Annotated in this window: 220 protein-coding genes, 2 tRNA genes and 1 riboswitch; of the genes, 76 read left to right on the top strand and 146 right to left on the bottom strand. The window is 66.0% G+C overall.

The features are described from left to right. Positions 1 to 21 precede the first annotated feature (21 nt). On the bottom strand, positions 22 to 1032 hold the full coding sequence (locus tag EAE28_RS13720; protein WP_246022356.1) for a LysR family transcriptional regulator: 1011 nt from the start codon (positions 1030 to 1032) through the stop codon (positions 22 to 24). A gap of 79 nt (positions 1033 to 1111) precedes the next feature. Here EAE28_RS13720 and panC point away from each other — a divergent pair, with 79 nt between their 5' ends. Further along, complete coding sequence (panC, locus tag EAE28_RS13715) at positions 1112 to 2032, top strand: pantoate--beta-alanine ligase (RefSeq protein ID WP_127107187.1); 921 nt, start codon at positions 1112 to 1114, stop codon at positions 2030 to 2032. A gap of 236 nt (positions 2033 to 2268) precedes the next feature. Here panC and EAE28_RS13710 read toward each other — a convergent pair whose 3' ends face one another. The 9 genes from EAE28_RS13710 to ccoN form a co-directional block, all read right to left on the bottom strand. Beyond that, positions 2269 to 2871: a superoxide dismutase gene (locus tag EAE28_RS13710; protein WP_127107185.1), complete on the bottom strand. Its 603-nt coding sequence runs from the start codon at positions 2869 to 2871 to the stop codon at positions 2269 to 2271. Between the two features lie 91 nt (positions 2872 to 2962). Beyond that, positions 2963 to 3121, bottom strand: a complete 159-nt coding sequence (ccoS, locus tag EAE28_RS13705; RefSeq protein WP_127107183.1) for a cbb3-type cytochrome oxidase assembly protein CcoS — start codon at positions 3119 to 3121, stop codon at positions 2963 to 2965. Between the two features lie 10 nt (positions 3122 to 3131). Further along, positions 3132 to 5342, bottom strand: a complete 2211-nt coding sequence (locus EAE28_RS13700; protein ID WP_127107181.1) for a heavy metal translocating P-type ATPase — start codon at positions 5340 to 5342, stop codon at positions 3132 to 3134. 10 nt (positions 5343 to 5352) lie between these two features. Then, positions 5353 to 5820: a FixH family protein gene (locus tag EAE28_RS13695; RefSeq protein WP_181954492.1), complete on the bottom strand. Its 468-nt coding sequence runs from the start codon at positions 5818 to 5820 to the stop codon at positions 5353 to 5355. Next, positions 5820 to 7247, bottom strand: coding sequence for a cytochrome c oxidase accessory protein CcoG (gene ccoG / locus EAE28_RS13690; protein WP_246022355.1), 1428 nt, complete (start codon positions 7245 to 7247; stop codon positions 5820 to 5822). The genes EAE28_RS13695 and ccoG overlap by 1 nt, the downstream gene beginning before the upstream one ends. 237 nt (positions 7248 to 7484) lie before the next feature. Beyond that, the gene (ccoP, locus tag EAE28_RS13685) at positions 7485 to 8360 is read right to left on the bottom strand and encodes a cytochrome-c oxidase, cbb3-type subunit III (protein ID WP_127107177.1); all 876 of its coding nucleotides are present in this window, start codon (positions 8358 to 8360) and stop codon (positions 7485 to 7487) included. Then, complete coding sequence (locus EAE28_RS13680) at positions 8360 to 8572, bottom strand: cbb3-type cytochrome oxidase subunit 3 (protein ID WP_127107175.1); 213 nt, start codon at positions 8570 to 8572, stop codon at positions 8360 to 8362. Before EAE28_RS13680 ends, ccoP begins: the two co-directional genes overlap by 1 nt. A gap of 12 nt (positions 8573 to 8584) precedes the next feature. Beyond that, a complete protein-coding gene (ccoO, locus tag EAE28_RS13675) occupies positions 8585 to 9310 on the bottom strand; it encodes a cytochrome-c oxidase, cbb3-type subunit II (RefSeq protein ID WP_127107173.1) in 726 nt (241 codons plus the stop codon). Positions 9311 to 9322: 12 nt separating this feature from the next. Continuing rightward, complete coding sequence (gene ccoN / locus EAE28_RS13670) at positions 9323 to 10918, bottom strand: cytochrome-c oxidase, cbb3-type subunit I (RefSeq protein ID WP_127107171.1); 1596 nt, start codon at positions 10916 to 10918, stop codon at positions 9323 to 9325. Between the two features lie 235 nt (positions 10919 to 11153). Between ccoN and EAE28_RS13665 the strand changes: the two genes are divergently transcribed. After that, complete coding sequence (locus tag EAE28_RS13665) at positions 11154 to 11993, top strand: universal stress protein (RefSeq protein WP_127107169.1); 840 nt, start codon at positions 11154 to 11156, stop codon at positions 11991 to 11993. A 41-nt stretch (positions 11994 to 12034) separates the two neighbouring features. On the opposite strand, the gene EAE28_RS13660 is transcribed toward EAE28_RS13665, so the two are convergent. Continuing rightward, a complete protein-coding gene (locus EAE28_RS13660) occupies positions 12035 to 12475 on the bottom strand; it encodes a GNAT family N-acetyltransferase (protein ID WP_127107167.1) in 441 nt (146 codons plus the stop codon). A gap of 257 nt (positions 12476 to 12732) precedes the next feature. Here EAE28_RS13660 and EAE28_RS13655 point away from each other — a divergent pair, with 257 nt between their 5' ends. After that, entirely contained in the window at positions 12733 to 13266 is a 534-nt protein-coding gene (locus EAE28_RS13655; RefSeq protein ID WP_127107165.1) for a DUF2087 domain-containing protein, read from the top strand. Here the strand turns inward: EAE28_RS13655 and EAE28_RS13650 are convergent. Further along, positions 13258 to 13758 carry a P-loop nucleotide/nucleoside kinase family protein gene (locus EAE28_RS13650; RefSeq protein WP_127107163.1) on the bottom strand — a complete coding sequence of 167 codons (501 nt, stop codon included), beginning with the start codon at positions 13756 to 13758 and terminating at the stop codon, positions 13258 to 13260. The genes EAE28_RS13655 and EAE28_RS13650 overlap by 9 nt on opposite strands. Before the next feature lie 221 nt (positions 13759 to 13979). Here EAE28_RS13650 and EAE28_RS13645 point away from each other — a divergent pair, with 221 nt between their 5' ends. Then, positions 13980 to 15944: a bifunctional 2',3'-cyclic-nucleotide 2'-phosphodiesterase/3'-nucleotidase gene (locus EAE28_RS13645; protein ID WP_181954491.1), complete on the top strand. Its 1965-nt coding sequence runs from the start codon at positions 13980 to 13982 to the stop codon at positions 15942 to 15944. An 80-nt stretch (positions 15945 to 16024) separates the two neighbouring features. On the opposite strand, the gene EAE28_RS23980 is transcribed toward EAE28_RS13645, so the two are convergent. After that, the gene (locus EAE28_RS23980; RefSeq protein ID WP_127107162.1) at positions 16025 to 16522 is read right to left on the bottom strand and encodes a hypothetical protein; all 498 of its coding nucleotides are present in this window, start codon (positions 16520 to 16522) and stop codon (positions 16025 to 16027) included. Between the two features lie 118 nt (positions 16523 to 16640). Here EAE28_RS23980 and EAE28_RS13635 point away from each other — a divergent pair, with 118 nt between their 5' ends. Next, entirely contained in the window at positions 16641 to 16976 is a 336-nt protein-coding gene (locus tag EAE28_RS13635; RefSeq protein WP_127107160.1) for a TfoX/Sxy family protein, read from the top strand. On the opposite strand, the gene EAE28_RS23775 is transcribed toward EAE28_RS13635, so the two are convergent. From EAE28_RS23775 to fnrL, 3 genes are all read right to left on the bottom strand, one after another. Next, on the bottom strand, positions 16973 to 17131 hold the full coding sequence (locus tag EAE28_RS23775) for a hypothetical protein (protein ID WP_164736633.1): 159 nt from the start codon (positions 17129 to 17131) through the stop codon (positions 16973 to 16975). The two genes, EAE28_RS13635 and EAE28_RS23775, sit on opposite strands and share 4 nt — an antisense overlap. A gap of 135 nt (positions 17132 to 17266) precedes the next feature. Then, positions 17267 to 17776, bottom strand: a complete 510-nt coding sequence (locus tag EAE28_RS13630; RefSeq protein ID WP_127107158.1) for a hypothetical protein — start codon at positions 17774 to 17776, stop codon at positions 17267 to 17269. Positions 17777 to 17887: 111 nt separating this feature from the next. Further along, entirely contained in the window at positions 17888 to 18643 is a 756-nt protein-coding gene (gene fnrL, locus EAE28_RS13625) for a transcriptional regulator FnrL (protein WP_127107156.1), read from the bottom strand. Between the two features lie 50 nt (positions 18644 to 18693). On the opposite strand from fnrL, the gene hemN reads away from it, so the two are divergent. Then, positions 18694 to 20049 (top strand): oxygen-independent coproporphyrinogen III oxidase, encoded by a 1356-nt coding sequence (gene hemN, locus EAE28_RS13620; RefSeq protein WP_127107154.1) that lies wholly within the window; start codon positions 18694 to 18696, stop codon positions 20047 to 20049. A 43-nt stretch (positions 20050 to 20092) separates the two neighbouring features. Here the strand turns inward: hemN and EAE28_RS13615 are convergent, their stop codons facing one another. The 5 genes from EAE28_RS13615 to EAE28_RS13595 all read right to left on the bottom strand — a co-directional run bounded on the left by EAE28_RS13615 (position 20093) and on the right by EAE28_RS13595 (position 26731). Then, a complete protein-coding gene (locus EAE28_RS13615) occupies positions 20093 to 20914 on the bottom strand; it encodes an META domain-containing protein (RefSeq protein WP_127107152.1) in 822 nt (273 codons plus the stop codon). 220 nt (positions 20915 to 21134) lie between these two features. Then, positions 21135 to 21896 (bottom strand): gamma-glutamyl-gamma-aminobutyrate hydrolase family protein, encoded by a 762-nt coding sequence (locus EAE28_RS13610; protein ID WP_127107150.1) that lies wholly within the window; start codon positions 21894 to 21896, stop codon positions 21135 to 21137. Between the two features lie 66 nt (positions 21897 to 21962). Beyond that, positions 21963 to 24020, bottom strand: a complete 2058-nt coding sequence (locus EAE28_RS13605; RefSeq protein WP_127107148.1) for a bifunctional DedA family/phosphatase PAP2 family protein — start codon at positions 24018 to 24020, stop codon at positions 21963 to 21965. 9 nt (positions 24021 to 24029) lie between these two features. After that, positions 24030 to 24455: a GlcG/HbpS family heme-binding protein gene (locus EAE28_RS13600; RefSeq protein WP_127107146.1), complete on the bottom strand. Its 426-nt coding sequence runs from the start codon at positions 24453 to 24455 to the stop codon at positions 24030 to 24032. A 116-nt stretch (positions 24456 to 24571) separates the two neighbouring features. Further along, positions 24572 to 26731 carry a malate synthase G gene (locus tag EAE28_RS13595; protein WP_127107144.1) on the bottom strand — a complete coding sequence of 720 codons (2160 nt, stop codon included), beginning with the start codon at positions 26729 to 26731 and terminating at the stop codon, positions 24572 to 24574. 231 nt (positions 26732 to 26962) lie between these two features. Here EAE28_RS13595 and EAE28_RS13590 point away from each other — a divergent pair, with 231 nt between their 5' ends. Genes EAE28_RS13590 through EAE28_RS13575 form a run of 5 tightly spaced genes read left to right on the top strand, consistent with a single transcriptional unit; the run spans position 26963 to position 29171 of the window. Next, a complete protein-coding gene (locus EAE28_RS13590) occupies positions 26963 to 27355 on the top strand; it encodes a VOC family protein (protein ID WP_127107142.1) in 393 nt (130 codons plus the stop codon). A gap of 1 nt (position 27356) precedes the next feature. Beyond that, a complete protein-coding gene (locus EAE28_RS23770) occupies positions 27357 to 27497 on the top strand; it encodes a hypothetical protein (RefSeq protein WP_164736632.1) in 141 nt (46 codons plus the stop codon). Further along, positions 27494 to 27832 (top strand): ArsR/SmtB family transcription factor, encoded by a 339-nt coding sequence (locus tag EAE28_RS13585; protein WP_127107140.1) that lies wholly within the window; start codon positions 27494 to 27496, stop codon positions 27830 to 27832. Before EAE28_RS23770 ends, EAE28_RS13585 begins: the two co-directional genes overlap by 4 nt. After that, complete coding sequence (locus tag EAE28_RS13580; protein ID WP_127107138.1) at positions 27829 to 28302, top strand: SRPBCC family protein; 474 nt, start codon at positions 27829 to 27831, stop codon at positions 28300 to 28302. Before EAE28_RS13585 ends, EAE28_RS13580 begins: the two co-directional genes overlap by 4 nt. Then, the gene (locus tag EAE28_RS13575; RefSeq protein ID WP_127107136.1) at positions 28299 to 29171 is read left to right on the top strand and encodes an SRPBCC domain-containing protein; all 873 of its coding nucleotides are present in this window, start codon (positions 28299 to 28301) and stop codon (positions 29169 to 29171) included. The genes EAE28_RS13580 and EAE28_RS13575 overlap by 4 nt, the downstream gene beginning before the upstream one ends. Here the strand turns inward: EAE28_RS13575 and EAE28_RS13570 are convergent. Then, positions 29168 to 30499 carry an FAD-binding domain-containing protein gene (locus tag EAE28_RS13570; RefSeq protein ID WP_127107134.1) on the bottom strand — a complete coding sequence of 444 codons (1332 nt, stop codon included), beginning with the start codon at positions 30497 to 30499 and terminating at the stop codon, positions 29168 to 29170. The genes EAE28_RS13575 and EAE28_RS13570 overlap by 4 nt on opposite strands. Positions 30500 to 30623: 124 nt before the next feature. Here EAE28_RS13570 and EAE28_RS23765 point away from each other — a divergent pair, with 124 nt between their 5' ends. Next, positions 30624 to 30782, top strand: a complete 159-nt coding sequence (locus tag EAE28_RS23765) for a hypothetical protein (RefSeq protein ID WP_164736631.1) — start codon at positions 30624 to 30626, stop codon at positions 30780 to 30782. Between the two features lie 9 nt (positions 30783 to 30791). On the opposite strand, the gene EAE28_RS13565 is transcribed toward EAE28_RS23765, so the two are convergent. The 6 genes from EAE28_RS13565 to EAE28_RS13540 all read right to left on the bottom strand — a co-directional run bounded on the left by EAE28_RS13565 (position 30792) and on the right by EAE28_RS13540 (position 34714). Then, the gene (locus EAE28_RS13565) at positions 30792 to 31601 is read right to left on the bottom strand and encodes a division plane positioning ATPase MipZ (RefSeq protein WP_127107132.1); all 810 of its coding nucleotides are present in this window, start codon (positions 31599 to 31601) and stop codon (positions 30792 to 30794) included. 92 nt (positions 31602 to 31693) lie between these two features. After that, positions 31694 to 32878 (bottom strand): hypothetical protein, encoded by a 1185-nt coding sequence (locus tag EAE28_RS13560; protein ID WP_127107130.1) that lies wholly within the window; start codon positions 32876 to 32878, stop codon positions 31694 to 31696. Positions 32879 to 32953: 75 nt separating this feature from the next. Continuing rightward, positions 32954 to 33175 (bottom strand): 50S ribosomal protein L31, encoded by a 222-nt coding sequence (gene rpmE, locus EAE28_RS13555; RefSeq protein ID WP_127107128.1) that lies wholly within the window; start codon positions 33173 to 33175, stop codon positions 32954 to 32956. Positions 33176 to 33186: 11 nt separating this feature from the next. Next, positions 33187 to 33564 (bottom strand): 50S ribosomal protein L19, encoded by a 378-nt coding sequence (gene rplS / locus EAE28_RS13550; protein WP_127107126.1) that lies wholly within the window; start codon positions 33562 to 33564, stop codon positions 33187 to 33189. Positions 33565 to 33862: 298 nt separating this feature from the next. Next, a complete protein-coding gene (locus EAE28_RS13545; RefSeq protein WP_127107124.1) occupies positions 33863 to 34372 on the bottom strand; it encodes an arsenate reductase ArsC in 510 nt (169 codons plus the stop codon). A gap of 9 nt (positions 34373 to 34381) precedes the next feature. Beyond that, complete coding sequence (locus EAE28_RS13540) at positions 34382 to 34714, bottom strand: ArsR/SmtB family transcription factor (protein WP_127107122.1); 333 nt, start codon at positions 34712 to 34714, stop codon at positions 34382 to 34384. A gap of 272 nt (positions 34715 to 34986) precedes the next feature. Here EAE28_RS13540 and EAE28_RS13535 point away from each other — a divergent pair, with 272 nt between their 5' ends. Next, positions 34987 to 35517 carry a hypothetical protein gene (locus EAE28_RS13535; RefSeq protein ID WP_127107120.1) on the top strand — a complete coding sequence of 177 codons (531 nt, stop codon included), beginning with the start codon at positions 34987 to 34989 and terminating at the stop codon, positions 35515 to 35517. Between the two features lie 3 nt (positions 35518 to 35520). On the opposite strand, the gene trmD is transcribed toward EAE28_RS13535, so the two are convergent. Genes trmD through ffh form a run of 7 tightly spaced genes read right to left on the bottom strand, consistent with a single transcriptional unit; the run spans position 35521 to position 40263 of the window. Beyond that, entirely contained in the window at positions 35521 to 36330 is an 810-nt protein-coding gene (gene trmD / locus EAE28_RS13530) for a tRNA (guanosine(37)-N1)-methyltransferase TrmD (RefSeq protein ID WP_127107118.1), read from the bottom strand. Continuing rightward, positions 36327 to 36830 (bottom strand): ribosome maturation factor RimM, encoded by a 504-nt coding sequence (rimM, locus tag EAE28_RS13525; protein ID WP_127107116.1) that lies wholly within the window; start codon positions 36828 to 36830, stop codon positions 36327 to 36329. Before rimM ends, trmD begins: the two co-directional genes overlap by 4 nt. Positions 36831 to 36838: 8 nt before the next feature. Further along, positions 36839 to 37474, bottom strand: a complete 636-nt coding sequence (bluB, locus tag EAE28_RS13520; RefSeq protein ID WP_127107114.1) for a 5,6-dimethylbenzimidazole synthase — start codon at positions 37472 to 37474, stop codon at positions 36839 to 36841. Between the two features lie 4 nt (positions 37475 to 37478). Beyond that, positions 37479 to 37841 carry a 30S ribosomal protein S16 gene (gene rpsP / locus EAE28_RS13515; protein WP_127107112.1) on the bottom strand — a complete coding sequence of 121 codons (363 nt, stop codon included), beginning with the start codon at positions 37839 to 37841 and terminating at the stop codon, positions 37479 to 37481. 60 nt (positions 37842 to 37901) lie between these two features. Further along, on the bottom strand, positions 37902 to 38198 hold the full coding sequence (locus EAE28_RS13510) for a chorismate mutase (RefSeq protein ID WP_127107110.1): 297 nt from the start codon (positions 38196 to 38198) through the stop codon (positions 37902 to 37904). Then, positions 38195 to 38758: a GNAT family N-acetyltransferase gene (locus tag EAE28_RS13505; protein ID WP_127107108.1), complete on the bottom strand. Its 564-nt coding sequence runs from the start codon at positions 38756 to 38758 to the stop codon at positions 38195 to 38197. The genes EAE28_RS13510 and EAE28_RS13505 overlap by 4 nt, the downstream gene beginning before the upstream one ends. Further along, positions 38755 to 40263 (bottom strand): signal recognition particle protein, encoded by a 1509-nt coding sequence (gene ffh, locus EAE28_RS13500; RefSeq protein WP_127107106.1) that lies wholly within the window; start codon positions 40261 to 40263, stop codon positions 38755 to 38757. The genes EAE28_RS13505 and ffh overlap by 4 nt, the downstream gene beginning before the upstream one ends. A 296-nt stretch (positions 40264 to 40559) precedes the next feature. On the opposite strand from ffh, the gene EAE28_RS13495 reads away from it, so the two are divergent. Both EAE28_RS13495 and trhO read left to right on the top strand, forming a co-directional pair. After that, entirely contained in the window at positions 40560 to 41378 is an 819-nt protein-coding gene (locus EAE28_RS13495; RefSeq protein WP_127107104.1) for a rhomboid family intramembrane serine protease, read from the top strand. Between the two features lie 27 nt (positions 41379 to 41405). After that, positions 41406 to 42308, top strand: a complete 903-nt coding sequence (gene trhO / locus EAE28_RS13490; RefSeq protein ID WP_127107102.1) for an oxygen-dependent tRNA uridine(34) hydroxylase TrhO — start codon at positions 41406 to 41408, stop codon at positions 42306 to 42308. 70 nt (positions 42309 to 42378) lie between these two features. Here trhO and EAE28_RS13485 read toward each other — a convergent pair whose 3' ends face one another. From EAE28_RS13485 to EAE28_RS13470, 4 genes are all read right to left on the bottom strand, one after another. Further along, positions 42379 to 43860: an inorganic phosphate transporter gene (locus EAE28_RS13485; RefSeq protein ID WP_127107100.1), complete on the bottom strand. Its 1482-nt coding sequence runs from the start codon at positions 43858 to 43860 to the stop codon at positions 42379 to 42381. A 156-nt stretch (positions 43861 to 44016) separates the two neighbouring features. Next, positions 44017 to 44475 (bottom strand): NUDIX hydrolase, encoded by a 459-nt coding sequence (locus EAE28_RS13480; protein WP_127107098.1) that lies wholly within the window; start codon positions 44473 to 44475, stop codon positions 44017 to 44019. A 93-nt stretch (positions 44476 to 44568) separates the two neighbouring features. Beyond that, positions 44569 to 44994, bottom strand: coding sequence for an alternative ribosome rescue aminoacyl-tRNA hydrolase ArfB (gene arfB / locus EAE28_RS13475; protein ID WP_127107096.1), 426 nt, complete (start codon positions 44992 to 44994; stop codon positions 44569 to 44571). A 265-nt stretch (positions 44995 to 45259) separates the two neighbouring features. Next, the gene (locus EAE28_RS13470; protein WP_127107094.1) at positions 45260 to 45895 is read right to left on the bottom strand and encodes a queuosine precursor transporter; all 636 of its coding nucleotides are present in this window, start codon (positions 45893 to 45895) and stop codon (positions 45260 to 45262) included. A gap of 208 nt (positions 45896 to 46103) precedes the next feature. Here EAE28_RS13470 and EAE28_RS13465 point away from each other — a divergent pair, with 208 nt between their 5' ends. Next, on the top strand, positions 46104 to 48548 hold the full coding sequence (locus EAE28_RS13465; RefSeq protein ID WP_127107092.1) for a hypothetical protein: 2445 nt from the start codon (positions 46104 to 46106) through the stop codon (positions 48546 to 48548). A 103-nt stretch (positions 48549 to 48651) separates the two neighbouring features. Then, the gene (locus tag EAE28_RS13460; RefSeq protein WP_127107090.1) at positions 48652 to 49914 is read left to right on the top strand and encodes an aminotransferase class V-fold PLP-dependent enzyme; all 1263 of its coding nucleotides are present in this window, start codon (positions 48652 to 48654) and stop codon (positions 49912 to 49914) included. A gap of 44 nt (positions 49915 to 49958) precedes the next feature. Here EAE28_RS13460 and EAE28_RS13455 read toward each other — a convergent pair whose 3' ends face one another. From EAE28_RS13455 to EAE28_RS13410, 10 genes are all read right to left on the bottom strand, one after another. Next, positions 49959 to 50753 (bottom strand): ferredoxin--NADP reductase, encoded by a 795-nt coding sequence (locus tag EAE28_RS13455; RefSeq protein WP_127107088.1) that lies wholly within the window; start codon positions 50751 to 50753, stop codon positions 49959 to 49961. After that, positions 50750 to 51127 (bottom strand): DUF934 domain-containing protein, encoded by a 378-nt coding sequence (locus tag EAE28_RS13450; RefSeq protein WP_127107086.1) that lies wholly within the window; start codon positions 51125 to 51127, stop codon positions 50750 to 50752. The genes EAE28_RS13455 and EAE28_RS13450 overlap by 4 nt, the downstream gene beginning before the upstream one ends. Next, positions 51124 to 51834, bottom strand: a complete 711-nt coding sequence (locus tag EAE28_RS13445) for a phosphoadenylyl-sulfate reductase (RefSeq protein WP_246022354.1) — start codon at positions 51832 to 51834, stop codon at positions 51124 to 51126. Before EAE28_RS13445 ends, EAE28_RS13450 begins: the two co-directional genes overlap by 4 nt. Next, the gene (locus EAE28_RS13440) at positions 51824 to 53488 is read right to left on the bottom strand and encodes a nitrite/sulfite reductase (protein ID WP_127107082.1); all 1665 of its coding nucleotides are present in this window, start codon (positions 53486 to 53488) and stop codon (positions 51824 to 51826) included. Before EAE28_RS13440 ends, EAE28_RS13445 begins: the two co-directional genes overlap by 11 nt. Positions 53489 to 53499: 11 nt before the next feature. Beyond that, positions 53500 to 53799 carry a DUF2849 domain-containing protein gene (locus tag EAE28_RS13435; protein WP_127107080.1) on the bottom strand — a complete coding sequence of 100 codons (300 nt, stop codon included), beginning with the start codon at positions 53797 to 53799 and terminating at the stop codon, positions 53500 to 53502. Beyond that, positions 53799 to 55193 carry a siroheme synthase CysG gene (gene cysG, locus EAE28_RS13430; RefSeq protein WP_127107078.1) on the bottom strand — a complete coding sequence of 465 codons (1395 nt, stop codon included), beginning with the start codon at positions 55191 to 55193 and terminating at the stop codon, positions 53799 to 53801. Before cysG ends, EAE28_RS13435 begins: the two co-directional genes overlap by 1 nt. A 187-nt stretch (positions 55194 to 55380) precedes the next feature. Next, positions 55381 to 56454: a hypothetical protein gene (locus EAE28_RS13425; protein WP_127107076.1), complete on the bottom strand. Its 1074-nt coding sequence runs from the start codon at positions 56452 to 56454 to the stop codon at positions 55381 to 55383. Further along, on the bottom strand, positions 56435 to 57283 hold the full coding sequence (locus EAE28_RS13420) for a viral aspartic protease (RefSeq protein WP_127107074.1): 849 nt from the start codon (positions 57281 to 57283) through the stop codon (positions 56435 to 56437). The genes EAE28_RS13425 and EAE28_RS13420 overlap by 20 nt, the downstream gene beginning before the upstream one ends. 93 nt (positions 57284 to 57376) lie before the next feature. Next, positions 57377 to 58468: a DUF475 domain-containing protein gene (locus tag EAE28_RS13415; RefSeq protein ID WP_127107072.1), complete on the bottom strand. Its 1092-nt coding sequence runs from the start codon at positions 58466 to 58468 to the stop codon at positions 57377 to 57379. A 157-nt stretch (positions 58469 to 58625) separates the two neighbouring features. Beyond that, positions 58626 to 59336 carry a helix-turn-helix transcriptional regulator gene (locus EAE28_RS13410; protein WP_127107070.1) on the bottom strand — a complete coding sequence of 237 codons (711 nt, stop codon included), beginning with the start codon at positions 59334 to 59336 and terminating at the stop codon, positions 58626 to 58628. Positions 59337 to 59411: 75 nt separating this feature from the next. Between EAE28_RS13410 and EAE28_RS13405 the strand changes: the two genes are divergently transcribed. The 3 genes from EAE28_RS13405 to EAE28_RS13395 all read left to right on the top strand — a co-directional run bounded on the left by EAE28_RS13405 (position 59412) and on the right by EAE28_RS13395 (position 62491). Beyond that, positions 59412 to 59933 carry a VOC family protein gene (locus tag EAE28_RS13405; protein ID WP_127107068.1) on the top strand — a complete coding sequence of 174 codons (522 nt, stop codon included), beginning with the start codon at positions 59412 to 59414 and terminating at the stop codon, positions 59931 to 59933. Between the two features lie 174 nt (positions 59934 to 60107). Further along, complete coding sequence (locus tag EAE28_RS13400) at positions 60108 to 61283, top strand: alpha/beta hydrolase family protein (protein WP_127107066.1); 1176 nt, start codon at positions 60108 to 60110, stop codon at positions 61281 to 61283. Between the two features lie 2 nt (positions 61284 to 61285). Continuing rightward, positions 61286 to 62491: an FAD-dependent monooxygenase gene (locus EAE28_RS13395; protein ID WP_127107064.1), complete on the top strand. Its 1206-nt coding sequence runs from the start codon at positions 61286 to 61288 to the stop codon at positions 62489 to 62491. A 3-nt stretch (positions 62492 to 62494) separates the two neighbouring features. Here EAE28_RS13395 and EAE28_RS13390 read toward each other — a convergent pair whose 3' ends face one another. Next, on the bottom strand, positions 62495 to 62944 hold the full coding sequence (locus tag EAE28_RS13390; RefSeq protein ID WP_127107062.1) for a MarR family winged helix-turn-helix transcriptional regulator: 450 nt from the start codon (positions 62942 to 62944) through the stop codon (positions 62495 to 62497). A gap of 65 nt (positions 62945 to 63009) precedes the next feature. Here EAE28_RS13390 and EAE28_RS13385 point away from each other — a divergent pair, with 65 nt between their 5' ends. After that, positions 63010 to 63858: a p-hydroxycinnamoyl CoA hydratase/lyase gene (locus EAE28_RS13385; RefSeq protein WP_127107060.1), complete on the top strand. Its 849-nt coding sequence runs from the start codon at positions 63010 to 63012 to the stop codon at positions 63856 to 63858. 55 nt (positions 63859 to 63913) lie between these two features. Here the strand turns inward: EAE28_RS13385 and EAE28_RS13380 are convergent, their stop codons facing one another. From EAE28_RS13380 to EAE28_RS13360, 5 genes are all read right to left on the bottom strand, one after another. Then, positions 63914 to 64432 carry an NADPH-dependent FMN reductase gene (locus tag EAE28_RS13380; protein ID WP_127107058.1) on the bottom strand — a complete coding sequence of 173 codons (519 nt, stop codon included), beginning with the start codon at positions 64430 to 64432 and terminating at the stop codon, positions 63914 to 63916. Between the two features lie 98 nt (positions 64433 to 64530). Continuing rightward, positions 64531 to 66069, bottom strand: a complete 1539-nt coding sequence (locus EAE28_RS13375) for a tripartite tricarboxylate transporter permease (protein WP_127107056.1) — start codon at positions 66067 to 66069, stop codon at positions 64531 to 64533. After that, on the bottom strand, positions 66066 to 66524 hold the full coding sequence (locus tag EAE28_RS13370) for a tripartite tricarboxylate transporter TctB family protein (RefSeq protein WP_164736630.1): 459 nt from the start codon (positions 66522 to 66524) through the stop codon (positions 66066 to 66068). The genes EAE28_RS13375 and EAE28_RS13370 overlap by 4 nt, the downstream gene beginning before the upstream one ends. Positions 66525 to 66639: 115 nt before the next feature. Then, the gene (locus tag EAE28_RS13365) at positions 66640 to 67629 is read right to left on the bottom strand and encodes a Bug family tripartite tricarboxylate transporter substrate binding protein (RefSeq protein WP_127107053.1); all 990 of its coding nucleotides are present in this window, start codon (positions 67627 to 67629) and stop codon (positions 66640 to 66642) included. Positions 67630 to 67735: 106 nt separating this feature from the next. Then, positions 67736 to 68725 carry a Bug family tripartite tricarboxylate transporter substrate binding protein gene (locus EAE28_RS13360; protein WP_127107051.1) on the bottom strand — a complete coding sequence of 330 codons (990 nt, stop codon included), beginning with the start codon at positions 68723 to 68725 and terminating at the stop codon, positions 67736 to 67738. A gap of 521 nt (positions 68726 to 69246) precedes the next feature. Here EAE28_RS13360 and EAE28_RS13355 point away from each other — a divergent pair. From EAE28_RS13355 to ybaK, 6 genes are all read left to right on the top strand, one after another. After that, on the top strand, positions 69247 to 69975 hold the full coding sequence (locus EAE28_RS13355) for an SDR family oxidoreductase (RefSeq protein WP_127107049.1): 729 nt from the start codon (positions 69247 to 69249) through the stop codon (positions 69973 to 69975). 89 nt (positions 69976 to 70064) lie between these two features. Further along, positions 70065 to 72191, top strand: coding sequence for an acetate--CoA ligase family protein (locus EAE28_RS13350; RefSeq protein WP_127107047.1), 2127 nt, complete (start codon positions 70065 to 70067; stop codon positions 72189 to 72191). A gap of 11 nt (positions 72192 to 72202) precedes the next feature. Next, on the top strand, positions 72203 to 73642 hold the full coding sequence (locus EAE28_RS13345) for an NAD-dependent succinate-semialdehyde dehydrogenase (RefSeq protein WP_127107045.1): 1440 nt from the start codon (positions 72203 to 72205) through the stop codon (positions 73640 to 73642). A gap of 11 nt (positions 73643 to 73653) precedes the next feature. After that, entirely contained in the window at positions 73654 to 74493 is an 840-nt protein-coding gene (locus tag EAE28_RS13340; protein WP_127107043.1) for a p-hydroxycinnamoyl CoA hydratase/lyase, read from the top strand. After that, the gene (locus EAE28_RS13335; RefSeq protein ID WP_127107041.1) at positions 74494 to 76752 is read left to right on the top strand and encodes an acyl-CoA dehydrogenase family protein; all 2259 of its coding nucleotides are present in this window, start codon (positions 74494 to 74496) and stop codon (positions 76750 to 76752) included. 61 nt (positions 76753 to 76813) lie between these two features. Further along, positions 76814 to 77287, top strand: coding sequence for a Cys-tRNA(Pro) deacylase (gene ybaK / locus EAE28_RS13330; RefSeq protein ID WP_127107039.1), 474 nt, complete (start codon positions 76814 to 76816; stop codon positions 77285 to 77287). On the opposite strand, the gene EAE28_RS13325 is transcribed toward ybaK, so the two are convergent. Genes EAE28_RS13325 through EAE28_RS13310 form a run of 4 tightly spaced genes read right to left on the bottom strand, consistent with a single transcriptional unit; the run spans position 77284 to position 83011 of the window. Continuing rightward, the gene (locus EAE28_RS13325; RefSeq protein WP_246022353.1) at positions 77284 to 78651 is read right to left on the bottom strand and encodes an FAD-binding oxidoreductase; all 1368 of its coding nucleotides are present in this window, start codon (positions 78649 to 78651) and stop codon (positions 77284 to 77286) included. The two genes, ybaK and EAE28_RS13325, sit on opposite strands and share 4 nt — an antisense overlap. Continuing rightward, entirely contained in the window at positions 78648 to 79832 is a 1185-nt protein-coding gene (locus EAE28_RS13320; protein WP_127107035.1) for an alpha-hydroxy acid oxidase, read from the bottom strand. The genes EAE28_RS13325 and EAE28_RS13320 overlap by 4 nt, the downstream gene beginning before the upstream one ends. Further along, complete coding sequence (locus EAE28_RS13315) at positions 79832 to 81532, bottom strand: thiamine pyrophosphate-requiring protein (protein WP_127107033.1); 1701 nt, start codon at positions 81530 to 81532, stop codon at positions 79832 to 79834. The genes EAE28_RS13320 and EAE28_RS13315 overlap by 1 nt, the downstream gene beginning before the upstream one ends. 9 nt (positions 81533 to 81541) lie before the next feature. Continuing rightward, positions 81542 to 83011, bottom strand: a complete 1470-nt coding sequence (locus EAE28_RS13310) for an NAD-dependent succinate-semialdehyde dehydrogenase (RefSeq protein WP_127107032.1) — start codon at positions 83009 to 83011, stop codon at positions 81542 to 81544. A gap of 171 nt (positions 83012 to 83182) precedes the next feature. On the opposite strand from EAE28_RS13310, the gene EAE28_RS13305 reads away from it, so the two are divergent. Together EAE28_RS13305 and EAE28_RS13300 are read left to right on the top strand one after the other, a co-directional pair. After that, entirely contained in the window at positions 83183 to 85534 is a 2352-nt protein-coding gene (locus tag EAE28_RS13305) for a xanthine dehydrogenase family protein molybdopterin-binding subunit (protein ID WP_127107030.1), read from the top strand. Continuing rightward, positions 85527 to 86243 carry an enoyl-CoA hydratase/isomerase family protein gene (locus EAE28_RS13300; protein ID WP_164736629.1) on the top strand — a complete coding sequence of 239 codons (717 nt, stop codon included), beginning with the start codon at positions 85527 to 85529 and terminating at the stop codon, positions 86241 to 86243. Before EAE28_RS13305 ends, EAE28_RS13300 begins: the two co-directional genes overlap by 8 nt. Here the strand turns inward: EAE28_RS13300 and EAE28_RS13295 are convergent. After that, positions 86240 to 87169, bottom strand: a complete 930-nt coding sequence (locus tag EAE28_RS13295) for a thioesterase family protein (RefSeq protein WP_127107026.1) — start codon at positions 87167 to 87169, stop codon at positions 86240 to 86242. The genes EAE28_RS13300 and EAE28_RS13295 overlap by 4 nt on opposite strands. 162 nt (positions 87170 to 87331) lie before the next feature. On the opposite strand from EAE28_RS13295, the gene EAE28_RS13290 reads away from it, so the two are divergent. The 4 genes from EAE28_RS13290 to EAE28_RS13275 all read left to right on the top strand — a co-directional run bounded on the left by EAE28_RS13290 (position 87332) and on the right by EAE28_RS13275 (position 90127). Further along, positions 87332 to 87697 (top strand): Rieske (2Fe-2S) protein, encoded by a 366-nt coding sequence (locus EAE28_RS13290; protein ID WP_127107024.1) that lies wholly within the window; start codon positions 87332 to 87334, stop codon positions 87695 to 87697. Further along, positions 87684 to 88016 carry a hypothetical protein gene (locus tag EAE28_RS13285; protein WP_127107022.1) on the top strand — a complete coding sequence of 111 codons (333 nt, stop codon included), beginning with the start codon at positions 87684 to 87686 and terminating at the stop codon, positions 88014 to 88016. The genes EAE28_RS13290 and EAE28_RS13285 overlap by 14 nt, the downstream gene beginning before the upstream one ends. Further along, on the top strand, positions 88013 to 89233 hold the full coding sequence (locus EAE28_RS13280) for an amidohydrolase family protein (RefSeq protein ID WP_127107020.1): 1221 nt from the start codon (positions 88013 to 88015) through the stop codon (positions 89231 to 89233). The genes EAE28_RS13285 and EAE28_RS13280 overlap by 4 nt, the downstream gene beginning before the upstream one ends. A gap of 63 nt (positions 89234 to 89296) precedes the next feature. Continuing rightward, the gene (locus EAE28_RS13275; protein WP_127107018.1) at positions 89297 to 90127 is read left to right on the top strand and encodes an IclR family transcriptional regulator; all 831 of its coding nucleotides are present in this window, start codon (positions 89297 to 89299) and stop codon (positions 90125 to 90127) included. Here EAE28_RS13275 and EAE28_RS13270 read toward each other — a convergent pair. From EAE28_RS13270 to EAE28_RS13255, 4 genes are all read right to left on the bottom strand, one after another. Next, entirely contained in the window at positions 90124 to 91140 is a 1017-nt protein-coding gene (locus EAE28_RS13270) for an amidohydrolase family protein (RefSeq protein WP_127107016.1), read from the bottom strand. The two genes, EAE28_RS13275 and EAE28_RS13270, sit on opposite strands and share 4 nt — an antisense overlap. 123 nt (positions 91141 to 91263) lie before the next feature. Then, complete coding sequence (locus tag EAE28_RS13265) at positions 91264 to 92508, bottom strand: hypothetical protein (protein ID WP_127107014.1); 1245 nt, start codon at positions 92506 to 92508, stop codon at positions 91264 to 91266. A 302-nt stretch (positions 92509 to 92810) separates the two neighbouring features. After that, positions 92811 to 92886 (bottom strand) — tRNA-Ala (locus EAE28_RS13260). Positions 92887 to 93076: 190 nt separating this feature from the next. Further along, positions 93077 to 93409 (bottom strand): TIGR02300 family protein, encoded by a 333-nt coding sequence (locus EAE28_RS13255; protein ID WP_127107012.1) that lies wholly within the window; start codon positions 93407 to 93409, stop codon positions 93077 to 93079. Between the two features lie 116 nt (positions 93410 to 93525). Between EAE28_RS13255 and EAE28_RS13250 the strand changes: the two genes are divergently transcribed. Together EAE28_RS13250 and EAE28_RS13245 are read left to right on the top strand one after the other, a co-directional pair. Next, positions 93526 to 94227 carry a M48 family metallopeptidase gene (locus tag EAE28_RS13250; RefSeq protein WP_127107010.1) on the top strand — a complete coding sequence of 234 codons (702 nt, stop codon included), beginning with the start codon at positions 93526 to 93528 and terminating at the stop codon, positions 94225 to 94227. A gap of 31 nt (positions 94228 to 94258) precedes the next feature. Further along, entirely contained in the window at positions 94259 to 94915 is a 657-nt protein-coding gene (locus EAE28_RS13245; RefSeq protein WP_127107008.1) for a GntR family transcriptional regulator, read from the top strand. 256 nt (positions 94916 to 95171) lie between these two features. Here EAE28_RS13245 and kce read toward each other — a convergent pair whose 3' ends face one another. Then, the gene (kce, locus tag EAE28_RS13240) at positions 95172 to 96104 is read right to left on the bottom strand and encodes a 3,5-dioxohexanoate:acetyl-CoA acetone transferase (protein WP_127107006.1); all 933 of its coding nucleotides are present in this window, start codon (positions 96102 to 96104) and stop codon (positions 95172 to 95174) included. Between the two features lie 37 nt (positions 96105 to 96141). Then, a complete protein-coding gene (locus tag EAE28_RS13235) occupies positions 96142 to 97476 on the bottom strand; it encodes an amidase (RefSeq protein WP_127107004.1) in 1335 nt (444 codons plus the stop codon). Between the two features lie 83 nt (positions 97477 to 97559). On the opposite strand from EAE28_RS13235, the gene EAE28_RS13230 reads away from it, so the two are divergent. Continuing rightward, complete coding sequence (locus tag EAE28_RS13230; RefSeq protein ID WP_127107002.1) at positions 97560 to 98786, top strand: FAD-dependent monooxygenase; 1227 nt, start codon at positions 97560 to 97562, stop codon at positions 98784 to 98786. A 231-nt stretch (positions 98787 to 99017) separates the two neighbouring features. On the opposite strand, the gene hrpB is transcribed toward EAE28_RS13230, so the two are convergent. Beyond that, on the bottom strand, positions 99018 to 101468 hold the full coding sequence (hrpB, locus tag EAE28_RS13225) for an ATP-dependent helicase HrpB (protein ID WP_127107000.1): 2451 nt from the start codon (positions 101466 to 101468) through the stop codon (positions 99018 to 99020). Between the two features lie 374 nt (positions 101469 to 101842). Here hrpB and aroC point away from each other — a divergent pair, with 374 nt between their 5' ends. Both aroC and EAE28_RS13215 read left to right on the top strand, forming a co-directional pair. Beyond that, complete coding sequence (aroC, locus tag EAE28_RS13220; protein ID WP_127106998.1) at positions 101843 to 102946, top strand: chorismate synthase; 1104 nt, start codon at positions 101843 to 101845, stop codon at positions 102944 to 102946. A 35-nt stretch (positions 102947 to 102981) separates the two neighbouring features. Next, a complete protein-coding gene (locus EAE28_RS13215; protein ID WP_246022352.1) occupies positions 102982 to 103746 on the top strand; it encodes an HTD2 family dehydratase in 765 nt (254 codons plus the stop codon). Here EAE28_RS13215 and EAE28_RS13210 read toward each other — a convergent pair. The 5 genes from EAE28_RS13210 to EAE28_RS13190 form a co-directional block, all read right to left on the bottom strand. Then, the gene (locus EAE28_RS13210) at positions 103743 to 104180 is read right to left on the bottom strand and encodes a GNAT family N-acetyltransferase (protein WP_127106996.1); all 438 of its coding nucleotides are present in this window, start codon (positions 104178 to 104180) and stop codon (positions 103743 to 103745) included. The two genes, EAE28_RS13215 and EAE28_RS13210, sit on opposite strands and share 4 nt — an antisense overlap. 80 nt (positions 104181 to 104260) lie before the next feature. After that, positions 104261 to 104542, bottom strand: a complete 282-nt coding sequence (gene rpmB / locus EAE28_RS13205) for a 50S ribosomal protein L28 (RefSeq protein WP_127106994.1) — start codon at positions 104540 to 104542, stop codon at positions 104261 to 104263. Positions 104543 to 104647: 105 nt separating this feature from the next. Beyond that, positions 104648 to 105652 (bottom strand): methylmalonyl Co-A mutase-associated GTPase MeaB, encoded by a 1005-nt coding sequence (gene meaB / locus EAE28_RS13200; RefSeq protein WP_127106992.1) that lies wholly within the window; start codon positions 105650 to 105652, stop codon positions 104648 to 104650. A 286-nt stretch (positions 105653 to 105938) separates the two neighbouring features. Further along, a complete protein-coding gene (locus EAE28_RS13195) occupies positions 105939 to 106160 on the bottom strand; it encodes a DUF1150 family protein (protein WP_127106990.1) in 222 nt (73 codons plus the stop codon). Positions 106161 to 106173: 13 nt separating this feature from the next. Continuing rightward, on the bottom strand, positions 106174 to 106587 hold the full coding sequence (locus EAE28_RS13190; RefSeq protein ID WP_127106988.1) for an Hsp20 family protein: 414 nt from the start codon (positions 106585 to 106587) through the stop codon (positions 106174 to 106176). A 171-nt stretch (positions 106588 to 106758) separates the two neighbouring features. On the opposite strand from EAE28_RS13190, the gene EAE28_RS13185 reads away from it, so the two are divergent. Together EAE28_RS13185 and EAE28_RS13180 are read left to right on the top strand one after the other, a co-directional pair. After that, positions 106759 to 106977 carry a YdcH family protein gene (locus EAE28_RS13185; protein ID WP_127106986.1) on the top strand — a complete coding sequence of 73 codons (219 nt, stop codon included), beginning with the start codon at positions 106759 to 106761 and terminating at the stop codon, positions 106975 to 106977. A 137-nt stretch (positions 106978 to 107114) separates the two neighbouring features. Next, positions 107115 to 107651 carry a hypothetical protein gene (locus tag EAE28_RS13180; protein ID WP_127106984.1) on the top strand — a complete coding sequence of 179 codons (537 nt, stop codon included), beginning with the start codon at positions 107115 to 107117 and terminating at the stop codon, positions 107649 to 107651. A 6-nt stretch (positions 107652 to 107657) separates the two neighbouring features. Here EAE28_RS13180 and EAE28_RS13175 read toward each other — a convergent pair whose 3' ends face one another. Further along, a complete protein-coding gene (locus tag EAE28_RS13175; RefSeq protein ID WP_127106982.1) occupies positions 107658 to 108773 on the bottom strand; it encodes a THUMP domain-containing class I SAM-dependent RNA methyltransferase in 1116 nt (371 codons plus the stop codon). A gap of 97 nt (positions 108774 to 108870) precedes the next feature. Here EAE28_RS13175 and purE point away from each other — a divergent pair, with 97 nt between their 5' ends. Continuing rightward, positions 108871 to 109350 (top strand): 5-(carboxyamino)imidazole ribonucleotide mutase, encoded by a 480-nt coding sequence (purE, locus tag EAE28_RS13170; protein WP_127106980.1) that lies wholly within the window; start codon positions 108871 to 108873, stop codon positions 109348 to 109350. Next, positions 109343 to 110413: a 5-(carboxyamino)imidazole ribonucleotide synthase gene (locus tag EAE28_RS13165; RefSeq protein WP_127106978.1), complete on the top strand. Its 1071-nt coding sequence runs from the start codon at positions 109343 to 109345 to the stop codon at positions 110411 to 110413. The genes purE and EAE28_RS13165 overlap by 8 nt, the downstream gene beginning before the upstream one ends. A 163-nt stretch (positions 110414 to 110576) precedes the next feature. Here the strand turns inward: EAE28_RS13165 and EAE28_RS13160 are convergent, their stop codons facing one another. Then, positions 110577 to 112055: an NAD-dependent succinate-semialdehyde dehydrogenase gene (locus EAE28_RS13160; protein ID WP_127106976.1), complete on the bottom strand. Its 1479-nt coding sequence runs from the start codon at positions 112053 to 112055 to the stop codon at positions 110577 to 110579. A gap of 86 nt (positions 112056 to 112141) precedes the next feature. On the opposite strand from EAE28_RS13160, the gene EAE28_RS13155 reads away from it, so the two are divergent. Beyond that, on the top strand, positions 112142 to 112930 hold the full coding sequence (locus tag EAE28_RS13155; RefSeq protein WP_127106974.1) for an alpha/beta hydrolase: 789 nt from the start codon (positions 112142 to 112144) through the stop codon (positions 112928 to 112930). 3 nt (positions 112931 to 112933) lie between these two features. Here the strand turns inward: EAE28_RS13155 and EAE28_RS13150 are convergent, their stop codons facing one another. Then, positions 112934 to 113362, bottom strand: coding sequence for an organic hydroperoxide resistance protein (locus EAE28_RS13150; protein WP_127106972.1), 429 nt, complete (start codon positions 113360 to 113362; stop codon positions 112934 to 112936). 107 nt (positions 113363 to 113469) lie between these two features. Between EAE28_RS13150 and EAE28_RS13145 the strand changes: the two genes are divergently transcribed. Continuing rightward, positions 113470 to 113907: a MarR family winged helix-turn-helix transcriptional regulator gene (locus EAE28_RS13145; protein WP_127106970.1), complete on the top strand. Its 438-nt coding sequence runs from the start codon at positions 113470 to 113472 to the stop codon at positions 113905 to 113907. Here the strand turns inward: EAE28_RS13145 and EAE28_RS13140 are convergent. Beyond that, positions 113896 to 114411: a CoA-binding protein gene (locus tag EAE28_RS13140; protein WP_127106968.1), complete on the bottom strand. Its 516-nt coding sequence runs from the start codon at positions 114409 to 114411 to the stop codon at positions 113896 to 113898. The genes EAE28_RS13145 and EAE28_RS13140 overlap by 12 nt on opposite strands. A gap of 212 nt (positions 114412 to 114623) precedes the next feature. Continuing rightward, complete coding sequence (gene rlmB / locus EAE28_RS13135; RefSeq protein ID WP_127106966.1) at positions 114624 to 115403, bottom strand: 23S rRNA (guanosine(2251)-2'-O)-methyltransferase RlmB; 780 nt, start codon at positions 115401 to 115403, stop codon at positions 114624 to 114626. Positions 115404 to 115640: 237 nt separating this feature from the next. Between rlmB and EAE28_RS13130 the strand changes: the two genes are divergently transcribed. The 8 genes from EAE28_RS13130 to EAE28_RS13095 all read left to right on the top strand — a co-directional run bounded on the left by EAE28_RS13130 (position 115641) and on the right by EAE28_RS13095 (position 124069). After that, positions 115641 to 115724: transfer RNA gene (locus tag EAE28_RS13130), tRNA-Tyr, on the top strand. 252 nt (positions 115725 to 115976) lie between these two features. Next, the gene (locus EAE28_RS13125) at positions 115977 to 117203 is read left to right on the top strand and encodes a metallochaperone AztD (protein WP_220443933.1); all 1227 of its coding nucleotides are present in this window, start codon (positions 115977 to 115979) and stop codon (positions 117201 to 117203) included. 253 nt (positions 117204 to 117456) lie between these two features. Then, positions 117457 to 118203 carry a helix-turn-helix transcriptional regulator gene (locus EAE28_RS13120; protein WP_127106962.1) on the top strand — a complete coding sequence of 249 codons (747 nt, stop codon included), beginning with the start codon at positions 117457 to 117459 and terminating at the stop codon, positions 118201 to 118203. Positions 118204 to 118281: 78 nt separating this feature from the next. Beyond that, on the top strand, positions 118282 to 119646 hold the full coding sequence (gene iaaH / locus EAE28_RS13115; RefSeq protein WP_127106960.1) for an indoleacetamide hydrolase: 1365 nt from the start codon (positions 118282 to 118284) through the stop codon (positions 119644 to 119646). Positions 119647 to 119676: 30 nt separating this feature from the next. Then, entirely contained in the window at positions 119677 to 120813 is a 1137-nt protein-coding gene (locus EAE28_RS13110) for a substrate-binding domain-containing protein (RefSeq protein WP_127106958.1), read from the top strand. A 1-nt stretch (position 120814) separates the two neighbouring features. Beyond that, positions 120815 to 121666 carry a branched-chain amino acid ABC transporter permease gene (locus EAE28_RS13105; protein WP_127106956.1) on the top strand — a complete coding sequence of 284 codons (852 nt, stop codon included), beginning with the start codon at positions 120815 to 120817 and terminating at the stop codon, positions 121664 to 121666. Next, positions 121644 to 123392: a branched-chain amino acid ABC transporter ATP-binding protein/permease gene (locus EAE28_RS13100; RefSeq protein WP_127106954.1), complete on the top strand. Its 1749-nt coding sequence runs from the start codon at positions 121644 to 121646 to the stop codon at positions 123390 to 123392. The genes EAE28_RS13105 and EAE28_RS13100 overlap by 23 nt, the downstream gene beginning before the upstream one ends. Further along, the gene (locus EAE28_RS13095) at positions 123389 to 124069 is read left to right on the top strand and encodes an ATP-binding cassette domain-containing protein (protein WP_127106952.1); all 681 of its coding nucleotides are present in this window, start codon (positions 123389 to 123391) and stop codon (positions 124067 to 124069) included. The genes EAE28_RS13100 and EAE28_RS13095 overlap by 4 nt, the downstream gene beginning before the upstream one ends. An 83-nt stretch (positions 124070 to 124152) precedes the next feature. Here the strand turns inward: EAE28_RS13095 and EAE28_RS13090 are convergent, their stop codons facing one another. Continuing rightward, on the bottom strand, positions 124153 to 124770 hold the full coding sequence (locus tag EAE28_RS13090) for a DUF1190 domain-containing protein (RefSeq protein WP_164736628.1): 618 nt from the start codon (positions 124768 to 124770) through the stop codon (positions 124153 to 124155). Between the two features lie 94 nt (positions 124771 to 124864). Beyond that, positions 124865 to 126058 (bottom strand): glutathionylspermidine synthase family protein, encoded by a 1194-nt coding sequence (locus tag EAE28_RS13085; protein WP_127106948.1) that lies wholly within the window; start codon positions 126056 to 126058, stop codon positions 124865 to 124867. Positions 126059 to 126555: 497 nt separating this feature from the next. Between EAE28_RS13085 and EAE28_RS13080 the strand changes: the two genes are divergently transcribed. Beyond that, positions 126556 to 127542, top strand: coding sequence for a DegT/DnrJ/EryC1/StrS family aminotransferase (locus EAE28_RS13080; protein WP_164736627.1), 987 nt, complete (start codon positions 126556 to 126558; stop codon positions 127540 to 127542). On the opposite strand, the gene EAE28_RS13075 is transcribed toward EAE28_RS13080, so the two are convergent. The 16 genes from EAE28_RS13075 to EAE28_RS13000 all read right to left on the bottom strand — a co-directional run bounded on the left by EAE28_RS13075 (position 127537) and on the right by EAE28_RS13000 (position 145208). Next, entirely contained in the window at positions 127537 to 128187 is a 651-nt protein-coding gene (locus EAE28_RS13075; protein WP_127106944.1) for an acetyltransferase, read from the bottom strand. The genes EAE28_RS13080 and EAE28_RS13075 overlap by 6 nt on opposite strands. A 31-nt stretch (positions 128188 to 128218) precedes the next feature. Then, a complete protein-coding gene (locus tag EAE28_RS13070; RefSeq protein WP_127106942.1) occupies positions 128219 to 129136 on the bottom strand; it encodes a hypothetical protein in 918 nt (305 codons plus the stop codon). Positions 129137 to 129318: 182 nt separating this feature from the next. Continuing rightward, on the bottom strand, positions 129319 to 130491 hold the full coding sequence (locus EAE28_RS13065; RefSeq protein WP_127106940.1) for an ABC transporter substrate-binding protein: 1173 nt from the start codon (positions 130489 to 130491) through the stop codon (positions 129319 to 129321). 70 nt (positions 130492 to 130561) lie between these two features. Beyond that, entirely contained in the window at positions 130562 to 132388 is a 1827-nt protein-coding gene (locus tag EAE28_RS13060) for an AMP-dependent synthetase/ligase (RefSeq protein WP_127106938.1), read from the bottom strand. A gap of 5 nt (positions 132389 to 132393) precedes the next feature. Next, positions 132394 to 133164, bottom strand: a complete 771-nt coding sequence (locus EAE28_RS13055) for an ABC transporter ATP-binding protein (protein WP_127106936.1) — start codon at positions 133162 to 133164, stop codon at positions 132394 to 132396. 2 nt (positions 133165 to 133166) lie between these two features. Next, positions 133167 to 133931, bottom strand: a complete 765-nt coding sequence (locus tag EAE28_RS13050) for an ABC transporter ATP-binding protein (RefSeq protein ID WP_127106934.1) — start codon at positions 133929 to 133931, stop codon at positions 133167 to 133169. After that, a complete protein-coding gene (locus tag EAE28_RS13045) occupies positions 133928 to 135004 on the bottom strand; it encodes a branched-chain amino acid ABC transporter permease (RefSeq protein ID WP_127106932.1) in 1077 nt (358 codons plus the stop codon). Before EAE28_RS13045 ends, EAE28_RS13050 begins: the two co-directional genes overlap by 4 nt. Before the next feature lie 3 nt (positions 135005 to 135007). After that, entirely contained in the window at positions 135008 to 135892 is an 885-nt protein-coding gene (locus EAE28_RS13040; RefSeq protein ID WP_127106930.1) for a branched-chain amino acid ABC transporter permease, read from the bottom strand. After that, positions 135889 to 136824 carry a winged helix-turn-helix transcriptional regulator gene (locus EAE28_RS13035; protein WP_127106928.1) on the bottom strand — a complete coding sequence of 312 codons (936 nt, stop codon included), beginning with the start codon at positions 136822 to 136824 and terminating at the stop codon, positions 135889 to 135891. Before EAE28_RS13035 ends, EAE28_RS13040 begins: the two co-directional genes overlap by 4 nt. Further along, the gene (locus EAE28_RS13030; protein WP_127106926.1) at positions 136821 to 137999 is read right to left on the bottom strand and encodes an acetyl-CoA C-acyltransferase; all 1179 of its coding nucleotides are present in this window, start codon (positions 137997 to 137999) and stop codon (positions 136821 to 136823) included. The genes EAE28_RS13035 and EAE28_RS13030 overlap by 4 nt, the downstream gene beginning before the upstream one ends. A 30-nt stretch (positions 138000 to 138029) precedes the next feature. Further along, positions 138030 to 139238 (bottom strand): acetyl-CoA acetyltransferase, encoded by a 1209-nt coding sequence (locus EAE28_RS13025; RefSeq protein ID WP_127106924.1) that lies wholly within the window; start codon positions 139236 to 139238, stop codon positions 138030 to 138032. Next, positions 139235 to 140152: an NAD(P)H-dependent flavin oxidoreductase gene (locus EAE28_RS13020; protein WP_246022351.1), complete on the bottom strand. Its 918-nt coding sequence runs from the start codon at positions 140150 to 140152 to the stop codon at positions 139235 to 139237. Before EAE28_RS13020 ends, EAE28_RS13025 begins: the two co-directional genes overlap by 4 nt. Beyond that, positions 140145 to 141818 carry an aldehyde dehydrogenase family protein gene (locus EAE28_RS13015; protein ID WP_220443932.1) on the bottom strand — a complete coding sequence of 558 codons (1674 nt, stop codon included), beginning with the start codon at positions 141816 to 141818 and terminating at the stop codon, positions 140145 to 140147. Before EAE28_RS13015 ends, EAE28_RS13020 begins: the two co-directional genes overlap by 8 nt. Beyond that, a complete protein-coding gene (locus EAE28_RS13010; protein ID WP_127106920.1) occupies positions 141818 to 142225 on the bottom strand; it encodes a lipocalin-like domain-containing protein in 408 nt (135 codons plus the stop codon). Before EAE28_RS13010 ends, EAE28_RS13015 begins: the two co-directional genes overlap by 1 nt. Further along, positions 142225 to 143709: a carotenoid oxygenase family protein gene (locus EAE28_RS13005; RefSeq protein ID WP_220443931.1), complete on the bottom strand. Its 1485-nt coding sequence runs from the start codon at positions 143707 to 143709 to the stop codon at positions 142225 to 142227. Before EAE28_RS13005 ends, EAE28_RS13010 begins: the two co-directional genes overlap by 1 nt. A gap of 2 nt (positions 143710 to 143711) precedes the next feature. Then, entirely contained in the window at positions 143712 to 145208 is a 1497-nt protein-coding gene (locus EAE28_RS13000) for a carotenoid oxygenase family protein (protein ID WP_127106918.1), read from the bottom strand. A 201-nt stretch (positions 145209 to 145409) separates the two neighbouring features. On the opposite strand from EAE28_RS13000, the gene EAE28_RS12995 reads away from it, so the two are divergent. Continuing rightward, entirely contained in the window at positions 145410 to 146123 is a 714-nt protein-coding gene (locus tag EAE28_RS12995; protein ID WP_127106916.1) for a gamma-glutamylcyclotransferase, read from the top strand. On the opposite strand, the gene EAE28_RS12990 is transcribed toward EAE28_RS12995, so the two are convergent. The 9 genes from EAE28_RS12990 to EAE28_RS12955 form a co-directional block, all read right to left on the bottom strand. Beyond that, positions 146090 to 146560, bottom strand: coding sequence for an OsmC family protein (locus EAE28_RS12990; RefSeq protein ID WP_127106914.1), 471 nt, complete (start codon positions 146558 to 146560; stop codon positions 146090 to 146092). The two genes, EAE28_RS12995 and EAE28_RS12990, sit on opposite strands and share 34 nt — an antisense overlap. Then, positions 146557 to 147177 carry a LysE/ArgO family amino acid transporter gene (locus EAE28_RS12985; RefSeq protein WP_127106912.1) on the bottom strand — a complete coding sequence of 207 codons (621 nt, stop codon included), beginning with the start codon at positions 147175 to 147177 and terminating at the stop codon, positions 146557 to 146559. The genes EAE28_RS12990 and EAE28_RS12985 overlap by 4 nt, the downstream gene beginning before the upstream one ends. Before the next feature lie 108 nt (positions 147178 to 147285). Beyond that, positions 147286 to 147588: a hypothetical protein gene (locus tag EAE28_RS12980; protein WP_127106910.1), complete on the bottom strand. Its 303-nt coding sequence runs from the start codon at positions 147586 to 147588 to the stop codon at positions 147286 to 147288. Positions 147589 to 147681: 93 nt separating this feature from the next. After that, on the bottom strand, positions 147682 to 148521 hold the full coding sequence (locus EAE28_RS12975) for an isocitrate lyase/PEP mutase family protein (protein ID WP_127106908.1): 840 nt from the start codon (positions 148519 to 148521) through the stop codon (positions 147682 to 147684). A gap of 60 nt (positions 148522 to 148581) precedes the next feature. Further along, positions 148582 to 149853, bottom strand: a complete 1272-nt coding sequence (locus tag EAE28_RS12970) for an NAD(P)/FAD-dependent oxidoreductase (RefSeq protein ID WP_220443930.1) — start codon at positions 149851 to 149853, stop codon at positions 148582 to 148584. Between the two features lie 59 nt (positions 149854 to 149912). Continuing rightward, positions 149913 to 150074 (bottom strand): hypothetical protein, encoded by a 162-nt coding sequence (locus tag EAE28_RS23760; protein ID WP_164736626.1) that lies wholly within the window; start codon positions 150072 to 150074, stop codon positions 149913 to 149915. Between the two features lie 131 nt (positions 150075 to 150205). Further along, entirely contained in the window at positions 150206 to 151495 is a 1290-nt protein-coding gene (ccrA, locus tag EAE28_RS12965) for a crotonyl-CoA carboxylase/reductase (RefSeq protein ID WP_127106904.1), read from the bottom strand. Between the two features lie 109 nt (positions 151496 to 151604). Continuing rightward, on the bottom strand, positions 151605 to 153047 hold the full coding sequence (locus EAE28_RS12960) for a 1-acyl-sn-glycerol-3-phosphate acyltransferase (RefSeq protein WP_127106902.1): 1443 nt from the start codon (positions 153045 to 153047) through the stop codon (positions 151605 to 151607). 52 nt (positions 153048 to 153099) lie between these two features. Then, positions 153100 to 153792, bottom strand: a complete 693-nt coding sequence (locus tag EAE28_RS12955) for a DUF4336 domain-containing protein (RefSeq protein ID WP_127106900.1) — start codon at positions 153790 to 153792, stop codon at positions 153100 to 153102. A gap of 117 nt (positions 153793 to 153909) precedes the next feature. Between EAE28_RS12955 and EAE28_RS12950 the strand changes: the two genes are divergently transcribed. The 4 genes from EAE28_RS12950 (at position 153910) to EAE28_RS12935 (ending at position 157521) form a co-directional block, all read left to right on the top strand. Beyond that, on the top strand, positions 153910 to 154179 hold the full coding sequence (locus tag EAE28_RS12950; RefSeq protein ID WP_127106898.1) for a DksA/TraR family C4-type zinc finger protein: 270 nt from the start codon (positions 153910 to 153912) through the stop codon (positions 154177 to 154179). Then, entirely contained in the window at positions 154176 to 154772 is a 597-nt protein-coding gene (locus EAE28_RS12945) for a GNAT family N-acetyltransferase (RefSeq protein WP_127106896.1), read from the top strand. The genes EAE28_RS12950 and EAE28_RS12945 overlap by 4 nt, the downstream gene beginning before the upstream one ends. 109 nt (positions 154773 to 154881) lie before the next feature. After that, entirely contained in the window at positions 154882 to 156849 is a 1968-nt protein-coding gene (locus tag EAE28_RS12940) for a protein meaA (protein ID WP_127106894.1), read from the top strand. A gap of 429 nt (positions 156850 to 157278) precedes the next feature. Beyond that, positions 157279 to 157521: a DUF2798 domain-containing protein gene (locus EAE28_RS12935; protein ID WP_127106892.1), complete on the top strand. Its 243-nt coding sequence runs from the start codon at positions 157279 to 157281 to the stop codon at positions 157519 to 157521. 54 nt (positions 157522 to 157575) lie between these two features. On the opposite strand, the gene EAE28_RS12930 is transcribed toward EAE28_RS12935, so the two are convergent. The 5 genes from EAE28_RS12930 to EAE28_RS12910 form a co-directional block, all read right to left on the bottom strand. Beyond that, a complete protein-coding gene (locus EAE28_RS12930) occupies positions 157576 to 158037 on the bottom strand; it encodes an Hsp20 family protein (protein ID WP_127106890.1) in 462 nt (153 codons plus the stop codon). 144 nt (positions 158038 to 158181) lie between these two features. Further along, a complete protein-coding gene (locus tag EAE28_RS12925) occupies positions 158182 to 158964 on the bottom strand; it encodes a trypsin-like serine peptidase (protein WP_127106888.1) in 783 nt (260 codons plus the stop codon). Positions 158965 to 159168: 204 nt separating this feature from the next. Then, the gene (gene glcF, locus EAE28_RS12920; protein ID WP_127106886.1) at positions 159169 to 160479 is read right to left on the bottom strand and encodes a glycolate oxidase subunit GlcF; all 1311 of its coding nucleotides are present in this window, start codon (positions 160477 to 160479) and stop codon (positions 159169 to 159171) included. A gap of 3 nt (positions 160480 to 160482) precedes the next feature. After that, entirely contained in the window at positions 160483 to 161589 is a 1107-nt protein-coding gene (glcE, locus tag EAE28_RS12915; protein ID WP_127106884.1) for a glycolate oxidase subunit GlcE, read from the bottom strand. Positions 161590 to 161704: 115 nt separating this feature from the next. Next, positions 161705 to 163135 carry an FAD-linked oxidase C-terminal domain-containing protein gene (locus EAE28_RS12910; protein WP_127106882.1) on the bottom strand — a complete coding sequence of 477 codons (1431 nt, stop codon included), beginning with the start codon at positions 163133 to 163135 and terminating at the stop codon, positions 161705 to 161707. Positions 163136 to 163276: 141 nt separating this feature from the next. Here EAE28_RS12910 and EAE28_RS12905 point away from each other — a divergent pair, with 141 nt between their 5' ends. Next, on the top strand, positions 163277 to 163981 hold the full coding sequence (locus tag EAE28_RS12905) for a DUF599 domain-containing protein (protein WP_127106880.1): 705 nt from the start codon (positions 163277 to 163279) through the stop codon (positions 163979 to 163981). A gap of 194 nt (positions 163982 to 164175) precedes the next feature. Here EAE28_RS12905 and EAE28_RS12900 read toward each other — a convergent pair whose 3' ends face one another. Both EAE28_RS12900 and EAE28_RS12895 read right to left on the bottom strand, forming a co-directional pair. Next, positions 164176 to 164781, bottom strand: coding sequence for an aminotransferase class IV (locus tag EAE28_RS12900; protein ID WP_127106878.1), 606 nt, complete (start codon positions 164779 to 164781; stop codon positions 164176 to 164178). Next, positions 164742 to 165857 carry an aminodeoxychorismate synthase component I gene (locus EAE28_RS12895; protein WP_127106876.1) on the bottom strand — a complete coding sequence of 372 codons (1116 nt, stop codon included), beginning with the start codon at positions 165855 to 165857 and terminating at the stop codon, positions 164742 to 164744. The genes EAE28_RS12900 and EAE28_RS12895 overlap by 40 nt, the downstream gene beginning before the upstream one ends. A gap of 202 nt (positions 165858 to 166059) precedes the next feature. Between EAE28_RS12895 and carB the strand changes: the two genes are divergently transcribed. Beyond that, on the top strand, positions 166060 to 169389 hold the full coding sequence (gene carB, locus EAE28_RS12890; RefSeq protein WP_127106874.1) for a carbamoyl-phosphate synthase large subunit: 3330 nt from the start codon (positions 166060 to 166062) through the stop codon (positions 169387 to 169389). A 255-nt stretch (positions 169390 to 169644) separates the two neighbouring features. Here the strand turns inward: carB and EAE28_RS12885 are convergent, their stop codons facing one another. From EAE28_RS12885 to EAE28_RS12845, 9 genes are read right to left on the bottom strand one after another with little or no spacing between them, the layout of a single operon-like run. Beyond that, complete coding sequence (locus EAE28_RS12885; protein WP_127106872.1) at positions 169645 to 170178, bottom strand: flagellar basal body-associated FliL family protein; 534 nt, start codon at positions 170176 to 170178, stop codon at positions 169645 to 169647. A 9-nt stretch (positions 170179 to 170187) separates the two neighbouring features. After that, positions 170188 to 170904 (bottom strand): flagellar basal body L-ring protein FlgH, encoded by a 717-nt coding sequence (gene flgH, locus EAE28_RS12880; RefSeq protein ID WP_127106870.1) that lies wholly within the window; start codon positions 170902 to 170904, stop codon positions 170188 to 170190. Between the two features lie 11 nt (positions 170905 to 170915). Next, a complete protein-coding gene (gene flgA, locus EAE28_RS12875; RefSeq protein WP_127106868.1) occupies positions 170916 to 171329 on the bottom strand; it encodes a flagellar basal body P-ring formation chaperone FlgA in 414 nt (137 codons plus the stop codon). Further along, positions 171329 to 172114 carry a flagellar basal-body rod protein FlgG gene (flgG, locus tag EAE28_RS12870; RefSeq protein ID WP_127106866.1) on the bottom strand — a complete coding sequence of 262 codons (786 nt, stop codon included), beginning with the start codon at positions 172112 to 172114 and terminating at the stop codon, positions 171329 to 171331. The genes flgA and flgG overlap by 1 nt, the downstream gene beginning before the upstream one ends. A 9-nt stretch (positions 172115 to 172123) precedes the next feature. Next, a complete protein-coding gene (locus tag EAE28_RS12865) occupies positions 172124 to 172840 on the bottom strand; it encodes a flagellar hook-basal body complex protein (protein WP_127106864.1) in 717 nt (238 codons plus the stop codon). A gap of 3 nt (positions 172841 to 172843) precedes the next feature. After that, entirely contained in the window at positions 172844 to 173110 is a 267-nt protein-coding gene (locus EAE28_RS12860; RefSeq protein ID WP_127106862.1) for a flagellar biosynthetic protein FliQ, read from the bottom strand. Between the two features lie 31 nt (positions 173111 to 173141). Beyond that, positions 173142 to 173435 carry a flagellar hook-basal body complex protein FliE gene (gene fliE, locus EAE28_RS12855; protein WP_127106860.1) on the bottom strand — a complete coding sequence of 98 codons (294 nt, stop codon included), beginning with the start codon at positions 173433 to 173435 and terminating at the stop codon, positions 173142 to 173144. A gap of 11 nt (positions 173436 to 173446) precedes the next feature. Continuing rightward, positions 173447 to 173851 carry a flagellar basal body rod protein FlgC gene (gene flgC / locus EAE28_RS12850; protein WP_127106858.1) on the bottom strand — a complete coding sequence of 135 codons (405 nt, stop codon included), beginning with the start codon at positions 173849 to 173851 and terminating at the stop codon, positions 173447 to 173449. A 2-nt stretch (positions 173852 to 173853) separates the two neighbouring features. After that, the gene (locus tag EAE28_RS12845; RefSeq protein ID WP_127106856.1) at positions 173854 to 174201 is read right to left on the bottom strand and encodes a flagellar basal body protein; all 348 of its coding nucleotides are present in this window, start codon (positions 174199 to 174201) and stop codon (positions 173854 to 173856) included. A gap of 99 nt (positions 174202 to 174300) precedes the next feature. Between EAE28_RS12845 and EAE28_RS12840 the strand changes: the two genes are divergently transcribed. The 6 genes from EAE28_RS12840 to EAE28_RS12815 all read left to right on the top strand — a co-directional run bounded on the left by EAE28_RS12840 (position 174301) and on the right by EAE28_RS12815 (position 185107). Then, positions 174301 to 175611 (top strand): FliI/YscN family ATPase, encoded by a 1311-nt coding sequence (locus tag EAE28_RS12840; RefSeq protein WP_127106854.1) that lies wholly within the window; start codon positions 174301 to 174303, stop codon positions 175609 to 175611. A gap of 189 nt (positions 175612 to 175800) precedes the next feature. Continuing rightward, positions 175801 to 176895: a carboxynorspermidine decarboxylase gene (locus EAE28_RS12835; RefSeq protein WP_127107324.1), complete on the top strand. Its 1095-nt coding sequence runs from the start codon at positions 175801 to 175803 to the stop codon at positions 176893 to 176895. Positions 176896 to 176930: 35 nt separating this feature from the next. Further along, a complete protein-coding gene (locus EAE28_RS12830) occupies positions 176931 to 178169 on the top strand; it encodes a saccharopine dehydrogenase family protein (RefSeq protein ID WP_127106852.1) in 1239 nt (412 codons plus the stop codon). A gap of 326 nt (positions 178170 to 178495) precedes the next feature. After that, a complete protein-coding gene (locus EAE28_RS12825; RefSeq protein ID WP_127106850.1) occupies positions 178496 to 179995 on the top strand; it encodes a Y-family DNA polymerase in 1500 nt (499 codons plus the stop codon). Beyond that, complete coding sequence (locus EAE28_RS12820; protein WP_127106848.1) at positions 179992 to 183390, top strand: error-prone DNA polymerase; 3399 nt, start codon at positions 179992 to 179994, stop codon at positions 183388 to 183390. Before EAE28_RS12825 ends, EAE28_RS12820 begins: the two co-directional genes overlap by 4 nt. 85 nt (positions 183391 to 183475) lie before the next feature. After that, positions 183476 to 185107, top strand: a complete 1632-nt coding sequence (locus EAE28_RS12815) for a tetratricopeptide repeat-containing sulfotransferase family protein (RefSeq protein ID WP_127106846.1) — start codon at positions 183476 to 183478, stop codon at positions 185105 to 185107. A 49-nt stretch (positions 185108 to 185156) separates the two neighbouring features. On the opposite strand, the gene EAE28_RS12805 is transcribed toward EAE28_RS12815, so the two are convergent. The 4 genes from EAE28_RS12805 to EAE28_RS12790 all read right to left on the bottom strand — a co-directional run bounded on the left by EAE28_RS12805 (position 185157) and on the right by EAE28_RS12790 (position 190924). Continuing rightward, positions 185157 to 186293, bottom strand: a complete 1137-nt coding sequence (locus EAE28_RS12805; protein ID WP_220443929.1) for an LCCL domain-containing protein — start codon at positions 186291 to 186293, stop codon at positions 185157 to 185159. 148 nt (positions 186294 to 186441) lie between these two features. Then, positions 186442 to 188955, bottom strand: a complete 2514-nt coding sequence (locus EAE28_RS12800; protein ID WP_127106844.1) for an LCCL domain-containing protein — start codon at positions 188953 to 188955, stop codon at positions 186442 to 186444. Positions 188956 to 189111: 156 nt separating this feature from the next. After that, positions 189112 to 190041, bottom strand: a complete 930-nt coding sequence (locus tag EAE28_RS12795; RefSeq protein WP_127106842.1) for a DMT family transporter — start codon at positions 190039 to 190041, stop codon at positions 189112 to 189114. Positions 190042 to 190054: 13 nt separating this feature from the next. Next, positions 190055 to 190924 carry a LysR family transcriptional regulator gene (locus EAE28_RS12790; protein ID WP_127106840.1) on the bottom strand — a complete coding sequence of 290 codons (870 nt, stop codon included), beginning with the start codon at positions 190922 to 190924 and terminating at the stop codon, positions 190055 to 190057. Between the two features lie 148 nt (positions 190925 to 191072). Here EAE28_RS12790 and pncA point away from each other — a divergent pair, with 148 nt between their 5' ends. Continuing rightward, entirely contained in the window at positions 191073 to 191681 is a 609-nt protein-coding gene (pncA, locus tag EAE28_RS12785) for a bifunctional nicotinamidase/pyrazinamidase (protein WP_127106838.1), read from the top strand. Positions 191682 to 191957: 276 nt separating this feature from the next. Here pncA and EAE28_RS12780 read toward each other — a convergent pair whose 3' ends face one another. The 4 genes from EAE28_RS12780 to EAE28_RS12765 all read right to left on the bottom strand — a co-directional run bounded on the left by EAE28_RS12780 (position 191958) and on the right by EAE28_RS12765 (position 198335). After that, the gene (locus tag EAE28_RS12780) at positions 191958 to 195218 is read right to left on the bottom strand and encodes a DNA translocase FtsK (protein WP_127106836.1); all 3261 of its coding nucleotides are present in this window, start codon (positions 195216 to 195218) and stop codon (positions 191958 to 191960) included. A 7-nt stretch (positions 195219 to 195225) separates the two neighbouring features. Further along, a complete protein-coding gene (locus EAE28_RS12775) occupies positions 195226 to 196404 on the bottom strand; it encodes an aminotransferase class I/II-fold pyridoxal phosphate-dependent enzyme (protein WP_127106834.1) in 1179 nt (392 codons plus the stop codon). Positions 196405 to 196662: 258 nt separating this feature from the next. Beyond that, entirely contained in the window at positions 196663 to 197460 is a 798-nt protein-coding gene (locus tag EAE28_RS12770; protein ID WP_127106832.1) for a ChaN family lipoprotein, read from the bottom strand. Beyond that, positions 197457 to 198335 carry an RNA polymerase factor sigma-32 gene (locus EAE28_RS12765; RefSeq protein ID WP_127106831.1) on the bottom strand — a complete coding sequence of 293 codons (879 nt, stop codon included), beginning with the start codon at positions 198333 to 198335 and terminating at the stop codon, positions 197457 to 197459. The genes EAE28_RS12770 and EAE28_RS12765 overlap by 4 nt, the downstream gene beginning before the upstream one ends. Before the next feature lie 150 nt (positions 198336 to 198485). Here EAE28_RS12765 and EAE28_RS12760 point away from each other — a divergent pair, with 150 nt between their 5' ends. After that, positions 198486 to 199355 carry a glutathione S-transferase gene (locus tag EAE28_RS12760; RefSeq protein ID WP_127106829.1) on the top strand — a complete coding sequence of 290 codons (870 nt, stop codon included), beginning with the start codon at positions 198486 to 198488 and terminating at the stop codon, positions 199353 to 199355. Here EAE28_RS12760 and queG read toward each other — a convergent pair. The 3 genes from queG to mtgA all read right to left on the bottom strand — a co-directional run bounded on the left by queG (position 199341) and on the right by mtgA (position 201938). Continuing rightward, positions 199341 to 200366, bottom strand: coding sequence for a tRNA epoxyqueuosine(34) reductase QueG (gene queG, locus EAE28_RS12755; protein ID WP_127106827.1), 1026 nt, complete (start codon positions 200364 to 200366; stop codon positions 199341 to 199343). The genes EAE28_RS12760 and queG overlap by 15 nt on opposite strands. A gap of 105 nt (positions 200367 to 200471) precedes the next feature. Continuing rightward, positions 200472 to 201149 carry an FtsZ-binding protein FzlA gene (gene fzlA, locus EAE28_RS12750; protein ID WP_127106825.1) on the bottom strand — a complete coding sequence of 226 codons (678 nt, stop codon included), beginning with the start codon at positions 201147 to 201149 and terminating at the stop codon, positions 200472 to 200474. Between the two features lie 51 nt (positions 201150 to 201200). Next, a complete protein-coding gene (gene mtgA, locus EAE28_RS12745; protein WP_127106823.1) occupies positions 201201 to 201938 on the bottom strand; it encodes a monofunctional biosynthetic peptidoglycan transglycosylase in 738 nt (245 codons plus the stop codon). Positions 201939 to 202099: 161 nt separating this feature from the next. On the opposite strand from mtgA, the gene EAE28_RS12740 reads away from it, so the two are divergent. The 6 genes from EAE28_RS12740 (at position 202100) to EAE28_RS12715 (ending at position 206936) form a co-directional block, all read left to right on the top strand. Continuing rightward, positions 202100 to 202717 (top strand): glutathione S-transferase, encoded by a 618-nt coding sequence (locus EAE28_RS12740; RefSeq protein ID WP_127107320.1) that lies wholly within the window; start codon positions 202100 to 202102, stop codon positions 202715 to 202717. A gap of 9 nt (positions 202718 to 202726) precedes the next feature. Then, positions 202727 to 203392 (top strand): LysE family translocator, encoded by a 666-nt coding sequence (locus EAE28_RS12735; RefSeq protein ID WP_127106821.1) that lies wholly within the window; start codon positions 202727 to 202729, stop codon positions 203390 to 203392. A gap of 190 nt (positions 203393 to 203582) precedes the next feature. After that, positions 203583 to 204143: a ubiquinol-cytochrome c reductase iron-sulfur subunit gene (gene petA, locus EAE28_RS12730; RefSeq protein ID WP_127106819.1), complete on the top strand. Its 561-nt coding sequence runs from the start codon at positions 203583 to 203585 to the stop codon at positions 204141 to 204143. 14 nt (positions 204144 to 204157) lie between these two features. Beyond that, positions 204158 to 205507 (top strand): cytochrome b, encoded by a 1350-nt coding sequence (petB, locus tag EAE28_RS12725; RefSeq protein WP_127106817.1) that lies wholly within the window; start codon positions 204158 to 204160, stop codon positions 205505 to 205507. Between the two features lie 23 nt (positions 205508 to 205530). Next, on the top strand, positions 205531 to 206313 hold the full coding sequence (locus EAE28_RS12720; RefSeq protein ID WP_127106815.1) for a cytochrome c1: 783 nt from the start codon (positions 205531 to 205533) through the stop codon (positions 206311 to 206313). Positions 206314 to 206429: 116 nt separating this feature from the next. Further along, complete coding sequence (locus EAE28_RS12715; RefSeq protein ID WP_127106813.1) at positions 206430 to 206936, top strand: hypothetical protein; 507 nt, start codon at positions 206430 to 206432, stop codon at positions 206934 to 206936. Here EAE28_RS12715 and EAE28_RS12710 read toward each other — a convergent pair. From EAE28_RS12710 to thiB, 3 genes are read right to left on the bottom strand one after another with little or no spacing between them, the layout of a single operon-like run. Then, on the bottom strand, positions 206933 to 207625 hold the full coding sequence (locus tag EAE28_RS12710; protein ID WP_127106811.1) for a thiamine ABC transporter ATP-binding protein: 693 nt from the start codon (positions 207623 to 207625) through the stop codon (positions 206933 to 206935). The genes EAE28_RS12715 and EAE28_RS12710 overlap by 4 nt on opposite strands. Further along, positions 207612 to 209162 (bottom strand): ABC transporter permease family protein, encoded by a 1551-nt coding sequence (locus tag EAE28_RS12705; RefSeq protein WP_127106809.1) that lies wholly within the window; start codon positions 209160 to 209162, stop codon positions 207612 to 207614. Before EAE28_RS12705 ends, EAE28_RS12710 begins: the two co-directional genes overlap by 14 nt. Continuing rightward, positions 209146 to 210147 carry a thiamine ABC transporter substrate binding subunit gene (gene thiB, locus EAE28_RS12700; protein ID WP_127106807.1) on the bottom strand — a complete coding sequence of 334 codons (1002 nt, stop codon included), beginning with the start codon at positions 210145 to 210147 and terminating at the stop codon, positions 209146 to 209148. Before thiB ends, EAE28_RS12705 begins: the two co-directional genes overlap by 17 nt. A gap of 38 nt (positions 210148 to 210185) precedes the next feature. After that, positions 210186 to 210292, bottom strand: a riboswitch (TPP riboswitch). 64 nt (positions 210293 to 210356) lie between these two features. Between thiB and EAE28_RS12695 the strand changes: the two genes are divergently transcribed. Further along, on the top strand, positions 210357 to 210677 hold the full coding sequence (locus EAE28_RS12695; protein WP_127106805.1) for an antibiotic biosynthesis monooxygenase family protein: 321 nt from the start codon (positions 210357 to 210359) through the stop codon (positions 210675 to 210677). Positions 210678 to 210853: 176 nt separating this feature from the next. Here EAE28_RS12695 and ugpC read toward each other — a convergent pair whose 3' ends face one another. The 12 genes from ugpC to trxA form a co-directional block, all read right to left on the bottom strand. Further along, a complete protein-coding gene (gene ugpC, locus EAE28_RS12690; protein ID WP_127106803.1) occupies positions 210854 to 211900 on the bottom strand; it encodes a sn-glycerol-3-phosphate ABC transporter ATP-binding protein UgpC in 1047 nt (348 codons plus the stop codon). Between the two features lies 1 nt (position 211901). Beyond that, the gene (gene ugpE, locus EAE28_RS12685) at positions 211902 to 212750 is read right to left on the bottom strand and encodes a sn-glycerol-3-phosphate ABC transporter permease UgpE (protein WP_127106801.1); all 849 of its coding nucleotides are present in this window, start codon (positions 212748 to 212750) and stop codon (positions 211902 to 211904) included. A gap of 10 nt (positions 212751 to 212760) precedes the next feature. Further along, positions 212761 to 213648 carry a sn-glycerol-3-phosphate ABC transporter permease UgpA gene (gene ugpA, locus EAE28_RS12680; RefSeq protein WP_127106799.1) on the bottom strand — a complete coding sequence of 296 codons (888 nt, stop codon included), beginning with the start codon at positions 213646 to 213648 and terminating at the stop codon, positions 212761 to 212763. A 68-nt stretch (positions 213649 to 213716) separates the two neighbouring features. Beyond that, entirely contained in the window at positions 213717 to 215036 is a 1320-nt protein-coding gene (ugpB, locus tag EAE28_RS12675; protein WP_246022350.1) for a sn-glycerol-3-phosphate ABC transporter substrate-binding protein UgpB, read from the bottom strand. A gap of 237 nt (positions 215037 to 215273) precedes the next feature. Further along, positions 215274 to 216083 (bottom strand): polysaccharide deacetylase family protein, encoded by an 810-nt coding sequence (locus EAE28_RS12670; protein ID WP_127106794.1) that lies wholly within the window; start codon positions 216081 to 216083, stop codon positions 215274 to 215276. A 252-nt stretch (positions 216084 to 216335) separates the two neighbouring features. Next, positions 216336 to 217637, bottom strand: coding sequence for an NAD(P)/FAD-dependent oxidoreductase (locus EAE28_RS12665; protein WP_127106792.1), 1302 nt, complete (start codon positions 217635 to 217637; stop codon positions 216336 to 216338). A 1-nt stretch (position 217638) separates the two neighbouring features. Continuing rightward, positions 217639 to 219036, bottom strand: coding sequence for an aspartate aminotransferase family protein (locus EAE28_RS12660; protein ID WP_127106790.1), 1398 nt, complete (start codon positions 219034 to 219036; stop codon positions 217639 to 217641). A gap of 245 nt (positions 219037 to 219281) precedes the next feature. Further along, positions 219282 to 219950: a GntR family transcriptional regulator gene (locus tag EAE28_RS12655; protein ID WP_127106788.1), complete on the bottom strand. Its 669-nt coding sequence runs from the start codon at positions 219948 to 219950 to the stop codon at positions 219282 to 219284. 130 nt (positions 219951 to 220080) lie between these two features. Continuing rightward, positions 220081 to 220467, bottom strand: a complete 387-nt coding sequence (locus EAE28_RS12650) for a hypothetical protein (RefSeq protein ID WP_127106786.1) — start codon at positions 220465 to 220467, stop codon at positions 220081 to 220083. A gap of 20 nt (positions 220468 to 220487) precedes the next feature. Beyond that, complete coding sequence (locus EAE28_RS12645; protein WP_127106784.1) at positions 220488 to 220691, bottom strand: Trm112 family protein; 204 nt, start codon at positions 220689 to 220691, stop codon at positions 220488 to 220490. Then, on the bottom strand, positions 220688 to 221338 hold the full coding sequence (locus EAE28_RS12640) for an LON peptidase substrate-binding domain-containing protein (RefSeq protein WP_127106782.1): 651 nt from the start codon (positions 221336 to 221338) through the stop codon (positions 220688 to 220690). Before EAE28_RS12640 ends, EAE28_RS12645 begins: the two co-directional genes overlap by 4 nt. Positions 221339 to 221364: 26 nt before the next feature. Then, positions 221365 to 222270, bottom strand: coding sequence for a thioredoxin (trxA, locus tag EAE28_RS12635; protein ID WP_127106780.1), 906 nt, complete (start codon positions 222268 to 222270; stop codon positions 221365 to 221367). A gap of 23 nt (positions 222271 to 222293) precedes the next feature. Here trxA and EAE28_RS12630 point away from each other — a divergent pair, with 23 nt between their 5' ends. Next, positions 222294 to 223001, top strand: coding sequence for a GDSL-type esterase/lipase family protein (locus EAE28_RS12630; RefSeq protein WP_246022349.1), 708 nt, complete (start codon positions 222294 to 222296; stop codon positions 222999 to 223001). The last annotated feature ends 141 nt before the right edge of the window (positions 223002 to 223142 follow it).

The raw sequence follows: 223142 nt of genomic DNA, 5'->3' as shown, positions 1-223142 counted from the left end.
TTGAATTCTTGGGCGTGAACCTTAACCGTTCGGAATGGTATTGCGCTCTGCGGCCGCCTGATCGAGACAGCGCAGGAACAGCGCGAGGGTGTTGTTCGTCTCGGGCCCGCGGGTGTGCCAGAAGCTGCGGGCCTCGGACAGCAGCCCGTCGGTCTCCAGCGGCAGCACGACGATGTCACCGCGCGCGACATGGGTCTGGGCGAGGCTCTTGGGGAAGAGGCCCAGCACCGGCATGGCCCGCATCAGCGCCAGATTGAGCGACAGCGAGACCGAGGCGATGGTGTTGGTCGGCAGCGGCAGACCCAGCCGGGCGAAATGCGCCTCGACCGCATTGAGCGCGACCGAAGTGCTTTGCGGCAAGAGCCACGGCCAGTCAGTGACATCGGCCCATTGCAGGGTCTCGCGCAGGCCAAGCGGGTGGTCGCGCCCGGCAACAACCACCACGGCGTCGCGCATCAGCACGCTCTGGCGCACGCCGGGCAGCTCCTGCGGTTGCCAGGTGCGGGCGATCAACAGGTCGATCTGCCCGGCCTCGAACTGCGGATAGAGGGCGGTGAAATGCCCCTCGGTGATGGTGACGCTGGCGGTCGGCGCGCCGCGTTTGAACAGCGTCAGGGCGGCGGGCAACAGGATCGGCGCAACCGAACTGACGACGCCGATGGAAACCGATCCGGTGATGCCGGTCGCCATGGCCTCGATGTCAAAGGCGGCACGGTCAAGCTGGCTGAGCACCTGCTGCGCATGCACGGCAAGGCGCGCGCCGATGGGGGTCAGGAACAGCCGGTTACGCTCACGCGTGACGAGGGGCGTGCCGACGAGGCGCTCCAGCTCGGCGATCTGCTTGGAAATCGCGGGCTGCGAGAGGTTCAGCGCCTCGGCCACCCGCGCCACCAGCTTGAGATCGGCCAGCGTGGCGATGACCCGCAAATGGCGCAGGGTCAAGAGCTTGCTCAGATCGGCGGTCAGCATGGGCGGCGGTTCCTTGGACGGGGTGGGGCCATTGTGCACCGCGCCGGGGCCGCGAACAATCATGCGCCTGCGCCGCCGCCCCATGCGGCTTGCCGGTCGTGGCGCAGGACGCTAGGGATCGCGCTCAGCCTTGGGGGGTGCGATGCAGCTCATCACGACAAAATCCGCGATGCGCGACGTCGCGCGCAGTTGGCGCGCGGCGGGCGAGGCGGTTGCGCTGGTGCCGACCTCAAGCTTTGTGCATGACGGGCACAAGGCGCTGGTCGCGCGGGCAAAAAGCGAGGCGGCGCGGGTCGTCGTGTCGATCTTTGCCAGCCCCACGCCCTTTGGGCTTACCGATGACGTCGCCACCCGGACGCGCGTGCCGGAATGGGATGAGGCGGCGCTGCACGCGGCCGGGGTGGATGCGGTCTTCGCGCCCTCGGTGGACGAGATGTTCGGGCCCGACGCGCAAACCATGGTGGAAACGACCGAGCTGGCGAAGACCCTGATCGGCAAGTTCAGGCCGGTGCATTTCCGCAGTGTGGCGACGGCGTTTACCAAGCTGTGCAACATCGTGCAGCCGGATGTCGCCTGTTTTGGCGAGAAGGATTACCAGCAGCTCTGCGTGATCCGGCAGATGGTGCGCGATCTGGATATGCCGCTGCGCGTGCTGGGTGTCCCGACCGTGCGTGACGCCGACGGGCTGGCCGTGTCCACCCGCAACGCCCGGCTGACGGCTCAGGACCGCGCTGCCGCGCTGGTGCTGTCGCGCGCGCTGTCCGAGGCCGAAGAGATGGCGAAAACCGGCATCACGGCGTCCCGGCTGAGGGCCTGGGTCGCGGCGACACTTCAGGCAGAACCACGCGCCGAGCTGCAATCCGCCGACATCCGCGACGCCGAAACGCTGGGAACAATCGCCGGACCGCTCACCGCGCCGGCGGTGCTGCTGCTGGCGGTGCGGTTCGGGGCTGTGCTGCTGCTGGATCAGCGGGTGGTGCAGCCTGAGGACGCGCAGATCGGAGGGGCTGCTCGCCCCCCCGAGCCCCCCTCGCCAGGGGAGGAGGCACGCCCCCTCCCCTGAACCCCACCCGTGGATATTTGAAGCATAAAGTTGAAACTTAACGAGTCGTTAACCCAACTTTATGCCGCAAATATCCTCAGGGGGTGAGGCCGTCAGGCCGAGGGGGGCAGAAAGCCCCCCTTGCGCGCGGCACGCGCGCCGCGGCGAGGGGGCTCGATGCCCCCGAGTTGCGGGGTTCCAGACGCAAAAAGGGGGGCGCGCGGCCCCCCTTTTCCTGTCTCGTATCGGCGCGGGGTTCAGCCCAGACGCGCCGCGACGTTTTCCCAGTTGACCAGCTTGTCGAGGAAGTTGGTCAGGTAGGCCGGGCGCTTGTTGCGGAAATCGATGTAGTAGGAGTGCTCCCACACGTCGCAGCCCAGCAGTGCGGTCTGGCCGAAGCACAGCGGGTTCACGCCGTTTTCAGTCTTGGTGACTTTCAGCCCGCCATCGGTGTCTTTCACCAGCCAGGCCCAGCCCGAGCCGAACTGACCGGCACCGGCAGCCGAGAAATCTTCTTTGAACTTGTCGACCGAGCCGAAGCTGTCAACGATGGCTTTCTCCAGCGAACCGGGCATGGCGTTGCCGCTCGGGCCCATCATTTCCCAGAACTGGGTGTGGTTCCAGTGCTGCGAGGCGTTGTTGAAGATGCCGTTCTGCGCCACAGCGCCCGACTGGTAGGTGCCCTTGACGATCTCTTCGACCGACTTGCCTTCCCACTCGGTGCCGGCGATCAGCTTGTTGCCGTTGTCGACATAGGCCTTGTGGTGGATGTCGTGGTGGAATTCCAGCGTTTCCTTGGACATGCCGAGCGAGGCCAGAGCATCGTGGGCATAGGGAAGGTCGGGAAGGGTGAAGGACATCGCGGTACCTCTTTCGTTTGGTTGCGTTGGGGGTAATAAGTGCCTCAAGCGCCCAAAGGTCAAGGCCGTGCGGGTCTGCTTTTGGGTTCCATCACGGTTTAGGGTGGTCGTCGTAGTCACCGCGCAGGATGCGCTGGCTGTCTCCTTCGGGGTCATCGTACTGCCCGCGCCGCAGGGTCCACCAGAAGGCCAGCAGCCCGGCAATGCCTAAAAGCAGCGAAACCGGAATCAGGATCGCCAGAATATCCATGTGTTCGTCCCTATTTGAGCCGCAGCGCGTTCAGTGCGACGGTGATCGACGACACCGACATGGCCAGCGCCGCGATCAGCGGTGAGGCCAGACCAACCAGCGCGATGGGCACCGCGATCAGGTTATAGCCAAACGAGATCGCGAAATTTTCCCGTATACGCCGCACCGCGCGCACGGCGGTGCGTTGCGCATGGGGCAGCGGGGCAAGCGAGGTGCCGAGCAGCACGATGTCCGAGGCCACGCGCGCCGCATCCAACGCCGTCGCCGGAGAGATCGACACATGCGCGGCGGTCAGCGCCACCGTGTCGTTCAGCCCGTCGCCGATCATCAGCACCTTGTGCCCCTTGGCCTGCAGCGCTTCGATGGTGGCGGATTTGTCCTGCGGCAAGGCCTCGGCCTGCCAGTCGTCGATGCCCAGCCGTTCGGCCATGGCGCGCACCGCCCCCGGCACGTCGCCCGAGATCAGCAGAACCCGCTTACCCTGCGCCTTGAAGGCGGTCACGGCCTCTTGCGCGCCGTCGCGCAGGCGGTCGGTGAAGGCGATGGCGTGCACCCGCTCGGCACCGATGGCGAGGTAGGTGCCGGTGGTCTCAAGGCTGTCGGCCCCGACCCAATCCGCGCGGCCAAGGCGCACGCGGGTGCCCTGCCAGAGCGCCTGAACGCCGTGGCCCGGCACCTCGGCGATGTCGTCAAGCAGCGCGGGGATCACGCCGCGCGCCTTTGCCGCCTGCGCGAGAGACTGCGCGAGCGGGTGCGACGAGGCAGCGCCCAGCGCCGCGCCGATTTCCAGCGCGTGCGGGCTGAGGGTGTCGAGGCTGACGGGTTCGGGCGTGCCCAGCGTCAGGGTGCCGGTCTTGTCGAAGACCACGGTGTCCACCTCGGCCAGACGCTCCAGCGCCGAGCCGTCCTTGATCAGCAGCCCCGCCCGGAACAGCTTGCCCGAGGCGGCGGTGACCACGGCGGGCACGGCCAGACCCAGCGCGCAGGGGCAGGTGATGATCAGCGTCGCGGCGGCGATGTTGAGCGCCAGGCGCACGTCGCCGCCAGTGATCCACATCCACGCAAGGAACGCGCCAAAGGCGAGCAGATGGACCGAGGGCGAATAGAGCCGCGCGGCGCGTTCGGCCAGCGTGGTGTATTTGTTGCGGGCGTTTTCGGCCACGGCGACCAGATCGGCCATGCGGTGCAGCGAGCTGTCCTTGCCCGCCGCCGTGACGCGCACGGTCAGTGGGCCGGTCAGGTTCACCGCGCCGGCGGTGACCACCAGATCGGGGCTGGCGAAGACCGGGAGCGTTTCGCCGGTCAGCAGCGAGCGGTCGAGTTCCGAGGTGCCCGCGACGATGACGCCATCGACCGGGATGCGGCCACCCGGGCGCACCAGCACCAGATCACCGAGGGTGAGGGCCGAGACGGCGACGGTCTCTTCGGTCCCATCGGTCACGCGAAGGGCACGCGGCACCTCAAGTGCGGCGAGTTCCTGCGCGGCCGAGCGGGCGACGGCGCGGGTGCGGAAATCGAGGTAGCGGCCGGCCAGCAGGAAGAAGGTCAGCATCACCGCGGCGTCGAAATAGGCGTGGTGGCCGCCGTTCAAGGTCTCATAGAGCGACATACCGGTGGCCAGGACGATGGCCAGCGAGATCGGGAAATCCATGTCCAGCCGCCCGGCCTTCACCCCGGCCCAGGCCTTGCGAAAGAACGGCTGGGCCGAGAAGGCGACGGTGGGCACGGCGATCAGGGCGGAAATCAGGTGGAACAGATCGCGGGTGGCGTCGGTGGCACCGGACCAGACGGCGACCGACAACAGCATGATATTCATCATGCTGAACCCCGCGACGCCAAGCCGCATCAGCAGGTCGCGGCCCTGGCGGTCGGTCTCGGTCATGCTGAGCTGGCCGGGGTCCAGTTCATACGCCGGGTAGCCGATCTTGCCCAGCCGCTCGGCCACCGCAGCGGCGGTGACGCCTGGCTCCCCCTCGACCGAGACGCGGCGCAGGGTCAGGTTGAGGCGGGCGCTTTTGACGCCCGGCATTTTCTCAAGATCCCGCTCGATGTTGGTGATGCACAGCGCGCAATGGGCATCCGGCACCGACAGCATGATCCGCGCCGAGGCCGCCGCAGCCGCTGCCTGCGCACGGTCCAGCGCCGAGGGCATGGCAACGCAGGCGGGGCAGGCAGACATCGGGGCGGGCCCCTGCCCTTGGCCATACGACGAATCGGTCATGGCGCGGTCCTCATGGGTTGTGGATCACGCCGACGCGGTAGTCGTATTGCGTGCCGTCGGCGGATTCGGCGCTGATGCGCAGATCCCAGTTGCCGTAGTCCACATCAACGGGGGCGACATAGGCCGCGCCGTTGAAGGCGAGATCGGGGATGGTGTCCTCGCGCTCGGTCGTGGGGCGGCCCAGAATGGCGGTGATCGCGGCCACCGGCGCGGGATCGCCCGAGGCGGTGGTGATGCGCACGGTCAGCTGCCCGCCGGTCATGTCGGCCTCGGTCGTCCAGCCCAGCGCCTGTTGCGCGCGCATCCGGTCGTTGAAGCCCTGACTTGCGACGTAGGAATTCGCCACCTCAAGACCCGGAAAAGTGCCGACGGCGTAATAGGCCATGACCAGATTGACGCCGATGATCACCGAAAACGCCGACACGGTGATCGCCAGAACCTTGCGCCCGGTCAGCTCGCGCCCTGCAGTATCGGCCATTATTCGCCCCTTCCGTTGAAGACTGTGTCGCCATAGATGCGGTCGGTCTCGCCGGTAACCGAGACCCAGACCCGCACGGGCGAGGTTGCAGCCACGGCGGCGGGCGTACCCGCCGCTGCGGTCAGATAGACGCGCTGGTTGAGCTGCTCATCCGGTCCCACGGTGACCAGTTGGCCCTGCACCCCTTCGATCGTCAAGCTGATCGAGGCGTCATTGGCCACGGTCAGGTAGAACTGGCGGGGTTCCGCGTACATGTTGCGCAGGCGGATGTCATAGGCGTTGCGGACCGAGCCATTGGCCAGCACCACATGCGTGGGGTTGCGGACCGGCGCGATGGACATGTCGATATCGGTGCGCAGGAACAGCGCGACCAGCAGCGCCACGCCGACCCCGGCCCAGATGACGGTGTAGACCACGGTGCGCGGGCGGAAGACGTGTTTCCAGATGCTTTTCGGCGCAGAGCCGGCGCGTTCGCGGGTTTCATCGGTCAGCGCCATGTAGCCGATCAGCTCACGCGGTTTGCCGATGCGGTCCATCACGTCGTTACAGGCGTCGATGCACAGACCGCAGGTGATGCAGGCCAGTTGCTGGCCGTCGCGGATGTCGATGCCCATCGGGCAGACGTTGACGCAGGCCATGCAGTCGATGCAGTCGCCCTGCCGCGTGTCCTCGACACCCTTGTGGTGCTTGCCGCGCGGCTCACCGCGCCAGTCGCGATAGCTGATGGTGAGCGTGTCCTCGTCCATCATCGCGGCCTGAATGCGCGGCCAGGGGCAGCCGTAGATGCAGACCTGTTCGCGGAAAAAGCCGCCGAACAGGAAGGTCGTCGTGGTCAGGAAAGCGATGGTGCCATAGGCGACCGGGTGGGCGCTGAAGGTGGCCAGATCGTGCAGCAGGGTCGGCGCGTCGGTGAAATAGAACACCCAGGCCCCGCCGGTCGCCAGACCGATCAGCAGCCAGAGCAGCCATTTGGTCGCGTTCTTGCGGATCTTTTCCGCGCCCCAGGGCTGGCGGTGCAGGCGCAGACGCGCGTTGCGGTCGCCCTCGACCCAGCGTTCCACCAGAATATACAGATCGGTCCAGACGGTCTGCGGGCAGGCATAGCCGCACCAGACCCGGCCCAGCGCCGAGGTGAACAGGAACAGCCCGATGCCCGCCATGATCAGCAGGCCTGCGACAAAATAGAACTCGTGCGGCCAGATCTCGACCATGAAGAAAAAGAAGCGGCGGCTGCCCAGATCGACCAGCACGGCCTGATCCGGCATCGCCGGGCCCCGGTCCCAGCGGATCCATGGCGTGATGTAGTAGATGCCCAGCATCAGCCCCATCAGCCACCACTTGAGCGTCCGGAAGTTGCCCTTGACGCGGCGCGGGAAAATCGGCTCGCGCTTGGCGTACAGCTGTTCTGGCTCTTCGGTGGTACTCACGGACTCGCTCCATTTCTTGGCTTGGGGCTGCTTCGCACAGGGTGGCGACCAGAGCCTTGACTTGAATCAAAAATCAGACTTCGCGAGACAGATTAAATGTGGCAAAGGCGCACACCGGTGGGACGACCGGGTGCGCCTTTGCTTACGTCAAAGCTGCACCGGCCCCGCGAAACGCGCGAACAGGATCGGGTCCGGTGCAGCCGCCGGGCCCTGCGCACAGGGCCCGGGTTCGTCAGGTTACTGGCCACCGCCCAGCTGGTGGACATAGGCCCCCACAGCGCGGATCTGCGCCGGGTTCAGACGGTTGGTGAAGCCCGGCATGATGCCGAAATGGGCGTTGTTCACCGTGGCGCGGATGTCGGCCTCGGACCCGCCATAGAGCCAGATCGCGTTGTTCAGCGCCGGGGCACCGACAAACGTGTCGCCCGAGCCGTCCGCACCGTGGCAGGACGCGCAGTTCAGATCGAACACCTCGGCCCCTGCGGCCGCCAGCGCGGCGTCATGGGCCTGACCCGAGATCGCCAGAACGTGATTCACAACCTGATCGATCTCTTCCGGCGTCAGCAGCTCATCGCGGCCAAAGGACGGCATCTCGGAGTAGCGCGCATCGGGGAAATCCTCGTTGCGGATGCCGTAGGTCACGGTGGTCACGATGTCGTCCATGGTGCCGCCCCACATCCACTCGTCATCGAGCAGGTTGGGAAAGCCCGAACCCGCGCGCAGGCCATCGGCACCGGCGCCGTGGCATTGCGAGCATTGGGCGCGGAACACGGCAGCCCCGGCGTTGACCGCGAAGCGCTCGAGTTCGGGATCGGCCGAAATCGCGTCCAGATCGGTGGACATCAGCCGGTCATACCAGACCTGATTGGCGGCGTCGGCATCGGCGATCTCGACCTCGACATCGGCGCGCGACGAATAGCCCAGCACGCCCGACGTTGCCCCGCTCACCATTGGCCATGCCGGGTAGAGCACCCAGTAGACCACCGACCACAGGATGCACAGATAGAAGACCCAGAGCCACCAGCGCGGCAGCGGGTTGTCGAATTCCTCGATCCCGTCCCACGAATGCCCCGTCGTCTTGGGGTCGTTGCTTTTCTTTTTTGGCGTGGCCATCAGCGTGCCCCCTGGCTCTGGCGTTGGGAGGGGGCGTCAGCCCCGTCCCCCGCCGGTCTGTCGTCATTGCGGAAGATGCTGGCAGCGACTTCCTGCTGCACCTTGCGGCTGCCGGGCCGCCAGGCCCAGGCAATGATCCCGACGAAGAAGAGCGCCATGAACAGCAGATACCAGCTGTCCGCGAAGCTCCGAAGAAGAGTGTAGGTTTGCATGTCTCTTCCCCCTTACCGGCTGTCGTCGCGCACGAAGGTGTCGAAATCCACCAGCGTGCCGATCATCTGCATGTACGAAATCAACGCATCCATCTCGGTCAGCTGAGGCTGGCCATCGAAGTTCCGCGTCTGCGCATCGTGATAGCGTTCCAGCAGGCCCGACGTGTCGGCTTCGGGGTCTGCCTGCGCGAGGAAGTCCTCACGCGCGGTCGCGATCATCTCGTCGGTGTAGGGCACCCCGACAATGCGGTAGGCGTTCATCAGATCGGCGATGTGTTCGCCGTTGATCGGACGATCGAGCAGGAACGCATAGGGCGGCATGATCGATTCCGGCACCACGTCACGCGGGTTGCGCATGTGGGCGACGTGCCATTCGTCCGAATAGCGCCCGCCCAGACGGGCCAGATCCGGCCCGGTCCGCTTGGAGCCCCACTGGAACGGGTGGTCGTACATCGATTCCGCCGCCAGCGAGTAGTGGCCGTAACGCTCGACCTCGTCGCGCATCGGGCGCACCATCTGGCTGTGGCAGACATAGCAGCCCTCGCGCACGTAGATCTCGCGACCGGCGAGTTCCAGCGGTGCGTAGGGGCGCATGCCCTCGACCTCTTCGATCGTGTTCTGCAGGTAGAACAGAGGCACGATCTGCACGAGGCCGCCGATGGTCACCACCAAAAAGCTGAGGACCAGCAAGAGGGTGGCGTGCTTCTCGATTTTCTTGTGATGATCTAGAATACCCATTTCATCCTCCGCTTATTCAGCGGCAACCGCAGCGGTGGCAGGCTTCGCTTCGCCCACCTTCCGCACGGTCATCCACAGGTTGTAGCACATGATCAAGGCACCGGTCAGGAACATCAGGCCGCCCGTTCCGCGCACCACGTTCATCGGGAACTTGGCCGCAACGGTGTCCGCGAACGAGTTCACCAGGAAGCCTTGCGCGTCGACTTCGCGCCACATCAGGCCTTCCATGATGCCGGTCACCCACATCGACGCCGCGTACAGAACGATGCCGATCGTGGCGAGCCAGAAGTGCCAGCTGACGAGGCTCAGCGAATAGAGACGCTCACGCTTCCACAGTTTGGGCACCAGATAGTAGAGCGCCCCGAAGGTGATCATCCCGTTCCAGCCCAGCGCGCCCGAGTGGACGTGACCGATGGTCCAGTCCGTATAGTGCGACAGCGAGTTGACCGCGCGGATCGACATCATCGGCCCCTCGAACGTGGCCATGCCGTAAAAGCCCACGGCAACGACCATCATGCGGATCACCGGGTCGGTGCGCAGTTTGTCCCACGCGCCCGACAGGGTCATCAGCCCGTTGATCATCCCGCCCCAGGACGGCATCCACAGCATGATCGAGAAGGTCATGCCCAGCGTCTGCGCCCAGTCAGGCAGGGCGGTGTAGTGCAAATGGTGCGGACCGGCCCAGATATACAGGAAGATCAGCGCCCAGAAGTGGATGATCGACAGCTTGTAGCTGTAGACCGGACGCTCGGCCTGTTTGGGGATGAAGTAATACATCATGCCCAGGAAGCCGGCCGTCAGGAAGAAGCCGACGGCGTTGTGGCCATACCACCATTGCACCATCGCCGACTGCACGCCCGACCAGACCGGGATCGACCGCGAGCCCAGGAAAGAAACCGGGATCTGCAGGTTGTTGACGATGTGCAGCATCGCCACGGTGACGATGAACGACAGGTAGAACCAGTTCGCCACATAGATATGCGGCTCGCGGCGCTTGATCAGCGTGCCCATGAAGATCAGCAGATACGCGACCCAGACGACGGTCAGCCACAGGTCGGTCAGCCATTCCGGCTCGGCGTATTCCTGACCTTGGGTCGAGCCCAGCACATAGCCGGTCGCCGCCATCAGGATGAACACCTGATAGCCCCAGAACACGAACCACGCGAGGTTGCCGCCAAACAGCCGTGCCGCCGTCGTGCGTTGAACCACGTAGAAGGACGAAGCGATCAGGGCGTTGCCGCCAAAGGCGAAGATCACCGCCGAGGTGTGGAGCGGGCGCAGACGGCCAAAGTTGCCAAAGCCCTCAAGCAGCGCAAGGTTCAGCTCGGGAAAGGCCAGCTGGAAGGCGATCACGACGCCGACCAGAAACCCGACGATGCCCCAGAAGCAGGTTGCGATGACGCCATAGCGAATGACGCCGTCCATATATTCTTTTTCGTTGTGTACCGCCTCTCCCATGTGGCGAATTTGCCACAGGAAAGCCGCTACCGCCGCCAGCATGAAAATCATCATGTGGACGAGGTAGGCGAGGTCACGCGCGTAACTTGCAGCGATCGCGGCGAGCACCGCGACGGCGGCAAGCACGATCAGCTTGACGTAATCCCACATTGTTTGCGTCCCTTCGTTCGTTTTTTTAGCGTTTCCCCCGTCTCCAGACAGAGTCGGGGCCTGTTACGCCTTCGTCCTTATTTCGGCTCCGGGGCTGCCAGACCTTGATTCAAGTCAAGTGACCCCAAATGTTATGACTGCGCGGACTTGATAGAGATCAATGCAGTCCAGCGGAGCGCGGCGGATCATCGCAGGACATCATGATCTGCCAGCAGCTGGCAGAAGGAGGACGTCCATGGCCTATAAATCGATTCTCAGTTTTCTCTCGAGTGCCTCTGAGCTTGACACAACCTTGCCGGATGCGATCCAGTTTTCACAGTCTCATGACGCGCATCTAACAGCCTGCATGCTGGGTGTCGATCTGACGCCCGCAGGCGGGTTTTACATGGGCGCATCGCCCGTCCTGCTGCAGGAAACGCTGGAACGGGCGCAGACCGAGGCCGAGGCCCTGGAAGCGCGCGGGCGACACCAGCTTGAGGGCCAGTCGCTGCGCTGGAGCGTTGATTCAGCGATCGCGCAGTTTGGCGGGCTGCCGATGCTGGTCGGCCAGCGCGCCCGCTTCGCCGATCTGGTGATCCAGTCGCGACCTTATGGCGCAGACGTCACGCCAGCGCAGGAAGCGGTCATCGAGGCGGCACTGTTTGAGGGCCGCGCCCCCGTTCTGGTGCTGCCGCACAAAGGGCTCAAACCCGATTTCGGCAAGCGGGTTATGATCGCCTGGGATCAGTCGCACGAGGCCTTGTCCGCCGTGCGCCGCGCGATGCCGCTGCTCAAGGCCGCGGACGAGGTGATGGTGGTTATCGTTGACCCGCCCGCGCACAGCGCCGAACGCTCGGACCCGGGCGGCTTGCTGACGCAGATGCTGGCGCGCCACGGCGTGCGGGCCGAAGTGGCCGTGCTGGCCAAGACCATGCCGCGCATTGCCGACGTACTGCTGCGCCACATGGAAGACAGCGATTCGTCCTTGATGGTGATGGGGGCTTACGGTCGCTCGCGCCTGCGCGAGGCGATTCTGGGCGGGCCGACGCGCGACGTGCTGGAGCACGCCGAGCGGGCGGTGTTGCTGGCCCACTGACAGATCGGGCGCCCCGGTCTTTGTGCCGGGGCGTTTGCGTTTCAGCGTTGGTACTTGATGAACGCCGTCTTGCGCGCCACGCGGTCATAGAGCTGGCGCGCGGTGGCGTTGCTGTCTTCGGTCAGCCAGAACACCTGCGCGGCGTCGTGGCGGTCGGCATCGGCATACAGCGCCTCGATCAGCGCGCGTCCGACGCCGTGGCCGCGTGCTGCGGTCGAGGCGAAGAGATCCTGCAGATAGCAGCGCGGCGTCCAGTCCGAGGTGGACGGGGTGAAGTAGTAATGCGCGAAGCCGACCACTTTGCCGTCGAGTTCAGCCGCATAGGCAAAGGGCTCGCCCGAGCCTGACAGCAGCAATCCCCACAGACGTTCGGTTGTGCGTTCCTCTACCGTGCGGCGGTAGAAGTCGTTGTAGCCCTGCCACAGCCCGACCCAGTCGGTGTGATCGCTGGGGACAAACCGGCGGATGATGACGTCGCTCATGGGGCCTCCCTTTGGCTTTGGCGGTGCGGACCGGCACGCTAACGCGCAAGCCGCGCGCTGTCTGCCCCCAATGCGTCTGGCTTGCCGGTGCGGGGCGCTTGCGCTAGAATCGCGGGATGGTCGGCAGTTCCCAAGGCGTCGCTGTCCCGAAAGGGAAGCTAAACCTGCCCTATAGCGATGATCCGACACACCCCATGTTGTGCCGCGCGTCGTAAGTCAGCGACCACGACCTTGCCCGCGGCCCTCATGAGGATGCCATGTCGCGCGATCTGATTCCGCTGACCACCGCCGATGTTTCCGCCTTTGCCCGCCAGCTGTCGCGGCAACTGGATGCCAGGGGCCCTGCCCCGTCACATCTGGAGATGCTCAACATGCTCGCCCGCTCGGCCGGGTTTCGCAATCACCAGCACCTGCGCGCCGCGCATGCCGCCGAGGGGCGGCTGAAGGCTGCGCCCGAGCCCAGCGCCGACTTCCGGCAGGTCGAGCGGGCGCTGGCCTGTTTCGACGGGGCCGGCCAGCTGATCCGCTGGCCCGCCCGGCGGCAATTGCAGATCCTGTGCCTGTGGGCGCTGTGGTCCCGCCTGCCGCGCGAGGCGCTGGACGAGGGGGCGATCAACCGGCTGCTGGATGGCTGGCACAGCTTCGGCGACCGGGCCTTGCTGAGGCGCGACATGATCGGGCTGGGCCTCATGCAGCGCGCGGCGGGTGGACGTGATTACCAGCGGATCGAGCAGCGGCCAAGTGTCGAAGCGCGGGCGCTGATCCGGCAGGTCACGGCGCGGCTAACGTAACGCCTCGGCGATGCGGCACACGGCGTCGTTGATCGACGTGCGGGCGGTGTCGATCTGCAGATCGGCCTCGCGCCACGGCAGGTAGTCGCGCGCCAGGACCTCAGACCAGCTGGGCACCCGGAACCCGGGCAGATCCGAGATGCGGGACTGCACGCGGCGGCGGTGTTCAACCGGATCCGAGCAGATCAGCTCCACGCCCAGATGCCGCGCGCCCGCCTGCGTGGCGGCGGTCTGGAAGACGTCGCGCGTCACCGGCCACGGGTTCACGCAATCGCTGATGACATTCAGCCCCAGCCCGAGGTTGGACACGGCGATGGCCCCGGCGATCAGATAGCTTTCGCCCTGCCCTTCGCGCGCCGGATCGACCTGCCAGATCGCCGCGTCGATCGCGTCGATGCGCAGCAACACCGCCCCCGTGCGGCGGGTAAGCGCCTGCGCAATGCTGGTCTTCCCGGTGCCGGGCAAACCGGCGAGGGCAATCAACGTCGGCACGGGTTGTGTCCTTGCAGTGGCTCCGCCTTGCGGTTGCCGTTACGTCCCCAGTCCTGCCGTCATGGCACAGTTACGTAAGCGCGCGATGAATCGCGCGACTCAGGCGGCGTTTTGCCGGTCACAAATTGAACCATCGGTCAAATTTCTTGATGGAATCCTGACACCGGTTCACGATGCCTCATTCGCCGCCAGAGCGACTCACTCACAGGGAGCCTCCCATCATGACCCGCTTGTCGCGCCGCGCGTTCCTCGCGTCCTCGACCGCAGCCACCAGCCTTGTGCTGCTGCACCCGTTTTCCGCCCGCGCCGCTGCGGGCCAGGCGCATCTGCGCATCCTGACCACCACCGACCTGCATTGCCACGCGCAGGCCTATGACTATTACGCCGACCGCCCCGTCGACACGCTGGGTCTGGCACGCACCGCCTCGATCATCGAAGAGATCCGGGCCGAGGCGACCAACACGCTGATGGTCGACAATGGCGACTACTTCCAGGGCAACCCGATGGGCGACTGGATGGCCTATGAGCACGGCATGAACGACGGGGACATCCACCCGATCATCGCCGCGATGAACACGCTGGGCTATGATTGCGGCACGCTGGGCAACCACGAGTTCAACTATGGCGTCGAGTTCATGGACCGCGTGAACGCGGGCGCGAATTTCCCCGTGGTCAGCGCGAACTTTGCCAGCAGTCTGGGTGCCAGCCCGCTGGAAGACGAGCTGCACCTGCCGCCCTATGTCATTCTGGACAAGATGCTGACCGATGGCGACGGCACCGAGATGCCGATCAAGATCGGGATCATCGGTTTCCTGCCGCCGCAGATCCTGCAATGGGACCGCTCGCATCTGGAAGGCCAGTACAACGTGCGCGGTATCGTCGAAGCGGCCACCGCCTGGGTGCCACAGATGAAGGCGGAAGGCGCTGACATCATCGTCGCGCTTTCGCATTCGGGCATCGCTACCGGGTTTGACCCGATGATGGAGAATGCCTCGCTCTATCTGGCCGAGGTCGAGGGCATTAATGCCATCGTCACCGGGCACCAGCACCTTGTGTTCCCCGGCACCAACCATGAAGGCGAAGGGATCGACGCCGAGGCTGGCACGTTGATGGGCAAGCCTGCCGTGATGGCCGGGTTCTGGGGCTCGCATCTGGGTCTGATCGACCTGATGCTGGTGCGCGACGGCGACAGCTGGCGCGTGGACTCTGCGCAAAGCTCGACGCGCCCTATCTCGCAGCGCAACGAGGATCGCTCGATCACCGCGCTGGTCGGGGATTACGCGCCGGTGGTGGATGCGACGGCTGACGCGCATGCCTCGACGCTGGAATACGTGCGGGCTGAGGTCGGCCAGACCTCGGTGCCGCTGTATTCGTATTTCGCACTGGTGGCGGATGATCCGTCGGTCCAGATCGTCAGCGATGCGCAGACCTGGTACGTGACCGAGATCCTGAAGGGCACCGAGCACGAGGGCCTGCCGGTTCTCAGCGCTGCGGCTCCGTTCAAAGCCGGGGGCCGGGGCGGGGCGGAATACTATACCGACGTGCCCGTCGGTCCGGTGGCGATCAAGAACGTGGCCGATCTGTACCTGTACCCCAACACGCTGATGGCGGTGCGGATCACCGGCGCGCAGGTGCGCGAATGGCTGGAACGCTCGGCGGGGATGTTCAACCAGATCGAACCCGGCGTCGCCGATCAGGTGCTGCTGAACCCGTCCTTCCCGTCGTACAACTTCGACGTGATCGACGGCGTGACCTATCAGATCGATCTCGCCCAAGCCTCGCGCTATGACAACGACGGCGCGGTGGTCGCGCCTGACGCGCACCGCATCGTCAATCTGCAGTTCAACGGCGCGCCGATTGATGACGCGGCCGAGTTCATCGTGGCGTCCAACAACTACCGCGCGGGCGGCGGCGGGCATTTCCCGGGGGCGGATGGCTCGACCATCATCTTCCGCGCGCCCGATACCAACCGCGACATTATCGTGCGCTATATCATCGACAACGGGACGATTGCCCCGGCGGCGGATGGCAACTGGGGCTTTGCCCCGGTCGAGGGAGCAACGGTTCTGTTCGAGACCGGCCCGGCGGCGGCAACCTATGTCGATGAGGTCCGCGCGCGCGGTGTGCAGATGGAAGCGGCAGGCGATGGTGAGAACGGTTTCGCGCTGTATCGCATCACGCTGTAAGCGATTGCGGGCCGCCTGCGGCCTGACGATGAGCAACGCGAACGCGGGCCGCTTGGCCCGCGTTTTGCGCTGACCGGCTGTCAGGCCTCCATGTCTATGTAGCGTGCGTCAAGCTCTTCCGAACCGGGCAAATCGCCCGGAATGTCGATCCCGCGCTCGGTCAACGTCGCTGCGATTGTCGCCACAGCATCGACGGCATAGCCCGCGCTCGACCGATCGCCGGCGTCGAGCGCATTCAGCGCATTCTGTGTCCAGGTTGCATAGAGCGAGGCGACCATCGCGTCGTCGTACCCGGCCAGTTCTTCCAGCCAGCCAGCATAGGTGGACTCGTCGACCGCCAGGAGTTCGCGCAGCGCACCTGCCACCGAACCATCGCCGGTTCCCAATGTCCCCAAGGCAGCAACCGAGGCGTTGCTCAACGAGTCGCTGATGCTGGTGCCCAGCGACCCCGTGCCGGTGCTCACCGCCGCGACCGAGGCGATGCCCAGGCCGACGACAGCTGCAGTCAAAACGACCCAGTCCACAGTCACCGCGCCGTCTTCATTTTGAAGCCAACGTTTCAAGGTGTAAGCTTTCATCTTGGCCTCCAATAGAGTGTTTTCATGGTTAACCTGGTCAGCAATAACGGCTGAATTGCGGCGCAATGCGGCGCTTTGATGTGGCACCCTCTGTGTGCCCGCGACTTCGAGGTACAAAATGGCCTATGACGAAACCTTCGCCGAGATGCTGCGCGCCGATCTTGAGCACACGCCCGGTCTGACCGAAAAGCGCATGTTCGGTGGGTTGGTGTTCCTGCGCGAGGGCAACATGTTGTTCGTTCTGCGCGGCAAGGGCGGGGCGATGGCGCGGGTCGGCGCCGATCAGACCGAGGCGGCCCTGACCATCGACGGTGTCACCCCGACTCAGATGCGCGGGCGCGCGATGACGGGCTTTGTCACGCTGGACGACGAGGTGCTGGACGACGACGACCGCCGCGCGCAGCTGATCGCCATGGCGCAGCGGTTCGTGGCCAGCCTGCCGCCCAAGGCCTAGCAGCTGACGCCGCCTGCCCCGCCGGTCGAGAACGCGCTGCGTTCAGGGATCGCGGATTCGCGCGCGGCCTGCCGGTCCGAGCCGTAAAGATAGGCGCCGGGCTTGGCGCGCTCATGCGGATAGCTGGCGCGGGCGCGGTGTTGGGAAGTGCTCATGGTCTCTCCTCCGTGAGTCGCGCGTGTAGCCACCCCATGCAGCCCGTCGTGCGATCATAGAAAGATGCCCCGCAAGCGTGGCAACGCTGCGGGGCAATCAGGGAAAAACCGTGATAAATATGGGCGTTTTCGCGGTCAGGACCGGTGCAGAACGGCTGCCAGACTGGCCATGGGGCGCGGCAGACCGCGGCGATCAATCTCACGCTCGGCCAGATAGAGCGCGTCCATCAGGAAGCCGCCCATGACGTCGCCTGCGCCGATCAGGCTGGCCTGCGTGGTGCGCGCGTAGTCCAGCAGATCCGCATCGCTGAACCCGGCGATGCCGTGCCGGAAGCGGTCATACTGGCTTTGATTATAGGTATGCAGGGCGTCGGGCATCACGGCCTCGCCGTCCCCAAACACAAGGGACGACCATTGGGTGAGGGACGAAAAGGCCGCGCCGTTATTGAACGAAGGGACGAACTGCACGCCAGCGGCAACCGCTGTCAGGCCCAGCGCCGCCAGCGCCGGCATCATGGCCCGGCGCGCGATATCGCGCACGCGGCTCAGCCACGGCGTGGCCTGGGGTGTGTCGGCGGGAATGTCACGCAGCACGACCGTCGAGGTGGTCACCAGCGTCTCGTAATCTTCGTCCCAATTGAACATGGTTCCGGTCTCTGCTCGACTGCCTGTGTCTCAACAGGTTGCGCGGCCAAGCGTGACCAAAATGCGGCTTCCAGACGGCAGATTTCGGGTCAAAGGCCCGTTAACGTTGATTTAAACGAGGAATCCGCCGTCACTGTCGTCACCGGCCTCTTCCAGCAGGCGTTCGAAATCGGGGATGGTGATGTGGCGCTTGCCCTCGATCACGATGATTCCGTCCTTGCGCAGGGCAGAAATCTGGCGGCTGACGGTCTCGAGCGTGAGGCCCAGATACTCCGACATCGCTTCGCGCGTGAGGGGCAGATCGACCACGACACTGCCGCCGCTATCGGCCATTTTCAGCGAGGCATCGCGCCGCGCGATGATGGCGATCAGGCTGGCGATCTTTTCGCGCGCGGTCTTGCGGCCCAACAGCAGCATCCATTCGCGCGCCGCATCCAGCTCGTCCAGCGTCATTTCCAGCAGGCGCTGACCGACATGCGGCGTGGTGAGCATCATCTCTTCAAACGGCTTCTTGCGAAAGCAGCACATGACCAGATCGGTGGTCGCCACCACGTCATAAGCGGCGGTGTCGCGGCCCGGACGCCCGACAAAATCCGAGGGCAGCAGCAGGCCGACCATCTGGCGGCGGCCGTCTTCCATCGTCTGGGTCAGGGTGGCGATGCCGGTCACAACCGAGCCGACAAAATCCATCCGGTCACCCGACCAGACAATCGTCTGCCCCGCCTCGAAGCTGCGGTAGTATTTCGTCTCTTCGAGGCTGGCCAATTCGCTGTCATCACAGCGCGCGCAAACGGCGCGGTGACGAATAGGGCAATCACCACACTGAATATGGGTAAACTTTACAGGCGTGGCGGCGGTTTTTGACATTGTTTGATCTAGGTCAAGGCTCAAAGACGTTCAATTGGCAACGTAAGCCAATGGAAACAGAATCGCAACTCGCCCGATTGGGGCTCTTTGACGCGCGTGTGCCGCGTTACACCAGCTATCCGACGGCCCCGCAATTCGCGGATACCGTGGGATCTTTGCAGTTTCGTCAATGGGTTGGCGCGATCAAGCCGGGCAGCCGGGTGTCCTTGTATCTGCACGTACCCTTCTGCCGCAGGTTGTGCTGGTTTTGCGCCTGTCGCACGCAGGGCACCAGCAATGAAGCCCCGGTCATTGCCTATGTCGAAACGCTGAAAGCCGAATTGCAGCACCTCAAGGCGCTTTTGCCGCAAGGCGTTACGCTGTCGCGGCTGCATTGGGGCGGCGGCACGCCGACGCTGATGCCCGCCGCGCAAATGCGCGAGCTGGCGGCGGCGGTATTTGACGCGGTGCCATTGGGCAAGGACGCCGAATTCTCGGTCGAGATTGACCCCAACGAGATCGACGCCGAACGGCTGGACGCGCTGGCCGAGGCGGGGATGAACCGTGCCTCGATCGGGGTGCAGGATTTCGACCCCGAGATCCAGCAGATCATCGGCCGCGACCAGAGCTATGAGACCACCTGCTCCGCGGTCGAGATGATCCGCGCGCGTGGCGTCACCAGCCTGAACGCCGATATCCTGTTCGGCCTGCCCTATCAGACGCGCGCCCGGCTGTCGGATTCAGTGCAAAAGCTGCTGTCGCTGTCGCCCGACCGGGTGGCGCTGTACGGCTATGCGCATGTGCCGTGGATGGCGCGGCGGCAGCAGATGATCCCCTCGGACAGCCTGCCCCGGCCCGAGGAACGGCTGGCGCTGTTCGAGGCAGCGCAGGAGCTGTTCACCTGGGACGGCTATGACGAGATCGGCATCGACCATTTCGCACGGCCCAGTGACGGGTTGGCGGTGGCGGCGAAGAACGGCACGCTGCGGCGGAATTTTCAGGGCTATACCGATGATACGTCCGAGGTGCTGATCGGGCTTGGTGCCTCGTCCATCTCGAAGTTTCCGCAGGGCTATGCGCAGATGAACCCGGCGACCTCGGGCTGGACCAAGGCGGTGCGGGCCGGTGAGTTCGCCATCACGCGGGGCCATGCGTTCAAGGGTGAGGACCGGCTGCGCGCGCGGATCATCGAGGCGCTGATGTGCGATTTCGCGGTGTCTTCGGCGGAGCTGGTGCGCGATTTCGGTGCCGACCCTGCGACGCTGCAGGCTCTGTTCGCACCGGTGGCCGAGGCCTTCTCGCCCTTCGTGGTTCTGGACCGCAACGGGCTGTCCATCCCGCCTGCCGGGCGGGCGCTGACCCGGATGATCGCCACGCGGTTTGACCAATACGCGATGGCGAAGACCGGGCATTCCTCGGCGATCTGACGCGAAAGGGGGCCGCGTCCGGCCCCCCCTCTTTTTTGCGGTGTTACATCCGGCGCAGGCGGGCGAGCAGCCGGCGGTTGCCGTCGCGCAGGTCAAGCCATTGGCCTTGCGGCGACAGCTCGAACAGGCTGGCCCCGGTCAGCGCCGAGAAAAACCCCTGTTCGATCTGCCCGGTCACCCCGTGGCAGCCGCGCCGGGTGGTGAGGAAATCGGTCACATCATGCTGGCCGCGACGCAGGATAATCGCCGCATCGAAACTGTTGCAGCCGCTGGTTCCGTGGATACCGCCGCCCCGGCTGATGGTGATCTGCGCCTGCTGCAGGGCCTGCGCATCCAGCGCCATCGGTCGGCCATTGGCGTAGAGCGCGTGCAAGCGCCAGTTGCCCGAAAAGCTGCCCGGCGCAGCGGCCTGCGCGGCGGGTGCCTGCTGGCCGACCGGCAGCAGCAGATAGGTCTGTCCCATGCCGCGCGTGCCCCAGACCGCCGCCAGTCGCGGGTTGGCCGGATCGGCACCGACATACATGCCGTTTTGCACCGAACGCAGCGCGTAGCCGGGGCCGTTGGGGATCAGCTCGAACGTTTCCCAGCTGCGGATATGCGGCGAGGCGATGGCGAGTTCGGTCTGGGCGCCGACACCGGCACGCAGGAACAGCCCGCTTTGCGGATCGCGGAAGGCCACGCGGTTACCCTCGAGCTGGACCATGTCCAGCGTCATGGCCGTGCCCCCGTTCAGCGACAAACGCCCCGTGGGGTCGATGCCGACGCGGGTGGCGGGCTGGACGGCCTGCATCGAGACCAGTTCGGCCGCAGCGGGCGACGCGAGGGTGAGCACAAGCGCGGCGGCGCGCAGGAAGGGGCGAAGCATGAGGTCTCTCCTGTTGCGGGGTCACAGCCCGAGCGCGGGCGCGGTGGCGGGAAGCAGAGCGAAGAACGCGCCGAGCAGACCGGCGATGAGAACGAGAAGCTTGTCCATGGTGACCCTCTGATGGCTGGCCCTTTGCGGGCGTTCAGATGTCAGTCGCGCCAGCAAAAGCCCCGGTTCAATCAAGAACCGGGGCTTTTGCAAAAAACCGAAAAAGGCGGTGTCAGGCGTTGACGCTGGCCCATTCGCGCAGGGCCTCACCAAAGGCGGCGAAGAGCGGACGGGACACAGGATCACCGGCAGCGTTGTATTCGGGGTGCCATTGCACCGACAGGGTGAAGCCGGGCGCGTCCTTGACATAGATCGCCTCGGGCGTGCCGTCGGGGGCGTAGCCGTCGATGACGATGCGCGCGCCGGGGGTCTTGATCCCCTGCCCGTGCAGGGTGTTGGTCATCACCTCGGTCGCGCCGAGCAGTTTGTGGAACGGCCCGCCCTCGGTCAGGGTCACGATGTGGCGCAGGGCAAATTTTTCCTCAAGCGTCCCATCAGGGGGCATGCGGTGATTCATGCGGCCCGGCAGATCGCGAATCTCGGGGTATAGCGAACCGCCCATCGCTACGTTGACCTCCTGAAAACCACGGCAGACGCCAAAGAACGGCTGCCCGCGCTCGACGCAGGCGCGCACCAGCGGCAGGGTGATCGCATCCCGGCAGCGGTCAAAGGTGCCGTGGGCGGGGGTTTCAGCCTCGCCGTATTCCTCGGGGTGGACGTTGGGCCGCCCGCCGGTCAGCAGGAAACCGTCGCAGGTTTCAAGCAGCTCCTCGACCGAGACAAAGCGCGGATCGGCCGGGATCAGCATCGGGATCGCCTCGGCGACCTCGGCCACGGCTTCGGTGTTCATCGTGCCCCCGGCGTGAACCTGGTAGGTCTCGTTCAAGAGGGCGGTATTGCCGATAATCCCGACAACAGGACGCTTTCGCGGCATGGCTTGACCTTGCGACGTCTGTGATGAGGGAAACCTAGTCTGCTGCAGCTGCAAAGAAAAGGGGTGTTACGGAAGGATGACAACAGCCGCCTGACCATCGGTTGCCCAGCTTGCGCCCGCAAGGGTGGTGCCGCTGCGCCCGGTGCCGGTGGCGATGCTGGCGGCGGGTTGCGCGCCGGCGGCGATCAGGTCGGCGACCAGCAGGTCGCGTTGCGCATCCGGGTCCGGGCGAGTGTCCGAGACGCCGATATCCAGCGACGCTGCGCCGACATAGACCCGCTGGCCGTCCGGCCCCAGATACGCGCTGCGCCAGAGCCGCAGATGCGGGCGGGCGGCGCTGTCTGCGATCGGCTTTTCATAGGCCATATCGTTAGGCTGACCGTCCCAGAAATCAGGCGTGACCGGGGCGATGGGGTCATCGGCACCGCGCCATGACACCCAGGCCTCGCGCAGCAGCATCGTCGCGGCGGGGCGCTGCGCGGCGACCCATCCGGCATTGGTCAGCGCGGTGGCGACGGCAGCTTCATCGTCGGCCAGCAGGATCACGTTGACCGGGCCGAGTCGCCTGCCCAGCAGTGTCTCGGTCTGCGCGGTGAAGCCGGGGGCGGCGGGCAGAGCGGCAAGGTCGGTCAGGGTGACGTCGGCAGGGGCGCTCCACGGGATGCCCAGCGCCTTGTCGTAGAAGACGACGACCCACCCGGCGGTGACCACCAGCGCCACGCTGGCGCTGAGTGCCAGCAGGCGCAGCGCCCCGACCGGTGCGGGCGAAGGGTCTGGCTGTGCCTCGAGCCGCCATTCGGCGATGGCGACGCCGACGACCAGCCACAGCGCGCCGACCAGCCAGCCGTTGAACACGTCGCTGACGAAATGCTCGGCCAGATAGACGCGGCTGGCGCCGATGGTAAAGGCGAGCAGCACGGCGGCCAGCGTCGCGGGCAGCAACGGCAGGCGCCGGATGCGCCAGAGCGCGTAACAGGCGGTGCCCCAGAAGGCGACCGAGATGGCGGCGTGGCCTGACGGGAAGCTGCTGGAGGTCTCAAGGAAATAGGCGAACTCGGGGCGCGGGCGGTCAAAGACCCGCTTGAGAATGCTCACCGACAGCGCGTTACCGAGCACGGCCACGACCAGCCCCAGCGCCAGCCCGCGCCGCCCCTTGAGCACCAGCCAGAGCGACAGCGCCGCGGTAAGCGCCGTCACCACCCGGCTGTCACCCAGCGCGGTGACATGCATCACCACGCGCAGAATGCCCGGACTCCAGAACGAATGCGCCAGATTGGACAGGCGGGTGTCGATGGCAAGGATCGGTGCGGCGGTCAGCCAGTCGGCAACGGACCCGACCCAGACGGCGAAGATATAGACAAAGACCACACCCAGCAGCGTCAGCGGCAGACCGGCGAACCGCCCGCTGTCCAGACGCCGCGCCAGCAGCGCGTTGGTGCGCGGAAAGCGGGCTTGCAGCGCCTGCACCTGCGGGTTCCCGGCCAGCGCGCGCAGCACCGATTGCGCGACCGAGCGCACGAAGGGAAAAAGCCGGATCGCGCGCATCACCAGCCAGATCAGCGCGGCGAGCGCCAGCAGCACGGCCACCACCACCAGCGCGACCCGCGTCGCCAGCGGCCCCAGCCGGGTCATCGTGTCGCCCAGCACGTAGCCCAGCGCCAGATGCCCGGCGGCATAGGGCACGGCGGCAATCGCGGACCACATCAGGAAACGCCGGTGCGGCATGCCCGACAGCGCGGCAACCATCGGCACCAAGCCCGAGACCGGCCCCAGAAACCGCCCGATGACCAGCGCCAGCCCGCCGTGACGCTGGAAAAGCGCCTCGGCCCGGGCATAGGCCTTGGACCCGGCCAATCGCCCGCGAAGCCCCCGCTTGGCCAAACGGCCGGTCCAGTAGCCCAGCTCGGCCCCGATCAGCGCGCCGGCGGCAACGAACCAGCCCAGATCGAACAGATCGATCACGCCCTGCTGCGCAAGGATCCCGCCAGCATCGACGATCAGCGAGCCGGGGACGAAGACGCCGGTGACAAACCACGCCTCGAGCATCGCGGCCGCGCCGATGATCCAGTAGGTTGCCATGCCCAGCGACGCCAGCGAGGGCAGGATCTGGTCGAGTCCGAACATCGGGTGGACTTAGCCCTGTCCGACCAGCCCGGCGGCCTCGGCCCCGGCGATGCCCGCGTCGGCGTCATTGTCCGAGGTATCGCCAGTCACGCCAACCGCGCCGACAATCGCGCCCTCGGCGTTGCGCAGCAGCACACCACCGGCGGCGGGAACCACCTTGCCATCATAGAGCGTGCTGAGCGAAGCGACGAAATGCGGGCGTTCGGCGGCCATGACGCCCAGTTGGCGGCTGGGCACACCGACCATGATCGCGCCATACGCCTTGCCCTGCGCGAGCGCGAAGCGGCCCACCGGCGCGCCGTCTTCGCGCTCGAACGCCAGAACCTGACCGCCCGCATCCAACACGACGACGGACAGCGGTTTCATGTCCTTTTCGCGACCAAGGGCGCGGGCAGCGGCGATGATGGTGCGGGCTTGGTCGAGGGTCAGGGTCATGGGCCGTCCTTTCAAAACAAGCCCTCTGATACCGTCCCGCGCGCCGTCTCGCAAAGCCGATCTTTACGCGGGGCCGGAACGCAAAGGGCGGCCCGTTTCGGGGCCGCCCTGTTGTCTCAGTTCCGCGCTGCCTTGAGTTGCAGGCGGCGGGCGTGCAGCACCGGCTCGGTATAGCCCGAGGGCTGGACGCGGCCCTTGAACACCAGATCACAGGCGGCCTGAAAGGCGATGGTTTCAAACCCCGGCGCCATCGGCGTGTAGAGCGGATCGTCGGCGTTCTGGCGGTCAACCACCGCCGCCATGCGCTTCATCGCGTCCAGAGCGTCCGCCTCGCTGACAACGCCGTGGTGCAGCCAGTTGGCGATATGCTGCGACGAAATCCGGCAGGTCGCGCGGTCTTCCATCAGGCCGACGTCATGAATGTCGGGCACCTTGGAACAGCCGACGCCCTGATCGATCCAGCGCACCACATAGCCAAGGATGCCCTGGGCGTTGTTCTCGACCTCGGCCATGATCTGCGCGGGCGACCATTTGCGATAGGTGGCCAGCGGGATCTCCAGCAACGCATCCAAATGCGCGCGCCGCCCGCCGCCGGCCAGTTTCTTCTGCACCGCGAACACGTCGACCTTGTGGTAATGCAGCGCGTGCAGCGTGGCGGCGGTGGGGCTGGGCACCCACGCCGTATTCGCCCCGGCGCGCGGATGCGCGATCTTCTGGTCCAGCATCGCGGCCATCAGATCGGGCGCGGCCCACATGCCCTTGCCGATCTGCGCCTTGCCGCTCAGCCCGCATTCCAGCCCGATGTCGACGTTGCGATCCTCATACGCGTTGATCCAGGTCTTGCGCTTAATGAAATCCTTGCGGCTGAACGGCCCGGCCTCCATCGAGGTGTGGATCTCGTCGCCGGTGCGGTCGAGAAAGCCGGTGTTGATGAAGGCGATGCGCTGTTTGGCGGCGCGGATGCATTCCTTGAGGTTGGCCGAGGTGCGGCGTTCCTCATCCATGATGCCCAACTTGACAGTGTTGGCGGGCAGGCCCAGCGCGGCCTCGACCCGGTCGAAGATCTCGACGGCAAAAGCGGCTTCTTCCGGCCCGTGCATCTTGGGCTTCACCACATACATCGAGCCATGCAGCGAGTTGCGCGCACCCGATGTCTTTTGCAGATCGTGCTTGGCGATCAGCGTGGTGATCATGGCGTCCATGATGCCTTCGGGGATTTCCGAGCCGTCTTGCAGCAGGATCGCCGGGTTGGTCATCAGGTGGCCGACATTGCGCACCCACAGCAGGGCGCGGCACTTCACGGTGAGTGTACCGCCGCCGGGGGCGTTGTAGTCGGCATCTGGGTTCAGTTTGCGGGTAAAGCTCTTGCCGCCCTTGGTGACCTCTTCGGCCAGATCGCCCTTCATCAGACCCAGCCAGTTGCCATAGGCCTGCACCTTGTCCTCGGCATCGACGCAGGCGACCGAATCCTCGCAATCCATGATCGCGGTCAGCGCGCTTTCCAGCCAGACATCCGAGATCCCGGCACGGTCGGTGCGTCCGACCTCGGTCGTGGGATCGACGAGGATCTCGATCAGCAACCCGTTCGAGCGCAGCAGGACCTGCAGCGGACACAGGTCATTCTCAAGCCAGCCGGCGAATTGCGCCGGGTTCTTGAGCCCGCGTTCGCCGCGCGCCGTCACCACCAGTTGACCGTCGCGCACAGCGAGGGCTGTCACTTCTGTCCAGGAAGCGCCGTCGAGCGGGACCGCTTCGTCCAGAAACACCCGCACCCGCGCCACGACCCGTGCGCCGTGGCCGTGCTCGTACGCGCCCTTGGGCGGCAGCGCGCCCATCGCATCGGTGCCATAGAGCGCGTCATACAGGCTGCCCCAGCGCGCATTCGCCGCGTTGAGCGCATAGCGGGCGTTGGTGATCGGCACGACCAGCTGCGGGCCGGCGATGGTGGCGATCTCAGGATCGACGTTCTGGGTTTCGATCTGGAAATCGCCGCCTTCGGGCAGCAGGTAGCCGATCTCGGACAGGAAAGCCTTGTAGGCCTCGCCATCATGCGGCGCGTCGCGGTGGCTGCGGTGCCAGTCGTCAATCTGCGCCTGCAGGCTGTCGCGCTTGTCCAGCAGGGCGCGGTTTTTCGGCGCCAGATCATGCACGAGGGTCGAGAAGGCCTGCCAGAAGGCCGCCGGTTCGATCCCGGTGCCGGGCAGTGCCTGCGCGTCGATGAAATCCGCCAGTTGCAGGTCAACCTTCAGACCCGCCTTGTCGATGCGCTGTGTCATACCACCCTCTTTTTTGATGTCGCGCCTGAGCCGCAAAGCCCGCCTCCCGGTGCGTTCGCTGAGGTTATCGGAAAAAGTTTCCTATAGGCAACACGCTTTCCCCTCTGCAACGCCGACAAATCCCGACATGATTTTCAAGAAATAATTGTAAGTCGCATTCCTAAGTTTTCCTTGCGCGACTCGGTTTTGATAGTTAGCTTTTTTCCTAAGCGATATTGGAGGAGCCGCGTCATGCCCCGGATGATCTTTGTGAATCTACCCGTCGCCGACCTGCCCAAAGCCATGGGGTTCTGGCGTGCGCTGGGGTTCGACTTCAACCTCGATTACACCGACGAGACCGCCGCTTGTCTGGTGCTCTCGGACACGATGTTCGCCATGCTGCTGACGCATGAAAAATTCCGCGGCTTCGCCAAGGCCGAGGTCGCCGATACCAGCAAGGCCCGCGAGGTGCTGATCGCCCTGACCTGCGAGACCCGCGAAGAGGTGGACCGCCTGTGCGATACCGCCGCTGCCGAGGGCGGCGCCGCGCAGGGCGAACCGCAGGACCATGGCTTCATGTACTTCCGTGCGTTCACCGACCCCGACGGGCACGTCTGGGAACTGACCCACTTCCCCGAGGCCTGAGATGGCACGGCTGCGCGGGCAAAGCGTCACGGTGCCGCTGGACGGCGACGGGGTCATCGGGCGCAACATGGTTGGCCATGGGCGTGGATGGTGGGGTGAAACCCCACCCTACGGCGGCACCGCAGTCGGGCTGGCCCGATGAGCGCCGAACCGCGGCTTGATGCGTTATTTCAGGCGCTGGCCGATCCCACCCGGCGCGCGATCCTGTCGCAGCTGGCGCGCGGTCCGGCCAGCGTCAGCGATCTGGCGCAACCCTTCGACATGGCCTTGCCCAGCCTGATGGCGCATCTGCGCAAGCTGGAGCAGGCCGGGTTGATCGCCAGCCACAAGGATGGCCGCGTGCGCACCTGCGCCATCGTGCCCGAGGCCTTCACCCCGGTGCGCGGCTGGCTGGATGAGCAGCGCGCGCATTGGGAAGGGCGGCTTGACCGTCTGGAAGATTACGTGACCCGATTGATGAAGGAACGCCAACAATGACATTTGATCCCGATACCGACCTGATCCTGACCCGCACCCTGAACGCGCCCCGCGCGATCCTGTGGGAATGCTGGACCACGCCCGAACATCTGGCGCAGTGGTTCGTGCCCAAGCCGCACACAGTGGCCTCGTGCGAGCTGGACGTGCGGCCCGGCGGCAAATGCAACACGACCTTCGAGGTCGAGGGCAACCTGATGGAGAACAACGGCGTGTATCTTGAGGTGATCCCCGGCGAAAAGCTGGTGTTCACCGATACCTACACCGAAGGATGGAAGCCGAACCCGGAACCCTTCATGACCGCCATCGTCACCTTTGAAGACGCAGGCGACGGCAAGACGACCTATACCGCCGTGGCCCGCCACCGCAGTCCCGAAAGCGCCAAGCAACACGCCGACATGGGCTTCCATGGCGGCTGGGGCACCGTCGCCACGCAGCTGGAAGCCTATGCGCAGGAGCTTGCGGCGCGATGAGCACGCAGTTCGATACGCTGGTGTTCGAGCGCGACATCGCCGCCTCGCCGGGCGCGGTGTGGCATGCGTGGACCGACCCGGCGGCGCGGGCGGCATGGTCCGCGCCCAACCCGGCAGTGACGGTCGAGTATCTGAGCGCCGATGCGCGGGTTGGCGGCGAGGAAGTCTCGCTGTGCAAGGTTGAGGGTCAGCCCGACATCCGCTGCGATATCCGCTGGCTGGCGATGGAGCCCGGCCATCGGAGCGTGAACAGCGAGGTGATCGCGCAGGAGGGCACCACGCTGTCGACCGCACTGATCACCGCCGAGCTGCGCGGCATGGGGGACGGCTGCGTGCTGACGTTGACGGTTCAGCTGGCCTCTCTGGCCGAAGATATGGGCGTCGGGTATCAGCAGGGATTCGGGGCCGGGCTGGATAACCTGACCGCCGTCGCGCAGCGGGTGCTGAGCATCGAGCGGGTGATCGACGCGCCGGTGGCGTTGTTGTGGGACGCGTGGACGGACCCCGAAGCACTGCCGCAATGGTGGGGGCCGGACGGGTTCTCATGCCGCACGACGCGCATTGATCTGCGCGAGGGGGGCGAGTGGGTGTTCGACATGATCGGCCCTGACGGCACGGTCTATCCCAACCACCACCGCTATACCCGCCACATCCCGCAGGCGCGCATCGACTACACGCTGCACTGGGGCGAGAACGGGCCGAAACACGCCGATGCCTCGGCCCGGTTCGAGGCGATGGGCGGGCGCACCAGGGTCACGCTGGATATGCTGATGGCCTCGCAAGACGACTATGATCAGGCCAGGGCGATGGGCGCGCATGAGCTGGGGCTGCAGACGCTGGGCAAGCTGGCGCGGCAGGTCGGCGCTTAAAGATCCAGCGCCATCTGACCCTTGGGCGCACGTTTGCGCGGGGTGACGGGCGGGCGGGGCGCAGGGGGGCGCTCGGCCCGCGCGGCGCGTCCGGCACTGGCGGGGTCAAGGACCGGCTCGGGATAGCGCCCGGCCAGAAGTTTGCGCGCGCGCGGCCAGAGCCAGGGTGCGTGCAGATGGGCGTCGGGGACGCGGGCGAGTTCGGGCACCCAGCGGCGGATGAAAGCGCCTTGCGGGTCCAGCCGCTGACCCATCGCCACCGGATCGGGGATGCGGCCCAGCGCGACGCTTTGCAGCGCGCGCCAGTGGATCGCCGGGTCATAATCGGTGCACAGGCGCGACAGATGCAGGCCGACAGCGGCGGGGCTGAGCGCAAGGTGATGCACACCGACGGCGGCAATGAGCGCGCGCGAGCGGGCATCCAGCCAGCCCGTCGCGGTCAGCGCGCGCATGGCGGCGTCGATGAAGGGCAGGCCGGTCTGGCCGTCAGCCCAAGGGCCGGTGGCGGGGGTGTCGCCGGGGGGCATCAGCGGCAGGGCGTCCTGCGCCTGAGCGCGGGCGCGCAGTTGCGCGGCCAGCGCGCGCAGGGCGCCGGACCAATCGGAATTGCCGCGCCAGCGCTTGCGGGCCTCAGCCACCGCCGCCTGCACTTCGCGCGGTGAGAGCACGCCGTAGGCCAGATAGGGCGACAGGCGGCTGCCCGCGCGCTCAGCCCCCAATGCGGTGGCGGTGGCCGGGGAATAGCCCTGCCCACGCACGGACAGATAGCTTTCGAGCAATTGCACCCCCGCCGCGCGGCCGCCGGGCTGGCGGTAGGGGCAGCGATCCTCGGCCAGACCCAGCGATTTGAGGCCGGGCAGCGCGCCGGTCCCCTCAACCACCATCGGCAGCGACGGCGCGGGAAGCACAGGGCCGTCGTCCTGCGCCAGCGCGACCCATTCCACCCCTGCCCCGCGCGCCCAGTCGGCCACGCGCTGCTGGCGCGCGCGGGCCCAGGCGCTGCCGGTTTCCTGATGCGTTATAAGGCGCAAAAAGCCGTGCTTGGCCTGCAGGCGCGTCAACACCTCCACCGGATCGCCGGTGCGCAGGATCAGGGGCTGGCCCAGCTCGGCCAGATCGGCGCGCAAGCCCCGCAGGCAGTCGTCCAGAAAACCCCAGTGCCGCGCCGACACCTCTGGCCGCGCCCACTCGGCCGGATCGGCGATCCAGACCGGCAGAACGCGCCCGCCCGCAGCCGCGAGCGACAGGGCCGGATGGTCCTGAACGCGGAGATCACGGGTGAACCAGACGAGCGAGAGCATGGTGAGCGCCGAGTCTTGCGGGGGCATGTTCCCGGTTTACCCCCACAACAGCCGCCCGGCAACCCCTCCCACAAAGGACCACGCCTGCGCCCCATTCCTGCCACGAAACAGGAATGAATTAACCCTAAGCCCGCGTCAGAAAGGACCAACAATGAAACCGCAGAGCAGCACCCTCGATTTCCTCGGCCAAGCGCTGAAACTTCCGTTCAACCTGTTTGCCGACGACGAGGACCGCGTGTTGTCGCGGCTCGATGACCTGCACAAACAACTGCCCGAATCCCTGCCGCAAAAGCGCTTTTTCAAGCACTGAACGCCGGTTTCACACGCTGACGGTTACGCCCGGAAGACGCAGCGCCGTCATCAGATCGCGCAGCTCTTGCCGGGCTGCAACGTTTGAGATGTTCATCTGCTCGACACCCGTGTCACGCAGATCCAGCAGGGTCAGCCCGCGCGGGAACAGCTCGCGGAAGATGACCCGCTCGGAGAAGCCGGGCGCCACGCGGAAACCGATCCGCTTGGACAGCGCCTCAAGCGCCTCGCCAACCTTGCGCTTGTTGTGCATCTGCTGCGCACCAAGACGGTTGCGCACCACCATCCAGTCAATCGGTTTAAGACCCGCCTGCGCGCGCAGCTGCCGGGCTTGCCAGACCATTTCCGCATAGATCGACGGACCCAGCACCGTGTTGGTTTCAGAATCGATCCGGGCCAGCAGGTCAAAGTCGATGAAGCTGTCATTCATCGGCGTGATCAGCGTATCGGCCAGCGAATGCGCCACCTGGCTCAGCCGGGTATGGCTGCCGGGGCAGTCGATGAGGATGAAATCGCACGTCTCATCCAGCCCGGCCATGGCCTCGGACAGACGATGGTCGTTGATGTTCTCGTTCGGACCCAGCTGGGCCGCGTCCACCTCGGGCAGCTCGCGGTAGTCCGGACTGGGCAAGGTGATGCCTTCGCGCGCGCAAAACGCCACACGGTTTTCAATATAACGGCCAAAAGTGCGTTGGCGGACATCCAGATCCAGTGCCCCGACGCGATGCCCCATCCGGGCCAGCGCCGTTGCAATATGCATCGCGGTGGTCGATTTGCCCGACCCGCCCTTTTCATTGCCGGTGACGATAATATGCGCCACGTTCTTCCCTGCTCTTGCTGCGCCCGGTTCGACGCGCCCGGACAATAAGCCGGGGAGCGGCGAGGGGGAAGCGGAAAGCCGCCGAAAGACGGTTACTCGATCGGAGTCCCGAAGATCGCGATGGCCACGGCGAGCAGCGCAAGCCCCGCATGCTGCGCGGCGCGGAGCGGCTTGTCCGGCCACACGCGCCACGCGGCAATCGCAGCCTGCACGGCGTAGTAAGCAGCGAAAGCGCGCGAGGCATAGGCGATGATCTGGAACACATCCGCGACCCAGGTGATCCCCAGCCCCACCGCGACGGTCAGCGCATAGGCGTGGCGCTGGGTGATGCGCTGGCGGCTGAGTTCGGCGATCAGCCCACCCGATCCGCCGGTATCCGCCACCGCCGCCGAAAACTGCGCGGCCAGCGCGGCGGCGACCAGCACCAGCGGCAACAGGGGCGAGATGACACCCATCATATCGACGATGGCGGTTTCAGACAGCGACATGCCGGCGGGATCGAAAGCATAGGTCACCAGCGCGATATAGATCAGGTAAATCGCCGTTGAGACGATCTGCGCCAGCCGCATCGAGTTGATCCGCGTCTTCGCCTTGTATTGCGCGCCCAGATAGCGCGAGGTCTCGAAGCCCTGCACCGTCACGATCAGGCCAAAGCCCAGCGTCAGCGCGGCCCAGCCTGTCTCGTGAACCTCGCTGATAACAAGCGTCCCTTCGACTGCCTTGCCGCCGGTGAACACCGCCAGCGCCAGCAGCAACCCGGCGATGATCGCCAGCTTCAGCGCCACGCTGGCGTATTCCATCCGCTCCAGCGTCTTGAACCCGCGCGTCCAGCCGACGACCAGAATCAGCGCATAGATCGCGCTGGTCATCAGCCGCGCGTTGAACGGTGACGCGATAGGCGTGAGCGACAGGGCGAAGCTGCCAAAGAGGTTGAGGTAATAGGCCACCGACACCATGAAGGCGAACCCCAGCAGGGCCGAGGCCAGCGACTCGGCCCAGACCGGTTTCGCCGTGCCCTCATCACCAATCGCGCGGATGTTGTCGCGGATGGCCGCGCCATAGCCCCAGGCCACCAGACACAGCAGCGCCATCGCCAGCGGTGCAAAGCGACCATAGGCGTGATTGAGCAGCGGCCCCAGCACCAGAAATCCCGACCCGATGATCGAGGCCAGCGGCGTCACCATCGCGCGCCAGACCGGGGCCTTGCGCAGGGCGGGCAGCGACAAGAGCGCGCCGGTGATCAGGATGGTCGCGGCGATGGCAAGATTGAACAGCATTGGGGGAGGCCTTTGAAATGCAGAACGCCGCTACGGATGTAGCGGCGCTCAACGTCTTTGCAAACGGGGGTAGGTTTAGAAACCCAGGCCCGAGTATTTGTTCTTGAACTTCGACACGCGGCCGCCGGTGTCCATCAGACGCGAGGTGCCGCCGGTCCAGGCCGGGTGCACCGAGGGGTCGATGTCCAGCGACATGCTGTCGCCTTCTTTGCCCCAGGTCGATTTCATCTGCACGATCGTGCCGTCAACCAGCTTGACGTTGATGACGTGATAGTCGGGGTGAATATCTGCTTTCATCATCCGGCTCCTTACTCAGCGCCCATCGGACGGTAGTTGGTCTTTTCAACGATACGCGCCGACTTACCGCGGCGATCGCGCAGGTAGTACAGCTTGGCGCGACGAACGCGACCGCGGCGAACAACCTCGATGCTGTCGATGTTGGTCGAATAGAGCGGGAACATCCGCTCGACGCCTTCACCGAACGAGATCTTGCGCACGGTGAACGAGGCGGCGATGTTCTTGCCACCGCTGCGGCCGATGCAGACGCCTTCAAACATCTGCACGCGCGAGCGGGTGCCCTCGGTCACTTTGTAGCCGACACGGATGGTGTCGCCGGCCTTGAAATCCGGGATGGTCTTACCGAGCGAGGCAATCTGCTCGGCTTCGAGTTCTGCGATCAGGTTCATCTGATCTTCTCCTATCATGCTCACGGTTGGCCCGCGAAGGTCTGTGCCGATGCAGAGCTCTGGTCTTCACCCGGGTCCCGCTTGCCCGCAAGGGGAGCAGCCCGACAGAGATACGATCGTCGTTCCTGTGCGATCCGTTTGTTCCGTGATCCGCCGAAGAAGGCAGGGCCCAAACGAAAACGGCCCGGTGGGCGATTCCGCCCCCGGACGAGCGCGGTATAGGGCTTGCGAGGGGGTGGGTCAAGCGAAGGGTTGGCGGCCGCGCAACACTGCGCGGCGCGCCGGGTATCGCCGCCGTTCAGTCGGTCTTTGCGGTCGATTTGCCAATGCCGTCGAGATTGCGTTGCAGCGCGATCCGGTCAAGCGATCCCAGCGGCAGGCTGACAAACAGCGAGATCCGGCTGCGCAGCATTCTGTAGGCGTCCACGAAGGCGACGCGGCGAACGGCTTCGGAGCCGTCAACCTTGACCGGATCGGGAATGCCCCAATGCGCGCTCATCGGCTGGCCCGGCCAGTGCGGACATTCCTCGGCCGCCGCATCGTCGCAGACGGTAAAGACGAAATCCATGCGCGGCGCGCCCGGCACGGCGAATTCATCCCAGCTTTTGGAACGTGCAAAGGCGGTGTCGTGGCTCAGCCCCCTGAGCAGGTCCAACGTATAAGGATGCGGGGACGCCCCCGGATGCGAACCGGCAGAGAAGCCGCGGAACTGTCCCATGCCGTCGCGGTTCAGGATCGCCTCGGCCATGAGCGAGCGGGCAGAATTGCCGGTACACAGGAACAGGACGTTATACGGTTGGCTGGTCATGAAAGCCCCCTAACAGGCGCAGGCAAGTTGGTTGATGACGGGCTGACACAGCGCAGGGTTTCCGCCGCAACAGTCTTCCATCAGGAAGCCGAGCAGCCCGCGCAACCCGTCCATATCGGCGAAATAGCGGATGCTGCGGCCTTCGCGCGCGCTGCGGATCAGCCCGGCGCGCGACAGGATCGCGAGGTTGGCGGACATCGTGTTCTGCCGGACCCCCAGCGCATCGCTGATGTCACCCGCCGACATGCCCGCCTCGCCCGTCTTGATGAGCAGGCGGAACACATCCAGCCGGGTCTGCTGGCTGAGTGCGGCAAAGGCGTCGAGGGCGCGATTCTTTTCCATATTTCATGATGTATGGATATATAAAGCCGTGGTCAACCACTGATCGTCGGGGGAGGCTGCGGCCTTGGTCCTGTGCGAAAACAGTGCGGCAGTGAAAAGGTGGCGCCGGCCCCGCCTGCGTCCTGACCCGACCCCTGACGCAGCCCATCGAACGCCGATATCGCGGGCGATACTGCCCCAGCCTGCACGGTCACAAAAAGGCTAGCCCCTTGACCTCCCCTTATTCCCCCCCATCATCACCCCAACCGACCTCACCCTCTGGAGCCCCCCCCTTGCCCCGCCAGCCCGTGACCCGCCTGACCTTCGCCGCTGCGATCACTGCCAGCCTGACGTTCCCCGCCCTCGCCGAACCCACCAACCCCAACGAGCGCAGCACCCTGTACGGCGAGACGCGCAGTTGGTTGGTGGAGGCGCTGCATGATGACACCGGCTTTTCAGGCTGCCGGGCGACGATCCCGTTGCAAGAGGGGGGGCCGCTGTTGCTGGAGCGGAGCTTCGACGCGCTGGAGGGGTGGACGATGTATGTGCCCAGCCCGCAAACGCCCGAGGAGAAGGGCAGTACAAGCGCGCCCGGTCTGTTCATCGTTGATGGCGAGGAGTTGCCGGTAACCTATGAGCTGCTCGGCCACGGCTGGGCAGCGCAGCCGCTGACCGAGGTGATGCGGCAGCGGTTGATGGACGGGAACTATTTCAGCGCGGCGCTTGAGGGCGACGCGGCGCGGGAGTGGATCCTGAACGGCTCGACCGCCGCGATGGATCTGGCGCAGGAATGCTACGAGCGGCAGGGGGCGATCTGGCGCTAAGCGTCAGGGCTTCTCGCGGCGCGCCCACATATCCGGGCGGCGCTCGCGGGTGATGCGCTCGGCCTGCGCGCGGCGCCATTTGGCGATCTCGGCGTGGTTGCCCGACAGCAGGACCGGCGGGATCTCGCGGCCTTCCCACACAGCGGGCTTGGTGTATTGCGGGTGCTCCAGCAACCCGCTGGAATGGCTTTCTTCCTCGGTCGAGGCGGCGTTGCCCAGCACACCGGGCAACAGCCGGACGGTGGCATCCAGCACCGCCTGCGCGGCGATCTCGCCGCCGGTCAGGACGAAATCCCCCAGCGAGACCTCTTCGATCGCGAAGTGTTCGAGCACGCGCTCATCCACACCCTCGAACCGGCCACAGAGCAGCGTGATGCCGTCGCCAGCGGCAAAGCGGCGGGCCATCGCCTGATCAAAGGGCGTGCCGCGCGGCGAGAGGTACACCACGGGCCAGCGCGGGCGCGGTCCGGTGCCGATCTCGGCCATGCGCAGCGCGCGGGCGAGGATATCGGCGCGCAGCACCATCCCGGCACCACCGCCCGCGGGCGTGTCGTCGACGTTGCGGTGCTTGCCCTCGCCAAAGGGGCGCAGATCGAGCGTGTCGAGCGACCACAGGCCCCGATCCAGCGCCTTGCCGGTCAGTGACTGACCCAGCACACCGGGGAAGGCATCGGGAAAAAGGGTGATGATCTTGGCAGCCCAGGCGCTTTTGATGCGCGGCGGGCCGCCCATCAGGTCACGCGGCTGTCCCGTCACGCTGATCGCCACGCGCCCGTGCGAGCGGCGGGGGGCGGGCGTGTCGTCGTCGCTCATTCAAACAGACCCTCGGGCGGATCGACGATGACCCGGCCCGAGGCCAGATCGACCGTCGGCACGATGGCCAGCGTGAAGGGGATCAGCGCGCTGCCCTTGGCCGGGATCTGGATTTCCAGCAGATCACCCGCGCCATGGTTCTGCACCGAGGTGACGCGGCCCAGTTCGGTCCCGCCGGTATCGAGCACGGTCAGGCCGATCAGATCAGCGTGGTAGAATTCATCGTCCGGCAAGCTGGGCAGCTTGTCGCGGTCGGCATAAAGCCGGGTGCCACGCAGCGCCTCAGCCTCTTCGCGCGACGCAATGCCTGACAGGCGCGCGGACAACCCATTGGGGACCGGCGAGCCGAGCTTGACGGTAAAACTGCGCTTGCCGTCTTCGGTATAAAGCGGGGCATAGGCACCGATCGCCTCGGGCTGGGCGCAGAAGCTTTTCAGCCGCACCTCACCCCGGACGCCAAAGGCTCCGGCAATCGCTCCGACACAGACACGCTCGCCCATGATCACCCCTATCGTCGTTCTATCGGCACGGCGAGGCTGCGCTGTTCCCAGCCCGCGCGTTCCAGTTCCGGTTCGTCATCGCTGGTTTCAGGCCAGCCGATGCACAGATAGGCAACCAGCCGCCATCCGGCGTCAATCCCCAGATCGGCCGAGAGCTGGTCGGCGTCAAGGATCGAGACCCAGCCCATTCCCAGGCCTTCGGCGCGCAGCATCAGCCAGAGCTGCATCACCGCGCCCGCGACGGAATAGCGCCGCATCTCAGGCATGGTCTGCGCGCCAAGCCCCGAGCCTTTGACCGTGCTCTCGTCGCAGAACACAGCCAGCTGAACGGGCGCTTCGCGCATGCCGGTCAGTTTGAGACCGGCATAAAGCGTAGCGCGCTCGCCCTCATAACCTTGCAAGGCGGCCGTATTGGCCGCCTTGAAGTTGCGCAGGGCGGCGTCCCGCGCGGCGGGGCTTTCGACCCTGACAAGGCGCCAGGGTTCGGACAGCCCGACCGAGGGTGCCAGACGAAAGGCAGTCAGGCACCGTTCCAACGCGTCCTCATCCACCGGGTCCGACCGGAAGCGGCGCACATCGCGCCGCCACCGCACCAGATCCGCCAGCTGCGCGCGGAACGTTTCGCTGAACGCCCCGTCCTGCATCGGCTTACTCAGCCGACGCCGTGGCAGCAGCTTCAGCCTTGTCGGCGCGCTCTTTCGCGCGGGCGACGGCTTTCTTGCCCGGCTTGGCTTTGTTCGGGTTGTTGCGCTCGACTTTGGCGCGGACACCGGCAGCTTCCAGGAAGCGCACGACGCGGTCGGTCGGCTGCGCGCCTTTGTCCAGCCACGCCTGCACGCGCTCGATGTCCATCTTCACGCGGTCTTCGCTGTCTTTGGCCAGCAGCGGGTTATACGTGCCGACCTTTTCCAGGAAACGGCCGTCGCGCGGCATGCGGCTGTCGCACACGACGATCGCGTAGAACGGGCGCTTTTTCGAGCCACCACGGGCGAGACGGATTTTAGTAGCCATTGTGAATTCTCCTATTGATGGCTTGTCGGACGCAGGGAACCCCCGGCGCCAATTCGGGTGTCAGTTTTGCAGCTTCTCGTGGTGACGGATCACTTCCGAGATGATGAACGTCAGGAATTTCTTGGCAAATTCCGGGTCGAGATCGGCCTCTTTGGCCAACCATTCCAGCCGCTCGATCTGGCGCGCCTCGCGCGACGGATCGGACGGCGGCAGCGCGTGTTCGGCTTTCAGCCGCCCGACGCCCTGCGTGTGTTTGAAGCGTTCGGCCAGCGTGTAGACCAGAATGGCGTCCAGCCGGTCGATGCTTTCGCGGTGCTCACGCAGCAGCTCTTCGGCGCGTTGGGAATCGTCGCTCATGCGTAAGCCTCCATGCCTGCGCCCTGCGCATCCGCAGCCGGGTGCCGCCAGATCGAGGTTGCGCCAAATTGCGGATGGGTCATGCCGCCGTCGCGGACGCAGCCGAGGCGTTGCGCCAGCGCTTCCGAGCGGGTGTTGCCCTCAAGGATCACGCTGATCGCGGTGGTCCAGCCCAGCGTCTCATAGGCCCAGGCACGCCCGGCCAGAGCGGCCTCGGCGGCGATGCCCTTGCCTTCAACGCTGGTGTCCCACAGGGTCCAGGCCAGTTCCGGCTCAGGCCAGCCTTCGGGAAACCACGGGCCCGTGGTCCCCAGCGCCTTGCCCGTCGCCTTGTCCTCGATGACGAAGATCCCGTAGCCGCGCAGCACCCAATGGCCGACCGCATGGCCCCAGCTGCGCCACGCCAGACCGCGGTCCATCGGCCCGCCGGTATAGCGCGAGCGGTCCGAGGCGAGATACCCGGCGAAACCGTCGAAATCAGCCAGACCGGGCGCACGCAGGATCAGGCGCGGCGTCTCGATCCGGGGAATCGACTGCTCAAAGGTCTGCGCAAGGCTCACTTCTTGCGCCCCAGACCCGACAAACCGCCCGGCAACCCGCCGCCGCCCAACCCGGGCAACCCGGGCATGCTGCGCGACATCGCCCCGCCGCGCATCGCGGCCTGAGCGGCTTTCATCGCCTCGGGATCGGCCAGCTGCTTTTGCATGTCGGCCATGTCGGGGTTCTTGCCGAACATGGACTTCATCGCCTGTTTCAGCATGCCGCCCTTGCCCATCTTCTTCATCACATCGGCCATCTGCCGCTGCATTTTCAGAAGCTTGTTCAGCTCGGCCACATCAAGGCCCGCGCCTGCCGCGATCCGCTTCTTGCGGCTCGCCTGCAGGATCTCGGGGCGGGCGCGTTCGGATTTGGTCATCGAGCCGATCAGGGCGATCTGCCGCTTGAGCATCTTGTCGTCGAACCCGGCCGCCTCGGCCTGTTTCGACATCTTGCCCATGCCCGGCATCATGCCCATGACCGACTGCATGCCGCCCATTTTCAGCATCTGGTCCAGCTGCTGGCGCAGGTCGTTCATGTTGAACTGACCCTTCTGGAAGCGCTTCATCATGCGCTCGGCCTGCTCGGCCTCCAGCGTGACTTGCGCCTTCTCCACCAGCGCGACGATGTCGCCCATGCCCAGAATGCGGCCCGCGACGCGCTCGGCCTCAAAGCTCTCCAGCGCATCGGTCTTTTCGCCCATACCGACGAAACGGATCGGCTTGCCAGTCACGGCCCGCATCGACAGCGCCGCACCGCCGCGCCCGTCGCCGTCCATCCGGGTCAGGACCACGCCGGTGATGCCGACCTTGCCCTCGAACTCGGTGGCGACGTTGACGGCGTCCTGCCCGGTCAGGCCATCGACCACCAAGAGCGTCTCGCGCGGGTTGACGGCATCGCGGACGGCCTGAACCTCGTCCATCAGCACGTCGTCGATGTGCAGACGGCCGGCAGTATCCAGGAGATACACGTCATAGCCGCCCATCGTCGCCTGCGACTTGGCGCGTTTGGCGATCTGAACGGCGTTCTCACCCTTGACGATCGGCAGGGTATCAACGCCGATCTGGGTGCCCAGAATCGCGAGCTGCTCCATGGCCGCCGGGCGGTTGGTGTCGAGCGAGGCCATCAAGACCCGCTTGCCCTCACGCTCTTTCAACCGGCGCGCCAGCTTGGCGGTGGTCGTGGTCTTGCCCGAGCCCTGCAGACCGACCATCAGCACCGGCGCGGGCGGGTTGTCGATCTTCAGCTTGCCGGGGTCGTCGTCACCGCGCAGCGTGGCGATCAGCTCGTCATGGACGATCTTGACGACCTGCTGGCCCGGCGTGACCGATTTGGTGACCGAGGCGCCGGTCGCCTTGACCTGCACCCGCTTGATGAAATCGCGCGCCACCGGCAGCGAGACATCCGCCTCAAGCAGCGCGGTGCGCACTTCACGCAGCGCCGCCGAGACATCGTCCGCCGACAGCGCACCGGCCTTGGTCAGGCGGTCGAAGACACCGCCAAGGCGCTCGGACAGATTCTCGAACATGGCTCGTCCTTTCGGGCACGGGCTTGCGGGGCCACGGGGCATTGCACCCGTGGGCGCAACGCGCTGACGGATGGCGATCCCCGCATAAGCGATGGGACCGGAAGCAGGCGGCTTCCGGGGGAATTCCGGGCTGCGATACGCCCGCCTCCCGGCAGAGTCAAGAAAATCCACCCCGAACCCTGCCCCCCGTGCGATTTCACCTTGTTTCAAATACTCTCGGGGGGTGAATTCGGCGTCAGCCGAAGAGGGGGGCTGACAGCCCCCCCTGCCCCCTCACCGCCCGGAGCCGCACCTGAATGCTTGCCCTCGCCGATCACAACCCGACGCGCCACATCCGCGCACCCTGGGTCAACTGGGGCATCATAGCGCTCTGCGTCACCCTCTATGCGCTCAACGTCCCGTGGCAGGATTTCGCCTTTACCCCTGCGACGCTCTATCTGATCGGCGGCACCAAGGCCCCCGGCGGCGCGCCCGAGGTCATCGGGCAGATGGCCAGCTATATCTTCCTCCATGCCAGCCTGCTGCATCTGGCGGGCAATATGATCGTGCTCTGGGTATTCGGCGACAACATCGAGGACAGCATGGCCCCCATACGCTACGCGTTGTTCTTCGTGCTCTGCGGTATGGCGGGGGCGGGGGCCGAGGCGCTGTTTTCGCGCAATCCGATGGTGCCGGTGATCGGCGCGTCGGGGGCGATCGCGGGGGTGATGGGCGCCTATCTGCTGCTGCATCCGCGCGCGCAGGTGTTGGTCCTTGTAGGTCTGCGCGTGCCAGTGACGGTTCCGGCGGGGGTCTTCGTCGGTCTGTCTGTGGTGCTGGATCTGATCGCCGCGCTGGCCGAGGAACCCGGTCAGGTCAGTATCGCCTTCTGGGCGCATATCGGGGGCTTCGCTGCCGGGGCGGTGCTGATCACCGGCCTGCGCTGGCGCGATGTGCCGCTGTTTCAGCCGCCCGTGTCCCATCCCGAAGCGGCCTTTCTGGGCCTGTCGCGCTGGCTGCCCTCGCTGGGCAACGCCACGACCGAGGGGACGGGCGGCGCGCGCTGGTGGTTCTGGATCAAGACCGTGGCGTTCTTTGTCCTCGTCAGCGTTGTGATCGAATCCTTTCTTGCCTGAGCCGCCGCTCTGGCGCAAAAGCCCGCCATGCTCATCGTCGCCGCACTCTATCATTTCACCCGTTTCCCTGATCCCGCCGCGCTCAAGCACCCGCTGGCGCAGCTGGCCTGTTCGCAGGGGGTCAAGGGCTCGCTGCTGCTGGCGCCCGAGGGGATCAACGGCACCATCGCCGGACCCCGCGCCGGGATCGACGCGGTGCTGGCGCATATCCGCGCCCTGCCCGGCTGCACCGATCTGGAGTGGAAAGAGGCACAGGCCGAAACCATGCCCTTTGGCCGCCTCAAGGTCCGCCTCAAGCGCGAGATCGTCACCATGGGCCAGCCCGATGTCGATCCGCTGGCCCGCGTCGGCCATTACGTCGAGGCGTCCGAATGGAACGCGCTGATTTCGGACCCCGATGTGGCGGTGATAGACACGCGGAATGACTATGAGGTGGCGATCGGCACGTTCGAGGGCGCGGTTGATCCCGGCACGCGGGCGTTCGGCGACTTCCCGGCGTGGTGGGAGGCCAACAAGGAGCGCTTCCACAACAAGCGGATCGCGATGTTCTGCACCGGCGGCATCCGCTGCGAGAAATCGACGAATTATCTGCTGGGTCAGGGGATTGACGAGGTGTTCCACCTCAAGGGCGGCATCCTGAAATACCTTGAAGAGGTGCCGCAGGAGCAAAGCCTCTGGCACGGCGGCTGCTTTGTGTTCGACCAGCGCGTCGCGGTGGGGCACGGGTTGCAGCCCACCGGCCACGTTATGTGCCACGCCTGCCGCAGGCCACTGGAACCTGCCGACCTGTCACGGCCCGAGTATGAGCACGGCGTCAGCTGTCACCACTGCCTGAGCGAATTCGACGATGCCCGCCGCGAGGGTTTCCGCGAGCGCCAGAAGCAGATCGCGCTGGCCGAAGCGCGCGGCGCGCTGCATCTGGGCCGCTGAGCGACGGTGCGCTGAAGCGCACCCTACCCGTCGCCCGTAGGGTGCGCTTCAGCGCACCAGCCGTTGCCGTTCAGCGCAGGCCGGCCAGCAGCGTCGCGGCAAAGAACAGACCCGCCGACAGCACTGCCGTTGCAGGCACGGTGATCACCCATGCGGTCATGATTGTCATCAGATGCGAGCGGCGCACGACCTTGCGGCGGGTGCGTTCCTCGACCGGCAGGGCCGAGAGGTCGCGATTCTCTTTCAGAATCTTCTCGTGGTACCACTCGCGGTAAAAGCCCACGCCAAAGATCCCGCCGATGGCGATATGGGTCGAGCTGACCGGCAGCCCCAGCCAGGACGCCAGAATCACCACCATTGCCGCCGACAGCGCCACGCACCAGGCGCGCATCGCGTTCAGGCGGGTGATCTCGGACCCGACGATGTTGATCAGCTTGGGCCCGAACAGCATCAGGCCGACCGACAGCCCCAACGCCCCGGTGATCATCACCCAATACGGGATCTGCACCCGGTCCCCCGACGAGCCATCCTGAATCACATGGACAATCGCCGCCAGCGGCCCCACCGCATTGGCCACATCATTCGCACCATGGGCGAAGGACAGGAGCGCCGCCGACAGCACCAGCGGGATCGAGAACAACGCCTTGATCGACTTGACCCGGTTCTCCATGCCGCGCGACTGGCGGCGGATCACCGGGCGCATCAGCAGCGCCAGCGGAATACCGACGGCCACACCGATCAACACCGATTCGCCCAGCGACACATCGACCAGCTTCTTCAGCCCCTTCATCGCCATATAGGTCGCGAACACGCCACCCATCAGACCGATCAGCACCGGCACCCAGGTGCGGGCGGCGGCGATCCGGTCTTCACGATACAGGATGCGCGAATTGATCAGCGCCAGAAACAGCGCCGCGATCACCCCGCCCATCAACGGCGAGACCACCCAGCTGGCCGCAATCGCCGCCATGGTCGGCCAGTTGACAGCCCCGAAGCCCGCCGCGGCAATGCCCGCGCCCATCACCCCGCCGACGATGGAATGCGTGGTCGAAACCGGCGCGCCCATGGCGGTGGCAAGGTGAATCCACAGCGCCCCGGCCAACAGCGCGGCCATCATCGCCCAGACGAAGATCTGAGGCTCGGCCACCGACTCGGGCGCGACGATGCCGCGCGACACGGTGCTGACCACATCGCCCCCGGCCAGCAGCGCACCCGCCGTCTCGCAAATTGCCGCAATGATCAGCGCGCCGCCCAGCGTGACGGCATTCGCCCCCACCGCCGGGCCCATGTTGTTGGCCACGTCATTGGCCCCGATGTTCACCGCCATATAGGCCCCGATCACCGCCGCGATCACCACGACCCAGGTCCCCGTCCCTGCGCCGATGATCGTGGCCGCAGCCAGACCGGCCAGCGCCATGAAGACCAGCGCGATGCCCGGTCCGACCAGCGGGCGGGCGGTGAACATCGTCGCTTGTTCCAGCAGGCCGATGCGCCCGAGGTCTTTGTCGAGGGTCTTGATGGCCTTGGCGTTCGGGTCGGCAGGCGAGGTCATCACGGGCTCCGTGGCTGTCGCAAAAGTGTCACAAAGCCCCTAGCGCGCCCAAGGCAGGATCACAACACCCGCGACCGGGACAGCGACAGGTTGCGTCAAAGCGTTGCCGATCCGTCCACCCGCCCCGGTTGCCGGGTCTTCCCGCTGCGCCGCGTATCAGTTGAGCGTCAGGATCAGCGCCTTGAGTTCAGGTTCTTCGACCGCTTTCGCAGCCTCGGACGGGCGCATCCAGTGGCGCACCCGGCGGCCCTTTTCCGGGAAGTCATTGGCCAGATCCGACACGTCGATGCGGAACACCGAGCAGCGGCAGATCACCGGAATGCCGTTCTTGACCAGCTTGCGATAGGCGAAATCGCCCATCGACGCGGTCGCGACCTTGCCCTTGACCCCGGCCTCTTCCCACGCTTCTTGCATTGCGGCCTCGGCCAGTGTCCGGCCATCCATCGGCCAGCCCTTGGGCACGATCCAGCGCTTGGTGGTCAGGCTGGTCACCAGCAACACCTCGGGGCCCTTCTTCGTCTTGCGCACACACAGGGCCGCGGCCTGAACGAAATCAGGGCGGCGCCAAACGGGTTCGACGAAATTGCGAAAGGCCGCCAGGGCGGATTGCTTCATGGGTGCCTGCTCGGGTTCGGGGGCAACCGTTGAGGACGGCCGCGCATTTTTGTGGTTCACCGGATCTGTGTCGGAATTATCCACAATCTGCCCTCAGCTGTCAGTGTCGTCAACGCGTCCGCGCAGGGATTTGATCGTACCACGCCTGTTTTTAGCTTCAACACGCCTGATTTTACTACCGTAGGTCGGTTTTGTTGCAATTCTGCGACGTGGTGCGACCAAAGATTGCCTGATCAGCTCGACCAGCCGCTCGCGCGCCAATTCGCGGTTGCGGGCCTGGCTGCGGGTATCTTCGACCCTGAGCAGCAGCGCACCGTCCAGCGTCCAGCGCCGTCCGGCCAGCCGTTTGAGTCGCGCTTTGACGGCAGGCGTCAGCGCAGGCGACCGCTCGGCCTCGAACCGCAACTCGACCGCGGTTGAGACCTTGTTGACGTTTTGCCCACCCGGACCCGAGGAGCGCGTGAAGCTTTCGCTCAGCTCCCAGTCCTGAATGATGATCTGATCGGTCACAAAAAGCATGCTGCGGACTTATCAAACACTGCCGTTAAATCAATCGAAAGGGCCGCCCGAAAATCGAGCGGCCCTCACGAGCTTCAGGAGATGGAGCCGGTTAGAACCAGGCCCAATCAAGGGGGGTGCAGCCGTCAGACTGCCGTCAGCTCACGCGCCCCTCTGACTGTCCCGACACCACTCTCCAATATCACTCTAGACACTGGACCACCTCCTTTCGCTGGGTTGAACCGTAAGGCGATGGTGGCACATATCTGGTGTTTGTCAAAACCTTTTAAGCGACAGGTTGCGTTAGTTTTCTCACGATGACGCGAAATGGCACCAAAGCGATCAAAGCCAGCGCCAGTTTGACCATCCAGTCGGCAAAGCCCAAAGACACCCACAAAGGCACACCCGGACCAAAGCCCAGCAGTGGCAAAACCTCCTGCGCCCAGCTAACATCTGCCGCCGGATCGAGGGGTGCGGCCAGCACCGAAAACGCGATCGTGAAGAAGATGGCAGTGTCCAGAGACGCGCCAATCAGCGTTGAAATAAGAGGCGCTTTCCACCAGACGCGGGACGAGACGCTGTTGAACACGGCGATATCGACCATCTGCGCAGTGAGAAACGCAAGGCCCGAGCCGATGGCCACGCGCAGCGTGACAGCCGGGAAGGTATAGCCGTCGCCCTGCAGGATGATCTGCGTGCCGATCAGCGAGCAGGCAACGCCCACGGCGAACCCGGCCCAGACCACGCGCCGGGCGGCCTGCGCGCCATAGACGCGGTTCATCACATCGGTGACGAGGAAAGCGAAGGGATAGGTCAGCGCACCCCAGGTGAGCCAGTTGCCCAGCAGGAATTGCACAAGGATGTTCGAGGCCACGACGATGGCGGCCATGGCAAGGATGCCGGGCAGGTAGAATTTGGTCATGTTCTGAAACCGTTTTGACAAGGTGGTCGGAGACTTGGCCACCCGTCGGGCGACGCGGCTCTTTACGCCCGGCGGACCAATGGCGCAAGGGGTGTGCGGCGCGCGTGGTTACACAGGCGTGAACGCGCGCGCCGGTTGGGGACTAGGCATGTGGGGGATCAGTGGTATCGTGACCGCAGATTTGCCTTTGCCCTGAAGGATCATTTTGATGTCTGTCTTTACCCTGCGCAGTTCGACCGCCCTGATCGCGCTCACCGTCTCTCTGGCCGCGTTCGCGCCGCTGACGCCAAGCCCTGCCCGTGCGCAGGACTCGGCGGTAACCGCCCCCCCGATCGCCGAGGCCGCGCAACCCGAGCAGGTCAGCCGCTTTGGCGTGGATTTCGCGCTTCCGCCCGGCATGGCGGTGACCAACGATTCATCCACCACTTATGCCGTGGCCGATCTGGATGACGCGGGTGTCGGCGCGCGCATCGGTCTGCGGGTGTTGTCCCCCGACATTCTGGCCCTCGCCCCGCCCGCGGGCACGCCTGAGTATACCGCTTTTCTCAGCGATCAGATGGACATGCCCGTTACCGACAGCGGTATCGTGGTGCAGGTCGGCGCGCGCACGCTGCATCTCTTTCGCGGCACCGGGACGACGCCCGGCGCTGACGGCACCCCGCTGGAAACGACCCTTCTGCTGATGGTAACGCAGGACGCCGACGAGGATGGCACCGGCCTGATGATCGCCGTTTTCAGCGCAGGCCTTGGGGCCGAGGTCGCGGGCGCGCTCGAACTGGATTTCATCACCAGCCTGCGGGCATCCGAGCCGGTGGAGGAAGCAACCGTTGATACCCCCGATGACGGCGCAAGCGATGACACTGGCGACGCCCCCACGATGGCGCAGGTCGACAGCGCCGAGCCTGATGCCGCAGCCGAGGCTGACGCCGCACCTGAGCCCCCCACAGCCATCGCCAGCGCAGAGGCTCCCGTCGTGGAACCCGCTGCCCCCGCGAGTGCAGCTGCCGATGCCGAGACTGGCGAAGCGGAAGCCGCCGCGTCGGTGGCGATGGACTCGTCGCGCGACTCAATCGAGTTGATTGCCGGTCTGGCCTCGGTCACCATTGCCCCCGGTCAGGTGGCCAACGAGACCATGCGCAATCCGCGCGCCGTTTTCCTGTCTCTCGCCGATGCTGAAACCCCCACCGTTCCGACCGCCCGCATCGCCGCCGGGGAACTGGCGCGCCCGGTCGAACAGCAGGTCCAGCGCCTGCTTGCCCGGGTTGATGCCGTGGTCGAGGCCGATGTCGGCGGCCTGCCCGTCTGGGTGATCCATGGCCCCGCCTCGCGCGACCTGAGCGATGAACCTGCCAGCGCCGAGGATGGCATCCCGGCCCGCGTCATCGCCCCGCGTCACTGCGTTGACGGTCGACCGCCCTATCTGGTCGCGCTGATGGCCGCGCCGGGGAACGAGGCTGAACTCGATGTGCTGGAGAACGCGCTGACGCTCACCGCGCCCGAAGGCAGCACGCTATGCGACGATGCGGTCATCGCGCCGATCCGTGCGGCGATTGCCCCGGAGGTGTCAGAGCAAGCGCCACAGGTCGCGCAGGCACCCGAGGCCGCGCCCGGCGCCCTGCCGCCCGGCTGGGTCCAGCGCGAACGCTTCGGCCTGAGCTTTGCGGTGCCGGACACCATGACCGTCCGCCGCGAGCGCGACGAGGTGAATCGCATGGAGCTGTGGCTGCAGACCCGCAACGCCGAGGGAGATATTGCGCAGGAAGTCTCGATCCGGGTCTTCAGCCCCGAGGCCCTGCAACGGGTGCCACACCCGTCGCCCAGTGACCCCGAGTTCACCGCGATGCTGTCGGATTTTGCCAACATGCCGCTCAGCGCCACAGGCGAGACTCTGACGCTGGGCACCAGCACGCTGCATGTCTTCCGTGGCACCGAGAGCGACGAGGAGGTCGAGTCGCAGATGGTCTACCTGATCGCAGAGGCCCCCAACGAGGTCGGCCTGACCCCCTGGATCGCCCTGCGCAGCGTCGGGCAAGGGCCCGAGAGCGCCGCCGCCTTTGAGGCGACCTTCCTTGCCAGCCTCAGCGGCTCGCCCGTGTTGCCCGACGGCGTCAGCCTGCCGTCAGTGCAGGCAGAGCCGAGCGCGCCGCCCCAGATGCCCCCGGCGGAGGGCGGCAAAGATCCCGCCGCCACGGCCGAGCCTGCGCCCGAGGCAACGCCTCCGGCTGCGATCGTGATGCCGCCAGCCCGCGACGCCAGCCCCGAGGCGCAGGCGTGGGAGTTTGCGCAAAGCGAGCAATCGGTCGAGACGATGCAGGCGTATCTCATGGGCTTCCCGCGCAGTCTGAACTCGCGTCTCGCCCGTGACTGGCTGCGTGAACGCGGCGTGACGCCGTTTGACGAGGTTCCCGCAGAGCCAATGCCGCAGGTGTCGGAACCGCGTCCGATGACGCCGCCAGCCCTGACCGAAACGCAGGCTTGGGCCGCTGCGCTGGGACAAGGCCGGCCCGAGGCAATCTGGACCTTCCTCAAGCTCTGGCCGAACGGTGTCTTCGCCGCACAGGCGCGCGGGTTGGTGGCGTATCAGGCGCCGACGCAAGCGCCCGGCGCGATCCCCTACAGCCCGGCACCCGCCCCGGCAGCGCCCGGCAAATAACCAATGCGCGGGGGGCGGCCTGTCATGGGTCGCCTCCTCTTGCCATTCGGCGCGGGGCGTTGCACGTCAAGGGAAACCCTTCTCTTGCTGGCAGGAACACGCGATGATCACCGACAAACCAGGCCTGATCGAGGCCGTGCGCGACCGCTTTGCCCATATCGACACCTGCCCGTTCGAGGGTCCGCGCGTGTTCTTCGAGAACGCGGGTGGCGCGCTGCGGCTGAAATCGGTGGTCGAGACCTCGGCGCTGTATGCCAGCTATCCCGACAATCAGGGCCGTCCCAACATTGCCTCGCAAACCCTGATGGGCGCGATCGACAAGGGCAAGGCGGACATGCGCCAGTTCCTGAATGCGCCGACGGGTCAGGTCTTCGTCGGCGAAAGCGGCACCGAGGTGCTGTTCCGGCTGGTGCGCACGGCGGCGGTGGGGGCGCAGGCGGGCGGCGTTATGCTGCGCTCGACGCTGGAGCACCCGGCGCTGGGCTCGTCGATGACGCATTGGGCCGGGGTGACCGGGCGCGAGTTGATCGAAGTGGCGCATGACGACGCCACCGGGGTGGTCAGCGTCGAGGCGTACAAGGCGGCGCTGCGGCCCGATATTCGCGTGGCCTCGATCATCCACACCTCGCCCGTCACCGGGATGGCGACGGATGTGGACGCGATTGCGGCGGCGATCCGTGAAGTGGCACCCGAGGCCTTCATCATCGTGGACGGCATCCAGCACGCCTGCCACGGCCCGGTCGATGTGGCCAAGGCCGGGATCGATGCCTATGCACTAAGCCCCTACAAGATGTTCTCGCGCCACGGCTACGGGGTCGGCTGGGCCTCGGACCGGCTGACGGCGCTGAGCCATGAGCAGATCATCGGCAATGGGCCGACCAGCTGGGAGCTGGGCACGCGCGACGCGGGCGCTTATGCGACCTTCAGCGATGTGGTGGCGTATTTCGACTGGTTGGGCGGGCAGTTCTCAACCAGCAGCGACCGGCGCGAGCGGCTGGAAGCGGCGGGGGCAGCGATCCACGCGGAAGAGGCGAAGCTTCTGGGCTGGCTGATGTCAGGCACCGGCAACCTGCGCGGGCTGGCCGAGATGCCGGGCGTCACGCTGGTCGGCGGTGAGGCGCTGGAGGGGCGTGAAGGCGTGGTCTCGCTGCGGCTGGACGGCTGGGACACGCTGAAACTGGTCGAGTTTCTGGGCGCGCGCGGCATTCGCGTGCATATCCGCAAGGCGGATCAGTATTCAGGCAATGTGCTGTCGCCGCTGGGAATGCCCGATTGCGTGCGCATCTCGTTTTGCCACTACAACACCGAGGCCGAGGTGGCGAAGCTGCTCAGCGCGATGGAAGAGGCGATCAGCGCCAAGGGATGAGGGGTTGGCGTAAGGTGGGGTTAAACCCCACCCTACGCGCCCGATCACACGCCGTCGCCGACGAACGCCTTTTCGATAACGTAATCGCCCGGCGCCGAATTCGCGCCTTCGTGCAACCCGAACCCGTCCAGCACCGCTGCCACGTCCTTGTTGAACGCCAGCGAGCCGCAGACCATCGCGCGGTCGATCTCGGGGTCGAGCGGTCCGGGCAGGCCCAGATCGGTAAACACCTTGCCCGAGGTCAGGTTGTCGGTGATCCGGCCCATGAATGGCCCCGCCTCACGCGTTGTCGTTGGGTAGTAGTGCAGCTTGCCCGCCACCAGCTCACCGATCAGCGGATCGTTCTGCAGATCCTCGACCAGTTTGCGGCCGTATTCCAGCTCGCCCGCCTCGCGGCAGGTGTGCATCATCACCACCCGCTCGTTCTTCTCCCAGGTCTCGGGATCGCGCAACAGGCTGGCGAAAGGGGCAAAGCCGGTGCCGGTGGCCAGCATCCACAGCCGGAAGCCGGGTTTGAGCGCGTCATGCACCAGCGTGCCGACCGGCTTGGGCCGCAGGATGATCGGATCGCCGGGCTGCACATGCTGCAACCGGCTGGTCAGCGGACCGTTGGCGACCTTGATCGAATAGAACTCCAGCTCGTCATCCCACGCCGGCGAGGCGATGGAATACGCCCGCAGGATCGGTTTGCCGTTGTCGCCGGGCAGGCCGATCATCACGAACTCGCCCGAGCGGAACCGAAGGCTGGCGGGCCGGGTCACGCGGAACGAAAACAGCGTGTCGGTCCAGTGGGTGACTTTGGTGACGGTTTGCAGGTCGGGGTTGGTCATCTGGTTCATGCAGTCCTCCGCAGCCGTGCGCGGTAGTCGTGGCCCTGCCAGTTGGCGCGGGCCAGCCATTGGTCTTCAGGTTGGCGCTGCGCCAGCTCATCCGAGATTTCCACCTCGTCAAAGCCCGAGCGCCGCGCCATCGCGTATTGGTCGGCAATCACATGGCCCTGCGCGCGCAGACGCCCGGCAAAACCCATGCGCCGCAGACGCGCCGCCAGCGTGAAGCCGCGCCCATCGGAAAACGCGGGAAACGCGATGCGGATCGCCTGCGCACCATCGAGCTGGTCGCCCAGCGCCGAGGGGTCAATGTCCGAGGCGAGGTCGAACCAGTCGCCGTTGTGGGTGTCGGGGGCAAAGCCCCGGTCGGTGACGATCACGCTCATGAGGCCTGCCTTCTGATCACGCGGCCATCCACGATGTGGATACCGCATTCGTCCTTTTCCTGCCCGCGCCAGCGTCCGGCGCGGGGATCTTCGCCCGCCGCGACCGGCCCGGTGCAAGGGGCGCAGCCGATCGACGGATAGCCGCGCGCCACCAGCGGGTGCCGGGGCAGCATGTGGCGGTTCATGTAGTCGCCCAGATCCTTGGCGCTCCACCCCGCCAGCGGGTTGACCTTGAGGTGGCCGGTCGCCGGGTCGTGCTCGAACTGGTCCAAGCTGGCGCGCAGCCCGCCCTGATAGCGCTTGCGCCCGGTGATCCAGCCGTCGAACCCCTGCAGCGCCCGCTCCAGCGGCCGCGTCTTGCGCAGGTCGCAGCAGCTGTCGGTGTCGGCCAGATGCAGGATGTTGTCGGCATCCTTTTCCAGCAGCTCGGCCCGGTCCGGCCCAATGACGCGCAGGTCGGTCAGGCCCAGCTGTTTGCCCAGATCGTGCTGATAGGTCAGCGTTTCGGGGAACAGCATCAGCGTGTTGATGAACAGCACCGGCGTCGCGCGGTCGATTTGCGCGACCAAATGCAAGAGCACCGCCGAGTCTGCCCCAAAGCTGGAGACCATGGCGATCTTGCCCAGCGCGCCCGAAAGCGCGACGCGCAGCGCGCCTTCGGCGTCGCCCTCGTAGCGGGCGTTGAGGCGAGTCAGGTCAGGCTGCATGGCTCTCGGCCTCATACAAAGCGGCCTTGAACGGGGCCAGACCGACGCGGCGATAGGCCATGAGGAAGGTTTCCTCGCGGCTGGTGCGCAGGTCAATATAGGCGCGCAGGATGCGCTCAACGGCGGGGACGATCTGGTCATAGGCAAAGCCCGGCCCGGTGCGTTCGCCCAGCGCCGCATCCTCGGACCCGTCGCCGCCCAGCGTGATCTGATAGTTTTCCACCCCGGCGCGATCCAGACCCAGAATGCCGATATGCCCGACATGGTGGTGCCCGCAGGCGTTGATGCAGCCCGAGATCTTGATCTTCAGCGGGCCGATGTCGTGCTCAAGCTTGAGCGCGTCGAAATGCGTGGCGATTTCCTGCGCGATGGGGATCGAGCGGGCCGTGGCCAGCGCGCAATAGTCCATGCCCGGGCAGGCGATGATATCGCTGACCAGACCGACATTGGCCGTGGCCAGACCATGCGCCTTGAGCACCTTGTGCACGGCGGGCAGATCGGCGCGGGCGACATGCGGCAGGATGACGTTCTGCTCGTGGCTGATGCGGATCTCACCATAGCCGAATTTCTCGGCCAGATCGGCAATGGCGCGCATCTGGGCACTGGTCGCATCGCCCGGCGTCTCGCCATGGGCTTTCAGGCTGACGGTGACGATGGCGTGGCCCGCGTCGCGGTGGGCGTGCAGGTTGGTATCGGCCCAGGCGCGGAACACCGGGTCGGCGTTATACGCTGCCTGATAGGCAAGGTCCGAGGCCGCGCGGAAATCGGGCGCGCTGAACATGCGCTGCAGGCGGTCGAGCTGCTGCAGGGTGTTGCCCGCGTCGAATTGCGGGGCGATTTCGGCGAAGCGGGCTTCGACCAGATCGCGGATGGTGTCGATGCCGTTCTCGTGCACGGTGATCTTGATGCGCGCCTTGTACTTGTTGTCGCGCCGGCCCAGCAGGTTGTAAGTGCCAACGACGGCTTCCAGATAGGGCAGCAGGTCGCTGACCGGCAGGAAATCACGCAGCACCTTGCCGATCATCGGCGTGCGGCCAAGGCCGCCGCCGACGATGACCTCGAAACCGTCCTCGCCGTTCTTGCGGACCATGCGCAGACCGATGTCATGCGCGCGGGTCACGGCGCGGTCGATTTCAGAGCCGGTCACCGCAACCTTGAACTTGCGCGGCAGGAACTGGAATTCGGGGTGGTCGGTGGACCATTGCCGGATCAGCTCGGCATAGGGGCGCGGATCGGCGATTTCATCCGCCGCCGCCCCGGCGAAATGGTCCGAGGTCACGTTGCGGATCGTGTTGCCCGAGGTCTGGATCGCGTGCAGCCCCACCTCGGCCAGCGCGTCGAGCATATCGGGCACGTCGGTCAGCTTGGGCCAGTTGTACTGGATGTTCTGGCGGGTGGTGAAATGGCCGTAGCCCTCATCCCAGCGATCCGCGATCTCGGCCAGTTTGCGCATTTGCGACGGGTTGAGCGAGCCATAGGGGATCGCCACGCGCAGCATATAGGCGTGCAGTTGCAGATAGAGCCCGTTCATCAGGCGCAGCGGCTTGAACTCGTCTTCGGTCAGCGAGCCGTCGATGCGGCGGGCGACCTGATCGCGGAACTGGCGGTTGCGCTCGGCGATGAAGGCGCGGTCGAAATCATCATAGACATACATTTTGGTATTCCTCAGGCCGCGGCTTGCTTGCCATGGGCATAGTTCGAGGGGCCGCGGCGGCGGAAATCCTCGCGGAAATGGGCAGGTTCGATGCCTTGGGCGGTCTGGCGGACCTCGGCCAGATAACACCCGACCACCTCAGCATCGCGCGCGGCGGCGGCTTTCAGCGCGGCCTCGGCCTGCTCGGGGTCGGTGAAGACCTGTGCCTGCGTCAGGTGGCGGGTCCAGTTGTCACCGGCGGCCAGATAGACGACGTCACCCTCGATCAGGGCGTTGGCGGTGACGACTTGGGTCTTGGGGGCGCGGGACATCAGGCGAATTCCTCGATCAGGGCAGGCAGGACAGCGGCGGCGCGGGCAGGTGCGAGGCCGAGAAGGGTGATGACGGGACCGGCAAACGCGGCGTCGGCGATGTCCTGGGGCAGACGGTCCAGACGGCTGGTGACGATGCGCTGATCCGGGCGGCTGACGTTTTCGACCAGCGTCACCGGGGTCTGCCCGTCAGCGCCGTGCATGAGCAGACGGCCCTGCACGAAGCGCGCGGCGCGCTTGCCCATATAGATCGCGGCCACGGCGCCGGGACGGGCCAGCGCGCGCCAGTCGTGATCGGCAAAGCCGCTGACGTCATGCGCGGTCAGCAGACGCAGGTCGCTGTTGCGGCCACGGCGGGTCAGGCTGGCACCGATGCTGGCAGCGGCGGCGCTGGCGGCGGTGATGCCGGGGGTGACGGCCCAGTCGATCCCGGCGGCGCTGAGCGCCTCGGTTTCCTCATCCAGACGGCCAAAGACCGACGCATCGCCGCCCTTGAGCCGCACAACGCGGTGACCGGCCTGCGCATGCTCGATCATCGCGGCGTTGATCTCTTCCTGCGGGGTCGAGGGGGCGAAGCCGATCTTGCCGACGGCGACAAAGATCGCCTCGCGCCGCGCCAGCTCAAGGATCGCGGCGGGGACCAGATGGTCGTGGATCACCACATCGGCCCCGTCGAGCAGGCGGCGAGCCTTGAGGGTCATCAGCTCGGGATCACCGGGGCCAGCGCCGACCAGATCGACACGGCCGGGTTCGGTGGCAGCGTTCAGGTGCTGGTCGAGCAGCGCGTGCAGGGCGTGGTCGAGCAGTTCCTCGCCCGCCTCGGCCAGAACCAGCGGGCCGGTGTTGAAGTAGTAGTCGGCCCAGAAATCGCGGCGGGCGCGGCCTTGCGGCAGGGCCTCGGCGTGGGGGCGGAACAACTTGCCCGCACGGGCGAGCGGGCCAAGCGCTACGGGCAGTGTCGCTTCCAGATCGGCTTTGATCTTGCGCGCCAGCACGGGGGCCGCGCCTTCGGTGCCGATGGCGATGGTCACCGGGTCGCGGTCAACGATGGCGGGGGTGATGAAGTCGCTGGCTTCGAGGTTATCAACCACGTTGACGATGACCCCGGCGGCACGGGCCAGCCCGGCCAGCCGGGCATCCGCCGCCGCCTCGCCATGCGCTGCATAGGCCAGCGCGGCACCGGTGAGGTCGGCTGCCTCGACGCTCCGACGGTGCAGGGGAACGGAAAGCTCGACGGCGGCGGATTCCAGATCAGCCTCGGGCACCGGCGCAAAAAGCGCGAGACGCGCCTGCGTCTTGGACAACAGCCGCATCTTGGCCAGCGCGAACGCGCCATTCCCGGCGATGACGACGGGACGGTCGGCAAGGTCAAGAAAGATCGGGAAATGTTGCATGGCGGTGTCTCCGGCTGGATACCACCAAGATGGAAAATTTTCCCGATTCTAGCAAGATAGCCGGGCGAACAAGGAGGTTTTAGCCCCTCCCTTGGCCCTTATGGAAGGAAGTTGTTCCAATACCGGCAAGAACCGGACGATTATCCCGGCCCTTTGCCGCAGCGCGGAATACTGGTCTGGCCTGCGGTCAGTGATTGCCCAGCTGAAAGCGCACGGTGAGGCCTGTGCGCGACTCATCGAACAGCGAAATGGTGGACCGGGTGACCTGATGCATCAGATCCACGTTCATCCCCGGACGCGCCTGAACCGACACGCCAAGGCCGGTCAACCGATCCTCACGCGGCATGCCCAGCAGCATCCCGCCGCTTGAGCGCATATGCCAGGCGCTCAGCGTGACCGGGCGGTTGTGCCAGATCCAGCTGGTGCGCGCGGTGAGACGGGCGCGGGTGGCCGAAGCGTTGGGGATCGCCTCACCCAGTGTCAGGCTGATATCGGTGGTCGCCCGGTTCCAGATGCTGGCCCAGCCCAGAGTGATCGAGTTCTGGTCGCCCGCGCTCAACTGGCTGCGCTCGACCTCGACCGAGACTTCATGCGTGCCCGCCCCCGCCGCGAACAGTTGCGCGACCGATGCTGACACCGCTGTCGAGGTTGTGGAGGACAGTTCGCGCCAGCCGCCGCCGGCGGTGACGCAGACATCGGCAAAGGTCCAGCCGGTCACATGGTTGCGCGCGCAGGCCGACAGGGCGGCATTGGCGCGCCCGATCGCGTGGCGCGGCGACCATGCGGCTTCGGTATGCGCGGACAGGTCCAGATAGCGCCCCTCGGCATAGGCTAGCCGGATCGAGCCATCAACGCGCCCGCCAAAGACGAACCCGGCGCGCGCAAGATTGTCGGGACTGACCAGAAACTGCAGGCCGAACAGATCAAGCGTGTCGTTGAAATAGCCGCCGTTGATGTTGTCATCCCACGCCACGACCGGGCTGAAACGCAGCGAGCGGCTCAGCAGGCTGATGCCGCCGTCCTGATGGTAAAAGCCTGTGCGCTCCATCGTGCGGCGCATGGCGGTGGTGATGGCCTGCGGCGGATGCGGGGTTTGCAGCGCGCGGCCATAGGTGAACAGCCGCAACCGCTCGCTCGACGCGAGCGGTGCCATCCGCGCGCGGTCCATCGCATCGGCCAGCACGGGCGCAGACCCCATCAGTACGACAAGGAGCACCGCGACAAGCGCGGGCCAGAGCCGATCAGTGATCAGGGATACCATTGGGGTCCATACCAAAGAACACCCCGTCCACGCGAACCTCGCGGCCGGTGTCGCTATCGGTGCCCTCGGCGGTATAAAGCCCCGCCGTTGCCAGATCGTGCTGATCATCCTCATACCGCGGCGAACCGGCCAGATTGCCCAGAAGGGTGCCGTCGACGTCCAGAATGTCGGGGCCGTCCGGGTCCCAGACACGGATCGTGATGTCCCCGCCATAGCCACCGGTGATGATGTTGAGCGGCATGTCCTCAACCAGGATCTCCATGCGCACGTCCGAGCCGTCATTGACCCCGGTGCGCAGGTTCAGATTGACTGATTCGGTGTCAAAGTCGATGACCATGTTGACCAGACCGTCTTGATCCGCGCCGCTGAGCAACGGGCCGTCATCAATCGACACCCAGCTGAAATTCGAACCGCGCAGATAGAATTGGCCGGTGGCCGCGATCAGTTCGCCGTTCTCGACGTTGGTGAAGGGTGCCGCGTCCGCGGTCAGCCGCAGCAGGCGCTGCGCGGGGCCATCGGGGGTATCGACCTCTGCGATGACCTCGATGTTCATGCGCCCGCCGTAGAGTTCCTCATTCAGCGCGATCAGGTTGCGATAGCCGGCGGGATCGGAGGGATCGCCATCCTCGAACCCGGCGATCACGGCGGCATCGGCGTCGGTGGCATAGCTGCGACGGACACGGCTGAAGCCGTTGTGGTCGGTCGTGTAACTTTCGAACCCGGCGACATCAATGACCCGCCCATCGGGCAGCTCGGTCACAGGGGAACTGCTGCTGCCGCAGGCGGCGAGCAGGGCAAGAAGCGGGGCAAGGGCGATGATCGGGCGCATGATGCCCGACCTACCGGCAAACGATGTCAGCAAGAAGGCGATACAGGCATTGGCAGTCGATTTATTGTGGCCTGTTGCACGCTTGGCGCAGCGTCACTCCTTGCAGGCGAAACGCTTGTTCCAGCGGATCGAGGACCAGAACGACACGCCGATCAGCGCCGCGCCGAACAGGCCGGTGACGACCTCGGGGATCGGGAACAGCGATTGCGCGTACATGATCACCGACAGCGCGATGATGGCGTAGAAGGCGCCGTGCTCCAGATAGCGGTATTCGGCCAGCGTGCCCTTTTCGACCAGCATGATGGTCATCGCGCGCACATACATCGCGCCGATGCCCAGCCCGATGGCGATGACGAACAGGTTCTGGCTGAGCGCGAAGGCCCCGATCACGCCGTCAAAGCTGAACGAGGCATCGAGCACTTCCAGATACAGGAACGCCCCGATGCCTCCCCGCGCCGCGGTCTTCAGCGCGCCCTGGGTGCTGTCGAGCAGCCCGCCCAATACCTCGACCAGCAGAAAGGTCAGCAGGCCCCAGACGGCGGCGAGCATGAAGGTGTGGCGCTCAACCCCCTGCAGAAAGCGCGAAAAGACCAGCACCAGGATCAGCACCACGGCAACCTCGATGCCGCGCACGGTGGCCGAACGGGCCATGGTGCTTTCGAGCCATTGCATCCAGTGCACGTCCTTTTCGTGGTCGAAAAAGAACGACAGCCCGACCATCATCAGGAAGGTGCCGCCAAAAGCCGCGATCGGCAGGTGCGCGTCATGCATGATATGGGCATATTCGGCCGGTTCAGTGGCGGCAAGCATCAGCGCCTGCCACGGGCCGATATGGGCGGCGATCACCACGATCATCAGCGGGAACAGGATACGCATCCCGAACACCGCGATCACGATGCCCCAGGTCAGGAACCGGCGCTGCCATTCGGGGCGCATGTCCTTGAGCTTGTTGGCATTCACGATGGCGTTGTCAAAGGACAGCGAGATTTCCAGCACCGCCAGCACGGCGACTATGATGAACACGCCGAAGGTGCCCGACACGGTGCCCGTGCTTTGCCAGCCCAGGGCTGCGCCCAGCGCCAGACCCAGCGCGGTGACGATGAAAGCCCAGCGGAAATAGCGGAATATGCTGCTATGCGCCTGAGTGCGCGTAGCCTCGGATGCGAGGGTCGACCTGCGGTTCATGGACATGCGTCACGCGGCTGTTTGCGTTCAGTGCCGACATCACGAGAGCGCCGCTACTCTCGCCAGAGGGGCCCGGTCACCGATTGGCTGTCCGCCGAAGCGGACGCCTGTCATATAGCATTGCGCAGGCCTTTGGCAAAGGGCGCTGATCGTGACGTCACTCACCCGTCAACAGCGCGCGCAGCTGGTGGCGGTTGCTGACCCCCAGTTTGGCATAGGCGCGCTTGCGGTAGGTGATCACCGAACTGGGCGCGAGGTTGAGCGCCTCGGCGATCTGCGGTTGCTCGGCCCCGTCGGCGGTCATGGTGGCGACCTGCGCCTCGCGCCAGCTGAGGGTCGTGGCGGGTTGCTCGGGCGGTCTGGCCAGCGCAGCGTGGCGGGCGAGCGCCGCGTGCAAGAGCGTCGCCATAGCCGCAAAGGCGCGCAGGTGGTCGGGGGTGAAGGGGCCCGAATCGCGGGCGCGGTAGGCGTTGGCGATGATCCCCGGCGTGCCCGCGCGGTAGAGCGACAGCCGCTCGACCACCGCGCCCTCGGTGTAGCATTCGTGGCGGTAATCGATGTCCAGAATCCCCTGCGCCGGGCGTTTGAGCACCTGCACAGCCCGATGCGCGCGGCCCAGCGTACTGGCCGCCGAGGTGTCGCGCCGCCAGTAGCGTTGGGCATAGCGCAGCGATGCGACACGCGCGAAGGCCGAGCGTTCCGGGGCGATGCTTTCGGCCACAAGCACGCTGGCCCCCTCGCCCTCGATCGCGAAGACCGAGCATAGGTCGGCCCCGCATTCGGCATGGAGCAGCGCCATCAGCGCGGGGGCGAAACCGGGCTGACCGAGGCTTGCCACCAGCGGCGCAAAGGCATCGAGATCCGGCAACTTGTCCCCCCTGAAGTGGGACACAGCCTAAGCCCGCCCCCGCTAGCGTGTCAAACGCAACAGGAGGAGTCCGCCATGAGCATTCCCGCCATCAAGGGTCTGTACCACTATTCGTTTCCGTGCCGCGACGGCGAGGAAACCCGCGCGTTTTACGAGGATATTCTGGGCCTGCCGCTGGTCGCCTGCATGATGGCCGACAAGGTGCCCTCGACCGGCGAAGAAAAGCCCTATGCGCATTTCTTCTTTGAAATGGGCGATGGCTCGTACATCGCGTTCTTTGATCTGGGCGAGAACGAGATGCCCCTGCCCTCGCCCAACACGCCCAGCTGGGTGATGCATTTCGCGGTCGAGCTGGAGAGCGTGGAAGCGGTCGAGGCGATGGGCGAGCGGCTCAAGGCGGCGGGGGTCGATGTGACGCCGGTGGTGGACCATCATTTCATCAAGTCGATCTATTTCTTCGACCCCAACGGGTTGCGGCTGGAAGTGACCGCGCGGGTCGATGAGCCGGGGTATCTGGAACAGGAAGCGAAAGCGGCGCACGGCATCCTGAAGGAATGGGGCGCCAAGAAAGCCCGGCTGCTGGCGCAAAAGGCCTGATACCGCGCACAGACTGTCAGGGGGTCGCCCGCCGGGCGGCCCCTTTCGCATGTCAGGGGGCCTGTGACTGGTTGACGCAGCCGATTTATTCGGAATAATACAATCACGTTCAACAAAAACAAACGCCACGCGGGGCCATACCCGTTGGCACAGGATCGCCGGAAAATCTTGATAATGCAGACAAAAGCCCCTTGGCGCCGCCAGCTTGAGATCGTCTCGTTTGCCGAGAATGTCAAAGCAACCGAGGTTTACGGCTTTGCCGGCAACTCAGGCATGGTGAACCTTGAGGGGCAATTGCTGCGGGGCGAGGCCGACGCGAAGACGGTGTTCGTGTTCATGCACCCGACCTCGACCCTGCAACTGCTGCCGATGCCGATGGCGCTGGCTGATCGGGGCTTTCATGTCCTGTGCGCCGCCAGCCGCTATGCCAAGAACGACTCGGCGCTGATCATGGAGAAGGTGGCGCTGGATCTGGGCGCGTGGATCCGTCATGCCCGCGAGACCTTGGGCTATGCCAAGGTCGTGCTGGTCGGCTGGTCCGGCGGTGGGTCATTGTCGCTGTTCTATCAGGCGCAGGCCGAGCATCCGACGATCACCCAGACCCCCGCCGGTGACCCGGTGGACCTGACCGCAGCGGGGCTGAGCCCGGCGGATGGTGTCGTGTTCATCGCTGCCCACCTGAGCCGGGCCGAGACGCTGACGGAATGGCTGGACCCCTCGGTGCTGGATGAAACCGACCCAGACAAACGCGATCCCGAGTTTGACATCTATTCCGCCGATTGCCCGCACCAGCCACCCTATTCCGCCGATTTCGTCGCCCGCTTCCGCGACGCACAGCGGGCGCGCAACCGGCGGATTACGGCGTGGGCGCAGGGGCTGCTGGCCGAGCTGAAAGCGCGCGGCACGCCCGAGGTCGAGCGCGCTTTCGTCGTGCACCGCACGATGTGCGATGTGCGCTGGCTGGATCCGACGCTGGACCCCAACGGACGCAAGCCGGAATGGACCTATATGGGGCATCCGATGACGGTGAATGTCGGCCCCGTCGGACTGGCGCGCTATACCTCGCTGCGCTCGTGGCTCAGCCAGTGGAGCTATGATCTGTCCAACGCCAAGGGCCCGCTGAACGCCGCCCGCATTACCGATGCGCCGGTTCTGCAGATCGTCAACGGCGCCGATGACGCCGTGCCCGCGACGCATAACCCGGCGATCCGCGCGGCGCTGGCGACACCGGACGCCACCTATGTCGAGCTGCCGGGCGCAACGCATTATTATCTGGGCCAGCCCGAGCTGCTGACCCAGTGCATCGACACCGTTGCCGCCTGGTGCGCGGCGCGGGGGCTGGAGGGCTGAGAATGAGCGCGAAACCGACAATCCTGATCGCCGGGGCTGGCATTGGTGGCCTGACCGCCGCACTGGCGCTGTTGCAGCGCGGCTTTGATGTGACCGTGTTCGAGCAAGCCCCCGTGCTGGCCGAACTGGGCGCTGGCATCCAGATGGCGGCCAATGGCTCGCGCGTGCTGATCGAGCTGGGGCTGGAAGAGCGGCTGGCGGACATCGTCTGCGAAGCGGCGGCCAAGGAAGTGCGGCTGTGGAACACCGGCCAGACGTGGAAGCTGTTCGATCTGGGGGCTGACAGCATCGAGCGTTTCGGCGCGCCCTACTGGATGGTGCACCGGGGCGAGCTGCACCGCGTGTTGCTGGAGGCCGTGCGCGCGCTGAAGCCCGACGCGGTGATCACCGGCGCGCAGGCGTTGGGGTTCGAGCAGGACGCGGACAATGTGACCTTGCGGCTGGCGGATGGGCGGCAGATTCGGGCCGATGTGCTGGTCGGTGCGGACGGTGTGCATTCCAAGCTGCGCTCGCAGATGTGGAAATCGCCGCAGGCGCGCTTCACCGGGCTGATGGCCTGGCGCGGGCTGGCGCCGATGGAGGCTCTGCCCGCCGAATTGCAGCGCCCCGTGGGCACCAACTGGATCGGGCCGGGCGGCCATGTGATCACCTATCCGATCAGCGGCAACCGGCTGCTCAATTTTGTCGGGCTGGTGGAGAACCGTGCATGGACCAGCGAAAGCTGGACCGAGGCGGGCACGCAGGCCGAGTGCAAAGCCGATTTCGCTGGCTGGAACCCGCTGATCCACGCGGTGATCGACACGCTGGACCAGCCGTTCCGCTGGGCGCTGGTCAGCCGCGATCCGCTGCCGAACTGGACGCAGGGCCGCGTGACGCTGCTGGGCGACGCCTGCCACCCGACGCTGCCGTTTCTGGCGCAGGGCGCGATAATGGCGATCGAGGACGGCTATATTCTGGCGCGCTGCCTTGAGGATGCGCCAAGCGATCCGCAGGGCGCGCTCAAGACCTATGAGGCCCTTCGCTCGGAACGCACAGCCGCCATCGTCACCGGGTCCGAGGCCAACCTGCACCGCTTCCACAACCCGGTGCTGGCCGATCCGGTCGAGGCCCCGCGCTATGTCGAGCGCGAGTGGCAGCCGGACAAGGTCCGTCTGCGCTATGACTGGCTGTTCGAATACGACGCGACGCGCCTGCCGATCCCGGCCTGAGCCTTAGCCCGCCGTCCGCATCTTGAGCTGCTGGTCGCGCAACATGCGGTGCAGCATCTTTTGATCGCTGTCGGAGAGGTCGCCGAACACGTCACGCTCGACGGCATCGGCGATCTGGTCGCACTCGTCCAGCAGTGCGCGCCCGTCATCGGTGATGCGCGAATTGAGGATGCGTTTATTCGCTTCGCTCTCGGACCGGGCGATCAGGCCGCGGCGTTCCAGCGCCGTGACGCTTTCGTTCATCGTCTGCGGCGTCACGAAGAACCGGCGCGACAGCTCGGCCGAACTGATCCCCTCGCGGTCACGAACCAGCGCCAGAATGGTGTATTGCAGCCCGCCCAGATTGAAGGGTTTCAGCCGCTCGTCCAGCGATTTACGCGCCAGTAGGTTGAGGCTGTTGAGCAAATAGATGAGGCGCGGCCGCAAAGTGGCCAGATCATGTGGATCAGACATTGACAGTATAAGGCACCCTGATATGTTCTCTTTCCAAAGCGTAGAGGAACACAGGGAGGCTGACAATGAGTCACGAAACATCAGGCACTGGCTGGGGCAACGCGGTCACGGTCTCGATCGAGGACGGCGTGGCATGGGTCACGATGAACCGCCCGGACAAGCGCAACGCCATCAACCCGGCCATCGTGCGGGAAATGACGGCGGTGTTCGACGCGCTGGAAGCCGACGACGCGGCCGAGGTGATTGTGATCACCGGCGCGGGCGATGCCTTCTCGGCCGGGCAGGATCTGAAGGAATACTTCCGCGAGACGGAAAGCTGGCCGCCGCATGAGCGCGACAAGCTGTTCGCGCAGAACGCCGCGTGGCAATGGCGCCGCACGATGTTCTACCGCAAGCCGACCATCGCCGCCGTCAACGGCTGGTGCTTTGGCGGCGCGTTCCAGATCCTGATCGGCTGCGATCTGGCGATTGCCTCTGACGACGCGACCTTTGGTCTGTCGGAAATCAACTGGGGGATCATTCCCGCCGGGATCGTCACCAAATCGGTGTCGATGGTGATGAGCCAGCGCGACGCGATGTATTACATCATGACCGGTGAGACCTTCGACGGCAAACAGGCCGCCGAGATGAAGCTGGTCAATAAATCCGTCCCCGCCGATCAGCTGCGCGCCGAGGCGTCCAAGCTGGCGCAAACGCTGCGGGCCAAGAACCCCAACGTGCTGCGCGCCTGCAAGACGGCCTATCACCACGTGCGCCAGATGGGCTGGGAACAGTCGCTGGATTACCTGATGGCCAAGTCGGACCAGACCACCTTCCGCGACAAGTCGCGCGGGGCGGAAAAGGGCATGAGCCAGTTCATCGACGAAAAGAAATACCGCCCGGGTCTGGGTGCCTATGACAAAGACGCGGGCTGAGAGGTTTCTCGGCGTGTTGAAGGGGCGGCGGGGAAACCTGCCGCCCTTTTGCGTTTCAGAACGCGGCGAAGGCGGTCAGAAAGGCCTCGACCGCCGCGCGGTTCTCGGGCGCGTCCATGCGCTGCGCGATCTCGTCCGGCGACAGCTTCATCAGCGGGAAGCGGGCGAAGATCTCGGGCGCGAAGCGCTGACTGACCGTCCCCAGCACCAGCCGCAGCTGCGCCAGCATGTCGTCGCCGCGATGCGACGCATGCAGCAGCGCGATGGGCTTGGTAATGATCTCATCGCGCGACACCAGCCAGTCAATCGCGTTCTTCAGCCCGCCCGGGATGGCGCGGACGTATTCGGGACTGGCGATGATCACGCCGTCACTGGCGCGGATCAGATCGGCGACGTGCTGGACCGGGGCGGGCAGCGGCCCGCCTTCCAGATCAGGCGTGAACACCGGCAAGCCGGCGATGCCGTCCCACACCGTCACACGGTGCGCAGGCTGCGCAATCCCGGCCACCGCGCGCAACAGCGCCGTGTTGGTCGAAGCGGCACGCCCACTGCCCGAGATCGCAAGGATGTTCATACCCCCGAGCTATCGGCGGTGGAGGCGAAGATCAACGCCACGCACAGCAAAAGGGCGGCAGGTTTCCCCGCCGCCCTTGCTTAAAACGCGCTGTGCCCTCAATCGTCGGGCAGGTTCCGCGCCATCTCGCGCAGGTGGTCGCGCCGGACACTGCGGGCCTTGATCGCACCATAGATGGTCCAGATCAGGACCAGTGCGGCCATCGCCATGAACATTCCCGAGATGGGGCGGGTGAAGAACACCGTGTAATCGCCCCGCGACAAGGTCAGCGCCCGCCGCATATTCTCTTCCAGCATTGGCCCCAGAATCAGGCCCAGCACCAGGGGCGCGGGCTCGAACTTGAGCGTGGTCATCACCACCCCGAGGAAGCCGAAGAAGATCAGCACATATAGATCCACCACCGAGCTGTTCACGCTGTAAACGCCGATGCAGATAAAGGCGACGATGAACGGATAGAGCACCCAGTACGGGATCGACAGCATCCGCACCCACAGCCCGATCAGCGGGATATTGAGCACCAACAGCATCATGTTGCCGAACAGGAAGCTGACCAGCAGACCCCAGAACAGATCGGGGTGCGAGTTGATCACCGACACACCCGGCTGGATGCCGTGGATCGTCAGCGCCCCCAGCATGATCGCCATGACGATATCGCCCGGAATGCCCAGCGTCAGCGTCGGGATAAAGGCGGTCTGTACGGCGGCGTTGTTGGCGGCCTCAGGCCCGGCGATGCCCTCGATCGCGCCTTTGCCAAAGCGCCAGGGCTCTTTGGACAGACGGCGCTCGGTGGCGTAGGACATGAAGCTGGCCAGCAGCCCGCCGGTGCCCGGCAGCGCGCCAAAGAAGCTGCCCAGCGCGGTGCCGCGCCCCATGGCACCCCAGCTGCGCCGCCAGTCATCGCGGGTCGGCAGCATCGAGCGGAACGAGATGTCCTTGGCCTTGACCGTGCGGCCGGTGATCTGACCGGCGTTCTTGATCACCTCGGGCAGACCGAAGATACCCAGCGCCACGGCGACCAGCGGCAGGCCCTCGTATAGCTCGTCAACGCCGTAGGAAAAGCGCAGCAGGCCGGAATAGAGATCGCGCCCGACCATGCCCATGATCAGCCCCAGCCCGATCATCGCCAGCCCTTTGATCGGCGAGCCAGAGGCGAGGGTCGAGGCCGCGATCATCCCCAGCACCATGAGCGAGAAGAAGTCAGGGGCTGAAAAACTGAACGCAAGGGCTGCAATGGGTGGGGAGAAGATCGCCATGATCAGCATGCCGCAGATCGAGCCGACAAAGGACGCGATCGCCGTCATGAACAGCGCCACGCCTGCGCGGCCCTGCTGGGACATCGGGTAGCCTTCGATGCAGGTCACCGCCGACGACGGGGTGCCCGGCAGGTTGAGCAGGATCGACGCGGTCGAGCCGCCATAGTTCGAGCCATAGTAGATGCCCGCCAGCATGATCAACGCATGCGTTGGCTCCATGCCGAAGGTCAGCGGCAGCAGCATGGCGATGGCCGCCAGCGAACCGATGCCGGGCAGAACGCCGATGAACGTTCCCAGCGACACGCCGAGAAAGCAATAGGCCATTGCCTGCCACGAGAAGGCAACCGAGAAGCCCAGCGACAGATTTGAGACGAAATCGCTCATGGCCGCCACCGGATCACGTCAACATGCATATCCAGCCCGATCTTGAATATCAGTGTGGCAACAAGCGGCACGGCAACAGAGACCGTCAGCTTTTGCATCAGCGTTGTGTTGGTATCCGCCAGCGATGCCAGAAACACCCCGACGCCGACCGCCGGGATCAGCCCGAAACGCTCGACCATCACCGCAAAGGTGACGACCGCGGCCATGATCAACAGCGGCGCACGGAGCGGCGGAAACGAGAATTCGGTATCCGCGAGCGACTTGGTCCACAGCCGTTCCAGGGCGATCACGACCCCCAGAACCACCATGAACAGGCCGACGTAAAAGGGGAAATAGCCCGGTCCGATGCGACGCGTCGTCCCGATTTCGAAGCTGAGCGACTCGACGATGGCGAGTACGCCGATCAGGACGATAAACGCCCCTGCGCATACGTCGATTGTCTTGATTTTGGTCAACTGCACCTCCCGTGCGCGGTAACCCGTGGGCTTTCAAGTGAGAACGTCGGAGAGCGTAGCCCCCCGACGCCCGATCGTTCTGCCGCCGGGGCTGAACTCCGGCTGCGGTCCTGTCTCAGTTCTTGGGGATACCGGCCAGATCGACCAGATAAGCCCCAAGCTCGACGTCATCGGCCATTTGCTGGTCGACTTCGGCCGGTGTCGCGCGCCAGACAATGCTGCCCGCGCGCGCCAGGAATTCGCGCGTTTCTTCGGTCGCAAGCACGCCGTCGAACATCGCCGCCAGTTGGTCGACAATCTCTTGCGGCGTGCCGGGCGCGACATAGGCACCCCAGACACCGACCTGATCAACGTCCATCCCGAACTCGGTCAGCGAGGGCACATCGGGCGCGACCTCCATCCGGGTGCCAGCCCCGGTGGCGAGCAGACGCAGGCGACCCTCACGCTGTTGAACCAAGGCGTTCACCCCATCGGTCACAGCGAAATCAACCGCGCCGTTGACGACATCGGGGATCAACTCGGCCCCGGTGCGATACGGCACCTCGACCGGGGAAGCCCCCAGTTCGGACAGGTATTGTGCGGTCAACAAACGGCCCGAGGTCGCGCTGGCACCGAACGTCGCCTGATCGCCTGCTTCGAGCAGATAGGCGTTCAGGTCTTCGATCGTCTGGTACGGAGAGTCGACCCCCACAACCAGATAGAACGCCAGCGCACTCAGCCCGGCCACACCCATCAGATCGGTGCGCGGGTCGATGGCCGGGGTGTTCCACAGCGAATAGTTCACGGCCGTGGAAAAGCCCGAGTGAACGTAGACCGTATAGCCATCGGGATCAGAGCGCGCGACATACTCGGCCGAGATGCTGCCCGCAGCACCCGGCTTGTTTTCGACGATGATCGTGTGGCCGGTCGATTCCTGAATCCCGTTGGCAAAGTAGCGGACCAGAACGTCGGCACCGCTACCGGCCGGAAAGGCGCAGACAAAGGTGATCGGACGCGACGGGTACGCCTCTTGCGCGAACGCGGGCACGGTGACGGCGGTGGCCATCGCGGCCCCTCCGGCAAGGGCCAGCAGCTGGCGGCGAGTCGTTGCAAAGAGTGTCTTCATGGATCAATCCTCCCGTTTTTTTCGCTGACGGAGACGTGTTTCCCTCTCAACACGACCCCAGATCGTCGGCATGCCCCCACGTATCGGGGGGCATGCTGTCGCTGCGTCAGTTCTTGGGAAGTTCGGCCAGATCGACCAGATAAGCCCCAAGTTCGACGTTCTGCGCCATGCGCTCGTCCACTTCGGCCGGGGTCGCGATCCACGGAACGCCGCCCATGGTGCGCAGGTAGGCCTGCGTGTCGTCGGTTTCGAGCACGCCTTGGAACATACCCGCCAGCGTATCGACCACGTCCTGCGGCGTTCCTGCCGGGACATAGGCTGCCCAGACACCCATCTGATCGACATCCATGCCGAACTCGGTCAGCGAGGGCACTTCAGGCGCCACGTCCAGACGACGGCCCGCACCGGTAGCCAGCACGCGCAGACGGCCTTCGCGCTCTTGCACCATCGCGGTCACCGGGTCGGTCACGGCGAAATCAACGCCCAGATTGACGACATCGGGGACCATTTCCATGCCGGTGCGATAGGGCACCTCAACCGGGGTTCCGCCCAGTTCGGACAGGTACTGCGCGGCCAGCAGACGACCCGAGGTCGCGCTGACGCCATACGTCGCTTCATCGCCTGCTTCGAGCAGATAGGCATTCAGCTGTTCGATCGACTGGATTTCGGAATCGACACCGACGACGATATAGAACGGCTGTTCGTTGATCCCGGCCACGCCCATCAGGTCACTGCGCGGATCAATCGCCGGGGTGTTCCACAGCGAGTAGTTAACGGCGGTGGAAAAGCCCGAGTGGACATAAACGGTGTAGCCGTCAGGATCCGAACGCGCGACGTATTCCGCCGAGATGCTGCCCGACGCGCCGGGCTTGTTCTCGACGATGATCGTGTGGCCTGACGATTCCTGAATCGCGTTGGCGAAGTAGCGCACCAGCACGTCCGCACCGCTGCCGGCCGGGAAGGCACAGACAAAGGTAATCGGACGCGACGGATAGGCTTCTTGCGCAAAGGCGGGCAGCGTGACGGCGGTGGCCATCGCGGCCCCGCCGGCAAGAACCAGCAATTTGCGGCGTGTGGTGGTGATAAACGAGTTCATAGGGTCAATCCTCCCATTTTCCCTGATGACGACTTACGGTCCGCAGCCATCGTCAGTCGCCGCAGCCATGCCCCGTTCGCGGGTTCTGTGGCGCAGCGACGCCGATAGCGCGGCATTGCCTCCTGTTCGTATACAGCATCATGCGAGGGAGACCCTCACAGTCAACAGCTATTTTCACCTCAAATCAGCGCGATGCGGTGATTCTGCGGTTGCGAAACGACGCGCAAAACATTGTTAATATTTAGCTTTTTACCTATATTCGGCTCCCATACATCACTTCAATTCTATCATATCAATTTATACGATGTCGGATTTCAGGGCATTTGACTGCCGTCAGACCCGCCCGCCGCTGCCCTGAAATTCACCGATGCATACACCCATCGCCCCCGCCATGCGGCCAGCACAACCGAAGGATGTCTGATTCTGACACCAGCGCGCTGATTTTGCCGGATGGGGTTACGATACATTGACAAATCGCATTTGCCGTCAGCAAATTTCGCGCATCTCAGAAAGGACGTTCCATGCTGCTCAAAGATCGCGTTACCATCGTCACCGGGGCCAGTTCGGGCATCGGGCTTGCCATCGCCGAGGCGCTGGCCGCGCAGGGTGCCAATGTGGTGGTCGCCGCCCGCAGCGCCGACAAGCTGGCCGCGCTGGTCACCCGGATCGAAGCGGCTGGCGGCACTGCGCTGGCCGTGCCGACCGACATGACGGACGAAGCGCAGGTCGACGCGCTGTTTGCCGCCTGTCAGTCCGCCTATGGCCCGCCCGCGCTGGTGGTGAACAACGCCGGGATCGCCGACCACACGCCGACGGTCGATCTGTCGATGGCGCGGTGGAGCGAAGTGATCGGCGCGAACCTCACGTCGGTGTTTCTGGGCTCGCGGGCGGCCATGCGGGCAATGATCGCGGCGGGCAAGCCGGGGCGCATTCTGAACGTCGGCTCGATCTCGGCCAAGGTGCCGCGCCCCGATACCGCAGCCTATACCGCCAGCAAGTTCGGGCTTGAGGGGCTGACCCGCTCGCTGGCGCTGGACGGCCGTCCGCACGGCATCGCCGTGTCGATGGTGCACCCCGGCTCGACCATCAGCAGCCTTGTACCGGGCATCACCGACCAGAAGCGCGACGGCACGATGGCAGCCGAAGACGTCGCGCGGGTGGTGGTCCTGATGGCGTCCCTGCCGGACGACGTGAACCTCTATGAGAGCACGATTCTGCCGGTAACCATGCCCTTCCTTGGTCGGGGTTAAGAGCGCGTCGCAGCGCGTTGACAGATATACGGCTCCCTGATAACCAAATCGCAGCGGGCCGACAGGCTCAGACTTTGGGGGAGAGCAGAATGACGGTTGGCGACACGCAAAACGGGCTGGGCAAAGCAGCGATCGAACGGCTGCTGAACCCGCAGTCCATCGCCATTCTTGGCGCCTCGCCCGAGCGCGATTCGATCGGTGGCGGGGTGCTGTCGAACCTTGAATCCTTTGGCTACAAAGGCGCGATTCATCTGGTCAGCCGCTCGCGCGACGAGATCAACGGGCGGCCCTGCGTCAAGACCATCGCCGAGCTGCCGCGCGACATCGACGTGGCAGTGCTGATCGTGCCGCACAAGGCGATTCGTCAGTCGGTGGTCGAGTGCATCGCGCAGGGCGTCCGCGGGATCGTCGTCTATACTTCGGGTTTTGCCGAAGCATCCGACGAGGGCCGCCGCCAGCAGGAAGAGCTGGCGCAGCTGTGCTCTGATGCGGGCGTGACGCTGCTGGGCCCTAACTGCATGGGCTACACCAATTTTGTCGCCGGCATCCCGATGACCTTCGAACCGATTGCCAAGCATGACGCGGGCACCGGCAACCGCGTGGCGATCATCGCGCAATCGGGCGCGACGGCGGCCAATATCCGCTTCGCGCTGCAGTCGCGCGCAATCTCGCTGTCGCATGTCGTGGCGACGGGGAATGAGGCGCAGCTGGGGGCCGAGGATTTCATCGAGCACGCCCTGGACGATCCCAAGATCGCCGTGCTCGCCGTTTATGTCGAGCAATTGCGCGACCCGGCCCGCTTCCTGACCCTTGCCGCACGCGCCCGCGCTGTCGGCAAGCCCATCGTCATGCTGCACCCCGGCTCCAGCGAGCGGGGCCGCAAGGCCGCCGAAAGCCACACCGGCGCGCTGGCCGGGGATCATGCGATGATGCTCGCCGCCGCGCGGGCCGAAGCCGTGGTCTGCGTGCCGACGCTGGACGAGATGTTCGACTGCTGCGCCATTCTGGTGCGCTTTCCGACGCCTGCGCCGGGTGGCGCGGGGATCATCACCAACTCGGGCGCGATCCGCGGACTGGCGTTCGATTTCGGCGAAAGCGTCGGGCTGGAGATTGCGAAACTGGCGCCCGAGACCGAGGCCGAGCTGTCCACCCATGTCCCCGACTATGTGCATGTCGATAACCCGTTCGACATTGGCACCACCGGCTTTGCCAATCCGGGGATCTATGGCACCTCGGCCACGGCGATGCTGAATGATCCGAATGTCGGCATCATTCTGAGCGTGCATGCCGGGGGCTCGCCGGGCATGCAGCTCAAAAAGATCGACTACCTGCTGCCGGTCTATGAAACCGCGCAAAAGCCCATCGTCTTTGCGCTGATCGGTGACGAATACCCCCTGACCCCGCCCTTCGTGGACAAGGTGCGCGCCTGTGGTGTGCCGTTCTTCCGCTCACCCGAGCGGGCGATGCGCGCGATGAAACTGGTCAGCGACTATGCCGCCGCGCGCGTTGCCGCCGAAGACCGCGATACCCGCGATGCACCTGCGCTGGACCTGCCCGCCGGTGGCGCGGTGGTGGAATATCTGGGCAAGCAGGCACTGGGTTCGGCGGGCGTTGCCGTGCCGCAGGGCGGGATGGCGCGCACCGTGGATGAGGCTGTCAGCATCGCCGCGCGCATCGGCTATCCGGTGGTGATCAAGGCGCAGGCCGCCAAGCTCAGCCACAAGAGCGACGCAGGCGCGGTGTTGATCAACCTGAGCGACGAGGCGGCGTTGCGCGACGGCTGGGACCGGCTGATCGGCAACGTTCAGCGCGCTGCGCCGGGGTTGGAGCTGGATGGCGTGCTGGTCGAGGAAATGGTGAAGCCGGGGCTGGAACTGGTCATCGGCGCGATGCGCGACCCCAACTGGGGGCCGATGGTGCTGGTGGGCCTGGGCGGCGTGTGGATCGAGGTTCTGAAGGACTCGCGCCTGATGCCCGCCGATGTCAGCGTGGCGCGTGCCAAGGCCGAGATCGGCAAGCTGAAAGCCGCCAAGCTGCTTGGCGCGTTCCGGGGTCAGCCTGCACGCGATGTGCAGGCGGTGGCCGAGGTAGCGGTGCAGCTGGGGGCGCTGATGCGGGCCAATCCGCAGATTCTGGAAGTCGATATCAACCCGCTGGTGGTGCACGCCGAGGGTGAGGGCGTGACCGCGCTGGACGCGCTGTTCGTAACCGAGTGAGGGAAACGCACATGGACGACCGTTACGGCGCTTTGCATCTGTTCATCGACGGCGAGTGGCTGGGGACCGGGGGCCGCCAGACCGAGGACGTGATCAACCCCGCCACCGGCGAGGCCATTGGCACCCTGCCTCACGCGACGCCCGGAGATCTGGACCGCGCGGCGGCGGCTGCCGGGGCGGCGTTCCAGAGCTGGCGGCGGGTGCCGGCGTTCGACCGGGCGCAGATCCTGCGCAAGGCGGCGCAGTTGCTGCGCGAGCGGGCTGATCTGATCGGCACGCGAATGACGCTGGAACAGGGCAAACCCTTTGCCGAGGCACGGCTCGAGGCGCTGATCTCCGCCGATATCTTCGACTACACGGCGGATGAGGGGCGGCGCACCTATGGCCGCATCATCCCCGCCCGCGTGCCCGGCATGCGCTGGATGGTCACGCGCGAACCCGTGGGGCCGGTCGCCGCCTTCACGCCGTGGAACTTCCCCTGCGTGATCCCCGCGCGCAAGATTTCCGCCGCCTTGGCGACGGGCTGCACGATGGTGATCAAGCCGTCCGAAGAGACCCCCGCCTCGGTGCTGGAAATCGCCCGCGCGTTGCAGGATGCGGGCCTGCCGAACGGCGTACTCAACGTGGTTTACGGCGTGCCCGCCGAGGTCAGCGCGCATCTGATCGCCGCCGAGCCGATCCGCAAGATCACCTTCACCGGCTCGACCGGCGTGGGTCAGCAGCTGGCCATTCTGGCCGCCAAGGCCGGGGTGAAACGCGCGACGATGGAGCTGGGCGGCCATGCGCCGGTGATGGTGTTCGAGGATGCCGATATCGACGCTGCCGTGCAGGCGATGGTCGGCGCCAAATTCCGCAACGCAGGCCAGATCTGCATCGCGCCGACGCGGTTCTATCTGCACGAGTCGGTGCATGATCGTTTCGTCGAGGGTTTCACGGCTGCGGCGGCGAAGATCAAGATGGGCGACGGGATGGACCCGGCGACCACGATGGGTCCGCTGGCCAACAACCGCCGCGTCGCGGCGATGGAGGCGCTGGTCGCCGATGCCGTCGATCACGGCGCTGGGGTGCGCTTGGGCGGAAACCCCGGCGGCAACCGGGGCTATTTCTTTGAGCCGACGGTGCTGACCGATGTGCCACCCTCGGCGCGGATCATGAATGAAGAGCCTTTCGGCCCGGTCGCCATCACCGCGCGGTTCAGCTCGCTCGATGAGGTGATCGAGCAGGCCAACCGCCTGCCCTTCGGTCTGGCCTCTTACGCCTTCACCCAGGATAGCCGCGTCGCTGCTGCGCTCGCGGACCGGGTCGAAGCCGGGATGCTCGGCATCAACAACGTCGCGATCAACATGCCCGAAACCCCCTTCGGCGGGGTCAAGCAGTCCGGCTACGGCAGCGAAGGCGGGTCCGAGGGCATGGACGCCTATCTTGTCACCAAAACCGTTTCTCAATCGTAAAAGAGGCCATCATGACCAAGCAACAAGACCCCTGGGGCACGGATGTCCTCGTTGATTTCGAGGACGGCATCGCCTGGGTGCAGATCAACCGCCCCGACAAGCGCAACGCCATGTCCGTCGGTCTGGCGCATGAGATGAACGCGACGCTGGACGCGCTGGAAATCGACGACCGCGCGGGCGTAATCGTGCTGACCGGCATGGGCGAGGCGTTTTCGTCGGGCATGGATCTGAAGGACTTCTTCCGCGCCACCGATGGCGTGTCCGATGTCGAACGCATGCGCGCCTATCGCTCGACCCGTGCGTGGCAGTGGCGCACGCTGATGCATTACGCCAAGCCGACCATCGCCATGGTGAACGGCTGGTGCTTTGGCGGGGCTTTCACGCCGCTGATCTGCTGCGATCTGGCGATCACGGCGGATGACGCGACTTTCGGCCTGTCCGAGATCAACTGGGGCATCATCCCCGGCGGCGTGGTGTCCAAGGCGATCTCGACCGTGATGAGCGACCGCAAGGCGATGTATTACGTGATGACCGGCGAAAAATTCGACGGCAAGAAAGCCGCCGAGCTGAACCTGGTCAACGAATCCGTCCCCGCCGATCAGCTGCGCGCGCGCACGACCGAGCTGGCCAAGGTGCTGTTGGAGAAGAACCCGACCGTGCTGCGTCAGGCGCGCATGGGCTACAAATACGCCCGCTACATGGATTGGGAGCAGGCGGCGGAATACCTGACCGCCAAGGGTGACCAGACCACCTTTGTGGACCCCGAAAAGGGGCGTCAGCAGGGTCTGAAGCAATTCCTCGACGACAAAACCTATCGCCCCGGCCTCGGCGCCTATTCGCGCGAGAGCTGAATGCGTCTGATCCCCGGTGACGAAGAGCGGATGCTGCGCGATTCAGCGCGGCGTCTGCTGGCGGGTGATGCCGCATGGGCTGATTTCGCTGAACAGGGCTGGCTGGCGCTGCCGGTGCCCGAGGCTTTCGGGGGTCTGGGCGGTGCGGCCAGCACGGTGGCTGTGTTGGCCGAAGAGATGGGCCGGGCGCAGGTTGCCGAGCGCTGGGTCGCCGGGGCCTTACTGCCGGCGGTGGTGATCGACCTTCTGGCCAGCGAGGCGCAGAAATCCCGCTGGCTGCCCGCGATGGCCGAGGGCACGCTGCGCGTGGCTTTCGCGCATGTCGAGCGGGGCGACGGCCTTCTGTCGGTCGCGACGCGCTGGGACGGTGCATTGTCCGGCGCGAAGGCGGCTGTGTTTGATGCCGACAAGGCCGGGCTGTTGCTGGTGACGGCGCAGACCCCGGCAGGGCTGGGCGTGTTCGCGGTGGAGCCGGGCGGCCTGACGCCCTACGCGACCGTTGACGGCGGGACGGCGGCGGATCTGGTGCTGGACGGCACACCCGGTGAGCCGCTGGGCGATCTGTCCATGGATGCCAGCGCCGCCTTGCTGCAAGCCCTCGACCACGCCAACGCGGCGGGTTGTTCCGAGGCGGTCGGCGCGATGGCCGCGCTGCTGGAAGCGACGGTCAGCTATACCAAGGAGCGGGTGCAATTCGGCCAGCCGCTCGCGAAATTTCAGGCGCTGCGGCACCGCATGGCCGAGATGGCGGTCAAGCTGGAAGAGGCGCGCGCCTCGGCTCTGCTGGCCGCGTTGTCGCTGGGCATGCCGCCGTTGGAGCGCGCCCGGGGCGTGTCCGGCGCGCGGGCCAAAATCGGCAAGCTGTCCCGCTCGGTGGCGCAAGAGGCGATCCAGCTGCACGGCGCAATGGGCTTCTCGGAGGAGATGCCCATCGGCCATTGGTTCAAGCGTCTCTATGCGCTGGAAAACACCTGGGGCAGCACCGCGTGCCACCTGCAGCGCTACGGCGAGGCCATGCGCGACGCAGGGCTGCGCGAGCAAGGCTTGCTGCGGCCCGGCGCGGATGATGGCGGGATGAACCTTGCGCTGAGCGAGGGTGATCTGGCCTTCCGCGATGAGGTGCGCGCCTTCTTTGACGCCACCCTCGACCCCGACACCAAGCGGGCCGAGCGGCTGAACCCCTCGTTTCTGGCACACCCGCCTATCGGGCTCCGCTGGCTGCAAAAGCTCCCCGCTGGCTGGGCCGCGCCCTCATGGCCCGCTGAACATGGCGGGTCGGGCTGGACGCTGACCCAGCGCTATCTCTTTGACCAAGAGAGCGAGCGCGCCGGTGAGCCGCATTTCCGCGGTGCCAGTTTCAAGATGATCGCGCCGGTGCTGATGCGCTACGGCTCGCCCGAACAACAGGCGTTCTATCTGCCGCGCATCCTGAATGGTCAGGATTTCTGGGCGCAGGGGTATTCCGAGCCGGGCTCGGGGTCCGACCTTGCCAGCCTGTCGTGCAAGGCGGTGCGCGACGGCGATCACTACGTGGTCAACGGCTCGAAAATCTGGTCCACGCATGCCCACCATGCCACCCGCATGTTCGCGCTGGTGCGCACCGATGACAGCGGCAAGAAGCAGCAGGGCATCAGTTTTCTGCTGATCGACATGAAAGCGCCGGGTGTGACGGTGAAACCGATCCGCTCGATCTGCGGCACGCATGAGTTCAACCAGACGTTCTTTGACGACGTGCGCGTCCCGGCCAGTGATCTGGTGGGGGCCGAAGGCGACGGGTGGGAGATCGCCAAGTACCTCTTGGAATTCGAGCGCGGCGGGGCCTTTGCTGGGGGGCTGTTGCGGGCTCTCTATGCGCGGTTGTGGCGGATGGCGGACGCGTCGGGCCTGACCGATGACCCGCTGTTCATGGCGCGGTTTGCCGAAATCGGCACCGATATCGACGCCAATGACATGCTGGAACTGACGGCGATGTCGGCGGTGCAGGCGGGGGGCAATCCGGGCGCGGTGCCGTCTTCGGTGATGAAGATCGAGCGCAGCCGCATCCGGCAGGCGATCACCGAGCTGGGGGCCTACAGCCTTGGCCCGGACGCCCTGCGGTGGGAGCCGCACCGGCCGTTGCATGAACTGCCGGTTGAGGACGCGCTGGCCGAAGACCGCAAGGTCGCGAGCGCCGTCTATATCAACGCGCGCTCGCAGAGCATCTTTGGCGGCTCGAACGAGATCCAGCTGGAGATCATCGCGCGGGTGTTGCTAGGCTGAGGGGGTTGTCCCCCGGCTAAGCGCGCGGCACAACGGGGCACCCACAACGCTGCCCGGACCCATGGCCAAGACGACCCCCGCCACCCAAGCCCTGCTGCGCGCGAAACTGGCGTTCGAGCTGGTGCCCTATGACTATGATCCGGGCGCAGAACGCGTCGGGTTGCAGGCGGCGCAAGCGATGGACGCGGACCCGGCGCAGGTGTTCAAGACACTGATGGTCGATCTGGACGGCAACGCGGTCTGCGCGGTGCTGCCCTCGGACGCCGAGCTGAACATGAAGAAGCTGGCGGCAGCGCTGGGGGGCAAATCGGCGAAGATGATGCAGCCTGCGGATGCCGAACGGCGCACGGGCTACAAGGTCGGCGGCGTCAGCCCGCTGGGCCAGAAACGCGCGGTGCCCACCGCGCTGGATGCCAGCGCCCACGTTTGGCCGCAGATCTACGTCAACGGCGGGCAGCGCGGGTTGCAGATCCGCATCGCGCCCGGCGATCTGGTTGCCGCCCTGGGCTGCACCGTCACCGATCTGCTGCGCTAACCTTCCTGCCCCAGCTTGCCGGGGTTCATGATACCCTGCGGGTCCAGCGCGGCCTTGAGTGCCTTCATCAGATCGACCCCCGGCCCATGCTCGCGGCGCAGGTATTTCAGCTTGGAAATCCCCACGCCGTGCTCGCCCGAAAACGTGCCTTCCATATCCATCGTGCGCTGGTAGAGGCGTTCGGCCAGACGCTCGGCTTCGGCCAACTCCTCGGCTATTTCGGGTTTTATCAAATAACCGACGTGGAAATTCCCGTCACCGACATGGCCGATGATCTTGACCGGAAAGGGTGCCGTATCGGCATCGGCGCGGGCGGCCAGAACGGCTTCGGCCAGCCGCGAGATCGGCACGCAGACATCGGTGGTATAGGTCTTGCAGCCGGGGCGCAGGGACTGGTTGGAATAGATCGTCTCGTGCCGCGCCTTCCACAGCCGCGCGCGGTCCTCGGGGCGGGTGGACCAGTCGAAATCCGAGCCGCCATTGTCGCGGGCCAGATCGCGGACAGTTTCGGATTGCTCCTGCACCCAACGGTCCGAGCCGTGAAATTCCAGAAACAGCGTCGGCGCGCGTTTGAGGCCCAGACCGGCGTGGGCATTGGCGGCATCAACTGCCACCTCATCCAGAAACTCGATCCGCGCGACGGGCAGCGCGGATTGCATCGTCTCGACCACGGTCTGCACCGCCCCGGCCATGGTGGCGAAGCTGCAGATGGCTGAGGCGATGACCTCAGGAATAGGGTGCAGCTTGACGGTGACTTCGGTGATCACGCCCAGCGTGCCCTCGGCCCCGACAAAAAGCTTGGTCAGGTCATAGCCCGTCGAGGATTTCTTGACCCGGCGCCCGGTGCTGACCACCTCACCGCTGGCGGTCACCACCTTCAGCGCGATGACCGTCTCGCGCATCGTGCCATAGCGCACGGCGGTGGTGCCCGAGGCGCGGGTCGAGGCCATGCCGCCCAGCGACGCATCCGCGCCGGGATCGACGGTGAACATTAACCCGCTGTCGCGCAGATGCTCGTTCAGCTGTTTGCGGGTGACCCCAGCTTGCACGACGGCATCGAAATCCTCGGCATGAACGGCGAGGATCTTGTTCATGCGCGTCATGTCCAGACTGATGCCACCGCGCAGGGGGATCGTGTGCCCCTCCATCGACGAGCCGGCACCGAAAGCGACAACCGGCGTGCCATGGGTTACGCAGATCTTCACGGCGGTGACGACATCCGCTTCGCTCTCGACAAACACCACCGCGTCGGGGCGGTGCAGGGGCTGGCGGCTCATGTCGTGGCCGTGGTGATCGCGAACGGCGGGGTTGGTCGAGACCTTCTCGCCCAGTGCAGCGATCAGATCGGTGAGGGCCTGGCTCATGCGTCGAACCTCCATGCGCCGGGGTGGTGGGTGGCCAGCGTGGCGATCTGATCGGTCGTGGTGACGCCCGATTGCGCCATGGCCAGCGTCAGCTCTCCGATCAACGCGCCTGCCATATGCTGCGCGCCCAGATCACCGATGCCGCCCAAACCCAGCATGAAGGCCCGCCCGGCCAGCACCCCGTTGGCCCCTAGCGCCATCGCGCGCAGCACGTCAACGCCTGCGGTCACGCCGCTGTCGAGCATCACCGTAGCGCGGCTGCCCACGGCAGCGGCAATCGCGGGCAGCATATCCACACTCGCCGGGGCCGCATCAAACTGACGCCCGCCGTGGTTGGACACCACAACCCCGTCAATGCCCAGCGAAACCGCCTTTTCGGCGTCCTCGGGGTGCATCACGCCCTTGACCATCATCGGCCCCTTCCAGCGGTCGCGCAGACGGGCCAGCACCTCCCAATCAAAGCCGCCACCGACATGCTGGCCGACGTAGCGGGCTGAAACGTCGCGGCCCGGGCCGGAGTACCGTTCGATATTGGCAAAGGTCGGGATACCGCGCTTGGCGATGGCCAGCGCCCACGGCCAGGCGATCCCGGCCTGCCAGAGCATCCCCGCCGTCAGCCTGAACGGCATGCCGAACCCGTTACGCATGTCGCGCGGGCGCTTGGTGCGGGCGGGCACGTCCAGTGTCGCGGCCAGCACCTTGGCCCCGGCGGCATCGGCGCGCGCAGCCAGATCGAAGGTGACGCGGTGGTCATCGGCCGCCAGCGGATAAAGCTGGAACCACGTCACATCGGGGGCCAGCGCGCAGACGGTCTCGATGGTCTCGGTCGCCAGCGTGCCGACCATATAGGGGATGTTGCGCGCCTGCGCGGCCTGCGCAAAGAGCCGGGTCGCGCCGGGCCACATGATGCCGTCAAAGCCAATCGGCGCGATGCCGATGGGGGCGGCGTAGCGGTGGCCGAACAGCTCGGTCTCGGCGCTGGCCGCGCCGACGCTCACGCCATAGCGCGGCACCACCTGCACCGATTGCAGCGCCGCACGGTTGCGCGGCATGCCGGTTTCGTCCCCCGCCCCGCCTTGCAGGAACTCAAACGCAAAGCGCGGCATCCGCCAGCGTGCGCGGCGCTCCAGATCCGAGACCATCGGGAATTGGCGGCGCAGCTGGGCGAGGGTCGGGTCCATCAGTAGCTCACAATGACCTCAAGCAGCGCCTGCTGCCCGGCTTTGGTGGCGGCGAGCGCGCGCTGGATGGCGGCGGGCAGATCGGCGCCATCCTCGACCCGCTCGGCATGCGCGCCATGCGCGCGGGCGATGGCGGCGTGGTCGGGCATGGCGTTGAGCGCGGTGATCGGCATGGTATTGGCCTGCGCCGCCTTGCCCTCGGGGTACATATAGAGCGTCGAACGGCGCACGGCGTTCCAGATGCCGTTGTTGAACACCACGGTCAGCAGCGGCAGGCCCAGCGACGCGGCGGTCTGGTGGCAGGCCACGGGGTTCGCGAACAGGTACGAGCCATCGCCGACACAGGCGATCACCTGCCGGTCCGGCGCGCCAAGCTGAACGCCCAGCGCCGCCGCGACGCCCCAGCCGAGGCCGCCCGACAAGGGCGAGCCGAACAGCGTGTTGGGCGCGCGGAACTCCATGACCGAGGGATCGACGCCCAGCTCATTGACGAAGGTGGTCTTGTCGTCGGCGGCATCCGACAGGCATTTCGACACATAGGCCGGGTTCATCGGCCTGCCCTGCCCCGCCGCAACGCGCTTGGCGACGCCTTCGGCGGCAGCCTGCCGGAAGGCGGCGACGCGGGCGCGGCGCTCGGTGTGGGCGGTGTCGGTGGCGACCTCATCCAGCGCGGCGCTGAGAGCGTGCAGTGTGGGGGTGATCCCCCCGGCCAGCGAGATGTCGATGGGGAAACCGCGCGCGGGCACGGCCTGATGCAGCGGGTCCGGCCCCAGCGCGATTACGACGCAATCCTCGGGCGGCTTTACGGTTTCGGGGATCCACGGCACCATGGCGTTCAGCGCGACGATGACATCAGCGTCCTTGATCCACGGCGTCGGCTCACGGCCTGCGTGCATCGGATGCGTCGTTGGCAGGGCCTGCCGGATCGACCAGTATTCCACCACCGGGATCGCGTGTTTCTCGGCCAGCGTCGCCAGCGGCTCGAAGCCTGCCAGATGGTCGGGGCTCTGCGAGATGATCACCGGGCGCTTGGCCCCGGCCAGCGCCTTGGCGGCGGCGCGGACGGCGTCAGGATGCGCGGCGGCATACGAAGTCGGCGCGACATTGGAACCGGGGCGGTGCGGCGGCAGCGGCTTGGCCTCGGCCAGAACCTCTCGCGGCAGGCTCAGGTACACCGGGCCCCGCGGTTCGCTCATCGCGATGGACACGGCGCGGTCGACGATGGCCCCGCCCTGCTCGGGGTAGCGCAGCTCGTAGTCCCATTTGACCACCTCGCGGATCATCGCCGCCTGATCGCGCATTTCCTGACCCCAGTGGATCGGCGACGAGCGCGCGCCAAAGCGGTTCCCCTCGGTCAGCGGCGTGCGGCCCGAGCACATTACCACCGGGATATTCTCGGACTTGGCGTTGATCAGCCCCATCACCGCATTCGCCAGCCCGACGTTCACATGCACCATCACCCCCGCCGGTGTCCCGGTGGCAAGGTAATAGCCATGCGCCATGCCCAGCGCGACATTCTCGTGGGTGATCGTGTGCACCGTCGGCAGGTCCAGCCCGCTTTCGGCGGTGTTGGCATAAGCCTCGATGATTGACGGGAAATCGGTGCCGCCATTCGCCAGCAGCACGTCAACCCCGGCGGATTTCAACCGGCTGAGAACGTCTTCGGCAGCGGTGGTGCCGGTGGGGGGCGTATAGGTCATGCGGGCCTCTTACGTGACGCTGATGGTGCGCGAGACGAGATAGGCATCAAGCCCCTCGGTCCCGACTTCGGAGCCAAGCCCGCTTTCCTTGATCCCGCCGAACGGGGTCTCGGGCATCGAGATGTTGAACGAGTTGATCGCGAACATGCCCGCCTCAATCTCGTCCGACAGCCGGTGGATGTTGGAAAGCGACTGGGTGAAAGCATAGGCGGCCAGACCGAAAGGCAGGCTGTTGGCCTTGGCGATGCCGTCATCAATGCCGCTGAAACGGTTCAGCACGGCGACCGGGCCAAAGGGTTCCTCAGACATGATGCGCGCATCGCCGGGGACGTCGGCCAGCACGGTGGGGGCATAGAAGAACCCGTCGTTGCCAATCCGCTCACCGCCTGCCAGCAGCTTTGCGCCCTTGGCGACGGCATCCTGCACCAGCGCCTCGATCCCGTCGCGGCGCCGGGCGTGGACCATCGGCCCCATGACCGTTGCCGGGTCCATCCCGTCGCCGACCTTGAGCGCCTTGGCCCGCGCGGCGAACCCGGCGCAGAAGGCGTCATAGCTGGCGTCCTGAATATAAAACCGCGTGGGCGAGACGCAGACCTGCCCGGCGTTGCGGTATTTGCGCTGCACTGACTGGTCGAGCACCGCCTCTTGCGGCGCGTCGTCGAACACCAGCACCGGCGCATGGCCGCCCAGCTCCATCGTCGTGCGCTTGACGGTATCGGCGGCCAGCTTGATCAGGTGCTTGCCCACCGGGATCGAGCCGGTGAAGCTGATCTTGCGGATGATGGGCGAGGCGATCAGGTGGCGCGAGATGGTATCGGGCACGCCGAACACCACGGCGATCACCCCGGCAGGCACACCCGCATCCACCAGACAGCGCGCCACGGCAAGGGCCGAGGCCGGCGCTTCCTCACCGGGTTTGTAGATCATCGGACACCCGGCGGCGAGGGCAGTGCCCAGCTTGCGTGTGGCGTTGCCAATGGGGAAGTTCCACGCCGAGAACCCGGCGGCGGGGCCGACCGGCTGCTTGATCACGCTGAAACGGGTGTCACCGAACCGGCCCGGCGGGATGCGGCCCCAGCTGCGGCGCGCTTCTTCGGCGAACCATTCCAGTTCCTCGCAGGCGACATGCACCTCGATCTTGCTCTCGAACAGCGGCTTGCCCATTTCCAGCGTCGCCAGCTGCGCGATGGCATCGCCGCGCTCGTGCAAAAGGTCGGCGGCGCGCTTCAGGATGCGCCCCCGCTCGCGGGGGTTCACCTTGCGCCACTTCGGGAACTCACGCTCGGCGGCGGCCAGCGCGCGGTCCAGATCCTGCGCGGTGGCATGGGGCACGCGCCCGATGGCGCGGCCTGTCGCCGGATTGACGACGGGTTCGGCGTGGCGCTCGCCTGCCCCGATCCATTCGCCGTCGATCAGCAGCTGCGGCTCGACATAGCCCGCAGGCGTGACACTCTCGGCCCCGTCTTGGAACGTGGTCATGAAAAACTCCCTCCCCGCACCGGGAAATTTTCGGCCCTTGCGTGCCGCCTCCGGTTTCGCTTTGATATAAGAAAGCCTGATATTGTCAACAACTCAGCCCTCGGTTAGCGTGGCGAAGTTTTGCTGATAGTGAATGGCATTCAAAATAGACAATCGACCGGAAAGCCCGACATGAGCACCGAATCATCCGCATCGCGTCAAGGTCTGATCGGCGCGCCCCTGACCCGCCGCGAAGACGTCGCGCTGCTGCAAGGGCGCGGCCAATACGCCGACGATCTGCCCTTTGACGGCGCGGTTTTCGCCGTCTTCGCCCGCTCGCCCTATGGCCATGCGCAGCTGGGCGCGGTGCAGGTCGAAGACGCGCGCGCCATGCCCGGCGTGCTGGCGGTGCTGACCGGCGCGGATCTGGCAGCGGCGGGGATCGGGCCTATTCCGCATGCCATCGGCTCGTCTAAGCGCGGCTCGGACAGGCCCCTCAGCCAGCGCGACGGCAGCGAACGGCTGCGTACTCTGCACCACCCGTTGCCGCTGGACCGCGTGCGCTTCGCCGGTGAGGCCTATGCCGCCGTGATCGCCGAGACGTTTGAGCAAGCCAAGGACGCCGCCGAGCTGATCGAGGCCGAGTTCGACGAACTCCCCGCCGTCACCAACGCGCTGGCCGCGCTGGCCGACGACGCGCCGCAGCTTTGGGACACCGTCCCCGGCAACCTGACGCTTGAGGCCGAACTGGGCGATGCCGCCGCCGTCGAGGCTGCCTTCGCCACCGCCACCCACCGCGTCCGCTTCACCAGCCAGATCAACCGCGTCACCGGCGTGCATATGGAACCGCGCACGGCGGCGGCGGCCTATGTGGACGGGCGCTATGTGATGCATTGCTCGGCCGGGATTGGCGTGGTGCAGGTGCGCGAACAGATGGCGGCATCGCTGGGCGTCGGGCTTGAGGCAGTGCGCATCATCGCCCCCGGTGATGTCGGCGGCAATTTCGGCACCCGCAACGCCACCTATCCCGAATGGGTGGTGATCGCCCATGCCGCCAAGCTGCTGGGCCGCCCGGTCAAGCACCGGGTCGAGCGGCTGGAGGCGTTTGTGTCCGACTATCAGGCGCGCGATCTGCATGTGGATGTGGAACTGGCGCTGGACGATGTCGGCACTTTCCTTGCCCTGCGCTGCGTGAACACCTCGAACCAGGGCGCTCATACGGTCAGCTACACGCCCCTGAACAAGGGCGTGCAGCTGATGACCGGCGTGTACCGCGTGCCGGTCGCGCATGCGGTGGCGCGGGCGGTGGTGACCAACACCCCCTCAACCATCCCTTACCGCAGCGCCGGGCGGCCCGAGGCGATGTACGCCATCGAGCGGCTGGTCGATCTGGCGGCGCTGCAATGCGGCTTTGACCGGGTCGAGTTGCGCCAGCGCAACATGATCCCGGTAGATGCCTTCCCCTACACCAACCCCTTCGGTGTCACCTACGACAGCGGCGACCATCTGGCGACGCTGGCCACCGCGATGCAGATCGGCGACGTCGCGGGGTTCGAGGCGCGACGGGCCGAGGCGCGGACGCGCGGCATGTATCGCGGCATCGGTATTTCGAACTATATCGAAGGAGCAGGCGGCTATCCGCAAGAGCGCGCGGTGGTCAGCGTGCTTGAGGACCGTATTGAGGTCACGCTGGGCACGCAGGACACCGGCCAGGGCCACCGCACCGCCTTTACCCAGCTGGTCGCCGAATGGTTCGGCTTGCCGCATGAGCAGGTCGTGCTGCGCACCGGCGATACCGATTTCATCACCCAAGGCGGCGGCTCGCATTCGGGCCGGTCGCTGCGCTTTGGCAGCATCGTCATGGACAAGGCGACCCGCGCCGTCATCGCCCGTGCCAAGGCGGTTTACGCCGCCGTGACCGGCGCGGCTGAGGTGGATTACGCCGAGGGCCTGCTGCGTGTGCCCGGCACCAATGAGGCGATGAGCCTGTTCGAGCTGAGCGCCCACACCCTTGACCCGCGCGTCCCGCTGGACCTGCAAGGCCCGCTGGTGGCGGAGTGTAACGAGGTCATCCCCGGCCTTGCCTTCCCCTATGGCGCGGCGGTGTGCGAGGTCGAGATCGACCCCGAGACCGGCGCGCTGACCATCCCGCGCTATGCCTCGGTCGATGACGTGGGCCGCGCCTTGAACCCGTTGATCCTGCACGGCCAGACCCATGGCGGCATCGTGCAGGGCGTGGGGCAGGCGTGGCACGAGGCGATCCGCTGGGACGGCGACGGGCAGGCCCTGACCGCCACGCTGATGGACTACCAGATGCCGCGCGCCACGGATTTCCCGTCCTTCGATACCGCGCTCAGCGAGGTTCCGGCGACCAGCCACCCGATGGGCTTTCGCCCCGGCGGCGAGGGCGGCACAACCCCGGCGCTGGGGGTTTTCATCAACGCGATTGCCGATGCGCTGGGTGATCTGGGCGTGCATCATGTCGAGATGCCGGCCACACCCTTGCGCATCTGGGAAGCGATCAGGAGAGCACAGAATGACTGAGTTGACGATCGAGCAAACCGGCGCCGTGCTGGAGATCACCCTGACCCGCGGCGACGCGGGCAACGCGCTGACCCCGGCGATGGCCGAAGGCATCGCGGCGGCGGTGAGCAGCCCTGCGCCCGAGGTCAGCGTGATCGTGCTGCGCGCCGAAGGGCCGGATTTCTGCACTGGCCGCGCGCCGGTCATGCCGCCCAAGGGCGCGCGGATGACAGCGAATGACCTGCGCACGCTGATCTCGGACCCGGTGCTGGCGTTTTACGACGCGCTGCGCTCGGCCCCGGTGCCGGTGGTGGCACGGGTGCAGGGGCGCGCGGCGGGGGTTGGCTGCGCGCTTGCGGCGCTGGCTGATGTGGCGATTGCGGCGGAGGACGCGGTGTTCTCGGTGCCCGAGATGAACCACGACATCGCGCCGACGCTGGTGATGGACGCGCTGGTCGACCGGCTGCCGCGCGCGGTGTTGGCGCGGCTGGTGCTGACGCGGCAGCCGGTCAGCGCGGCTGAGGCGCAGACGCTGGGGCTGATCGGCGTGGTGACGGATGATCTGGACGCGATGGTCGCGCAGGTGGTCGAGGCGCTGGCCAAGAACTCCCCCTCCGTGACGCGCGCCGTCAAGGCGTTCCTGCTGCGCGCACCCGAAGCCTCGGGTGCGACCCGCCGCGAGCTGGCCGCGCTGCTCAACGCCAGCGCGACCGCCGAGCGGTTTCGCTAAAGATCCAGCCCCGGGGTAGTCAGCGGTTCCAGCAGCGCGCGGGCTCGGTCGGAAACGCGGATCACCTTGCGCTTGTCCAGGTCGAAATTGACCGCGATGGAATGCATGGTGCCATAGACCCGCCCGGTGATCGGATCGAGCATCCAGAACACCAGTTTCTGCACCTGCCCCTCGATGCCGGCCAGTCCGCCGCGCACCTCATAGGCATCGCCAAGGCGCGGCCAGTCCAGATGCAGGATGCGGAATTCGAGCACCGCGCCGCCAACGCGCTGCGGCACCTCGTCGGCGTTCTGACTGATGATGTCGCGGAACGGGCCGGTCAGCGAACGGATGCCATCCGACACCGCACCGATAAAACCCCACGCCCCCATCAGCCCGAAGGCATCAGCACGGTCCGGCCCGACCACCCCCATCGCCATCCGCTTGAGGCCTTGCGCGCGCTCCAACGTGGCGGTGCTCTCTACCGGCCCGGTGCCAGTCGAGCGGGGTTGCGCGATGTCGGGCAGATCCACCTTGCGGGCCGATGCACGCTCCGCGAACCCGGCAGGCCAGGGCACCGGCGTCTGAGAGCCGGGGACGACATGGCGCAGACGGGTGCGGAAGGTTGCCTTGCACTCCAGCGTATTCAGATCCTCAAGGATCAGCAGCGCCTCAAGCCCCGTCGCGTCCTGTGACAGCACCCCGCCGGTCATGCGCAGGGACGCCGAGGCATGCGCCTCGCGGTGAAAGCGGATGTGCATCTCTTCGACGCTGAACGTGCTGGCAGCGCGGGGGCTGGTCATGCCGGGCAGGCCAAGCTGCGCCAGCAGTGCCGCCAGCCCCTCGACCGCGCGGGCGACATAGAACCGCGTGTTCATGTGCCCCATTTCGTCGCATTCCCAAGTGTTTACGCCGCCGCGCCACACTTCGGTTGTCAGATCGTCCATGCGCAATCCCCGGATTTCCGCCCCCATGATAGGGGGCAAGGTACGGGGCAGAGCAATGTAAGGCAAGTTGATATAGGTGCGCAGGATTTCCTTTGCGCATCTGGAGACCTGACATTACCATGTTGGAGACGATTCAACATTATCGAACTTTCAGAGGCTGCCATGACCGAATTTCGCATCGGCCCCGCCGACCAGATCCCTGAAGGGGGCCGGCTCGTTGTGGATTGCGACGGCAAGGAGGTGGGCGTGTTTCGCGTCAAAGGCGCGCTGCATGCGTGGCACAACACCTGCCCGCATCGTCAGGGGCCGATCTGTCAGGGCCGCCTCTATGCGCAGGTGATCGAGCCGGTGGCGGCCGATGGCACCACGCGGCTGCTGGCCTATGACGAGGATGCGCAGCACATCGTCTGCCCGTGGCATGGCTATGAATTCGACCTGCAAACCGGCCGTTGTCAGGGCCGCCCCACCCAGCGCCTGCGCCCGGCGCAGCTGCGCGAAGAGGCGGGGATCGTCTATGTCCGGCCCTGATATCCTGCACAATGACCACTACGGCTGGATCGACGAGGCCGCGCGCCAGCTTGACGCCGACGCCAGCGCCATGGTCGCCGAGGGTCAGGCGTCGCGCGTCTCGGATGAGGCCGTCGCCCAGCTGATGACCGCCGCGATCCGCCTCTATGCCGCCAAGACCGACGGCGAGGAACGGACCTTTTGCCCGCTGACCGGGGGCGGCGACGGCATCGCGCCCACCGAGCTGCTCACCGCCGTGTCCGAATTGCTGCGCGCCCAACATCTCAGCCCGATGGAACTGGCTCTCTGGTTCCGCCACCGCCCGGAGTCCTTTGAATGACCCATGACGCCCGCCCCCTGAACGTGCAGGAAATCGACGTCTTTACCGACACGCGCGAGGTTCTGGCCCATGCCAACAAGGGCGCCAAACAGCGCGGGTTTCAGGACTGGCTGATCTGCGACGTCGACGCGCATCACGTCGAAACCGTCAGCTGGCACGAGCTGGTGGAATACATTGAAGACCCGGTGATCCGGCATCAGGCAATGCTGTACCAGAAGGAAAGGATCGGCGGCGCGCCCTATGGTCTGAACGGCGATATGGGGCTGAAGTATCAGGACGTCGGCGGCCGCATCCCGCATCAGGCGGGCGTGCGCGAGCCGGTCGATGACACCTCGGTCCACCGCGACGTGACGCTGACCCGCCGGGCGATGCAGTCGCTGGGCGTGGACTATATGGTCCTGTTCCCCACGCCGATGCTGACCCTTGGCCTGCACCCGCAGCCCGAGATGGAGGTCCATCTGAGCCGCGCCTATAACCGCTGGCTGGTGGACAAGGTGCTCAAGGCCGACAACCGGATCAAGACGCTGGCCTATCTGCCCTTCAACACGCCCACCGAGGCCGAAGCGATGATCGAGGAATTCGCCGACGAGCCCGGCGTGATCGGGTTCTGCGTGCCTTCGGTCCGGCATAAGCCGCTGCACCACAACGACTATATGCGCTGCTACGCGCGGCTGCAGGAACTGGGCAAACCCATCGCGTTCCATGCCGCCTATCACTGGCAAGACCCGTCACTGGCCACGGTGAACCGCTTTCTGGGCATGCACGCGCTGGGGTTTGCGTGGTGCAACATGGTCCATATGACCAACTGGATTCTGAACGGCATCCCAGAGCGTTTTCCGGGGCTGAAAAGCATCTGGGTGGAAAGCGGTCTTGCGTGGATACCCTTCCTGATGCAGCGGCTGGATGATCAGTACCTGATGCGCCCCTCGGAAGCGCCGCAGCTGAAAAAGCTGCCCAGCGAGTACATGAGGGAAAACTGCTGGTACACGACGCAGCCGATGGAAACGACCAACATGAAGGCGCTGCAGGTCACGCTGGAGATGATCAACGCGGAATCGCAGCTGCTGTTCGCATCCGACTGGCCGCATTTCGACTTTGACCTGCCGCAGGAGATCTTCGACCTGCCCTTCCTGTCGGAACAGGCCAAGCGCAACATTCTGGGCCTCAACGCGGCCAAGCTGTTCGGGCTGGACCCAACCCCCGTCAAGACGCTGTGAGGCCACGATGGACCGGGCCGGTAAACCCGTCTAGAACGTTTATAAGCAGGCACGGGATCCCGCATGAAGCGCAGTGAGAAAGACGAAGACTGGTCGCAACGGCGCATTCAGTCGATCGAGGTGGGGTTCAAGGTGATCCGCGCAATGGAAAGCGCCGATGGCCCACTGCCCCTGCGCGACATCGCCGCCGCTGCAGGCATGCCGCCGTCCAAGGCGCATCTCTATCTGGTCAGCTTTATCCGCGAGGGACTGGTGCGTCAGGATCCGCACAGCGGTCACTACGGCTTGGGCAGCTTCGCCATCCAGCTGGGACATTCGGCGATCCGGCAGGTCGATATCGTCGATCTGGCGCGTGAGGAGTTGAGCGCCTTGCAGCAGGAAACCGGCTTTGCCGCCTACCTGTCGCTGTGGGGTAATCGCGGGCCGGGGATCGTGTCCAAGGTCGACGGCTACAAGCAGGGCTCGCTGGCGGTTCGGCTGGGCTATGTGCTGCCGCTGTCGGCCTCGGCCACGGGGCAGGTGTTTCTGGCCTATCTCGACCGCAGCGAGACGAAACCGATCCTTGAAGACGAAATCCAGATCGCCCGCCACAGTGAGGAAAACTGGACCATCGCGCCCGAACTGGCCAAAGACCCCGCCCGGCTGGACGCGCTGACCGAGGAAATCCGCACGCGCGGCTACGCCACGTCCAAGAACAACATCAACGCCAATTTCGCCGCGATGGCGGCGCCGGTGTTTGACCATTCGGGGCGGATTACCGCGACGGTGACGGTGCTGGGGTCGGACAAGTCGATGACCGGCACCCGGGCAAAAGGGGTGACCAGCGCCTTGCTGGACACCACCGAGAGGTTGTCGCGCAGGCTGGGCTACAGCCCGCGCGCGCCCAAGGCTTAAAGCTTCAGGCCCATCAGCTTGACGGCATTGTCCTGGAAGATTTTGCGGCGCAGCTCGTCCGACAGGTCCATCCGCTCGATCAGGTTGATCGTCTCACGGATGTAGAGCGGGCCGCCCTCGGGATCGAAGGGCGCGTCGGACGCGAACATCACGCGATCTTCGCCAAAGAACTCAATCGCATGCTCGATCGCCTTGCGTGAGCCGAACGACGCGGTGTCGGCGTAGAATTCCTTGAAATACTCAAGATGCGGACGCTTCAGCGACGTGCGTACCGTGGACAGATCACGGTCCGAGGTCCGCTTGCCCATCTGGTCCCAGCCCGGCCCAACCCGGCCTTCAAAGAACGGGATCATGCCGCCTGCGTGGTGGGTGATGACCTTAAGGTTCGGCCATTTGTCGAAGAACTGCGAGAACACCATGCGGGCCATCGCCGCCGAGGTCTCATACGGCCAGCCGAAGGTCCAGAAGATCTCGTATTCCGAGCGCGACTCGCTCTTGTAGTCCGAGAAATCCTGCCCGCGCGCCGGGTGCAGCCAGATCGGCTTGCCGACGCTGTCCATGTATTCAAAGAACGGCGCATAGGCTGGCAGGTCCAGCGGGGTGCCGTTCACGTTGGTGAAGATCTGCATGCCCAGCGCACCCAGTTCTTCGATCGCGCGCTTGGATTCCGTCACCATCCCCTCGGGATGCGAGATCGGCACGGTGCCGACGAAACCGGGGAAGCGCTCGGGGTATTTCTGGCAGAGCTCGGCCATCGAATCCGACCCGATGCGCGACAGTTCCAGCGCAATCGCCGGATCGCCGAATTTCTCCAGCGGCGGCGAGGCCAGCGACAGGATCTGGCAATAATCCTCGCCGAACATGTCCATCACCTCGAACCGGCGGTCGAGATTGGTCATCATCGGCACATCGCCCGACCGCTTGGTCATATCGCTCATCGAGCCGATCTGCTTGATCAGCGCGTTGAAGAAGGGCTCAGGCCATATGTGGTTGAAAACGTCGATCTTTTTCATGGTTCCTCCGGTCGCGGTCCGCCCTGGCCGCGCAAATCTTCCCCGTCGTGGCCTCCGTGTGAGAGCGGCACGACAAGCGAGCGCTATTCAACATTGTATTTCCAAAATACACAATATCGAATATCAGGATTCCTGTCTTTGCTCATCCCGAGGGCGGCAGACAATCACAAGAACCGCCGCACAAAGCGCCAGAACCACAGAACCGGCTGTGATTGGCAGCGCTCCCGGCGTGAACGCAGCAATCGCAACGTAGACGGCCATCACCGGCAGAACCGCCATGCGGTACCGGCTGCGCGTCTGCACCGCCGATTGCACGAAGACGACGCAGGCGACCAACGCCAAGATCTCGCGCGGGATGCCCTGGGAGAAGAGGACAAAGGCTATGAAAACGACAGAGAACCACAGCCGTGTGCTGGCAAGAACCAGCATTGCCATCCAGGGTGAGAAGTGGCCTGCGTAGACGGGCGACGGGGCCACCAACAGCTTTTGCAGCACGAAGGTTTCTTTGCCGACCAGCGTCACCAGCCGCCGAAAGCCCAGAAGCGCCGTGGCCAAGGGCGAAGGCGTCGTGGCCACGTCCCGATGCCCCTCCTCCCCTGAACTGACCCGTCTGGTCGTGCGCAGCATCAATTCCTGTGTCGGCGCCCGGGGGAATGCTGCCTCGGTCGACGCAACCGCAAGGTTGAACTGAAAGGTTGTGTCAGGCGACCAGATCCCATGCTTGCGCTTGTTGTGCAAAGCCATGGCCGCCGCGACCAGCATTGTCGGCAGGATCGCCGCCGCGAGGGCACCCGGCGCCCCGGGAAACGCAACCAGCGCATGGATCCCGGCAAACACGGCCAGCACCGTAAAATCGACCCGAATCAGGAACCCGACCGCCGCCAGGGCGCCGATCCACAGCATGCTGTCCGGCGCACCGATCGCCACGGCGAAGGCCAGCAGACACAGCCCCATCAACGTGTCAGGCCACAGATGGATCGCCAGCACCGCGCGCTCGGCCGACACCAGCAGGATCAGCCCGGCGGCCAACCCCGCCGCAAAGCCCGCCTGCTCACACGCAAACCAGCCGCCAATCCCCACCGTCGCCGAGGCAATGAGCGATACGATCAGCCGTGCACGCCGCACGACATCTGCCGCGTTCGTCTGCCGCGCAATCCAGACCGGCAGCGCCCCCAGCGGAACCCGCACCCAGACACTGCCAACCGGCGCGCCGGTGGCCATGGCCAGATAATCGCGCTCATCCCCGATAAGGGTGCGCGGGTCCAGTCGCGCCAGAACCGCGCGCTGCACCATGAAGGCGAGCAAAAACAGGCCGAGCCCCACCGCAGACCCAAGCAGTCCCTGCGCCGATACAATGCCGGCTTCCATGAGCGTCTCCCAACGGTTCAGCGTATCCGGAGAAGTCGCGGCACAGATCGAATCGCCTGCCAGCCCCGCAAATCTCGTCAGGTTTGCATGCCCGCCCGCGCGGCATCGCACAACCAGCCAAGGCAAATGCGCCAATCCAAAAGGGGCATCGCCATGCGCGCTAACGGTCCGGCAAAACACGCTCTTGGGCCACAAAGCGCCCCTTTCAACGAGCCTGCCGCATCGCACCGGCCACAACCGTTACGCAAGCGCAGCGCTTGCCCCAACAGGCAATGGTATCTGAAAGCAATCAAAGGGAAATTTGGTGGAGCCTAGGGGGATCGAACCCCTGACCTCTTGCATGCCATGCAAGCGCTCTCCCAGCTGAGCTAAGGCCCCAAGTGCACCGTATGCCGTCACCGGCAGCGTCGTTGCGAGTGGCGGTTTAGGGCCTGCGCCGGGGGAGATCAAGCGAAAACTTTGCCCCCGCGCGCAGGTTTTTTCGCCATGCCTGTGCACAAAGAAAACACGCGGACATCAGGGATGCCCGCGTGCTCACATGTCTCGGTCGGCCCGGAATCGGGCGCGCTCAGCTGTCGTCGTCGTTGTCGGCGACATCGCCCAGCTCGTCGAACGAGACGGTATCGTCATCTTCGTCCTCGAGCAGATCGTCGTCGGTCTCGACCGTGACGTCGTCGTCATCGTCCAGCAGCACGTCATCATCCGTTTCCAGATCCTTGACGACTTTCGGCTTGGCCTTGACGGCCTCGGCAGGAGCCGCGGACGACCCCTTGCGACCCGGAACGTCGATCGGAACGATCTCGCCGGTATAAGGGCTGATCACGGGCGACTTGTTCAGGTCATAAAAGCGCTTGCCAGTGGTCGGGCAAATACGCTTAACACCCCATTCTTCCTTGGGCATAGACGGTCCTTCCCATGCTTGGATCGACGCCGGTTGCCATAGTTGGATAGGGTTGTCAAAGCCTTTCCGCCGTTGTTTTGTCCCCCGGCAGGGGCCCTTCGCCCCGGAGCTCCCCGATGTTCAGCGACCCCGACCAGATCGAGCTTCCCGGCGACCCGCCTTTGGCGGTCCGCCTGCGGCGCTCGGGCCGCGCGCGTCGGGTGGCGCTGAGCGTCTCGCGACTGGATGGCACGGTGACGCTCACCCTTCCCACCCGCGCCTCACTGCGCAGCGCGATGCGCTTTCTGGACGAGCGGCGCGACTGGCTGGAGAACGCGGTCGCAGGCCTGGAAGGCCCGGTCGTGGTCGGGCCCGGCACGGCGCTTCCGGTCGAGGGTACGCTGGTGACGCTGACCCCGGCACCGCTGCGCAGTGCTCGTATCGACGGCACGACCCTGCTCGTGCCCGCAGCCCGCCCGGTCGCCGGGGCGCTGGCCTATCTGCGCCTGCGCGCGCGCGACCGTCTGGCCGAGAGGGTGAGCATCCACGCACAGACGCTGGGGTACAGCATCGGCAAGCTGACCCTGCGCGACACCCGTTCGCGCTGGGGGTCGTGCACGTCCACCGGCGATCTGATGTTTTGCTGGCGGCTGATCATGGCCCCGCCCCGCGTGCTGGACTATGTGGCGGCGCATGAGGTCGCGCACCGCGCGCAGATGAACCACTCACCGGCCTTCTGGGCCGAAGTCGCTCACCTTTTCCCCGCGCATGTCGAGGCCCGCCGCTGGCTCAAGCAACACGGACCAGCGTTGCATCGCTACCGCTTCAGCGCGTCTTGACGCCTTGGGATGCGTGTGATCACGCTGGGCGATGCAACGCCCGCTTCGCCCTGTCCTTGATCCTTCCGCCCTCTCGGCTCATGACCGCGTCTACCGTGCCCTGCGCACGCAGGTCATGCACGGCGAGCTTGCGCCGGGCCATGCCCTGACCCTGCGCGGCATTGCGCGGGATTTTGGTGTGTCGATGACCCCGGCGCGCGAATCGATCCAACGGCTGGTGGCCGAAGGGGCGCTGACCATGTCGGCCAGCGGACGCGTTTCGACGCCCGAGCTGGGCACCGAACGGATCGAGGAGCTGGCCTCCATCCGCGCGCTGCTGGAGCCCGAGCTTGGCAGCCGCGCCCTGCCCCGCGCACATTCGGCATTGATCGACAGAATGGAAGCGATCAACGCCGCGAACACGGATGCCGTGCTGCGGCAAGACGCGGTGACCTATGTGCGCACCAATCTGGAATTCCACCGCACGCTCTATCTGCGCGCACAAAGCCCGGCGATGTTGGCCATGGTCGAGACGATCTGGCTGCAACTCGGCCCCACCATGCGCGCCCTCTATGGTCGCCTGCGCCGCAACACCCCGCCGCCGCACCACCGCCTGATCATTGCGGCCCTTCAGGCCGGGGACGAGCCCGGCCTGCGTCTGGCGATTCGCACCGATGTGACCCAAGGCCTGCGCCACCTAACGCAGTAAGCGCCCGATCCCGGCACCCGGGGGACGCACGCGTCCCCCGGACCCCCTTGTGGATATTTGAAGAGCAAAGAAGGCGCGGTTAACAATGCATTAACGCCCTCTTTGCTCTTTAAGTATCCCCAGGGGGTGAATTCGGCGTCAGCCGAAGAGGGGGCAGGAAGCCCCCTTCTTGCGCGCCGCGATAGCGGCGCGCCGGGTCGCGTGAGGGCGCGGCGGCGTTAGCCGTCTCGGCCGAGGGCGAAACCCGCGCCTGCCCTCAGAACTTGACCTGATCGCCGCCTTTAAGCGCCAGAATCTCGCGCGCTTCGTCAGGTGTGGCCACGGCGTTGCCCAGATCCTCGATAATCCGCCGGATCTTGGCTACCTGCTGCGCGTTCGACGTGGCCAACTCGCCGCGCGCGATGAACAGGCTGTCCTCCAGCCCAACCCGCACATGCCCGCCCATCTGCGAGGCCGTTACCGCCATCGGGATCTGTGCCGCGCCGGCGGCCAGCACCGACCAGTGGTACTGATCGCCAAACAGCTTGTCCGCCGTGCGCTTCAGGAACACAAGATTCTCAACATCCGCGCCGATACCGCCCTGAATGCCCAGCACGAATTGCAGAAAGATCGGGGCCTGAAACAGCCCCTGATCCAGCATGCTCTTCAGGTTGTACAGATGCCCGACATCGTAAATCTCGTGCTCGAACTTGATGCCGTGCGGGGCCAGCGTTTGTGCCGCTTCTTTGATGTCCTTGAAGGTATTGCGGAAGATATTGCCTTCCGAGCCTTCGACATAGGCCTTCTCCCAGTCGAATTTCCACGCCTTGTAACGCGCGGCCAGCCCGTGAAAGCTGAAGTTCAGCGAGCCCATGTTCATCGAGCACATCTCGGGCGAGAAGGTCTTGGCCGGGGTGATCCGCTCTTGAATCGTCGCCGTCAGCGAGCCGCCGGTCGAGATGTTCACCACCGCATCCGTCGCCTGCTTGATGCGGGAAAGGAAGGGCGAGAAATCCTTGGGGTCAATCGACGGGAAACCGGTTTCATTGTTGCGCGCATGCAGATGCAGGATCGCCGCCCCGGCCTCGGCCGCCGCAATCGCCTGTTCCGAGATCTGGTCATAGGTATAGGGCAGCGCGTCCGACATCGTCGGCGTGTGGATCGCGCCTGTCAGCGCGCAGGTGATGATGGTCTTTGGCTTACGGGCCATGGTGTTTTCCTCCCGGAAAGTCTGAAATCTATCGGCGTCAGACGCCCAGCGCGCCCTCGGCCGCAGCGCCCAGCCGCAGCAAACGCGCCTCTTGTCCCGCACCCGCCATCAGCGAAATCCCGGTCGAGGGCACGCCCGTCGGCAGCGTCAGCGCACAGAGGCCCATCAGGTTGCCGATTCGCGTGTTGCGCAGCGTCATCAGGTTCTCGGCGGCAAAGAACGCGAGATCTGCCAGCAGATCGTCGATTTTCTGCGGCACTGTCGCGACCGACGGGATCAGCACCGCGTCATAGCCCGAAACCGCCGCCTGCCACTGGACCCGCAGCTCCTCCAGCCGTCGCCAGGCCTTGATGTACTCATGCGCCAGATGCGCCGCGCCCGAACGGAACCGGTCGCGCACCGGCGCGAACATCACATCGGGCTGCGCCTCGATCGCCTCGCCCCAGATGCCATAGCATTCGGCCGCAAAGAGGATCCCGGCCAGATCCATGGCCTCGGCCACCGCAGGAACCGCCGCGTGGTCGATCCGCGCCCCCGCCTTGGCAAACCGCGCAACCGCGCTTTCAAAGCCCTTCGCCGGGGCCGGATGCACGCCGTCCAGCGCCACGGTCTCCAGCACCAGCAGGCGCGTACCGTCCAGCGTCGCGCCCCGCAGATCGGGCGCGGGTGTAGCGTCGAGCAAGCCGAAGGCCAGTGCCGCATCCTCGACCGTGCGGGCCAGCGGGCCGACCGTGTCAAACCGGGGCGCCAGCGGCACCGCGCCGCGCAGTGACACGCGCCCGGCGGTGGTTTTCAGCCCCACGAGGTCATTCCACGCCGCCGGCACCCGCACCGAACCGCCGGTATCCGAGCCGATCGCCAGCGGTGCCAGCCCCCAGGCCACCGACGCCGCTGCGCCCGAAGACGAGCCGCCCGGCACCGACTCAGGGTCATGAATATTCGGCGGTGTTTGCGTGACCGGGTTCAGGCCCAGCCCGGAAAACGCCAGCTCGGTCAAATGCGTCTTGCCCAGCGGCGGCAGGCCCGCGCCGGTCAGGCGGCTGACCACCTCGGCGTCATGCAGGGGCGTGCGCCCTTTGAGCAGCAGGCTGCCTGATTCGGTTGCCACCCCGGCGGTGTCGAACAGATCCTTCCACGAGACCGGCACCCCATCCAGCACCCCGCGCCGTAGGCCCAGCTTGGCCCGGCCCCGCGCCGCGGCGGCTGTGTCCAGCGCCTGCTGTTTCATGGTGCGCGCATAGATCCGGTCGCGGTAAGGGTGCGCCGTGATGGCGTCCAGAAAGGCTTCGGTCAGGTCCACCGGGCAAATCTCGCCCGCCCCGATGCCGCGCCCCAGCGCCGCTGCGCTCATGCTGCGCCACTTCTCGCTCATACCTGCCCCCGTTTGATGCTCGGCAGACGCTAGCGCGCGCGCGTCGCATGGACAATCCCGCGCGCGTGGCTAGTTTGTCGGGCATGAAACATGACGCAGATATCCTGATTGTGGGCGGCGGGCTGAACGGCCCCGCTTTGGCGCTGGCGCTGGCCCAAGGGGGGCAGTCGGTTGCGGTGATCGACGCGCGCCCCGCCGGGTCGCGCGCCGAGGATGCCTTTGACGGGCGCGCCTATGCGCTGGCGCTGGCCTCGGTCCGGGTGCTGCAGGCACTGGGGATCTGGCGCGACCTGAAAGATAAAACGCAGCCGATAATGGGGATCAAAGCCAGTCAGGGCCATGCCGGGCAAGGCCCGTCGCCGCTGTTTCTGGGCTTTGACGCCGCCGAAATCGAAGAAGGCGTCATGGGGCAGATGGTCGAAGACCGGCACCTCTACGCCGCGTTCCTCGACGCGATGGCGGCCGCACCGGGTGTGACGCTGCACTCTGGCGCACGGGTTGTGGCGCAAGAGACCGGGCCGCAGGGCGTGGCGGTAACGCTGGACGACGGGCGCGTGCTGCGCGCGCGCGTGCTGGTCGGCTGCGACGGGCGCGACAGTGCCGTGGCCCAGCGGGCCGGGATCAAGCGCTGGGGCTGGGACTATGGCCAGACCGGGCTGGTCTGCGCGCTTGCGCATGAGCGCTCGCATGAGGGCGTTGCGCATCAGTTTTTCATGCCGCCGGGACCGCTGGCGATCCTGCCACTGCCGGGGAACCGGTCGTCGATAGTCTGGAGCGAGCGGACAGACACGGCTGACGCGATCCAGGGGCTGAGTGACGCGGACTATCTGGAAGTCCTGCGCCCCCGGTTCGGGGATTTTCTGGGCGAGATCGGTCTGGCGGGAAAACGCTTTGCCTATCCGCTGCGGCTGACCATTGCCGAGCGCTTTGTCGCGCAGCGGCTGGCGCTGGTCGGCGATGCGGCGCATGGCGTGCATCCGATCGCCGGACAGGGCTTGAACCTGGGGCTGCGCGATGTGGCTGCACTGGCCGAAGTGCTGATCGAGGCCGCGCGGCGCGGCGAGGATATCGGCGCGCCGGATGTGCTGGAGCGCTATCAGGCCTGGCGCCGGTTCGACGTCACGCGGATGGCGCTGGGGATGGATGCGGTAAACCGGCTGTTTTCGAACGGCAACCCGCTGCTGGAGGCGGTCCGGGGTCTGGGGCTGGGCGCCGTCAACGCCCTGCCCGGCCTGCGCCGCCATTTCATCCGCGAAGCCGCCGGGCTGAATGCCGCCGAGCCGCGGCTGATGCAGGGTGAACCCGTCTGAGAGGTCGCGGCTCGGGGGGCATCGAGCCCCCTCTCGCCGCGGCGCGCGTACCGCGCGCAGGGGGCCAGCCCCCTCGGCCTTGCGGCCTCACCCCCGGCGTATTTAGGGCAAGATGAAAGCGGTTAGAGGCGCGAACAATTTATCTAAAATTCGCGATACTCATGCGTGCCGGCGTTCAACATCGCTTTTCAGCCTGCCTTAAATACGCCCTTTGCAACACCTGCCACCCGCTCACGTCCCCCGAGGCTTGGCGCGCAGCGTCGGGTCCGCTTCACGCGGGTTTTCCGGCCAGGGGTGGCGCGGGTATTGGCCACGCATGTCCTTGCGGACATCGGCGTAAGACGTGTCCCAGAAGCGCGGCAAGTCCGTAGTCACCTGAACGGGCCGCTGGCCGGGACTGAGCAGCGTCACTTTCAGCGGCAGGCGGCGAGGGCCGATGCTGGGGTGCTCGGTGGTGCCGAACATTTCCTGCAGCCGCACGCTGATTTCGGGCTGGCCATGGGCATAGTCGATGGGCACCTTGCGGTGCATCGGTGTGATGAAATGCGCAGGCGCGAGTCGGTCGAGCAGTTGCTGTTGCTCCCAGTCCAGCGCGTGTTTCAGCGCCTCGGTCAGGTCCAGCGCCTTGAGGTCATCCGCTGTGCGGATCCTGGTGAGATACGGCAGCAGCCAGACTTCGGCGCGGGCGGTCAGGGCATCGTCGGTGAAATCCGGAAGGGCTGTGCCTTCTGCGCGCAGCAGCGCCACGCGCGACTGCAGGCGGCGGGCGGCGGGGGTCATGCCGCACAAGGCCAGCCCCAGCGCGCGCACCCCGTCTAGGGCGGCCTTGGCCCGCGCCTCGGGCGGTGCGGCCCAGTTGCGCTCTGCCAGCACCAGAGCACCCAGCGTTTCGCGGGATTTTGCGGTGATGCGGTTTTCGCGCTGGCTCCATTCGCAGAGATCTTGCCAGACGATCCGCTCGGCGAACAGGTCGCGCAGCGAGGCTTCGCTGATCGGCAATGCCTGGCGTATCCGCGCCTCGCGCGGATCGCCATCCAGATCGGTCGCCACGATCAGGCGGCTGTTGGCCAGCGGATCGGCGGCGTCGAACACCGCCCCCTTGCCGCCCGACAGCAAGTAGCGCGGCTGGTCGCCCTTGCGCCGCTGACCGATCCGGTCGGGATAGGCCAGCGCGGCCATTTCGGCCGGGTCCAGCCCCTGATCCGAAGGAGCAAGGCGGGCGAGACGTTTGGCCTCTTGCCGGATCCGCTCGAGCGTCTCGCGCTGCAGCGGCCAGGGGTGGTCGCTGGCATAGGCGCGCGGGTTTTCCAAAGCCTTCAGCCGCAGCGACAGATCGGCGGGGGCACCGTTCAGCGGGTCGCGGTCGGCGATCAGGGCGGCAAGGGTGGCCGCCGGTTTGCCCGCCCGCAGGAGCATATGCGCCAGACGCGGATGCAGCGGCAGCGCCGCCATGGCCTTGCCATGGGGGGTGATGCGGTCCCCGGACAACGCCCCAAGATCGTGCAGCAGCGCCCGTGCTTCGGCCAAAGGACCGGGCGGTGGCGGGGTGAGAAAGGCGAGGTCGGACGAGCCCCAGAGCGCCAGATCCAGCGCCAGTCCGGTAAGGTCGGCGGTCTCGATCTCGGCGGGCGCGAAGGCGGGCAGCGCCCCCTCTTGCCCCTTGGTCCATAGCCGGTAGCAGATCCCCTCGGCCACGCGCCCACCCCGGCCCCGACGCTGTTCGGCCTCGGCCAGACTGACGCGTTCGGTCACCAGCCGCGACATGCCGGAATTCGGATCGAACCGCGCCCGCCGCGCCTGCCCGCCGTCAACCACCACGCGGATGTCGGGGATGGTGAGCGAGGTCTCGGCGATCGCCGTCGCCAGCACCAGTTTGCGCCCGCTCTGCGCCGGGGCCAGCGCCGCGCGCTGCGCCGCGAAATCCATCGCGCCAAAGAGGGGGTGCAGGTGCACCTCGGCGGGCAAGCGTGAGGCCAGAAGCGCGGCGGTGCGGCGGATCTCGCCTTCGCCGGGCAAGAACACAAGGATGCCGCCCTCGGTCTCGGCCAGTGCTTTGAGGGTCAGCTCAGCCACCGCCTGCGGCAAGCGGGTCTCGCGCGGCACCGGGGCGTCCAGCCAACGGGTCTCGACCGGGTAAGCGCGCCCCTCAGCCGTGAGCAAGGGCGCGCCCCCCAGCAGCGCCGCCACCGGAGCGGCATCCAGCGTCGCCGACATCACCACCAGATGCAGATCCGGGCGCAGCGCCGAGCGCGCCTCCAACACCAGCGCCAACCCCAGATCGGCGTTCAGGGACCGTTCGTGGAATTCGTCAAAGATCACCGCGCCGATGCCGTCCAGCGACGGGTCGGATTGCAGCATCCGGGTCAGAATGCCCTCGGTCACCACCTCGATCCGGGTCGCCTTTGACACCTGCGCCTCGCCCCGGATGCGGTAACCAACGGTCTGGCCGACGGATTCGCCCAGTGTTTCGGCCATGCGCTCGGCGGCGGCGCGGGCGGCAAGACGGCGGGGTTCGAGCAGAACGATCCGGCCCTTGGTGCCCGCCAACAGCGCCAGCGGTACGCGCGTGGTCTTGCCGGCACCGGGCGGCGCTTGCAGCACAGCCTGCCCCTTCTCCGACAACGCCGCGACCAGCGCGGGCAGAAGCGGATCGATGGGGAGGGGCGCGCCGGGAAATTGCATGGTGGTTTTATGCGGGGCCGGACGGGTGAAGGGAAGAGCCCGCGCTCGGTTCGGGTTGCGAGCGCCGGGGGCCAGCCCCCGGACCCCCGGGATATTTAGCGAGCAAAGAGGCGCAAATTTGAGTAAAATTGTCTGTAACCAGCCTGACATGTCCTTTCTTTGCTCTTCAAATATCCTCCGGGGGGTGAATTCGGCTTTAGTCGAAGAGGGGGGCTGAAGGCCCCCCTTCTTGCGCGCCGCGACAGCGGCGCGCCGGGTCGCCCGAGGCCGGGGCGGCGCAAGCCGTCCAGACCGAGGGCGAAATCCCGCCCCGCACTTGGGGCTTGAGCGGGGGCCAGCCCAAGGCTAGACCGGGCGGCGAAAAGGGGGCTCCTATGTCGTTCAACAGTTTTGGCCATCTGTTCCGCGTGATGACCTGGGGCGAAAGCCACGGACCAGCCCTTGGCGCAACCGTGGACGGCTGCCCGCCGGGCGTCCCGCTGTCCGAGGCGGATATCCAGCCGTGGATGGACGCCCGCAAACCCGGCCAGAACCGCTTCACCACCCAACGGCGCGAGGCTGACGCGGTCGAGATCCTGTCAGGCGTCTATGAGGGCCGTACAACCGGCACGCCGATCCAGCTGATGATCCGCAACACCGATCAGCGCTCGAAAGACTATGGCGAGATCGCAAAGACCTTCCGCCCCGGCCATGCCGACATCACCTATTGGCAGAAATACGGCATCCGCGATCCGCGCGGCGGTGGACGGTCCAGCGCGCGCGAAACCGCCGCGCGCGTGGCGGCAGGCGGCGTGGCGCGGCAGGTGCTGTCGGCGCTGGCCCCGGGCCTCAGCGTTACCGGCTATATGGTGCAGATGGGCCCGCGCCTGATCGACCGCGCGCGCTTCGACTGGGACGCCATTGCCGCCAATCCCTTCTGGTGCCCCGATACCGAGACTGCGCGGCTCTGGGCAGATGATCTTGACGCCCTGCGCAAGACCGGCAACTCGGTCGGTGCGGTGGTCGAGGTCGTCGCGCGCGGCGTTCCCGCCGGTCTGGGTGCGCCGATCTATGCCAAGCTCGACAGCGAGCTGGCCAGCGCGATGATGACCATCAACGCCGTCAAAGGTGTCGAGATCGGCGCCGGGATGGCCTCGGCCGCGCTCACCGGCGTCGAGAACGCCGACGAGATCCGCATGGGGCCGAACGGGCCCGAGTATGGCTCGAACCACGCGGGTGGCGTGCTGGGCGGGATTTCGACCGGGCAGGATGTCGTCGTGCGCTTTGCGGTCAAGCCGACTTCGTCGATCCTGACCCCGCGCCATTCCGTTACCCTCGACGGGCAGGACACCGACGTCGTCACCAAGGGCCGCCACGACCCCTGCGTCGGCATCCGCGCCGTTCCGGTGGGCGAGGCGATGATGGCCTGCGTGCTGCTCGACCAGCTGCTGTTGCACCGCGCCCAGATGGGCGAGGGCCTGCGCGGCTCCATCGGGTAAGCTGGCAGCCCCTCGTCGCCCGGGCGAGTGAGATTGTGCGCCCGTTCCCGGCGCAGGCGATGGCGGCGACGCTGAACCGGGGCGACAATTTCGCCCCCGGCACACCCCTGCCGCCCCTGTGGCACTGGTTCCACGCGCTGCCGGTCTATCCTCTGGATCAGGCCGGGCCGGACGGGCATCAGGCGCTGGGGCATTTCCTGCCGCCCCTCCCCCTGCCGCGTCGGATGTGGGCCGGAGGTCAGCTAACCTTTCACCGGCCCCTGCGGATCGGGGCCGAGGTCACGCGCACATCGGTCGTGACCTCGGTGGTCGAGAAACAGGGCCGCAGCGGCCCCATCGCCTTTGTCACCGTCGCCCACCGCTGGCACGATACCGACGGCCCGCTGATCACCGAGGATCAGGACATCGTCTACCGCCGCGCCGACGCTCCGCCAGGTGCCGTCGAGCAGGCCCCTGAGGGCGAGACCCTCAGCCGGGGGATGACCGCCGATCCCGTGCTGCTGTTTCGCTACTCGGCGCTCACCTTCAACGGCCACCGCATCCATTATGACCGGGCGTTCTGCGCGACCGAAGGCTACGACGGCCTCGTCGTGCACGGCCCGCTGCTGGCAACGCTGCTGCTGGATCTGCTGCGCGTCGAAGGCGGTGCCCTGCCCCAAGGCTTCCGCTTTCGCGCCAAGGCGCCGATCACCGATGGAACGCCGTTCACACTTTGCGGGGGGATCGACGGAGCCGAGGCGCATCTGTGGGTGCGGCGCGCCGATGGGGTGCTGGCGATGGAAGGCTGGGCAGGCCTTTAGAGCCGCTTTTCGAAATACACGCGGTCGAACCCGTCGGTGACCCGGCGGTCGGTCTGGGTGAAGCCGAGGTACGGGTAAAGCGTCAGGTTCTCGGTCATCGCGGCATTGGTGTAGAGCCGGATCGCGCCCAAGCCTTGAGCCCGCGCGAGCGCCTCTGCGCGGTCCATCAGCGCGCGGCCCAGTCCCTGACCAGCGGCTTCGGGCAGCACGGCGATCGCATCAAGATAGAGATGATCGCCCAGCGGCCAGAACGCCGCATAGGCAAGGGCAGCACCGTCACCGGCAACCCAGACGCACCCGTCAGCGATCAGCGTGGCGTAATCGGCATCCATCGGCGCAGGACGCCGCCCGATTCGCGGGATGTAGCGGGCATAGGCAGCCTCGGCGCAGGCGCGAATCGCCCCAAGGTCAGCGGGGGTGGCAAGACGGATCATGCCCCCGTTTGAATACCAAAGCCCTCATAAGGGAAAGCCCCGCCGAAGCGGGGCCTTCCGAATATCAGCCTTGGAAAGGATCAGGCAGCAGCCTTGGCGATCTCTTTCTTGATGGCCAGAGCGCGGGTCGACAGTTCGACATCTTTCGCCTTGGCAAGGAACGAGTCGAGGCCACCACGGTGGTCGACCGAGCGCAGGGCAGCAGCCGAGATGCGCAGTTTATAGGCACGGCCCGTGGCATCTGACGCCAGCGTGACATCCACCAAGTTCGGCAGGAAGCGCCGCTTGGAACGGTTGTTGGCGTGGCTCACGTTGTTGCCCGACATCGGGCCTTTACCGGTCAATTCGCAGCGGCGCGACATGGTGTCATCCTCGTCTGGTTCAGTCGGGCACCGGGTCCACGAAGCGGGGGCGCCGTCAAAAGCTTAGAGCACTGGCAAGCAGTGCCCGGAATATCGAACGGGGTCTTAGGGTGAATTCGCACCCTCGTCAAGGGATTCGCCACACTTCGTGAGCGAAGATACCATCGCCCGTGCTGCAGCCCCTGCTGCGGTCTCGCCCCGCGCGACGGCAGCGGCGAAATCGGCCATGCGGGCGCGCGCGGCAGGGGTCTGCAGCTGCGACAGCAGCGCCTGCCGCACCTCCTCGGTAAACCAGTGGCGCGCCTGCTCGGCACGGCGGCGGTCCCAGTGGCCCTGCTCCTTGCGCCAGCCCGACAGCGCCGTGATTTCGGCCCAGACGGCATCCAGCCCCCGCTCTTCCAGCGCCGAGGCCGTCATCGCCTTGGGGAAACCCGGAGCATCCTGCGGCCGCGGGCGCAGCAGATGCAGGGCACCGGCGTAATCGGCGCGCGTGCGCTGTGCGGCGGCTTTCAGATCGCCGTCGGCCTTGTTCACCACGATCATGTCGGCGGCTTCCATGATGCCGCGCTTGACCCCCTGCAATTCATCGCCACCTGCCGGGGCGAGCAGCAGCACAAACACGTCCGACAACTCGGCCACCACGGTCTCGGATTGCCCGACGCCCACCGTCTCGATGAGCACCACATCGAAACCCGCCGCCTCGCACAGCGCCACGGCTTCGCGCGTGCGCCGCGCCACGCCGCCCAGATGGGTCTGGCTGGGTGAGGGCCGGATGAAGGCGCCAGGCAGGCGCGACAGCCGCTCCATGCGCGTCTTGTCACCCAGGATAGAGCCGCCGGTGCGGGCCGAGGACGGATCGACCGCCAACACGGCAACCTTGAGGCCCTGCTCGACCAGCAATGTCCCGAAACTCTCGATGAAGGTCGACTTGCCAACCCCCGGCGTGCCGCTCAGACCGATCCTGAGCGCCTGCCGCCCGTGCCCGGCCAACTCCTCCAGCAACTCGGTTGCTTGTACCCGATGATCTGCGCGGGTCGATTCCACCAAGGTAATCGCCCGCGCCAAGGCGCGGCGGTCTGCAGACAGGATGCGGGTAGCGAGTTCACTCATGGCAGGCCTCTCAGTTGCCACCGTGATGCCCAACCGGCGACGGGCTGTCCAGTGGAAGGCCGCGAAAGGGGGTTTTCTGCCCCCTCTTTGGCTGACGCCAAATTCACCCCCGAGGATATTTTTTAGACAGAAAATGCGGCGTTAAGATCGCGTTAACCACATTTTCTGTCCTCAACTATCCTCCAGGAGGGTCCGGGAGGATGGAAAATCCTCCCGGGCGGGTCTGGGCGGCAGCCCAGCGCGGCGCGAGCGGGCTCGATGCCCGCGAGCGCCGCCCCCCCGCTGCTCAGTGCGTGCTGAACGGCTCGAGGTCGTTCTCACGCGCCACAAAGAACGCCGATCGGCGGTCCTGCGTCAGCGCAAGGCATTCGCCGTCCACCCGGTGCACGCCCCAGACCTGCGTTCCGCCGGGGATCTGCGCGCGGATGTCATCGGGCAGAGTATCGGGATCGATTTGCCGGATATAGGCGATCTTGCCTTCCGGGGTGTAGGCATAGGGAGTTTGCATGTCTCGCGTCCTTTCAGCCACGGGTGATGGGGATCGTACGAACAACGGTCTCGGGCTCGCAGCGTTCCAGGGTGATTTGCAGCAGGCCGTTGTCCATATGCGCGCCGCTGACCTCGACCCCCTCGGCCAGGGCGAAGACCCGGCGAAACTGACGCGTCGCAATGCCGCGGTGCAGGAAGACGCGCTCAGGCTCGGGATCGTCCTGCTGGCCGTGGATCACCAGCTGCCTGTCTTCCAGTGTCACTGCGATATCGGCAAGCGCAAAGCCCGCGACGGCCAGGGTGATCACAAACCGATTGGGCTCGGCGAGTTCGATGTTGAAGGGCGGATACCCTTCAGCCCCGGCGCGCGCCGTGCGTTCAACGAGCCGTTCGAGCGGCTCAAACCCCAACAGCAACGGATGCGAGGGAAAAGCAAATTTTGTCATGGCCTTGTCCTGATCACAGCGACGCGGGTCCCGGCCCCCATAGAGTGCGGCTGACCGGGGTATGGAAAGAATATGTGCATCCTGCGCCGACCCTGCAAGGGGGCGCGAAGTCTTTGCCAGAGCAGCGAAAACACGCTAGAGTGCGAAAAAATAAGATCGAGTCGAACCGCAATGAACGCTCCCACCGAGTTGAACCACGAAGAGGTGCTGCGCGTTAAACTTGAGGTTCTGCGCCGCGAGCACCGTGATCTGGATGAGGCCATCGCTGCCATGCACGACCGGGGCACGGGTGATGAACTGGCGATGAAGCGGCTGAAAAAGCGCAAGCTCTCGCTGAAAGATTCCATCGCGCGGATCGAAGACGAACTGACCCCCGACATTATCGCCTGAGACGACTTTCCCTCACAACCGGGTGTCGTGCTGTTGAAAGACTCGCGCGGCGGGTGCTGATGCGGCTACGCTTCGCGCATCTATTTGACCTGAATTTTCCTCACCGGCCCTTGCCCATCCTTTTCAATGGAGCGCCCATGACCCGCCCGATTTTCGCGCTGACCGCTGCCCTTTTCACCGCCATCACCCTGCCCGCCGTCGCGCAGGACGGGATGGTCTGGAGCTACGATCGCAACATCGAAGCCTCGCCGCTCGATACCTATCTGGGACTGACCTATGGCATCCCCCAGACCGATGCAGTTCAGGCGGCAGTCACTTGCGCAATCGGCGCGAACTGGGTTTACGGCAGCGTGACCGTCGGTGCCGATGTCGATGGTTTGGCCGACGGGGCCGACGTCGCCATCACCTTTCAGGCTCCCGGGTATTCCGCGACCCATCAGGGAACTGTGATCCGTCAGGAGGAGGGGATCTGGGGCGTCAGCTTCGCGGTTGATCTGACCGATCCGTTCTGGAACGCCCTGATGATGCAACCGGCGTTGACCTATGGCGTGCCCGGTCGCCCGACACTGACCCTGCCGCTGGCCGGGGCGGATATTCCGACCCATGACTTTCTGGGTGACTGCAACCAGATCGGCGACCTGCAGCCCGATGCCGCGCCTGCCGCCAACAAATAGCGGCGCTCAGTGGGACGGGATCGTGCCCTCCCAGAGCACAACCTTGGTGCCGCCCATGTCGATGGGCGCGCCCAGCGGCTTCAGCGGCAGGCCGGTCGCCTTGACCAGCCCGGCATCCGGCGACACCAACCCCAGCCGCCAACCGGCGAATCCTTCGCCCAGCACCCGCCCCAATGAGCCATAGAGCGCGAACAAGAGCTTACGCTCGCCAATCCGCGCGCCCCAGGGCGGGTTCACCAGCACCAGCCCCGGCGCCGCGCCTTCGGGCGGCGTCAGATCGCTGATCGGCTTGCGGTCGAACTGACACCAGTCGCTGACCCCGGCCCGCGCCGCATTCGCCCGCGCGCCACCTACCGCCCCCTGATCGCGGTCCGAGCCGAAGAACCGCAGCACCGGCGTCACCGCAGGCGTGCCCTTGAGCGCCGCGAAACCCGCCGGGTCATAGCTGGCCAACTGCTGAAACGCGAAAGCGCGGTCGCGGCCCGGCTGCAGCCCGGCGGCAATCTCGGCCGCCTCGATCGCAAAGGTGCCCGAGCCACACATCGGATCGACCACCGTCTGGCTGCCGTCAAAGCCCATCTGCCGCAGGATCAGCGCTGCCAGCGTCTCGCGCATCGGGGCCTTGCCGACGGCCTCCTTGTGGCCGCGCTTGTGCAGGCTCTCGCCCGAGGTATCCAGACTGATCGTCACCAGATCATCCTCAATCCGCGCCTTGACTACGATGGCGGCCTCGGCGGCGGCGGGGACGATGGGCGCGCCCAGTTCCTCGCGAATCGCGGTCTCGATGCGCTGGGTGGCGGCCTTGGCGTGGTAAATCTTCGACTGGCGGCAGGTCGTCTCGACCCGCACGGGCAGATCGGCGCGCAACACGCCCGCCCAGTCCACCTTGCGCGACCGCTTGTCCAGCTGCGCCAGATGCATCGCCCGGAACGAGGCAATCCGCACCAGCACCCGCGTGGTCCCGCGCAGCACCAGATTGGCGCGCCAGACTTCGGGCCAGCCGCCCTTGGCCTCGACCCCGCCGGGCACGACGGTGACGCCCTTGAAGCCGGCGGCGCGCGCCTCGTCGGCAAGCGTGGCTTCAAGGCCGGGAACGGCGGTCAGGAACAGCGTGTCAATCATGCCGCGAGCCATAGCGTCAAACGCCCGCATCCGCGAGTGTCTTTGCATCCGCCCCGCAAAATGCTAGGGCGCGCGAAAGCAACATCCGGAGGGCGCGATGACCGTGGACGTGGGACTCATCATGGGCAGCCAATCGGACTGGCCGACGATGCGCGAGGCTGCGGCGATTCTGGACGAGCTGGGCATCACCTATGAGGCGCGGATCGTCTCGGCCCACCGCACGCCGGACCGGCTGTGGGACTATGGCAAGACGGCAGCGGGGCGCGGGCTGAAGGTGATCATCGCCGGGGCCGGAGGGGCTGCGCATCTGCCCGGCATGATGGCGTCCAAGACGCGGGTGCCGGTGATCGGCGTGCCTATCCAGACGCGGGCGCTGTCGGGCGTGGACAGCCTCTATTCCATCCTGCAAATGCCGCGCGGCTATCCGGTCGCGACAATGGCCATCGGCGGTGCTGCCAATGCCGGGCTGATGGCGGCGCAGATGCTGGCGGTGAGTGACGCAGCGCTGGCCGAGCGGGTCGATGCCTGGCGTCAGGCGCTGTCCGACTCCATCCCGCAGGAGCCCCGCGATGAGTGAGCCCCTCGCCCCCGGCGCCTGCATCGGTATCCTGGGCGGCGGTCAGCTGGGCCGGATGCTGTCCGTCGCGGCGTCCCGCCTGGGACTGCGCACCCACGTTTACGATCCGGGCGCGAACCCACCCGCCGGGCATGTGGCGGAACGGGTGACGACGGCAGACTGGGAAGACGAAGCCGCCCTGCGCGCCTTCGCCGCCTCGGTCGATGTGATCACCTATGAATTCGAGAACATCCCCACCGCCACGCTGGACCTGCTGGAAAGCCTGCGCCCCGTGCGCCCCAACCGCCGCGCGCTGGCGATCAGTCAGGACCGGCTGACGGAAAAGGACTTCCTCACCGGGCTGGGCCTGACCACCGCGCCTTACTGCGACGTGCCCGATATGGCCGCGTTGCAGGCGGCGCTGGCCGAGCACGGCGCACCCGCCATCCTGAAAACCCGCCGTCTGGGTTATGACGGCAAGGGTCAGGCGCGGATCATGGAGGCCGGGCAGGCCGACGCTGCGCTGCCCGAGATGGGCGGCGCCGAGGCGATCTTCGAGGGCTTCGTGCGCTTCACGCATGAGGTCTCCGTCATCGCCGCGCGCGGGCTGAACGGCGAGGTCTCGTGCTACGACCCCGGCGAGAATGTCCACGAGGCCGGCATCCTGCGCACCACGACAGTGCCCGCACGGCTGGCCCCCGGTCAACACATGGACGCCGTGTTGCTGGCCGGTAAGATCCTGAATGCGCTCGATTATGTCGGCGTGATGGGGGTGGAGCTGTTCGTGACGCCCAAGGGGCTGGTGGTCAACGAAATCGCTCCGCGCGTGCATAACTCGGGCCACTGGACGCAGGCGGGCTGCGCGGTGGACCAGTTTGAGCAACACATCCGCGCCGTGGCGGGCTGGCCGCTGGGCAATGGGCAGCGCTATGCGGATGTGGTGATGGAGAACCTGATCGGCGATGACGTCGACCGGGTGCCCGCGCTGTCGCGCGAGGCCGACACGCAGATCCACCTCTACGGCAAAGGCGCTGCCCGACCGGGCCGCAAGATGGGCCACGTCAACCGGGTGACACGCGGGTAACGGGGGCGCTGCCCCCGCGCGCTTCGCGCTCCCCCGGGATATTTAACAGAGCAAAGAGGGGCGGTTAACAAAAGGTTAACGCCGCTCTTTGCTCTGCAAATATCCTCGGGGGGTGAAGTCGCTGCAAGCGAAGAGGGGGGCTGACAGCCCCCCTTTCCCGGTCTCAGACGCTCAGGCAGATGTATTTGAGTTCGAGGAAATCCTCGATCCCGTGGTGCGAGCCTTCACGGCCCAGCCCGGATTGCTTGACGCCGCCAAAGGGTGCGACCTCGGTCGAGATGAGGCCGGTGTTCACCCCGACGATGCCGTATTCCAGCGCCTCTTGCACGCGGGTCACGCGGCCGATGTCGCGGGCGTAAAAATAGCAGGCCAGCCCGAAGATCGTGTCATTGGCGTAGCCGATCGCCTCTTCTTCGGTCTCGAACTTGAACAAGGGGGCCAGCGGCCCAAAGGTCTCTTCCTGCGCGACTTTCATCGACTGGGTTACCCCGGTCACCACCGTCGGCTGAAAGAACGTCCCGCCCAGTGCGTGCGGCTTGCCGCCGGTCATCAGCGCGCCGCCATGGTCGAGCACGTCCTTGATGTGGTCCTGCACCTTTTCGACCGCCTTGGCGTTGATCAGCGGCCCGGTGGTCACGCCGGACTCCAGCCCGTCGCCGACGTTCAGCTTCTCGACCGCCACCCGCAGCTTTTCGGCGAAGGCGTCATAGACCCCGGCCTGCACGTAGATCCGGTTGGCGCAGACGCAGGTCTGGCCGTTGTTGCGGAACTTGGACATCATCGCGCCCTCGACCGCCGCATCCAGATCGGCGTCGTCGAACACAATGAAGGGCGCATTGCCGCCCAGTTCCATCGAGCATTTCATCACCTGATCGGCGGCCTGTTTCAGCAGGATACGCCCCACTTCGGTCGAGCCGGTGAAGGTCAGCTTGCGCACAACCGGGTTCTCGCAGAATTCCTTGCCGATGTCGGACGAGCGCGACGAGGTGACGACGGACAAGATCCCCTTGGGCAGCCCGGCGCGTTCCGCCAGCACCGCCATCGCCAGCGCGGAAAGCGGCGTTTCCGCCGCCGGGCGGGCGACAAAGCCGCAGCCTGCCGCCAGCGCCGGGGCGACCTTGCGCGCGATCATCGCGTTGGGGAAGTTCCACGGCGTGATCGAGGCGCAGACGCCGATCGGCTGTTTCAGCACGGTAATCCGCTTGTCGCGCATATGGCCGGGGATCGTTTCGCCATAGACGCGCTTGGCCTCTTCGCCGAACCATTCGACGAAAGACGCGCCATAGAGGATCTCGCCTTTGGCTTCGGCCAGCGGTTTGCCCATTTCGGCGGTCAGGATGGTGCCCAGATCGTCGGCATTGGCTACCATCAGGTCGTACCATGTGCGCAGCACCGCCGCGCGTTCCTTGCCCGTGCGCGCTGCCCAGTCCTTCATCGCGGTATTCGCCGCCGTGATGGCGCGCGCGGTTTCGACGCGGCTGAGGTCGGCCACGCGGGCGATGACGTCCCCACGGGCCGGATTGATCACGTCGAAGGTCGCGCCGTCGTCCGCATCAATCCACGCGCCCGCGACAAAGGCGCGGGTTTCGAGCAGTGAGGGGTCCTTGAGAAGGCCGCGAAGATCGGTAGGTTGGTCCAGCATGGGGTCCTCATCATCGAATGGCCGCCAGAACGGCGTTTGGATATCCAGAGCACATAATACTTAACAACACAAGTAATGACCCCGGTATGACCAAAGACCTGAGCCGCGACTACGCGAACGGCGACTTCATCGCCGATGCCGCCACCTATCCGCCACGGTGGGCTGACGAGGCAGCCGCGTTGCGCCTCAGACTGGGCGACCGGGCCCGGACCGGCCTGCGCTACGGCACCGACCAGCGTCAAACCTTCGATCTGTTCCTGCCTGAGACGACACCCGTCGGGCTCATGGTCTTCATCCATGGGGGATACTGGATGGCGTTCGATCCGGCAAGCTGGTCCCATCTGGCCGAGGGTGCGCTGGCGCGGGACTGGGCAGTGGCCATACCGGGCTATACGCTGGCACCCCAAGAGCGGATCGCGTCGATGACGGATGAGGTAGAAGCGGCGATCACCATGGCCGCCGAGATGATCGACGGCCCGATCGTCATCACCGGCCATTCCGCCGGCGGGCACCTGTCGGCGCGCATGGCCTGCGCGGATCGTGCGCCGGTCTGGGCTGACCGGCTGGTGCGCGTGGTGCCGATCTCGCCGTTGGCGGATCTGCGCCCGCTGATGCAGACCGGCATGAACGACACGCTGCATCTGGATGCAACTGAGGCGGCGGCGGAAAGCCCCGCCCTGCTGGCCAAACGGCCGCAGGTCGACTGCACCGTCTGGGTCGGCGCGCAGGAGCGCCCCGCCTTCCTGTGGCAGGCGCGCCTGCTGTCCGAGGAATGGGACTGCCCCTGGCACGCCGCGCCGGGCCTGCACCATTTCAACGTGATCGACGATCTGGCCGATCCCGAGAGTTTGCTGGTGCAGACCCTGCTCGACTAGGCGTCAGACGCGCTCGAGCGTGACGTCGATATTACCGCGCGTGGCGTTCGAATACGGGCACACGGCATGCGCGGCCTCGATCATTTTTTGCGCCAGTTCGTCTTCAACGCCCGGCAGCGAGACTTTCAACGCGACTTCCAGACCGAAGCCGCCTTCGCTGCGCGCGCCGATGCCGACCTGCGCCGAAACGGTCGCGTCGTCGGGCACAGTGCCCAGTTTCTGCATGCGGGCTGCGGCGCGCAGGGCGCTGAGGAAGCACCCGGCATAGCCCATCGCAAACAGTTCTTCAGGGTTATGGCCTTTGCCGTTGCCGCCCATTTCGGTCGGGGTGGCCATCGTCACGGTCAGCGAGCCCGAATCAAGGCTGGTGATTCCGGTGCGACCGCCGCCATTGGCGGTGGCAGAAGTGCGGTATTTAACGTCGACGCTCATGGAAAGCTCCTGTCGCTTATGATTATGTCGTGCACGATAGAAATAGCGCCGTGAGATGCGCATGTCAATCGCTTGCGCCTTTATCGTGCACGATATATCCTGACACGATGACCCTCGCCCCTGCCGACATGCTCTGTTTCTCGCTCTACTCCGCCCAGCAGGCCATGCAGGCGGCGTATAAGCCGTTGCTCGACCCGCTTGGTCTGACCTATCCGCAGTATCTGGTACTGTCGGCGCTCTGGACGCAGGACGGCCCGCAGACCGTGGGCGCACTGGGGGCGGCATTGGGGCTGGAGACGAACACGCTCACCCCGCTGTTGAAACGCATGGAAACCGCCGGCCTGATCGCGCGACGCCGCGACGCGGTGGATGAGCGTCAGGTGCGCATCTCGCTGACCGAAAAGGGACAGGCGCTGCAACCGCAGGCACTTGATGTGCAGCGCTGCTTTTTCGAGGCAACCGGCCTGTCCTTGACTGAGGCCAAGCAACTGCGCGACCAGATCACCGCCCTGCGCGACCGGCTGAACCCGCGCTCAGAGCTTTGAGCTGATCACGCCGGTGTTGAAACCGCCCATGCGCAACTCGCCGAACAGGCGCTGATACTCGATCTTGGGGCAGCGGTTCTGGATGAAATCCACCCCGCGCTCGGCACACATCGCCCGCGCCTCGTCACTGGTGACGCCGATCTGCAACCAGACGGTTTTCAACCCCGGCAGATGATCCAGCGCCGCCCGCACGATGGGCGCGACATGTTCCGAGCGGCGAAAGACATCCAGCGTATCCACGGCTTGCGGCAGATCGGTCACATCGGCGACCACGGTTGCGCCAAACAGCTGCTCGCCCGCATGGCCCGGGTTAACCGGAACCACCGCCTTGCCCTTCAGCTTGAGATAGCGCGCGACGAAATAGCTGGGGCGCACCGGGTTGGGCGATACGCCGACCACAGCAACGGTCTTGATGCGCTGCAAGATCTTGCGCAGCGCCGCATCATCGGGGGCATCAGGAAAGGACGGCACCGCGCCGTCCTTCGGGGGAAGAGTATCGGTCATATGAGGCTCCGGTCTGGCGACACCCTCACCCGGCATCGCCTTGAGAACAAGGAGAAATAAAAAGCGCCCGGTAAAAACCGGGCGCGAGTTGGGAACGAGGGACAGTGGAGGAAACGCGAGAGTTCCTGCTCAACGCTTCATGTGACAATATGAGCGCTCTTCGCGAAAATAAAAGACCGGTCGCGATTTCGTGATTAACCCGCCCTTAAGCCTTAACGCCCCACCGTCGCCGCGTACAAAGAAACCGCCGCCGCGTTCGACACGTTGAGCGAGCCGAAGCCACCCGCATAAGGCACCCGCACCAGCGCATCGCAGGTCTCACGGGTCTTCTCGCGCAGCCCCGGCCCTTCGGCCCCCAGCACCAGCGCCACGGGCCGGTCGCCCACAGCCGCAAGGCCTTCGGCCAGCGTCTGCTCGGCTTCGCCATCCAGGCCCAGCAGGGTGAAGCCCATCTTCTTGAGCGACAGCATGGCATCGGCCAGATTGGTCACCCGGAGATACGGCTGGCGTTCAAGCGCACCCGAGGCGGTCTTGGCCAGCGCCCCGGTCTCGGGCGCGGAATGGTGGCGCGGAGCCACCACGGCGCGCGCGCCGAACACCTCGGCCGAGCGCAGGATCGCGCCGACGTTATGCGGGTCGGTCACCCGGTCGAGCAACACCACCACCGGCGCGCCCGCACCCGAGGCGCAGACATCCTCAAAACTGCCCCAGTCCAGCGCCTTGACCTCAAGCGCCGCGCCCTGATGAACCGAATCGGGGGCAAGGGGGGCAGAGAATTTGCGCGGGTCCTCGATCTCGGGCTCCATACCCGAGGTCGCAATCGCGTCGGCGAGCTTGTCGGCGGCGTTCTTGGTGACCAGCAGCCGCAACCGCTCGCGCTGCGGATTGACCAGCGCATCGCGCACGGCGTGCAGGCCGAACAGCCAGACGGTTTCCGCCGCCGAGGCGCGTTTGGCGCGTTCCTTGTCAATTACCCAGGCCGGTTTTTTCATCGCTTTGCCCCCGGAAAAACGCCTTATTGCGCCGGGCAGCCCGCGCGCGCAAGTCAGTCGTCACAATCGCGGCCCGATCCCGCCACGCACGGCACCGTTCCCGCCTCCTCACCTTGTGCCAATTACTCATCCGCCCTCAAAAGCACCGCCACAGTGAAACCGCACGCAAACCCCGTTTTTCCCGCGCTTTCGACCCTTGACGCCCCCTGCCCCCTTCGGTATTCCCCGCGCAGCGTCGGGCGACGTGCTGCAAGGTGCGGCAGCGGACTGTAACTCCGCCGGGGAGACCCACGCCTGGTTCGATTCCAGGGTCGCCCACCATAACACTTTCAACAGGTTATGGTGACAGTCAGCAGATATGGCGGCGTAGAGCCCGCATGTTGCGACAAACCTTATCCCTCATAGCGCTACACCAGTCCCATTCGCGCGACCTGAAAACCTGAATCAGGCCGTCGGGGTGATGATCGGCACATGCAGCGGCGTTCGATGCGTGCCCAGCGGAACTGACGACCTGTTTGCATTATGTTATGTTATATCATACCTATCGACTCACCTTAGATTGAGGAGATGCGGATGAACCGTTCCAGATACCTTGCTACCCTGCTGATGGCCTCTGCCGCCGCGACTGCGCTCGCTGCTGGTGGCTCGGCCGCCCAGGATCACAACGCTGATTCTGCGGATACGCACTACCGGCTCTTTATCGGCGATCATGCCGAAGGCGTGGTTCGCGCCATTGACCTGGAAGACGGCGCCGATGCAGGCACCTTCCGGATCGACATGACCCCCGCACTGACCCGCAGCACCAGCGGGCGCACGATCTTCGCCGTACAAGGAGACGCTGGCGCGGTTGCCGTCATCGACACCGGCATCGACGTCGAGGATCACGGCGACCACCGCGACTTGCACGTGACCGACGCGCGTCTGCTGGACACGGCGATCACCGGCACCCGCCCTGCGCATGTGATCGAAGGCTCGGGGACGATTGCGCTTTTCGACGATGGCACCGGAAGCGTGTCGTTGTTCCCGGAAAGCGCCGTGCTGGACGGCGCGTTTGACCCGGTGGTTCTTGCACCCGGCGCCGCGCATCACGGCCTTGCTGCGCCGATGGGCGACTATATCGTTGTATCGGTCCCGCACGAATCGCCGGACGAGCCGCGCGTCGGCCTCAGGGTGATCGACCGTCAGGGCGCACCGGTGGGCGCGGTGGTGCCCTGCCCGGGTGTCCACGGGCAGGCGCAATCGGCACGGGTCTTTGCGTTCGGCTGCCGCGATGGCGTGGTCATCGCGACCCCTTCGACCGGCGCCGAGCCGCCAGTGCTGGAACACGTTTCAACTGCCGATCTTGGCGAGGGCAATGTCTCGACCCTTCAAGGCGGCACGGTTCTGCAGTTCTTCCTCGGCAACTTCGGCCCGGCAGCGGTCGTGCTGATCGAACCGGGCACCGACGCGCCTTTCCGCCGGATCGACCTGCCAACCCGCCGGGTGGACTTCGCCCTCGACCCGACCAACCCGCGCAACGCCTATGTGCTGACCGAGGACGGCCAGCTTCACCTGCTGGACGTCATCGCTGGCGAGATCACGCAGAGTCTGCGCCTGACAGAACCCTACTCGATGGATGGCCACTGGCGTGACCCGCGCCCGCGTCTGGCCGTGGCAGGCGACCACATCGCAGTGACTGATCCGCGCGCGGGTCTGGTCCGGCTGGTCGGCGTCGACAGCTTTGCACAGGAACGCACGATCCCCGTAGACGGCACGCCCTATACCATCGTGGCCGTGGGCGGGTCCGGCGCGACGCACTGATCCGGGCATAGCGCAAGAACAGCATCCGGTCCTTTGCGGGCCGGATGCGCCAAAGACCGGGCAGATCGGCGCTAAGGTTCCCGACATCCAGATCTCGCCCGGGCAGGATGATCGCCCCGCATCAGAGGGTCAAAGCCTCACGTCCCAAGCCGCGTCATTTGCCGCTTTCCACAAGTCGTTGTGTGATTGGCCCTTCTTCTCCTATGCTTCAGGGCGAAGATCGGTCGGCAGGGATGGCCGAAAGGCGGGTGACATGAATCTGACGCACAAGGAATCGGATCTCGTATTTGCCATCATGCGCGAACTATCGGGCGAGTTTTCGCACGAAGAGGTTCGCATGCGGGTCGGCCGATGGCTCGTCGAGCTTCTGGATGCCGACTATTTCGCGTCCTATGTCTGGGACGATGGCCGCGATCAGTTCGTGGCGGGTGTCAATATCAACATGACGCCCGAAAACCTGTCGCATTACGAAGCCTATTATCAGTTCAATGATCCGATCACCCCGACATTGCAGCGCCGCCGCGTGGCGACCCCGGTCAGTGCGATCATGTCGCATAACCGTCTGCGTAAAACAGAGTTCTTCAATGACTTCCTGTTCCGCGACGGCCTCTATTACGGCATGAACTTTTTTGCCTGGGACCGTGGCAAGAACATAGGCGATCTGCGGGTCTGGCGCGCGCAGGGCAAGGAAGACTTCACCCCGCGCGACGCCGTTCTGGTCGATGCCATCGGCCCGAGCCTGGTTAATGCACTGGTTCGGGCCAACCGCTTGGCCAACGGCAGCGGGGCGGCGCGGTTCTCGCAAAAGCTCGACATCTGGAACCTGACCCAGCGCGAGGCGGAGATTGCCGACATGGTGGTGACCGGCCTGTCAGATGAGGACATCTGCGCCGCCCTGTGCATTTCCAAGTCGACGCTGCGCACGCATGTCGGCGCGGTGTTTCGCAAAACCGGCGCACAGCGGCGCGGGCAGCTGGGCTATATCCTGACCCAGATGTAACCGGGAAATTCATCATTACTGACGATAGCGGCATCGGGTGCTGGCGCGCAGTCTTCGGTCAAAAGACCGGAGAATGCGATGCCCCTTTCGATGACCGAAACGCTTGCCGCCCTTGAAGGCGGGACGCTGACCGCACGCGACCATGTCGAGGCTGTCCTCGACAGTGCCGCGCGGCACGCGGATCTGAATGCCTTTATCACCCTCGACGCCGAGGCCCTGCGCGCTGCAGCTGCGGCCAGCGATGCCCGCCGCGCCCAAGGCAAAGCCGGGACACTGGAAGGGCTGGCGCTGGCGATCAAGGACAACATCGACACCGCCGATCTGCCAACGACCGGCGGCACACCCGCGCTGACCGGCCCTGCCGCTGCCGATGCCCCGCCGCTGGAGCGGCTGCGTGCCGAAGGGGCGCTGGTCGCCGGAAAATCCAACCTGCACGAACTGGCTTTCGGCATCACCTCGAACAATGCGGCCTTTGGTCCGGTCAAGAACCCCTTGGACCCCGCGATGATCGCAGGCGGCTCGTCGGGCGGCACGGCGGCGGCGATTGCCGCCGGGATTGTACCGGCAGGCCTGGGTACGGATACCGGCGGTTCCGCGCGCGTGCCCGCTGCCCTATGCGGCATCGTCGGTTTCCGCCCGACCGCTGGCCGCTATCCCAAGGGCGGCGTTGTTCCCTTGTCGCCGACCCGCGACACCATCGGCCCGATGGGGCGCAGCGTCGCGGATGTGGCGCTGCTTGATGCCGTGATGACGCAGAATTCCCCCGAACTGACGCGCGTCCCGTCAAACGCAATCCGTCTGGGTGTTCCCCGCCGCGTGCTGTGGGAAGGGCTTGAACCCGCCGTCGCCAAGCGCTGCGAGGTCGCGCTGGGGCGGCTGGCCGCAGCCGGAGTGACGCTGATCGAAAGCGACCCCGAGGATCTGTGGGAAGATGACGCCTCGGCGTCCTTCCCAATCGTCCTGTTCGAGACGATGCGCGACCTGCCCGTCTATTGCGCCGCGCGCGGTATCTCATTCGACGCGTTGATGGCCGGTGTTGCGTCACCCGATGTGCGCGGCATCCTTGAAAGCCAGCTTGGCGACGGTGCCATGCCCGAGGCCGCGTACCGCGCCGCGATGGAAATCCACCGTCCGGCGATGCAGCGCAAATGGGCGGCCTGGTTCGCGCAACAGGACCTGCACGGAGCGCTCTTTCCAACGACGCCGCTGCGCGCGCGACCGATTGGCGGGGACGAGACCGTCACCCTCAATGGAGCGGAAGAACCGACCTTTGCCACCTACATCCGCAACACCGATCACGGCTCGGTCATGGGCATTCCCGGCATCAGCCTGCCGCTGCCGGGCGACGGCTTGCCGGTCGGGCTGGCGCTTGACGGCGTGGCCAATGGCGACCGGCGGCTCTTGAGCGTGGCCGCTGCATTGGAACGGTTGCTGCAAGAATAACTGAAAAATCAACAAAACAGGGAGACTGACATGAAACGGCTTTTGATCACGACGGCTTTGGGCCTCAGCCTTGGCGTCGCCGGGGCAGCGATGGCAGATGTGCGGCTGGGCGTTCTGGTGCCCGACAGCGGACCGGCGGGCTTGTTCGGACCCTCGGCCCGGCAGGCGGCACAACTGGCAGCCGAAGACATCAACACAGCGGGCGGCATCAACGGCGAGCCGGTCGAGCTGATCTTCGCCGACGTCGGCCTTCCGCCGGCGCAGGCGGTGCAGTCGGTTCAGCGGCTGTGGCGCGCCGAAGGCGTGCAGGGCTTTGTCGGCATGCACGACAGCGCCGTGCGCGCCGCTATCGTCGGGCAATTGCGCGGGCAGGTCCCCTATGTCTACACCGCCGTCTACGAGGGCGGCGAATGTGCGCCCGGCACTTATGTCACCGGCGAGACCCCGGCGCAGCAGCTGGCACCGGTCATCCCGTGGCTGGCCGAGCATGAAGGCGCGACGAACTGGTATCTGATCGGCAATGACTACAACTGGCCGCGCGACACCAACGCCGCCGCGCAGGAGATCATCGCCGCCAGCGGTGGCTCGGTCGTCGGTGAGGAATACGTGCCGCTGGGCTCATCGGACTTTGACGCGTCTCTGGGCCGGATCCGGGCCTCGGGCGCGGATGCCGTGCTGGTCACGCTGGTCGGGGGCGACTCGGTCGGGTTCAACGTCGCCTATGCCGCCTTTGGCCTTGATGCACAGGCATTGCGGCTGGGGACGCTGATCGAAGAGAACACGCTGGCCGGGATCGGCGCGGCGAACGCCAACCGGCTGTTCGCGTCGATGGGCTTCTTTGCCTCGATCGACAGCGACACTGCGCGCGCCTACACCGACCGGCTGACCGCGCAGTTCGGCGCAGACGCCGCGCAACCCAACGGCATGGGGCAATCGGTCTATGACGGGCTGATGCTGATGGCGGCGCTGGGCAATGCGGCGGGCTCGCTCGACAGCGACGCCGTTGCGGCGGTGGCCGATGGCGCAAGCTTCAGCTCGCCGCGCGGCATGGCCACGCTGGACGGCAACCACGTCGCGCAGACGATCTATCTGGCTGATGGCTCGTCGGGCGCATTCGAGGTGGTCACCAGCTTTGACGCCGTGCCCTCTGGCGTGACCTGCGACTGATATGGACACGCTGGTCCTGTTCACCCTGAACGCGACCTGGCAGATCGCGGCCCTGGCGCTTATGGCGCTGGGGCTTGCGCTGGTCTTCGGGCTGCTGCGCATCATGAACATGGCGCATGGCGAGTTCGTGATGCTGGGTGCGTATGCGCCGGTTCTGGCAGCGCAACTGGGCCTGCCGGCCCTTGCTGCTGTGCCGATCTGTCTGATGATGGTTGGTCTGACCGCCTGGCTGGTCGAGCGACTGGTGGTGCGGCATCTCTATGCGCGGATGTTTGACAGTCTGCTGGCGACCTGGGCGCTGTCGATCCTGATGCGCAAAGGCGCCGAGCTGGTCTTTGGCCGTCAGTTCCGCAATGTCGCCTCGCCGCTGGACGGCGTCACGCAGATCGGCGCGATAGGCTACCCCTCCTACCGGCTGGCCGTCATCGCGCTGGTTCTGGCGGGCGGGCTGGGCCTGTGGCTGTGGTATCGCCGCAGCGCAACCGGCCTGCGGCTGAAGGCGATGGTCGACAACCCGGCGCTGGCGCAGGCCGTGGGCATCAACACCGCGCGGCTCTCGGCTATGGCTTTCGTGAGCGGCTGCCTGATGGCAGGGCTGGCGGGCATGTTGCTTGCCCCGACGCTCAGTATCTCTCCGGGCATGGGGCTGGATGCGCTGATCCGGTCGTTCTTTGCACTGATCGTCGGCGGGCTTGGCTCGCTTGAAGGTCTGGCGCTGGGGGCCTCGGTCATCGGCGGGCTGCAATCCGGGCTGAGCGCGGCCTTCACCCAGACCGCCGGATATCTGGGCGTCCTGAGCCTGGCCATCCTCTTTTTGTGGAGATACCCCGATGGGCTCTATCGTCGGCGTTAATCTGGCGCTTCTGGCAGCTTTGCTGCTGGTTCCGGTGCTGGGCGGAGCCTTCTTCGCCTGGCAGATCGGGCTGTTCCTGATCTATGGCATTGCCGCGCAAGGCGTTGGCTTTGCCTGGGGACGCGGCGGCTTCCTGCCTCTGGGCAATGCGCTGTTCTTCGGGCTGGGGGCCTATAGCGCGGCGGCGGTGTTGCGGGTGACCGACGGCGCCCTGCTGGTCAACCTGCTCGCCATGCTGATCACCGCCCTCGCCTGTGGCGCGCTGGCCTTCGGCCTTGCGGTGCTGCTGTTTCGCGGGCGTATCGGGTCGGGTCCGGGGTTCTCGCTGGTGACGCTGGCACTGGTGCTGATCGCCGGGCAGATCGCCGAGACCACACCAGCGCTCACCGGCGGCTTCAACGGGCTGTCGGGCTATGCCCCGCTGGCCGGTCTGGACCCGTTCGGGGCCTTCTATTACGTCATCGTTGCGCTGGTCATGCTGGTCAGCTGCGGCTTTCTGCTGATCGACCGTCTGCCCGCCGGGCTGATCCTGCGCGGATTGGTGGCGCAAGAGGGACGGCTGGAGCTGCTGGGTTTCGCCCTGCACCGCGTCAAAGGCTGGGCCTTTGCGGTGTCGGCGTTTGTCACCTCGCTTGCCGGAGCGCTCTATGCCAGCCATCAGGGTATCGTCACACCGCAGGCGATCGGCTTTGCGCTGTCAGCCGAACTGGTTATCTGGGCAGCGGTCGGGGGCCGGATGTCGCCGCTCGGGCCACTGCTGGGCGCAGTGGTCATCGGCTGGGCCTCGGCCACGCTGCGCGACACCGTGGCGTGGTGGGAGGTTGCGGTTGCGGCTGTGTTTCTGCTGGTCATCCTGTTCCTGCCCGGTGGCGCAATGGACCTGGTCAACCGCGCGCTGCACCGTCTTGGCCTTGGCCCACGCCCGAAAGCTCTGCCGCCCCTGGCCGCGCCTGCCTCGCGCGCCAGCACCGCAACCGGCGCGCTTGAGCTGAGCGATGTCGGCCTGTCGGCTGGCACCGTGACGATCCTCGACGGTCTGTCGCTGCGCGCCGCTCCACAGGGCGTGCTGTGCGTGATCGGGCCGAATGGCGCGGGCAAGACAACCATGCTGAACGCCATCACCGGGCGGATGCCAACCCAGAAGGGCGTTGTGTCGCTGGGCGGTCGACGCCTGACCGGTCGGGCGCCGCATCAGATGCTGGCGCAAGGCATCGCGCGCAAAATGCAGGTGCCGACGGTATTCGCCGGGCTAACCGTGGCGCAGAACCTGCAACTGGCGATGCTCGCCGGTCGCCTGAACTGGCGCGACGCGCTGCGCCCCGCACCGCTGCGCTGGCAGGGCGACACGCTTGCTGCGTTGCTGGACGACCCCGACGTGCCGCTGGCTGCCGCGTGGCTCAAGAGCGCCGAACACCTGCCACAGGGCCATCGGCAACTGCTGGAGCTTGCGCTGACCCTCGCACCCGATCCCCGTCTGGTCCTGCTGGACGAACCGGCGGCAGGCATGTCCCCGGCCGAGACGCAGATCATGGTTCGCCTGATCCGTGCCTATCAGCAACGCAGCGGTGCTGCCGTGTTGATCATCGAACACGACATGGCTCTGGTCGAGGCGCTGGCGAGTGAGGTGGCGGTTCTGCATCAGGGCCGGGTTCTGGCGCAGGGAACACTTGCGGTCATCCGCGCCGATCCACAGGTCACGGCCGTTTATGCCGGGGGACACAAATGACGGTGCAACTGGACAAGATCAGCGGCGGCTATGGCGACACCTTGATCCACCGCGAGCTGTCGCTGAGCGTGGCCGCAGGCGAAGTTGTCGCCATCGTCGGCCGTAACGGCACGGGCAAGACGACACTCGCCCGGCTGATCACCGGCGAACTGCCCTTGGCGGGGGGTGTGATCCGGTTGGGCGACCGTCCCATCCGACCGCTTGCCGCTTGGGGTCGCGCGCGCGCCGGCGTCGTGTCGATGCCGCAGACCGGCATGGTCTTTGACACGCTCAGCGTGCATGAAAACCTGCTGTTGAGCGGCGCGACCCCGGCGCAGATCGCCGCGATCACCCGCCATTTCCCCCGGCTGGCCGAACGGATGACCCAGACCGCTGGATCCATGTCAGGCGGCGAGCGCAAGATCCTTGGTTTCGCCCGGGCAATGCTGATGCCGGGCACAGCGCTGGTGCTCGACGAGCCGTCCGAGGGCGTGCAACCCGAGAATATCGCGCGGATGCAGGCGCTGATTGACGCGAAACGTCAGGCCGGGACGGCGGTTCTGCTGCTAGAGCAGAACATCTCGATGATCCTTGCCGTTGCGGATCGCGTGCTGGCGATGGACGTCGGCGGCCTGACCTTCGCGCTGGAAAAACACCAGATCAACCGCGAGGCCGTGCTGTCCGCGCTTGAAATCTGAGCGAAAGCGGGGCCGTCGCGGGGTGATGTCGGGAAACACGCCCGGTAGCGGCGAGGTGTTCAAACGCAGCAGCTTCGGCGGGATCACCCCCCGAAGCTGGCGCCTCCACCCGTACGTCCTGCGCCAAAGCCACCGGTTGCGCGGACCGAGGCACGCGTCATGGGGGCGGCTCCTGTCGTCGTGGGCGCGGCCCGGAAGTTTGACGGGGCAAGACTGACAGCACCGCGGTTGCCGTTGAGATTGGTCGCCCCGGACGCCGTGGAAAATCCGCCGGTCGAGTTGCGATAGAGCGGTTGTGCGCCCATCGTCGCCCTGCCGTTGTTCATCATGCTGCCCATCATGTACCCCATCATTAGCGGCATGAAGATGCTGCCCCCTCCCGACGCGGCGGCACTGGGATCGGCAACGCATTCTCCGCCGTGCTGCTCTTCACAAAGGGCGCGTTCGTTGTAGCGTGGCGCGGTTTCGGCATGGGCGACCTCGGCCAAGGCAAAGGCTTCACTGCATTCGCGCGATGAATACCCGCTGTCTCCGGTCGCAGAGGCCGTGCATTCCTCAAGCGTCGGAAACACATGCGTTTCGACGGTCTCAGGCGTGCAGCCAACCATACCGAATGCAGCGGCACCCAGAAGGGTGAGGCGAATTGCGGAGGACCGCTTGGTGCGGGGCAGTACTGGTTTCAACGTAAGGGTCCTTGTCATGAGTGACTGATATGGGGCGGAACGCCTGATTTTCCATATCGCGCCGTCTGGTTTCGCGGGCATTACTGTCGGGGCAAGCGAGGTTGCCCGGATCTCAGGCGCGAATGAAGTGAGGCTTGAAGCGGCTCAGATCCTGGGTAATGCGCGCGCGGTCTTCGCGCAGCCCCATTCCGACGCATTTTTCGCCGACGATCCACGAACCGACCACCGGATGGTAGCCCCCAAAGTCAGTGATCTCTTGATAAGCCTGAACAACCATAGGATGCGCACCGTAGCGATTATCCTCGGCGGCGGCAATCGTATCGGCCCCCCGCGCAATCGTGATGCTGGAGCCTTCGCGCGAGAAGATCGGCTTGCGGACGGTGCCAAGGCTCAGCAGGTCCGCCGCGCGATCGACACGCGGGCCACCGCGCTCGATGTCCTCGGCAAAGAAGGCGGGCAACAGGTTCGGATGCCCCTCAAACATTTCCCACAGCACCGCCAGGATCCCCTTGTTGGAAACGACGGCCTTCCACGCCGGTTCCAGAAAGCGACAGTGTGCGCCCGCAATGTGAGTGGCGAAATCGTCGCGCAACATGTCTTCCCAGGGGTAGAGCTTGAACAGCGCCCCGATCACTTGGGCGTCCGCATCACAGAACTGGCCCTGATCGGTGAGGCCGATCTTGTCGATGGGGACATAATGCGCGCCAAGTCCTGCCTCGCGCGCGGCCCATGCCATGCTTTCGGTCGTGGCATAATCCTCGGGCGCGTTCGCGAATGAGGTGAAATGCACATGCTCGCCTTCGTCGAAGATCTCGGCAAAGCGCGCGACCAGCGCCTCGTGAATGCCGTTGAACTGGTCGCTGTCATCGGGCAGCACGCCGGCGGCGATCTGGTCTTCCAGCCACTGCCACTGAAAGGCAGCGCTCTCATACAGCGAGGTGGGCGTATCAGCGTTGTATTCGATCATCTTTGCCGGCCCGGTGCCGTCATAGATCAGATCGAACCGGCCATAGAGTTCCGGGTCACCCGTCGCCCATGACATCGCGACGAGATCGCGGTGTTCGAGCGGGATCGCCAAACGCTCCATCAGCTCTTGCGAGCCGACAATACGCTCGACAGCCTCGCGGCACATCGCGTGCAATTCGGTGGAAGGGTCCTCGATGTCGCGCTCGACCTGCTCCAAGGTGAAGGCATAGACCGACTCCTCCGACCAATAGGGCTCGCCGTGCATCTCGGCAAAGGTGAAGCCAGCGTCGCGGGCTTTCTCTTTCCAGTCCGGGCGGGCACCGAGTTCGATACGGTCCATCAGAAAATCCTCATCTGTAAGCGGTGCCTCTGATCTGTCGGGCCGAGCCCGGGATGAATGGGGCCCGGGATGAATGGGGGTTGTCGAGGCCGTCGTCAATCGCATCCGCCCCGGCTCGTTCACGGTCAAAGCCAGAACACGACGAATTTGACATGGACGACGGCTGTTGCCGAGGCTGAGCAAGGGGTCCATCGGCGCGCGCCCCTGCAGCCTGTCGAAGCCTTGCCCGCCACCGGCGTCAGCATCTGGGCGTTGGGCCAATGCCTGTTCGCGCTAGGTTTCTGTGATCGCGCGAACTAAGGTCACGTTTGCGCTGGCTAGCCCCTATCAACCGGCGAGCGGAAACTCGCTGAGGTTTGCCTCAGTCGCCGATGACAACCACTTGTGACGTTCAAGCCGCTTTTCGACACCCTGAAGACCGCAGTACTGACCCTTTGTGCCCTTAACAGTGAAACCGCTCCGCAATGATAAAATTTGTTAATCAAAAAGCACCGGATATGGCGCGCATCTCGACCCTGCTTGAGCTGTGCGCCGCGCAGAACACCTGGGCGAACCGCGGTCCCTTGTACACCATGCTTGCGCAAAATTACGCGGCGCATTTCGGTCTGGACAGCACCCGCTCGGTGACGCCCTGCTCGAACGCGGGCATCGCACTTGAGGCCATGGCGAAACTCTTGTCCCTGCGTCAGGGGCGCAGGCTCAAATGGGTTGGTTCGGCGTTCAGCTTTCAGAACCTCGGGCGCGGCTATTTCGCGGATATGGCGCTTGTCGATTGCACCCGTCAGGGGCTGCTGGATCTCGATGCGGTGCGGGCGCTGCCACAGGACAGCTTTGACGGCATCATCGTCGTTAACCCCTTCGGACTGTTCGAGGGTTTCAGCGACTATATCGCCTTTGCACGCGAAACCGGGAAGTTTCTGCTCATCGACAACGCCGCAGGCATCAGCCGCACCATGCCGGACTGGCCGTGGCAAGCGCTGAGCCTGCACCACACCAAACCCTACGGCATGGGCGAGGGCGGGCTGGCGATCACACCTGCGGACAGCGCCGAGGAGTTCTACAGCCTGCTCAACTACGGACCCGCGCCCCAAGACCCCGGCTGCTGGCTCAACAATGGCAAGATCTCGGATATTGCCTGTGCCTTCCTGATCGACCGGCTTGAGACGGTGTCACAATGGGAGCCGCAATACCTTGAACAGGCCGAGCGTGTGCACCGGATCGCCAGCGGTCTGGGCCTTGTGCCGCTTCGGCCGTTTGGCCCGACGGCCCCGGCGATGAGCTGGGGCTACCTTGCGCCCAAAGAGATCCCGCTGGAACGGATCAGCGAGCCCGGTGAGCTGACGTTTGGCAAATATTACAAACCTCTCGCCAACCTGCCCCAGACCTTGGCCCTGTATGCGCATCTGGTGAACATCCCGACCCACCCGGATGTCGCAGGCCTGTCTGACAGCGCGCTGGAAGCCGAAATCGCGCGGTTGCTATAGCGCAGCCGCGCCGGTCTTGATGATTTTGGCGGGCACGCCGACGGCTGTGCAAAGGGGCGGTATCGCGCGGACAACCGCCGCGCCCGCCCCGATCACAGCGCCTTCTCCTATGTTGACGCCTTGAATGACCGTCGCGCCGGTGCCGATATCGACGCCAGCCCCCAAGGTGACATTGCCTGAAATATTCGCGCCGGGGCTGATGGTTGAACAAGCGCCCAGTACGGCATCATGACCGACCGTCGCGCACAGATTGATGTGAACATGGGCGTCAACGGTGATGTCCGTCGTCAGGCAGGCCCCCGCGCAGACCAGAACCCCCTCGCCTAGCGAGATATTTTCGCCAAGCCACGCACGCGGGTGAACCAGCGCGGGAAAGGCGTGGCCGTTGGCCGCCATCCGGTCGGCCACGCGGCGGCGGACCAGCGGCGCGCCGATGCCGATGGCCAGATCGGCGCGCGTCCCCCGTTCCAGCATCGCGATATCCTCGACCACCGGCAGGCCGTGCACCGTGTCAGGATGCGCGATGCCCGGATCGACCACAAAACCAAGACACGTCCACTGCGGCACCTGCGCGTTCAACGCATGGATGATCTGCAACACCTCGCGCCCGAACCCGCCGCAGCCGTAAATCGCAATGTCGCGCACCGTTGTCTCCCTGTCCGCTCTTGACCGCACCCTAGCCGAAACGCGCCTGAAGCACCGCCAGAAACTGCACCACCGTTTCGGTTTCCGAGGCCTTCGCCGCCGCCATGTCGGCGATCAGCTGGCCACGCGTCGCCTTCGCCCACGCGATCTCGTCCACGCCATACGCGACCCCGTGCTTCAACTCAAACCCGGCCCGCCATTCTTGCGCGCTGAGTCCGGGCTTGGGGATGACGACGGGGGTACAGCCGCAAAGCGCGGCGTAATAGGCGTACATCGTGTAAGGATCGTGGCAGTAGAAGACCGTTGTCCTGTTGAAGACCTCGGCGATTTCGGCGTGGCTTTTCTCATCCAGCGGGATCGCATCATCAGGGTGCGGGATCTGATCCAGCGTGTCGGTTCCCTTGCGGATCATCCGACAGGCACCCGATCTTGGACCACCGCGATCTTTGTAAATATCGTCGCGCAGCCAGCGCAATTGCAGCAACCTGTCGGCGGGAAGGCCCTGAACGTCCTGCGCAAAGGCCTGCTGGTAGAAGAACACCTCTTCCCCTGCCGCGATCTCTGCATCCCCGCCCAACAGTCCGGGCCGGTTCAGCAACCAGCGCGCCACGCGGGACGCACCCAGCGGGTTTCCTGAAACCGTCTCGGGGTAAACAACGATCGCCTCGTTAACGCGCCCGGGCGGAGCAAGCGGAACATCCAGCGAGGGATGGGTCTGAAAGCCGCGCTGCTTCCTGCGACTGTTCCAGCGTCGCAAGGCGCGGACTACAGGCGATTTCACCGCCGCATAGTCTTTCGGGATCTGAACGGCATACGCCTCGACTCCAAGCGTGCGCAGCCGATCAACCAGCGCATGCAGCACAATCACACCGCCGCTGTTTTCGTCAAACGTCGGGCAGTTTACCAAGATGGGCCGCGCGGGCCGAACAAGGGCGGGATCTGAGGCCATGGCGTCATCTTTCATCGGCCCGGCTGAACCGGGCATGCGCGGGGAGTGACCGACCCTAGGTCACTCTGACCACAGGGGCAATCTTGCCCTGCCCGAAGCGCGCCTGAGGGATATCCTTTGCGCAACCATGAAAAACCCCGCGCCGGGCGGACCGGGCGCGGGGCAGCGTTGGTGAGCGTGGATCAGAACGGTTCGGTCTGCGGCACCCAGACGCCGTTTTCGATCCGGTCAACCGAGACCATTTCCGGCATCGCGTGGTTCTCGACGAAGCTTTGCTCGGTGTAGGTGGTGAAGTCGTCGTGGGACGTGGCGCGCGCGCCCTCGACGAAGCTGTCGGTGGTCAGATCCTCACCGGCAGCGCGCAACGAGTTCAGGAACCAGTTGGTGTAGGAATACGCATTCGCCGCGTTCTCGTCCGGCACCGCGCCGTAAGCCTCACGATAGGCTGCGATGAAGGCCTGCGCGCCGGTGTCGGTGGTATCCTCGCCGTGCAGACGCCAGCCGCCGACGCCGTAAAGCCCCTCGGTATCGGCCCCGCCCAGACGCGCCACCACGGTCGAGCGGCCCGGAATCGCCGTCAGCACCTTGACGCCGTCCCAGCCCAGCCGCTTGATCTCGGCCATGACACCCACCGTCTCGCGGGTGATCGTGGCCGCGATAATCGTGTCGACGTTGGCCGCCCGCATCCGCGCCACCTGACTGGAAAAGTCGATGTCGCCGGGGCGGTAAGCGGCTTCCTCGGTCACAGTCAGACCTGCGGCGGCCAGCGCCGGGGTGACGCCTGCGCGGATCAGGTCGCCGAACGGACCCTCCATGTAGATCACGCCGACGCGCTGCGAGCCCCACTCGGGCAGCGCCCAGTTCAGCGCGCGCTCGGTCGTGGTGTTGTAGTTCTGCACGGTGGTGAACAACAGCGGCGAGCCGCCCGCGACCTGATGCATGATCGCCGACGCGGCCCAGGGGCCAAAGACCACGGTGCCCGACTCGACCGCCGCGCCGATGGTGGCGGCGTTGGTGCCCGAGCCGAACGGGTTGAGCAGCGCGAAGACCTCGTCCGAGCGGATCAGTTTCTGCACGGCGCGCACCGCCAGCTGCGGCTGGCTGCCGTTATCCTCGACGATCAGGCGGACCTGACGGCCGTGGATGCCGCCTTCGGCATTCGCCTGCGCCAGCGCCAGCTCAGTCGCATTGCGCAGCGCGGGCATGCCCGCAGCGGCGGGACCGGACAGGTCGAGATGGGTGCCGACGACGATCTCACCGGCCGAAACACCGGCGGCGCGCGCCGGGCGCAGGCTGCCGCCCAAAGCCAGCGCAGCGGCGCTGGTGGCAAGCATCTGACGACGATTCATAGACATGGCGTCCTCCCTTGATGGACATGGCGGGTTGCTGTGATCACGAACATGCTCCTCCTTCCCTCCTGCCGCCTCAGGACGGGTACATGCCGTTGATAAGCGTCGCGTATTTCTGCGCGATGACTTTGCGTTTCAGCTTCATCGTCGGGGTCAGCTCTTCGTCTTCGGCTGTGAGAAGCTGGTCGATGATGCGGAAATTCTTGATCTGCTCGACGCGGGCGAGACGCGGGTTCACCGCCTCGATCTCGCCGCGGATCAGATCGACCACGGCGGGCGCGCGGGTCAGGCTTGCGAAATCGGTGTAGGGGATCGCCTGATCCTGCGCGAAGCGCGCGACGTGTTCGAGGTCGATCATCACCAGCGCAGTAATGAAGCGCTTGCCCTCGCCGATGACCACCGCGTCGGTGATATAGGGGCTGAATTTGAGCTGGCTTTCGATCTGCGTCGGCGTGATGTTCTTGCCGCCGGCGGTGATGATGATGTCCTTGATCCGGTCACGGATCGCCAGATAGCCCTCGGCGCTGATTTCACCGCAATCGCCGGTGTGCAACCAGCCGTCAGCCGTCACGGTCTCGGCGGTTTTCTCAGCGTTGCGCCAGTACCCGGCAAAGACGTTGTCGCCCCGGATCAGGATCTCGCCCGCGTCACCGATGCGGATCTCGGTGCCGCCAGCGGGGGTGCCCGCCCACCCCAGCCGGATCGCGCCCTTGGGGGTCGAGGCGGCGAAGCCCGCCGTTTCGGTCATGCCGAAAGCCTCGCGCAGTTCGATGCCAATGGACAGGAACCAGCGGATCAGATCGGGCGGTACCGGGGCCGCGCCGGTCAGCGCGCTGCGGCAATTTTGCAGACCCAGAAAGATGCGGATGTTGCGGAAGGCAAGCCGGGTCAGCAGCCGCGTCACCGGACCCTGCGACGGCGGCTTGCGCCCTTCAAGCTGCGCCTCGACGCTGGCCGCGCCCCGCGCCAGCGCCTGGGCGTAGACCCAGCGCGCGGGGGCGATAGCATCGCGCAGGAACAGCTCGATCTGGCTGTTCATCTTCTCCCAGAAGCGCGGCGGGGCGAAGACGACATGCGGCGCGACTTCGCGGATGTCATTGGTGACGGTACCCGCGTTTTCGGGGAAATGCACGATCAGGCCCAGCGCGATCGCGTTGAAGACCGAGGCCATGCGCTCGGCGATATGGCACAGCGGCAGGAAGCTGAGCGACTTGTCGCCCGGCTTGGCGTCCAGATATTCCGGCGCTTTGCTCATCTGGAACACGACGTTGCGGTTCGAGATCATCGCGCCCTTGGGCGCGCCCGTGGTGCCCGAGGTATAGACCAGAAACGCCAGATCCTGCGGGCGGCTGGCGTCGATTGCTTCTTCGAACAGGGCTGCCTGCGTCGCCGCCAGACCCTCACCGCGCTTGACGAAATCGTCGAAGAACTCGACCGCCGGATCGTCCAGCTTGCGCAGGCCCTCGCGCTCGATCACCAGAATGCGCAGCAGTTTGGGGCAGTCGGCGCGGACCGAGAGCGCCTTTTCCAACTGCTCCTGATTTTCCACCACCAGCACCCGGCAATCGGAATCCGTCAGGATATAGCGCAGCTGTTCCGGCGCGGCGGTGGGGTAGACGCCGTTGCCGACAATCCCCATGCATTGCGCGCCCAGATCGGCGAACAGCCATTCCGGGCGGTTCTCGGCCAGCACGGCGATACACTCGCCCCGCGCCACACCCAGCGCGTTCAGCGCCAGCCCGAAGGCGCGGGCGCGGGCGTAATACTCGGTCCAGCTGTAGCTCTGCCACAGCCCGCGCAGCTTGTGGCGCAGAGCGGGCTGGTCGCCCCATTCGGCAACACGGGCGCGGAACACGCGGGCGGGGGTGTCATGGCCGATAAAGCTGACGGGCAGCGGGGTCATCGCGTTCATCTCCAGGTCTTCCTCCGCTTCCAGCGCTGCGCGGTGCCTGACAGGCCCTCGCCCCCGCCGCCGCCCAGATAGGCCTCGCGCACGTCTTCCTTTTCGCTCAGCGCGGCGCAGGTATCGGCGGCGACGATGCGCCCCAGCTCCATGATATAGCCGTCATCACCATGCTTGAGCGCGACGGCGGCGTTCTGTTCGACCACCAGCACGGCGGTGCCGGTCTCATCCCTGATCCGGCGGATGATGGTGAAGATTTCCTGCGTCAGCATCGGCGACAGGCCGAGGCTGGGCTCATCCAGCATCAACAGCTTGGGCGCGGACAGATAGGCGCGGCCAATCGCCACCATCTGCTGCTCGCCGCCCGACAGAAGCCCCGCGTGCTGCGTGTCACGCTCTTTCAGCCGGGGAAACCACTGGTGGACCCGCTCGATGTCCCGCGCAATCGCGTCGCGGTCACGGCGGGCAAAAGCGCCCATCATCAGGTTGTCGCGCACCGACAGGAACGGGTAGACCTGCCGCCCCTCGGGCACCAGAACCAGCCCGCGCCGGGCCACCGCGTCGGCGTCCAGCCCCTGAACCTCGACCCCCTCAAACAGCACCTTGCCCTTGAACGGATCGACCACCCCGGCCAGCGTATTGAGCAGCGTCGTCTTGCCCGCACCATTGGCGCCCAGCACGGCGGTGATGCGCCCCTCGGCCACGGTCAGATTGACGCCTTTCATCGCGGCAATCGGCCCGTACCAGGTTTCCAGATTTTGTACGTCCAAGAGCATGCTCACGTCCCCAGATAGGCGCTGATGACATCGGGATGGGCCTGCACCTCGGCCGAGGTGCCCTGCGCCAGCACCCGCCCCTGCGCCATGCAGACCACGCGGTCGGCAACGGCACTGACCAGCGACATGTCGTGTTCGATCATCACCACGGTGATGCCCAGATCGCTGCGGATATCGTCGATCCAGAACGCCAGATCGCGCGTTTCCTCAGGGTTCAGGCCCGAAGCGGGCTCGTCCAGAAACAGGATCTCGGGCTCGGAACACAGGGCGCGGCCCAGCTCGACCACCTTGCGCACGCCGTAAGGCAGGCTGGCCACCTGCGCGTTGCGCCATGCCGACAGATCCAGAAACTCGATCACCGTTTCGACCTTGGCGCGGTGGTCTTCTTCGCGCCGCGTCAGGCCCGGCGTCCGCAGCACCTGCTGCCACCACGCCCCGGCACCAAAGCGGTGACGGCCCAGCAGCAGGTTGTCCAGAACGCTGGCGGCATCGAACAGCTCGATGTTCTGAAACGTCCGCGCGATTCCCAGATGCGCGATCTTCGAGCGCGGCGCGCGGGCGATGTCCTGCCCTTTGAACAGGATGCGGCCCTTGGTCGCTTCGAACACCCGCGTGACCAGATTGAGCATCGAGGTCTTGCCCGCGCCGTTCGGCCCGATCACCGCCAGCACCTCACCGGCATTCACACTGATTGACAGATCCGAGATCGCCGCCAGCCCGCCGAAATGCAGCGCCACTTTGTCGAGTTCCAGCAAGGGTCCGGTCATCGGCTGCGCTCCGATTTCATATAGGTTTTCTGACGGCGGAAGGTGTCGCGGCGATAGAGCGGGAAGCTTTCAAACAGCGCACGCAGCTTCAGCCAGCGGCCATTCAGCCCCATCGGCTCGAACAGCACGAACAGCGCCAGCACCAGACCGGCGACAAAGATCTCCAGCCCCGATTGCCGCGCCATCGCGTCGGGCAGCGCGGATTTCAGCAGCGCCACGCCCTTGGGCAGAAAGCTGATCAGCACCGCGCCCAAGATTGCCCCGCGCAGGCTGCCCATGCCGCCGATGACCACCATCAGCACCAGATCCAGCGAGAGCAGCAGGGTAAAGGCGTCCGGCGTCAGATAGCCGATGTGATGCGCCATCAGCGCGCCCGCCAGCCCGGTGATGCCGGCGGACAGGCCAAAGGCCCCGACCTTGACGCGCTTGACCTCGATGCCCAGCGCATAGGCTGCCGCCTCGGAATCCCGCACGCCGGTAAAGGCGCGACCGATCCCTGAGCGCATCAGATTGGCCAGCGCCAGCAGCACCAGAACGGCGACGAACAGGCAGACATAGTAGAAGTATTTCGGCGCACCGACCGACACACCGAAGATGCGCGGCGTTTCCACCAGCATCCCCATGAACCCGCCGGTCACCCCGCGCCACATGCCGATGACCTGCTCGACCACGATGGAAAACGCCAGCGTCACCATCGCCAAATACAGGCCCGACACCCGGATCGCCGGAATGCCCACCACCAGCCCTGCCTCGGCCGAGATCACCCCGGCCAGCGGCAGCGCCAGCACAAACGGCACGCCCTGCGCCAGCAGCCACGCATGGGCATAGGCCCCGATGGCAACAAAGCTGGCGTGGCCCAGGCTGACCTGGCCGGTGAAGCCGGTCAGCGCCATCAGCCCCATCGCGGCGATGCACAGGATCAGCACATAGCCCAGCTCACCGATCAGATAGGTCGACGCAAAGAACGGCAGCGCCAGCAGCACCACGGCCAGCAACCCGTAAGCCAGCCAGTCGGACGGATGCCTGAGCAGCGCAAAGCCCTGCCGGTAGCGTGTATGATAATCGAACCGCATCGCTCAGACCCTCCGCCCGTGTGCATCGCCCAACAGCCCGTTGGGCTTGAGGATCAACACCGCGATCAGCACCAAATAGGCCGCGATGTCCTTGAAACCGTCGGGCAGATAGACGCCCGCGTATTGCTCGATCAGGCCAATCAGCACGCCGCCCAGCACCGCGCCCGGCAGGCTGCCGAAACCGCCCAGCACGATCGCCGCCAGCGCCTTGAGCGTGATCAGCCACAGTGCGGTATCGACCAGCGTGACCGGGGCCAGAAACATCCCGGCAATCGCCGCTGTCACCCCGGCCAGCGCCCAGACCAGCGAGTTCAGCCGCTTGACCCGCACCCCGTTCAGATGCGCGGCCAACTGATTCTGGCTGGCGGCCTGCATCGCCACGCCCAGCCGGGTCTTGCGAAAGAACACCCACAGCAGCGCGGCGATGACAAAGACCACGCCCATGATCACCAGCGACAGATCGGCGATGGTGACGCCCAGCACGGTGGTGGATTGGCCCGACCACGGCGTGTCATAGCTTTGCGAATCCGTGCCAAAGCCCATCATCACCAACCCGCGCAGCATGAAGGCCAACGCGATGGTCAGCATGACGCCTGCGAATTGCGGCTGCCCGGCAATACGGCGCACGATCACGGCGTCGATGCCGTAAGACACCACGCCGATGCCCAGCGCGACGATGGGCAGCACCAGCCAGAACGGCAGGCCCGCCCCCTCGATCAGCGCCCAGGCCGAAAAGGCCGACAGGACCAGCAGATCCCCGTGGGCGAAGTTCAGCACCTCGGTTGCCTTGTGGATCAGCACGATCCCCAAGGCCACCAGCGCATAGATCGCGCCCACGGCGATGCCGTTGACGGTCAGCTGCGCAAAGAGTTCCAGCGCGCTGCTCATGCGGTCTCTCCTGTCTCGAAACGCACGTCCCAGGCCTTGAGCCGGTCGTGGCAATGGCCGCAGGTCGCGCGGGGGATAAAGGCCTTGCCGCAGGCCTTGTGGCGGGGACGGATCGAGCTTTGCTCGTGAAACAGATGCTCGGACGACCAGGTGCTGAGCAGCACGATATACGGGAACAACCCCCGGCTGGCGGCGGTCAGCAGATATACGCGGCGGCGGCCATCCTCACGGTCGGGTTCCACCGTCATCAGCCCCGCGTCGATCATCGCGGTCAGGCGGCGGCTGAGCAGCGGCGGGCTGATGCGCAGCACCTGGGCGATCTGGTCGAAATGCCGACAGCCAAGGATCAGCGCCGAAATGATCATCAGGGTCCAGCGGTCCATGCGCAGCGCCAGATTGGCCATCGCGCCGTCGTTCACCGTCACTTTGGGCGTGCGCATTGGCGCTGCCGGGTCATGCGGCAGATGCGGGTTGGGCTTCAGCCCCAGATCCAGATCGCGCAGCGTGACCACTTCGCCGCAGGCCTCGCAGGTCATCTGCGGCATGAAGCCATGACCGCAGGTCTTGTGGACCAGCCGGGTCGGCAGCTCGATCCGGTTTTCCCCGAAACGCTGCTCCCAGTCCCAGGTCATCAGCGTCGCCTCATAGATCGCCATGCCCTTGTGGGTCAGGTGATAGGCGAAACGCTCGGGCCGTTCCTGATACAGGCGCGGGCGCAGCAGATCCATCTGCACCATGGCCTTGAGCCGTTCCGACAGGGTCCGCCGGGGGATGCCCAGCTTGGTCTGGAAATCGTCGAAGCGTTTGACGCCCATGAAGGCGCCCATCAGGATCTGCATCGTCCAGCGGTCGCCGATCAGCTTGAGCGCATGGCTCAGCGTCGAGGTCGACAGCGCGTCGCGGATCAGATCAAGATCGGGCTGTTGGCTCATGCGATACGCTCGATGATCAGGGCCGAGGCGAGGCCCGCCGCGCCGCAGGCCGCGATCAGGGCGCGCTTTTCGCCCCGGCGTTCCAGCGCATCCAGCGCGGTGCCTATCAGCGCGGCCCCGGTCGAGCCCATCGCATGCCCCAGCGCAATCGCGCCACCGTTGACGTTGAGCCGGTCGAGCGGGACACCCATGTGGCGGGCGAAATGCAGAGCAAGGGCGGCGAAGCTTTCGTTCACTTCAAAGAGGTCGATGTCGTCAGCGGTGAGCCCCGCTTCCGCCAGCGCCGCCTGCGCCGCCTCGACCGAGCCAGTCAGCGCCAGCACCCGGTCCACGGACAGCTCGGCCACCGCGAGAATGCGCGCGCGGGGTTTCAGCCCGGCGCGCTCAGCCGCCGCCGCCGTTCCCATCAGCACCGCCGAGGCCCCGTCGGCCATGGCGGGCGAATTGCCCGCGTGGTGGACGTGCTCCACCCGGTCCAACCCGGTATGCGCCATGATCGCTGCATCCAGCCCGTATTTCTCGCCCATCTCGGCAAAGGCCGGGGCAAGCGCGGCCAGCCCCTCGGCACTGGTTCCGGCGCGCGGGGTTTCGTCGGCGGTCAACCCGCCGACCTGCACCAGCGCGGCAAAGGCCCCGCTCTCACGCGCCGCCACCGCCCGGCGCTGGCTCTCGGCCGCGTAGGCGTCGCAGTCGGCGCGGGTGAAACCCTCAGCCGTAGCGACCGCGTCGGCGCTGATACCGATGGGGATCAGCCCGGCGGCCTTCTGAAAGTCGAAATCATGGGTCAGCGCGCCCTTGTCCGAAGCCATCGGCACCCGCGACATGCTCTCGACCCCGCCGCCAATTGCCAGCCCGTCCGCCGCCTGCGCGCGCAGCGCGGCCAGACCGACGGCGGTGATCCCACTGGCGCAATAGCGGTTGATCGTCAGGCCGGGCACCGCGTCAGGATAGCCCGCCGCGATCAGCCCCAGCTTGCCGATATTGGCCCCCTGCTCGGCGGTTTGCGTGACGCAGCCAAAGATTGCATCGGCCAGCGGTTGATGCCCGTGCCGTTCAGCCAGCGCCCGCAGGGGCGCGGCCAACAGGTCCACCGGCTTCACGCCATGCAATGCGCCCTTGGCATTCCCCCGCCCGCGCGGCGTGCGCAGCGCGTCGATGATGACGATCTCGGTCATCGCGTCCCCCCTTCCGTTTGATCGGGCCTCTTACTGGGCCTCGACCACAAAACTCACGACGGTCCCGAAAGAGCCGCCAATATTCACCGTCTGCATCCGCCGCGCGCCCTCGATCTGCAGCGCGCCCGCTTGCCCCAGCACCTGCCGCGCCGCGTCACGCAGCATGCGGGTGCCGGTGGCGCCCACCGGATGCCCGCAGCCGATCAGCCCGCCGGACATGTTCACCGGGCAGCGCCCGCCATGCTCGATGGTGCCATCCTCGACCGCCTGCCAGCTTTGGCCGGGCGCGGTCAGGCCCAGATGGTCGATGGCGATGTATTCGGTGGTGGTGAAACAGTCGTGCGTCTCGACCCCGCTGACCGCCTCGATCCCGGTGATCCCGGCGCGTTTCCACGCATCGGTAATCGTCTGGCGCACATGCGGGAAGACATACTCGCCGCTGCGCTCCAGCTTGTCGCGGAACCGCAGCCCGGCGTTGTGATGCCCCCAGCCCGCGATCTTTGCCGCGCGCTTGCCGGTGCGGCGCGACCACTCGGCGGCGAAGGCGGGCGAGGCCAGCACCAGCGAGGCCGCGCCATCGGTGATCTGCCCGCAATCCTGCCGCCGTGTGCCCGGCTCGATCACCGGGTTGGCGAAATCGTCATCGGTGAAGCTGAGATCGGTAAATTCCCAGCCGCGCGTCTGCGCCAGCGGGTTCTTTCGAGCATTTGCGTAATTCAATTCCGCGATACGGTTCAGATACTTGCGATCCAGCCCATAGCGCCGGTCGTATTCCTGCGCGGCCAAGCCAAACACCGCAGGCCACAGGAATTTGCAGTCGATATCCTCACGCCCCTGCCAGCCCGCGGCGTTCTGATTGACCGAAGCCACGTCGCCCTTGGTGTTCTTGAACTCCTCGGCCCCGACCACCAGCACGCAGTCGTACCGCCCCGCCTCGATCTCGGCCATCGCGGCCAGCACCGCCAAGGACGATGACGCGCAGGCCCCCTCATGCCGCATCGCGGGCACGCCCCACAACTCGGGCACCATCTGCGCGACCATCGCGCCCAGATGCGCCTGCCCGCGCTGCATCTCGCCAAAGGCGTTGCCGACATGGATGCTGGCGATCTGGCCCGCATCGACCCGCGCATCCTCCAGCGCGTCCAGAACGGATGAGCGGATCATGTCCGACAGATCCAGCCCTTCCCGCGACCAGGCGCGGGCGAAATCGCTTTGCGAACTGCCTAAGATATAGGTCATGCTACCCCCCGCCCCAAGCGCACCACGGCGCGGTCGAATTCACCGGCCAGCCGCTCGACAATCGCCGCAACCGGCTCACTTGCCGTCACCGCGCCGACGCCCTGTCCCGCCGCCCAGACATCCGCCCATCGCTTACCCTTGAAGCTCTGGTTGCTGTCGTAGGCACGGTTGGGCGCGTCGGGCATGGCGTCAGGGTCCAGCCCGTTGGCGCGCAGCGATGGTTTCAGCCAGCTGGCCGGTGTGCCGGTAATCCCGGCGCTGACCAGCAGATCGTCGATTTGCGCGGCGACGACCATGTCCTTGTACGCCTCGGGCGCCATGCTCTCGCTGGCCGCGATGAACGAGGTGCCCATGTAGACGTAATCCGCCCCCGCCGCGATGGCCCCGGCAACGCCCCAGCCATCGCTGATCCCGCCGCCGACAATGACGATCCCGTCAAAGAACGACCGCACCGCGCTGACAAAGGCAAAGGGCGACAATGTGCCTGTATGCCCGCCCGCACCCGCGCAGATGCAGGCCAGCCCGTCCGCCCCGGCCTCGACCGCCTTGCGCGCCAGTTTCACCGTGGTCACATCGGCGATGACCTTGCCGCCGTAAGCATGCACCGTCTCGATCGCCGGTTTGGGCGAGCCGAGCGCGGTCACCACGAAGGGCGGCTTGTGCTTGGCGATCATCTCCAGATCCTGCGGCAGGCGGGCGTTTGTGGAATGCGTCACCAGATTGGCGCACCACGGCGCATCGCCCACCGCAGCGGTGATGCGGGTCATCCAGTCATCGAGCTGCTCTTGCGTGCGGGCGTTGGGGGTCGGAAACGCTCCGACAATCCCCGCCTTGCAGGCCGCGATCACCAGATCGGGGCCCGAGATCAGGAACATCGGCGCGGCAAAGACCGGCAGGCGCAGGGTGTCAGGCATCATTCCTCACGGGTCGTCTGGATTGCGTCACGGCAAAGCGCGGGGCGACGAAACCGAGCGTGGTCAGCGTCGCATTGCCCGCGCCGTTCAGGCCGGTGACGTGGTAATCGCTGTAGGCAGCGGCAAAGTTCAGCGGCATCGCGCCGGTCAGGTTGATGGTCAGCTGGGCGCCGGCCTGCGCATAGGCATCCTCGGCCTGCGTGATGAACGTCTCATCGCGGGCATAAAGGAAGCCGGTGATCCCGCCGTTGTTGCGGGCGTCCGTGGTGGCTTGCGCCAGCGCATCGTCAGGACTGTCGCAGTCGATGACAAAGCCGATGGGGCCAAAGCGTTCCTCGGCGTAAAGATCGCGCGCGTCCTTGCCCAGTTGCACCAGCAGAGGCGTCGCCGTGCGGGCGTCGGGGAAATCGGGGTGCGGATAGGCGCGGCTGTCGAGCAGCACGCGGCCGCGCGTCTGGGCCTGTTCGCGCACCCACCCAATCAGCCCCAGCGTCGGTTCGGCCTGCACGGTGGCAAGGATCATCGACGCCTTGCGCGGGTCTTGCGTCAGGGCTGCGATGGCATCGGCCAGCTTCCCGGCCACCACATCGCGCGGCACGGGACCTGCGGGCGTGTCAATCTCGGGCGGCAGATAGACATTCTGCGGGCTGGTGCACATCTGCGCCGAGAACATGCACATCGTCGTGGCCAGCGCGCGGATCGCGGCGTCCAGATCATCGGCCCCGGCCAGCACGACCGTGTTGCAGCCCGAGGTTTCGGTGAAGGCCAGCGCCGGGTGCGCGTTGGCCTCGACCCATTGGCCGAAGCGGGCCGAGCCGGTGAAATCCACGATGGCGCAATCCTGGTGCTTGATCAGCACCTTGCCCAAGGGTTCCGCGACCGTGTCCAGACAGAGCGTCACCAGATTAGGATCGAACCCCTGTTCCGCCAGCAACGCGCGGAACACCCGCACGGTGATCGCCATCGGCAGCACGCTGGCCGGATGCGGCTTGATAATCACCGCGTTGCCGGTGGCGAGGCTGGCCAGCATCGACGGCCAGGCGTTCCACGTCGCAAAGCTGGCGCAGGTGAAACACACCGCCACACCGCGCGGGATCAGGCGATAGGTTTTCTCCAGCGCAATCTCGGACGGCCCGAAACGCCGCGCCCAGCGCGCGCTGGGGGCCACGGCGCGCATCGCCTGCTCGGCATAAACCAGCGCCTCGATCCCGCGATCCAGCGCGTTCACGCCGGACCCGGCATAGGCCATGTTATAGCTCTGCCCGGCGGTGTGCATGACCGCGTTAACCAGCGTGAACAGATGGTCGCGGTAGAGGCGATCCAGCCCCTCCATCAACAGCATCAGCCGGGTGTCGATGTCCGCCGCGGCCCAAGACGGGATCGCGGCCTTGGCGGCTGCGAACAGGGTATCGGGGTCGGCTTGGGGATAGGTGATGCCCAACGGCGCTTGGGTGTAGGGCGAGATTTCTTCGCCCCCCCAGCCCGTCACGCCGGGCAGATCCAGCGCAAAGGGCTGGCCCAGCATCGCCTCGAACGCGGCCAGCCCAGCGGGGGCGGCGATATCGGCATCGGGGTAAAGCTTTGGCATCTCAGGGAAAGGCGACCAGCATTCGCGGCTGGCGCAGGCAGCTTGCGCGCGCTCAAAGGTCTTGGCATGGTCAAACATCAGCGCCTCCACCGCAGCCGGTGATGGCGCGGGCCTTCCTGTGCGGACAACGTCAGGCGGTCGCCCTGCAGATCAACGTTGCGGACCTGTTCCGAGCCGACGAAATCGGGGTTCAGGCTGTGGGTGACCGAATGGATCACCACGGTTTGCCCGTCGCGCTCTTCAATCCGCCACGTCCCGGCGTAGTGAAAATAGCTCTCGAACGCCGCGAGCCGCTCCCCCTCGGGCGCTTTGCGCGGGTTGCCGGTGCTCCAGCGCGGACGATCCGCGCGCGCGATACACGCCGCCATCCCACCGTCCGCAGTGTAATGGATCAGACCCGTGGCGTCGGGGCCAAAAGGATGGGCAACGCGCCCATCCTCTGACTCGATTTCCCAACCCAGCAGCTTCCACGTTCCTTGCAGCATCACGCAACCTGCGCTGCGGTCAGCTGATCGCCGCGCACCCAGCACGAGTGGAACCCGTGCGGCACCCGGTGCTTCAGGATCACCCGCGCGACCGGCCCCTTGGCGATGTCGCGCGCGTCGGTGACCCAGACCTCGGAGCGGTTCGCCAGCCCGTTCCACACGAAGCCCACGACATAGCCGTCGTCCTCTTCCGTGGCCCCGTCACGCGGCGCGAAGGGGGCCTCGGAAAACCAGTACCCCTCACCCGGATGATAGGCGAGCGCGGCCCCGGTCTGCAGATCGTACTTCACCAACCCGGCGAAATGCGGCTGCTCCAGCGTGCGCGGGCGGCCCATCAGCACGTTATAGGTGAAGCGGTTCTTGCGGCCCTGAAACGCCGTGTTGATCATCGGGAATTCGGTGTTCAGGATGTCATCGACCACCCCTTCACGGGTCATGCCCGTGGTCAGGTTCATGCGCCACTGGTAGAGCTCATAGTCCGTGCCCTGCGTGCCGATGGTGTAGAGGAGTTTCTGCACATCAAGCCCGCCATCATAGCCGCGCGGGTTCACATAGGGTGTGCCCAGCATGACGATCTCGGTCTCGCCCTGCGCGTTGACCTCTTCCCAGGCGTTGGCGACGTGCAGCATGTAGCGCGGCTTGAACTCGAACCAGCGGATCTGCTCGGGCGTGCCGTGGCGCGGGATGACGGCGTAGCGGGTCGGCCAATCCTGATGGAACTCAAGGCTGTAGCGGCCCCGTTCCAGCGCAGCGGGCGTGTTGATCAGCGGGAAGTCATGCAGGATCGTGTAATTCTGCGTGATCGCGCAATCATGCGGCAGGCGCGGGCCGGGCAGCTCGACCGGCATGAAGGTTTTCAGCGCGCCATCGGCGCCGATCACGCCGTAATGCATGTAGGGGTGGCGGTTGCCATAGGCGAAGAAGATGAACTCGCCCGTCGCCTCATCCACCCGGCTGTGGGCCGAGATTTGCAGCCCTACCAGACGCGGGTCTTGCTCCAGCTTGCCCAGCGTCACCAGACTGCCGGGATCGACGGTATAGACCGCGCCGCCGCGATACCACATCGAGTAAAGCTTGCCGTTGTGGAACTTTACATCGGTGTTGGACACGTTCTTCATCGCGTCATCGGGCAGCACGCCCTCGGGCATGCGCTCTTTCAGACCCGGCCACAGGGGTTCACCGGCAGCATTCTCGGCCTTCAACCCGTCGGTCTGCACGAACCGGTTGCGGTAGGTCGCCTTGCCCCCCTCGAACCGGACAGCATGCAGCATACCGTCACCGTCGAACCAGTGGTACTTGCCATGCGGCGCATGGGCGGGCGACGGCCCGTTGCGCACATAAAGACCGTTGAGATCGCTGGGCAGTTCGCCGATGACCTCAAGATCCTGCTCGACGCTTTCCACATTGTTGGGCGCGAAAGGCCCGGCCATGCTGGCGTTCGGGACGAACCAGTCCTGCTCGTCGGGGATATGATTTACACTCATGATTATCCTCCCATCGCGGCGCGGGCCAGAATGCCGCCGTCGCGAAAATCAACGCCGTTGGCCCAGCACGAATGCGTCCCTGAGGCCATCTGATGCGGCAGTTGCACCCGGCAGATCGGCCCGTCGGAAAAACGCTTGCAGTCGATCAGCGCGACCTCGGACTTGCCGGTGGTTTCATTGATGATGAAGGTGACCAGATAGCCGTCATCCTCATCCTTGGCATTGATCCGCGGCGCAAAGGGCGCTTCGCTGGCGAACTGCCCTTCGGGCAGCCGGATCTCCCAGCTTTCGCCGGTGTGCAGATCGGTCTTGAGGTAGCCGTTGAAGATGAACCAGCCCGGCACCTGCAGCGCGGAATAGGCATAGCGGTAAGGACGCCCGGCATACTTCTGGTTGAACATGCCGAATTCCATGATCCGGTCGTCCAGCCGCTGCTCGGTCGTCTTGCCGGTCTTCAGGTTGAAGCGCCAGCGGTGCAGCTTGGTGCCCATCTTGAACTGGTCGAGGTAGGACATCATCCGCTCATAGCCCGGCAGCGCCCCCTCGTAGTTGGTGGGCATCGGGTCTTCCTGGAAATACCCGTCCAGCACGATCTCGTCGCCCTCTTCATAGGCGTTGAGCCAATGCAGCACGAAGGTCGGCGCGGCCTCGAACCACATAATATCATCCACGCCACCGCGACGCGGGATCACCGCAAAGCGCGACGGCTGGTCCTTGTAGAAGCGCACGACATGCTTGTCCTGCTTGAGCGCCTCAGGATCCCAGTACAGCGGAAAATCGTTCAGGATCGCGTAGTTCTGCGTATAGGCCATGTCATGCGGCAGGCGCGGGCCGGGCAGCGGGATCGGTGTGTAATGCACCAGCTGGTCGTTCCGGTCGACCACGCCGTAATGCATGTAGGGCGGCTTTTTCGAGTAGTTGAAGAACAGAAGTTCGCCGGTCTGCTCATCGACCTTGGTATGGGCCGAGATGCCATCCTCGGGCGACCACTCGGGCACGCCCGCCTGCGCCAGCGTCAGCGGGTCCAGCCGGTAGCCTTCGCCGCACTGAAAGTAGGTCGTCAGCGCTTTGCCCGCGTGCACCACCACGTCCGTGCTGCTGGCATCCTTCATCGCCCCATGCGCGCCCCAGCCGGGGCGTTTGGACAGGCTTGGAGCCTCCATCAGCCCGGCCCAGAGCCGCTCGCCGCTTTCAATCTCGGCCTGCAAGCCCTTGGTTTCGATATATCGGTTGCGATACTGCACCTTGCCATCACGGAAGGCCGCCATGTGGATCATGCCGTCACCGTCGAACGGGTGATAGCGCGACAGCGCCTGATGCAGCGGGTTCTGCGTGTTGCGCAGGTAGACCCCGTCGATGTCGTCAGGCACCGTGCCCTCAAGCACGATTAGGTCATCAGCATTGACCTCTTCATGCAAGGGCGCCCAGGGGCCTTGCAGATAAGGGTGATCGCCGGCCTCGATGTTGCCGGTAAAGGTCTTGATCACGTCGTGACTCATGGTTCTCCCCCCAATGCGCCCGCGGAATTTAGATACCGTTATTGAACTCATGATTCCGTCAAAAGGCGCATCTGTCAACCATCTTCTCAAAACGCCGCAAAATTAAGCATCACCGGTCCGCGCATTCCTGCAGCCCTGCCCGTGCAGCAGCGCACAGGCATTTCTCTCGACCGGCTACAGTGCCGCGCCTAGCTTTTGGGCATGCCTCATTCGATCAAACTGACCCGCGCCCTTGTCGACCGCCTCCCGCCCCGCGTGGAATCGGAAGGGCCCCTGCCGGACGAGCCGACGCCGGACGCCTACTACACCGACATGGCTACTCAGCTTCTGGCGCAGGCCGATCCGTCGGGCCTGTGGGTCTTTGCCAGCGGCTCGCTGATCTGGAACCCGCGCATGCCCGTGGCCGAGCGGCGCGCGGCGCTGATCCACGGCTGGCACCGCAGCTTCTGTCTGGGGCCGATGCTGCGCTTTCGTGGCTCGCCCGAGGCACCGGGCCAGATGCTGTCATTGGATCGCGGCGGGTCGTGCCACGGGGTTGCGCTGCGGATGGAGCCGGGCAACGAGCACGCCGATCTGGTGTCACTCTTGCAAAAAGAGCCGCCCCGCCCGCCCAGCTGGGTGCGCTGCAAGACGGATCAGGGCGTGGTGCGGGCGATAGCCTTTACCATGGACCGCAGCTGGGTGGCCTATTGCCCCGAGGGCTGCATCGACGAGGTCGCAGACAAGCTGGCGACCTCCGTCGGCACCATCGGCACGATGGCCGAATACCTGCTCAACACCGTCGAACATCTGGCCGAGGTCGGCATCCACGACAGCCATCTGTGGCGGTTGCAGGCGATGGTGGCCGAGCGGTTGGAACGGCTGCCCGAACGCCCCGCTGATCAGCCCTCGATCGAGAACGCAGCGTCGATCTGAACCGGAAAATTCACCGACCGGGCGATAAAGCAGACCTTGTGGATCTCATGGTGAATCGCCTCGGCCCGCGCCAGATCCGCGCCCGGTTTGACAGTAATCCGGGGGCGCAGTGTGACACCGACGAAGCGCGCGGCACCGTCGGGCGCCAGCTCTCCGGTGCCCTCGGGATCATCCTCATACGCGGTGACCACGATCCCTGCCTCGGATGCCAGATGCAGATACCACAGCATATGACAGCCCGCCAAAGCGCTCAGCAGCATGTCCTCGGGGTTCATCAGACCCTTGTTCCCGCCCAGCAGCGGGTCATTCGAGCACTCGATCACCGGCTTGCCCGGCACCGCCACCTGCCAGTCGCGGGTATAGGCGCGGTAATGCGCCGTGCCCTCGCCGGTGTTGCCGGTCCAGCGAATCTTTGAGGAATAGGCGTGATGTTTCATGAACTTGCTCCCATCGCTTGCACAATCAGACTGACCGCAATCGCCCACATGACCGCGCCGATCATGAGCTCAACCACCACCCAGGCGCGGGGCCGCGCCAGCACCGGTGCCAACAGCCGCGCCCCGTAGCCAAGCGCGGCGAAGAACACCACCGAAGCGACCATCGCGCCCGAGCCAAACAGCCCCTCGTGCGGCGCATATTGCGACGACAGCGCGCCGAGCAGCGCCAACGTGTCCAGATACACATGCGGGTTGAGCCATGTCAGCGCGAGGCAGGTCAGCACCACCCGGCGCAGCGGCACCGGCGCGTCCTGCGCGGCGGCCAGCGCCTCGCCGCCTTTCAGCGCCGCGCGAAACCGCAGCGCGCCATAGACCAGCAGGAACACCACCCCACCCCACAGCATCACCGGCTCAAGCCACGGCAGGCGGTCCGCTGCCGCGTTGAAGCCCAGAACCCCGGCGGCAATCAGCAGCGCATCGGACCCGGCGCACAGTGCCACGACCACGCCGATATGTTCGCGCCGCAACCCTTGGCGCAGCACGAACGCGTTCTGTGCGCCGATGGCGGCAATCAGGCTGAGGCCGGTCAGGAACCCGGCAAACACGGCAGCAAACATAAACCCTCAGGCGCTTTGACGCGCCCTTTGGACGACAGCCCCCGGCAAAAGTAAAGCCGCCAGAACCCGTTGGGGCCTGACGGCTTTCGACCACACAGACGAAACAGATCAGCGCGAGGTGCGCACCAGTCGGGCACCGGCGACAAGGCGGGCAAAGGTGCGCGCAGGTATGACGGGGCCGGTGCGCTGGATGCTCAGGCCCGTGCTGTGTGCGGCATTGCCGAATTCCTCATCGCAGGCATCAAAACCCGAGGATTGTCCGCATTCGTCGGCATGATCAGGGAAGGTGTTGACGCACCAGTTGAGCACGGCGGTGTAGCACTCGCCCAGTGTGGTGATCGGACCGGCGCTGGCAGGAACGGCGGTGGCGATGCTGAGGGCGGTGGCGGTGATGGCAATGTAACGGATCATTCTGAAAGTCCTTTGGTTGAAAAAAAACCCACAATGGGCTCTCTTGTGTCGGGCGTTCCCCGCACAAGGTTCAAACAAAGTTGCCGCTTCCCGTCAGAGCCGGCTTTGCGGCCTGTCGTCGGACATCAACGCGGTCAGTTCGGCGCCGGACATGGCGTCCTGAGCATAGCTGAACGTCCCTGCCCCCAGCACCTCTTGCGCCGCGCGCTGCAATCCGCCGAATGCCGCCCGGGCAAAAGAGCCGCCGACGCTGATCCGCCGCACCCCGGCCGCGGCCAGTTGAGCCACCGAATAGCGCGGCCCTTTCAGGCCCATCACCACGTTGACCGGCTTGTCCACAGCCGCACAGACGGCGCGGATCGCGGCCAGATCGGGCAGGCCGGGCGCATAAAGCACATCCGCCCCGGCCTTTGCGAAGGCCTGAAGCCGGGCAATGGTGTCTTCCAGATCGGGGCGGTCCCACAGGAAATTCTCGGCCCGCGCGGTCAGCAGAAACGGCAGGCCCCGCGCCGCCTCGGCGGCGGCATGGACCCGTTCGACGGCATGGGTCAGATCGTAGATCGGCGCGGCGGGATCGCCGGTGGCATCCTCGATCGAGCCGCCGACCAGCCCGACTTCCACCGCCAGGCGGATCGTCTGGGCGCAGGTTTCGGGCGCGGGGCCGAAGCCGTCCTCAAGATCGACGCTGACCGGCAGATCGCAGGCGTCGACGATCTGGCGGGCGTTCTCCAGCAGCTCCGTGCGGCTCAACCCGGCGAACGAGTCGCGCCGCCCGACCGAAAACGCATAGCCCGCGCTGGTGGTCGCCAAAGCCTCGAAACCCAGATGAGCCAGCAGACGGGCCGACCCCGCATCCCACGGGTTCGCCACGACAAACGCCCCGTCGCGCGCGTGCAGGGCCTGAAAAGCCTCGAATTTTGCCGTCTGATCCATGGCTCTCTCCCGCGTGGCCTTTCGCGGAAGCCTAGCTCAGAAAGAACGCAAAGGGAACATTTAACCCCGCACCGCCGCGCGCTCGCGCCACCAGTCCTGCACCTGCAACGCCCAATAGGTGCCCTGCGCAGCGACCAGCCCGGCAGGGCCACCGGCCCAGTCCAGCCCGTATTCGGCAAACAACGCGATGCGATCCGATTCCCCCAACAGCTTTTCGCCCAGAACCGTGCCGCCGATTGCCGTGGTGTTCAGCCCGTGGCCGCCGAACCCGGTCACGTACCAGACCTTGGGGCCAAGCTTGCCGATCTGCGGCATGCGGTGGCGCGCATAGGCCATCAGCCCGCTCCACGCGAGTTCGGTCTTAAGGGGCGCGAGCTGCGGATATGCGCCCAGCATCTCGGCCCGCAGGGACTGCGTGATGCCGGGAATATTGGCGGCGCGGGTGGTGATCCGACCGCCCCAGAGCAGCCGCTGGCCATCCGCAACCAGCCGGTAATAGTCACTGGCGCGGCGGTCGTCGCCGATGGCCATGCGGGTCTGGATGGCGGTTGCCAGCAGATCAGGCGCCGGTTCCGAGACCATCACATAGGTGGCAATCGGCAAGATCGCGCGGCGCAGGCGCGGCACCAGCGGGCCGGTATAGCCGCCCATCGCAAAGACCACCCGCTCGGCCGTGACGCGGCCCTGCTGCGTGCTGACGCTTTTGACCGGCCCGTTCAGATCGGTGCCGATCACCGGGCTGTTCTCAAAGATCCGGCCCCCCAGGCGCTCAACCTCGACCGCGATGCCGCGCAGGGTGTTGAGCGGGTGGATGTGGAACCCGCTGCGGTCTTCGATCCCGTGCAGATAGCGCGTCGAGCGTATGTGCGCCCCGATCACCGTTCGGTCCAGATAGGGGCTGTCCGCGCCCGCTTCGGCCTGCAGGTCCGCCGCGCGGTCAAAACGGCGCAGGCGCAGGATGCCGGGGACCGGATCTGCCCCGGGGATCGCCAGATCGGCGATGGTCCGGCGCATGATGTCCACCCCTTCGACCGAAAGCGCCTGCAAGGCCGCCGCATGCTGTGTTCCGACGCGCTGGCGGATCGCCGCCGCACTGCTGGCAAACCCGTCGGACACAAAGCCGCCGTTGCGCCCTGACGCACCGAACCCCACCGACTGCGAGTCGAGCACGACGACCCGCATGCCGCCCCGCGCCAGCGTCAGCGCGGTGAACAGACCCGCGAATCCCGCGCCCACGATGACGCAATCGGCAGTGATATCGCCGTGCAAAAGAGGCCGTGACCGGGTGTCAGCCAAGGTTCGGCTGTAGAACGTATCGGGATAAGAAAGCACGATGCCCTCGGGCTGAAATCAGCGCCAAGCTAGGCCAGCCGCGCGCGCCCTGCAATGGGTCAGTGCAGATGTTCACGCGGGGGAACCGGCCCCTGATTGGCGATCTCCAGCTCGGCTAAAAGGCGCCCTTGATCAAGATGTTCGACAAGTTTTTCCATGCCATGCAGACGCGCATAACTCTGCAGGTTTTCAAGCGTCCTGAACATCCATTCATGCGGCACCGCGCTGCTCCTTGTTACCTGGAGCAGAGCCTGAGACCACAGAGTTTAGAAAAGGTTTCGCACCGCAAGTTTTGCGAACAAAAAGGGACCACCCAGAAGGGTGGTCCCTGACCGGACGTCTCTGCGAGGGTTCAGCGGCGGCCGGCTTCGAGCGCGTCCTCGAAGGTGCGCAGCCCCGTGGTCGGTGCTTGCACCAGAACCGCCATGTTGCCCGGCTTATGCTGATTGCGCAACATTTTCACATGCGCGGCGGGAATATCGGCCCAAGGGAACACCTCGGACATGCACGGATCAATGCGCCGCTCCATCATCAGGCGGTTTGCCGATGAGGCCTGTTTGAGATGCGCAAAATGCGAACCCTGTAAGCGCTTCTGGTGCATCCACATGTAGCGCACGTCGAAGGTGCAGTTGAAGCCGCTGGTGCCCGCGCAGATCACCACCATGCCGCCCTTCTTGCACACCAGCGCCGAAACCGGGAAGGTCGCCTCGCCGGGATGCTCGAACACCATGTCGACACTGACGCCCTTGCCGGTGATCTCCCAGATCGCCTTGCCGAACTTGCGCGCCTCTTTCAGCCACTCGTTGTATTCGGGTGTATTGACCGTGGGCAGCTGCCCCCAGCACTTGAAGTCCTTGCGGTTGATCACGCCCTTGGCGCCCAGCCCCATGACAAACTCGCGCTTGTCCTCATCCGAGATCACCCCGATGGCATTCGCCCCCGCCGCGTTGATCAGCTGGATCGCGAAGGAACCCAGACCGCCCGACGCGCCCCAGACCAGCACGTTCTGGCCCGGCTTCAGCTCGTGCGGGTGGTGGCCGAACAGCATCCGGTACGCGGTAGCCAGCGTCAGCGTGTAGCAGGCGGCCTCTTCCCAGGTCAGGTGCTTGGGACGCGGCATGAGCTGCTGCGCCTGCACGCGGGTGAACTGCGCGAAGCTGCCGTCCGGCGTCTCATAACCCCAGATGCGCTGGGTGGGCGAGAACATCGGATCGCCGCCGTTGCATTCCTCGTCGTCGCCATCGTCCTGATTGCAGTGGATGACCACCTCGTCGCCGACTTTCCAGGTTTTCACCTTGTCGCCAACGGCCCAGACGATGCCCGAGGCATCCGAACCGGCAATGTGGTAGGGCTGCTTGTGGCCGTCGAACGGGCTGATCGGCACGCCGAGACCAGCCCAGACGCCGTTATAATTGACGCCCGCAGCCATCACCAGAACCAGCACCTCGTAGCTGTCGATCTTCCAGGTATCGACAACCTCGACCTGAAACGACTTGTCCGGTTCGCCGTGACGTTCGCGGCGGATCGACCACGCGTACATTTTCGGCGGCACATAGCCCAGCGGCGGCATTTCACCGATCTCGTAGAGGTCTTTTTCGGGTGCATCGTAGGGGACGATACCGGGATTCACATCAAGCGCCATGAGTCACTCCTGATTCACTGTGCCGCAATGCAGAAATCATGCAGCAGTTGCAGCATGCATAGAATCGGTCGCGCAACAATGCAACCCCACAAACGTCAGTATTGAAACTTTATGTCTCGGTGACATCCGGGAGTGTCAGGGGCACCAGCCCCTCGGAAAGATCGGCACCGGGTTCGGAAAGCCGCTGCTCAACCGATGCCGCGTAATAGGCCAACGCCGCCTCCTTGCCCGGCGCGATCCGCAACACGTCCGCGTCCCGAAGCACGATCTTGTGGCGCTGCAGCGCCTCGGCAGCGAAACGAACGGCCTCGACCACGGTGCCGCCGGGCAGGTGCAACGTTGCCCCTTTGGCGCGCGCTTCGTCGACCAGCGTGCTGACCCCGCTCTCCAGTTCCAGCAGGCTGGCGCTTCCGCCCAGCCGCGTCATGGCCGCAGCGGTCAGCGGAACCGGCAGCAAGGGCACGGCGGCGCGGATTCGGGTCATCAGTTCCTCGGCCAACACCTCGGTGCTGCGCTCGGATCCGATATCGGTCTGGCCGGTAAGATGCGCGCGCAGCGACAACGGTGCGCCATAGCACACCGCCGCGTGGCCATAAGTGCTGGTCCGGCGCAGCAGTTTTTGCCACAGGATCCAGAAGAACCACCCCGCCGCCTCACCCAGCCGCAGCCGGAAGCGGCGGCTGCCGGTTGTGCCGGCCGCGATCAGCACCTCATCCTCAAGCACCCGGTCATAGTTCAGCGCAACGGGAACAAAGACGACGTCCTGTTCCTCGTCCGGCTCGAAGGCGCGCACGATGTAGTGCAGCAAACCCTTCTTGGCCGACCCCACCGCCCCGGTCAGGCTGAGCCCGCCTTCGGGGAACATCGCCTGCGTGACGCCTTCCTGCACCGACATCTGCACATAGCGCGCCAGCACCGCACGGTAGAGCGTGCTGGAATAGCGTCGCCGGATGAAATACGCGCCCATCCCCCGGATCAGCGCCCTGAGCGGCCAGACCCGCGCCCATTCGCCCACAGCGTAGCTGAGCGTCGAGCGATCCGCTGCCAGCCATGTCACCAGCACATAATCCATGTTGCTGCGGTGGTTCATGACGAAAACCACCGCCGACTTGGGGTCAATGTCGCGCAGCGTTTGCGCATCGCCGCGCCCCAGATGCACCTTATAGAACAACCGGCTGAGACCCCGCGCTACGCGGATGGCGAAGCCGAAATAGGTGGCGGTTGAAAACCCCGGCACGATCTCGCGCGCATGGCGGCGCGCCATCTCGAAGGCGACAGAACGCGGAATGCCCTGCTCGCGCGCATAGTCGGCGACGGCGGCCATCACCTGCGGGTCATAGACCAGCCGGATCACATTATCCTGCCGCCGCATCAGCTTGAACGGCTGGATCGGGCGCTCAAGCCGCTTGTTCAGCTCCTCGACCGCGCGCTCCATCCGGCGGCGCAGGAACCAGCGGACCGAGGGGAACAGAAAATGCGACAGAAACGCGACCGCTGCGAAGAGCAGGATCAGGCTGAGCAACCACAGCGGGATTTCAACACGTTGGAACATGCCGCGAGAGTGTCACCAAGCGAGGCCGGGGACAATGCACCGCGCACGCGACCTAACGCAGCATGGGGCCAAAGACGCCGGCCAGATAGGCACGCCCACCCTCAGCCACCGGTGTTCCATGCGCCATCACCACCCGCTCGGCGGGCCAGTCCAGCAGCCGCCGCAACCCGGCCCGCGCCACATCGTTGCGCATCGCCAGACGGAATTTGACCGGCACGCCCGGCAGCGGCCCGGTCATGTGGTCCAGCCGCGCGATCAGCGCGCGCCAGCCGTGATACCAGTCGGCGGGCATGTTTTGCAGCAGATCGGCGGTCAGGACTGTGCCGCTGGCAGGGTGAAAGAGCACCACCTCGGGCGCGATGGAATTGGGCACCAGCACGGCGTCAAGTTGCCCCTCCCAATGCGCAGGCGTCTGGTCCGGTAGCTCGGCGGCAAACGACAGATCGGGTCGCTTTGCGCGCAGTTTCGGCGCGGCGTAGAGGGCGGCCTGCGGGAACGCCTCGACCCATTCACCCAGAAACACGTGATGAAGCGCGTTGGGCGCGACGATCGCCTCAACCGGCCCCAGCGCCGCGATCTCGTCGCGCAGGTCTGGTTCGGCCTGCACCGGCGACCACAGCACCAGCCCGCCTGACCCCAAGCGCAACACCGCCATGCGAATCGGATAGCGAAACCCCAGCGCGGCGGTGATCGGCGTGCCGTCGGCCAGCCAGAGATCGGGGGCAAAGGGCTGAAGTCGGGGCATGGCAGGGCCTTTCCTTTGCGCCGACGGTAAAACCCTCTGCAAAGAAGAACAACAGCGGGTCTTCTCAGCCTCCGGGTGCGACCCTACCTTTACAGGGCAGAGCGAAAGGATGCGGCCATGGCAGGCGGATGGGCAAAAGACGGCGCGGTGAACGAGCAGATCGAGGCGTCGATCAGCGACGAACTCGCCCGGCTGCGCGCGCAAAAACGCCCGGCGGGTGAAAGCCGCACGCACTGCACCGAGTGCGAAGAGCCCATCCCCGAACCCCGGCGCAGCGCGATCCCGGGCGTCACGCTCTGCATCGACTGCCAGAATGAGCGAGACGCAGCCTTCAAACCGCGCGGCGGCATCAACCGCCGTGGCAGCAAGGACAGTCAGCTGAAATGAAGATTATCCACGGCATCCCCTCGGACCAGATCGACACCGCCGCCGCCCTTTACTGGCAGGCCTTCGGCGGCAAGCTGGGCCGTCTGATGCGGCCCGAGGATAAGGCGCTGCGTTTCTTCGCGCAGGTCATCGTGCCCGAGTTTGCGATCAGCGCCGTGGATGCAGACGGCCAGTTGCTGGGCCTCGCGGGCTTCAAAACCGACGCCGGTGGTCTGGTTGCGGGCGGTCTGGCGGATCTCGCGCGGGTCTACGGCTGGCCCGGCGCGCTCTGGCGCGGTCCGCTGCTGGCACTGCTTGAGCGAGAGTTGGAACCGGGCGTGTTGCAGATGGACGGCATCTGCGTCAGCGCGCAGGCGCGCGGTCAGGGTGTCGGCACGGCCTTGCTGGCCGCGATCAAGGCCGAGGCCGCGCAGCGCGGCGACCGGGTGGTGCGGCTGGATGTGATCGACACCAACCCCCGCGCCGAGGCGCTCTATCGCCGCGAAGGCTTTGCGCCGGTCTCACGCGAGTCACTGGGGCCGTTTCGCTGGCTGTTCGGGTTCAGCTCGGCCCTGCGGATGGAGTTTCCGGTCGCGGGTGCGGGCGCGCGCTGACCTTTGGCGACGCCGCGTTGCAGCAAATTCCGCCTTGACACGATCTTGCGTGTGCGGCATCCACTTGGCAAGAATATTGCGCAGCGGTTGCAGCAATCGGAGGCCAAGCATGACCCAGACCCCCAAGGACAAGCCCTGGCTGTTTCGCACCTATGCCGGCCACTCGACGGCGACGGCCTCGAATGAACTCTACCGCACCAACCTGTCCAAAGGGCAGACCGGCCTGTCGGTCGCCTTCGATCTGCCTACCCAGACCGGCTATGACAGCGATCACGAACTGGCGCGCGGCGAGGTCGGCAAGGTCGGTGTGCCGGTCAGCCATCTGGGCGACATGCGCATGCTGTTCGACGCGATTCCGCTGGAACAGATGAACACGTCGATGACCATCAACGCGACCGCGCCGTGGCTGCTGGCGCTCTATATTGCTGTGGCCGAGGAGCAGGGCGCGGATGTCACCCAACTGCAGGGCACGGTGCAGAACGACATCATCAAGGAATACCTCTCGCGCGGGACCTATATCTGCCCGCCGAAACCCTCCCTGCGGATGATCACCGATGTCGCGGCCTATACGCGCGAGCACCTGCCCAAATGGAACCCGATGAACGTGTGTTCCTACCACCTGCAAGAGGCCGGCGCGACGCCCGAGCAGGAGCTGGCCTTCGCGTTGGCGACGGCTTGTGCGGTGCTCGATGACCTCAAGGGCAAAGTCCCCGCCGAGCACTTCCCCGAGATGGTCGGCCGCATCAGCTTCTTCGTCAACGCCGGCATCCGCTTCGTCACCGAGCTGTGCAAGATGCGCGCCTTTACCGAGCTGTGGGACGAGCTGTGCCTTGAACGCTACGGCGTCGAGGACGCCCGCTATCGCCGCTTCCGCTACGGCGTGCAGGTCAATTCCCTGGGCCTGACCGAGCAGCAACCCGAGAACAACGTCTACCGTATCCTGATCGAGGCGCTCGCCGTCACCCTGTCGAAAAACGCCCGCGCCCGCGCTGTCCAGCTTCCCGCCTGGAACGAGGCGCTGGGGCTGCCGCGCAAATGGGATCAGCAATGGTCGCTCAGAATGCAGCAGATTCTGGCCTATGAGACAGACCTGCTGGAATACGGCGATCTGTTCGACGGCAACCCGGTCGTGGCCGCCAAGGTCGCGGCGCTGAAAGACGGCGCGCGGGCCGAACTGGCGCTGATCGACGACATGGGCGGCGCGGTGCAGGCGATCGAATACATGAAGGGCCGTCTGGTCGACGCCAATGCCGAGCGCATCGCGCGCATTGAAAGCAGCGAAACCACCGTCGTCGGCGTGAACCGCTTCACCACCACCGAACCCTCACCGCTGACCACCGGCGACGGCGCGATCATGGTTGCCGACGCGCATGCCGAAGCCGACCAGATCGCCCGCCTCACCGCCTGGCGCAACAGCCGCGATGAAGCTGCCGTGCAGGCCGCGTTGGAAGAACTGCGCGCGGTGGCGGCATCAGGCGCGAACGTCATGCCCGCCTCGATCAAAGCGGCCAAGGCGGGCGCGACCACCGGCGAATGGGGACTCGTGGTGCGCAAGGCCTTCGGCGAATACCGCGCCCCCACCGGCGTCTCGCGCAACCCGTCGAACCGCACCGAAGGGCTGCAAGAGATCCGCGCCGCCGTCGATGCGGTCAGCACTCAACTGGGCCGCCGGCTGAAATTCGTCGTCGGCAAGCCAGGGCTGGACGGCCATTCCAACGGCGCGGAACAGATCGCCGCCCGTGCGCGCGACTGCGGCATGGACATCCATTACGAAGGCATCCGCCTGACCCCCGCCGAAATCGTCGCGGCGGCGCTGGAGCAAGAGGCGCATGTGGTCGGGCTGTCGATCCTCTCGGGCAGCCACGTCCCGTTGGTCGTCGAGCTGATGGAGCGTATGCGCGCCGCCGACCTGGGCGACGTGCCGGTGGTCGTCGGCGGCATCATCCCCGACGACGACGCCGCCACCCTGCGCGCCCTCGGCGTCGCCGCCGTCTATACGCCCAAGGACTTCGAGCTGAACCGGATCATGATGGACATCGTCGGCCTCGTCGCCGACCACCCGGTGGCCGCGCAGTAAATCAGCGCCAGCGTCCGCGACAAACGGCGCAAAGGGGGGCCTTGCCCCCCTCTTCGGCGCTGCCGAATTCACCCCCCAGGATATTTAAGGACAGATGATGGGGCGTTTACGCTTTGTTAACTGTGCATCATCTGTCCACAAATATCCCGGGGGTGAATGGCCCGGAACGGGCCAGAGGGGGCTGGCCCCCTCAAACGCACGAAAGGGAACGAGCCCGCAGGGCTCTCCACAAGGTCACCGGTCGGTTGTTTCCCTTGCCCTGAAAGCGTGCGCCGCATAAACAGCTAAAGCTGAAAAATGGTTGGCCGGTACGGTTACCCCGGCCCCCGCATAGCGGGATTTAGTCGTTTCGAACCCCCAGCACCGACCCGATCCCGGGGGTGCTGTCGCGTCTGCGCTGCGTGCCCCTTCCTCTGCAAAGGAGCTGCAATGCAGTCCAGAAAAGTTATCCTCCTCGCTCAGCTGTTCATCTCGGGCCTGATGGCCTTCTTGATGAGTGGCATCATGGGCTTCGTGCACGCCGGCGCCGCGCCAGATTTTCTGAAGATCTGGCTCGGCGCGTTTATCACCGCCTGGCCGATCGCCTTTGTGCTGTCGCTGGGCGTCAGTCCGCTGGCCTTCTGGATGGCCGGTCGGGTGCTTGGCCCGCCGCGCGACGGCCTGCACGGCTGACAGCAAAAAGGGCGCATCCCGCAGGATGCGCCCCGTTTTCACATCAAAACGCCGTCAGGCCGCCGACGCGTCCACCAACTGGCTGGCTTCGCTGGCCCGCGCGATCTCAATCCGGCGCGGTTTGAGCGCCTCGGGGATCTCGCGCACAAGGTCGATGTGCAGCATGCCATCGGCATGGGTCGCCCCCGTCACGCGCACATGGTCGGCCAGATGGAAGCGGCGCTCGAACGCGCGGGTGGCGATGCCGCGATGCAGGTAGCTGCGCTCGGCAGTGTCTTCGCCTTTGCGACCAGAGACGGTCAGGCCGTTCTCTTTCATCTCGACGCTCAGCTCGTCAGCCGCGAACCCGGCGACGGCGATCGAGATGCGATAGGCGTTCTCATCGGTCTTTTCGATGTTGTAGGGCGGGTAGGTCGGCTGCACGGGTTCGGCAGCCAGAACACGGTCCATCAGATCGGCCATCTGGTCAAAACCAACCGAGGCACGAAACAGGGGGGTCCGGTCAAAAGCACGCATGGGAGTCATCCTTTGATAAGCGATGTCAGAGTGTTGCCCGCCGGTCTGCCGGCCGGGCGTCAGGATACCGAACCCCGTCTGGGCGTCCGGTATCCCTGATGTGGGAAGGCATTTGCGACGTTTCAAGAGGTCGCGATGCGCGCTTTACGGCCGCACGAACCGCGCCGATTCCCGCGCACCCTGCGGGCCTTGCGCCGCGCGGCCGGCATCCAGCGAGCTTTCCAGTTCGCGCACGCGGCGGTCCAGCTGCATGCCCAGCGACATCGGGGTGTCGCGCCCCTCGACACGCGCCGAGATCAACGACACGATCCGCAGCTCGCCTGCCTCTTCGGCAAAAACCGGCGCGCCCGAGGAACCGAAGTCGATGTCGCAGGTAAACACGGACACCCCGTCCGTGCGCTGGTCCAGCACCTGGCAGCTTTGCTGGATCGACGGGCTTTCTGCGCGCTCGCGCGCGTAAGACACCACCGCGACCGAGGTACCCGCCGCCACAGGATGATTGCCGACGTCGAAAGGATGGATCGCCGTGGTGCGCACCGGACGATCCAGTTCCAGCACCGCGATATCCGAGGGCACATTGCCGATGGCCGCCCCCGCCGCAAAGTCGAACTCCGGCCAGATCACCGCCCGCCGCACGCCGCGGATTGCCTCGGCCCGGCCGGTGCGCCAGCCCGCCAGAAACTCCAGCTGCGCATCCTCCAGCCGCGCGCCTGTGCGCCGGTCAAACAGACAATGCGCCGCCGTCAGAACCCGGTCCGGTGCAATCAGAGTCGCTGTGCAAAACCCGACGCCTTGCATGTTGAGCCGACCGACCGCCTCCCATCCCCGGCTCGCATCGGCGGTCTGCAGCGGCTGCAAACGACTGTCCTGCTGCGCTGTCGCCGGCAGGGGAAGGAGCAGGGCAAGGGTCAGAACGAGGGTGCGCATACGGGGCAGGCTCTACGGGATCAGCGCGAGAATGCAACGGGATGGTGGCCGAAATGCGGCGGAATAAGAAGGCGTTCGCCTGCTTGTCGCCCGCCAAGTCCGGCGGGTTACGTCTTTCCTATTTTGCATTGGCGTCCGCGGCAGGCGGATAGTTGAGGGTTCAGGTTTGTACCATGCGCGGTGGGGTTAAACCCCACCACCCGGTCACCGCAAACGTGGCACCCCGCCCCGCGCGCCCAACCCCCGCGGCCGCACGCCGCCCGTCGCCCAGTCCACCAGCTCGACCGTATGCACCACCGGCACCCCCGTCCCCGAGCCGATCTGCATCATGCAGCCGATGTTCCCGGCGGCGATCACGTCGGGCGCCTTCGCCTCCAGTGTCGCCACCTTGCGGCGCTTCAACTTGCCCGAAATCTCGGGTTGCAGCAGGTTATACGTCCCCGCCGACCCGCAACACAGATGCGCGTCTGCCGGTTCGACCACCTCGAACCCCAGCCGTTTCAGCAGCGCCTTGGGCGCATCCTTGATCTGCTGGCCGTGCTGGAGCGAACACGCCGCATGGTAGGCGACGCGCAAAGGCTCCGGTGCAGCGCCCTCGGGCTTGAGCGCTGTCAGCACTTCGCTCACGTCCTTCGCCAGTCCCGCGATCACCGCCGCATCGGCGGCCAGCGGAGCGTTGCGGAACATATGGCCGTAATCCTTGACCGTGGTGCCGCAGCCCGAGGTGTTGATCACCACCGCATCCAGCCCCGCGCCCTGCACCTCGGCCATCCATGCGCGGATGTTCTTTGCCGCCGCCGCGTGGCTCTCGTCCGTCTTGCCCATGTGATGGGTCAGCGCCCCGCAGCAGCCCGCGCCCCGGGCAACGACCACCTCGCAGCCCAGCCGGGTCAGCACGCGGATCGTCGCGTCGTTGATATCGGTGTTGAGCGCCCGCTGCGCGCAGCCGGTCATCAGCGCGACGCGCATCCGCCGCGCGCCCTGCGCGGCAAAGACCTGCGGCGCGTCGTTGCGGCTGACCGGCGGGATCACCCGTGGCGCCATCGCCAGCATCGCCTTGAGCCGCGCGTCGGGCATCAGAAAGGCGAAGGGCCGCCCGAACTTGGCCCCCAGCAGCGCCAACCGGAACCGCGTCGGATGCGGCAGCACCTTGGCCAGCACCCAGCGCAGAAAGCGGTCGCCGAGGGGGCGCTTGTAGGTCTTCTCGATATGATCCCGGGCAATATCAACCAGATGCATGTAATGCACGCCCGAGGGGCAGGTGGTCATGCACGACAGGCAGCTCAGACAGCGGTCGATATGCTTGACCGTCTTGGCATCGGCAGGGCGGCCCTGTTCCAGCATGTCCTTGATCAGATAGATCCGCCCGCGCGGGCTGTCCAACTCGTCGCCCAGCACCTGATAGGTCGGGCAGGTCGCGGTACAAAAGCCGCAATGCACACAGGCGCGCAGCACCTCATTGGCGCGTTTGAGCGCCGGGACTTGCAACTGATCGGGCGTGAAGGTTGTCTGCATGGCTTACTCCATCAGCCCGGGATTCAGTATGCCGCGCGGGTCGAACTTGGCGCGCAGACCTTGGGTCAGCGCCGCCACCGGCGCGGGTTCGGGCTGGAACGGAGCGAGTGCCCGCCGCGTGTCCGCACTGGCGCGCACCAGCGTCGCGTGGCCCTGAAAACCGCCCAAAGCCCCCCGCAGATCGGTGCCGACAGCGACCCGCAGCCAGACCAGCCCGCCGCCCCAGTCATAGAGCGCCTCGCCCCCCGCCTTGGCCACCAGCCCCGGCGCGTCCGTGGGTTTCACCGAAAGCCGCCACACATCACCGCCCCCATTATGAAACGGCGCCACATCGCGCACCGAGACCCACAAGGCAGCGCTTTCTTCGCTGTCGAGCACTCCCGGCGCGCCAAACCGCGCCAGATGCCGGCCCAAAGCCCCCGCGCGGTAAGTCACCGAACTCGCAAACCCTTCAACCCGCAGCACCGAACGCCCGTCAGGCAAATGCGCCGCGCCATTGACCTCGAACGGCGAGCCCAGCGCCGCCGCGAACATCTCGACGGCCTGCACGCTGTCCAAACCGTCAAACACCAGCGTCGCGGCGCTTTCCGGCGCGGGCAGCAGCTTGAACGCCACCTCGCTGAGCACCCCCAGGGTGCCCCAGCTCCCGGCCATCAGCTTGACCAGATCATAGCCGGTGACGTTCTTCATCACCCGCCCGCCATTCTTCACCACCGCGCCCCTGCCATCGACAAAGCGCACACCGATCAGACTGTCGCGACACGCCCCGGCCTGAACCCGGCGCGGCCCGCTCGCATTGGCGGCGACCATCCCGCCCAGCGTCGGCTCCCCGCCCTGCCCCAGTAATCCGCGATGATCCATCGGCTCGAAGGGCAAGCGCTGCCCCTCAGCCGCCAGTACCGCCTCGACCTCGGCCAACGGCGTCCCCGCGCGGGCCACCAGCGTCAACGCCCCCGGCTCATAGAGCGTCACGCCCGATAACCCGCCCGTCTCCAGCACCTCGCCCGCCACCGGTCGCCCGATGCCGCGCGTGCCACCGCCGCGCACGACCAGAGGCCCCGCCGCACCGCGCACCGCCTCTGCCAGCTCCGCCTCTGTTTGTGGACGCATTCGCCCCTCCCAGCCCGCTTCGGGCATCATCTTGTTCCAAATACTCACGGGGTTCCCCAAGGGGGCCGTGGCCCCCTTGGGCGAGGGGGTTTGGGGGGCGAGCAGCCCCCCAACCTCACCCGCGCCGCCCCTCCGACGCCGCCAGCGGAAACACCTTGGCCGGGTTCAGCAACCACATCGGATCAAACACATCCTTGACCCGCATCTGCGCCTCAAGATCAGCCTGGGCAAACTGCACACTCATCAGATCGCGCTTTTCCACGCCGACACCATGTTCGCCGGTCAGACAGCCGCCGACCTCCACGCACAGCTTGAGGATTTCGGCGCCCATCGCCTCGCAGGTCTCCAGATCGCCGGGTTTATTGGCGTCAAACAGGATCAGCGGGTGCATGTTGCCGTCGCCCGCGTGGAACACATTCGCCACGTCCAGCCCGTATTGCTTGGACAGCTCACCGATCCGGCGCAGCACATGCGGCAATTCGCTGACCGGGATCGTGCCATCCAGACAGATGTAATCATTGATCTGGCCCATGGCGCCAAAGGCCGATTTGCGCCCCAGCCAGATCTTGCGCGCTTCCTCTTCCGACTGGCTTTCGCGGAATTCGACCGGGTTATGCCGCTCGGCGATCTGGCGGATCAGGCCCAGCTGCTCGTCGATCTCGGCATCCGAGCCCTCGACCTCGACAATCAGCAACGCCTCGCAATCGGGATAGCCGGCGTGGGCGAAAGCTTCGGTCGCGCGGATGCAGGGGCGGTCCATGAACTCGATGGCGACGGGCAGGATACCGGCCTTGATGATGTCCGACACACAGGCCCCGGCCACTTCGTTGGCATCAAAGCCGATCAGCACCGGGCGCGCGCCCTCGGGTTTGGGCAGAATGCGCAGGGTCGCCTCGGTCACCACGCCGAGCTGCCCCTCGCTGCCGCAAATCACTCCCAGCAGATCGAGCCCGCCTGCATCCATGAACGGCCCGCCAATCTCCACCACCGTGCCGTCCATCTGCACCAGCGTGACGCCCAGCAGGTTGTTGGTCGTCACGCCATATTTCAGACAATGCGCCCCGCCCGAGTTCATCGCGATATTCCCGGCGATGGCGCAGGCAAGCTGGCTTGACGGATCGGGCGCGTAAAAGAAGCCATCGGCCTCGACCGCGCCGGTTACGCTCAGATTGGTGCGCCCGGTCTGCACGCGGATGAAACGGTTGGCATAATCGGTCTCCAACACATCGCGCATCCGCGCCACGCCCAGAATCACGCAATCCGCCGTTGGCAACGCACCCCCGGCCAGCGACGTCCCCGCTCCGCGCGGCACCACCGGCACGCCCGCCGCGTGGCAAATGCGCAAAACGGCGGCGACCTCGGCAGTGGTGGCAGGCAACACGGCGGCCAGCGGCGGGCAGCGATAGGCGGTCAGGCCGTCGCATTCATAGGCCCGCGTTTCGGTCGGATCGACGATCACCGCTTCATCGGGCAACACCGCCCGCAACTGCTCGAACAGGCGCGCACGCTGGGCGATGACATCGGCCCGGGGGACTGGCATCTGCATGACTGGGGTCTCCTCGCCTTATTGGTAAGAAAATGTCACCAATTGCGCCGAAAAGTCCAGCGCCAATCCCCTGGCCGCACAGCGCCTTGACACCCCGGTCGCAGCGTCGGACATCTTGAGCCTCACGAACAGGGACCGCCCATGACCCTCACGTCGTTGCTCTCGGTATTCAGCTGGCCCGACCTGCTGGCCCTGATCCTGATCGCCGCCACCTGGTTCGGGCTGCAGGCGCGCATCGAATCGATCAGGGCGAAAAAGCTTTCGGTAACCGTGCTGATGGCTGATTACCGACGCGAATGGCTGCGCGAGTTCGTCACGCGGATGCCACGGATGTATGACGCTTCGGTGCTCAGCAGTCTGCGCCAAAGCGCCAACTGGCTGGCCTCGACCACATTGCTGGCGCTGGGCGGGCTGTTCGCGCTGATCGGCAATACCGAGCGGCTGGTCGGTGTGGCCGAGGATCTGGTGCTCACCGATCCCTCGGCGCGGATTCTCGAAGCGCGACTGCTGCTGCCCGCGCTGTTCCTGAGCCACGCGTTTCTCAAGTTCCTGTGGTCGAACCGGCTGTTCGGCTATGCGCTGATCGTGATGTCGGCGGTGCCCAACGACACCGACGACCCCCTCGCCTATCCCCGTGCCGCGCAGTCGGCCGAGATCAACATCCGCGCTGCCTTCAACTTCAACCGCGGCCTGCGCGCGACCTATTTCGCGCTGGCGTCGATGGCCTGGCTGCTGGGGCCCTGGGCATTGCTGATGGCAAGCGCCGTGGTCAGTTGGCTGATCTGGTCGCGCGAATTCGCCTCGCACTCGCGCGCAGTGCTGCTCGACCCGCCGCCCAAGGTCTGAGGCTGCGCGGCTAAAGGGGTCGGAAAAGGGGGCCTTGCCCCCCTCTTGGCCTGACGGCCAATTCACCCCCCAGGATATTTAAGGACAGAAAATGGGCATGGTTAACAAAACCTGAACGCCGCATTTTCTGTCTCTAAGTATCCCGGGGGGAGTCGCGCCCCTGGGCGCGGCGGGGGGCTGGCCCCCCTGCCCGGTCACCCGACCCAGAGCGCCGGGCAGAACCCGCGCAAAGCGTTGCCGATCCAGAGGCGCACAAAGGGCAGATCGTCCGGCAGCAGTGTTTCCTCAGGCACTGCGAGCGAGGCGCGCAGGACGCCCGGCAGCACACCGGCTGAAAGCGGCGGGGTGCGCAGGCCGTTTCCCCGGTCGAAGAACAGAGTGGTAATCGAGCCGTCGCAGACCTCGCCGCGTTCATTGAGCAGGAGGACTTCATCAATGCCTTCGGGGAGCGCTGCGCGGGCGCGGTCATACGCGGCGCGGCGCGTGGATTTGACGCGCAGCCAGGGGTCGCTGGAGGTCAGGCGCTCGGGTGAGAGAGCGAGACGCCAGATCTCTTTCGGCGGCGGCAGCGGGCCGGGTTCCAGTGTGACGACGCCCTCGGCATCCAGCGTCAGGCGCAGGCGGGCGGGGTGTGAGGGCCCCTTGAGCACAAACGCGGGACACGTCCAGCCCAGCGCCTGCGCCCCCGCCAAGAGCCGCGCGCGGTGCAGGGGTTCCAGCGCGACGCCCGAACCGTCCCACAGCATCGTTTCGATCAGTTTCAGACCGGGCGCGTCGGCCCCGCGAAGGCGGCTTTCCATAGCGCTTCCTCCCATTCCCCTTGCGGTGTGGAATCGGAGACCACCCCGCCGCCAACATTGAACACCACCGATCCGTCCGCTGACAGCGACAGCGTGCGGATCGCCACGCTCCATTCCTGATCCCCATCCGGCGCGGCCCAGCCAATCGCGCCGCAATACGCCCCGCGCGGCTGCGCTTCGATCTCGCGGATGATCTGCATCGCGCGGATTTTCGGCGCGCCAGTGATCGAGCCGCAGGGAAACAGCGCCTGCATAACCTCGGGCAGACCCACCTCCGGCAAGAGCTGGCCCTGAATGGTCGAGGACATCTGATGCACCGTGGCGAAGCTGTCGATGGCGTAAAGTTCGGGCACGCGGACCGACCCGATCACGCTGATCCGCGCGATGTCGTTGCGCAGGAGATCGACGATCATCAGGTTCTCGGCCCGGTCCTTGGGGCTGCTTTGCAACTCTTGCGCCAGCCGCGCATCCTCGACCGGATCGGGGGAGCGCGGGCGGGTGCCCTTCATCGGGCGGCTCTCGATCAGCCCGTCGCGGATGCGAAAGAACAGCTCGGGGCTGCGCGAGATCACCACCGGCCCTGCCCCCAGATCGACCAGCGCGCCAAATCCCACCGCCTGCCGGTCGCGCAACGCGGCGTAAAGCCCCACTGCCGTGCCGGTTTCCAGCCGGGTATGCAGCGGGAAGGTCAGGTTGATCTGATAGCAATCGCCCGCCGCTATATAGTCCAGCACCTGCCCGATCGCGCGGTCATAGGCGGCTTGCGTCAAACCCGGCCGGATCGGCCCGAGCCTGCCGTCGGTCCCCATCGGCGCCACCGCTGCCGGCCCCTCATACAGCCCCAGCTGCACCAGCGGCCCCGGTCGGTCCGGCGGCATCAGCGGCAACAGGCGCGGTTCCAGCGCATAGCCCGCCTCATAGGCCAGCATCCCGGCCACCCACAGCCCGCGCCGCCGCGCTGCGTCGGCGGCGGCGAGAACCGGCATCACCTCATCTGCGGTCCAGGCGGTCAACAGCTGCTGCGTACCCTTGAAAAGAGCGGGTTGCCCGTAGGGGCCGTGTTCGATCAGGATCATTGCCGGTTTCCGCCATCTGCGCTGCCCCGTAACACGGTGACAGGCCGGGTGACAGAGCCGCGCGACCGCCCCCGTTTCAAAGCGCTGAAAGCGGGGTTGCGAAGCGCCGTTCGAGGCCCTAAACCCTGCGCAATTTGCTAACAGCACGAATCCGCAGGCCCGGGCTCTTTGTCCCGCGCGCTGCCTTGGAAGGGGCCGAGATATGCCGAAAAGAACCGATATCAAATCGATCATGATCATCGGCGCCGGCCCCATTGTGATCGGTCAGGCCTGCGAGTTTGACTACTCGGGCGCCCAGGCCTGCAAAGCCCTGCGTGAAGAGGGTTACCGGGTCATCCTGGTCAACTCGAACCCTGCGACGATCATGACCGATCCGCAACTGGCCGATGCCACCTATATCGAGCCGATCACCCCCGAAGTCGTCGCCAAGATCATCGAGGCCGAACGCCCCGACGCCCTGCTGCCGACGATGGGCGGGCAGACCGGCCTGAACACCGCGCTGTCGCTGGCCGACATGGGGGTGCTGGAGAAATTCGGCGTGCAGCTGATCGGCGCGAACCGCGAGGCCATCGAGATGGCCGAGGATCGCAAGCTGTTCCGCGAGGCGATGGACCGGATCGGGCTGGAAAACCCCAAGGCGACGATCATCGCCGCGCCCAAGAAGCCCAACGGCAAATACGACATCGCCGCCGGTGTAGCCGAAGCGATGGTGGCGATTGAATACGTCGGCCTGCCCGCGATCATCCGCCCGGCCTTTACCCTTGGCGGCACCGGCGGCGGCGTTGCGTATAACCGCGACGACTATGAGGCCATCGTGCGCTCGGGTCTGGAAGCCAGCCCGATGGCACAGGTGCTGATTGATGAAAGCCTGCTGGGCTGGAAAGAATTCGAGATGGAAGTGGTCCGCGACAAAGCGGATAACGCCATCATCGTCTGCGCGATCGAGAACATCGACCCGATGGGCGTGCACACGGGCGACTCCATCACCGTCGCCCCGGCGCTGACCCTGACCGACAAGGAATACCAGATCATGCGCAACGGCTCGATTGCCGTGCTGCGTGAGATCGGCGTGGAAACCGGCGGGTCGAACGTGCAGTGGGCGATCAACCCGGCCGACGGCCGCATGGTGGTGATCGAGATGAACCCGCGCGTGTCGCGCTCCTCGGCGCTGGCGTCCAAGGCGACGGGTTTCCCGATTGCCAAGATCGCGGCGAAACTGGCTGTGGGCTATACGCTCGACGAGCTGGACAACGACATCACAAAGGTCACGCCCGCCAGCTTCGAGCCGACCATCGACTATGTCGTCACCAAGATCCCGCGCTTTGCCTTCGAGAAATTCCCCGGCTCCAAGCCCGAGCTGACCACCGCGATGAAATCGGTGGGCGAGGCCATGGCGATTGGCCGCACGATCCACGAATCGTTGCAAAAAGCGCTGGCCTCGCTGGAAACCGGCCTCAACGGCTTTGACGAGATCGCCATCCCCGGCGCGCCCGACAAGGCGGCGATTTTCAAGGCGCTCAGCGAGCAGACCCCGGACCGCCTGCGTGTCATCGCGCAGGCGATGCGCCACGGGCTGAGCGATGCCGACATCAATCAGGTCACCGCCTTCGATCCGTGGTTCCTGGCCCGCATCCGCGAAATCGTCGACGCCGAGGCACAGGTCCGCGCCAATGGTTTGCCGCAGGATGCCAAGGGCATGCGCGCGCTCAAGGTGCTGGGCTTCACCGACGCCCGCCTTGCCGCGCTGACGGACACCACCGAGACCGAAGTGCGCCGCGTCCGGCTTAGCGCGGGTGTCCACGCCGTGTTCAAACGCATCGACACCTGCGCCGCCGAATTCGAAGCGCAGACGCCCTATATGTATTCGACCTATGAGCAGCCCGCGATGGGTGAGGTCGAATGCGAAGCGCGGCCCTCGGACAAGAAGAAAGTCGTCATTCTGGGCGGCGGACCCAACCGGATCGGTCAGGGGATCGAGTTCGACTACTGCTGCTGTCACGCCTGCTATGCGCTGACCGATGCGGGCTATGAAACCATCATGGTCAACTGCAACCCCGAGACCGTGTCGACCGACTATGACACCTCGGACCGGCTGTATTTCGAGCCGCTGACGCTGGAGCACGTGCTGGAAATCCTGCGCGTCGAGCAGTCGAATGGCACGCTGCACGGGGTCATCGTGCAGTTCGGCGGTCAGACGCCGCTGAAACTGGCCAATGCCCTGCACGATGAAGGCATCCCGATTCTGGGCACCAGCCCCGACGCCATCGACCTGGCCGAAGACCGCGAGCGGTTCCAGCAACTGCTGCAAAAGCTGGACCTCAAGCAGCCGATCAACGGCATCGCCTCGACCGACGCGCAGGCGATCGAGATCGCCGAGCGTATCGGCTTCCCGCTGGTGATCCGCCCGTCCTATGTTCTGGGCGGCCGCGCGATGGAAATCGTGCGCGACATGGACCATCTGCGGCGCTACATCACCAACGCCGTGACCGTCTCGGGCAAGAACCCGGTGCTGCTGGACAGCTACCTTTCGGGCGCGATCGAGGTCGACGTCGATGCGCTGAGCGATGGCAAGACCGTGCATGTCGCGGGTATCATGGAGCATATCGAAGAGGCCGGTGTGCACTCGGGCGACAGCGCCTGCTGCCTGCCGCCGCACTCGCTGTCGGCTGAGACGGTGGCCGAACTCAAGGTGCAGACCGAGAAGATGGCGCTGGCGCTGGGTGTTGTCGGTCTGATGAACGTGCAGTTCGCGATCAAGGACGGCGCGATCTACGTGCTCGAGGTCAACCCGCGCGCCAGCCGTACCGTGCCGTTTGTCGCCAAGGCGACCGACAGCGCGATCGCCTCGATTGCCGCGCGCCTTATGGCCGGCGAGCCGATGGCGAATTTCCCGATGCGCGCCGCCTATCCGGCTGGCGTCGGCCCCGACAGCCCGCTGCCGCTGGCCGATCCCAACACGCTGGCCGACCCGATCACCCCGTGGTTCTCGGTCAAGGAAGCCGTGCTGCCCTTCGCCCGCTTCCCCGGCGTCGACACGCTGCTCGGGCCGGAAATGCGCTCGACCGGCGAAGTCATGGGCTGGGACCGCTCCTTCCCGCTGGCCTTCCTCAAGGCGCAGATGGGCGCGGGCACCATCCTGCCCGAAGAGGGCCGGGTGTTTGTCTCGGTGCGCGACGGTGACAAGACCGACGCACTGGCCGGCGCGCTGCGCGATCTGGCGGGCATGGGCTTTGAGCTGGTCGCCACGGGGGGCACCGCCGCCTGGCTGGCCGCCGAAGGCGTCGCCACCACGCGCGTTGCCAAGGTCTATGAGGGCCGTCCGAACATCGTCGACCGGCTGAAAAACGGTGATATCGCGCTGGTGTTCAACACCACCGAGGGCGCGCAGGCCGTCGCCGACAGCCGCGACATCCGCCGCGTCGCGCTGATGGACAAGATCCCCTACTTCACCACCGCCGCCGGTTCGATTGCCGCGACGCAGGCGATGATGGCCCGGCGCGAAGGCTACGGGGTTCGCACCCTGCAGGGCTGATCCCGCCCCCGAAAGAACCGACGCGCCGCGAGAGCCCCCTCTCGCGGCGCGTTGCGTTTGGGGGCCGGGCTAACGGCTTAGGTCAGATGGCAGGCACCCGCCAGCGCATCGCGCGGGCAAATGGCGGTGGCACCGCGCGCGGGGATCGCGTGACGCCTTGGGCAAGGTGGGGTGAAACCCCACCCTACGTGGTATGCCCCCGCGTGCGCGCCGTAGGGTGGGGTTTCACCCCACCCCTGCCCGATCTCTGCCCGCCTAGCTCTCCTGCCGCAGCAAGTCGGTGATCAGCACGTCCTGCACCTCGTCCCCAAGCTCTGCCCGCGCCGCTTCGCGCAGCGTGCGGCGGAGCGCGAGCAGCGCTTCGCCCGAGGTGAAGATGCCATCGAACCCGCCGATATTGGCGTGGTCGAACAGCAGTTGCAGCAGCACCGCCCTGAGCCGCGGCTCGTTTTCAACCAGGCTGAACGTGTTGCCCACCGACATTTCCAACGCCAGCCCGATCACCACCATCGCATGCACCTGACCATCCGCGATCACCGGCACGACGAACTGGTTGGGCAGCCGGACGGTTTCCGTGGGGCCGCTGGACGGAGTGTAATGGCTGGGGGTCTCACCGTGGCCGGTGTCGTCTCCATGCCCCGCCTCCGCGCCATGCGCGGCCTCGGCCCCATGCCCTGCATCAGCCGTCTCGCCATGGTCCTCGGCGGCGGGCTTCAGAAAGATCCCGGCCCCGACACCGGCGCCCAGACCGACCAGCAGCAACAGAACGGGCAGCAGTTTGCGTATCATAACGCCTCCTCAGAACGGCAGCACGATGTCAGCGATCTGCTGGCCATAGCGCGGTTGCTGCATCTGGCTGATCTGCCCGCGCCCGCCATAGCTGATGCGCGCGCCTGCGATGCGGTCATAGGCGATGTCGTTGCGGCGCGAGATATCCTCGGGCCGGATGTAGCCGGTCACGATCAGCTCGCGCAGCTCGTTGTTCACGCGGACCTCCTGACTGCCCTCGATCCTGAGTACCCCGTTCGGCAGCGTCTCGATGATCGTGGTCGCCACGCGCAGGGTCAGCTGTTCATTGCGGCTGACCGTGCCCTGCCCCTGAAAGCTGGACGCGGAATCCATCGACACCGCATCGGCCATGCTGGCCCCGGCCGGCAAGCGGTCGTCAATCGCTTGCGGCAAGCCAAAGAGCTGCGGCACCCCCATGCTTTGCGAGCCCGAGCGCCCCCGCGCGGTAGAGTTGGAAATCTGCGCCGAATCGTTGATCTCGATCACCACGGTCAGAATATCCCCGGCCCCGCGCGCCCGCCGGTCACCAAACAGCGAGCGCTGGCTGGACGACCAGAGCGAGGCCGTATCGACCACGCTGCGCCGCTCGGTCACCTCGGGCAGCGGCACGTTATAGAGCGCGTGGTGTTCGAGATTGGGGTCGAGCGGAGCGAATTCGGGCGGGCTGCCCACCGACGCCAGATCGGTACAGGCGGCGAGCGGCAGGATCAGCAGAAGGCGTCGCATGGATCGTCCTTTCAGGGCACGCTCACCAGCGCCGGGCCGACAATCGTGCCGGAGACCGTGCTGCGTGACGCAAGGTTCATGATGCGGACCGCGTCGCCCTCGGCGCCCCGGCCCAGCGCGCGGCCATCGGCGCGGATCAGCAAGCCGCCCTGCTGGAAAACCAGCGTGACCAGCTGGTTCCGTTCGACCATGGCGGGCGGGCCAAGGCTGGCCAGCGGGATGGGGCGGCCTGCATAGAGCGTGACGCGGGCCTCAAGGCCGATCACGTCGTCGGGGTTGGAAGCCGTGCCGACCGGGGCCGGGTCGGGCTGAAAGATGATGTCGCCCGGTCCCAGCTGCGCGCCGGCCCTGAGCGTGCGCGCCGCCAGCAGGACATCGGCCTGCGCCGGGGCGGCCAGCAGCAACAGCAGCGCGACGCGGATCATCAGCGCACCTGCGTGGTGGCAGCGAGCATCTGGTCGGCGGCGGTGATCACCTTGGCATTCAGCTCATAGCCGCGCTGCGCCTTGATCATCTCGGTCAACTCACGCACCGGATCGACCGAGCTTTCCTCAAGATACCCCTGCCGCACGGTGCCCAGCCCGTCCTCACCGGGGGCCGATTGCACCGGCGGGCCCGAGGCTTCGGTCTCGACAAACAGGTTCGAGCCCAGCGCCTCAAGCCCGCGCTCGTTGGTGAACCCGGTAAGGATCAACTGGCCCAGCCGCTCGGGCTGCACCCGGTCGGCGAAATAGGCGTAAACCTCGCCCTGCGCGTTGATCGAGATTTGCCGCGCATCGACGGGAATGGTGATGCCCGGCGCGACCTCATACCCGTCCGAGGTGACGATCAGCCCCTCGCCCGTCCGTTTCAGCCCGCCATCGCGGGTATAGGCCGAGCGGCCATCGGGCAGCGTGACCTCGAACCAGCCGCGCCCCTCGATCGCCAGATCGAGATCTCCGCCGGTCGCGCTGAGCACCCCCTGCTGAACCTGCATCGCCACCGCCGAAGGCCGCGCGCCAAGCCCCAGCTGCACGCCGGTCGGCACCAACGTGCCATCCGAGGCTGAGATCGTCCCGGCCCGCGTATGCTGCTGATAATGCAGGTCGGCGAATTCGGCGCGGCGGGCGTTGTAGCCGGTGGTCGACATGTTGGCGAGGTTGTTGGCCACGGTATCGACCCGCATCTGCTGGGCGCTCATGCCGGTGGCGGCAATCTGTAGGGCACGCATGGAACTCTCCTATTTCCCAAGGGTCTGGACGACGGCGCGGATGCGTTCATCCTCGCGGTCGAGGAATTTCTGACCGATCTCATAGGCGCGCTGGACCTCGATCATGCGGGCCATTTCCGAAATCGCGTTGACGTTGGATTCCTCCAGAAACCCCTGCAGGATCACCGGAAACTCAACCGGGACCGTCGCCCCCGTCGCCTCGTGCAGCACACCGGTCTCGCGGCGCAGCTCGGACGGGTCTTCGGGCAGGACCAGCCCGATCTGGGCCAGCGGCTGGCCATCGGCGCTGATCGTGCCGTCGCGGGCGATGGAGATCTGCGCAGCCTCGGGCGGGATGAAGACCGCCGCCCCGCCGATATCGAGCAGCGCGTGGCCATCGGGCGTGACCAGCTCGCCGTTCTGGTTGGGGGTGAAATGCCCGGCGCGGGTCAGGCGTTCGCCATCCGGGGTCTGGATGGTGAAGAAACCCTCACCCTCGATCCCCAGATCCAGCGGCGCGCCGGTCATGGTGAGCGGTCCCTGCGTCAGATAGGTCTGATGCGCGCGGGCGGCGGCCATCGAGAGGGATTCCTCCTGATGATCCAGATCCTGCACATATTCCGAAAAGAGCAGCCCCTCGCGCCGGAAGCCGGTGGTGGACAGATTGGCGATGTTATGCGCGATCATCTGGATTTCGCGCAAGAGCCCGGACTGGCGGGCAAGCTGGGTGTAACCGGCGTTATCCATGGCTCAGCCCCCCGCCACGATGGGAATGACCTGCCCGCGAAAGAAATCGACCAGCATGGCGGTCATCGCGCTCATCGAGACCCAGAAGACGATCAGCATCGCCAGGATCTTGGGCACGAAGGTCAGGGTCATTTCCTGCACCGAGGTCAAGGCCTGAAACAGACCCACCGTCAGGCCGGCCACCAGCGCGACGCCCAGCAGCGGGGCCGACATGGCGACGGCGACCCATAGGCCCTGTCGCAGGATGTCGAAGAAGGCGATCTCGGTCATCGGCCAGCCCCCCCGGTCAGACGCGCGGCCATCACACGGGCATCCGCAGGATTTCGAGATAGGCCTCGACCACCTTGTCGCGCACGGCCACAGCGGTCTCGACCGCCATCTGCGCCTCGCTCAGCGCCGAGACCAGCGCGTGCGGATCGGCGTTGCCGGTCATCGTCTGCTGCGCCGTCGTTTCGGCGTTCTGCAGCACCTGTGTGAAGCTTTCGGCCAGACGGCCTGCGGTGCTGGCCGGGCCGCCCTCGGCTTCAGGATCCGGGGATGTGAGGGGTCGTGCCGCGCCGTAGGAACGGGCGGCCGCATTGGCAGAGACTTGCATCAGGATTCTCCTTATCTGCGCAGAAGGCCGATCAGACTTTGCGACATCTGCCGCGCCTGATCGAACATCCGCAGGTTGGCCTCATAGGAACGCTGCGCTTCGCGCGCGTCGGCGATTTCGACCATCAGATCGACGTTCGATCCGTCGTAATGGCCGCTCTCATCGGCCAGGATATGGCCGGGGTCGTAGATCTGCGTCAGCTCGCTGCGGTCCAGTTGCAGCGGGCCGGTTTCAACCCCGCTGCGCTGGCCCATGCGTTCGCCGGGCAGCGCCGCCTCCTGAAAGGCGATGTATTTGCGGTGGTAGCCGGGGGTATCGGCGTTCGCGATATTCTCGGAGACATGGCGCAGGCGCATTGCCTGCGCCTGCATGCCGGTTGCCGACAGCATCAGGGTATTGCCAAGGGTGTTGCTCATGCTCACCGCCCGATTGCGGCGCGAATCAGATCGCGCGTCATGGAATAAATGCCCAGCGCGGTTTCGTGCTGTTGGCGGGCCTCGACCGCGCGCATCATCTCGAATTCGACCGACACCGTGTTGCCGTCAGGCGAGGTGGTCGCCGGATGCTCATCCGTGCGGATCAGATCGCGCCCCTCTGCCCGGCCGGACTGGCTGGCCTGCCAATAGTCGGCAAAGGGCACGGCATCGCGAGAGCGATAGCCGGGCGTGTTGGCATTGGCCACGTTCTGCGCGATCGCCTGTTGGCGGGTCGAGGCGTGGGTCGCATAGGCCTGCGCCATGCGCAGGATCTCCAGGCTGTGGAACATGGGATTCTCCCGTTGCTGGTCTACACGAAGGATTAAGGCTGATTCGTTTAGAAACCGTAATCGAGCGTCACCAAGACGCGCGTTGCGCCAGGAGGCCCCATGTCCGTGTTCGATTCCCTGCTGGCCGAGATGGCCAGCGTCCGCCCCGTGCGCCATTTCGGACGCATCCATGCCATGCAGGGCGCGACGCTGCTGGTACACGGCCTGTCCAAACGCGCGCGGCTGGGCGACCGGGTGCAGATCGATTCGGCGCAAGGCGCGCTGATCGGCGGTGAGATCCTTGCCCTGACCCGCGACGGGGCCGAGGTCTTGCCAGAAGCCGCGACCGAAGGGCTGGCGATCGGCGACCGGGTCGAGCATCTGGGCCGCAACGGCGTCGCCCCGCATGACAGCTGGATCGGCCGCGTCATCGACCCGTATGGCGAGCCGCTGGACGGCCGTCCGCTGGCGCTCGGGCCGGTCAACCGCAGCCTACGGCAAGCACCGCCCTCACCCGCGCGGCGCAAGCGGCTGGGCGGGCGGCTGTCCACGGGGCTCGATGCGTTCAACACCATGCTGCCGCTGGTGCGCGGGCAGCGCGTGGGCCTGTTCGCCGGGTCCGGCGTGGGCAAGACGATGCTGCTGGGCCAGTTGGCGCGCGGGATCGAGGCCGATGTGGTGGTGCTGGCGCTGGTGGGTGAGCGCGGACGGGAGCTACGCGATTTCGTGGAAGATGTGCTGGGAGAAGAAGGGCTTGCGCGCTCGGTCGTGGTCAGCGCCACCTCGGACCTGTCGCCGCTGGCGCGCCGCCGGGCGGCGCTGACAGCGATGACCGTAGCCGAACATTTCCGCGATGAGGGCAAGCATGTGCTGCTGCTGTGCGATTCCGTCACCCGCTTCGCCGAGGCGCATCGCGAGATCGCCCTGTCCGCTGGCGAGCACCCCTCGCTGCGCGGCTTCCCCCCCTCGACCGCGCATCAGATCATGGCCCTGGCCGAACGCGCGGGCCCCGGCGAAGAGGCGCAGGGCGACATAACGGCGGTCTTTACGGTGCTGGTCGCGGGCTCGGATATGGACGAACCCGTGGCCGATATCCTGCGCGGCGTTCTGGACGGCCATGTCATTCTGGACCGCACGATTGCCGAACGCGGGCGCTTTCCGGCGATTGACCTGATGCGCTCTGTCTCGCGCAGCCTGCCCGCCGCCGCCTCGCCCGGCGAGAACGCCCAGATCGCCGAGGCCCGGCGCCTGATCGGCGCATGGGAGCGGGCCGAGATGATGGTGCAGGCCGGGCTTTACGCCCAGGGGTCGGACCCGCTGACCGACCGGGCGATCAAGCTCTTTCCCAAACTGGACGGGTTTCTGGCCGGTCAGGCCGCCAAATCCAACGCCGACAGCTTCGCCCGGCTGCGCAAGGCGCTTGAGGGGTAAGACCGCAGCACTGGTGATCCGCGCGTTTTGCCCTATGTGAAGGGCAAGACGCCGACCGACCCTGCGTGGCACGATTTGCAGCAGCGGCGCGCAACCGAAAACCATTTGTGCGCAGACGGCGTTGCCTGTATCCGGGCCGCGCGCGCTGGATGCCGCTCTGACCCCTGGCCAACGGGAGGGCCCGAGATGCTGCAAACCCCCTATTACCTGATCGACAAATCCCGGCTTCTGCCGAACATGGAAAAGATCGCCTGGCTGCGTGAGGCCTCGGGCGTGAAATCCCTGCTGGCGCTGAAATGCTTCGCGACATGGTCGGTGTTCGATTTCATGAGCGAGTATATGGACGGCACCACCAGCTCGTCGCTGTACGAGGTCCGTCTGGGACGCGAGAAGTTCGGTAAGGAAACCCACGCCTATTCCGTGGCCTATGCCGACAACGAGATCGACGAGGTGCTGTCGCATTCCGACAAGATCATCTTCAACACCATCGGCCAGCTGACCCGGTTCGAGGCGCAAAGCGTCGGGCACAAACGCGGGCTGCGCGTCAATCCGGGCGTGTCGACCTCCAGCTTCGATCTGGCCGACCCCGCGCGGCCCTTCTCGCGGCTGGGCGAGCATGACCCCGAAAAGATCGCGCAAGTCGCCGACAAGATCAGCGGCTTCATGTTCCACAACAACTGCGAGAACGCCGATTTCGAGCGTTTCGACGCCATGCTCTCGCTGATCGAACAGCGATTCGGCTTCCTGATCCGCTCGATGGAGTGGATCAGTCTGGGCGGCGGCGTGCATTTTACCGGTGAGGGCTATCCGCTCGACCGGCTGGCCGACCGGCTGAAACGCTTTGCCGACCAGAACGGCGTGCAGGTCTATCTGGAGCCGGGAGAAGCCTCGATCACCAAGGCGGCAACGCTCGAGGTGACGGTGCTGGACACGCTGCACAACGGCAAGAATCTGGCGATTGTGGACAGCTCGATCGAGGCCCATATGCTCGACCTGCTGATCTACCGCGAACAGGCCAAGGTCAGCCCGAACGCGGGCGATCACGAATGGATGGTCTGCGGTAAATCCTGTCTGGCGGGCGATATTTTCGGCGAGTTCCGCTTCCCCGAGGCCCTGAAAGCCGGGGACCGTTTGTCGATTCAGGACGCTGCCGGTTACACAATGGTTAAAAAGAACTGGTTCAACGGCGTGAAGATGCCGGCGATTGCGGTGCGCGAGTTGGACGGAACCGTCCGGCAGGTCCGCGATTTCGGCTATGAGGATTTCGCGGCAGCCCTGTCGTGAACACAGACACCAAACCCAAGGAGGTGCATGGGCGCATGAAACGCAACGTACTGATCATCGGAGCCGGGGGCGTCGCCCAGGTCGTCGCGCATAAATGCGCGCAGAACAACGACATTCTGGGCGAGATTCATATCGCCAGCCGGACCCTTTCGAAATGCGAGGCGATCATTGCCTCGGTCCACGAGAAGGGCGCGATGAAAGTCGAGGGCGTGTTGCAACCCCATGCGTTGAATGCGCGCGATTCGGCGGCCGTGGTTGCCCTGATCCGCGAGACGGGGGCGGAAATCGTCATCAACGTCGCTCAAGTTTTCGTGAACATGCCGGTGCTCGAAGCCTGCATCGAGGCGGGCGTGGCCTATATGGACACGGCCATCCACGAAGAGCCCGACCAGATCTGCGAAACCCCGCCGTGGTACGGCAACTACGAATGGAAACGCCGCGCCGCCTGTGCCGAGAAGGGCGTGACGGCGATTTTGGGCGTGGGGTTTGACCCGGGCGTGGTGAACGCGTTTGCGCGCTTTGGCATCGACGAATTCGTCCCGCAGGTCGAGTCGATCGACATCGTCGACATCAACGCCGGCTCGCACGGGCGCTGGTTCTCGACCAACTTCGACCCCGAGATCAACTTCCGCGAATTCACCGGCACGGTGTATTCGTGGCAGAAGGGCGCGTGGCAGTCGAACACGATGTTCGAGGTCGGGCGCGAATGGGACCTGCCGGTGGTGGGCACCCAGAAGGCCTATATGACCGGGCATGACGAGGTGCACTCGCTGGCCACCAACTACCCGCAGGCGGATGTGCGCTTCTGGATGGGCTTCGGCGATCACTACATCAACGTGTTCACCGTGTTGAAGAATCTGGGCCTGCTGTCGGAAAAGCCGGTGGTAACGGCCGAAGGGCTGGAAGTGATCCCGCTCAAGGTCGTGAAGGCCGTGCTGCCAGACCCCTCCTCGCTGGCGCCGGATTATGTGGGCAAAACCTGCATCGGCACGCTGGTGAAGGGGACCAAGGACGGCAAACCGGCCGAGGTCTTTGTCTATAACGTCGCCGACCACAAAGAGGCCTATCTCGAGGTCGGCAGCCAGGGCATCAGCTATACCGCCGGCGTGCCGCCCGTCGCCGCCGCGATCCTGATCGCGCAAGGGGTCTGGGACGTCTCGCGCATGGTCAATGTCGAAGAACTGGACCCCAAGCCGTTCTTCGAGGTGCTCGACCGCATCGGCTTGCCCACCCGCGTCAAGGACGCGACCGGCGACCGCCCCTGGAACGCCTGAGTTTCCGCAGGATCTGACCTGAGCGCGCGGGCACGCCCGCGCGCGTTCCTTTTCGTGCGTTCAGGGGGGCCTCGGCCCCCCTCTTCGGCTAAAGCCGAATTCACCCCCCGAGGATATTTGCAGCATAAAGTTGGGCGTTAACGGTTTGTTAACCTGCAACTTTATGCCTGAAATATCCCGGGGGCGGGCCGGCACGGTCCGGCGGGGGCAGCGCCCCCGAGCGGCGCGAGGGCCCTCGATGGGCCCGAGCGCCGCCCCTCCCCCCTGACTCGACTCGTTTTCCTGGCCGCGCTAGATGAGAACATATAGCGAACACGTCAGGAGCAATGGAGCCGCGCACCCTGTCCTTGTTCCTTCCCCGGCTGGCCAGCGATGTGCACCAGCGGCGGGAGAAGGCCCTGAAAACCCCGTTTGCGCTGATCGCGCGGCAGGGGCGGGGTGACGTGTTGGCCTGTCTCAGCCACTCGGCCGAGGCACTGGGGGTGCGCCGGGGGCAATCGCTGTCCGAGGCGCGCACGCTTTTGCCGACGCTCACCACCCGGCCTTACGATCCCGAGTGGCCCCTCAAGGCGCTCAACGGCCTGCGCCGCTGGGCGTTGCGCTATGCACCGTGGATTGCCGTCGATGGCAGTGACGGGCTGGTGATGGATCTGAGCGGCGCGGCACATCTGTGGGGCGGGGAGGCCGCGCTGGTGCGTGACATGCGCGCGCGGCTGGCCGATATGGGGTTCGAGACGCGGGTCGCCGTGGCGCCCACACGCGGCGCGGCCTGGGGCCTGGCGCGCCATGCCCCGGCCCCGGTGACCTTGGCCGCCGAGGCGCGCGAGGCGATCGCTGCGCTGCCGCTGGCGGCCTTGCGCCTGCCTGCCGAGATCTGCCTGCCGCTGTCGCGCCTCGGGATCCGGCAGGTGCAGGATCTGGCCCGCGCCTCCCGCGCCACGCTGGCCCGGCGCTTTGGCGGCGATCTCTTGTTGCGCTATGATCAAGCCATTGGCGCGGTGGGCGAGCCGGTTGCCGCCCCGCCCGAGGACGCGCCCTATGCCATCCGCCTCAACCTGCCCGAGCCGATTGGTCTGGCCACCGATGTAATGGCGGGTCTGGAACGGCTGCTGGTGCGGCTCTGCGCCCGGCTGAGCGCCGAGGAGCACGGCGCGCGCCGCCTGCATTTGGAGCTTCAGCGCAGCGACGGCACGCGGGCCGAGGCCGAGATCGCCCTCGCCCGCCCGATGCGTGACGCGCCGGCCATGGCCGCGCTCTTCGCGCGCGCGGTCGAGGCGCTGGATGCCGGTTTCGGCTTTGACGCCATGCGGCTGACCGCGCCGCTGGTGGAATCCCTGCCGCCCGCGCAGGTCACCGGCACACAGGGCGCGGGCGCGCGCGGCACCACGGATTCAGACGCTTTGGCCGATCTGATGACGCGCTTGGGCAACCGGCTGGGGCTGGAGGCGCTGACCCGCTTCCTGCCCGCCGACAGCCATATCCCCGAGCGTGCCTTCCAGATCGCTGCCGCCGCCTATACCGAGGCCCCCGGCGCTGCCGCCTGGCCCCCCGGTCCTGACCGCCCTTTGGTGTTGTTCCCGCCCGAGCCCCTGATCGGGTTGCGGGCCTCGGGCCCGCCGCAGCGCTTTCGCTGGCGGCGGCGCGCGCTGACCGCCGCGCGCACCACCGGGCCAGAACGTCTGACGCCCGAATGGTGGCTGGACGATCCCGGCTGGCGCAGCGGCGTGCGCGATTACTGGCGCATCGACACGGTCGAGGGCCCTCGGTTGTGGCTGTTTTTCACCCCGCAAGACCCCGGCTGGTGGGTCCAAGGAGAATTCGCATGAGCGAACGTGGTCAGGATATGACGCCCGAGACCGGCTATGCCGAGCTGTGCGTGACGTCGAACTTCACCTTCCTCACCGGGGCCTCGCACCCTGAGGAACTGGTCGCGCGCGCCGCCGAGTTGGGGCTGGCCGGGATCGCCATCACCGACCGCAACTCGCTGGCCGGGGTGGTGCGCGCGCATTCGGCCCTGCGCGAGATCGCGCGGGCGCTGGAGACGGGCGGGCCGGTGACGATCCGCGGACAGATGGTGCATGACCCGTCCAGCCGCCAAAGCCACGGCGGCCCCGGCCTGCCCGTGCCGCCGCGCTTGCCCAAGCTGATCATCGGCGCGCGGCTGGTGCTGAGCGATTCGCCCGTGGAATGGGTGGCGCTGCCCACCGACCGGGCCGCCTATGCCCGCCTGTCGCGGATGCTGAGCACCGGCAAGCGGCGCGCCGAGAAGGGCAACTGCGATCTGCGGCTGGACGATCTGCAGGGCGGCGATCACGGCGGCGCCGAAGGCCTGATCCTGATCGCCTTGCCCCCTGACCCCATGCCCGGCCCCACGCAGGGCCCCGCCCCCATCACCCTGTTGCGCGACATGATGCGGCGCTTTCCCGGCCATGTCTTTATCGGTGCCGCCCCGCGCTATGACGGGCGCGATGAGGATCGGCTGGATGCCATTGCCGGGATGGCCCAGCGCAGTGGCGTGCCGATGGTGGCGGTGGGCGATGCGCTGATGCATCACGGTCGCCGCCGCCGTCTGGCCGATGTGCTGACCTGCCTGCGCGAGAAATGCCGCATCGACGAGATCGGCCGCCGGTCGCTGCCCAACGCCGAGCGGCGACTCAAATCGCCCGCCGACATGGCCCGCATGTTCCGCGACCACCCGGCAGCGGTGCGCCGCTCGCTGGAGATTGCCGGGCGCTGCGCGTTCTCGCTCGATGAGCTGAGCTATGAATACCCCGACGAGATTTCCAACGGCGAACCGCCGCAAAAGCGGCTGGAACGGCTGACGGCAGAGGGGCTGCGGTGGCGTTTCCCCGATGGCGTGCCGCGAAAGACGATGGAGAAGGTCGAAAAAGAGCTGCGCATCATCGCCAGGCTGGGCTTTGCCGCCTATTTCCTGACCGTCAATGACATCGTGGCCTTTGCGCGCAGCAGGGGCATCCTGTGTCAGGGGCGCGGCTCGGCGGCCAATTCGGTGATCTGCTACGTTCTGGGCATCACCGAGGTCTCGCCGGATGTGATTTCCATGGTGTTCGAGCGTTTCATGTCCGAGGCGCGCGGCGAGCCGCCCGACATCGACGTCGATTTCGAGCATGAGCGCCGTGAAGAGGTGATCCAGCACATCTATGAGACCTATGGCCGCCACCGCGCCGGGCTGACCGCAACGGTGATCCATTTCCGCAGCCGCGCCGCGATCCGCGAGGTGGGCAAGGTGATGGGGCTGAGCGAGGATATGCTGGCGGCGATTGCCGGGGGCAGCTGGGGCTGGTCCTCGCGCCCACCCAGCCGCGAGAGCCTGCTGGAGCTGGGCCTGAACCCTGACGACCGGCGGCTGGCGCTGACCATGGACCTGATCGCCGAGATCATCGGCTTTCCGCGCCACCTCAGCCAGCATGTCGGCGGGTTTGTCATCACCAAGGGCCGGCTGGACGAGCTGTGCCCGATCGAGAACGCCTCGATGGAGGGGCGCACGGTGATCGAGTGGGACAAGGACGACATCGACGCTCTGGGCATCCTGAAGGTGGATGTGCTGTCGCTGGGCATGCTCACCTGCATCCGCAAATGCTTTGATATGGTGCACCAGCATGGCGGGCATGACTGGAGTCTGGAAACCCTGCCGCGCGAGGACCCCGAGACCTATGACATGCTCTGCCGCGCCGATGCGGTGGGGGTGTTTCAGGTGGAATCGCGCGCGCAGATGAACTTTCTGCCGCGCATGAAACCGCGCAAATTCTACGATCTGGTGATCGAGGTGGCGATCATCCGGCCCGGTCCCATTCAGGGCGGCATGGTGCATCCCTATATCAACCGCCGTCAGGGCAAGGAGGACATCGTCCTGCCCTCGACCGACCTGCAACATGTGCTCGGGCGCACGCTGGGCGTGCCGCTGTTTCAGGAACAGGCGATGCAGATCGCCGTGGTCGCCGCAGGCTTCACCCCCGAAGAGGCCGACCGTTTGCGCCGCTCGCTGGCGACGTTCAAGCGGATGGGCACGATCAGCACCTTCAAGGACCGGTTCATCAACGGCATGCTGGAACGCAGCTATGATCTGCCCTTTGCCGAGCAATGCTTTGCCCAAATCGAAGGCTTCGGTGAATATGGCTTTCCCGAAAGCCACGCCGCCAGCTTTGCGCTTCTGGTCTATGCCTCGGCCTGGCTCAAGCGCCATCACCCGGCGGCCTTCACCTGCGCGCTGCTGAACTCGCAGCCGATGGGCTTTTACGCCCCCGCCCAGATCGTGCGCGATCTGCGCGAACATGGGCACGAGGTCCGGCCGGTCAGCGTGAACCATTCGCAATGGGACAACACGCTGGAAAAACGCGCCGACGGCACGCTGGCGCTGCGGCTGGGGTTCCGCCAGATCAAGGGGCTGCGCGAAGAGGATGCCTCATGGATCGTCGCGGCGCGCGGCAATGGCTACCCGGATGTCGAAAGCCTGTGGCGCCGCGCCGGGGTGCCGCCCCCGTCACTGGAAACACTGGCCGAGGCCGACGCTTTCGCCGGCATGCGCATCAACCGGCGCGATGCGCTCTGGGCGGTGCGGGCGATCCGCGCGCCCAAACCGCTGCCGCTGTTCGGGGTTGAGGGCGAGGGCATCGTCGAACCCATAGCCGACCTGCCGCAGATGACGCTGGGCGAGCAGGTGATCGACGATTACCTGTCGCTGCGCCTGTCGCTCAGGGCGCATCCGATGGAGATCATCCGCCCCCATCTGCCCGGCCTGACCGCGCATCGCGACCTGGCGCGCGCGGGCCACCGGGTCAGCGTCTGCGGGCTGGTGATCACCCGGCAGCGGCCCGGCACGGCCTCGGGCGTGATCTTCATCACGCTCGAGGATGAGACGGGTGTCTGCAACGTCGTGGTCTGGCGCAAGGTTTACGAGCAGTTCCGCCGCATCGTGATCGGTGGGCGGCTGCTCAAGATCACCGGGCGGCTGCAGCGCGAACAGGGGATCATCCACCTGATCGCCGAGACGGTCGAGGATTACTCACCCAATCTGGCCCTGCTGGGCGAATTGGGGATGGAGGCCATCGACCCGACCGAAGGCCGCGGCGACGAGACCCGCCGCCCGGTGCAGGCGCGTGAGCTGCCGGGCAAGCATCCCTTGCGCTCGAAGACCGCGCGCGGGGCGATGCATCCGCGCGATCAGGCCAGGATCCTGTTCCCCAGCCGGGATTTTCACTGACCCACCCCGGGGCCGAGCGCCCCGGGGGACTTGACGCCTTGGCCCGCAACGGGCACCCACGGGGCCAGTCCCCACAGGAGCCGCCATGCCGCCCACCGACCGCGAGATGCACGACCTCGAAGCGCTGATGCGGGCGGGCGATTTCGCCCCCGCCATCGCCCAGACCCGCGCGTTGATCCGCCAGTTCCCGCGTGAGCCCTTGCTGCACAACGTGCTGGGCGTCGCGCTGATGCAGGATGGCCGCGCCGCCGAGGCTCCGCGCGCCTTTCGCCGCGCGCTCGATCTGGCACCGGGGTATGGCGAGGCGAACCACAACCTGATCTCGGCGCTGATCGCCACCGGCGCGCTGCCCGAGGCCGAGGCCCCGATCCGCGCCGCGCTGGCGCAGCAGCCTGACGATGCCCTGATGCAGCGCAATCTGGCCAGCGTGCTGGTCTTGCGCGCCAACTGGGCCGCCGCCAAGGCCGCCGCCACGCAGGCACTGACGCTGGAACCCGATCACGCGGGCACGCTCTTGATGCTGGCGACGATCCAGCGAGCGCAGGGCGATCTGGACGCGGCACTGGCGACGCTGGCCAAGCTGCCCGACCACCCCGAGGCGCAGATGATCACCGGCGAGATCCGCACCACGCAGGGCGATCTGGACGCCGCCCGCACCAGCTTCACCGCCGCGCTGGATGCCGACCCCGCCCTTGGCAACGCCTGGGAAGGGCTGGCGATGATCACCCGCTTTGCCCCCGGCGATCCGCTGATCGCGCAGATGCAGGCGCAGCACGCCCAAGCGACGGGCGACACAAGGATGCATCTGGACTTCGCTTTGGCCAAGGCGCTGGCGGATACCGGCGAGGATGCGCAGGCCTTCACGCATCTGACCGCCGCCAATACCGCCCGCCGCGCCGCGCTGCCCGCCTATTCCCACGGCCAGCGCCGCAAGGAAATTACCCGCCTCAAGGCGCTCTTCACGCCGCAGACGGTGGCGCGGCTGGCTGAGGCAGGCAACCCCAGTTCGCTGCCGGTCTTCGTGGTCGGCATGCCCCGCTCAGGCACCACGCTGGTCGAGCAGATCCTCGCCAGCCACCCCGCCGTGCATGGCGCGGGCGAGCGGCCCGCCATGATGCAGCTGGGCGCAGGCTTGCTGGAAGCCCCGCGCAAGCTGGACGAAAGCTTCGTGCGCGACACGGCGGCGGCGCAGCTTGCCGCCCTGCGCGCACTCGCCCCCGACGCCCAGCGCATCACCGACAAGATGCCGCAGAATGCCGATTGGGTCGGGCTGATCCTGACGCTGTTCCCGCAGGCCCGCATCATCCGCACCCTGCGCGACCCGCGCGACATCGCGCTGTCGGTCTACCGCGCCCATTTCACCGTTCCGGGCCTGAACTGGACCTGTGATCTGGACGATATCGCCAGCTATTACGCCCAGCATTGCGAGCTGATGGACCATTGGCAGGCGCAATTCCCCGATGCGATCCTGACCTGCCGCTATGAGGATCTGGTCACCGACCCCGAGGGAGAAACCCGCCGTCTGGCCGCGCATCTGGGGCTGGACTGGGACGCCGCGATGCTGGCCCCGCAAAACACGCAGCGCGTCATCACCACCGCCTCGGCGGCACAGGTGCGCGAGGCGATCTCGGATCGCTCGGTGGGCGGCTGGAAGCGGTATGACGCGCAGTTCGCCCCGTTCAACGCGGCCCTGGCCCGGCTGGGTCAAAACGTCTGAAACAAAAAGGCCCGGCGGTGACGCCGGGCCTTTCTTCTGTGCTGATGGCTTACTTGCCCTGCGTCGGGGCACCGGGCTGAGACGCCGAGGGCATCACAAAGCTGTAGCTGCCGCGCCAGGTACCATAGTTCGACGATTGCACGTCATGGGCCGTCGAGCCCTGATAGCTCTGCTCGCCCGGCAGGATCATCACCTGAACCACACCCGTCTCGCCCACCTGCAGCACACCGGCATGCACCGCCGCCCGCGCAACCGAGCTGTCATCGGTATAGATGCCCGAGCCCCAGACCGACCCCGAGCCGGCACCGGTCACGGTGAAGCTGAGCGTCTCGCCCACCTGCCCGCGGTATTCGGTCAGGTTGGTCGGGGCCATCGGTGCCTCAGGCGCGTCGGGAATACCTGCAAAGCTGTAGCTGCCTGACCAGGTACCATAGTTCGACGATTGCACGCCATTGGCGGACGACCCCGCATAGGACTGCTGGCCCGGCAGGATCGTCACCTCGACAACGCCCGTCTCACCCACCTGCAGCACACCAGCATGCACCGCCGCCCGCGCGACCGAACTGTCATCGGTATAGACACCCGATCCCCAGACCGACCCTGAGTTGGCACCGGTCACGGTGAAGCTGAGCGTCTCACCGACCTGATTGCGCAGACCGGTCATGTTGGCGGGCGCATCCGGCGCGGTGGGGGTCATGGCGGCACCGCCGAAGGTTTCCAGCACCAGCGCCGCCTGACAGCTGGCCTGATTGAACGTGCCGACCCAGATGTCATAGGCCCCGGCCGGTGCATTGGTCAGCCGGATGCGCGAGGTAAGACTGTCGCCGTCATCATCGTTGAAATGCCACGCTCCGGTGGCGTCATTGACCAGCAGCACGGTGTCGCACTCGGCCTCGACCCGGAATTCCAGCTCGCGCCCGGCGGTATTGTCGGTCACGGTCAGGTCGAAATCGGGCGCGGTGATGACCCAGCCGTGGCCCTCGATCGGGCAGGTGCTCAGGTCGACATTGCCGCCCGCAACGACCGGCAGGCTTTGCGGCACCCACATTTCATCGGCGGAAAAGGCCACCGGCGCGCCTGACTGGCTCCAGTCCGGGCAGGCCAGCGCCGAGGTGGCCGCACCGCCCGCAATCAGCGCGGCAAGGCCAAGGGTGGCCGGACGAAAGGGGGAAAATGAAAAAATCATTGCACTTCTCTCATGACGTTAAGGTTAAAAACCACGGTGCATGCCGCACCGGGTTGCTCTGTGTCAGCCCCGGCGCGGCGCGCGTTGAAAAGCACCGCGCCGGAGCTGGGAAACCGGCATGCCAGAACGGCCTCCGGCGTCCGCCCGGTTACTTGCTGCCCCCGGGCGAGGGCGCGCCCGGCTCGATCAGAAAACTGTAACTGCCCTGCCAGCGCCCATAGGCGGTACTGTCGATGCCGTTGCGACGGCTGGCGGCATAGCCGTCCCGCCCCGGCAGAACCGTGACGGCGACCACGCCCGTCTCACCGACCCGCAGAACGCCCGCATGCACCGCCGCGCGGGCGATCGTGCTGTCGTCGGTATAGACGTCGCTGCCCCAGACCGAGCCCGAGGTTGCGCCCGTCACTTCGAAGCGCAACACCTGCCCGTTCTGGCCCCGGTAGCGGGTCATATTGCCCGGATCGGGCAACACGTCGACCGGCGGCGGGGCCACCGGCATCGCAAGCCGGTAACTGCCGTTCCAGCGCCCGTACGCGCGGCTCTCGACCCCGTTGCTGCTGGTTCCGTTGTACGAAGTCTGGCCCGGCACCACAGTGACCGTGACCACGCCGGTCTGCCCGACCTGCAACAGCCCGGCATGGACGGCAGCGCGGGCCAGCGGGCTGTCATCGGTATAAACCCCGGTGCCCCAGATCGCGCCACTGGCCGACCCAGTGACCCGGAAGCTGAAGGTCTGGCCGTCCTGCCCCCGGTAGGCGGTCATGTTGCCGGGATCGGCCAACACGCCCTGCGGAAGCGGCGGCGTCACAGGCACCGGCGGCACTGGCACGGGCGGTGCAAACGTCTCCATCGCCAGCGTCGCCTGACAGGTGCTCGACCCGAAGGTACCGACCCAGATGTCATAGGCCCCCGGCACCGCGCGCTCGACCCGCAGGCGCGAGTTCAGCCCGGCGTCGTCGTCGTTGAACAGCCACTGTCCATAGGGCCCGTGAACCAGCAACACCGGATCGCAGGTGCCATCCACGCGGAACTCGAGATCATGGTTCTGCGGGTTATCCGTGAAGTTCAGCGTGAAATCGGGCCGCTGGATGATGTGCCCATGCCCGGGCACCGAGCCACAGGCCCCCAGATCCAGCGAACCGCCCGCCACGACCCCGTGGCTTTGCGGAACCCCAAGACCCTGCGCGTTATAGGTCAGCATCTGGCCGTTCTGCCCCGGGTCGGGACAGAGCGCAGGTTGCGGTGGCTGAGGCGGTTGCTGCGGCTGGCCGCCGAAAGTCTCAACAATCAGCGTCGCCGGGCAGGTGTTGGTCCCGAAAGTGCCAACCCAGACATCATACGACCCCGTCGGCGCAGCAGGCAGCCGCAACCGCGAGTTCAGCCCCTCGCTGTCATCGTTGAACGACCACTGCCCCGAGGGTCCGCGCACCAGCAGCACCGGATCGCAATTCGCCTCGACCCGGAACTCCAGATCATAGCGCGGATCGTTGCGCGCGAAGTTCAGCGTGAAGTCGGGCCGTTGCGCGACATGCCCATGCCCCGGCACGTTCGGGCACGCGCCCAGCGTCACAGCGCCGCCTGCGGTCACACCATGGCGCTGCGGCGTCCACAGTTGCTGGCCTGTATAGGTCAGCAACTGGCCATTGGCGTTGGGATCGGGACAGCGCGGTACCTGCGGCGGCGAGACCGGCGGCACGACGCCGCTGTTGCCGCCGAAAGTCTCGGCGATCAGCGTCGCCTGACACAGGCTTGAGCCGAACGTGCCAACCCAGATGTCGTATTCACCCACCGCCGCGCGCCCCAGCCGAAGGCGCGGGTCGACCCCGCCGTTGTCGTCGTTATACGTCCACTGCCCATCCGGCCCGCGCACCAGCAACACCGTGTCGCAAGTCCCCTCGACCCGGAATTCCAGATCGTAGTTCGGGTTGTTCTGCGTCAGGTCCAGCGTGAAATCCGGTCGCTGCGCAACGCGGCCATGACCCGGCACGTTCGGGCAGGTGCCCAGCGTCACAGTTCCCCCCGCCGTCACGCCATGGCGCTGCGGCGTCCACAGTTGCCGCGCCGTGTAGGTCAGCCGCTGACCATTGGCGTTGGGATTGGGGCAGGCGACGGTCTGCGGCGGAACAAGCGGCGGTGACAGCGGCGGCGCGACGCCGCCGGTTCCGCCAAAGGTCTCGGTGATCAGCGTGGCCTGACACAGGCTTGAGCCATAGGTACCGACCCAGATGTCATAGGCCCCGACCTCGGCATTGCTCTGACGGATACGGGGGTTAACGCCGTTGGAGTCGTCGTTGAACGACCATCCGCCGCTGGGACTGCGCACCAGCAGGACGGTGTCACAGGTTCCTTCGACGCGGAACTCCAGATCATAGCCCGGCTGATTCCGCGTCAGGTTCAGGGTAAAGTCGGGACGGCGCGCGACGTAACCGCTGCCCTGCACCCGGTTGCACCGGCGCAGATCGACGTTGCCACCGGCGGTAACCGGGTGGCTTTGTGGCACCCACAACTGCTGGCCGGTATAGCTCAGCGCCTGACCGCTGGCGTTCGGATTGGGACAGTTCTGCGCGCTCACCGGGGCCGCAAGCCCAAGGACCACCAGAAGCGCGCCCAGACAGGCAAGCAGCCCGAAGCCGGTGACTCGCCGCTCGAAAAATCGGAGCATGGCGTCCTCCCTCAGTGTACATAGCCCGGCCAAACGTCGTCGCCGGAAAAAAGTAATAGGCTTTAAACACAGGAATGCTGCGACGAGTCGCGCTTGAAATCAAGGAATTTGCGCGTGAAGGCAGGCCGGGGGCCAGTCAGCCACTTGGGTCGCGGGTCAGTCGGCGCGGAGCAAGATCAGCAGCGCGACAACGATCAACGCCACACCGGGCAGCACCAACAGACCGGGTCCGCCGTGGCCCAAAGCCAGCTCCCACAGGATAATCCAGCAGGGTGTCGCATAGGTATAGGCCATGACCTTGGACACCGGCAGCCGCTGGGCGGCGAACTGAAGCGCGGTGGCGGAGAACGCCGTCGCAAAGACCACCAGATAGGCCAGCGTCACCCAGACCAGCGCGGGCAAAGTGGCCCAATCGGTCGCCAGCAGATCGCGCCAGCCATAGGCAAGCAACACGAAAAACCCGGCCCCCGTGATCATCGACGCGGTGACCAGCGCGCTTTCGCCGCGATTGAGGCGGCGCAGCATCGGCGCATAGACCGCGTGCAGGATACAGCCGAGGAAATAGATCGCCTCGCCCTGCCCGACCTCGAAGCCCAGCAACGCCGCCGTGTCGCCGCGAAAGATCACCCACAGCGCCCCGACAGCCCCGACACCCAGCGCCGTGCCGACCACCGGGCGCAGGCGCTGGCCCAGAAAGGGCCAGGCGACGGCAGCCGTCATCAGCGGTGTCAGCGTGAACACCGCCCCGGCCGAGACCGGCTGCGCGGTCTTCAGCCCCTCGAACATCAGCACGAAATATCCGGTATAGAGCGCCGCCATCAGCGCATAGCGCCACGGCGCGCGCCAATCGTCACGGGTAAAGCCCCGCTGCCCGTCCCGCCCGCCACCCGGCACGACGCTCACCAGCAGCGCCAGCACCAGCGAAGCCAGCAAGAAGCGCACCGCCGTCAGCGCGACGGGTGAGATGTCATTGGCCACCATCGCGCCAAGACTGAACGAGCCCGACACCGCCGCCGAAAACCCCAGCATCGCGGCATGGCCCCGCAGTGCCTGCGCCCGCCCGCGTGATGCCGCAAAGCCGGTCATGGGGCGAAGCCGGTCATTGGCGAAACGCGTCCTTGATCACCCGAACCGCCGCCTGAACCTTGGGCGTCCGGTGCAGATCGACATGGGTCACCATCCAGACGGTGAACTCCCATTCGGGACGCGAGGGCATGACCTGCACCAGATCCGACCCGGCTTCGGTCGGCGCCAGAAAACCCAGCCCCAGCCCGTCGACAATCGCCGCGCGCCGCGCGCCGGCCTCGTTCGAACGGAAAACTACATGCGGCTTGACGCTGAGTTTCGACAGCCATTGCGCGAAGGGCGCACGGTCGTCATCGTATTCCTCACCGATGAAACGATGATCCGCCAGGGCCGCGTCATCGGCGGGCGTCCCGTGCCGGGCCAGATAGGCCGCGCTGGCGTACAGGCCGACCGGGCATTGCGCCAGCGCCTGCACCACGTTGTCGGGTTCCGTCGGGCGCTGACCGGCGCGCACCGCCAGATGCGCCTCGCCATATTCCAGCCGCAACACGCGGCGGTCGGTCTGTATGCGGATCACCAGATCCGGGTAGTTCTCGGCCAGTTCGTTGATGGCCGGGCGCAGCATGGGGATCAGGGCAGGCAGCGTGGTGATGACCAGATCGCCCTCGATCCCGGTGCCCGCCCCGGTCAGGCGGGTGCCCAGCTGAGCGAATTGCTCCTCGGTTACCCGCCCGACCTGTGCCAGAGCATTCCCCGCTTCGGTCGGGGTATAGCCGCGGGCATGGCGCTGAAACAGCTTGACGCCGAGCCGGGCTTCCAGCGCATCGATATGGCGGATGACGGTGGCGTGGTGAACACCCAGGGCATCAGCGGCGCCGCTCACGGTGCCTGCGCGCGCAACCTGCCAGGCCGTGCGGATCTCGTCCCAGGATTCGATGCTCATGATGTGGTCTTTCTGTGCATTGGTCCACAGTCTCGCTGTATTTTGTGAGATCACGCAGGGGGCTGCAAGGGGCAATCGCCCCTCGCGGCCGGCTTGACGCCGCGCCGCAGAACGCCTTTGATCGCGGCAGAAACCGCAGGAGACCGCCATGCAGCCCGATACCCACGCCCTGATCGCCATCGACGTGCAAAACGATTTCTGCCCCGGTGGCGCGCTGGCCGTGGCCGACGGGGAGGCGGTGGTCGCGCCGATCAACGCCCTGCTGGACGAATTCACGGTGCGCGTGCTGACGCAGGACTGGCACCCGGCGGACCATAGCTCGTTTGCCGCCAGCCATCCGGGGGCCGCACCCTATTCGATGACCCGGATGCCCTATGGCCCGCAGGTGCTGTGGCCGGTGCATTGCGTGCAGGGCAGCACGGGAGCGGCGTTTCATCCGGGGCTGCACACGGACCGCGCCGATCTGGTGATCCGCAAGGGCTTCCGCCCGGCGATCGACAGCTATTCTGCCTTCTTCGAGAACGACAAGGTGACGCCAACCGGACTGGACGGCTATTTGCGGTCGCGCGGAGTGACCACGCTGACGCTGGCCGGCCTCGCCACCGATTTTTGCGTCGCCTACTCGGCGCTGGACGCCGCTCGACTGGGTTACGCAGTGACCGTCCGCCTCGATGCCTGCCGCGGCATTGATCTGGAGGGCTCGCTGGCAACCGCGCTGGACCAGATGCGCGCGGTTGGGGTTTCGCTTCAGGGGTGAGGGGTTTCGCCCTCATCCGAGACGGCTGCCGCCGCCGCGCCCTCGGGCGACCGGGCAGGGGGGCCTTGCCCCCCTCTTGGCCTGACGGCCAATTCACCCCCCAGGATATTTAAGGACAGATGATAAGGGTTCGTTAACCCTGTTTCATTTTCTGTCTGAAAATATCCACGGGGGGATTTTCAAGGGGGGCGCGTGCGCACCCCTTGAAGCAGGTCCGGGCGGCAGCCCGGGCGGCGCGAGGGGGCTCGATGCCCCCGAGCGCCGCACCCTCCGCGCTCAATGCGCCTCGGGCACCAGGATCTCGCGTTTGCCGACGTGGTTGGCGGTAGACACAACCCCCTCGTCCTCCATCTGCTCGACCAGACGCGCGGCCTTGTTATAGCCGATGCCCAGTTTGCGCTGGATATACGAGGTTGAGCATTTGCGGTCCCGCGCGACGATCGCCACCGCCTGATCGTAGAGCGCGTCTTCGCCGCCGGAATCGCCCAGCCCCAGCACCGCGTCGATATCCGCCTCTCGCTCGGAATCCGGGCCGTCGAGGACGCTGTTGACGTAGTCCGGCTCACCGTAGCTCTTCAGATGCGCGACGATTTCCTCGACCTCGGCATCCGACACGAACGGCCCGTGCACGCGGGTCAGTTTCGATCCGCCCGCCATATAGAGCATATCGCCCTGACCCAGCAGTTGCTCGGCCCCTTGCTCACCAAGGATCGTCCGGCTGTCGATCTTCGACGTCACCTGGAACGAGATCCGGGTGGGGAAGTTGGCCTTGATCGTGCCGGTGATCACGTCCACGGACGGGCGCTGCGTCGCCATGATCAGGTGGATGCCGCTCGCCCGCGCCATCTGCGCCAGACGCTGGATGCAGGCTTCGATCTCTTTGCCCGCGACCATCATCAGGTCGGCCATCTCGTCCACGATCACCACGATGAACGGCAGCACTTCGGGTGCGAATTCTTCGGTCTCGAACACCGGATCGCCGGTTTCATCGTCGAACCCGGTCTGCACGGTGCGCTTGAACATCTCACCCTTGGCCAGCGCTTCGCGCACCCGGCCGTTATAGCCCTCGATGTTGCGCACGCCGGTCTTGGACATCTTGCGATAGCGTTCTTCCATCTCGCCGACGACCCATTTCAGCGCCACGACGGCTTTCTTGGGATCGGTCACCACGGGCGAGAGCAGGTGCGGGATGCCGTCATAGATGCTGAGTTCCAGCATCTTGGGGTCGATCATGATCAGGCGGCATTCAGCCGGCGTCAGCTTGTAGAGCAGCGACAGGATCATCGTGTTGATCGCCACCGATTTACCCGAGCCCGTGGTCCCTGCGATCAGCAGGTGGGGCATCTTGGCGAGGTTGGCCACCACCGGATCCCCGGCGATATCCTTGCCCAGCGCCAGCGGCAGCCGCATCGTGCTGTCGCCGAAATCGCGGGTCGACAGGATCTCGCGCAGCACCACGGTTTCGCGGTGGGCGTTGGGCAGCTCGATCCCGATGACCGAGCGGCCCGGCACCGTCGACACCCGCGCGGACAGCGCCGACATCGAGCGGGCGATATCATCCGACAGGCCGATCACCCGGCTGGCCTTGAGGCCCGGTGCCGGTTCCAGCTCGTACTGTGTGACCACCGGGCCGGGGCGCGCATCGACGATATCGCCGCGCACGCCGTAATCTTCCAGCACGCTTTCCAGCATGCGCGAGTTCTGATCCAGCGCGTCCTGCGAGACAACCTGACGCTGCTCAAGCCGCGGATCGCGCAGCAGCGCAAGCGGGGGCAGTTCGAACCCGTCGCTGGGCGGCTCGAACGGCAGAACCGGTTGCGCTTCGGCCTGCGCGCGGCGCGAGGGGACCGGCGTGCGTCGCGCCATGCTGGCACTGGGCGCAGGCCGGGTTTCAGGGTCAAGCCCGGCACGCGGCGGCGGCGCATCATAGCGGTCGTCATAATCGTCGTAGTCATCCTGATCATCGTCGATCAGAACATCCTGCGACGGCGCCGGGCTGGCAGCGCGGACCGGAGCACGCGCGGTCTCGGGCGCGAACGCGCCGGGATAGGCCGCAGGCGCTGGCGCGGGCTGGTAGCCGAACGCGTGACTGAATGCATAGCCCATCGGCGCGGGTTCGGCCGGACCGGTCAGCACAGGTTCGCGGCGGCCGCCGGTCAGGGGCGGTTCGGCCTGTTGCACGGGTTCCTGAGCAGCGGGTTTCGCACGCTTGCTGGGATAGGCTTCGGGATCGAAGCGCAGCACCGGCTTGGCCCGGGTGCGCGAGGTCATCAGCTCGGCGATGCGCGCGCGCAGACCTTCGGGGCTGGGACGCTCGGCCTGCTGGGCCGGATCGGACAAATGCGGCTCGATCAGCTCGCCCTCAGGCATCGCCCAGTCCGTACGGGTCTGCCGGGCGGGCGGCTGCTGCGGAGCCTCGGGACGGCGGCCAAGGCTGGCGACGCGGCCCAGAACACCCTGACGGTCCGGCTGCGACCAGCTTTGCGGCGGCTCGGCGCTATAGGCAGGGGCCTCGGCGCGGCGGGGTGCGGCGTGCTGCGCGGCACGGGCAGGCCGGTCGTCATAGGGCGCGTAATCGGGGGTATAGTCCGGCTCGTCGTCATAGGCGGCGTAGGGGTCAGGCTGCCAATCCGACGGCGGAGCTGCACGGCGCGCACTGACCTGAGGTTCGGCCGGATGGCCATAGCCGCGCGGGTCCGGCGTCGCGTGACGCTGGGCGCGCAGCGGCGCGCGCTGCGGTTCGGGCGCGTGCCAGACCGGGGCGGCCGGCTCTTCCCACGGCTGATACTGCGTCAGCGCGTGCTCGGCTGCGGCGCGGGCCTGCGCCCGCGTCTCGCGGCGGGACTGCCACTGGTCGTGACCGCGTGCCGCCAGACCGCCGACGCCCCGGGCCGACAGGCCAAGCACCGACAAAAGCCCGGCATAGGTCAGGATCAGACCCGACAGCAGGAACTGAGCGATGCGGATCAGCTCGGACACCGACGAGCCCAGCACATAGAGATACAGCGCAACCGCCGCTGCAAAGCTCAGCAACGTGACGATATTGGCCACCGTGGTGGTCATCGGCAGCGTGGTCATCACCGCTGCCAGCACGGTATCGCCGAACATGCCGCCCAGACCGAAGTTCTGCGACCAGCCCGGCCCCACCACCAGCGAGGCCAGCCAGACCGACCCCATCGCAATGGCAACCGGCACGAACAGCGAGCGGCCCATGATGTTTTCTTCGCCCTGATGGATCACCAGACGCAGGCCCCAGACCCCCAGCGCCAGCGCCAGACCCCAGGCCCCCTTGCCGGTGATCGTCACCAAAGGCGCGGCCAGCGCCGCGCCGACACGGCCCAGCGCATTGTGCACCGGGGCATCGGTGGCGGCCATCCACGAGGGATCCTCGGGAGAATAAGAGCCCAGCACCAACGCCAGGATCAGCCCCAGGCCGATCAGGCACAGGCCGAGCAATTCCTTGCCACGTTGGTTCAGCACCGCTTGCAGGCGGCGGTCGAGCAGGGGTTCGCGTTGGGGGCTGGGATAGCTGGCCATCGGGTCCTCACGCATAAAGGCAGGTACGCAGCCTGTTCAGGCCGCGGCGGGTTTCGTCCTCGGGGCCGACAAGGGCCACGCGGATGTATCCCGCGCCGGGGTTCTCACCCGCAACGTCTCGTGACAGATAAGCGCCCGGCAGCACACGCAGACCGGTTTCGCGCCAGAGTTTCACGGTTGCCGCTTCGCCATCGGCGACCGGCAGCCACAGGAAAAAGCCTGCCTCGGGCGGCAGATAGGCGTTCAGACCGCCAAAGATCTCATCGGCCACCGCGTATTTGCGCTGATAGAGCGCGCGGCTGACATCGACATGCGCCTCATCGGCCCAGGCAGCGGCGGCAACGGCTTGCAAGGGTTCAGGCAGGGGCGCACCGGCATAGGCGCGCAACTGGCGGATCGCTTTGATCGAGGCAGGCCCGCCCGCCACAAAGCCCGAGCGCAGGCCCGGCAGGTTCGAGCGCTTCGACAGCGAATGGAACGACACCACGCGCTCGGGGTCCGCCCCGATCTGCTGCGCGACCTCCAGAATGCCCGGCGGCGGCGTGTCGCGGTAAATTTCGGAATAACATTCATCCGCGAAGATGCGGAAATCGTGCTTTTCGGCCAGCGCCAGCAGCGCCGCCCAGTAGTCGCGGCTGGCCACCGCGCCCTGCGGATTGGCTGGCGAGCACAGATAGGCGATGGTGACGCGGTCCAGCAGCGCGGGCGGCAGGCTGGTATAATCGGGCAGATGGCCGGTGGCGGCGGTGGCGGGCACATAGACCGGCTCGGCCCCGGCGGTCAGCGCGGCGATGGCATAGACCTGATAGAAGGGGTTGGGCGTCAGGATGACCGGCTGGCCCCCCTTCTTGCGCTCGGGCGACAGGGCGAGGGCGGCGTTGAACAGCCCCTCCCGCGTGCCGTTGAGCACCATCAGCCGGTCGGTGCCGATCTCGACGCGGTAGCGCCGCTTGAGCCACGCGGAAATCGCCCCCAGCAAAGCGGGCGTGCCGTCGTTGGACGGATACTTCGCGAATCCCGCGATATTGGCGGTGAGCACCTCGGCCAGAAACGGCGGCATCGCGTGACGCGGCTCGCCGATGGTCATCGCAATAGGCTCGCCCCCCGGTTCATAGGGATCGAGCAACGCGCGCAGACGCGGAAATGCGTACTCTGGCAGGTTCGAAAACCGCTCAGGAAATGCCATGGACTGCCTCATATCGACGGGATCGTGTCGCCCCGCTTTCGAGCGAGGATAACGCGCGTTTGCGCTCAGGTCCAGAAAAACGGTGGCATTTCGAGAGGTTGCAACAGGGGCCTGTGGCTTTTTCGCCGCTTGCTGCTGGCAGAGGCGGGGGGCTGCTCGCCCCCCGCGCCCCCTCGCCAGAGGGGGGAGCACGCTCCCCCCTCTGGACACCCTCCGTGGATATTTAGGGACAGATGATGTGCGAGCCGCGAGATGTGGTTAGCGGAACGCCTCGCAGGGGTCCGGGCGCTCGGTCGGTGGGGTGACGATCCAGGCGTCCCAAGGGGCGTTGGCGTCAGGATCGGCTTCCATCTGGCCAAGCGCGAAGACGCTGAAGTCGGGCGCAGCGGAGGCGATGGCGGCGGGTGCGCCCCAGTCGGTGCGGCTGTGGCCGGTACCAGCGATCACGACGACGGGGCCGCCGGTGTCGGCCAGCGCTTGTAGGGCGGCGCGCGCAAGCGACGCATCACGCAGGCGTTGGGCTTCGACCATGCCGGACATCAGGTCGCGCGGCATCGCTTCGCAATGGGCGTCGAACTGCTCAGCTTCGCGCTGGTTCTGCTCGGCCTCAGAGAGCGGTTGATCGAGGGCAAAGCGCGCGGCTTCTGGACCAAAGACCGCCGCTGCCCCCTCGGCAAAGGCGCGCTGCGCTTGGGGGCGGGGCACGGCGGCGCCGTAGTGGCGCGCATCACCGGCGGCCTGAACGATGGGGAAATAGAGGGCGAAATCGGGCCAGCCCGAACCGTCCCAGCCCAAAGCGGCATCAACGGTTGCGAAATCGCTGCGGTCGGCAGGCATCTGGGCGGCCTGATCGGGCGTCAGCATCTCCCAGACCACCGCCGCCGGGCGGATCGCGGTGATCGCGCGCGCCTGATTGCGGTGGTGCTGGGGGTTGTCATGCACTTCGCCCAGCACAGTAATCTGCGCAGGCGGCAGGGCATCGAGAGTGGTTTCAGGGATCGGCTGCGCCCCGGCGGGCATGGCGACTAAAAGAATCAGGTATAGGGCATGTCTCATGCCAAAAAGGCGTAGACCCCCGGTGCGCGGCTGACAAGATCGTGCTTCATCTTGGCCAGCGCCGCCGCTTCGATCTGCCGGACCCGCTCTTTCGACAGCCCCAACTCTTGCCCCAGGGCCTCCAGCGTCCGCGGCTCGTCTTCCAGCTTGCGCGCCGCCACGATCGCCCGTTCGCGCGGGTTCAGCGCGGCCAGCGACTCGGCCAGCCAGTCGCGCAACACCAGCGTGTCATGACGATGCGCGACGCTTTCGCCGGGCAGCGTGCTGTCATCCTCGATCGTGTCGATCCATTCCTGGCCGTCGTCATCGCCCGAAGGCTTGGCGTTGAGCGAGAAATCACCGCCCGACAGTCGGCCATCCATCATCAGCACGTCATGCATCGGCACGCCGATCCGCTCGGCAGCGCGTTGCAGCAGCTCTTCGGGGCGCGGGTCTTCCCCCAGTTGCCGCGCCTCGCGCGCCAGCTCGGCCTGCACGCGGCGCAGGTTGAAGAACAGCGATTTCTGGCTGGTGGTCGAGCCGGTGCGCACCATCGACCAGTTGCGCATGACGAAATCCTGCACCGAGGCTTTGATCCACCACACCGCATAGGTCGAGAAGCGCACGCCGCGATCCGGGTCAAACCGCTCGGCCGCTTTCATCAGGCCCAGACCGGCCTCCTGGATCAGATCGCCCATCGGCGCGCCATAGCGGCGATAGCGCGAGGCCATCGAGATCGCGAGGCGCATATACGCCGTCACCAGCCGGTGCAGCGCCCGCTCATCACGCTCGTCGCGCCAGGCGCGCGCGAGCGCCGCTTCGGTCTCGGCATCCAGAAGTTCAGCGCGCATCGCCTGACGCGCCATCCGGTCGGTTCCCGTGCTGTCGAGTGCCATCATCGCCTCCTGTTGCGTAAGGACTACGCGCACCCCCCCGGTTTGGTTCAACCGATCATCGAAAAAACACATGAATCAGCCCACAAATCCTGATTTGAGCCGGAATAGCGTTCAGGGCATGCTGTCAGGACCCAAAGAGAGTGCCCCCGAATGAGTTATGATCTGTGCATCGCCGACCGTGGCTATTCCAGCTGGTCCCTGCGCGGCTGGCTACTGTTTGCCGCCTTTGGACTGACGCCCCGCCTGACCCTGACCCGGCTGTACGAGCCGGGCTTTGCGCAGACGCTTGAGGGGTTCTTCCCGGCGCGCACCGTTCCGGCCCTGCGCCTGCCCGAGGGGGTGGTGATCCCCGAGAGCGTGGCGATCGCCGAGGAACTGGCGACCCGCCACCCGCAAGCCGGGCACTGGCCCGCCGACCCCAAGGCGCGCGCCATCGCCCGCGCGCTGGTGGCCGAGATGCACGCAGGCTTCACCGCCCTGCGCAGCCATTGCCCGATGAACCTGCGCGTCAGCTATAGCGACTGCGCCCCACCGCAGGCGGTGCTGGACGATCTGGCGCGGCTGGATCTGCTCTGGTCCTGGGCGCGGCGCGAAACCGGGGCGCAGGGGCCGTGGCTCTGCGGTGACTACAGCGCGGCGGATGCGTTCTTCGCGCCGGTCGCCGGGCGCATCGCAGGTTATGGCCTGCCGGTGAGCGCCCAAGCGCAGGCCTATGTCGACGCGCATCTGGCGCATGGGCCGTTCCGGCGCTGGCGGGCGATGGGTCTGGTCGATGGCGCGGATCAGCCGTTCTACGACCGCGATTACCCGCGCCGCCCCTGGCCCGGCCCCGCGCCGCTGGCGGCCGAGGCCTGCGACGGCCCCTCGATCAACGCCGCCTGTCCCTATTCCGGCAAACCCGTCACCGATTTCGCCCGTATCGACGGGCAGGTCATCGGCTTTTGCAACCCGTTCTGCCGTGACAAGACGGTGGCCGACCCGCAGGCCTGGCCGCAGGCGATGGCGCTACTGCAACCGTGACAGCGCCCACACGGCGGCATCCCTGACCGTCGGATCGGGATCATGCTCCAGCGCGCGCGCCGCCCCGGCCAGAGACGGCGCGCCGCTGTTGCCGATGGCATAGAGCACGTTGCGCACAAAGCGGTCCCGCCCGATCCGCTTGATCGGCGAGCCCGAGAATTTCGCCCGGAACGCGGCATCATCCAGCCCCGCCAGCTCGGCCAAGGGCGGCGCGACCAGATCCGCGCGCGCGGCGTATTTCGCCTCGCGGGCGGTGGCAGCGAACTTGTTCCACGGACAGACGGCCAGACAATCGTCGCAGCCATAGATGCGGTTGCCCAAGAGGGGCCGCAGCTCAGGGTCAACCGGCCCATGATGCTCAATCGTCAGATAAGAAATGCACCGCCGCGCATCCAGCTGGAACGGCGCAGGGAAGGCCTTGGTCGGGCAGGCGTCCAGACAGGCGGTGCACGAACCACAGGACTCGCGCCCCGGTGCATCCACCTCCAGCTCAAGCGTGGTAAAGATCGCGCCCAGAAAGAACCAGTTGCCCAACTCGCGGCTGAGCAGATTGGTGTGCTTGCCCTGCCAGCCCAACCCCGCCGCCGCCGCCAGCGGTTTTTCCATCACCGGCGCGGTATCGACGAACACCTTGATTTCGCCGCCCGCCTCCTCGATCAGCCACCGCCCCAACCGCTTGAGCCGCTTCTTCACCACATCATGATAATCGCGGTTGCGCGCATAGACGCTGATCGCCCCGGCCTCGCGCCGTTCAATCGCCGCCAGGGGATCATCGTCGGGCGAATACACCTCGGCCAGCATCACCACCGAGCGCGCCTCAGGCCACAGCGCCGCCGGATCGCCGCGCCAGGCCATGCGCTCGGCCATCCAGCCCATCTGCCCGTGCCGCCCCTCGGCGACAAACGCCGCCAGCCGCCCTGCGATCTCGGGCACCGCATCCGGGCGCGTCACGCCCATTGCCGAAAACCCCTCCACCAACGCCTGCGCGCGCAAGGCGGCGGTCAGCCCCATCTTTGCTCACCAAATATCCCCGGGGTAGGCCGCAGGCCGTAGGGGGCAGCGCCCCCTGCGCGCGCTGAGGGGGCTCGATGCCCCCGAAGCGCGCCGCTACCAGCCTCAGAAATCCAGATCGGCATAGCGGCGCGGTGGCGGAAAGCCCGGAACCTGATCGGTCAGCAAAGGCCGGAACGCCGGGCGCGACTTGATCGTCGCGTACCAGGCCTTGACCGCCGGGGCGCGCTCCCAGTCCACGTCCGAGATATAGTCCAGACAGCTCAGATGCGCCGCCGCCGCGAAATCGGCCAGCGACAGCGCACTGCCGGCCAGCCAGCGGCGGTGCTCCAGCAACCAGCCCATATAGTCCAGATGGAACTTGATCCGCGTCGAGCCGGTCTTGATCTTCTGGCTGTCGGGATAGCCCTGCCCGGTGATCTTCTTGTTCACCCGCTCATAGAGCAGGTTCGCCGTGACCTCGGAATGGAACTTGTCGTCGAACCACGCGCACAGACGGCGCACTTCGTAGCGGCCCGCCGGGTCGTCGGGCATCAGGGGCGGGTCGACATGGACCTCGTCGATGAATTCGCAGATCGCCTGACTTTCCGACAACAGCCGCCCGTCATAGCGCACGATGGGCACCTTGCCCGCCGCGTTCAGGCGCAGGAACTCGGTGCCACCCTCCCAATAGCGCTCTTCCTTGGTGGTGAAGGGTATGCGCTTTTCGGCCAGCGTCAGGCGAACCTTGCGGCAGAACGGGGACAACGGGACGTGGTGCAGATGGACGACGGGTGAGTGCATGGTGCTGGGGGTCAGGGATTTCCTTGTCTTTGCACCCGCAGCCCCGGAAATTCAACCGCCGAAACAGGACGAGCGGTCATCGCGGGCGATCGTCGCCGCCCCGTCCGCGATCGAGGTGGCCCTGCGGCGCATGAACTCACTCGGCCGCGCCGCGTCGCGATCCTGCGGCGCGGGAAGCAGGGCGGCCAGCAAGCCAGCCTGCCGCGCGCTCAGATCCGAGGCATCGACGCCGAAATACCGTTGCGCGGCGGCCTGAACCCCGAACACGCCCTGATCGAACTCGGCGATATTGAGGTAAACCTCTAGGATACGCTCCTTGGGCCAGAGCAGTTCGACCACCGGCGTCAGCACTGCCTCAAGCAGTTTGCGCACCATGTTGCGCCCGTGCCACAGGAAGGTGTTCTTCACCACCTGCTGCGTGATGGTCGACGCCCCACGCGCCCCGCCCTCGGCCAGCGCGTCGCGGATCGCGCCCATGTCAAAGCCCCAGTGGCGGCAGAAATTCACATCCTCGGCCGCCACGACCGAGCGCGCCATGACCGGCGCGATCTGGTCGAAATCGGCCCATTCACGGGACACGCCGCCCAGCTTGCGCGATTCGCCCCACTGGTAGAAGCCCCCCGGCGGATCGACGAAACGGTACAGCCCAACCCAGGCCACCAGCAGCACAAAGCCCGCCGCCAGCCCCAGCAGCAGCCAACGCAGCAAGCGCCGGATCGCCTGCGCGGTCCGGTCCAGCAGCCTTAGCGGCGCCTTGGTCTTTTTCTTCTTCCTGCTCGCGCGTGCCATGCGCGCAGTAAACGGGTTGTCGCCGGTCGCTTCAAGCACCCGTGTGGCGTTCACCCGCCCGCCGGAAAGTTTTCGCCACCGCCACCGATGGACGTTTGGGCCCCGCATGATACATTTCGCCGCACCCTACCCTTGCGCCAGCGATTGGATCCCTGCCGATGATGACCCTGCACTACTCTGCGACCTCGCCCTATGTGCGCAAAGCAATGATCCTGCTGCACGAGACCGGCATGCTCGACAGCGTCACCCTTGCACCCTCGATGGGCACCCCGGTCGATCCCGGCACGATGCCGGTCGGGGCGAACCCGCTGGGCAAGATCCCGGCGCTGGAGCGTGACGACGGCTGCACGCTGTATGACAGCCGGGTGATCTGCCAGTACCTCGCCGCACAGGCGACCAAGGGTCCGGCGCTCTATCCCGCCGCCCCGGCCCTATGGGAAACCCTGACGCTTGAGGCCACCGGCGACGGCATCCTCGATGCCGCGATCCTCATGCGCTACGAAACCGCGCTGCGCGCGCCCGAGCAGCAATCCGCCGCATGGATCGAAGGCCAGTGGCAGAAGATCGCGCGCAGCCTGACGGCGCTGGAAACCCGCTGGATGGCGCATCTTGAGGGACCGCTGACGATGGGGTCCATCGCCGTGGGCTGTGCGCTGACCTATCTCGACTTCCGCCACGCCGACCGTGACTGGCGCGCGTCCCACCCGACCCTTGCCGCGTGGGAGGCCAAATTCGCCGCCCGCGATTCGGCCAAGGCCACGGTTCCTCCGGCGGCCTGATCGCATAAAATGCCCGCGACTTTACTGCCCCCGGCCGCGTTTCTGGCGGCCTGGGCCTTTCTGGCGATGAATGTGCTTACGCCGGGGCCCAATGTGCTCAACACCATCGCGCTGGCCATCGGCTCGGGGCGTCGCGCGGCTTTGGGTGCGGCGCTGGGGACCGGGCTGTCGATCACGCTGTGGTGCCTTGGCATGGTGCTGGGCGTCGCGGCCTTGCTGGTGACGGTGCCGGCGACACGGCTGGTGATGACGCTCGTCGCCACCGGCCTGCTGATCTGGTTCGCCAGCCGCTACCTGCGCCGCGCGGCCAGCGGGCTGGTGGCCCGGCGGCGCGGGCAAGCCCCCGCGCCCGAGGCAAAGCGCGGCCTGTCTGCAAGGGCTGGCATGCTGCGCGCGATGTCGATCATGCTGATGAACCCCAAGGCGCTGACCACCTGGCTGACGATGACGGCAGTCTTCCCGGTAGACCGCGCCGGGCCCTGGGATGTGGCGATTCTCTGCGTCGGCGCCTGCCTTGTCGCCGGGGCGATTCACGCGGTTTATGCCGTGGCGTTTTCGACGCCCGCCGCCGGGCGCGCGTTCATGCGGGCCGCACCCTGGATCAATCTGGGGGTCGGCCTGTTTTTTGCAGGCTTCGCCGCGACCCTTGCAGGAACGCTTTTGCGACATATCTGAGGCGGGCGTGACCATCACGCAAGCACTGCCGCAACCGCTGCCCTGAAGGGCCGGGGTGCGGCATCATTCCCCATTTTCGCGGCTGGACTGATGTTCAAATCGCCGTTAAACAGCCGCCTTGGAAGCTGCAAGACCTGCGGCTCGTTTCGGCATATCTGCCGGACCCATGACCTTGAAATGGAGAATGCTCGTGTCCCACGCAGATGACAACGCAGGCACTCGCCGGGATTTCCTGTATTACGCGACAGCCGGCGCCGGTGTCGTCGCGACTGGCGCGGTGGTCTGGCCACTGGTCAACCAGATGAATCCTTCGGCTGATGTTGCGGCCCTGTCCTCGATCTTTGTCGATATCAGCGGTGTCTCGGTTGGCACGCAGCTGACCGTCAGCTTCCTGGGCAAGCCGGTGTTTATCCGTCGTCGTACGCCCGAAGAAATCGAAGCGGCCCGTGCCGTGCCGATGAGCGACCTGATCGACACGAGCGCCGAGAACGCAAACAAACCCAACGCTGAAGCGACCGATGACAACCGCGCTGCCGACGAAACCGGCGAGTGGCTGATCATGACCGGCGTGTGCACCCACCTGGGCTGCGTGCCGCTGGGCAACGGCGCTGGCGACTTTGGCGGCTGGTTCTGCCCTTGCCACGGTTCGCACTACGATACGGCTGGCCGTATCCGCAAAGGTCCTGCGCCGCAGAACCTGCATATTCCTCTCGTCCAGTTCGTGGACGAGACCACCATCCAGCTCGGCTAAGGGAGACTGAAGGTATGTCCGGGATTCCCCACGACCATTACGAGCCCAAGACCGGCCCGGAGAAATGGCTTGACCGCCGCCTGCCGATTGTCGGGCTGATTTACAATACGCTGATGATCCCCACCCCCAAAAACCTGAACTGGTGGTGGATCTGGGGCATCGTGCTGGCTTTCTGCCTGGTGCTGCAAATCGTTACCGGCATTGTGCTGGTGATGCATTACACGCCGCATGCCGACATGGCGTTCAATTCGGTTGAGCATATCATGCGCGACGTGCGCGGCGGCTATATGCTGCGCTACCTGCACGCCAATGGCGCGTCGCTGTTCTTCTTTGCCGTCTACATCCACATTTTCCGCGGTCTGTATTACGGCTCGTACAAAGCCCCGCGCGAAGTGACCTGGATCATCGGCATGCTGATCTACCTGCTGATGATGGCGACCGGTTTCATGGGCTACGTTCTGCCCTGGGGTCAGATGTCGTTCTGGGGCGCTACGGTGATCACCGGCCTGTTCGGCGCGATCCCCGGTATCGGCGAGCCGATCCAGCAGTGGCTGCTGGGCGGACCGGCAGTTGGCAACCCGACGCTGAACCGCTTCTTCTCGCTGCACTACCTGCTGCCCTTCGTCATCGCCGGCCTGGTGATCCTGCACGTCTGGGCCTTCCACAACACCGGCAACAACAACCCCTCGGGTGTTGAAGTGCGCCGTGGGTCCAAGGAAGAAGCCGAGAAGGACACGCTGCCCTTCTGGCCCTACTTCGTGATCAAGGATCTGTTCGCGCTGGTCGTCGTGCTGCTGGTGTTCTGGGCAATCGTCGCCTTCATGCCGAACTTCCTGGGCCACCCCGACAACTACATCATGGCCAACCCGCTTTCGACGCCTGCGCATATCGTGCCCGAATGGTATTACCTGCCGTTCTACGCGATCCTGCGTGCCTTTACCGCCGATGTCTGGGTGGTGATCGCGGCGAACTGGCTGTCCTTCGGCATCATCGACGCCAAGTTCTTTGGCGTGCTGGCGATGTTCGGCGCGATCGCGGTGATGGCGCTGACCCCGTGGCTCGACACCTCGTCGGTCCGCTCGGGTCGCCACCGCCCGATGTTCAAGTCGTTCTTCTGGCTGCTGGCGGTCGACTTCGTGGTGCTGATGTGGGTCGGTGCGATGCCGGCAGAAGGGATCTATACCAATATCTCCCTGATCGGTTCCGCCTACTGGTTCGGCTATTTCCTGATCATCCTGCCGCTGCTGGGTGTCCTTGAGCGTCCGACGACTCCGCCGGCGACCATCGAGCAGGACTTCAAGGCCCATGTGAAGGCAAAGGCCAAGAAGAGCGGCCCGGCCCCTGAGCAGATCCCGGCCGAGTGAGCGAAAGGAAGAGAGTGAAGATCATGATCAAGAAACTTGCCCTTTCGGCGATGACCGTGCTGGCACTGGGGTCCACCCCTGTGCTGGCCGCAGAAGCGGGTCACGTCCACGACTTCGCGTTCTCGTTCGAGGGGCCGTTCGGCACCTACGACCGGGCGCAGCTGCAGCGCGGTCTGCAAGTCTATACCGAGGTGTGCGCGGCCTGCCACGGCCTGGACCTGGTCACCTTCCGCTCGCTGAGCGAGGAAACCGGCCCCGGTCTGGAAGACGACGTGATGCGCGCCTATGCGGCGACGATGGAAGTGCCCGATGGCGATGGCGGCTACCGTCCAGCGGCTGGGCCCGACCACTTCCCCGGCTCGGCGCTCGAGAACGCACCGGACCTCAGCATGATGGCCAAGGCCCGCGCCGGTTTCCACGGCCCCTATGGCCTGGGGATCAACCAGCTGCTGCACGGGATCGGTGGCCCTGAGTATATCGCTTCGTTCCTGACCGGCTTCACCGGTGAAGAAACCGAGCAGGGCGGCGCCATCTTCTATGAAAACACGGCCTTTGGCGGCAACGTCGCCATGCCGCCGCAGCTGTTCGAAGACATGGTGGAATATTCCGACGGCACCGCCGCCACCGAAGAGCAGATGGCGCAGGACGTCGCTGCCTTCCTGATGTGGGCTGCCGAACCCAAGCTGGTCGAGCGCAAGATGTGGGGCTTTATCGGCGTCATCTTCCTGGCGCTGCTGGCCTCGCTGCTTTACCTGACCAACAAGCGCCTCTGGGCACCGGTCAAGGACGCGGCCAAGAACAGCTGATCGGCTGATCCGTCACAGAACCGTGAAACGCGCCCCCCGGGGCGCGTTTTGCATTTTGCAGGTCTGGAAACGCGCTGGCGCGGTCGTTAGGGTTTTGTCATCTTTGGAGAATGTCGATGCTGCGCCCGGTTCTTACGCTGTTTCTCGCCCTCGCCACCCCCCTGCCCGCCCTCGCGCAATGGCAGGGCGTGGGCCGCTGGGGCAGCGAACAAAGCTTCCGCTTTGTCGCGCCCGGCACATGGATGGTGCTGCAACAGGGCGACAGCGTGCAGATCACCGCCGAAGGCGACAACCATACGGGCCGGATCGAGCTGCGGTGCACCCGCGACGCCCCCGCCGGGCAGCTGCGCCTGTCGCGCTATTACGGCGACGGGCTGGGGCTGTCGGACAGCGAGCCCGTGCGCTTTGCCATCGACGGCCAGAGCTTTGAGCGCACTCTGCGCTACCGCCCCGCCGACCGCGACTGGGTGGCTTCGGACCTGCTGGACACCGCGTGGCTCGACGCCTTCGCGTGGGGCACCCGGCTTGAGCTGCTCAATGCCGCGGGCGAGCGTATCACCGCGTACCGTCTCAACGGAAGCGGCGCCGCCCGTGCCGCCCTGCAACGGACCTGCGGGATCTAACCCAAGTACGCCTTCAGCGCAGGCGGCGGATCGGCCAGCAACGCGCCCGTGGGCGCAGGTGGCGAAGCCTGACCGTCCGCCACCACGATGGTCTGATCGCACAGGCGCAGCGCGTCCTCAGGGTCATGGGTGATCATCAGCACCGTCGCCCCCGTCTCGTCCGCGATCCTCGCCACCAGATCCAGCATCTGCCGCTTGAGCGCCGGTCCCAGCGCCGAGAACGGCTCGTCCAGCAGGATCATCGGCCGCGCGCGCAAGAGAACCCGCGCCAGCCCGGCCCGGCTGACCTGCCCGCCCGACAGCTGCGCGGGCTTGCGGGCCTCAAGGCCGCTCAGCCCCGTCTCCTCCAGCGCCTGCCCCACCGCCGCCTTCTGCGCGGCGCTCAGGCGCAAGTTGGGGTCCACCCCCAGCGCCACATTGTCAAAGACGCTCAGATGCGGCAGCAGGTTGTTGTCCTGAAAGAGGATGCTCAGCGGCCGCAGCGCCGGGGCCAGCGCGTCAATCCGCGCGCCCTGCCAGCGGATCGCCCCGGCGCTCAGCGGCACAAACCCCGCCACCGCGCCGATCAGCGTCGATTTCCCTGCGCCCGAGGGCCCCATCACCGCCACCCGCGCGCCCTGCGGCACGCTCAGCGCCGCCGCCAGCCGGAAGCTGCCCAGCGTGATCTCTACCCCGTCAAGCGTCAGCATCGCGCCCTCCCACCAGCCGCTCCACGGCCACAAACGCCCCCAGCGACAGCGCCAGCAACAGCACCGCCGCCCCTGCCGAATCGCCGCTGCGATACGCCCCCATCAGCCGGTGCATCTGCATCGGCAGCGTTTCCGATCCGGTCTGCGCGAAAAGCACGATCACCCCCAGATCCCCCAGCGACAATGCCGCCCCCAGCCCTAGCGCAAATCCCGCCGGGCGGCGCAAGCGCGGCCAGAGCACCAGCCGCCAATGCGCCGCCGTGCTCAGCCCCAGCGCCGCCGAGAGCCGCGCGAAATCCGCCTCGGCCCGCCGCGCGGCAGGCACCAGCGCGCGCAACGCAAAGGGCAGCGCCATCGCCGCATTGACCAGTGCCGTCACCGGCAGCGCCAGCCGCGCCGGGTCGATCCACGGGTTCGCCAGCACGAACAGCCCTGTGCCAATGACCAAGGGCGACGAGATCAACGCCGCCATCCCCAACGCCTCGGGCGCTTTGCGGGTGAGCGACGCCGCCGTCAGCGCCGCCGCAAACACCGCCAGCAACACCACCGACAGGCCCGCCACCACCAGCGAGCGCAACGTCGCCCACCAGACCACCGCAGGCAGGCCGACCACGGCAGGCAAGCCCTTGATCACCACCATCGCCAGCGGCGCGAGCAGAAACGCCGCCGCCAGCGCAATCGCCAGCGCGTCCAGCCCCTTGGCCAGCCCGCCCGGCGGCGCGGGTGCTACCCGGTCCATGCCGGTGCTCGCCCCCTCAGGCAGCGTGAAGCGCGCCAGCGCCAGCAGCGCCGCCAGCCCGACGCCCGCCTGCACCGCCGCCAAAAGCGCCGCGCGGCCCAAATCGAAATCGAAGCGGAACGCCTGATAGATCGCCAATTCCAGCGTCGTCGCGCGCGGGCCGCCGCCCAGCGTCAGTGCCACCGCGAACGAGGTCAGGCAGATCAGAAACACCACCGTCAGCGCGCCGGGCACCACGCGGGCCAGCATCGGCCCCTCGATATGCCGCCAGCGCGCGACCGCGCCGAACCCCAGCGCCGAGGACAGCCGCAGATGCTCGCCCGGTATGCGCGCCCAGCCCTGCAACAGCAGGCGCACCGACAGCGGCAGGTTGAAGAACACATGCGCCAGAATGACGCCGTGAAAGCCGTAGATGCTGAAACGCGGCAGACCCAGCCAGACCAGCGCCTCGTTGACAATGCCATTGCGGCCCAGAACGGCCAGCAGACCGATCACCGCCACCAGCACCGGCAGAATGAACGGCGCACCCATCAGCACGACCAGCGCGCCCCGCCCGGCAAAGCGCCGCCGCGCCAGCGCGCGCGCCACCGGGATCGCCAGCGCGACCGAGACCAGCGCCGACACCGCCGCCTGCACCATGGTGAAACGCAGCGCCGACCAGTCGGCACTGCTCAGACTGGCACTCCCCTCGGCCCGCCAGACCACAGCGCCCAAAGCGCCAAGGTTCAGCACGACAAGGACCGCCGCGACCAGCGCGGCGGCCCCGATCAGCCACAGGGGCTCACTGCGCCAGCGCATCCCGCCACTCGGCAAGGGCGGGGTCACGCAGGGCTTGCGCCTCGTCGGCGGGCAGCAGGATCGACACCTCAGGGCGCGGCAGCGCCGCGAAACCCTCGGCCAGCCCCCCCTCGGGCGTCACAGCCGGGTACATCCAGTTGGTTTCGGGGATCAGCGCCTGCGCGGCGTCCGAGGTCATGAAGGCCAGAAACTGCGCCGCCAGCTCGGGCTGATCGGTGCCCGCAACGATGCCGCCAACCTCGACCTGCATGTAATGCCCCTCGTCGAACAGCGCGGCGGCCTTGGTCTCATCCCCTTCGGCGATGATGTGATAGGCGGGCGAGGTGGTGTAGCTCAGCACCATATCCGCCTCGCCCTCAAGGAACAGGCCATACGCCTCGGACCAGCCCGGCGTGACGGTCAGGATGCGCGGGGCAAGACCCTGCCAGATCGCCCCGGCCTGATCGCCGTACACCGCCTTGACCCACATCAGCAGGCCCAGACCGGGGGTAGAGGAACGCGGGTCTTGAATCACCACGCTCAGATCGCTGTCGATCAGATCGGCGAAGCTGCGCGGCGGGGTGGCAACGCGGGTGGTGTCATAGACGAAGGCGAACCAGCTCCAGTCGAAGGGCACGAACAGCGGATCGTCCCAGGCAACCGGCAGATCCAGCTGCGGCGTCAGTCCATGCGGCGCGATCAGGCCGGCCTCGGTGGCGGCAGCGGTCAGGTTGGTGTCCAGCCCCAGCACCACGTCGGTGTCGCTGCGCGCGCCCTCCAGCATCAGCCGGGCCAGCATGGCGGCGGCGTCACCGGCAGCCTCAAACACCAGATCGCAGCCGCAGGTCGCCTCGAACGCGGACTCGATCTGCGGGCCGGGGCCCCATTCGGCGATGAAACTGTCATAGGTGAGCACCCGCAACTGCGGTGTCTGGGCGTTTGCCATCAGGGGAACTGCCAGCGCACAAGCCGCAAGCAATCCCGTGGCAAAGGTCGGATGGGTCATGATCATTCCTCCATTGCGACGGGCGGGGTCGGGGTGGAGGATCATCCTGTCACCTTCCCTCCGCCGGTCCTAACCGGTTCAGGTTCAACGGGTCCGTGGTTGCCCACATCTCAGCCGGATTGCGCCGGCACCCCGAGGTAGCGGGCAAGATAGAGCTTTGCAGAGCGACCGCAAGGGGGCACCATGACCCCAGCAAAGGGAGGCTCTTCATGCCCATCGCCATCACACCCGAGTTCGACGGCCAGACCGTCATCACCACGTTTGAAATGACCCCCGGCACCTGCAGCGACGTGCTTGACGCGCTGACGGATGCCTATGAGGCGGTGATCCGCCACCAGCCCGGTTTTCTGGGCGGCGCGCTGCATGTGAATGACGCGCAGACGCGGATCTCGACCTATTCGCGCTGGGAAAAGCGCGGCGACTTTCAGGCCATGCTGCGCACCGCCGAGATGCGCGAGCGCAACCGCACGATCGCGGCGATGTGCACGCATTTCGAGCCGGTGATGTATGAGGTCGCAATGGTGTTCTGAACGGCGCTGTCGAACCGGGAGGGTTTTCCACCCTCCCGGACCCTCCCGGAGGATATTTTCAGACAGAAAATGAGGCGCGGTTAACGAAAGCTTAACGCCCCTCTTTGCTCTTCAAATATCCTCGGGGGGTGAATGGCCGGAACGGCCAGAGGGGGCCGAGGCCCCCCTGCCCCGCGTCAGCCCGTGCGCCGACCGCTGGCGCTGTTGAACGGGTGCAACCCGTCCAGCGCGGCGTAGAGCGTGATCGGCGCGCCTTCGGTCACCTGCGGCAGGCCAGCGATGCGCACGGTGATCGGCTGATCGCTGCCGCCCAGCGTGACATAGATGTGGCTCTCGGCCCCGGCGGGTTCCAGCAGCGCCACTGTGCCGTTCAGCGCCAGATGCGGCTCTGCGGGCGCGGTGAGCAGCAGCTCGTCGGGCCGCACGCCGATCAGGTCGGTGCCCGAAGGCAGCGCCTGCGGGGCGATGCCGCTATCGCGCAGATAGGCCATGTCGATCAGGTTCATCGCCGGAGAGCCGATGAACCCGGCGACAAACACCGTCGCGGGCTTTGAGTACAGCTCCATCGGCGTGCCGACCTGCTCGATCCTGCCGCCGTTCAGCACCACCAGCCGGTCGGCCATGGTCAGCGCTTCCAGTTGGTCATGCGTCACGTAAAGCGAGGTGGTCTTGAGCCGTTTCTGCAACTGCCGGATCTCGACCCGCATCTGCACGCGCAGCTTGGCGTCGAGGTTCGACAGCGGCTCGTCGAACAGGAACGCCGCCGGCTCACGCACCAGCGCCCGCCCCATGGCCACGCGCTGACGCTGGCCGCCCGACAGATTGCGCGGCTTGCGGTCGAGGTACTCGCCGATCTGCAGCATCGAGGCTGCTTCCTGCACCCGGCGCTCGATCTCGGCCTTGTCCACGCCCTGATTGCGCAGCCCGTACGCGAGGTTGTTGTAAACCGTCATATGCGGGTAGAGCGCGTAGTTCTGGAACACCATGGCGATGTCACGCTGCGCCGGTTCCAGACCATTCACCACCCGGTCGCCGATGGTCAGCGTGCCGCCGGTGATCGTCTCCAGCCCCGCGACCATGCGCAACAGCGTGGACTTGCCGCAGCCCGAGGGGCCGACAAGCACAATCATTTCGCCATCGGCGATGTCGAGGCTGACGTCGCTCACCGCCTGGACGCCGCCGGGATAGACCTTGGACAGGCCATCAAGCACGATGCGGGCCATATTACTTCTCCGTCTCGGTCAGGCCCTTCACAAAGAGCCGTTGCATGAACAAAATCACCAGAATCGGCGGCAGCGCGGCCAGCACGACGGTGGCCATCACCAGATGCCACAGGGGCTCGCTATCCGCGCCTGTCACCATGCGCTGAATGCCCATGACGACGGTGTAATAGGCCTCGTCATTGGTCACCAAGAGCGGCCAGAGGTACTGGTTCCAGCCATAGATGAACATGATCACGAACATCGCGGCGATGTTGGTGACTGACAGGGGCAGCAGGATGTCCTTGAAGAACTTGAGCGGCCCGGCGCCATCGACGCGCGCGGCTTCCAGCATTTCCTCGGGTACGGTCATAAAGAACTGCCGGAACAAGAAGGTCGCCGTGGCCGAGGCGATCAGCGGGATCGACAGGCCCCAGTAGCTGTTCAGCATGCCCAGATTGGCGACCACCTGATAGGTCGGCACGATGCGCACCTCGACCGGCAGCATCAGGGTGATGAAGATGATCCAGAAGAAGAAGATGCGGAACCGGAAGCGGAAATAGACGATGGCGAAGGCCGAGAGCAGCGAGATCGCAATCTTGCCCACCGCGATCATCATCGCCATGACGAAGCTGTTCCACAGCATCAGGCCAATGGGCGGCGCACCGGCGTTCGAGCGCCCCTCGAAGATCACGGTCGAATAGTTCTCGATCGCGTGGCTGCCCGGCAGCAGCGGCATGACGCCCTGCAGGAAGGTGCCCGGCGCGTGGGTCGAGGCGATCAGCGCCACATAGACCGGGAACACCACGATGGCGACGCCGACGATCAGGATGAGATGGGCCAGAAAGATGCCCCAGCGGTCGTTTTCTACCATGATGCGGCCCTCAGTAATTCACCCGACGCTCGATCCAGCGGAACTGGACCACGGTCAGGACGATGACGATCCCCATCAGCACAACCGATTGCGCTGCGGACGAGCCGAGATTGTTGCCGATGAACCCGTCGCGATAGACCTTGTAGACCAGAATATTAGTCGCTTGCGCCGGGCCGCCTGCGGTGGTGGCATGGATCACGCCGAAGGTGTCGAACATCGCGTAGACGATATTGACCACCATCAGGAAGAAGGTGGTGGGCGACAGCAGCGGGAAGACGATGGTCCAGAAGCGCTTGGACCGGCTGGCACCGTCAATCGCCGCCGCCTCGATCAGCGATTGCGGGATGGATTGCAGACCGGCCAGAAAGAACAGGAAGTTATAGCTGATCTGCTTCCACGCAGCGGCGATCACCACCAATATCATCGCGTGGCTGCTTTCCAGCCGGTGGTTCCACTCGATCCCGATGCCACGCAGCATATAGGGCAGGATGCCGACCGACGGGTTGAAGATGAACCACCACAGCACACCGGCAACGGCGGGGGCCACGGCATAGGGCCAGACCAGAAACGTCGTATAGGCATCGCGCGAGCGGATCATCCGGTTCACCATCACCGCGAACAGCAGCGACACCGACATGGCCAGCAGCGTGGTGGACACCGAAAAGATCAGCGTCGTTTTCATCGACACCAGATAATGCGGGTCGGCAAACAGACGCTCGAAATTGCGAAACCAGACAAAGGTGGTGCGCAGCCCGAACGGGTCCTGGCGCAGCATCGATTGCCACAGGGCCTGGCTGGCGGGCCAGACGAAGAAGATCAGCGTGATGGTCACCTGCGGCGCCAGCAGAAGATAGGGCAGCCAGCGGTTGTTGGTGAAGGTCATGCGCTTGGTTTGCATGCCGGGCGTCCTGCAAAAAGAGGGACCCGCCCGATCCTTGGGACCGGGCGGGCAAAGGTCAGTTCAGGTTACTGCATCGCCGCTTGGAATTCACGCAGCAGGTCGTTGCCGCGCGCCACGATGTTGTCCGCCGCTTGCTGGGCGCTGATCGTGCCGATGATCATCGCTTCCATCTCTTCCGAGATGATGTCGCGGATCTGCACGTAGTTGCCGAACCGCAGACCGCGCGAGTTTTCGGTCGGCGGGTTCAGGTTCATCTGACGGATCGAGGTGTCAGCACCCGGGTTCTCGGCGTAGTAGCCCTGCTCTTCGGTCAGCTCATAGGCAGCCTGCGTGATCGGCAGATAGCCCGAGTTCTGGTGCCACCAGGCTTGCTGCTCGGGCAGCGACAGGAATTCGAGGAAATGCGCAACACCGGCGTATTCCTCATCCGAGTGACCCGACAGAACCCACAGCGTGGCCCCGCCGATGATCGAGTTCTGCGGCGCACCCTCTACGTCGTCATAATAGGGCTGCATGCCGAAACCGACGCTGAACGTGGCGTTCGACAGCACACCGGCGCGACCGCCCGAGCTTTCAAACAGCATCGCGCATTCGCCCGAGTAGAACTTCGGACCGGCATCGGGGCCGGGGCCGCCACCCGCCCAGCTGAACAGGCCTTCGCCTTGCCAACGGGTCAGGTTTTCCCAGTGATTGATCAGCGCCGCGTGCTGGTTCAGCACCAGCTCGGTGTCAAAGCCCGCGAAACCGTTCTGCTGTGTGCCCAGCGGCAGGTTGTGATAGGCGAGGAAGTTCTCCAGCTGCACCCAGCTGGGCCACCGGGTGGTGAAACCACAGGTCGCAGCGCCCGATTCGACGATCTGACGCGACATGGTTTCCATCTCGGCCCAGGTGGCCGGCGGGCTGTCCGGGTCCAGACCGGCGGCTTCAAAGATGTCGCGGTTATAGTACAGGATCGGCGTCGACGAGTTGAACGGGAACGACAGCATGTTGCCATCGGGGTCCGTATAGTAGCCGACGACCGTGGGGATATAGGCCTCAGGATCGAACTCGACGTCATTGTCGGCCATCAGCTGATAGACCGGATAGATCGCGCCCTCGGCGGCCATCATGGTGCCGGTGCCGACTTCAAAAACCTGTACGAGTTCAGGCTGTTCGCCCGCGCGGAACGCGGCGATCGCGCCGTTCATCGCTTCGGCATAGGTGCCGCGGAAGCTGGGCACGACGACATAGTCGGACTGGCTGGCGTTGAAGTTGGCGGCGATCTCTTCGACCAGCTCGCCCAGACGGCCGCCCATTGCGTGCCACCACTGGATTTCGGTCTGCGCCTGCGCGGCGGGCGCAACGAGCGCCAGCGCGGTCGCGGCCAGGAGACTGTGTTTCAACATCGGGAACCCCATTGGTTACGTTGGTTCTGATTGCGCTCAAAAAAGCGGAGACCGCGTCCTCCCGGAAAACCAGAAGGGCGCGAATTTCAGCACTTTGATGCGATAATCTTCGTTTGTGAAGCGTTTATGTCAAAAGGCGAAAATTTTCTTCGCCCGTGCATTATTCGCTTGGCCGCCCATGCAAAAGGCGCGGCCCCGTTGGAGCCGCGCCGTTTATACACAAGAAAAATCGCTGTTTCAGCCCTGATACGGCGTCGTTGCGCGCCCGACATAGCGCAAGCCCCGCGGCCCCCAATGCGGCCAGGCCAGCAGGTCCGACATGGTCACCGGCTGCAACCCGCGCGCCAGAATGCCGTCCAGCGCGGCGGGCACGGCGCGGATGGTCGGTCCGTGGATGTCATGCGCCAGAATCACCGCGCCCGGACGCGCGCCCTGAATCATGCGCTGCGCCACGACGGACACACCGGGGCGTCGCCAATCCTCAGGGTCAACCGACCACACCACCGACGACAGATTGCGCTGATCGAACAGCATCTGCATCTGCCGATGGGTGAACGAGCCATAAGGCGGGCGCATGGTGACCGGCACCGCGCCGACCGTGTCCCAGATCATTTGCTGGGTGCGGTCGATCTCGGTCAGGATGGTGCTGTCGCTCTGCCGCGACAGTACCGGATGCGTCCAGGTATGGTTGCCCAGTTCGTGCCCCTCGGCCACGATCCGGCGCACGATCTCGGGATACCGCCGGGCGTTCTGGCCGATGACGTAGAAGGTCGCCTTGACGCGATACCGGGCCAGAATATCCAGCAAATGCGGCGTATTCTGCGGATGCGGGCCGTCATCGAACGTCAGCGCCACGCGCGGACGATCCGTGTGAACGGACGTGAGCGAAACCAGTTCATGCGTCCGGCGCAGCCGAGGCATCGGCGTTGTCGGAACAGCAGGCACGGTCTGCGCAACGGCAGATTTAACAGTCCCCAGCTGCGCCGAGGCGGCAAAGCCCAGCGCACCGAGGCCGGACAGCAAGGTCCGACGATGTATGATTGTCACACTGTCCCCCGACAGTTGTGTAAGCAGCTGCCCAGAGTCCTACTGACAGCCTTCGACGCGGAAAAGTTGATTCTGGTCAAGCACTTGTTGACCGTTCTGTCCTGCGGCTCGATTGCCACAAAACAGGGTGTTTACGGCTTGTTAAGGATGGTTTTCGCCCGCGCGCGCAACTTAAGCGCGATGAGCGCCCTGCCGCTCAGGCGCTTAAAACACCCTGGCGACGCTCAGCGCCCGTGCCGAATCACCCAAGCTTTACAGCTTGTCGCGCAGCGAAAACCACAGCATCGCGGCCACCATCAGCGGATAGCGCAGGCTCGCCCCGCCCGGAAACTGCGGGTTGGGCACAGCGGCCATCACGTCGAACCGCTCGGCCTGCCCGGCAATCGCCTCGGCCATCAGCTTGCCGCCCAGCGTGCCCATCGCCACGCCGTGCCCGGAAAAGCCCGACGCGGTCAGCACATTCCCCGCCAGCCGCGCGAAATGCGGCATGCGGTTATAGGCGATGCCCAGCGTCCCGCCCCAGGCGTGGGTGATCTCTATCCCGCGCAAATGCGGGAAGATCTCTTCCATCGGGCGGCGTACCTTGGCCGCGATATCGGCCGGAAAGCGGTAGCCATAACTCTCGCCGCCGCCAAACAGCAGCCGGTTGTCCTGCGAGAAACGGAAGTAATTCACCACGAATTTGGTATCCGCCACCGCATGATCGGCGCTGATCACCGCCGCGCGTTCCGCGTCGCTCATCGGGCGGGTCGCCGCGATGAAATTGTTGATCGGCATCACGCGCGACGCCACCGCAGGCTCCAGCCGCCCCATGTAGCCGTTCAGCCCCAGCGCCACAAAGCGCGCCGTGATCGTCGCGGCGTCGGTCATTACCCGCGCCGGCTCACCCTTGGTCACCGAGGTCACGCGCGACTGCTCGAAGATCCGCACCCCCGCCGCCTGCGCCGCCCGCGCCAGCCCCAACGCATAGCGCAGCGGGTGCAGATGCCCGCCACCGTGGTCGATATCGCCGCCATGATAGGCAGGAGAGCCGACAAGCGCCTGCATCTGCGCCCGGTCCAGCGGCTCGATCTGGTCATAGCCATAATCGCGCGCCAGCTTCTCGGCATAGGCCCGCGCCTCGCCGACATAGCGCGGCTTGTGCGCCGCATGGATGATCCCCGGCGCAAACCCGGCCTCGGGGGCATGGCGCGCCGCCAGATCCCGCGTCAGCGCCACCGACTCCAGCGACAGATCCCACAGCGCCCGCGCCTGGGTCTTGCCGACCATGCCTTCCAGCGTGTCCTGATCCAGCCGCTGCCCGGTGCCCACCTGCCCGCCATTGCGACCCGAGGCACCAAACCCCACCCGCTGCGCGTCCAGCAGGATGACGTCATAGCCCCGCTCGGCCAGATGCAGCGCCGCCGACAGCCCGGTAAACCCGCCGCCCACCACGCAGACATCGCAACTCAGCGCCCCGGCGGCTGCCGGAAACCCCGGCAGCGCCTCGGCCGTCGCGGCGTACCAGCTGGGGGGATACGCCCCCAGCTGGTCATTGGCGGTCAGCAGATCCATGTCACTGGGCCTTTTTCAGCAGGCCTTCGTCCTTGAGCTGCTTATACGCCTCATCCAGCGCCACCGTCGCCCGGTCGATCAGAATGTCGATCTCAGCGGGCGTGATCACCAGCGGCGGCGAGATGATCATGCGGTCATAGACATGGCGCATCACCACGTTATTGGCAAAGCAGCGCTCGCGCGTGATGTACCCCGCCGTCCCGGCACCCGCGGCGAACTTGGCGCGCTCACCCTTCACCGGCACCAAAGCCAGCGAGCCCATCAGACCCACCAACTGCGTGTCCTCGACCAGCGGGTGATCGCCCAGCGCATGCCAGCGCTCGGCCAGATACGGGTGTGCCACGTCGCGCACATGCTCGACGATGCCCTCTTCCTCGATGATCCGCAGATTCTCCAGCGCCACAGCGGCGGCAACCGGGTGGCCGGAATAGGTGTAGCCGTGGTTGAACTCATCCGTGGCAATCACCGCCGCCACTTCATCACAGACCACCGAGCCGCCGATCGGCTGATAGCCCGATGACAGGCCCTTGGCGATCGTCATGATATGCGGCTTGATGGCGAAGGTCTGACTGCCGAACCAGTTGCCGGTGCGCCCGAACCCGGTGATCACCTCATCGGCGATCAGCAGGATGTCGTATTTGTCGACAATGCGCTGGATCTCGGGCCAGTAGGTCGACGGCGGAATGATCACCCCGCCCGCGCCCTGCACCGGCTCGGCGATGAACGCACCCACCCGGTCTGCGCCCAGTTCAAGGATCTTCTCCTCCAGCGCGCGGGCGCGTTGCAGACCGAACTCCTCGGGCGTCATGTCGCCGCCCTCGGCGTACCAGTGCGGCTGGTCGATATGCACGATGCCCGGGATCGGCAAGCCACCCTGCTCGTGCATCGCGGTCATGCCGCCCAGCGAGGCACTGCCCATGCTCGACCCGTGATAGCCGTTCTTGCGCGCGATAATCACCGATTTCTCGGGCTTGCCCTTCAGCGCCCAATAGTGGCGCACCAGACGGATGTTGGTGTCATTGGCTTCCGACCCCGACGAGGCAAAGAACACATGGTTCAGATCGCCCGGTGCCAGATCGGCAATGCGCGCGGCCAGGGCGATGGCGGGCACGTGGCTGGTCTGAAAGAACGTGTTGTAATAGGGCAGCTCTTCAATCTGCCGCGCCGCCGCGTCGGCCAGTTCCTTGCGCCCGTAACCGACATTGACGCACCACAACCCGGCCATGCCGTCGATCAGCGTCTCGCCCTCGCTGTCGGTCAGATACACACCCTTCGCCCGCGTGATGATCCGCGCCCCCTTCTTGGCCAACGCGTCATTCTGCGTGAACGGGTGAACATGATGCGCCGCGTCCAGCGCCTGCAGTTCCGAGGTGGGCAAATGATTGGTGATCGTGCGCATGGCGAAGACTCCTTCAGACCCGCAAAACCGGGGATTCGGGACACGATACGCCCCACGGCCCGCCGCCGCAATCCGATTTGATCAAATTTCCAATACCCATCAGCCCCGCACCCGCGCCCCTTCATTTTCTGTCCGTAAATATCCTGGGGGGTGAATTTGCGCAGCAAAGAGGGGGGCAACGCCCCCCTTGCCCGGTCGCCCGAAGACATGACGCTGAAAGCGTCAGGGGCTGAGGGCGAAACCCCTCACCCGTGCAGATCCGCCCGCACCCGGTCGATGCCTTGCCGGATATCCGCCTCGATCGCCTGCGCCAGCGCCTGCGCATCACCGGCGCGCATCGCGGCCACGGCATCCTTGTGCCGGTCCGGCCCGATCTCGCCGTCGCAGGTCATCACCACCCTGAGCGACGGCGCAAAGCGCAGCCACAGCGACTGGGTCAGCGACGTCAGGATCGGCGCCTCGGCCAGATCATAGAGCGCAAAATGGAAGCGGTAGTTCCCGGCCAGATACCCGCGCACATCGCTGATCTCGATGGCCTCGTCGATCTCGTCATCCAGCGCCTGCAGCCGGGCAATATCCACGCCCGTCAACCGCGGCAGCGCCAGCTCGGCCAGCCGGGGCTCCAGCGCCAGACGGGCGAAGGCCAGCTCATCGGCCTGCGACGCCGTCAGCCGCGGGACCGAGACCCGGCGGTTTTCATGCAGGATCAACCCGCCCTCTGCGGTCAGACGCCGGATCGCCTCGCGGACAGGGGTCATCCCCGCGCCCAGAACCGCCGTGATCCCCTGAATGGTGACTTTCTGGCCCGGCTCCAGCTCACCGAACATCGCCATGTCCCGCAACCGTCGATAGGTCGCCTCGTGCTCGGGCAGTTTATGCGGATCTCGCAGCGGGGACGTATCAGTCAGGGCCATGTATTTCGCAGCAATCTGATCAAAATCCGACGTTAGCGCATCGCCTTGACCCTGCATAGCGGTTTGCTCGGCAACCAACCCTGCCCATGCCGCCCTGCCCGATCAACAGGCTGCGCTGCACCCGATCCCCTCATCCTGCCGGATAAGTCGCCTGACATTGCGCGCTCGCCGCGGCCGCGCGCGGGCGTTCGCGCGCCAGTTGCCGCTCCAGCAACGCGATGCGCTCGCGCACCAGATCGCGGTCGACGCGGTGGTGGATTTCGTTGATGTCGTAATCGGGACGCGCACAGGGCACTGCCGCCCCGCCGGGCCCACCACAGACCCCCATCGACATCGTCGGCACGCGGATGCGCTCGATCGAATAGCCCCGGCTGAGCGTGGCGTATTCCTCGCTCAGGGTGCGCTCGATCTCACGCGCGGGTTGCTCGGCGTCGTAAAGGCATTGCTGCAAGGGCGTCGCGCAGCCTGCCAACAAAACCCCGACCGTCACCAGTGCCAGACTTGTCTTGCGTGCCATACGCTTGCCCTCCTTGCGGTTCACTCGATCTCGCGTGCTTCCGACGCCAGCATGATGGGGATGCCATTGCGAATCGGAAAGGCCAGATGCGCCGTGGCCGAGATCAACTCTTGCGCAGCCCGGTCATAGGTCAGCTGGCCCTGCGTCACCGGACAGACCAGCGATTCCAGCATGTGGCGCTCGGCCTGCGGCGTGGCCACCGCCCTGTCGTCGTCATCGCTCATTGCAGCGTTCCCCCGGTCTCGCCCGGCGCGCGCAGGGCAAATTGCATCAAGGTTACCAGCGTCTCGCGCCGCGTGGTGAGAGAGGGCGCTTCCAGCAGCGCCTGCCGTTCCTCGGGCGGGAAGGGGCACAGCATGGACAGCGCGTTGATCAGCAGCTCGTCCTCGGCATCCTTCAGGCTGTCCCATTCGGTCGACAGCGACACGGCCTCAAAATACCGCGCCAGCAGGTCAAGGAAGGGCTCGCGATCAAACGCCGTGTCATGCTCGACCGGCCCCAGATCACGCTCGAACCCGCCCCACACGGGCCGCCCCCGCCGGTACGGCAACCCGTCGGCTGGCAATTCCTCGCTCAGCCGAAAGCGGCTGATCCCGGTGAGGGTGATCATGTAGCGCCCGTCCTCGGTCTCGGACATCGCGGTCAGACGCCCGGCGCAGCCGATCGCATGCAGCCTGTCACCGGCACCGGCCGGGGTCGGGCGCGGCTGGATCATGCCGATCAGTCGGTGCGGCGTGGCCATGCAGTCTTCAAGCATCGACAGATAGCGCGGCTCGAACAGATGCAGGGGCAGCTTGGCGCGCGGCAACAGCAGCGCGCCAGGCAACGGGAACAACGCGAGGGCGTCAGGAAGGTCTTTGGCTTTCAGCATGATCCTGACATAGCGCGCGCGGCCCCTTAGGCAAAGATCATCGACGACAAACGGCGACGGCCCTTCTGCGCCAACGGATCGTTGGGCTTGAGCGCGTCGAACACGATGAACAACTGCGCCTTAGCCGCGCCCTCGTTCCACTCGCGGTCCCGGCGGAACAGCTCCAGCAGCTCGTCAATCGCCCCGGCCACATCACCATTGGCGTGCAACGCGCCCGCCAGATCGAACCGCGCCTGATGGTTGGCCGGATCGGCCGCCAGCGCCGCGCGCAGCTCATCCACCGGCCCCGCCGTCTCGGCCTGCCGCGCCAGCGCCAGCTGCGCACGCGCCGCCTCCACCTCTTTCGCCGTCGCGATCGCCGCAGGCGCGTTGTTGATCAGCGCCTCGGCCTGATCCAGCGTTCCGGCCGCGATATGCGCCCGCGCCAGCCCGCCCAGCGCCCGCGCGTTCTCGGGCTCTTCGCCCAGCACCGCCGCGAAGACCTCGGCCGCATCGGCAGCCTCGCCCGCGCCCAGCATCGTCTCGGCCTCGTCCAGCGCCGCTTCCAGCCCTTCATCCTCACCGGTCAGCGCGACCAGCTTGTCGACGAAGGTCTTCAACTCGGACGGAGCCACGGCCCCCTGAAACGCATCGACAGGGCGGCCCTGAAAGAACGCATAGACCGTCGGGATCGACTGAATGCGCAGCTGCGCGGCGATCTGCTGGTTCTCGTCGACGTTGATCTTGACCATCTTCACCTTGCCCTTGGCAGCGGTGACGGCAGCCTCCAGCTGCGGGCCCAGCGTCTTGCACGGCCCGCACCACGGCGCCCAGAAGTCGACGATGACCGGCACTTCCTGGCTGGCATCGACGACATCGGCCATGAAACTGGCTTCGGTGGTATCCTTGATCAGACCCGCCGCGGCGGGGGCGGCGTCAAAATTGCCCAGCATGGCATCCTCTCGCGGTTTCTGCGTTGCCCCCTATATGCGACCGACGCGGCGTCGATCCAAGGGGCAAGTTCTGGACAAGCCACGGCTTCGCGCGCAAACTTGGCGCTATGGCAACCGTCCTGACCTTTGGCGACTCCAACACCCACGGCACCCCGCCCCTGTATCAGCGCGGCGTGTACGAGCGTTACCCCGCCGACATCCGCTGGCCGAGCCGCGCCGCCGCCACCCTTGGCTGGTCGCTGGTGGAAGAGGGGTTGCCGGGCCGCACCGCCCAGTTCGACGATCCGGTGATGGGCGGCATCATGAACGGCTGGCCCGCGCTCTATCAGGCGCTGCGCAGCCACGGGCCGATTGACGCGCTGACGATCATGCTGGGCACCAATGACGTCAAGACCCGCTTCGGCGCCACACCCGAGCAGATCACCGGCGGCATCGCGGCCCTCCTCGACCTCGCGCTGGGGGATGAGATGCAAACCCGGCACGGCGGCTTCCGCGTGCTGCTGATCGCCCCGCCGCCGGTCACCGAATCCGGCATCCTCGCCGCGGATTTCTGGGGCGGTGCCGCCAAATCCCGCGCCCTCACCCCGCTCCTCGCCGACCTTGCGCGGTCCCGAGATACCCTCTTCCTCGACGCCTCCGCCCATATCGAGACCAGCCCCCTCGACGGCGTCCACCTCTCGCCCGAGTCCCACGCTACCCTCGCCCAAGCCGTGGCCCACGCCCTCTTCTGAGCGAACCCGCTTTCATCTTGCCCTAAATACGCCCCTGAATCGGGAGAACCCGTCAGCGCCGCGGTGAGCTACTCCCCAACACTTGGACAGATTTCCGGGTTGTTTAAGCTACTGCCTGCACCTGCTGATCGGTTTCAATGC

The organism is Pararhodobacter zhoushanensis (assembly GCF_003990445.1).
In the GTDB taxonomy this organism is placed as follows: domain Bacteria; phylum Pseudomonadota; class Alphaproteobacteria; order Rhodobacterales; family Rhodobacteraceae; genus Pararhodobacter; species Pararhodobacter zhoushanensis.
Note: the sequence above shows the minus strand (reverse complement) of the source record. Positions and strands in the feature narration are given on the sequence as shown.

Excerpts from the sequence above, each read along its gene's own strand:
- EAE28_RS12830 (WP_127106852.1), top strand. The coding sequence starts at position 176,931 with ATGAAACGCAACGTACTGATCATCGGAGCCGGGGGCGTCGCCCAGGTC.
- EAE28_RS13045 (WP_127106932.1), bottom strand. The coding sequence starts at position 135,004 with ATGCGGTTCGATTATCATACACGCTACCGGCAGGGCTTTGCGCTGCTC.
- iaaH (WP_127106960.1), top strand. The coding sequence starts at position 118,282 with ATGCCCCTTTCGATGACCGAAACGCTTGCCGCCCTTGAAGGCGGGACG.
- EAE28_RS13010 (WP_127106920.1), bottom strand. The coding sequence starts at position 142,225 with ATGCTGCAAGGAACGTGGAAGCTGCTGGGTTGGGAAATCGAGTCAGAG.
- EAE28_RS23770 (WP_164736632.1), top strand. The coding sequence starts at position 27,357 with ATGGCACGGCTGCGCGGGCAAAGCGTCACGGTGCCGCTGGACGGCGAC.
- EAE28_RS12940 (WP_127106894.1), top strand. The coding sequence starts at position 154,882 with ATGACCCAGACCCCCAAGGACAAGCCCTGGCTGTTTCGCACCTATGCC.
- panC (WP_127107187.1), top strand. The coding sequence starts at position 1,112 with ATGCAGCTCATCACGACAAAATCCGCGATGCGCGACGTCGCGCGCAGT.
- EAE28_RS13350 (WP_127107047.1), top strand. The coding sequence starts at position 70,065 with ATGACGGTTGGCGACACGCAAAACGGGCTGGGCAAAGCAGCGATCGAA.
- ccoP (WP_127107177.1), bottom strand. The coding sequence starts at position 8,360 with ATGGCCACGCCAAAAAAGAAAAGCAACGACCCCAAGACGACGGGGCAT.
- EAE28_RS13020 (WP_246022351.1), bottom strand. The coding sequence starts at position 140,152 with ATGCCTGACACCCTGCGCCTGCCGGTCTTTGCCGCGCCGATGTTCCTG.
- EAE28_RS13590 (WP_127107142.1), top strand. The coding sequence starts at position 26,963 with ATGCCCCGGATGATCTTTGTGAATCTACCCGTCGCCGACCTGCCCAAA.
- EAE28_RS13000 (WP_127106918.1), bottom strand. The coding sequence starts at position 145,208 with ATGAGTCACGACGTGATCAAGACCTTTACCGGCAACATCGAGGCCGGC.
- ybaK (WP_127107039.1), top strand. The coding sequence starts at position 76,814 with ATGGCCAAGACGACCCCCGCCACCCAAGCCCTGCTGCGCGCGAAACTG.
- EAE28_RS13015 (WP_220443932.1), bottom strand. The coding sequence starts at position 141,818 with ATGTTTGACCATGCCAAGACCTTTGAGCGCGCGCAAGCTGCCTGCGCC.
- ccoN (WP_127107171.1), bottom strand. The coding sequence starts at position 10,918 with ATGTGGGATTACGTCAAGCTGATCGTGCTTGCCGCCGTCGCGGTGCTC.
- flgA (WP_127106868.1), bottom strand. The coding sequence starts at position 171,329 with ATGATCCGCGTCGCGCTGCTGTTGCTGCTGGCCGCCCCGGCGCAGGCC.
- EAE28_RS13700 (WP_127107181.1), bottom strand. The coding sequence starts at position 5,342 with ATGACCGATTCGTCGTATGGCCAAGGGCAGGGGCCCGCCCCGATGTCT.
- flgH (WP_127106870.1), bottom strand. The coding sequence starts at position 170,904 with ATGCGACGCCTTCTGCTGATCCTGCCGCTCGCCGCCTGTACCGATCTG.
- EAE28_RS12845 (WP_127106856.1), bottom strand. The coding sequence starts at position 174,201 with ATGTTCCACAGCCTGGAGATCCTGCGCATGGCGCAGGCCTATGCGACC.
- EAE28_RS13105 (WP_127106956.1), top strand. The coding sequence starts at position 120,815 with ATGGACACGCTGGTCCTGTTCACCCTGAACGCGACCTGGCAGATCGCG.
- rplS (WP_127107126.1), bottom strand. The coding sequence starts at position 33,564 with ATGAACCTGATCGCAGAACTCGAAGCCGAGCAGATTGCCTCGCTCGGT.
- EAE28_RS13310 (WP_127107032.1), bottom strand. The coding sequence starts at position 83,011 with ATGACCACGTTCCAAGACGGGGCCGAGAGTGTCACGCCTGCGGGCTAT.
- EAE28_RS12705 (WP_127106809.1), bottom strand. The coding sequence starts at position 209,162 with ATGCGCTGGCGCAGTGAGCCCCTGTGGCTGATCGGGGCCGCCGCGCTG.
- rpmB (WP_127106994.1), bottom strand. The coding sequence starts at position 104,542 with ATGTCGCGCCGCTGCGAATTGACCGGTAAAGGCCCGATGTCGGGCAAC.
- EAE28_RS13270 (WP_127107016.1), bottom strand. The coding sequence starts at position 91,140 with ATGAAAAAGATCGACGTTTTCAACCACATATGGCCTGAGCCCTTCTTC.
- EAE28_RS13395 (WP_127107064.1), top strand. The coding sequence starts at position 61,286 with ATGAGCGCGAAACCGACAATCCTGATCGCCGGGGCTGGCATTGGTGGC.
- EAE28_RS12650 (WP_127106786.1), bottom strand. The coding sequence starts at position 220,467 with ATGGCACGCAAGACAAGTCTGGCACTGGTGACGGTCGGGGTTTTGTTG.
- EAE28_RS12945 (WP_127106896.1), top strand. The coding sequence starts at position 154,176 with ATGAAGATTATCCACGGCATCCCCTCGGACCAGATCGACACCGCCGCC.
- EAE28_RS13455 (WP_127107088.1), bottom strand. The coding sequence starts at position 50,753 with ATGAACCAGATGACCAACCCCGACCTGCAAACCGTCACCAAAGTCACC.
- EAE28_RS13125 (WP_220443933.1), top strand. The coding sequence starts at position 115,977 with ATGAACCGTTCCAGATACCTTGCTACCCTGCTGATGGCCTCTGCCGCC.
- EAE28_RS13710 (WP_127107185.1), bottom strand. The coding sequence starts at position 2,871 with ATGTCCTTCACCCTTCCCGACCTTCCCTATGCCCACGATGCTCTGGCC.
- flgC (WP_127106858.1), bottom strand. The coding sequence starts at position 173,851 with ATGAGCAACACCCTTGGCAATACCCTGATGCTGTCGGCAACCGGCATG.
- EAE28_RS13470 (WP_127107094.1), bottom strand. The coding sequence starts at position 45,895 with ATGACCAAATTCTACCTGCCCGGCATCCTTGCCATGGCCGCCATCGTC.
- EAE28_RS13285 (WP_127107022.1), top strand. The coding sequence starts at position 87,684 with ATGTCCGGCCCTGATATCCTGCACAATGACCACTACGGCTGGATCGAC.
- EAE28_RS13090 (WP_164736628.1), bottom strand. The coding sequence starts at position 124,770 with ATGACAAGGACCCTTACGTTGAAACCAGTACTGCCCCGCACCAAGCGG.
- EAE28_RS13120 (WP_127106962.1), top strand. The coding sequence starts at position 117,457 with ATGAATCTGACGCACAAGGAATCGGATCTCGTATTTGCCATCATGCGC.
- EAE28_RS12860 (WP_127106862.1), bottom strand. The coding sequence starts at position 173,110 with ATGACCGAGATCGCCTTCTTCGACATCCTGCGACAGGGCCTATGGGTC.
- EAE28_RS12910 (WP_127106882.1), bottom strand. The coding sequence starts at position 163,135 with ATGCAGATGCCAGTCCCCCGGGCCGATGTCATCGCCCAGCGTGCGCGC.
- EAE28_RS13025 (WP_127106924.1), bottom strand. The coding sequence starts at position 139,238 with ATGACCTATATCTTAGGCAGTTCGCAAAGCGATTTCGCCCGCGCCTGG.
- rimM (WP_127107116.1), bottom strand. The coding sequence starts at position 36,830 with ATGGGCGAGCGTGTCTGTGTCGGAGCGATTGCCGGAGCCTTTGGCGTC.
- fliE (WP_127106860.1), bottom strand. The coding sequence starts at position 173,435 with ATGCAAGTCTCTGCCAATGCGGCCGCCCGTTCCTACGGCGCGGCACGA.
- EAE28_RS13465 (WP_127107092.1), top strand. The coding sequence starts at position 46,104 with ATGTCTGTCTTTACCCTGCGCAGTTCGACCGCCCTGATCGCGCTCACC.
- EAE28_RS12900 (WP_127106878.1), bottom strand. The coding sequence starts at position 164,781 with ATGGAAAGCCGCCTTCGCGGGGCCGACGCGCCCGGTCTGAAACTGATC.
- EAE28_RS13365 (WP_127107053.1), bottom strand. The coding sequence starts at position 67,629 with ATGAAGACACTCTTTGCAACGACTCGCCGCCAGCTGCTGGCCCTTGCC.
- queG (WP_127106827.1), bottom strand. The coding sequence starts at position 200,366 with ATGGGGCTGACCGCCGCCTTGCGCGCGCAGGCGTTGGTGGAGGGGTTT.
- EAE28_RS13695 (WP_181954492.1), bottom strand. The coding sequence starts at position 5,820 with ATGGCCGATACTGCAGGGCGCGAGCTGACCGGGCGCAAGGTTCTGGCG.
- ccoO (WP_127107173.1), bottom strand. The coding sequence starts at position 9,310 with ATGGGTATTCTAGATCATCACAAGAAAATCGAGAAGCACGCCACCCTC.
- fnrL (WP_127107156.1), bottom strand. The coding sequence starts at position 18,643 with ATGTCAAAAACCGCCGCCACGCCTGTAAAGTTTACCCATATTCAGTGT.
- EAE28_RS12660 (WP_127106790.1), bottom strand. The coding sequence starts at position 219,036 with ATGCGCACGATCACCAATCATTTGCCCACCTCGGAACTGCAGGCGCTG.
- EAE28_RS12720 (WP_127106815.1), top strand. The coding sequence starts at position 205,531 with ATGATCAAGAAACTTGCCCTTTCGGCGATGACCGTGCTGGCACTGGGG.
- EAE28_RS13040 (WP_127106930.1), bottom strand. The coding sequence starts at position 135,892 with ATGAGCAGCGCGCTGGAACTCTTTGCGCAGCTGACCGTCAACGGCATC.
- EAE28_RS12775 (WP_127106834.1), bottom strand. The coding sequence starts at position 196,404 with ATGGCATTTCCTGAGCGGTTTTCGAACCTGCCAGAGTACGCATTTCCG.
- EAE28_RS13055 (WP_127106936.1), bottom strand. The coding sequence starts at position 133,164 with ATGCTCTTGGACGTACAAAATCTGGAAACCTGGTACGGGCCGATTGCC.
- EAE28_RS12955 (WP_127106900.1), bottom strand. The coding sequence starts at position 153,792 with ATGCCCCGACTTCAGCCCTTTGCCCCCGATCTCTGGCTGGCCGACGGC.
- EAE28_RS13315 (WP_127107033.1), bottom strand. The coding sequence starts at position 81,532 with ATGACCTATACGCCCCCCACCGGCACCACCGCTGCCGAAGACGTTCTC.
- EAE28_RS12640 (WP_127106782.1), bottom strand. The coding sequence starts at position 221,338 with ATGCTGAAAGCCAAAGACCTTCCTGACGCCCTCGCGTTGTTCCCGTTG.
- pncA (WP_127106838.1), top strand. The coding sequence starts at position 191,073 with ATGCAGCCCGATACCCACGCCCTGATCGCCATCGACGTGCAAAACGAT.
- aroC (WP_127106998.1), top strand. The coding sequence starts at position 101,843 with ATGTCGTTCAACAGTTTTGGCCATCTGTTCCGCGTGATGACCTGGGGC.
- thiB (WP_127106807.1), bottom strand. The coding sequence starts at position 210,147 with ATGACCCATCCGACCTTTGCCACGGGATTGCTTGCGGCTTGTGCGCTG.
- purE (WP_127106980.1), top strand. The coding sequence starts at position 108,871 with ATGACCGTGGACGTGGGACTCATCATGGGCAGCCAATCGGACTGGCCG.
- EAE28_RS13385 (WP_127107060.1), top strand. The coding sequence starts at position 63,010 with ATGAGTCACGAAACATCAGGCACTGGCTGGGGCAACGCGGTCACGGTC.
- EAE28_RS13175 (WP_127106982.1), bottom strand. The coding sequence starts at position 108,773 with ATGATTGACACGCTGTTCCTGACCGCCGTTCCCGGCCTTGAAGCCACG.
- EAE28_RS13680 (WP_127107175.1), bottom strand. The coding sequence starts at position 8,572 with ATGCAAACCTACACTCTTCTTCGGAGCTTCGCGGACAGCTGGTATCTG.
- EAE28_RS13255 (WP_127107012.1), bottom strand. The coding sequence starts at position 93,409 with ATGCCCAAGGAAGAATGGGGTGTTAAGCGTATTTGCCCGACCACTGGC.
- EAE28_RS12895 (WP_127106876.1), bottom strand. The coding sequence starts at position 165,857 with ATGATCCTGATCGAACACGGCCCCTACGGGCAACCCGCTCTTTTCAAG.
- EAE28_RS13180 (WP_127106984.1), top strand. The coding sequence starts at position 107,115 with ATGACCCGCCCGATTTTCGCGCTGACCGCTGCCCTTTTCACCGCCATC.
- EAE28_RS12795 (WP_127106842.1), bottom strand. The coding sequence starts at position 190,041 with ATGACCGGCTTTGCGGCATCACGCGGGCGGGCGCAGGCACTGCGGGGC.
- EAE28_RS13150 (WP_127106972.1), bottom strand. The coding sequence starts at position 113,362 with ATGAGCGTCGACGTTAAATACCGCACTTCTGCCACCGCCAATGGCGGC.
- EAE28_RS13480 (WP_127107098.1), bottom strand. The coding sequence starts at position 44,475 with ATGAAGCAATCCGCCCTGGCGGCCTTTCGCAATTTCGTCGAACCCGTT.
- EAE28_RS13440 (WP_127107082.1), bottom strand. The coding sequence starts at position 53,488 with ATGTATGTCTATGATGATTTCGACCGCGCCTTCATCGCCGAGCGCAAC.
- EAE28_RS13610 (WP_127107150.1), bottom strand. The coding sequence starts at position 21,896 with ATGCCGCGAAAGCGTCCTGTTGTCGGGATTATCGGCAATACCGCCCTC.
- EAE28_RS12715 (WP_127106813.1), top strand. The coding sequence starts at position 206,430 with ATGCTGCGCCCGGTTCTTACGCTGTTTCTCGCCCTCGCCACCCCCCTG.
- EAE28_RS12960 (WP_127106902.1), bottom strand. The coding sequence starts at position 153,047 with ATGTTCCAACGTGTTGAAATCCCGCTGTGGTTGCTCAGCCTGATCCTG.
- EAE28_RS13585 (WP_127107140.1), top strand. The coding sequence starts at position 27,494 with ATGAGCGCCGAACCGCGGCTTGATGCGTTATTTCAGGCGCTGGCCGAT.
- EAE28_RS13510 (WP_127107110.1), bottom strand. The coding sequence starts at position 38,198 with ATGAGCGACGATTCCCAACGCGCCGAAGAGCTGCTGCGTGAGCACCGC.
- EAE28_RS12780 (WP_127106836.1), bottom strand. The coding sequence starts at position 195,218 with ATGGCCAGCTATCCCAGCCCCCAACGCGAACCCCTGCTCGACCGCCGC.
- ugpB (WP_246022350.1), bottom strand. The coding sequence starts at position 215,036 with ATGTTGAAACACAGTCTCCTGGCCGCGACCGCGCTGGCGCTCGTTGCG.
- EAE28_RS13245 (WP_127107008.1), top strand. The coding sequence starts at position 94,259 with ATGCAACGCCCGCTTCGCCCTGTCCTTGATCCTTCCGCCCTCTCGGCT.
- EAE28_RS12840 (WP_127106854.1), top strand. The coding sequence starts at position 174,301 with ATGTCCGTGTTCGATTCCCTGCTGGCCGAGATGGCCAGCGTCCGCCCC.
- EAE28_RS12995 (WP_127106916.1), top strand. The coding sequence starts at position 145,410 with ATGCCTCATTCGATCAAACTGACCCGCGCCCTTGTCGACCGCCTCCCG.
- EAE28_RS12980 (WP_127106910.1), bottom strand. The coding sequence starts at position 147,588 with ATGATCCGTTACATTGCCATCACCGCCACCGCCCTCAGCATCGCCACC.
- EAE28_RS12740 (WP_127107320.1), top strand. The coding sequence starts at position 202,100 with ATGACCCTGCACTACTCTGCGACCTCGCCCTATGTGCGCAAAGCAATG.
- EAE28_RS13600 (WP_127107146.1), bottom strand. The coding sequence starts at position 24,455 with ATGACCCTGACCCTCGACCAAGCCCGCACCATCATCGCCGCTGCCCGC.
- EAE28_RS13325 (WP_246022353.1), bottom strand. The coding sequence starts at position 78,651 with ATGAGCCAGGCCCTCACCGATCTGATCGCTGCACTGGGCGAGAAGGTC.
- EAE28_RS13375 (WP_127107056.1), bottom strand. The coding sequence starts at position 66,069 with ATGAGCGATTTCGTCTCAAATCTGTCGCTGGGCTTCTCGGTTGCCTTC.
- EAE28_RS13100 (WP_127106954.1), top strand. The coding sequence starts at position 121,644 with ATGGGCTCTATCGTCGGCGTTAATCTGGCGCTTCTGGCAGCTTTGCTG.
- EAE28_RS13160 (WP_127106976.1), bottom strand. The coding sequence starts at position 112,055 with ATGCTGGACCAACCTACCGATCTTCGCGGCCTTCTCAAGGACCCCTCA.
- EAE28_RS13085 (WP_127106948.1), bottom strand. The coding sequence starts at position 126,058 with ATGGACCGTATCGAACTCGGTGCCCGCCCGGACTGGAAAGAGAAAGCC.
- EAE28_RS12710 (WP_127106811.1), bottom strand. The coding sequence starts at position 207,625 with ATGCTGACGCTTGACGGGGTAGAGATCACGCTGGGCAGCTTCCGGCTG.
- EAE28_RS12950 (WP_127106898.1), top strand. The coding sequence starts at position 153,910 with ATGGCAGGCGGATGGGCAAAAGACGGCGCGGTGAACGAGCAGATCGAG.
- EAE28_RS13570 (WP_127107134.1), bottom strand. The coding sequence starts at position 30,499 with ATGCCCCCGCAAGACTCGGCGCTCACCATGCTCTCGCTCGTCTGGTTC.
- EAE28_RS13450 (WP_127107086.1), bottom strand. The coding sequence starts at position 51,127 with ATGAGCGTGATCGTCACCGACCGGGGCTTTGCCCCCGACACCCACAAC.
- EAE28_RS13320 (WP_127107035.1), bottom strand. The coding sequence starts at position 79,832 with ATGGACCCGACCCTCGCCCAGCTGCGCCGCCAATTCCCGATGGTCTCG.
- EAE28_RS13580 (WP_127107138.1), top strand. The coding sequence starts at position 27,829 with ATGACATTTGATCCCGATACCGACCTGATCCTGACCCGCACCCTGAAC.
- glcF (WP_127106886.1), bottom strand. The coding sequence starts at position 160,479 with ATGCAGACAACCTTCACGCCCGATCAGTTGCAAGTCCCGGCGCTCAAA.
- EAE28_RS13645 (WP_181954491.1), top strand. The coding sequence starts at position 13,980 with ATGACCCGCTTGTCGCGCCGCGCGTTCCTCGCGTCCTCGACCGCAGCC.
- trhO (WP_127107102.1), top strand. The coding sequence starts at position 41,406 with ATGCTCATCGTCGCCGCACTCTATCATTTCACCCGTTTCCCTGATCCC.
- hrpB (WP_127107000.1), bottom strand. The coding sequence starts at position 101,468 with ATGCAATTTCCCGGCGCGCCCCTCCCCATCGATCCGCTTCTGCCCGCG.
- EAE28_RS12990 (WP_127106914.1), bottom strand. The coding sequence starts at position 146,560 with ATGAAACATCACGCCTATTCCTCAAAGATTCGCTGGACCGGCAACACC.
- EAE28_RS13190 (WP_127106988.1), bottom strand. The coding sequence starts at position 106,587 with ATGACAAAATTTGCTTTTCCCTCGCATCCGTTGCTGTTGGGGTTTGAG.
- EAE28_RS13360 (WP_127107051.1), bottom strand. The coding sequence starts at position 68,725 with ATGAACTCGTTTATCACCACCACACGCCGCAAATTGCTGGTTCTTGCC.
- ccrA (WP_127106904.1), bottom strand. The coding sequence starts at position 151,495 with ATGGCGCTTGATGTGAATCCCGGTATCGTCCCCTACGATGCACCCGAA.
- EAE28_RS13495 (WP_127107104.1), top strand. The coding sequence starts at position 40,560 with ATGCTTGCCCTCGCCGATCACAACCCGACGCGCCACATCCGCGCACCC.
- EAE28_RS13110 (WP_127106958.1), top strand. The coding sequence starts at position 119,677 with ATGAAACGGCTTTTGATCACGACGGCTTTGGGCCTCAGCCTTGGCGTC.
- trmD (WP_127107118.1), bottom strand. The coding sequence starts at position 36,330 with ATGAGCGACGACGACACGCCCGCCCCCCGCCGCTCGCACGGGCGCGTG.
- EAE28_RS12935 (WP_127106892.1), top strand. The coding sequence starts at position 157,279 with ATGCAGTCCAGAAAAGTTATCCTCCTCGCTCAGCTGTTCATCTCGGGC.
- EAE28_RS12765 (WP_127106831.1), bottom strand. The coding sequence starts at position 198,335 with ATGGCACTCGACAGCACGGGAACCGACCGGATGGCGCGTCAGGCGATG.
- EAE28_RS13195 (WP_127106990.1), bottom strand. The coding sequence starts at position 106,160 with ATGCAAACTCCCTATGCCTACACCCCGGAAGGCAAGATCGCCTATATC.
- EAE28_RS13485 (WP_127107100.1), bottom strand. The coding sequence starts at position 43,860 with ATGACCTCGCCTGCCGACCCGAACGCCAAGGCCATCAAGACCCTCGAC.
- EAE28_RS12925 (WP_127106888.1), bottom strand. The coding sequence starts at position 158,964 with ATGCGCACCCTCGTTCTGACCCTTGCCCTGCTCCTTCCCCTGCCGGCG.
- EAE28_RS13545 (WP_127107124.1), bottom strand. The coding sequence starts at position 34,372 with ATGACCAGCCAACCGTATAACGTCCTGTTCCTGTGTACCGGCAATTCT.
- EAE28_RS13145 (WP_127106970.1), top strand. The coding sequence starts at position 113,470 with ATGACCCTCGCCCCTGCCGACATGCTCTGTTTCTCGCTCTACTCCGCC.
- mtgA (WP_127106823.1), bottom strand. The coding sequence starts at position 201,938 with ATGGCACGCGCGAGCAGGAAGAAGAAAAAGACCAAGGCGCCGCTAAGG.
- EAE28_RS13400 (WP_127107066.1), top strand. The coding sequence starts at position 60,108 with ATGCAGACAAAAGCCCCTTGGCGCCGCCAGCTTGAGATCGTCTCGTTT.
- EAE28_RS13575 (WP_127107136.1), top strand. The coding sequence starts at position 28,299 with ATGAGCACGCAGTTCGATACGCTGGTGTTCGAGCGCGACATCGCCGCC.
- EAE28_RS13060 (WP_127106938.1), bottom strand. The coding sequence starts at position 132,388 with ATGACCCCGCTGCCCGTCAGCTTTATCGGCCATGACACCCCCGCCCGC.
- EAE28_RS12760 (WP_127106829.1), top strand. The coding sequence starts at position 198,486 with ATGAGTTATGATCTGTGCATCGCCGACCGTGGCTATTCCAGCTGGTCC.
- EAE28_RS13630 (WP_127107158.1), bottom strand. The coding sequence starts at position 17,776 with ATGTTCAATTGGGACGAAGATTACGAGACGCTGGTGACCACCTCGACG.
- EAE28_RS13390 (WP_127107062.1), bottom strand. The coding sequence starts at position 62,944 with ATGTCTGATCCACATGATCTGGCCACTTTGCGGCCGCGCCTCATCTAT.
- EAE28_RS13595 (WP_127107144.1), bottom strand. The coding sequence starts at position 26,731 with ATGACACAGCGCATCGACAAGGCGGGTCTGAAGGTTGACCTGCAACTG.
- ugpC (WP_127106803.1), bottom strand. The coding sequence starts at position 211,900 with ATGGCCCGCATCGTGCTTGATGGCCTGTCCAAGGTCTATCCCGGCGGC.
- EAE28_RS12815 (WP_127106846.1), top strand. The coding sequence starts at position 183,476 with ATGCCGCCCACCGACCGCGAGATGCACGACCTCGAAGCGCTGATGCGG.
- EAE28_RS13165 (WP_127106978.1), top strand. The coding sequence starts at position 109,343 with ATGAGTGAGCCCCTCGCCCCCGGCGCCTGCATCGGTATCCTGGGCGGC.
- EAE28_RS12805 (WP_220443929.1), bottom strand. The coding sequence starts at position 186,293 with ATGATTTTTTCATTTTCCCCCTTTCGTCCGGCCACCCTTGGCCTTGCC.
- carB (WP_127106874.1), top strand. The coding sequence starts at position 166,060 with ATGCCGAAAAGAACCGATATCAAATCGATCATGATCATCGGCGCCGGC.
- EAE28_RS13275 (WP_127107018.1), top strand. The coding sequence starts at position 89,297 with ATGAAGCGCAGTGAGAAAGACGAAGACTGGTCGCAACGGCGCATTCAG.
- EAE28_RS12865 (WP_127106864.1), bottom strand. The coding sequence starts at position 172,840 with ATGGATAACGCCGGTTACACCCAGCTTGCCCGCCAGTCCGGGCTCTTG.
- EAE28_RS13065 (WP_127106940.1), bottom strand. The coding sequence starts at position 130,491 with ATGTCTATGAATCGTCGTCAGATGCTTGCCACCAGCGCCGCTGCGCTG.
- glcE (WP_127106884.1), bottom strand. The coding sequence starts at position 161,589 with ATGCGTCCACAAACAGAGGCGGAGCTGGCAGAGGCGGTGCGCGGTGCG.
- rlmB (WP_127106966.1), bottom strand. The coding sequence starts at position 115,403 with ATGAAAAAACCGGCCTGGGTAATTGACAAGGAACGCGCCAAACGCGCC.
- EAE28_RS13140 (WP_127106968.1), bottom strand. The coding sequence starts at position 114,411 with ATGACCGATACTCTTCCCCCGAAGGACGGCGCGGTGCCGTCCTTTCCT.
- EAE28_RS13655 (WP_127107165.1), top strand. The coding sequence starts at position 12,733 with ATGTCGCGCGATCTGATTCCGCTGACCACCGCCGATGTTTCCGCCTTT.
- EAE28_RS13540 (WP_127107122.1), bottom strand. The coding sequence starts at position 34,714 with ATGGAAAAGAATCGCGCCCTCGACGCCTTTGCCGCACTCAGCCAGCAG.
- petB (WP_127106817.1), top strand. The coding sequence starts at position 204,158 with ATGTCCGGGATTCCCCACGACCATTACGAGCCCAAGACCGGCCCGGAG.
- EAE28_RS13080 (WP_164736627.1), top strand. The coding sequence starts at position 126,556 with ATGGCGCGCATCTCGACCCTGCTTGAGCTGTGCGCCGCGCAGAACACC.
- EAE28_RS13300 (WP_164736629.1), top strand. The coding sequence starts at position 85,527 with ATGACTGAGTTGACGATCGAGCAAACCGGCGCCGTGCTGGAGATCACC.
- EAE28_RS13340 (WP_127107043.1), top strand. The coding sequence starts at position 73,654 with ATGACCAAGCAACAAGACCCCTGGGGCACGGATGTCCTCGTTGATTTC.
- EAE28_RS13155 (WP_127106974.1), top strand. The coding sequence starts at position 112,142 with ATGACCAAAGACCTGAGCCGCGACTACGCGAACGGCGACTTCATCGCC.
- EAE28_RS13095 (WP_127106952.1), top strand. The coding sequence starts at position 123,389 with ATGACGGTGCAACTGGACAAGATCAGCGGCGGCTATGGCGACACCTTG.
- EAE28_RS23980 (WP_127107162.1), bottom strand. The coding sequence starts at position 16,522 with ATGAAAGCTTACACCTTGAAACGTTGGCTTCAAAATGAAGACGGCGCG.
- EAE28_RS12825 (WP_127106850.1), top strand. The coding sequence starts at position 178,496 with ATGGAGCCGCGCACCCTGTCCTTGTTCCTTCCCCGGCTGGCCAGCGAT.
- EAE28_RS13460 (WP_127107090.1), top strand. The coding sequence starts at position 48,652 with ATGATCACCGACAAACCAGGCCTGATCGAGGCCGTGCGCGACCGCTTT.
- EAE28_RS13235 (WP_127107004.1), bottom strand. The coding sequence starts at position 97,476 with ATGAGCGAGAAGTGGCGCAGCATGAGCGCAGCGGCGCTGGGGCGCGGC.
- EAE28_RS13380 (WP_127107058.1), bottom strand. The coding sequence starts at position 64,432 with ATGAACATCCTTGCGATCTCGGGCAGTGGGCGTGCCGCTTCGACCAAC.
- EAE28_RS12885 (WP_127106872.1), bottom strand. The coding sequence starts at position 170,178 with ATGATACGCAAACTGCTGCCCGTTCTGTTGCTGCTGGTCGGTCTGGGC.
- EAE28_RS12665 (WP_127106792.1), bottom strand. The coding sequence starts at position 217,637 with ATGGATCTGCTGACCGCCAATGACCAGCTGGGGGCGTATCCCCCCAGC.
- EAE28_RS12975 (WP_127106908.1), bottom strand. The coding sequence starts at position 148,521 with ATGGATCAGACGGCAAAATTCGAGGCTTTTCAGGCCCTGCACGCGCGC.
- EAE28_RS13280 (WP_127107020.1), top strand. The coding sequence starts at position 88,013 with ATGACCCATGACGCCCGCCCCCTGAACGTGCAGGAAATCGACGTCTTT.
- EAE28_RS13355 (WP_127107049.1), top strand. The coding sequence starts at position 69,247 with ATGCTGCTCAAAGATCGCGTTACCATCGTCACCGGGGCCAGTTCGGGC.
- EAE28_RS13335 (WP_127107041.1), top strand. The coding sequence starts at position 74,494 with ATGCGTCTGATCCCCGGTGACGAAGAGCGGATGCTGCGCGATTCAGCG.
- ugpE (WP_127106801.1), bottom strand. The coding sequence starts at position 212,750 with ATGGTAGAAAACGACCGCTGGGGCATCTTTCTGGCCCATCTCATCCTG.
- EAE28_RS13185 (WP_127106986.1), top strand. The coding sequence starts at position 106,759 with ATGAACGCTCCCACCGAGTTGAACCACGAAGAGGTGCTGCGCGTTAAA.
- EAE28_RS13435 (WP_127107080.1), bottom strand. The coding sequence starts at position 53,799 with ATGTCCCGCGCCCCCAAGACCCAAGTCGTCACCGCCAACGCCCTGATC.
- EAE28_RS12695 (WP_127106805.1), top strand. The coding sequence starts at position 210,357 with ATGCCCATCGCCATCACACCCGAGTTCGACGGCCAGACCGTCATCACC.
- EAE28_RS12800 (WP_127106844.1), bottom strand. The coding sequence starts at position 188,955 with ATGCTCCGATTTTTCGAGCGGCGAGTCACCGGCTTCGGGCTGCTTGCC.
- EAE28_RS13265 (WP_127107014.1), bottom strand. The coding sequence starts at position 92,508 with ATGGAAGCCGGCATTGTATCGGCGCAGGGACTGCTTGGGTCTGCGGTG.
- ugpA (WP_127106799.1), bottom strand. The coding sequence starts at position 213,648 with ATGCAAACCAAGCGCATGACCTTCACCAACAACCGCTGGCTGCCCTAT.
- EAE28_RS13290 (WP_127107024.1), top strand. The coding sequence starts at position 87,332 with ATGACCGAATTTCGCATCGGCCCCGCCGACCAGATCCCTGAAGGGGGC.
- EAE28_RS13050 (WP_127106934.1), bottom strand. The coding sequence starts at position 133,931 with ATGACCGGACCCTTGCTGGAACTCGACAAAGTGGCGCTGCATTTCGGC.
- EAE28_RS12985 (WP_127106912.1), bottom strand. The coding sequence starts at position 147,177 with ATGTTTGCTGCCGTGTTTGCCGGGTTCCTGACCGGCCTCAGCCTGATT.
- cysG (WP_127107078.1), bottom strand. The coding sequence starts at position 55,193 with ATGCAACATTTCCCGATCTTTCTTGACCTTGCCGACCGTCCCGTCGTC.
- EAE28_RS12905 (WP_127106880.1), top strand. The coding sequence starts at position 163,277 with ATGACCCTCACGTCGTTGCTCTCGGTATTCAGCTGGCCCGACCTGCTG.
- EAE28_RS12645 (WP_127106784.1), bottom strand. The coding sequence starts at position 220,691 with ATGAGCGATGACGACGACAGGGCGGTGGCCACGCCGCAGGCCGAGCGC.
- EAE28_RS13720 (WP_246022356.1), bottom strand. The coding sequence starts at position 1,032 with ATGATTGTTCGCGGCCCCGGCGCGGTGCACAATGGCCCCACCCCGTCC.
- EAE28_RS13615 (WP_127107152.1), bottom strand. The coding sequence starts at position 20,914 with ATGCTTCGCCCCTTCCTGCGCGCCGCCGCGCTTGTGCTCACCCTCGCG.
- EAE28_RS12770 (WP_127106832.1), bottom strand. The coding sequence starts at position 197,460 with ATGAGACATGCCCTATACCTGATTCTTTTAGTCGCCATGCCCGCCGGG.
- hemN (WP_127107154.1), top strand. The coding sequence starts at position 18,694 with ATGGAAACAGAATCGCAACTCGCCCGATTGGGGCTCTTTGACGCGCGT.
- arfB (WP_127107096.1), bottom strand. The coding sequence starts at position 44,994 with ATGCTTTTTGTGACCGATCAGATCATCATTCAGGACTGGGAGCTGAGC.
- fzlA (WP_127106825.1), bottom strand. The coding sequence starts at position 201,149 with ATGCACTCACCCGTCGTCCATCTGCACCACGTCCCGTTGTCCCCGTTC.
- EAE28_RS13345 (WP_127107045.1), top strand. The coding sequence starts at position 72,203 with ATGGACGACCGTTACGGCGCTTTGCATCTGTTCATCGACGGCGAGTGG.
- bluB (WP_127107114.1), bottom strand. The coding sequence starts at position 37,474 with ATGCAGGACGGGGCGTTCAGCGAAACGTTCCGCGCGCAGCTGGCGGAT.
- EAE28_RS23765 (WP_164736631.1), top strand. The coding sequence starts at position 30,624 with ATGAAACCGCAGAGCAGCACCCTCGATTTCCTCGGCCAAGCGCTGAAA.
- EAE28_RS13250 (WP_127107010.1), top strand. The coding sequence starts at position 93,526 with ATGTTCAGCGACCCCGACCAGATCGAGCTTCCCGGCGACCCGCCTTTG.
- trxA (WP_127106780.1), bottom strand. The coding sequence starts at position 222,270 with ATGCTGGGCAATTTTGACGCCGCCCCCGCCGCGGCGGGTCTGATCAAG.
- EAE28_RS13295 (WP_127107026.1), bottom strand. The coding sequence starts at position 87,169 with ATGGACGATCTGACAACCGAAGTGTGGCGCGGCGGCGTAAACACTTGG.
- rpsP (WP_127107112.1), bottom strand. The coding sequence starts at position 37,841 with ATGGCTACTAAAATCCGTCTCGCCCGTGGTGGCTCGAAAAAGCGCCCG.
- EAE28_RS13005 (WP_220443931.1), bottom strand. The coding sequence starts at position 143,709 with ATGAGTGTAAATCATATCCCCGACGAGCAGGACTGGTTCGTCCCGAAC.
- EAE28_RS12790 (WP_127106840.1), bottom strand. The coding sequence starts at position 190,924 with ATGAGCATCGAATCCTGGGACGAGATCCGCACGGCCTGGCAGGTTGCG.
- EAE28_RS13420 (WP_127107074.1), bottom strand. The coding sequence starts at position 57,283 with ATGCGCCCGATCATCGCCCTTGCCCCGCTTCTTGCCCTGCTCGCCGCC.
- EAE28_RS12820 (WP_127106848.1), top strand. The coding sequence starts at position 179,992 with ATGAGCGAACGTGGTCAGGATATGACGCCCGAGACCGGCTATGCCGAG.
- EAE28_RS12655 (WP_127106788.1), bottom strand. The coding sequence starts at position 219,950 with ATGGCCCTGACTGATACGTCCCCGCTGCGAGATCCGCATAAACTGCCC.
- EAE28_RS13415 (WP_127107072.1), bottom strand. The coding sequence starts at position 58,468 with ATGAACCGCAGGTCGACCCTCGCATCCGAGGCTACGCGCACTCAGGCG.
- EAE28_RS13665 (WP_127107169.1), top strand. The coding sequence starts at position 11,154 with ATGGCCTATAAATCGATTCTCAGTTTTCTCTCGAGTGCCTCTGAGCTT.
- EAE28_RS13305 (WP_127107030.1), top strand. The coding sequence starts at position 83,183 with ATGAGCACCGAATCATCCGCATCGCGTCAAGGTCTGATCGGCGCGCCC.
- EAE28_RS13035 (WP_127106928.1), bottom strand. The coding sequence starts at position 136,824 with ATGAGCCAACAGCCCGATCTTGATCTGATCCGCGACGCGCTGTCGACC.
- rpmE (WP_127107128.1), bottom strand. The coding sequence starts at position 33,175 with ATGAAAGCAGATATTCACCCCGACTATCACGTCATCAACGTCAAGCTG.
- EAE28_RS12735 (WP_127106821.1), top strand. The coding sequence starts at position 202,727 with ATGCCCGCGACTTTACTGCCCCCGGCCGCGTTTCTGGCGGCCTGGGCC.
- EAE28_RS13230 (WP_127107002.1), top strand. The coding sequence starts at position 97,560 with ATGAAACATGACGCAGATATCCTGATTGTGGGCGGCGGGCTGAACGGC.
- EAE28_RS13605 (WP_127107148.1), bottom strand. The coding sequence starts at position 24,020 with ATGTTCGGACTCGACCAGATCCTGCCCTCGCTGGCGTCGCTGGGCATG.
- EAE28_RS12930 (WP_127106890.1), bottom strand. The coding sequence starts at position 158,037 with ATGCGTGCTTTTGACCGGACCCCCCTGTTTCGTGCCTCGGTTGGTTTT.
- EAE28_RS13635 (WP_127107160.1), top strand. The coding sequence starts at position 16,641 with ATGGCCTATGACGAAACCTTCGCCGAGATGCTGCGCGCCGATCTTGAG.
- EAE28_RS13030 (WP_127106926.1), bottom strand. The coding sequence starts at position 137,999 with ATGACCGAGATCGTCATCATCGACGCGCTGCGCACGCCGCGCGGGCGG.
- EAE28_RS13210 (WP_127106996.1), bottom strand. The coding sequence starts at position 104,180 with ATGATCCGTCTTGCCACCCCCGCTGACCTTGGGGCGATTCGCGCCTGC.
- kce (WP_127107006.1), bottom strand. The coding sequence starts at position 96,104 with ATGGCCCGTAAGCCAAAGACCATCATCACCTGCGCGCTGACAGGCGCG.
- flgG (WP_127106866.1), bottom strand. The coding sequence starts at position 172,114 with ATGCGTGCCCTACAGATTGCCGCCACCGGCATGAGCGCCCAGCAGATG.
- EAE28_RS13560 (WP_127107130.1), bottom strand. The coding sequence starts at position 32,878 with ATGCTGTTCAATCTTGCCATCGCCGCGACCATCCTGATCACCGGCGCG.
- meaB (WP_127106992.1), bottom strand. The coding sequence starts at position 105,652 with ATGAGTGAACTCGCTACCCGCATCCTGTCTGCAGACCGCCGCGCCTTG.
- EAE28_RS13445 (WP_246022354.1), bottom strand. The coding sequence starts at position 51,834 with ATGCAGCCTGACCTGACTCGCCTCAACGCCCGCTACGAGGGCGACGCC.
- EAE28_RS23775 (WP_164736633.1), bottom strand. The coding sequence starts at position 17,131 with ATGAGCACTTCCCAACACCGCGCCCGCGCCAGCTATCCGCATGAGCGC.
- EAE28_RS13070 (WP_127106942.1), bottom strand. The coding sequence starts at position 129,136 with ATGGCCTCAGATCCCGCCCTTGTTCGGCCCGCGCGGCCCATCTTGGTA.
- EAE28_RS13425 (WP_127107076.1), bottom strand. The coding sequence starts at position 56,454 with ATGGTATCCCTGATCACTGATCGGCTCTGGCCCGCGCTTGTCGCGGTG.
- ccoS (WP_127107183.1), bottom strand. The coding sequence starts at position 3,121 with ATGGATATTCTGGCGATCCTGATTCCGGTTTCGCTGCTTTTAGGCATT.
- EAE28_RS13405 (WP_127107068.1), top strand. The coding sequence starts at position 59,412 with ATGAGCATTCCCGCCATCAAGGGTCTGTACCACTATTCGTTTCCGTGC.
- EAE28_RS13660 (WP_127107167.1), bottom strand. The coding sequence starts at position 12,475 with ATGAGCGACGTCATCATCCGCCGGTTTGTCCCCAGCGATCACACCGAC.
- ffh (WP_127107106.1), bottom strand. The coding sequence starts at position 40,263 with ATGTTCGAGAATCTGTCCGAGCGCCTTGGCGGTGTCTTCGACCGCCTG.